Source organism: Zunongwangia endophytica (assembly GCF_030409505.1).
Taxonomy (GTDB): Bacteria; Bacteroidota; Bacteroidia; order Flavobacteriales; family Flavobacteriaceae; genus Zunongwangia; species Zunongwangia endophytica.
Genome location: NZ_JAUFPZ010000002.1, coordinates 1,615,172 through 1,845,857, shown reverse-complemented (window position 1 = coordinate 1,845,857; position 230,686 = coordinate 1,615,172). Strand labels below are relative to the sequence as shown.

The window sequence follows — 230,686 nt, the reverse complement described above, 5'->3', positions numbered from 1 at the left end:
GCGTGGTCTGGACCTTTCCGCATCGTATAAATATTTCTAAGTTACTTAAAAAAGGGAATAACACACTTGAAATTAAAATTACCAATACCTGGCGAAACCGACTTATCGGTGATCACAACCTGCCTGAAAAAGAACGGCTTATTTGGACGACAGCTCCTTACCGTTTGGATGGGGAAGACCTTCTGCCCGCCGGTCTATTAGGTCCTGTAATTCTTGAAAACATAAACTGACGCATGTAAGGACAGGATGCAAATTCTTAAGATTTCAATGAAATTTAGACCTTAGGCTAAATTTCTCAATAAATGGACCGGATCATAGCGCATTATTTAATTGAAACTCCTTATAATTTATCAGAGGCCGCAGCTGTCTTGGCAGGAGAACAATCTAGTGGAACTTTCGTTGCTGTTCCAGGAGAAACCAAAGAGCTTAAAGAACGTTTTGCAGCAAGAGTAGAAAATATTGAAGAACTCGAGAAAGTTGATAGACCAAGTATTCCAGGTGATACTCATAAATCGGAATTCAAAAGAGCTAAAGTAAGTGTTTCTTGGTCTGTGGAAAATTTCCAGGATAATATACCCACATTAATATCTACATTGCAGGGAAATCTCTATGAATTAAGGCAGTTTACGGGTTTAAAACTAGACGACTTTGAATTGCCGAGCTGGTACACTGAGAAATTTCGAGGTCCCGCTTTCGGGGCAAAAGGAACTAAAAATCTAGCGGGCGTTAAACAGGAACTCCCGATGATTGGGACCATAATCAAGCCCAGTATCGGAATGGCTCCAGAAGAGACTTCTAAATTGGTGAGGGAACTCATCGAAGCTGGGATAGATTTTATTAAGGATGATGAACTCATGGCATCTTCTGCAAATTCCCCATTTAAAAATCGGGTAGAACTGGTCATGAAAGAAATCAATTCTTTTCAGCAGAAAAGTGGAAAGAAGGTAATGTACGCATTTAATATTTCTGGGGATTTAGAAACTTTAAAAAGAAATTACGATACGGTTCTTGAGAATAAAGGAACATCCGCTATGCTAAGTATAAATAGCCTAGGCTGGGCGGGAGTAAAAGCAATCGCTGATAAAGGTGAGTTATCTATACATGGCCACCGTAACGGTTGGGGAATGATGAACCGCCATCCATTACTCGGAATAAATTTTCCCGCTTATGCCAAATTATGGCGACTAGCGGGAGTAGATCAATTGCACGTTAACGGTATCCGAAATAAATTCTGGGAATCTGACGAATCGGTGATCAGATCTATAAAATCGTGTAGTTCAAAATTTTTAGACCATGAGGACTTACTTCCGGTGGTTTCCTCTGGCCAGTGGGGTGGGCAGGCGTTTGATACTTATAAATTTACAAATACTACAGACCTTCTTTATATGGCAGGTGGCGGCATTATGGCTCACCCATCTGGCCCATCTGGAGGTGTTAAAGCATTAAAACAAGCCTGGGAAGGTGCAGTTAATGGAAGTACTTTAGTAGAAACTGCTAAGGAGCATAAAGAATTTAGACAGTCAGTTGAAAAATTTGGAGGTAAGTAATGTCAAAATCTAAAAAGCTATTATTGGTTTTTTATGGTGATGATTTCACCGGTTCTACTGATGCGCTGGAATTTATGACCAGAGCTGGAGCTAAAACCATACTTTTTATGGAGCCGCCAACCATAGAAGAATTAGCAAGGTTTGATGATCTTGATGCCATAGGTATTGCTGGAATGACCCGTTCACTGGATAAAGCTGAAATGAGTAAAACATTACATAGAGATTTTCTGAAGATTGCTGATTTAAATCCTCGCCATGTTCATTATAAGGTCTGTTCCACCTTTGACAGTTCTCCTGAAATTGGGAATATTGGAGTTGCTATAAAAGAAGGTTTTAAGCGATTCGGCAACAAATACACACCTATTTTAATTGCGGCTCCACATCTTGGAAGATACATGGCCTTTGGAAATTTGTTTGCTCAAATGGGTATTGGAAGTTCAGGAGAGATTTTTAGAATAGATCAGCATCCATCAATGTCTAAACATCCTGTGACACCTGCAAATAAAAGCGACCTTCGTGATCACCTCGCTTTACAATGTGATTACAATTCTGGATTAATCAACCTTTTAGATCTGGTATTACCTATTAAAGATCTTCAGCAAAAGTTAAATCAAATTTCTAAAGAAAAAAACGTGGTTTTTTTTGATGGAATTTATGAGGAGCAAATGAAAATACTGGGAGAGCTTTTGGAAAATTCAGTTGAAAATGAGAAATCATTGTTTACCGTAGGTTCTTCAGGAGTAGGAAAGGCATTAGGTGATTTTTGGCAGCAAAGCGGTAAATTTTCAGAAAGAACAGAATGGCAAGAGTTAAAAGAAAGCAATCCAATTCTCGTGCTTTCAGGAAGTGTAAGCCCAGTAACTGAAGCTCAAATTAATTACGCTATAAAAAACGGTTTTGCTGAAGTTGCTATAGAACCCGAATTTTTAGAAGGTGAGATTAATGATTTTATAAAAAAGTATTCCGAAAAGATCATTCAACAACTAAAAGGTGGGACCAGTGTTATTTTGCATACCTCTATAGGTAGCGAAGACGCAAGACTCGAAAAAACCAAAAAAATAACTGAAAATTTGGGTTGGGATAATTTACAATCGAGAAGGAAACTGCCTCAGCGATTTGGAGAACTTCTGGGACGAACTGCAAGAAAAGTTTTGTTTAAAAAGAAAGTCCAAAGGTTGGTTATCGCAGGTGGGGATACTTCAAGTTATACCGCTAAAGAATTAGGAATTAACGCGGTAGAGATGATCGCGCCGCTTTATAAAGGAGCACCGTTATGTGTGGCTCTTGCGAAGGATTCTCCTGTTGATAAAATGGAAATCAACCTCAAAGGAGGTCAGGTAGGTAGCAACGCTTATTTCGTGAATTTACAGAAAGGGAAGCTAGAATTATAAAATATAGATATATGAGTAAGAAATTAGCATTGATCCATACATCGGCTACACTGGTACCGATATTTCAGGATCTTGTAGATACCTATTTGAAAGATAAGGATATTAAAGTTTATAATATTGTAGATGATAGTCTTATTAAAAATACAATTGAACGCAACGAATTAACGCCGGACACCTCACGTCGTGTCGTAAACTACATTGGATCTGCTGAAGCAGCCGGTGCCGATTATATCATGGTGACTTGTTCCTCGATTGGTTCTGCAGTAGAATCTTCAGAAGCCCTAACTTCCGTACCTGTACTTAGAGTAGATAGACCAATGGCGGATAAAGCGGTTGCAGAAGGTAAGAAAATTGGTGTTGTAGCAACACTTCCCACAACCCTAGAGCCAACAAGTGATTTGGTTCGGCGCCGAGCTCAGGCTGCCGGTAAAGAAATTGAATTGACTTCTAAATTATGTGAAGGCGCCTTCGAAGCGCTTATGGATGGAAGGCCGGAAGAGCATGATAGAAAAGTTGCTGCAGCCTTAAAAGAACTGGCTGAAAAAGTAGATGTAATTCTCCTGGCCCAGGCATCCATGGCTCGGGTGGTCGAACAACTTGATGAATCCGATAAAAAAGTACCTATTCTGGCGAGTCCGCCAGTGGCTATGGAATTTCTAGCCAGAACTCTCTAGTATGAAAAAAAATTACTGGTACGCCTTGTGGATAGGAATAACAGCTATTGTCCTGACTCTAGTAGTATGGGTATTAGGATTAGTTGAATTTATTCATCCTTTAGCCGTTCTGGGAGCAATTGCTACTGCTATAGGATTGGGCTCATTACAAACATTAAAAACCTATCAATATACGGCTTGGATACTGGCGGCTATTGTATGTGGAATGTTGTACCCTACCGCATTTTTAAGCTGGGGAGACTTTGATTTACGAAATCCTTGGCTCATTTTGGTCGTTGTGCAATTGGTTATGTTTGGAATGGGAACGCAGATGAGCATTAAAGACTTCTCAGGTTTACGAACGATGGGAAAGGGCGTTCTGATAGGACTTATTTGTCAATTTACCATTATGCCCATAATTGGTTATTTATTGACTAAAGTTTTTGTTTTTGAACCTGAAATTGCTGCAGGAGTAATTCTCATAGGTTCGTGCTCTAGCGGTTTGGCTTCGAATGTAATGGTATATCTTGCAAAAGCCAATCTTACCTTATCAATTACACTTACTGCTATGGCTACATTGGTCGCACCCTTTATGACACCTTTTTTGATGAAAATGCTTGCTGGTACCTATGTTGAGATAAACTTCCTGGACATGTGTTTTCAAATAATAAAAATCGTAATTGTACCTATAGGTGCAGCACTTATCTTTGATGGATTACGAAAAGATTATGGTTATTTTAGAAATGTTGTCAATAGTATTTCCATTATGTCAATCATATGGTTAATTGCAATGATTTTTGGTTTTTGGCAATACCTATCGCAGTATTTTTCAACTCAAACAATGGAATCAATTGAGTTATCTAACTTTATTCTAGGCGCTATATTATTCGGGAATATTTACTACCGTCTTTTTAAAATTATCCCTAATATTCAGAGCTTTATGCCTCTAATTTCAATGTCTGGTATTATTTATTTTACAACAGTAACTACGGCTGCCAGCAGGGACAACTTACTTGCAATAGGCTTATTTTTATTATTTGCCTCTATATTACACAATTCTTTAGGTTACATTTTAGGCTATGGTCTAAGCAGGTTATTAGGAATGGATAAGGATTCCTGCCGAACAGTAGCACTTGAAGTAGGGATGCAAAACGGAGGTATGGCTTCCGGACTTGCGGGTGTTATGGGAAAATTAGCTACTCTTGGTCTCGCTGCCGCAGTATTTAGTCCCTGGATGAATATTTCAGGTTCACTACTCGCAAATCACTGGAGGAAAAGAAAACATTCAGCAGATTGAAAAAGCTATCGTGACAAGTAGGTGCAGGATGGTTTAGATCCTCTATTTCTTAAATTTAGGAAATATTAGTCATCAACATAATGAATTTATTTCGATATATACTTTTAAGTACATTTATTCTTCTTTCGATCCAAGCAAATGCCCAACTTAAACTACCGGCGCTATTTTCTGATAATATGATTCTTCAACAGGAAACTGAGGTGCCGATATGGGGTTGGGGCAAAAATAGCTCGGAATATGAAGTTCAAACTTCTTGGAGTGATAAATCCTATTCTGTAAAAAGTGATAAACAAGGGAAATGGAAGTTAAAGATAACTACGCCAAAAGCAGGAGGACCATATACCATAAATGTCAGCAACGGAAATGATAGCAAAACTCTTCAAAATGTTATGATTGGTGAAGTATGGTTATGTTCTGGACAATCTAATATGGAAATGCCGTTAAAAGGCTTTCCCGGGCAGCCGGTGGAAGGTGGTAATGAAGAAATTATTAGTTCAAAGAATAGTAAGATAAGACTGATTACCATCCCTAGAGATTCTAAAATTCAGCCAAAACATGATTTTGAGGGTAACTGGCAGGAAGCATCACCCAAATATGTAGGAAACTTTAGTGCTACCGCCTGGTATTTTGGTTCTCTGCTTAATGATGTTCTTGATATTCCTGTAGGACTAATTCATGTCTCTTACGGAGGATCGAATGTAGAAGCATGGATGAGTAAGAAAATGCTTGAAGATTTTGATAGTATATCGATTCCGAAAGAGGTGGAAGATATTGGCGAACCCAATAGAACTGCTACCGCGTTATACAATGGCATGCTTGCGCCCGTTATAAATTATGGAATAAAAGGAACAATTTGGTATCAGGGAGAATCGAATTACGATCGTCCATTTCAATACAAGCACCTATTTAAAAAAATGGTGAATGCTTGGAGAGAAGAATGGGGTCAGGACGAATTTCCATTCTATTTCGCACAAATTGCACCATTTGATTATAGTGTATTTACTCCTGATACAATTGTAGAAAAATATAATTCAGCGTATCTAAGGGAAGCTCAATTAAAGGCTTCTAAAGAGATCACAAATTCAGGTATTGCAATTTTGACAGATGTGGGTGAGAAAGACAATATCCATCCTGCTCAGAAGAGAAAAGGCGGTCAAAGATTGGCATATCTAGCTTTAGCTAAAACCTATGGTTTAGAAGGCTTTGAATTTGAAAGCCCCGAACTAAATGCGATAGAAGTCAAGGAGAATAGCATAATTGTTTCTTTTAATAAGGTTCCTAACGGAATTACTTCCCATGGTCAAAAAGTTACTGGTTTTGAGCTTGCTGGTGAGGATAGAGAATTTCATAAAGCTAAGGCAGAAGTAAGAAGAAAATCGGTTGTACTTACTTCTTCAGAAGTTAAAAATCCAATAGCAGTACGATATTTATTTGATGACTTTGTAGAAGCTCAACTATGGAGTAACGGTGGGTTACCAATTTCTTCGTTTAGAACTGATGACTGGTAAAATTTAAATTTGAAAAATATATTATTTGTAATACTATTTTTTGTCTGTTCAATACTACAGGCGCAAATTCCTTCTTTAGGGGATTATAATCCTGTATGGACTAACCAGAGTACCAATAGTTCTGAATCTATGCCAGTAGGAGGTGGGGATATCGGTATGAATGTATGGGTTGAAAATGGCAGTATATTCGCATATTTTTCAAGAAGTGGAACTTTTGATGAGCACAATACATTTTTAAAACTCGGGCGATTAAAATTAGAATTGGAACCCAATCCTTTTAAAGAAAGTGAACGTTTTAGACAAGAGTTAAAACTTAGAGATGGTTATATTGAGATTAGTGATAGCGACACCAATATTAGAATTTGGATAGATGTTTATAATCCTGTAATTCATCTAGAAGTAGAAAGTGCTGAAAGAACTAAGGTAACAGCATCTTACGAAAATTGGCGTCACGAAGATAAAGAAGTAAAAGGAAAGGCAAATAATGCCAATTCTTATAAGTGGGCACCTCAAGATACCATTTTGACTTATGCCGATTCTATAAACTTTAATAACGATGGTATTCAATTTTATCATCGTAACCGTGATTCTACGGTGTTTGATGTTGCGGTGAAGCAACAAGGAATGGAAGCTGTTAAAAATAAGATGATGAACCCTTTAAAAAATCTCACATTCGGAGGTTTTCTGCATGGAGAAAATTTTAAACCATCAGGGGTTTATTATGGAAAATACCAAAATACTAATTTTAAAGGCTATAGTTTAGAGAGTAGAAAAGCTTTAAAAAATCAGAAGCTTCAAGTTCAACTTTATACAGATCAAATACAAAATATAGATCATTGGAAAGAAGATTTATCTGAAGCAATAAAAGAGTATAAAGGTAATGTAGAAACTGCACATTCTAAGTCTATAAAATGGTGGAACGCGTTTTGGGATCGTAGTTTTATATATGTTCAGAAGAAAAATTCTGCAGTAAAAGATTCAGTTTATCAAATTGGACAAAATTATCAACTTTTTCGGTATATGCTAGGTTGTAATGCCTATGGTGAATATCCAACTAAATTTAATGGCGGGCTTTTTACTTACGATCCAGTTTATATAGATTCAACTTATACTTTTACACCAGATTTTAGAAATTGGGGAGGAGGTACCATGACAGCACAAAATCAGCGTTTAGTTTACTTTCCTATGCTAAAAAGTGGTGATTTTGATATGATGCCTTCTCAACTTAAATTTTATCAGCGAATGATGAAAAACGCCGAACTGCGATCTGAAGTTTATTGGGGTCATGGAGGAGCATCATTTACCGAACAAATAGAGAATTATGGTTTACCTAATCCCTCTGAATATGGATGGGATAGGCCTAAAGATTATGATCAAGGATTGCAATATAATGCTTGGTTAGAGCACCAATGGGATACGATTTTAGAATTCTGTCTGATGATGTTGGATCAGCATTACTACATTAAAAAGGATATATCTGAATATCTGCCTTTGGTAATGAGCAGTTTAAAATTTTTCGACAATCATTATCAGTATCTTGCCGGACAGCGAGGAAGTAAAAAACTCGATGCTCAAGGTAAACTTGTGTTGTATCCGGGATCGGCTGCCGAGACTTACAAAATGGCTTATAATGCAAATTCTACTATTGCTGCTTTACAGGTTATAACAAAAAAGTTATTAAGTCTACCAGAAGAATATCTATTAGAAAATCAAAAGAAATATTTGTCGGAATTTAAAGAAAGAATACCGCCTATTAGTTTTCGACAAATAAATAATCAAAAAGTAATTGCACCAGCTGAGAATTGGGAGCGAATAAATAATACCGAAGTTCCTCAATTATACCCAGTATTTCCTTGGGGAATTTACGGATTAGGTAAGCCTGATCTAGGAATTGCAAAGAACACCTTTAAACTTGATCCTGATGTACAAAATTTTAGAAGTCATATTGGGTGGAAACAGGACAATATTTTTGCAGCCAGATTGGGATTTACTGCTGAAGCTGCTAAATATACGAAGCTAAAATTGGCCAATTCCGGTAGGAAATTTCCAGCATTTTGGGGTCCTGGATTTGACTGGGTTCCAGATCATAATTGGGGAGGATCAGGTATGATTGGACTTCAGGAAATGCTACTACAAACCGCCGGTAATAAGATTCTACTGTTTCCTTCCTGGCCGCAAGAATGGAATGTTCATTTTAAATTGCATGCTGTTGGTAATGTAATTATAGAAGCTAAAGTAGAAAATGGAGTTTCAGAAATAATAGCAGTAAGCCCTGTAGACAAGAGAAAAGATATTATTAATTTATATAGTTTTTCAGCAGAAGAAAAACAGAATCTAAATGTACAGCAATGAATGTAAAAAAATATATAAGGTTAACTTTTAAGCTTACTTTCATAGTATTGGTTACTTTAAATCTCGCCTGCAAGGCACAGCAAAATACAGAACGAGATGAAGCTTTTAAAACGTTAAAGGTTGATCTTGATTTTGATGGTAGACGACTAAAGGAAGTTAATGATCCTCTATACGAGTCCTGGATTGTTGGAGAAGGGAAACGTTTGAGTAGATCTTTTGGGAAAACCACTATTATACTTGAGGGTAATTTTCGATCCAGTTGGTATAAAGCCGGTATTCAAGCTCCTAATTATGCGCAGTTAGTTAGTGATGGCTTAATTTCTTCAGGTTCATTGACTATGACAATTTCTGGTTTGGAAAATGGTACTCACTCTCTGCTTACGTTTCATAACACATTTGACAGCCCCGAATCAAGAAGTTTTGCACCTGTCAACATTGTGGTAAATGATAAAAAAGTAAGAACAGTAGAGCCATCAAATCGAACTGATGCCACTGTTAATTCAGCCATGGCTTATTTAAAATTTGAGGTTGAAAAGAATAAACCAACCATTATTCGTTTTGAAGCTGATGATTTTGAAGCTATTGATAAAACTATTGTTTTAAATGGGTTTGAACTGGATGGTCAGAATATGATGAATCAGTCCCGTAGTCCACAACCAGAAAATGCTGATGAACATGTTGTAGTTGAAAATAACCTTATTTTAGAATGGGACTCTCCGGAAGGTATAGAAAATCATAAAATATTTTTTGGAATAGATAAAAATCTAGTATTAAATGCCACTGAAGAGTCAGAAGAATTTAAAGGTAGCTTTAAGGAAAAAAGCTATGAGGTATCAAATCTTTATTCAATGCAAACGTATTATTGGAGAGTTGATGAAGTTGATGAGAATGGGGATGTTACGCGGGGCGAAGTCTGGTCTTTTAAACCTGCACAGCTGGCTTTCCCCGGAGCAGAAGGATATGGAAGATTTGCAATTGGAGGGCGAGGAGGAAAAGTCGTGGAGGTTTCAAATTTAAAGGATAAAGGAGAAGGAAGTTTACGTTATGCAGTAGAAGAAATGAAAGGACCGAGAACCATTGTGTTTAATGTTTCGGGTAATATCGAATTGAAATCCAGATTAGTGGTGAGTGATCCCTACGTAACAATTGCAGGACAAACAGCTCCAGGCAATGGTATTACATTATCTCGAGCACCTATAGGACTTACTGGTAATGATGGAATCACAAGATTTTTGAGGGTAAGAATTGGGGCAGGAAGAACTTATGATGGTATGGGACTAACCGGAGCAAATCATAGTATAATCGATCATAGCTCTATAAGCTGGACTATTGATGAATCTTTCAGTTCAAGAGGTGCACATAATATCACTCTACAACGAACTTTGATTGCAGAAGCCTTAAATGTAGCAGGTCATGGTAAATATGAAGAAGGCAAAATGCATGGTTATGCAGCAACTATAGGTGGTGATATTGGTAGTTTTCATCATAATCTTTTAGCCCATAATTATGGTCGAAATTGGAGTTTAGGTGGTGGATTGGATGGTGATGGCTATTATGCCGGAAGATTGGATATAAGGAATAACGTCGTCTACAACTGGGGACACAGAACCACAGATGGCGGGGCGCACGAAGTAAACTTTGTAAATAATTACTACAAACCAGGTGAAGCCACAGACTTGTTTTACGCCTTAACTATGGATCATGAGGGTGTAGGTTTAGGCTCGCAAAAAGCATTTTTTAAGGGAAATATTATGCCTGGACATTTTGATTTAAAAAACCAGGAAGAAGGTAGGAGATCAATAATTTCGAATAACGAAATAGTGAATTACGAAACCTTTGTAGAGGAACCGTTCTTTCCGTCGTTCGTAGAAACCCAACCTGCAAAATTAGCTTATAAGTTAGTAGTTTCTGACGTAGGATCCAATTTACCATTAGATAACCATGACAAAAGAATCATAAAGGAAACTATAGAAGGAACTTATAAGTACAAAGGTAGTAAAAGTGGTATAGCCGGTATGATAGATACGGAAAAAGACGCTGAAGGTTGGGAAGATTATCCTGAGGAGCATCGAGGAGACGATTGGGATACAGATCATGATGGACTTCCCAATTGGTGGGAAAAAGCAAAAGGTTTAAATATTAATTCAAATCAAGGTGATTTTTCTGATGCTAATAATGATGAAAATGGTGATGGTTATACTGAGCTAGAAAACTATCTAAACTGGCTTGCAGAACCGCATTATATACTTCAAGCAAATGAAAAACTAGAGATTCCAATTAAGAATTTGTTCCAAGGTTTTATTAATTCTCCAGAGTATTCAATTTCTGGTAATTGTGCTACTTTGGAAAACAATGATACGCTTTCCTTTGAAAGTGGAGAAAATGGATTTAAGGAAATTGTAGTAAGTGTTAAGGATGATCATGGAGACACTATGAATAGAACGATCAATATTTATATTCAATAATTAAGATGATAAAGAAGAATATATTAGCATTGGGAATAGTGATTTTAGAATTTTGTTTTGCGCAAGGACAAGGTTTGGTAGGGAATAAAAATAGTCCATATTCTAAATTGAAAAGCGTTGGACTTTCAGACGTAAAATGGACTGATGGTTTCTGGAAAGAACAGTTTGATGTGGAAACTCAATTTACGCTGCCCTATATGTGGGAATTATATCATAATGAAGAGGTTACTCATGCCTATCGTAACTTTGAAATAGCAGCGGGCTTAATGAAAGGAAAACATGATGGACCATCGTTTCATGATGGTGACTTTTATAAAGTTTTTGAAGGAATGGCCGCAGTGTATGCAACCACACTAGATGAAGATTTGGATAAGGAGATGGATGAAGCAATTACTATGATTGCTAAAGCCCAGCGTGAAGACGGCTATATACATACCCCTGTGATTATTGAAGAAAAATGGGGGACGCTTGGAGACGAATATCTTCAGCAGCAATTAGGTTTTGAAAAATATAATATGGGGCATCTTATGACTGCTGCTTGTGTACATTATCGGGCTACTGGAAAAGCAAATTTTCTGAATATTGCTAAAGACGTAGCAGACTATCTTTACGACTTCTATCAAAAAGCTTCTCCGGAATTGGCTCGTAATGCTATTTGTCCTTCACATTATATGGGGGTAGTAGAGATGTACCGCGCGACAAAAGATTCTCGATACCTTGAGCTTGCAAATAATCTACTTAATATAAGAGGTACTACAAATGATGGAACAGACGATAATCAAGACCGTATACCCTTTCGTGAGCAAAAGATAGCGATGGGGCATGCAGTTAGAGCAAATTATTTATACGCAGGTGTAGCCGATCTTTACGCTGAAACAGGGGAAGAGAAACTTTTAGAAAATCTGAAATCTATTTGGGAGGATGTTGTTTATCGGAAAATGTATATTACAGGGGCCTGCGGTGCTTTATATGATGGTGTTTCTCCTGATGGAACGGTTTACGACCCAGGAGAAGTTCAAAAAATACATCAGGCTTACGGCAGGCCCTACCAATTGCCAAACGCTACGGCTCACAATGAGACATGTGCAAACATTGGAAATGTACTGTGGAACTGGAGAATGCTCCAGATAACCGCAGATGCTAAATATGCTGATATTATGGAACTAGCATTATATAACAGTGTGCTCTCTGGAATTAGCCTAGAAGGACAAAAATTTTGCTACAATAATCCCTTAAATGTGTCTAATGATCTCCCTTTTGAACAAAGATGGGGTAGCGAGAGACAAGGCTATATTGCTCTTTCCAATTGTTGTCCTCCCAACGTAACTCGAACACTTGCAGAAGTTAATAATTACGCCTACAATTTAGCGGAAGATGGAGTTTATGTGAATTTATATGGGAGTAACTATCTGAATACTAGGAATAGCAGCGGACAAGAAATAAGGATTAAACAGGAAGCTGATTATCCGTGGGATGGAAGTATTGAACTAATAATTGAAAAATTACCCAAAGGAGAGGAAATTTATTTAAGAATTCCGGGTTGGAGTAGAAATGCAGAAATAGCAATTAACGGAAAAAAAATAAATAGTAATGTTATTTCAGGTAGTTACTTCAAGATAAATAAGACTCTCAAAAATGGAGATCAAATAGATATACATCTACCCATGCCGATTGAAAAGATGGAAGCAAATCCATTAGTCGAATCTACAAAAGGTCAAGTAGCTATTAAAAGAGGTCCTATTGTTTACTGCCTTGAAACGTCAAATAAAAATTTATGCCATAGCGTTAATAACGTTTCTTTAAATTTAAATGATCCATTTTCAGAAAAAGAATTACTTATTAATGGACGAAAAATAATAGCTATTGAAGGAAAGGCAAACTGCAAGAAACACGAATGGAATAATAGCTTATACTCGCCTATGTCAAATGATATTCAGGAAATCATTGATGTTCAGTTTGTTCCCTATTACTCCTGGGGGAATAGAAATTACGAAGGAATGAGCGTTTGGAACACTTATTAAATGCTAAAATTCGTCTAAATAACGATGGCATCATTTGATCTTGTCTAAAGTCGAAAATTTTAATAAATAGAATTAATATTTTCTTTTAATCTAAGCTTTAATTTGATGTTTTCGTAATAAATTACTGGATTTAAATACTTTGAGCAGTATAGTGCAGGATAGGTTATGCAAGTCTCATATATATATTTGAAATAATTATTAAAGTTTTCTAAAAAAATAAAATCGTTAACGTTTTAGTAGCTTTTTATAATTACGAAATCGTTTGAATTCGTTTAACTAACAAATCTTTAATTTTTATTAACAAAAAATAACTAATACCTATGAAACAAATAACTACAAAGGTATTTACGGTTTTTCTTTGCTTATGTGGATTCCTGATATATGCTCAGGATCTTAATGATCAAAGATCAATATCCGGTAATGTAACAGATTCAGGAGGAGATATTTTACCAGGTGTAAATGTTTTCGTAAAAGGAACACAGAATGGTGTTGTGACAGATATGGATGGTCGTTACACTATTAGAGCTTATGGAAGGGATACACTGGTATTTTCTTTTATTGGAATGAAAACAACAGAGCGTTATATAGGAGGAGAGCGGAATATAGATGTTGTTTTAAGCGACGACAATGAGCAACTAGATGATGTAGTTGTGGTAGGTTACGGTGAGCAGAAAAGGGAGCATCTAACTGGCGCTGTAGAGACTGTAGATATGGAAGAAATTGAAGATTTACCCGTAGGAAACCTCGCTACAGCCCTGAGAGGGAAATTGCCAGGGGTGAATATCTCTGGGGGATCAGTTAGACCTGGCCTAAAACCTACTTTGACTATAAGAAACCCTATAACACTGTCTAAAGATGGAGGAAACAACCAGCCTTTGTATATTATTGATGGGGTTTTACAAATTGATGCTCAAGGAAGAAACGATAACACTTTGTTCAATCAGCTTGATCCATCAGAAGTGCAGAGTATTAGTATCTTAAAAGATGCCGCTGCCGCTGTTTATGGATCTAGAGGAGCTAATGGAGCGGTTGTAATTAAAACCAAACGTGGACAGGCTGGACCTCCTCAGTTTAGTTACAATGGTTCGTATGGTATAACAGATGAGCAGGAACGAACAAAAATGCTAAGTGCTGCAGAATATGCTCGATTCATAAACGAACTAAACGGTCCCTACGGTAATCCAAATGTAAGTAGGGATGATAGTAATAGTGCAAACTATTTTTTCTCTGATGATGAAATCGCTTATTTTGAAAATAATGAATACGATTGGCTTGATCGAGCTTGGTCTTCTGCTACTACTCAAAGACATTCTGTTAATGTTAGTGGGGGAGCCGAAGGCGCTACTTATTTTGGAGGTGCTTCTTATTATCAGCAAACAGGCAATTTATCTGAAGTAGATTATGACAAATGGACATTTCGAGCAGGAACGAGTGTAGATATAGCATCAGGATTGAATGCAAATTTACAGGTTTCCGGGAATTTTTCTAATCGTTCATCGACCTTCAATAAAGTAACTGGTGAAAATGCAGAAGATGATTATAATAGCCTTTTAAGAGCTCCGAGATACATTCCGCCGTATATTAATGGATTGCCTGTAAATATTCCGGATGGAGGTGTTGGTGGTGATGGATATCATTATTTCGCTATTCAAAACCTAAATAATTACGCCGAAAATCAAGACCAAACACTCACATTTAATATGAATCTTGAATATGAGGTGCCCTTTGTAGATGGCCTCTCATTTAGAGCAACTTATGGTAGAAATATGGGGACGGGAAAGCTCAGCCAATTAGGAACTATTTATGAGCTTTACAATTTTGAAACCAGCGGCGATAATGGTCATATATATCTTCCGGATGCTCAAATAATTGGTGAACCTATAGAAGTTGAAAATGGTGATCGCATTTTTTATAGAAATTCTGATAATTTTTCGGAACAATACAATTTCGTCGGAACGTATAATCAAACATTTGGTAAACATGCTATTGGGGCTTTAGCAACCATAGAGAGAGGAGAAACTGAAGGTACACAGCAACAAGTTTTAAGAGAAGAGGTCGCTCCAGATTCTAATGGTCAATTTAATTCCGCTTTTGGAAATGTAGATGGGTATACCTGGAAGTATGAATCAGGTTCATTGTCTTATGTTGGTAGGTTAAATTACAGATATAATGATAAATATTTATTTGAATTTCTATACCGATCAGATGCATCAACAAAATTTGCTCCAGAGAATTATTGGGGACATTTTTATTCAATTTCTGGAGGATGGATTATTTCAAAAGAAAATTTCTTTAACTCGGATGTGTTAGATTTTCTTAAAATTAGATTCTCTCACGGTAAATTAGGGAAGGATGATACAAAAATGTGGGCATGGAGACAGCGTTACACGTTCCAATTAGCGAAAGGAGGAGTTTTTGGAGGCGATTCGCCGCGAACCGATGGTTTTAAAATGGAACTTTCGCCTAATAGAGATGCTGTATGGAGTGACGATTATAAAAATAATTTGGGAATTGATATGCAGTTTTTTGATAGAAGGTTAAATGTCACTGTAGATGCCTTTTATAATCAGGGAAGAAATATGCTAATTGAAAGAACAGGGGCTGTACCATTTTCTATAGGAGGCACTGTTGCAGCTGAAAATTATGGTGAAGTAAATTTCTGGGGTGGAGAAATCTCTTTAGGTTGGCAAGATAATATTGGACAAGACTTTAGTTACGGAATAGATGTTAATAGTGGATGGAGTACTAATAAAGTATTGGTAGGTAACTTTGATGAAACATCTGTTTTGCCGTGGAATGCAAGCCAAGGAGAGATGGCCGAAGTAGGAACATGGGGTTACGATTATTTAGGAATGTTCAAAGATCAAGCAGACATAGATGCTTATGTAGATCAATACAATATTCAGCAGGTTTTTGGAATCCCTACAGAAGATTTGAGACCAGGAATGCTTTATTATCGAGATGTAAGAGGAGAGCATCTTGGAGATGGTGAATTTGCAGAGCCTGATGGGATTATTAATGAAAATGATCGTGTAGAATTAGAAAAACCTAATAATAGATACGGAATAGGTTCAACAATTAGATTAAAATATAAGAATTTTAGTATTCAAGCAACGCTCGGAATGTCTTGGGGAGGCTTCGATGCTATAGATGCGAGAGATATTGATATTAATTCAGAAATCAACCAAAATTTCGCTAGCGTTCCAAGTATATGGAATGACATTTATAATCCAGATACTAATCCAAATGGAAAAATGCCTAATCCATATTTTTCCGACATAAATGCGGTACCTTCAGAGTTTTGGAGAGTTAGTAGCTTTCGTTTCACTATGCCGAACTTAAATGTGGGGTATTCTTTACCTAGGGAAACAGCAGAAAATTTAAATCTTTCGTCTTTAAGTGTCCGATTAACTGCTCTTAATCCTTTCAATTTTTATAATCCATACTCTTATAAAAGTGCTAATAGTGCATGGGGAGGATATCCAATACTGCAAACATTTTCTTTAGGGTTAAATATCAGACCATAAATTTAAAAATGAATACAATGAAAACATTTAATATAAAAAATCTAAACAGCTTATATTTACTTGCATTTGTTTTGATGGTGAGCTCTTGTAGTGATGAGTTTCTCCAAGAAAAACAGGATTGGACAGGAGTAAATGAACAAGTATTTCAAGATGAATTGAGAGCTAGGGCTTATGTAGACTATGTCTATTCTCTTTTTTTACCTAACGACGGTAATGTGCCACAATGGTGGTATCACTCGCATAACGATGATTTATTACAAACTAGTGATGAGTATTATGGTCAAACCAGATGGAATCAAGAATGGGCAACCATTTCGCCAAATGAATACCATGCTTGGGATTACATAGGTCGAAAAATGACATCAAAAATTGAAAATACCACATATACTAGAATACGACAGATTAATTTATTTATAAATAACGTAGACGATTATGATACCATGGATGAGGATGCTAAAAATTACCTCAAAGGTCAAATGTATTTTTGGCGTGGTTATCAATATTTGGATTTAGCAAGTTGGTATGGTGGTGTTCCAATTGAATTAGAGGCTCAGAACCCAATTGTAGATCCAGCCGGTCAAACATCAAGGTCATCTGCTGAGGAAACTTTGGGACAAGCAATGTCGGATTTAGATATGGCAAAACAGTTGCTGCCAGGAAGATGGAGTGATGCTGCCGATTGGGGACGTGTAACGAGCGGAACAGCAGCAGCATTAAAGGGAAGAGCCGCATTATTGTGGGCGAGTCCTCAGTTTAATAGAGATGATGAACAAGAGCGTTGGCAGTCTGCTTATGAAGTAAATTTAGAAGCTCGTAATATTCTTGAAGCAAATGGATTTGATTTATTTCAAGGAGAATGGGCGGACATTTGGGATCAGGAAGTTGGTAATCCAGAAGCAGTTTGGGTTTGGAGTTTTAATACTATAACAAACGATAGACAAATGAATAGTGGTTGGGAGACTGTTAACAGACCGAGTGATCAGCCGTCTTTTTATCAAGCTAAACCAACAAAACAAACAGTTGATGCGTTCCCTATGAAGGATGGTAAGCCTATTGGAGAATCTGACATTTATGACTATGATATACAAAATTTTTATAAAAATAGGGATCCTAGATTTTATGCTACTTTCGTTTTTCCTGGCGATAATTATCCTTATGCAGAAGATCCGGATTATAGATCTTGGAATTATACTTGGTTTAGCGAACAAGGCATAGATCAGCCAAATGAAGATACGGATGATGCTGCCAATGCTAGTGGTTTTTATGTTAAAAAGATGACAAATTCTGATGCATCAAATTCAGATCGTTTTACACAGTCTGGAAACGATTATATAGAATTACGATTTGCCGAAGTAGTTTTGAATCTTGCCGAATCAGCTATTGGAATAAATAATTTGGAAGAAGGAAAACAGGGTATCATGGAAATTCGAGAACGTGCAGGCTTAGAAAATCTAGATGGAAGTTTCGGTTTAGCTGATGTGAATTCTAGAGATGAATTATTTGGAGCTGTGGTAAAAGAAAGACAGGTAGAATTAGCCTACGAAAGACAGAAAAGGTACTATACTTTAAAACGGTGGATGCTATTTAATGATGACTTTGGAACTTGTACTAGATTGGGATTAGATCCTATCGATGGAACAAGAAGAACAGGTTTCTATTTTATAGCTCAAGACGAAAATGGTGATGATTATATTGGTACAGATGATCCTTTTGAACCAAACGGGGAAGGAATAGCTCCGGTTGTGAATAGAGAACCGAATGAATTTCCAGAAGGTATATCCAATCAAGATGAATATGCGGATTGGTTGAGAGATAATTATTTTAGGATTCAGGTTAGAGATAATTTAGATCCAACAGATAATAACTGGACATTTTCTTGGTATAACGAGTATTACTTCTTGGGAATATATCAAGATTTGATAGATACAAATCCATATTTGGAACAAACCGTAGGTTGGGGAGGAACATTTGATCCGCTTAATTAATTTTTATTTAACCTAATATAGAAAGAACTTATCTCTTTTTTGAGATAAGTTTCTTTTCTATTTCCGAAAATTTAGAATTTAAAATTATCTTTTAATGATTAGAAAATATTTGTTCAAAGCCCTATTTTTCTTTGGAATATTTAGCACAGTACATGCACAATACCCTAGCCTTACGGAAGAAGATAGAGCGAAGGAAAAAGAAATAAAAGAAGAAGCTTACAAACATTCCGATGAAGTCTGGAAGGAAGCTTTTAAAGTAGTTCAAAAAGAAGTAAAAGAAGGAAAGCCTTACGTTCCTTGGGCGTATAGATCTACAGATATACCGCAAGCGAAAATACCTTCTTTTCCAGGAGCCGAAGGTGGAGGCATGTTTACCTATGGAGGCCGAGGAGGAGAAATTTATACAGTAACCAATTTAAACGATGGTGGGCCTGGTTCTTTCAGGTGGGCTTGTGAAAAAGGTGGAGCACGTACAATTGTCTTTAATGTAGCAGGTATAATCAAATTAAAAACACCTCTAATCGTTCGCGCTCCCTATATTACAATTGCAGGCCAGACGGCCCCAGGTGATGGAGTAGTGATAGCTGGTGAAACGGTTTGGATCGATACTCACGATGTAATCATACGTCATATGCGTTTTCGTAGAGGGGAAACTTTTGTGGGAAGAAGGGATGATGCTATAGGTGGTAATCCCGTAGGAAATATTATGATAGATCATGTATCGGCCAGTTGGGGATTAGACGAAAATATGTCTATTTATAGACATATGTATAGTCCTGGTGGCGAATATGATCAGGAAAAATTAGGGACCGTAAACGTTACTATCCAGAATAGTATATTTTCGGAAGGATTAGATACTTATAATCACTCTTTAGGAAGTACTTTAGGTGGAGAGAATTGTTCGTTTATGCGAAATCTATGGGCAAGTAATGCCGGAAGAAATCCATCGATTGGATGGAATGGTATATTCAATTTTGTGAATAATGTAGTTTTTAACTGGAGTCATAGAACTACAGATGGAGGAGATTATAAGGCAAAATATAATATTATCAATAATTATTATCAACCTGGGCCTGTAACTCCAAAAGATCAACCTGTAGCCCATCGTATTCTTAAGCCTGAAGGTGGCTTAAGTGATCTAGATACACTTCTTTTTGGAAGAGCTTATGTAAATGGCAATATTGTAAAAGGCTTTCCAGAAGTAACAAAAAATAACTGGGATGGAGGAGTACAAATGGAAGGTAAGGATGGTAATCTTTTAACTTATGAAGAGTCCAAACATTTGTTTTCATCCATCAAAGTAGAGCAACCTTTACCAATGCCTCATATTACTATAATGCAAACGTTAGAAGCATATGACCACGTTCTAGAAAATGTAGGAGCAAAATTACCAAAAAGAGATGAGGTTGATCAACGAGTAATTAAAACAGTAGAAACTGGCAAAGCCATTTATAAAGAAGGATTAGATCCAGATTCTTTCTATCAATTCGAGCATAGAAGATTGCCTGCAGATTCTTATAAAAATGGAATTATAACAGATATTTCTCAGGTTGGAGGCTATCCTGATTATAATGGTGAAAAATATATAGATTCAGATAAAGATGGGATGCCAGATGCATATGAAAATGCTGTAGGGCTTGATCCAAATGATTATTCCGATGCCAAAAAGGATTTTAATGGAGATGGTTATACAAATATTGAAATGTATATTAATGGAATAGATTCTAAAAATACTATCGACTGGAGCAATCTTAGTAATAATAGAGATACACTGGCAGAATTAGAAGATGGATTAAATAATTATAAAAAATAATGAAGATGAAGAAAATGTTCTTTTTGCTTATAGGAATGCTTTCATTTTTCATGATGGAGGCCCAGGTTGGTTTTGATCCTGACTATGTAAAAGTTACAAACAAGCGAGCAGAGAAAATTGTAGATAATATTAAAATTAGTAATCAAGAAAAAAGCTTGAATGTTCGGAATTTAATAGCAGAGCAATATAGAAGCCTAAGTCAAGTTCATGAAAAGAGAGATGAAGATGTTGAAAAAATTCAGAAGAGATTTCCAAAAGAAGATTATCCCCAAAAATACGAGGAAAAAGTAGATGAAATTAGAGAGAAATCAGAAGGTGAAATCGCTAGATTACACAATTCTTTTTTGAAAGATTTAGCGAAGCAATTAGATAAAAATCAAATAGAAAAAGTAAAGGATGGGATGACTTATAGTGTTGTTCCAAAAACATACTTAGCTTTTCAAGAAATGCTTCCGCAATTAATAGAAGAAGAAAAAGCTTTTATTCTTAAAAATTTAAAAGAAGCTAGAGAGAAAGCTATGGATGCTGGGTCTTCTCATAAAAAGCATTGGTGGTTTGGAAAATATAAAGGAAAAATAAATAATTACCTTTCCTCTAGAGGATACGATCTTGCTAAAGAAGGTGAAGATTGGAAAAAGAGAAGAGAAGAGAAAGAAAAAAAACTTGCTGAAAGTGAACCACCGCATCCACCTCGTTTACCCGAAGAAGTAATACCAGCTTTTCCAGGAGCTTGGGGAGCAGGAATGTTTACAAGTGGAGGACGTGGAGGAAAAGTAATTGCAGTTACAAACTTAAATGATAAAGGTTCTGGTAGTTTACGTGAAGCACTAGAAACAAAAGGGGCTCGAATTATAATTTTTCGTGTAGCTGGTACCATCGAAATCGATGGGGATCTAAATTTAGATAATCCGGATGTAACTATTGCAGGTCAATCTGCTCCCGGAGACGGTATATGCATAGCCGGAACTCTTAATATAAATACTCACAATGTAATATTAAGACATTTGAGAGTTAGAAGAGGTATAGCATCTGGAGGCCAGGGCGATGACAATATTGGAGGTAACCCAAGTCATCACATAATTATAGATCATTGTTCCACAAGTTGGGGAATGGACGAAAATATATCTTTGTACAGACATATGAGACCATCCATGGATGAAACTACGCAAATAAAGGATCCATCTAAACATATCACTGTACAATGGACAATTTCGAGTGAGGCCTTAAACGCTAAAGGACATGCTTTTGGAGGTACTTGGGGAGGTAATCCATCTACATTTCATCATAATCTTTTCGCCAGCAATACGGCGAGAAATCCTTCAATTGGAATGTCGGGTGAATTTGACTTTCGATATAATGTTGTTTTTAATTGGGGACACCGATCTATCGACGGGGGAGATGAAACATCTATGATCAACCTAATAAATAACTATTTTAAACCAGGGCCAGCTACTGAAGACAATATTCGATCAATTTTTGCACGTATTGAAGAGCGTCATATGTACTCCCCTGGAAGTGCCTGGGCTGAAGGTGATTGGTATAAAGAATCTCCAGATCGTCCTGGAAAGTGGTATGTTGCAGGTAATATAATGCATAATAATACAGAAGTTACTAATAATAATTGGGCAGGTATGCGAGGTCAAAGTCCAGAAATGGCGAATGTAGATGAACTTAAAACATTGGCTAGAGTTAATACACCTTTCGTAGGTTGGCCAGTTGCTCCGCACCAAGCAGCAGATGATGCATTCGATGCTGTTTTAGAAAAGGTAGGAGCCACACTACCTCGACGTGACGCTGTCGATGCTCGCGTAATAGAAACAGTTCGCACAGGACAAACAACAACTAAAACAGGTATAGTAAATAATGTGTCTGAAGTTGGAGGATATCCGAAACTTACTTATAATAAAAAAGATATTCCTGTTGACAGCGACGGTGACGGTATGCCAGATCAATGGGAGATAAAATATGGTCTTGATCCTAATAATTCTGGAGATGCAAGCCAGGATCTTGATGGTGATGGATATACTAATATTGAAGAGTACTTAAATGGCACAGATCCAACTGAAAACATAGATTATCGAAATTTAGGTAATAATGTAGACAAGAAAAGTTGATTAGTGCTATTAAATAAAACTGTTTAATATTTTGATAGTTTTCTAAATGATAAATTAATTTAAAATCAATAGATAAAAAGCCTAACCTTAAAAAGATTAGGCTTTTTTTATTCTAGGAGGATAAATACCCCGAGGCTTGCCTCGTTAGTAAATTTTTAAAGTTTGAAAACGCGTTCAGCTAAAATGCTCCGTGGGCTTGCCCGGAGAAATTTACTAAATCCAAGAAGGCACAGGATGCTTAATTATTATTTAATAGGTAAAATGCATAACATTAAATATAATTAAGATGACTTTTAAAATATCCAATTTTATCATATTTTTCATAACAGTTATTTTCAATTCTTTTATTTGTGTAGCGCAGTATCCAGAAATTCCAAAGGCATTGCAAAATGCAACTGATAAAATAATGAATGAGGAAGAAGAACGTTTACAAGAATTATGGGATACTAAAGTTTGTAATATTGTAAGAGAACAGGCGAAAGAAGATAGACCTTATATACCATGGGGATCACATCCAGACGATTTTGTAAAAGCTGATATTCCTGCTTTTCCTGGAGCAGAAGGAGGCGGTGCCTTTACACCTGGCGGCCGAGGAGGAAAAGTTTTTGTTATTACTAGTTTAAAAGATAGTGGTCCAGGAACATTAAGAGAGGCCTGTGAAGCTGGAGGAGCTCGAGTTTTAGTATTTAATGTTTCAGGAATAATTCGTCTTGAAAAACCTATTAGTATTCGAGCCCCTTATGTTACTATAGCTGGACAAACAGCACCCGGCGATGGAATTTGTGTAGCGGGAGAAACTTTTGCAATAGATACCCACGATGTTATTGTAAGACATATGCGTTTTAGAAGAGGAGCTACCGATGTCACCAGAAGAGATGATGCTTTGGGAGGAGATCCTATGGGGAATATTATTATAGATCATTGTTCTGTAAGTTGGGGGTTAGATGAAAACATGTCAATGTACCGAAACATGTTTAAGCCTAACGAAAATTCTGATCGACAAAAGCTACCTGCTTCAAATATCACTATTCAAAATACAATATCTTCAGAAGGATTGGATACCTACAATCATGCTTTCGGTAGTACTATCGGAGGATTAAATAGTAGTTTTATTAGAAATCTTTGGGCTAATAATATATCTAGAAATCCTTCTGTAGGAATGTATGGTAGTTTCAATTTTATAAATAATGTTATTTTTAATTGGTGGAATAGGTCAGTTGATGGAGGAGATTATAGATCACGATTTAATATTATCAACAATTATTTTAAACCGGGACCAATAACACCAAAAGATAAACCAATAAGTTATAGAATTTTAAAACCAGAGTCTGGTTATCTAGATCCAAAAACATATGGTAGAGCGTATGTATCAGGAAATTTTGTGGTTGGTCATCCAGAAGTGTCTAAGGATAATTGGAACGGTGGCGTTCAATTAGAAGATCAAAGCGAATATGAAAAACAAGATCATTTAGACTATATTAAACAAGACAAAATGTTTTCAATGCAGCAAATTAAAATTATGTCTGCGGAAGATGCCTATCAATTCGTACTCGATAATGTTGGCGCAACTTTACCAAAAAGAGATCCAGTAGATAATAGGGTTATCGAACAAGTAAGAACTGGTAAGATAGAATATAAAGAAGGTTTGGAGAATAATATAGGCTCAGAATATATAAATAGAAGATTACCTGCAGATTCTTATAAAAAAGGTATTATAACTAGTCCTAAACAAGTTGGTGGGTATCCTGAATATAAAGGGAAACCTTACAAAGATTCTGATAATGATGGCATACCGGATGCTTGGGAAATTAAGTATGGTTTAAATCCTAACGATCCTTCTGATGCAAATCAAGATATAAATGGTGATGGATATTCAAATATTGAAAAATATTTTAATGGTATGGATCCTACAGAAATTATAGATTGGAAAAACTTAGAAAATAATCGCAACACACTTACCAAACCGTTAGTCCAGAATTAATACTAAAAAATGAAAGCAATTCAGAGTTTATTAATTTTCTCGTTGTTCTTAGCTGGATTATCTCTATATAGTCAAGATAATTATCCGGATATAGATAAAGATGAGAATGGTGGAATAACTTATGTAAAAGATAAATTGGGAAATCAAATCCCAGATTTTTCTTTTGCTGGTTACAAAATGTCATCAGAAGTTATTCCTAATATTTCCGGAAAGGTAACTATTCCATCAATGAAAGGTGACGCGACTCAATTGATTCAGCAGGCTATCGATTATGTTTCCAATTTAAAACCCGATAAAAATGGATTTAGAGGAGCTGTTGTTCTGGAAAAAGGAACTTTTCAATTAGATGGGACTATTTATATAAAAAAATCGGGGATAGTTCTTCGTGGTTCTGGTAATTCTAAAAATGGAACAGTCCTTTTGGGAACAGGAGTTAAAAGAGAAGCAATGCTTCGTATCTTGGGAGAAAAAGATTACAAGATAACCGATAGTTTAAAACTTTTATCAGATTTTATTCCATTAGGTTCAAATAAAACTCAATTAAGCGCTAATCTTAAAAAAGGAGATAATATTTTTATTAGGTTGAAGTTGAATCAGCCATTTATAGATACTCTTGGAATGAACAATTTTGGTGCGGAAACGGGGTGGATAGGATGGAAACCTGAAGATTGGAATATCAGCTGGGACCGTAGTATAACTAAAGTCGAAGGCAACAATGTTCAATTAAGCGCTCCCTTGACTATGAGTATGAATTCTGAAAAGGATGAAATTGATATTTTAAAATATAAATGGCCCGGTAGAATTGAGCAAGTAGGGATTGAAAACCTCAAAATTGAATCTAAATTTGATCAGAGCAATCTAAAAGACGAACAACATCGTTGGCTAGGTATTTCTATTGAAAACGCTAGAAATAGTTGGGTACGAAGAGTGAATTTTGAAAATCTAGCTGGAGGAGCTGTTCATATCTTAAAAACTGGTAGCAAGATTACCGTAGAAGATTGTATTTCAGAAAATCCAGTTTCTGAAATTGCAGCTTTTAGAAGGCATACTTTTTATACGGAAGGTCAACAAACGCTATTTCAAAGATGTTATTCGGAATATGGATATCATGACTTTTCAGTTGGAGGTTATGGTACTACAGGGCCTAATGCATTTGTACAATGTGAAGCATATTTACCTTTTAGCTTTAGCGGAGCTATAGGAAGTTGGGCTACGGGTATTTTATTTGATGTAGTGAATATAGATGGTGATGCGCTCAGCTTTGCAAATCAGGGACAATTAGCTAGAGGTTCGGGTTGGACCGCAGCAAATTCTGTAATCTGGGAAAGTTCTGCATCTATGATGGAAGTACCAAGTCCTCCTACAGCTCAAAACTGGGCATTTGGAGTATGGGGACAATATTCAGGAAATGGGCACTGGAAAGAAGCAAATAGTCATATTTCACCCAGAAGTTTGTTTTATGCACAGCTCAATAAGAGAGCAACGACTTCGGAAATTGATCCGGATATTTTACAAATAGGAACTGAGCCTTCTTCGAGTCCAACGCTAGAATCTGCAGAACTATTAACCCGAGAAGCAGATAGCGAAAGGGTGGCATTAAAAGAATGGATCTCTAGTGTGGATCATCGAAAAACACTTAAGTTTGATAATTCTCGGGCAATTAGTTTTCAGAGTTTGAAGCTACCTAAACTGAAAAATTCAGAAAAAAACAAAACTAAAATCGTTATAGCTAATGGAATGCTTACTTATAACGGTAAGCTCCTTACAGGTAAACATATGCCGGTTATGTGGTGGCGTGGTAGTTTACGTGATGACGATGTTAGGAAATCCACACCGCATGTCACCCGTTTTGCTCCCGGTAAACAAGGTCTTGGTTTAACCGATGATCTTAAAGAAACAATCGAGTGGCTAAAGCAAAAAAATATAGTAGCTCTGGATCATAATTATGGACTATGGTATGATCGCCGCATGGACGATCATCAGCGTATTCGTCGCTATGATACAGACACTTGGCCACCATTTTACGAACAGCCATTTGCACGTAGTGGTAAAGGAATAGCCTGGGATCATTTGAGTAAATATGATTTGACAAAGTATAACAATTGGTATTGGTCACGATTACATCGGTTTGCTGAATTAGCAGAGCAGGAAGGACAAATGCTATTCCATCAACAATATTTTCAGCATAATATTTTGGAAGCTGGTGCACACTGGTCTAGTTCTCCGTGGAGATCTGCCAATAATATCAATGAAACCGGTTTTCCGGAGCCACCACCTTACGCAGGTGACAAACGGATTTTTATGGCTCGACAGTTTTATGATGTAACTAACGAACCACGAAGGAAATTACATAAATCTTATATAGAGAAATCTCTAGAGAATTTTAAAAATGAAAGCAGCACTATTCAGTTTACCAGCGCTGAATATACGGGACCGTTACATTTTACCCAATTTTGGGTAGATGTTATTAGAGAATGGGAAAAAAGTAATCAGAATTTGGCCTTTATTGGTTTGAGTGCCACAAAAGACGTGCAGGATGCTATTCTTCAAAACAGCGAGCGAGCAGCAATAATCGATGTTATTGATATAAAATATTGGTACTACAGGGAAGATGGTAAAGTTTACGCTCCAGAAGGTGGTAAGAATCTAGCACCAAGACAACATGCACGCAAAATGAATACCGGTAAAGAAACAAATAGGTCTGTATATCGTTCTGTTAGAGAATATAGAGATAAATTTCCTGAAAAAGCAGTACTATATAATACAAATGCAGCAGCTCGTTTCGGTTGGGCTCAATTAATGGCGACTGCTTCTTTACCCAGTATTCCAAGAGTAGATTTGGAATCGTTTTATAAAGAAGTTCCAAAAATGAAGTTTGCCGAAAATCAAGATTATGAAAGTGATATTTGGACGCTACAAAATATAGGCAAGGCATATTTATTCTACTTGAATGAAAATCGATCACTTTCCGTAGATCTGTCCGATTTCTTTGGTGAATTCCAAATGTATACTATAGACCCAGAAACGGGAGAAACTACAAAAAAAGAAACCTTAAAAGCCGGTTCAGAAGTGACAATCAAACCAGCGAATAATGAACATTTATTTTACGTCGTTAAAATTTAAATTATGTTGAAACTAACCCATTATAAGCTTTATACATTTTTTTCGATATTTATTTTGCTGTCTTCTTGCAAAAATTCGGAAAACAAAAAAACAGAGATTGTAGAAAATGAGAAAGATTCTTTCGGAGCTCTGTCTATTTCAGAGAATCAGCGTTACTTTCAAAAAGAGAATGGAGATCCTTTTTTTTGGCTCGGGGATACCGGTTGGCTTATGTTTAATAAGCTTGACCGTGACGAGATAAAGCTTTATATTGAAGATAGAAAAGCGAAAGATTTCAATGTAATACAAGCTATGGTATTACATACATTAGAAGCTTCTAATGTATATCAAGATAGTGCCTTGGTTAATAAGAATGTTGCCGAGCCTTTACTTACTGAAGGAGCTGAAGTCTCAGACTCTTTGGAATATGATTTTTGGGATCATGTAGATTATGCGGTGAAAACAGCAGAAGAGAATAATATTTATATGGCTTTGGTCCCTGTTTGGGGAGGAAACATTAAGAATGTAAACGAAGATCAGGCAAGGAAATATGGTAAATTTTTAGCGGAACGTTATAAAGATTATAAAAATGTTATTTGGTTGAATGGAGGAGACACTTTCGGTAATGAATATACCAACGTATGGAATGCGCTAGGGGAAAGCCTCGATGAATATAATCCAGATAAATTGATAACCTTTCATCCAAGAGGAAGACATGATTCTTCTGATTGGTTTCATGATGCGACCTGGTTAGATTTCAATATGTTTCAGTCGGGACATCGTACTTATGATCAGGATGATTCAGAAAGAAAGTACGGAGAGGATAATTGGAAATATGTAAAAACAGACTATAATTTAAAACCAATTAAACCTACTTTGGATGGAGAACCATCATATGAAGGAATTCCTTATGGACTTCATGATACCTTACAACCTTTTTGGAAAGATCACGAGATAAGACGTTATGCGTACTGGTCGGTTTTTGCAGGAGCAGCAGGCTTTACCTACGGTCATAGCGCAGTAATGCAAATGCACCGTCCTGAGGATAAAACTGGAGCCTATGGAAATAAAAAATATTGGGAGGTTGCTTTAAATGATCCAGGAGCAAAACAAATGCAGTATCTAAAAAAATTAATGCTTAATTATTCGTATTTTGATAGAAAACCGGATTCCTTAATAGTGTTGAATAGTGGAGAGCGTTATAATTATTTAACGGCAACTAGTGGTAAGGATTATGCTATGGTTTATACATACAATGGGAAAAATATCGAAATCGATGCTGAAAAATTAAGTTTTGATGAGTTTGAAGCTTACTGGTTTGATCCTCGTAATGGAGAAAAATCAATAATTCAGCATAAATCAAGCGCAAAAGAAGATATATTTATTTTTGATCCTGAAGGAGAGCAGAAAGAAGGAAATGATTGGGTATTGATACTTGAAAAAAAAGTCTAAAACATGTTTAAAAAAATCCAATTATTTATATTCTTATTATTACCCTTCTTTGTTTTTGCGCAGAATGAATGGATTAATATCGCTGAAGAAAGATCGCAGACTAAAGATTCATTGATTACAAATATCATCCAGAATGCTATAGATAAAGCATCTTCTAAAGGAGGAGGCACAATTTATTTTCCTGCAGGAGATTATCTTACCGGAGCTATTCGCTTAAAAAGCAATATTACGCTTCACCTAGATGCTGGTGCGTTATTAAGATTTTCAAACGATTTCGATGATTATTTACCTTTTGTTGAAATGCGATGGGAGGGAACGGTAATGAAAAACTTTTCTCCACTTATTTATGCCTATGAAGTAGAAAATATAGCAATTACCGGGCGTGGAACTATAGATGGGCAAGGAAAAAAATGGTGGCTAGAAATGTATCGTTTCGAAACGGCAAAAGAAAAACCTCCAAGAACCAAGTTTCAGAAAATGTGGGTAGAGCAAAATCAAGAATTAGAAACTTCAGATTATTATCAGCGAACCATGAACCTAGAATTTTTTCGACCGCCGCTTATTCAGGCTTATCGGTCTGAGAATATTTTGATTGAAGGTGTCACTATTCAGAATAGTCCATTTTGGACTGTTAATCCAGCATTTTGTAACAATATTCGTATTACTGGGGTAACTATTAAGAATCCACCTTCACCAAATACGGATGGTATAAATCCAACTTCCTGTAAAAATGTGCATATCTCAGATTGTCATATTAGCGTAGGTGATGATTGTATTACTATAAAATCTGGACGTGATGCCGACGGAAGAAAATGGGCAACTCCAACTGAAAATGTTACAATCACAAATTGTACAATGCTAAGTGGCCACGGTGCAGTGGTAATTGGCAGTGAAATGTCTGGTGGAATAAAAAAAATAACCATCTCTAACTGTATTTTCGATGGAACCGATCGCGGGATTAGATTTAAAACTGCTCGTGGACGGGGAGGCATTGTTGAAGATATACGTGTATCCAATATCGTAATGAATAATATTCAAAAAGAGGCAATTATGATGAACATGTTTTATGATCATAACAAAAATATTGAACCGGTTACAGAACAAACGCCTATATTTAGAAATATCCATTTTTCAGCAATCACCGGGAATAATATTAAAACCGCAGGTAAACTTGCCGGTATCGAAGAAATGCCAATTCAGAATATTTCATTTTCTGATATCAATCTAGAAGCAGAAGAAGGCTTTTATGTTTCTGTAGCGAAAAATGTAGAATTTCATGATATTTCTGTCACTACTGAAATTGGATCTTCTTTTGAAATTTTAAATTCAGAAGATATCATATTAGACAATGTTCAATCTCAAAAACCACTTGAAATTACTGCGGTGATAAAGGCTGAAAATGTGAAGAATATGCTATTAACTAATACAACTATGTTTCAAGAATTTGATTTTTTACTTTCTGTTTTAGGAGAAAATAATAAAAATATTTTTCTTCAAAATAACACAATACCTAATGTAGAAAAGACCCTTCAAAAAGCTAGAGAAGTTCGTACAAGTTCAATTATTCAAAAATAAAGTTGATGAAAAAAGGAATTTTACTCGTACTCTTATTTTTAGTTTTTTCTTGTAAAATTCGAAGAGGGGAAGACGGAAATACGAGTCAGAATATCAAAAATCAGACAGCAAATTTTAAAGCAAGCCATACAGATTCGGTATATCTATTCACGAGCTTTCGTGAACCAGCTGATGAAGGACTTTATCTTGCTTACAGTAATGATGGATATAATTGGGAAAACCTTGCAGGACCTTACCTGAAGCCTACTGTAGGTAAGAGTAAAATAATGAGAGATCCTTCGGTAACCAAAGGTAAAGACAGTACGTATCATATGGTATGGACAACCGATTGGCGTGGTGGTAAGGGGTTTGGATATGCCAGTACTACAGATTTTATAAGCTGGAGTGAACCTAGAATGATTCCAGTTATGGATCATGAACCGGATGTAGTTAATGTATGGGCACCAGAACTTTTTTATGATAAAGATTTGGGTCGTTTCATAATACTTTGGGCCTCTACCATTCCATTTCAATTTGAAAAAGGAGAGGAAGAGGAAAAGAATAATCATAGGATGTATTTTACAACCACAAAAGATTTTAAAGATTTTACTAAAACAGAACTTTTTATAGATGCTGGTTTTAGTATGATAGATTGTGTGATTGTAAAGCGTGATACAGAAGATTATGTCCTTGTTCTTAAAGATAATACACGTCCTAATCGAAATTTAAAAGTAGCATTTGCTTCTAATCCATTAGGTACCTATAAAAATATTTCTGAACCCTTTACAGGGTTTCTTACAGAAGGTCCTACCGTGATACAACAGGATGGGAAATATATTATTTATTACGATAATTATGGTGATAAAAGCTTTGGTGCTGTTGAAACTGAAAATTTCAAGGAATTCAAAAATATAAGTGATAAAATTGAATTACCAGAAGGACATAAACACGGAACAATTACCCGTATTTCTAATAAGGTTTTAAATGGGCTTATCGCCAAAAGCAAAGAATTAAAATAACAATTTAAACAAGTTTATTAATCTCTTTTTGCATGCGATTAAACTTAAGAAGTTTTAAAAAGTTAGTAATAACGCTTATTTTTAGTACATCTACGTTAATATTCTATTCTCAGAAAGTAGATACTGCGAAATATGTTGGTACTACTTTATCAAATATAGATTATCATCATGGCCAATTAAGACCAGCAGTTGGTACGCATGCTACTCAGATTATGAGAGCATCGAGAGAGCATCCTGAAACTGCAGATGGTTTGGGTTGGACCTATAATCACGCGCCAAATATTGCATATTGGAATAATACATTTTTTGTTCAATATCTTAACGATTCTATCGGTGAACATATTCCACCAAGTACTACTTTACTTATTACTTCAAAAAATGGCAAAGATTGGACTAAACCTGAAGTGATTTTTCCAGAATATAACATTCCTAATGGATGGACTAAAGAAGGAGTGAAAGGAGAAGCTAATAATATTACTGCAGTAATGCATCAGCGTATGGGGTTTTACAAAGCCTCCAATGGTAAATTTCTGACCTTAGCATATTATGGAATAGCATTAAACGAAAAAGACGATCCTAATGATGGAAAAGGAATTGGTCGTGTAGTTAGAGAAATCAAAAAAGATGGAAGTCTGGGGCCAATATATTTTATAAGATATAATAAGACCTGGGATAAATCACTTTCAGAATATGCTTTTTATAATAAAAGCAAAGACAAGGAATTCGTTAAGGCTTGTGAAGAACTTCTTTCCAAACCTTTAATGATGCAACAATGGGTAGAAGAACAAGATCGAGATGATGCATTAATTCCGCTAAAGGATCAATTTAAAGCTTTTAGTTATTACCATTTAGCCGATGGGCGTACGGTAGGTTGGTGGAAACATGCACTTACTTCATTGAGTCTTGATGGTGGTGAAAATTGGGAATATCATCCCATGCGTGCACCAGGTTTCGTAAACAGTAATGCTAAAATATGGGGACAAAAAACATCAGACGGTAAATACGCGACAGTTTATAATCCTTCCGAATTTAGATGGCCACTTGCTTTATCCACAAGTTCAGATGGATTAGTATATGATAATTTATTCCTGGTCCATGGTGAGATAAGTCCAATGCGGTACAGAGGGAATTATAAGTCTTACGGCCCTCAGTATGTTCGCGGAATTTTAGAAAGTAATGGTAATCCTCCTGATAGGGATATGTGGTTAACGTATAGTGTGAATAAAGAAGATATTTGGGTAGCCAAAGTTCCGGTTCCTATCACTGCCACTGTCAATGAACATATAGATGAGACGTTTAATGAATTGCCGGATGGAGCGGAATTAAATATGTGGAATTATTATGATTTGCAATGGGCAACTGTAGGAATAGAGAAAAAAGATGATGTGAAATGGCTTGCCCTAAAGGATAAGGATGCATTTGATTATGCAAGAGTGGATCGTATCATACCGCATACCGAGAATCTTCACGCTACGTTTACGGTTATGCCAGGTCAAAATAATCATGGCATGTTGCAAGTAGAATTTCAAAATCAAAAAGGTCTACCAGCAGTACGCTTAATTTTTAATGAAGAGGGGGAATTGATAACTAAATCTGGAGCTCGGTTTAAACATATATTAGATTATGAATTAGGTAAAGAATATGAAATTGATATAACATTAGAGCCGTCTAGAAGGTGGTATTCGCTAACTGTAAATGGAAAACACAAAACAGAACGTATATTTTATTCGCCTGTTCATGCTTTTGAAAGAATTATGTTTAGAACTGGTGAGCAGCGTTATTTTCCTACGCCAGATACTCCAGCTGATAATTATAAGGATTTGGAAAATACAGGTAAACAGATACCAGAAGCCGCTTTTTATATTAAAGGTTTAAAAACGGAAGCACTAAAGAAATAAATGAAAGTAGCTACTAGATCTATATTTGGTTTAATAACATTGCTTTTTCTTTCCTGTGGATCTCATAGAGAAGGGAAAACTCTATTTATTGCATCAAATTTAGAAATTGTAGAACTGGAAGTTGGTATGCAATCTGATCCTCTAGGAATTGATCCTAATGAGGTGAAATTTGGCTGGCAATTAAAATCTTCAGGATTCGATATAAAGCAAACGGCCTATAGAATTCAGGTTTCTCGGGATAAAAAATTCCAGAAGCTTTTTTGGGATAGCGGAAAAATCAATTCCGATGTGAGTCAGCATCTAAAATATGATGGTCCTCCATTTAATTACGAGAATGATTATTATTGGAATGTTGAGGTTTGGACGAATAATTCGGGTTCTGCAAAAAGTAAAATAGCACAATTCTATACTTCGCCTAAATCTGAAAAATTAAAGGCTAAATGGATAGGAGCAATTTCTCGAGCAAATAGTCATTTGCCGGAAGGGCGAAAGATGCATACTCCAACATTCAAAAAATCAAAAAGAGATTCCATAATAGGATCATTAGATTCACTAGCTTATCGAAGTATCATCTTACGAAAGGAATTTAAAGCGGATAAAAAAATTGAATCTGCAAAAATTTATGTGTCGGGTTTAGGTCATTATAAACTCAGCTTAAACGGAAATAAAGTGGGTAATAGCGAATTTGCACCTCTATGGACAGATTATGATAAAACAGTATATTATAATATTTATGATGTTACTAATCAACTGGATATAGGGAATAATGCTATAGGGGTTTTGCTTGGTAACGGGATGTATAATGTTATCGGAGAAAGGTATTCTAAATTTTATATAAGCTTTGGTCCTCCTACGCTCTTTTTTCAGTTGAAGCTAGCTTATACTGATGGTTCAGAAGAAATTATATATTCTGATAGCAGTTGGAAATATGATAAAAGTCCGATTACTTTCAATACGATTTTTGGTGGAGAAGATTATGATGCAAGAATGGAGCAAATCGGGTGGGATATGCCGGGTTTTGATGATTCACAGTGGAATGATGTGATTCTCCAGAAAGCTCCGAAAGGAAAATTACTTCCTCAACAGGCAACACCTGTAGCTATATCAAACGCTTATTCTGTTAAGCAGTCTCAGAAATTAGCAGATACTACCTTTGTTCTCGATTTTGGTCAAAATCTTTCAGGATTTCCAGAATTCAAAGCAAAGGGTAAGAGAGGTCAAAAGCTAAAAATTTGGGTAGGTGAGAAACTAAAAGAAGATGGAAGTATTTCCCAAGGAGGTTCAGGAAAACCTTATTATTATGAATATACTTTTAAAGGAGATGAAGTTGAAACATGGCGTCCTAACTTCAGTTATTATGGTTATCAGTACGCACAAATTGAAGGTGCAAATTACCAGCAGGAGGAAATTCAGGGTCCTCCCACAGTTCTAGATATCCAATCACTTTTCGTAAATAATTCGGCAAAAGCTGGCGGAACGTTTGAAAGTTCTAACGAAATTTTCAATCATACCCATCAATTAATAGATGCGGCGATTAAAAGTAATTTTCATAGTGTTTTTACCGATTGCCCGCATCGTGAAAAGTTGGGTTGGTTAGAAGAAACCCATTTAAACGGACCTGGATTATTCTTCAACTATCATCTTGAAAATTTTATTCCGAAGGTAATGCAAGATATTGCAGACGCCCAGAGGGAGAATGGACTTATCCCAAATATTGCTCCGGAGTATGTTGTTTTTGGAGGAGATTTTACCGATTCTCCCGAATGGGGACTTGCGGGAATTATGCTCCCCTGGATGTATTATCAATATTATGGAGATACATCTCTTATCGAGAAATACTATACGGTAATGAAGAACTATGTAGATTACCTTTCTTCGACAGCAAGAAAACATATTGTATACCACGGACTAGGAGATTGGTATGATTACGGTGATCATGCTGCTGGTTATTCAAAAAATAGCCCAATAGCACTTTCTGCAACTAGCCATTATTATTATGGATCAAAATTATTATCCAAAGCAGCGACTATGTTAGGTAAATCTGCAGATGCCAAAAAATATGAACAGCTGACTAAAAAAATTCAAGAAGCTTTTAATACTGAATTTTACAATATTGAAAAAGGAAATTATGCAACTGGTAGCCAGTTCAGTAATGCGGTGCCGATCTATATGGGAATAGTTCAGCCAGAGAATAGAAAACGTGTACTGAAAAGCCTGACGGATACAATCAAGGCTAATAATTACAGATTGACAACTGGAGATGTAGGCAATAGATACTTATATCAAGTATTAGCTGAAAACGATGAAAATGAAATCTTATTTAAAATGCAAAACCATTATGATGCACCAGGTTATGGATTTCAGATTAAATTCGGTTTAACAACTCTTACAGAACAATGGGATCCGACAAAGGGTAATTCTCTTAATCATTTTATGATGGGACAAATTGAAGAGTGGTTCTATGAAAGTTTAGCTGGAATAAAAGCTGATAAAAAAGCTCCGGGATTTAAGCATTTTTACTTAGAACCGGAACTTGTAGGTAATTTGCAATTTGTACAATCATCTTATGAGTCTTTATATGGAACAATTATAGCAGAATGGAATAAAAACGTGGAGTATACAACATTTACATATAAGATACCTGTAAATACTAGCGCTACTTTAAAATTACCTGCTTCAAAATCGTCTAAAGTTTTAGTAAACGGCGAGAAATTACTGGACTATACTATTAGAAATGAAAAAGTTGAATTCAATTTGGGTTCAGGGAGTTATACTATAAAAATTAGTAAATAATAATGAACAACCAGAAAGATACATATACCATTGTTTGTAAGAATTATGTATTCTTGGTGGCTCTTCTTGCATTTATTTCTGGACAATCACAGAATTCTGACAGTAATTTTAATCAATCTATTACGAAAACGATTGAAGATATTGAAGAAATCTACAATATTACTGTAAAAGATGAGAAATCTCTACTGAACGAAAAATATTTAGATTATGCAGATTGGCGAATAAATCAATACAATTTAGAAGCTTCTTTAAATGCGATTCTTTCACCTTTTGATTTGATGTTCTGGAAAGAATCAGATTCGGTTTATAGTATTCGGGAATTCGATTATCCTAGAAACACACCAGATATTGGGAAACGAAGACTGGAGTATCTTAATAATCTCTACACCAATAAATCGGAATGGGAAGAGCGAAAAGCTTCTTTAAAAGCTTGTATTATCGAGGCGTTAAAAATAAACGATGCTCCTGTTTTAGAAAAGCCACAAGTGGTCATTACTAAAAAAAGAAAATATAAAGGATATAGCGTAGAGAATATTGGGCTTGAAGTACTTCCAGGGGTTTATGCTACAGGGTCTATTTACAGACCTTTAAAAACTAAAAATAAAAGTGCAGTAATTCTATCCCCTAATGGTCATTTTGGAGACGGGCGGTATCGCGAAAGCGAACAAATTAGATGTGCGAATCTTGCGAAAATGGGAGCAATTGTGGTTAGTTATGATCTATTTGGTTGGGGAGAATCTACTTTACAGTTTGCTTCAGAATATCATAAAACGAGTATTGCGCAAACCATTCAGGTTTTAAATGGTATAAAATTACTAAACTATTTATTGAAACTTGCTGAAGCAGATGCTAATCGCGTTGCAATTACCGGCGGCTCTGGTGGTGGGTCACATTCGTTATTTTTAACGGCTATTGATGATCGAATTAAGGTATCGGTTCCTGTGGTAATGGTTTCATCTTATTTTTCGGGAGGTTGTCCTTGTGAAAGTGGTCAGCCAATTCATTTATGTGGTAACGGAACCAATAATGCTGAAATATCGGCAATGGCAGCTCCAAGGCCTCAATTAATAGTTTCAGATGGGCAAGATTGGACAAAACATGTACCTGAAATAGAGTATCCTTTTATAAAAAAGGTGTACTCCTTTTACAATGCTGAAGGAAAATTGGAAAATCAACATTTTGCTGATGAAGGCCATAATTATAAAGAATCAAAGCGTAAAGCGATGTATCCATTTATGGCAAAATATCTTGATTTAGACTTATCAAAAATCGTTAAAAATGGAGAGATTTTGGAAAATATTTCTTTAGAAACAGAAAATGAAATGAAAGTGTTTGGAGATAATGGAGAACAACTGCCAAAGAATGCTATGCACGATATTAATCAATTATATGCCCTTTTCGGTTTAACCTATGAAAAATAAAAGTATGAGTAAACTCTTAGGCCATATCGGTATTATTTTGATGCTATTTTTTACTAGTTCGCTGTTCGGACAGTCAAAAAATAATTTGAAATTATGGTATGACAAGCCTGCAGAAAACTGGAACGAAGCTTTACCTATAGGAAATGGACGCTTAGGAGCAATGGTTTTTGGAAGTCCTTCTGTAGAACGTTTGCAGCTAAATGAGGAAACGATATGGGCAGGCCAGCCAAACAGTATTGCTCATGAAAAAGCTTTAGAGGCTTTGCCAGAAGTCAGAAAACTAATTTTTGAAGGTAAATACAAAGAAGCCCAGGATTTGGCAACAAGCGATATTCGATCGCAAACCAATAATGGAATGCCTTACCAGACTTTTGGTAATGTTTATATATCCTTTGCAGGTCATAGTAACTATACTGATTATTATCGCGATTTGGATATTCAAAATGCAATTGCTTCAGTCTCTTATAAAGTTGATGGAGTAACTTTTAATAGAGAAATACTCTCAGCGTTTAAAGATGATGTAATTGCCGTAAAACTTTCAGCAGATAGACCAGGAATGATAACTACGAATATCCTGATGCAAAGTCCGTATGATAAAACAGATCCTGTAAGTCGTGGAGATGTAATTATGTTAGACGGAACCTCCAGTAATCATGAAGGTTTGCGCGGAGGCGTAGATTTTGAAGGCAGGCTGGCTGTCGAAACAGTGGGTGGATCTGTGAAGTCGGAAAATGGGACTATCGCAATAAAAGATGCAGATTCTGCTACTATTTATATTTCTATTGCTACGAATTTCAAAAACTACAAAGATCTTTCAGAAGATGTTCGTAAGAAGACTATAAGCTTGCTGAATAATGCTAGAAAAAAAGACTTTGAATCAATAAAAAAAAATCATTCGGATTATTATCAAAAGTTCTTTAATCGAGTCTCTTTAATACTCGGTAAAACAGAAGCGCTAGATCAGCCTACGAATCTGCGAATAAAAAATTTTTCAGAACAGTACGACCCTCAACTGGTAGAGCTTTATTTCCAATTTGGGAGATATCTTCTCATTTCCAGTTCTCAACCTGGCGGCCAACCGGCTAACCTACAAGGTATTTGGAACGATATGCTATTTCCGCCTTGGGAAAGTAAGTATACGATGAACATTAATGCAGAGATGAATTACTGGCCTGCTGAGCTTACTAATTTGTCAGAAATGCATGAACCTTTCATTCAACTTGCAAAAGAAGTAAGCGAAACAGGAAGAGAAACTGCAAAGATAATGTATGATGCAGATGGCTGGGTATTACACCATAATACCGATATCTGGAGAATAACCGGTCCCATCGACAATTCCCATTCCGGAATGTGGCCAAGTGGCGGAGCTTGGTTAATGCAGGATTTATGGGAACGTTACAACTATTCAGGTAATAAAAAATATCTGGATGAGATTTATCCAATATTGAAAGGTTCAGCTGAATTCTTTTTGGATTTTATGGTGCCACATCCAGAGTTTGGATATCTGGTTGTAGTACCTTCCAATTCCCCTGAAAATTCTCATGGTGGTGGTGAAGGAAATGCTTCAATTACGGCAGGAGCCACAATGGACCAGCAATTAATGTTTGATCTGTTCACTCATACTGCTGAAGCGGCCAAAATTTTAAATAAAGACAAGGATTTTGTTCAGCAATTAAACTCAGCGAAACAAAAACTTGCGCCAATGCAAATTGGTCGATACGGGCAGCTGCAAGAATGGCTAAAAGACTGGGATGATCCTGAAGACGATCACCGTCATATTTCTCATTTATACGGTTTATTTCCTAGTAACCAGATTTCACCTTTTAGAAATCCAGAATTATTTGAATCAACTAAGGTTGTTTTAGAACATCGCGGCGATAAATCTACAGGATGGTCTATGGGGTGGAAAGTAAATTTATGGGCTCGACTTTTAGATGGAAATCATGCTTACAAACTTTTGAATGACCAATTGAGCTTGGTTGGAGATGATGGAGGAGGAAGTTATCCGAATATGTTAGATGCGCATCCACCATTTCAAATCGATGGCAATTTTGGTGTTACTGCAGGAATTGCTGAAATGTTGATGCAAAGTCATGAAGGGGCCGTTCATTTATTACCAGCCTTACCAGATGCCTGGAATACTGGTTCGATAAAAGGGATTAGGGCCAGAGGTGGTTTTACTATTGAAGAACTGAAATGGTCAAATAACAAAATTCAGCAGGTAACTATCAAATCGAATCTTGGAGGGAATCTTCGGTTACGCACGGAATCAAAAATGGATCTAAAAAAATTAAAATTAGCAAAAGGAGAAAATTCAAATTCATTTTTCAAAATCAATCCAATTCAGCAACCAATAATTAAAGATAAATCACAAACGAGTCAACCTGAACTTCCTAAATACTACGAATACGATATTGAAACTGAAAAAGGTAAAACCTATACTTTTTCATCAAAATAAAATTTATGAATCTAAATGATCTGAAAATATATCTTCTATTAAGCATTTGCACTTTGATTTATTCATGTGATGCTCAGGACGAACGGAACAAACAAACTTCTGTATCATCGAAATCCTTTATTCTTAGAACTGAGAATTTTAAAAAATATGCTGATAAATTCAATACTATGGAAGGTGAAAATATAGCCCAAGCTATACCCAATGATAGTTCATGGAATTGGATGCAACAGAATATACCATTGTTTGAAACCTCACAGAAAAGCTTTGAAGAAATGTTTTATTACCGTTGGTGGACGGCAAGAAAACATATTAAGAAAACCCCAGAGGGCTATGCGATAACAGAGTTTTTAGTAGATCGATCTTATGCTGATAAATACAATTTAATAAGCTGTGCTTTAAGTCATCATATTCACGAATTTCGCTGGTTGCATAATCGAGATTATATAAATCAGGATGTTCACGTATGGTTTCGAGGAAATGACGGCGAAAATATGGAGAAACTTAGGACTTTTAGTAGTTGGACAGCTTCTAGTCTTTACGATAAGTTCTTGGTAGATCAGAATAAAAATTACTTGCTAGATATGTTTCCTGACTTGGTTGAAGAATATGAGGCATGGGAAGGCGATAGAAAGAGAGATGATGGTCTTTTTTGGCAACATGATGTGAAAGACGGTATGGAAGAATCTCTAAGTGGCGGCCGTCATATAAAGAATGCACGACCAACCATTAATAGTTATATGTACGGAAACGCAAAGGCTATTGCCAAAATGGCTCGAATGACAGGGGATAAACAACTTGCCAGTAGATTCGATAAAAAAGCAGATACATTAAAACAGCTTGTAGAACAGCACTTATGGAATCCGAAAGATCAATTTTTTGAAACCTTTACAGAAAATGATACCTGCGCAAATGTTCGGGAGGCTATTGGTTTTATACCTTGGTATTTCAATTTACCTGATGAAAATTCAGAATACAATGAAGCCTGGAAACAGGTGAAAAATGAAGCAGGTTTTTTAGCTCCTTTCGGTTTAACGACAGCAGAGCGGAGAAGCCCTCGTTTTCGAACTCACGGTACAGGGACATGCGAATGGGATGGAGCGGTATGGCCCTTTGCAACTTCGCAAACCATGACTGCTTTGGCAAATTTTATGAATGATTATAACCAGAATATTGTTCAAAAAGAGGATTATTACCAGCTGTTGGATTTGTATGTGGAATCTCAATACTATAGAGGTAGACCTTATATCGGTGAGTATCTTGACGAATCTACCGGGTATTGGCTCATGGGAGATCGCGAAAGAAGCCGGTATTACAACCATTCTACCTTTAATGATCTTTTAATTACAGGTCTTGTTGGTTTAAGGCCTAGAGCTGATGAAAAAATTGAAGTAAATCCATTAATCCCCGAAAATCAGTGGGAGTATTTCTGTCTGGATAATGTACTGTATCATGGAGATATATTGACAATTCTTTGGGATAAAACTGGGAAAAAATATAATAAAGGTAAAGGTTTTAGAATTTTTAGAAATGGAAATGAAGTTGCTTCTGCTGAAAATTTAGAACGTTTAATTACGCAGTAAACGAAAGATAATGAGAAAGATCCTAATAATAATTACAATTTTCTATTCAGGAATTGTTTCTGCTCAAAGTGGAATACAACTTCAAGAATTAGAATGTGAAATGCTCAAGAATCCATTAGGCATCGATGTGATTACGCCGAGACTTAGCTGGAAAATAAAAACCGAAGAATCCCAAGTCATGCAGAAAGCATATCATATTCTGGTTTCTTCCAGTCCTGAAAAATTAGCTAAGGATAATGCTGATTTATGGGACAGCGGAAAAATAAACAGTGATGAGTCCATTAATATAACTTATCAGGGAAAAGAACTAGATAGCAAAGATCAGGCTTACTGGAAAGTAAAAGTATGGACAAATAAAGGAGAAACTGAATGGAGTAAGACCAATCACTGGTCTATGGGAGTCCTAACGTATGCCGAATGGAAATCTACCCGTTGGATTGGCTATAATCAATTATTTCCTGGGGATAGCGTAGGGCAGTTCTCAAAATTGTCTGCTCGTTATGTAAGGAAAAAACTGAAACTGAAAAAACCAATAAAGGAAGCCAAAATTTACCTTATGGGAATGGGGCTTTACGAGCTTTACATTAATGGAGATCAGATTGGAGATCAGGTGTTAGCACCTGTTCCGACTGATTATACAAAAAACGTAAAATACAATGTTTTTGATGTGACTAAAGAACTTTCTGAGGGGGATAATGTAATTGGTGTTATTCTTGGTAACGGGCGCTATTTTGCTATGAGACAGGAGTATAAACCTTATAAAATAAAAAATTTCGGATTCCCAAAGATGGCCATGCAGTTAATTGTAAAATACGAAGATGGTAGCTCTGAAACCATAAAAACTGATGAAAGCTGGAAGTTTACAGTAAATGGTCCTATTCGCGCCAATAACGAATATGACGGAGAAACTTACGACGCTCGTATGGAAATTCCAGATTGGAATACTGTTGGATTTGATGATTCAGATTGGAAGAATTTAATGTGGGTGCAGGAACCCGGCGGATTCTACGAAGGCCAGATGACACCTAATATGAAGATTAATGATACAGTAATGCCAATTGGTATTGAACCTAGAGAGGACGGTTATATTCTCGATATGGGACAGAATATGGTAGGCTGGCTACAGATTAAAGTTAAAGGTAAACGAGGTGACACAATTACCATGAAATTCGCTGAATCACTTAAAGAAGATGGTTCACTCTATACAGCAAATCTGCGTGATGCCCGAGTAACCGACAGGTACATTCTCAAAGGGGATAATACTGAAACATGGGAACCTAAGTTTGTGTATCACGGCTTCAGGTTTGTAAAAATTTCAGGTTTAATTTCAAAGCCTAAAATTGAAGATTTCATAGGTAAAGTGGTTTATGATGACATGGAAACAGTAGGTTGCTTTGAATCTTCTAATGTTACAATGAATCAAATTTTTAAAAACGCTTTTTGGGGAATTCGAGGCAATTACAAAGGTATGCCTATAGATTGTCCACAACGGAATGAGCGCCAACCGTGGTTGGGAGATCGCACCACCGGGGCCTATGGGGAAAGTTTTCTGTTTGATAATCAAACGTTATATTCCAAATGGCTGGATGACATCAAATATTCTCAAACTTTAGACGGTGGTATCCCAGATGTTGCCCCTGCTTTTTGGAGATATTACGGTGATGGAGTAACCTGGCAGGGGACTTATATTACTGTAGCTGATATGCTTTATAGACAATATGGAGATCTTTCAGGTATTAGAAACCATTATCCTTATATGAAAAAATGGGTGAAATATATGGAGGATAATTATTTGAAAAACGACCTGATGACAAAAGATAAGTATGGAGACTGGTGTGTCCCACCGGAATCCCTGGAGATTATACGTGCGCAGGATCCTGAACTCTTAACTGATGGTGATGTTTTGTCGAGTGCATTTTACTATTATTTACTCAATCTTATGGAAAAGTTTGCTGGACTCATTGATGCTGACGAAAACGACATTACCTACTATCAGAATCTTTCAGAAAAAGTAAAAACGGCTTTCAATGAAAAATACCTTGATCAATCGAAGCTGGTTTATGCAAATAATACAGTTACGGCTAATGTACTTCCGCTAGCCTTTGGAATGGTGCCTAAAGAGCATGAGCAAGCAGTTTTTGAAAATATGACTCATGAAATAGAAGTCAATAAAGATAGTCACATAAGCACTGGTGTAGTAGGAACTCAATTTTTAATGCGAACACTTACAAAGTTTGGAAGAGCTGATCTTGCCTACACTTTGGCAAGTAATAAGACCTATCCAAGCTGGGGTTATATGGCAGAAAACGGTGCTACTACAATTTGGGAACTATGGAATGGAAATACTGCGGATCCTGAAATGAATTCTCAGAATCACGTTATGCTACTGGGTGATCTGATGATTTGGTATTACGAAGATATGGCAGGTATAAAGTCAGATCCTGAGCATCCTGGATTCAAGAAAATCCTAATGCAACCCAATTTTAATGCAGGATTGGATTATGTAAATGCTTCTTATAATTCCAGTTATGGAGAAATAAAGAGTCATTGGAAGAAAAACGGTAAGAAATTGAATTGGGAAGTTACAATTCCACCTAATACTTCAGCGAAAATTTGCGTTCCTGCATCAAAATCTTCAAAGGTCAAGATTAATAAACAAAATCTTGAAAATTTAGCAGATAATATTTCAGTAGAAAATGATCAATTGGTATTCGAGTTAATGCCCGGTGATTACTCTATAAAAACGAATTGAGAATGTTAATAATGAATATGAGAACATATCGAATATTAGTAAGCTTATTAGTTCTAGCTCTTTTAATTTCCTGTAGAGACAAGGAAAACAATAGAGACATTGCCAATAAAGAGAAGATTAAAGTAGAAGAGAAAACCTGGAAGGAAGGTATAGTTTCAGAAGAATTTATTTATAAAACAGCATCTTATCCATCCGCCCATGCTGCCACAATTGAAGAAACCACTTCTGGAGATCTCATCGCAGCCTGGTTTGGGGGGACGCATGAACGTAATCCTGATGTTGGAATTTGGGTTAGTAAGCGTACAAACAATGGTTGGACAGAAGGGATGGAAGTTGCTAATGGAGTGATTAATGATACGTTGCGTTACCCAAGCTGGAATCCGGTGCTCTACCAGATTCCTGATGGTGATTTATTGCTTTTTTATAAGGTGGGGCCGCATCCATCCTCTTGGTGGGGAATGTTGAAACGATCATCAAATGGCGGAGAAACTTGGTCTGAAGCAGAAGAACTTCCCGAAGGTTACTTAGGCCCCATTAAAAATAAACCGGTTTTGCTGAAGAATGGAAAACTTATACTTCCATCTAGCGTAGAAGGGAATGGTTGGAATTTACGAATGGAATCTACTTCAGATTTTGGGAAAACCTGGAATAGGACGGATACCATTCCCAATGGGAAAAAAGATATCCAGGCAATACAACCCAGTATTTTAGTTCATGAAAACGGAAAATTACAAGCAATAGGCAGAACTAAAAACCGAGCTCTTTTTACCACCTGGTCTGAGGATAATGGCCAAACCTGGTCTGAGGTGGATTTACTATCGGTTCCTAATAATAACTCAGGCACAGATGCAGTAACTCTAGAAAATGGAAAACATGCACTCATTTATAATCATGTGCTCCCTTCAGGAGATAACTATAAAGGAAAGCGTTCACCACTTAATTTAGCAATTTCAGAAGATGGAATTAATTGGGAGGCTGCATTGGTGTTAGAAGATTCTAAAATTAGTCAGTATTCCTATCCTGCTATCATTCAGGGATCAGACGGAATGCTACATGCAGTTTATACCTGGAGAAGACAGCGTATAAAATATGTAAAAATTGATCCTGAAAAACTGGTGACTTTTCCTATCGAAAATGGGGAATGGCCTGGACCCGTTCAGGAACGTTACAAAATTGGAGTTTGCGACTGGATGATTTTAAAAAGACAGAAACTTAGTGCTTTTGAACTCGCTGAGGAAATTGGAGCAGACGGTATTGAACTCGATATGGGTAGTTTGGGCAATCGCGATACCTTTGAGAGTAAACTGAATGATCCTAAGGAGCGCGAAAAGTTCTTGAATAAATCAGATTCTACAGGAGTCGAAATTTCTTCGATTGCAATGTCTGGTTTTTATGCACAATCGTTTGCAGAACGTCCTACTGTAAAACAAATGGTAGGAGATTGCATTAAGACTATGAAAAACATGCACGTTCAGGTGGCCTATTTACCACTGGGTGTTACAGGTGATTTAAAGAAATATCCCGAGTTGAGACCTGCAATTGTAGAACGTCTTCGTTGGGCTGGTGAGCAGGTAAATGATATTGATGGGGTTATCGCTGTTGAAACTTCCCTTAGCGCTTCTGAAGAAAAAGAATTACTTGAAGAAATTGGTAATAAGAACATTAAAATTTCCTTTAATTTCTCTAAAGCGGTTGAAAATGGATGGGATATTTCGAAAGAACTGAAAACCTTAGGTAGAGATAATATTGCACAAATACATGCTTCAACTACAGATGGTGTATGGCTTGAAAATAACGAATCTGTTGATCTTCCTAAAATTAAAGAAACCCTTGATAATATGTACTGGAAAGGCTGGTTGATTGTTGAACGTTCCCGTGACACAACTATGGTTCGTGATGTTAAAGGAAATTATGGGGCTAACGTTAAGTATTTGCAGAAAGTTTTTCAGGAAAAACAGAAATAAAAAATTTCAAGCATTTTTAATGCTAACGAGATATGATTAAACAACTTTCTATATTATTTTTTATAGCACTTTTAATTTTTGCCTGTAAGACAGGAGAAAATATAAACGATAGTAGTATTGAAGAAAATCAAAATAAATCAGCTGAAAATCCAAGACAATTTATTTCATTAAATCAAAATTGGAAAACGATTCGAGAAGAGTCTGATTTGCTTGCGGATACCGCTAATATAAAAAAGTCAAATTTTGATGATAGTTTATGGGAAACAGTAGATGTTCCTCATAATTGGGATCAGTATTTTGGGTATCGTAGAATGAAGCATGGAAACCTTCATGGGAATGCCTGGTATAGGAAAGAATTCAAGCTGAATGCCAATATTACGGATAAAAGATATTTTCTATTTTTTGAAGGTGTAGGTTCTTATGCAACTGTATGGGTTAATGGAAAAAGAGTAGGAAATCACAAAGGCGGGCGTACAACTTTTACATTAGATATTACCGATGCCATAAACTTTGAAGGTGAGAATACTATTACCGTAAAGGCCGAACATCCATCTTTTATAGCCGATTTGCCATGGGTTTGTGGTGGTTGTTCCGGAGAGTGGGGGTTTTCAGAAGGTTCACAACCCTTAGGTGTTTTTCGTCCAGTTTCTCTAATTGTTACTAACGATATTAAAATAGAACCTTTTGGAGTACATATTTGGAACAATAAGACTATTTCTGAAAAAAGTGCACAGCTTTACGTAGAAACAGAACTGAAAAATTATGGCAATACCGAAGTAAGTATCCAAATTGAAAATCATCTTCAGGATAAAAAAGGAAATGCAGTTGCTTCGGTTTCTACATCTGTAAATCTAAATACAAGTAATACTGAAAATATTCAGCAACAATTATCGATAATCTCAAATCCAAACCTATGGTCTCCGGAAAATCCTTACCTCTATAAGCTTATTACAAAAATTAAGAAGGAAGGAAAAGTAATAGATCAGATAGAGACACCTTACGGAATTAGGTGGATTAGTTATCCGAAAAATCGAAATGATGGAGATATGCGCTTTCATCTTAATGGTAAGCCTTATTTTATTAATGGTACTTGTGAATACGAACATAATATGGGGCGCAGTCATTCCTTTACTGAAGAGATGATAAGCGCACGGGTTAGCCAGATGATTTCCGGAGGATTCAATGCCTTTCGGGAGGCGCACCAACCGCATAATCTTAGATATCAAAAACATTGGGATCAGGAAGGCATTTTATTTTGGAGTCAATTTTCAGCACACATCTGGTATGACACTCCGGAGTTCAAAGAAAACTTTAAGCAATTACTCCGGGAATGGATTAAAGAAAGGAGAAATAGTCCGTCAATTATTATGTGGGGACTTCAGAATGAGAGCACTATTCCTAAGAAGTTTGCAGAAGAATGTACCGCGATAATAAGAGAAATGGATCCAACATCCTCACAACAAAGACTAGTTACTACTTGTAATGGAGGTGAGGGAACTGATTGGAATGTGATCCAAAACTGGTCGGGCACTTATGGTGGTGATCCATACAATTATGCTACTGAATTAAAAAAAGACCTTTTAAATGGCGAATATGGAGCTTGGAGAACTACCGATATGCATACAGAAGGGCCATTTGATCAGGATGGCAAATACAGTGAGAATCGTTTTTCCCAGCTTATGGAAATTAAAATGAAGGAAGCAGAAGAGGTACGGGATAGTGTGGTTGGCCAATATAGCTGGTTATTTAGTTCTCACGAAAATCCAGGAAGAATTCAAAACGGAGAAGCATATCGAGATATTGATAGAGTAGGACCAATAAATTATAAAGGATTTTTTACTGCCTGGAGTGAGCCTACTGATACTTATTATATGTATCGAGGTAATTATGTATCCAAGGAAACGGAACCCATGGTATATATTGTTTCTCATTCATGGCCAAACCGATGGAATAAACCAGGTAAAAAAGATAGTATCGTAGTTTATTCGAATTGTGATGAAGTAGAATTACTAAATGATGTTACGGGGGAGTCATTAGGCAAAAAATCAAATCCTGGAATCGGTGAGCATTTTCAATGGGATAACGTGAATATTCAGTATAATGTGTTAAAGGCGAAAGGCTTTGTAAACGGAAAAGAAGTAGCAACCGATGTGGTACTTCTGAATAGTTTACCGGAATCTCCCAATTTTACAGATTTATATTCTGAAGAGGACATTCTAAAGCCAAATCAAGAAAACTATATTTATCGGGTTAACGCTGGAGGACCAGAATTTACCGATAGTTTTGGCAATACGTGGATGGCCGATGTACATAAAACAGAAAATGATACCTGGGGGTCACGTTCGTGGACAGATGAATTTGAAGAATTACCTGCATTTTATGCAAGCCAGCGAAGAACCTGGGACCCAATCCAAAATACTAAAAACTGGAGTCTTTTCCAGACGTTTAGATTTGGAATGGATAAGCTGAAATTTGAATTCCCAATTGAAAATGGAACTTATGACGTTGATCTCTATTTTATCGAGCCCTGGTACGGAACAGGAGGTGGACTCGATTGTACCAACTGGCGCAATTTTGATGTTGCGATAAATGACAAGATTGTTCTTAAGAATTTTGATATTTGGAACGAAACCGGTCACGATTCGGCGATCAAGAAAACAGTTTCAGCAACTGTTAATAATGGCGAATTAATTATTTCTTTTCCAAATGTTACTTCAGGGCAAGCAGTAATTTCAGCAATTGCTATTAAAGGAAAAAATCAAAACCCTGCAAAACCTTCAGTAGGAATAATTCAGAATAATTCTTCTAAAGATATTAAAAAGAAAACCTGGCTAGATATAGGTCAAAATCAATATACCGATTCCGAAGTTGAATGGATAGAACTGCCTTACCAGGTTTTTGGTGCAGAATGGTTGAGTTTGCCCTCTAAAAAATCAGATCAGCGCGGTTCTTTTAAACTGAGTGAAACTTCAAGTGTTTATGTTTTAAGTGATACTGATACCTTGAGTAAACCACAATGGCTGAATGATTTTACGAAAATCGCGGGAACAGCAAAGAATTCAGTTGGAAAGCAATTCAATGTATATCTGGACACAATCACTAAAAATCAAGACTTTAATTTTGGAAAAGATGATACTTCAGATTTCGCCATTGTGGCAGTTCCCATTTACACTATGGGAGATGGTGAAGATTCACGCCCTTCGGTAAACTTTGAAGCTGAGGATGCTTTGTTTTCTGGAGATGGAATAAAGAATTTTAAGGATAGTGATTATATCGATTTCGGAAATAAGAGCCCGGCAAGTATCGAATGGGAAGTAAGTACAGGTCTTGCAGGAATACACTTAATGCGCTTTAGATACATGAATGTGAGTGATCAGCCCATCAATGTGAAGTTAGAGATAATTGCGGCTAACGGTAATATCGTACGAAATGATCAAATCACTTTTCCTGTACGTGATATTAAATGGAAAATACTAAATACTACAACCGGGGATTATATAAATGCAGGGACTTACAAAATCAGAATTTCGGGAGAAAGTTTAAAAGGATTGCGATTGGATTCTTTTGAATTTCAATAGTTAAAGCACGTAAGAATAGAATGAAAAGATTAATTAAAAATAGTAGAATAGGAAAAGTCTTTTTTGCACTTATGTTGATATGCTCTTTTGCAGCTTGTAAAAAGCAAGAAAAAAGAGAAATCGCTGAAGGAAGAATAGTTCAGAATTTCAATAAAGACTGGAATTTTCAGCTTGGTAAGCATTCTGAAGCTAAAGATGATTCTATAGATTTAACAGGTTGGAGAACGTTGGATGTGCCTCATGATTGGAGTATTGAGGGGGAATTTAGCGAAGAACATCCAACCAAACCTGAAGGTGGAGCGTTACCAGCAGGGATAGGTTGGTACCGCAAATCTTTCGAGGTACCAGCCGATTGGAAAGAACGTGATATTTTTATTTCTTTCGATGGAGTTTACCGAAACAGTGAGGTATGGATTAATGGTGAATACCTTGGTAAAAGACCTTTTGGCTATATTTCGTTTCAGTATGAGCTAACGCCATATCTTAAATTTGAAGCGTCCAATGTTATTGCAGTTAAGGTTGATAATTCAGCCCAACCTAATTCTCGTTGGTACACGGGATCTGGGATCTATCGAAATGTACATCTTATTGCCAAATCCAAAATTCATATCGATCATTGGGGAACTTTTACTACTACACCTTTTGTATCCGAAGATTCTGCAAAAATCAATTTAAAGGTAAAATTGAAAAATAGACGGGATACCCTTAAAAATATTCAGATTAAAAGTGTAATTCTAGATCATGCAGGTCAAAAAATAGCTGATAAAGAAAGAAATGTAGAAATTTCAGCAGAAGATTCTTTAGAAGTTACTCAAGAATTTAATATTTCTAATCCGAAGCTATGGGATACCGAAAATCCATATTTATATAGCATCAATACTTCAATTCTTCAAAATGGAAAATTGCTGGACAATTACAAAACTCCACTGGGTATTCGAGAATTCTATTTTGATGCTGAAAAAGGTTTTTTTCTAAATGGAGAACTTACTAAAATTCATGGGGTATGTCTACATCATGATAATGGAGCACTGGGTGCTGCAATAAATATTCATGCACTGGAAAGGAAATTAAAACTACTGAAAGACATGGGAGCTAATGCTATTCGAATGGCACATAATCCCCCTTCTCCAGAAATGTTAGAACTGACTGATAAAATGGGCTTTATTGTTCAGGATGAAGCTTTTGATGTTTGGAAAAAAGGAAAAGTAAAAGAAGATTATCAGACCACTTGGGATGATTGGTATGAGAAGGATTTAAAAGCAATGTTGTATCGGGATCGTAATCATCCTTCTATAATGATGTGGAGTATTGGTAACGAAATCCGAGAACAATTTGATAGCACTGGTTTAAGTATAACAAAGGAATTGATTGATATTGTTAAATCTATTGATACTACACGACCTGTTACTTCTGCATTAACAGAGAATATTCCAGAGAAAAACTTTATTTGGCAATCTGGAGCGCTTGATTTACTAGGTTTTAATTACAAACATGAAGCTTATGAAGATTTACCAAATCGTTTTCCGAACCAGAAATTTATTTCTTCAGAAAGTATTTCCGGTTTAATGAGTCGTGGTAGTTACGATATGCCTTCAAATGAACGTAGAAACTGGCCACCAGCACATAATGAAGAATTTGATGGAAATGAGGATTATACCGTTTCAGCTTACGATCAGGTTTCAGCTTATTGGGGATCTACTCATGAAGAAACCTGGAAAACAGTGAAGAAATTGGATCATATGGCCGGAATGTTTGTTTGGACAGGTTTTGATTATCTGGGAGAACCCATTCCTTATCCATATCCGGCAAGGAGTTCTTATTTCGGGATTATTGATCTGGCAGGATTCCCAAAGGATGTTTATTATATGTATAAGAGTGAATGGAATAAAGAGGATGTTTTGCATATTTTCCCGCACTGGAATTGGGAAAAAGAAAAGACCATAGATGTTTGGGCATACTATAATAATGCAGATCAAGTAGAATTATTTTTAAATGGAAAATCTCTTGGAACTAAATCGAAAAAAGCAGACGATTTACATATTTCCTGGAGGGTAGAGTACGAACCAGGAACTTTAAAAGCAATCTCTAGAAAGAATGGTAAAACAGTATTAGAAAAAATTATAAAAAGTGCGGGAGACCCTTTTAAAATAAAATTAGAACCAAATAAAAGTGAATTTATTGCTGATGGTGATGATCTTATTTTTGTCACTGTAGATATTGTTGATAAGGATGGAGTACTAGCTCCACGGGCTGAAAATCTTGTGAATTTTGAAGTTATCGGAGGAGGTAAAATTGTAGGGGTTGATAATGGCTATCAGGCGAGTCTTGAGTCATTTAAAGCTAATAAAAGAAAAGCATTCAATGGGAAATGTTTAGTGATCATTCAGTCTAATGGGAAAAATGAACCCATTAAACTGCAGGCTAACTCAGAAGGATTAGAATCGGAAAGTGTGAGTATTCAGATAAATAAAAAAGCTAAATCATGAAATATATAGTTTGTGAAGAACCCAATAACTTTCAAATGAAGAATAAGGAAATTCCACAGAAAAGAAAAGGAGAAGCTTTGTTGAAAGTGCATAGAGTGGGTATTTGTGGAACAGATTTGCACGCTTATGCCGGAAATCAGGCATTTTTTAAATATCCTAGAATTCTTGGACATGAATTGGCAGCTGAAATTATTGAGATTGAACAAAATGAGCAGAATTTAAAAAAAGGTGATCATGTAATTATTATGCCCTACATAAGCTGCGGGAAATGCATAGCCTGTAAAAAGGGACAGACCAATTGCTGCGAGAATATTCAGGTTTTGGGAGTACATACTGATGGTGGAATGCAGGAAATCATTTCTGTCAGGAACGATCTTTTGATACCTGCAAATGGTCTGGATTATAATGAAATGGCGATTGTAGAACCACTTGCCATTGGAGCACATGCAATAAGAAGGGCTGCATTGCAGCCTAATGAAAAAATAGTCGTTATAGGTTGCGGTCCTATAGGCATCGGACTGATGAAGCTCGCCCAAATTGGAGGAGCTGAGGTTATCGCTCTTGATGTAAATAATGAACGCTTAGAATATGCTAAAAAGAATATAGGGGTCAAGTATGCTTTTAACGTTTTGGAAGATCCGATATCTAAAATTAGTGAAGTAACTAATGGAGATATGGCAAGTGTCGTATTTGATGCAACGGGAAATAAATTAGCACTAGAGACAGGAACGAATTACATGGCTCATGGTGGACGATTTGTTTTGGTAGGTCTTTCAAAAGGTACACTAACCTATGAACATCCAAAAATTCACGCAAAGGAAACAACCCTAATGTGCAGTCGCAATGCAACACTAGAGGATTTTAAGTTTGTCATTGATCACTTAAAAGAATTCCCAACTAAATCCTTTGTAACGCATCAGGTTAATTATGATGAGATGATTCAAAACTTTGATTCATGGCTCATTCCTGAAACTGGTGTTATTAAGGCTATAATTAGGTTTGATTAAAATTTCAAAAAATGAAGAGATATTGTTTTACCTGTGATCTGGAAAATGATCCAGAGCTTATCGCAAAATATAAGGAATACCATAAAAAAGGAAATGTATGGAATGAAATATTGGAAAGCATCCGTACATCTGGAATTTCTGGTATGCAAATATATCTTATTGAGACTCGGCTCTTCATGATAATGGATACTTCAGATGAATTCAATCTAGAAAATAAAGAAGTCAAAGATGCTAATAATGAAATAGTGCAGAGTTGGGAGCGGTTGATGGGTAAATTTCAAAAAATACCAGAATTTTCTAAATATGGTAAGAAATGGGTTTTAATGGATAAGATATTCGATTTGACTGAGAATAAATAAAACATACTTTATATGGTAATAGATACGCATCAGCATTTTTGGAAATATGAGCTCGATAAGCATGCTTGGATCGATGAGAATATGAAACAGATTCGGCGTGATTTTTTACCAGCTGATTTAGAACCTGAACTGAAAGCAAATGGGATAGACGGATGCATTGCCGTGCAGGCAGATCAAACTGAGGCCGAAAACAATTTTTTAATTAAACTTTCTAAAGAAAATAAATATATCAAAGGAATTACAGGCTGGGTAGATTTTAAATCGGATAAAATTGAAGAACGATTAGATTATTATTCAGATTTTGAAATTATGAAAGGTTTTCGCCATATAGTTCAGGGAGAATCCGACCCAAACTTTTTGCTAAGAAAAGATTTTTCTAAAGGTATTTCAAACTTAGAAAAGCACAGATTTATCTACGAAATTCTTGTATTTCCATATCAACTTGGAAGCGTTTTAGAATTTGTTCGCAAGTTTCCTAATCAACTCTTTATTATAGATCATATAGCTAAACCCTATATTAAAGATGGATTCATGGAAGGCTGGAAATTATTGATTACTGAAATCGCTAAATCTGAAAATGTTTATTGTAAAATCTCTGGAATGATAACAGAAGCCGACTATGAAAGTTGGACTTTCACTCAACTTCAACCTTATATTGATATTGTACTAGATAGCTTTGGAACGAAAAGGTTAATGTTTGGTTCAGACTGGCCAGTATGTTTAGTTGCCGGAGATTATTTTACAGTAAAAGAGCTTGCTGATAAAACCGTAATTAAATTTAGTGAGAAGGAAAAAGAAAATTTCTGGAGTACTAATGCTATACAATTTTATAACCTATAATTATGGATTTAAGATTAGAAAATAAAATAGTGCTTGTTACAGGCGGTGCTGGAATAGAAGGAAGTATAGGACAAACTATTGTCTTTGCCTTAGCTAAAGAGGGAGCTATTCCTATTATTCTGGATAGGAATGAAAGAGGTTTCGATTATGAAAAACAGCTTCAGGAAATCAACGCTAAAGCGAGATTTTTCAAAACTGATCTTTCTAAACCAGAACAAATCAAGTCTTCAATTGAAAAAATAGGAAATGAATTTTCCGGAATAGACATAATAATCAATAATGTAGGTGTAAACGACGGGGTTTCGTTGAACTCTACCACTGAGGATTTTATAAACTCACTTCATCTCAACCTAATTAGTTATTTCGCAACCTTAAAGTACGCTTTGCCCCTACTTAAAACTAAGAAAGGAAATATTTTAAATATTGGATCGAAAGTAGCAATTACTGGTCAAGGTGGAACCTCTGGATATGCAGCTTCTAAAGGTGGAGTTCTGGGGCTAACTCGCGAGTGGGCTGTCGATTTGATTCAATATAATATAAGATGCAATGCACTTATCATAGCTGAGAGTATGACACCGGCCTATCAGGACTGGCTTGATACACTTAAGGATGGAGAAGCCAAACGAAAAGCTATAGAAGAAAAAATACCATTTGAGAATAGAATGACTTCGCCAGATGAGATAGCAAATATGGCTCTTTTCATAATTTCTGAAAGATCAACACATACTACTGGTCAGTTTATATTCGTAGATGGAGGTTATGTCCATTTAGATCGCGCATTATTAAACAATTCATGATATGAAAACAGAAGCTCCGGTAATATCTAAAAGAATAATTTTACCCTTTATTCTAGTTACATCGTTATTTGCACTTTGGGGATTTGCTAATGATATTACAAATCCTATGGTTTCAGCTTTTAAAAAAGTTTTAGAACTTAATAATTTTAGAGCTTCTTTAGTTCAATTCGCATTTTATGGTGGATACTTTACAATGGCGTTGCCTGCAGCAATTTTCGTGAATAAATACTCCTATAAAAAAGGAGTATTAATGGGTTTAGCTTTGTATGCTTTAGGAGCGCTTCTCTTTTATCCAGCTGCTGCATTTGAACAATTTTATTATTTTTTAGCGGCTTTATATATCTTAACTTTTGGTCTCGCTTTTTTGGAGACCACGGCAAACCCTTATATTCTGGCAATGGGAGATCCATCCACGGCTACAAGAAGACTTAACCTCGCTCAGGCATTCAATCCTATTGGTGCATTGGGTGGATTAATAGTAGCACAAAACTATATTTTAGCTGCCTTACAATCTGATGATTTAACTTCTGCCGGTATGCTGGTATATGAAACTTTAGATGAAGGAGGCAGAAATTCAATTAGAACTTCAGATCTTGCAGTTATAAGAGATCCTTATATGATATTGGGTTTAGTGGTTATCGGATTTTTTATTGTGATACTTTGTACTAACATGCCACAAAATAAAGAACAAGAAAAAAAATCAGATATAAAAGAATCAATCAAAAGACTGTTTTCCAATTCCAGATTTAGAGGAGGCGTAATAGCTCAAATGTTTTATGTGGGAGCGCAAATCATGGTTTGGACTTATCTTTATCAATATGCTGAATCTATCAATATTGATAATACTACAGCGGTAAATTATGGTATCGCAGCTTTGATCGTTTTCTTAATTGGAAGATGGCTGGGAACTGCTTTAATGAAATTTGTAGATTCTGGAACACTCTTGATGTATTTTGCAATTGGAGCATCAGTTTGTACATTGATAACGATTTTCGTACCAGGGATGATTGGTTTATATAGCCTTGTAACAATTTCATTATTTATGTCTATTATGTTCCCAACCATTTATGGGATAGCTCTAGAGAATTTAGGTGAAGATGCTAAATTTGGTGCTGCTTTTCTAGTTATGGCAATTGTAGGTGGAGCAATTATGCCTTCACTTCAAGGTCTTATTCTAGACTTTGGGGGTACAGGCTATGAAGATGTCTATATACTTGGAGTACCAGAGATAAATTTATCTTTTATATTGCCTCTAATTTGTTTTGTAGTGGTAATTTTCTTCGGCTACAAAACAAGAAGGAATTAAACAGAATTACGCTCTATATACTTAAATACATTTTTCACCTTTTCTTTTTTATTTTTTAGTACCATGTAAGCAGCTGACTCACCCATAGCCTTAAAATCTGTACTAATAACTGTTATCCCTAATAATTCTTTAAGAGGTGTTTCATTATATGAAATAACTCCGATATCTTCTCCGAGATTTAGATTTCTTTCTCTAATCTGTTTAACAAGATTTACAAGATCACTTTCTTCAATAGTTACATAAACATCCAATTTTTGAAGTTCCATGTCCTCATATATTTCATCTAAAATTTCAAAGTCAAAATTATGCTCAATACAAAATTGCCTAAATCCATGCATAATTCTTTTGGGATATGGGAAGACTGATTTTTGAGGATATATAAGAATTATTTTGTCATATTTTTTAAGCTTCTCGAGACCTTCTTTTAGAGCTTCGTAGATATCGTTTCGAAAGTCTTGGTATACACTACCGTATATGCCGTTAATGTTTGGTTTTCCATTATCCAATAGTATCAGCTTTTCCTTTGGTATACTTTCCAAGGTCTTAATAATTTTATCTGTGTAGCTTGCGTGATTAAGATTGTTATCTTTAAAATGCGGCATTATTACATAATAATCAAAAGCATTCAAATTTTTTTCAATAGCTTTTACAAATAGAGATTCTTCACAATGATAGATGTAAAGATTTACGTGACCTTTTACTCCTAATGCATTTACAAACGAGTTGTATATTCTCATTTTATAAGAGCTCGGTTTATTGATTAGAAAGAAAACATTAACTTTTGAGATTAAATCATTTTTAGCGATATAATACCCTTTTCCTTTAACCGATATGATTACCTGTTGTTTCTTTAATTGTCTATACGCTTTCTCAACGGTATCTCTTGATAGATAGCAACTTTCACTTAACTCATTAATTGAAGGTATTTTCTGATCAACTTTCAAATTTCCTCTAGCAACATCGTTTATTATTGAATCTACTATCTGTTTATACTTTGGTATTCGAGAATTTTCTCTAATTTTAACATCAATCGTTTTCGTTAGCATAGGGTTTTGGTTAAAATGTTATAATGTAAATATAATTATTTTTCCTCCATTCTGTAAGTTATTGAGTTTAAAGATAGCAGGCAAGAACAGGATAGGCATGGATGTTTATTAGGATAAATTTGAGATAAACACATAATGGAATTAAATCATGAATAAAACTTTTCAGTACGTAGACTATCTCTGGGATGAAGCCAAAGCTGCCGAATTGGGTGACGATCAGGTGGCTTTATTTTTATACCGATCAAACATATTAGGAGCCGATTTAAGAATAACCAATTATGGTGGCGGAAACACCAGTTGTAAAACCATCGAAAAAGATCCACTCACCAACGAAGATGTAGAAGTGATGTGGGTAAAAGGTTCCGGTGGGGATATTGGTACGCTTACTCGAAAAGGAATTGCCGGCTTATATACCGAACGCCTTAGAAATCTAAAAAATGTTTACGGTGGTCTAGAAGATGAAGACCGAATGGTCGCGCTTTTTAATCATTGTATTTATGATTTAGACAGCAAAGCACCTTCCATTGATACGCCTTTACACGGTTTATTACCTTTTAAACATATTGATCACCTGCATCCCGATGCGCTTATCGCGGTTGCGGCTGCAAAAGATAGCGAGCAAGTTACCAAAGAAATTTGGGGCGATACAATGGGTTGGGTGCCTTGGCAACGACCAGGTTTCGATTTAGGACTTCAACTAGAAAAGTGTTTGAACGAAAATCCGGGCATTCGTGGGATTGTTTTAGGAAGTCACGGATTGTTTACCTGGGGCGATACGTCTTACGATTGCTACGTGAATAGTTTGGAAGTCATTGAAAAGGCTTCAGAATATATCGAGAATAAAATTAAAGAAAACGGAGAAGTTTTCGGCGGACAAAAAATAGAATCTTTACCAGCAGAAGAGCGTAAAGAAAAAGCTGCCGAGTTAATGCCGTTATTACGTGGATTAACTTCTTCAGAAAATCAAATGATCGGTCATTTTACCGATAGCGATACCGTTTTACAATTCATTAATAGTAATGATTTAGACCGATTAGCACCCATGGGAACTTCGTGTCCCGATCATTTTTTACGGACCAAAATTCAGCCGTTAATCCTGACTTTAGATCCATCAGATGATGTGAGTGATACGGAAGCGACGCTGAAAAAATTAGAACCTTCTTTTGAAAAATATCGAGAAGAATATCACCAATATTACGAAAATCATAAACACGCCAATAGTCCGGCGATGCGTGATCCTAATCCGGTTATTATTATTTATCCGGGCGTAGGAATGTTCAGTTTTGCCAAGAATAAGCAAACCACTCGTGTGGCCAGCGAATTTTACGTAAATGCCATTAATGTGATGCGTGGTGCAGAAGCGATTACTGAATATACATCGTTACCAAGACAAGAAGCTTTTGATATCGAATATTGGTTATTAGAAGAAGCAAAATTACAACGAATGCCTGCGGAAAAACCACTTTCTCGTAAAGTAGCCATCGTAACTGGTGCTGCCGGCGGAATTGGAAAAGCGATTGCCGATAAATTAGTTGCTGAAGGTGCCAACGTAGTCCTAACCGATATTAGTCAGCAGAATTTAGAGGAAGCTCTTGCCACCTATAAACGTGATGAAGCAGCCATTGCTCTTTGTGATGTCACTAAAGAAGATTCGATAGAAAAAGCGTATAAAGAAGCGAATTTGGCTTTTGGCGGAGTCGATATTATAGTGCATTCGGCAGGTTTGGCGATTTCTAAGTCATTGCCAGATACGTCCTTACAAGATTGGGAGCTCTTACAAAACGTACTAGTAAAAGGGCAATTTTTGATGGCACAAAAAGGCGTTGAAATTATGCGCAAGCAAGGTCTGGGTGGTGATATTGTGAATATTGCTAGTAAAAACGGACTTGTTTCTGGACCCAACAATGTAGGCTACGGAACGGCAAAAGCAGCACAACAACATATGACGCGTTTATTAGCTGCGGAATTAGGTGGCGATCATATTCGCGTGAATACCGTAAATCCTGATGGAGTGATTGTAGGAAGTAAAATTTGGGAAGGCGATTGGGCAGAAGGTCGTGCCAAAGCACACGGAATTAAAGTGGAAGATCTTCCTGCACATTACGCTAAAAGAAATTTATTAAATGAAATTATTCTACCGGAAGATATTGCTAATGGCGTATTTGCCTGCGTAGGAGTTCTCGAAAAAAGTACCGGAAATACAATTAATGTAGATGGTGGTATGGCCAATGCTTTTGTGAGATAAGGTCTAGAAATGAGATGTTAGAAGCTAGAATATAGAGTCTAGAAATTAGATAAGTTGAAAATATGCTAATTTGAAAATGAAGAGAACTGTCTCTTCGAGTGATTTTATGGCAGCGATAGCGAAAATAAAATGGTATCGAGAAGCAGATATAAATTAGATAATGAACCTCACAGTTTTCAAAATCTGTGAGGTTTATAAAATCTAAATACTAACATCTAAAAGCTAACCGGTCTAAAATCTTAAAAAAATAAAGATGAAAATAAATACCGACCAATTATTAGAATTCAATAAAAAGCAAAACGATTCGTTTGAAAACGAAATCGATTTCTTAAAAAATAAGTTTGCTAAAAAAGGAATTTCTATAGATAAAATTATACAAAAATTAGCCGATTTTCAGGTGGCGATTCCAAGCTGGGCTCTAGGTGCCGGTGGTACGCGATTTGGTCGTTTTTCTTACGGAGGCGAACCATCTTCGTTAGAACAGAAATTAAATGATATCGGGATTTTACACGCATTAACCCAAACCGCTGGTGCGGTTTCTCTGCATATTCCTTGGGATATTCCTGAAGATGTAAATGCCATCAAAGACATCGCGAAAAGCCACAATATTGTTTTTGATGCAATGAACTCGAATACCTTTCAGGATCAACCTGATGCAAAAGAAACCTATAAGTTTGGATCATTAAATAGCATTAATAAAGCTTCTCGTGAATATGCGGTAGCTCATAATAAAGAAGTGATCAAAATTGGTAAGCAATTAGGCTCTAAAAGTTTAACCGTTTGGTTGGCTGATGGCGCTAGTTTTCCTGGTCAGCTGAATTTTCAGAACGCATTACAAAACACCGAAAAAAGCTTACAACAAATTTATGCTTCGATGCCGGAAGATTGGAAGCTTTTTATTGAATACAAACCTTACGAGCCCAATTTTTACAGCACCACCATTCAGGATTGGGGAACTTCATTTATGCTCGCCAACGCTTGTGGTGATCGCGCCTTTACGTTGGTCGATTTAGGACATCATTTACCAAATACCAATATTGAGCAAATTGTAGCTACCCTAATGTACCTCGGAAAATTAGGTGGTTTTCATTTTAATGATAGTAAATATGGCGATGACGATTTAACCGTAGGTTCCATAAAACCATACGCGCTATTCTTGATTTTTAATGAATTGGTGTGCGGAATGGAAAACAATCCGCAAAACCCATATCCGGCTTGGATGATTGATGCGAGTCATAATATTAAAGATCCGTTGGAAGATTTATTGCAATCGCTGGAAGCTATTTTAATTGCCTACGCGCAAGCTTTATTAGTCGATCAAAAAGCATTGAAAGAAGCGCAGCAAAATAACGATGTCACTAAATGTCAAGAAATTTTGCAAGATGCCTATAGAACTGATGTTCGGTCGATTGTAAAAGCAGCCAGAGCTAAAAGTGGCGCAGCCGTCAATCCGATTGAAGCCTATCGCGCTTTTGATGTTCGCAATACGCTTATTGAAGCAAGAGGAGTGAAAACGGTAGCGACGGGATTGTAGATTGTAGTTAGATTTTAGAAAATAGGATATAGACTAGAGACTCTAAAATTAGGAAACAAGATAAGTTCGTCATCCCGGACTTGATCCGGGATCTCATCCTTATTTTAAAAGTTTGATGAGATTCTGAAACAAGTTCAGAATGACGTGAAAATAAATCTAATTTCTCAAATCTAACAGCGAAGCGATCTAAAATCTAATACGCGCGAGGGATTGAAGCGAAAATCCCGGATTGCGACGGTAGGAAGCAAACGGAATTGTAGCGTAAAGCCCGACCTGAAAGGTCGCGCCTGAATAAAAAATCAACTAACCTGCGGAAAATCCGTGAGGTATTACATATAAATTATTTGTTCTGAAATCATTTAAAATTGATGGTTACAGAACATTAAATTCTCGAGGATCGAGATGGATAAAAAGAAAGTAACAGCTGTTTTTGATATTGGTAAAACCAACAAGAAATTTTTTCTGTTTGATAAAGATTATCAGGAAGTTTTTCGGGAATATACGCGTTTGCCACTTACGGTAGATGAGGATGGTTATCCTACCGAAGATTTTACGCTGTTAAAAGATTGGATTAAAGATACATTTCATTCGGTATTAGAAAGTGATCAATACGAGGTGAAATCGATCAATTTTTCTACCTATGGAGCTAGTTTGGTGCATTTAGATCATAAAGGAAATGTGCTGACTCCTTTATACAATTACACGAAACCGATTGAGGCAGCAATTACAGACGAATTTTATGCGGAATATGGCGGTGAACTAAAAATTGCTACTGAAACGGCTTCGCCACAATCAGGAATGTTGAATTCTGGACTTCAATTATTTTGGTTGAAGAAAAAATATCCTGAGATTTTCAGCAAAATCAATTATTCATTGCATTTGCCGCAATACTTGTCATTTTTATTTACGGGAATTCCGGTAAGTGAATATACATCGATTGGTTGCCATACTAATTTATGGGATTTTGATAAGGAAGATTATCACGATTGGGTTTACGCTGAAGGTTTCGATCAGTTATTCGGTCCTATAGTTCCAACCGCAAGCAGCATTAATACCTCTTATAAAGGGAAAAAGATAAAAATTGGGGTTGGGATTCACGATAGTTCATCGGCTTTGCTTCCTTATATTTTGAGTAAGAAAAAACCTTTTTTATTGCTTTCTACCGGAACTTGGAGTATTTCGTTGAATCCGTTTAACGAAGAATATTTGGTCGAAGAAGACATTAAAAATAATTGCCTGAATTATCTGCGTGTGGATGGAAAACGCGTAAAAGCTTCTCGCTTTTTTATGGGGAATGAATACCGAATTCAGGTAGAGAAATTAGGCGAATACTACGGAAAAGAATATGGCTATCATCGGGAAGTTCAGTTTGATCAGGATTTGTACTTGCGATTGATTGAAAAGCCTTCTATTTATTTCAAATTTGAAGGAATTTCATTAAAACGAAAAGAATTACACCAAACCGACCTGAAACCCTTTGCTACTTTTGAAGAAGCTTACCATCAGCTAATGATCGAATTAATGGAATTACAAATTCATACGATTCGCAATGCGATAGGCAATTCAGCAATCCGTAAAATCTATATTGATGGCGGATTTACCGATAACGATGTGTTTATGAAATTAATGGCGCATCATTTTAGTGAATTTAAAGTGCTATCTACGCAATCGCCTTTAGGCTCGGCCTTGGGTGCAGCAATGGTAATTTCCAACAAAAAAGTAGATTCTAAATTCTTAAAAGAGAATTACCGAATGAGAAAGTTGGTTCCTCTGTTATTGGTGAAGTAAGGGTTGAGTAATGAGAAATGAGAATATAGAGGATAGACAAGAGATTTGAAAATAAGGCAATTTGAAAATGTGTTGATGTGAAAATAAAGATGAAACAAAAGCAAGTTTGAATTCTAATGTCTCTTCGAGTGATTTTATTGAAGAGATATCGAAGATAAAATTGTATCGAGAAGTTAGAGTTGAGATGTGAGATTAGGAAACATCTAAATTAAAAATACAAGCTCGTCACCCCAGACTTGATCTGGGATCTCATCAGGCTAACAACAAGATGCGATTCTGAAACAAGTTCAGAATGACGAAATTAAAATGCTGAAAGCAGACGGCTAAAAAACTAAAAATATAAAAATAAAACTGTTAACTAGTAACTGTAAACAGTAAACCCAAATAAACCTATGGCCTTTCCATTTAACACCGAATATCCGTCAATCGAAGCTTTACGTGAGCGCGCTCAACAGCGTATGCCGCGTTTTGCCTTTGAGTACCTGGACGGAGGCTGTAATGAGAATATCAATATTAAAAGAAATACAGACGAAATTCGGGAAATTCAGCTAAAGCCGCGTTACCTCAAAAACTACAGTAAATCGAAGTTAGAAACCGAATTGTTCGGCATAAAATACGATGCTCCTTTTGGGATTTCACCCATTGGTTTGCAAGGATTAATGTGGCCCAATGCGCCTGAAATTTTAGCCAAAGCTTCTTTAAAACATAATATTCCGTTTTGCTTAAGTACGGTGACGAGCACAAGTATTGAACGTGCAAGCGAACTTACCGAAGGTCGTGCTTGGTTTCAATTATATCACCCAACCGAAGATTGGCTGCGTGATGATATTTTAAAACGTGCTGAAGCTGCGGAAGTTCCGGTTTTGGTAATTTTATGTGATGTTCCCACTTTCGGCTATCGTCCAAAAGAAATTAGAAACGGACTTGCAATGCCGCCACAGATGAATTTTAGAAATGTATTGCAAGTGATGGGAAAACCAACGTGGGCTATGCAAACGCTAAAACACGGTGCTCCCAATTTCGCAACAATGAAAAAGTATATGGAAAAAGGAATGAGTATCAAACAGCTCGGCGCCTGGATGAATGCTACTTTTTCCGGACGATTGAATGAAGAGAAAATTAAACCACTCCGCGATCTGTGGAAAGGCAAATTGGTGTTAAAAGGAGTCGTTTCTGATGAAGATGCCGAAGAAGCCATTCGCTTAGGTTTCGACGGAATTATTGTTTCCAACCACGGCGGTCGCCAATTAGATGCCGGCGAATCGACCATTAAACCTTTATCACATATTGCTGAAAAATATAAAGATCGAATCACGGTAATGATGGATAGCGGAATACGCTCAGGCCCTGATATTGCCCGCGTGATGAGTAGCGGAGCCGATTTTAGCTTTTTGGGACGATCTTTTATGTATGGCGTTGGTGCTTTAGGTGAAGAAGGTGGTGATCATACTATCGCGATGCTGAAAATGCAACTACAACAAGTGTTGGAACAAGTCTGCTGTGAAAAAGTAAGTGATTTACCAAACTATTTAGTGAGAGAGTAGTTAGATATTAGAATATAGAGAATAGACTAATGATTCAGGAACCAAGATCAACAAGAATCGTCATCCCGGACCTGATCCGGGATCTCATCAAACTAAGCTCGGATGAAATTCTGAAACAAGTTTAGAAAGACGAAATAAACTAAAGGTTTGAAACTTCAACTAAATCGATTGAATTACCGTGTTTAAAATAAAAAATAGTATTAAAAAAAGCTAACAGCTATAAGCTGAGCGCTAAAAGCTTAAAGTAAATGAGTCAAGCACAAATAGAAAACGAAGTCATTACCGAATCTGTATCTGGAGAATATGAACGTCAACGAGTTCCTGAAAGTAGTCTAAAAGATTGGAAAAGCTTTTTGGGAATGTACGCTGGCGAGCACGCAGCAGGAACAGAATTCGTTATTGGTCCGCTTTTTTTGACCACCGGAGTAAGTGCTTTCGACTTGATCATTGGGTTGCTATTAGGGAATTTAATGGCCGTGTTAAGTTGGCGCTTCTTAACGGCTGAAATTGGTACAAAGTTTCGATATACATTATACTATCACTTAGAAAAAATATGCGGAAAACGTTTAGTCACCGTTTATAATCTCGCTAACGGAATATTATTTTGTTTCCTTGCCGGTGCAATGATCACCGTTTCTGCAACTGCAGTAGGTGTGCCTTTTGATATGGAAATGCCAAAACTCACCGATACAATGCCCAATAGTTCAACTTGGGTAATTATTGTTTTAGTCATCGGTGCAGTAATTTCGGTCATTGCGGCAAAAGGTTACAGTACGGTGGCTAAAGCTGCCAATTGGATGAGTCCGATTATTGTATTGGCATTTATTATCTGTGGCATTGTTTCTTTAGTAAATCTAGATGTCCATAGTTTTTCTGATTTCTGGAATATTTGGGGCGAAGGAAGTGAACCATTTCCCGGTCAGATTAAATATACATTTTGGCACGTGTTTTTATGGTCTTGGTTTGCTAATGCGGCAATGCATATAGGAATGTCCGATCTATCGGTATTTCGTTTTGCAAAAAAAGCCAGAGCAGGTTGGACCACCGCTGCTGGAATTTACATCGGTCATTATATTGCCTGGATAGCAGCAGCACTATTGTACGCTGTTTATCTAAAATCTCCCGAAGCCCAAGCTATCTTAGCAAGTGGAGAAGCACCATCGGTAGCTCCCGGGCCATTAGCTTATAATGCTATCGGAGTTTTCGGAATTATAGCAGTCGTTTTAGCCGGTTGGACTACCGCAAACCCAACAATCTATCGTGCAGGTTTAGCTTTTCAGGCCATCATCCCAAAAGTATCTACGGCTTGGGTAACTATTATTGCCGGAACGGTAGCTACCATTGCCGGATTATTCCCTGCGTTTGCAATGAAACTATTAGGTTTTGTAGCGCTTTACGGATTCATATTAGCACCTATAGGCGCTATTATCGTCTTTGAATATTTCTTCGGAAAAAAGTTCGGTATACAATCGTTCTATGCTGAAAAGTCTGGAACTAAATTTAGCCAAGCGGTATTTTGGGCCTGGGTCATTAGCTTTGGTGTTTTCTACTTTATCTCCGTTCAATTTGATGTTTTCTTATCCTTCGTAACCCTCCCGGCCTGGATTTGCTGCGGAGTTTTGTATCTGGTTTTTAGTAAAATGATGCAGAAATCTGATACTGATACTAGGTTGCGCTAGCATATTTAACTATTTATCAATAAAAATAACTGAACTTATATGAAAAAAATATTCGGTTTTCAAGTTAGTATAAATAACAAAACTATATGTCGAGCAGGATTTGAGAATGAAAATTCTATTGTTACATGTATTTTAGATTCTATTAGAAGAAAAAATCATGACTCAGAAAAACTAAATATTTCAATTAGTGGATTAAACTCTGATACGCATCAATACGCTGATTGGTACAAGAATAATTTACATGAAGGAGATAAGATTTCCATTGAAATAATATCTAATAACTTTGATACTCCAAATTCAATAGGAGATGCTTACTCGGAAAAAGATATATTAAAACAGAAATTAAAGTCTTATAAGAAGTTAAAAGAAGAGTTGAAAGATTATTTGGAAGAATAAAGTTTCGAAAGAAAATTTTAAAACGTTGGAGCGTAAATCAGGTAATTAACTCTATTAGTGAAGAGAAAAGAATTGCCAAGATGGTGTTTATTTAATTGATTTGATTGCTGCTTATTGTGTGAGTCACGATTTAATTTTAATATGTTAATTATGTTTAGCCTGTTGTTTAATCGCCGAAAATTAATAATTATTTTCAAGTAATAACTATGGAGATTTCATTGTTTCAAAAATAAATACAAATAGTGAGAACCATTAATTAAATAGACAACAAAATTAGTAGAGAAAACAAATCAAATATGTCTTAGCTCTTAACAATCTCAATCATACTCAATTCTCAGTGTTTCGAAGAGTTTTGCAGTGGCAAGATTCAACTCATTAATGATCTTATTCCTTTTTAATATCGCGTCGATTAATTTGTTTTCTCGGGTATTAATGTAGAAAATTGAACTTTCTCCCATTTCGAATAAACGCTTTTCAGCCTCGACCATAATTTGACTTTCGTTCACAATATTCGAAACAATAATTGATTGTTCTTCCAAACTTATAATCTCACGTTCGGTCGCTTTTATCTTGTTACTTAATTTCCACTGACTTTCAGCTATTTTAAATTCTGCCTGTTCTCTTTTGACTTTTGCCAATCTTAGATCACCGCGTTCCTTCCGTAGAAATAAAGGAAAGCTAACTTTTACGCCGGCCTTGTAATTATTTACATTGATATAATCTGGATCATCTATCTCTTCTGAAAGGAAGTTATATTCCACATCTATTTTTGGTAAAAGCTTATTACGACGCAGCCGAATATCAAGATCATAGGCTTCTATATCGAATTCTAAAGATTGTATTTTAGGATGGTCATCAACTTCAGTAGCATTTCCTAATAAATTATTGATTCCGAGAACAGCTGAAAAATCGGTAATTTCTGGAGTTGGTCGCATGCGATCTTCCAGTTCAATAGGAATTTCTTCAATCCACAAATAGTTGCTTAGCGCTAATTTCGCTTTTTGTAATTTCAGCTCAGCTTGCTTTAAGTCTAATCTTCTACTGCGAACAGTAATCATGGTTTCTACTGTGTCGATGGCAGGTGTTTCTCCTAATCGACTTGATGTTGCCACCCCTTCGAATCTTATTATAGCATTATCCAGGAATTCTCCGTAAACCGAAGTATTTTGATAGTAATACACCCAATCTGCATAAGCTTTTGCAGCATCAGCAAGTACTTGATTGATCTGAATATCACGTTCAACTTCAGATTGTCTTCTGAAAATTTTAGCCTGTTTTAGGCTATTCATTCTTTCATTATAAAGTAGTCCCTGAGCTAATCTTACATTCACACCAGCGCTCCATAATCCATCATCTGGAGTGGTATGCTCAGGATTTAAGTAATAACCTTCATTTTGCTCGTATCCTGCTTTTAAATCAATTCCATACCAGGTAGGAATCTTAAAAGTTCCATTCCACAAGGAATAATATTCCGTTCCTTTAAAGTTTTTTTCTTTAACTCCGCCTTCTAATTTAGGATCAAAAGCACCTCGAGATTTAAGCAATTTTGCTTCAGCAGCAGATAGATCTAAATTGGCCTGAGCAACAATTGGATGATAGCGTTTTACCATCGCTAAAAACTCCTGCAGCGTAAATATTTCAGACCCTTTCTCTTGAGCATTTCCGAAGAAAACACCAAAAATTGAAAAATAAAAAAGACAAATAAACTTTCGCATATTACTTCTTAGCATCTTTGGAGTCACTTTTCTTTCCGTCTTTTTGCTTATCCTCACTAGTATAATAGTTTGGAGGAAAACCGTTTAGATTTCGCCATAATTCGTACCAAATAGGTACATCGTCAAGTAGCGCGAGTGTTCTTGCTCCAGATCCTGCTCTTAATGCTTTTGGCCAGGCATGCTTATCTTTTTCATTATTATCTGGGGAAAGTAAAATTCGATATTTGCCATTATCGCTAATAAAATTCTCGATAGCAACTACCTTTGCACCGTAAGTTCCATAAGAGGCATTTGGCCATCCGCTAAATACAATGGCCGGCCATCCATCAAACTGTACTCTTACATGATCTCCAATATTCAATAATGGCAGATCTATTGGCTGAACATAAGTTTCTACTGCAATATCGATATTAGATGGCATTATGGTCACCAATTGCTCTCCTTCTTTAAAGGTTTCTCCAATACCTTGTTTTAATGCACGGTTTATATATCCGTCCTGCGGCGCACGGATGTATAACATGTTTTTCCTAATCTGATAATTGGAAAGTGAATTTTCCAACTTTGAAACCTGGGCAGCAGCATCAAATCGCGAAGAATTAGCCGTAGAAATTTCACCTTCAATCTTATTGATCTTATCTATATAATTAGCTTCAATACGATTTACCTCCATTATTGCATTTAGTAACTCATTTTTGCTACTTAGGAGTTTATTTTCCAAATCGATTACTTTGGCTTGCGCTTCTTGGAATTTCGATTGTTTGGTTTCCAGATCTAGCCTGGACTTTAGTCCTTCTTCGTAAAGCTCGGCAATACGTTTATATTGTCGATCGGCAATACTTAAATTTACTATAGCGGCTTCTAAAGATATACTGTCGCTATTAATTTTTAGTTGAGCTTGCTTTCTTTTATTTCGGGTTTGCTCTAATTTTAATTCTCGCTCACGTTTTACCGCTTGCATTTGGCGTTCTAAGGCTTCAATTTTTTGTCCGTAGGATTGCAGGGAACCACTTTTAGAATTTAACTGGTCACCGGTTCTTTCGACTAAAAGCGGATCGAAATATTCATTTTTAACTTCAGAAATATGTAAAATTGTATCGCCTTTATTTACAAAATCACCTTCCTGAACATACCATTTTTGTATTTGTCCGGGAATAGGGGATTGGAGCGTCTGCGGTCTTTGATCGGGTTTTAGGGTGGTTACAAAACCTCTACTGCTTATCGTTTGTGTCCAGGGGAAAAACAATAGAATGAGTAAAAACACAAAAGTTCCTAACAAAATCCTGGAAAGAAGTTTGTGATGACTTCTTTTCACGATCAGTGAAAAAGCACTAAAGTCTTCAAACTTTACTTTTCCGCCTAATTTTGTATTAGAAAGATTGATCATTTATATATAATTTTATTTTCTTTTTAAAAATAGTGGCTCAAAACCTTCAATATCTTCTTTATCGTCTGCCAGGAATATACAGGTGTTTTCTTTTTCTGCACATTTCATTAAGGCATTCAAATCTTCTTTAGAAAGAATAAATCCTTTCTCGATCATCAATATTTCAGGTTTTTTTAATAATTCTCGTATTAGACAGATCTTCTTGGCTGTTTTAGCACCAATTTTATTACTTCCGGAGAAAACATACGTATTTAAAGATTCTGGTAATGTGTTCACGTGATCGATAATTTTGAAATCTTCCAGCAATTCGTATACCCGATCTGAACTCATATTAGGGTTACTCAGCGTAAGATTTTCCCAAATGGTACCTTCAAAAATACTGTCGGTATTAAATAGTAATCCTATATTATCCCTGTATTTATCAATATTTATATTTGCAATTTCTTGTTTATCTAGGTATATGCGCCCTTTATGCGTTTTTTTCATCCCAGATAAATAATGGAAAAAATCATTGATTACAACTTCAGAGCCCACAAGATTAATTCTGTCACTTCGGTTAATAACCAAATCTGGAACTACAGTTTTTTCAATATGTAATCCTTCGATTTTGATAGGGAATAGATGAATATCATTTTCATTGATCCCCGTTTTTCTATCTAATTTTTTAGAAATTACTTCATCAAGCTTTTCTACCGCGGTTACCATATCGTAAATAGTTTCCAGGCTAAACCCAATTTTTTCAACTGAATTGATAACCATCACAATGATAATTTCCGCAGCAACAAATTGCCCAATATTCATTTGTTGATTCAACACCAATAAACCACCAATCAATAATAGGCCCAAGGTTACGATTACCTTAAAAGCAACCATTAATTTGAATTGATTTTTTACGGTATTAAAGTGATTCTGTCTTTCGTCGAGATATTTAGTAACTAGTTTGTTATTTTTATTCTGCTCATATTCGTCGGGGAATGTTTTAAAAATTCTAAAATTCCCGGCAACTTGCTGAATCCAAAAAGCCACGTGGTATTTCTTTTTAGATTCCATAATGCTACTTTTTAGCGCTTTAGTTAATGTGAATTTAAAAATCACAAAAATTAAAATGAGTAGCAAAAGGCTAAACCCGATAAAAAACGCATGATAAAAAGAGAGTAGTAAAAGCCCGAATATGATCTGGATAACTGCAGCAGGAAATTCTAATAGTAATTTCTGAAGTCCTTTTTGCAAGGTTAAAACATCAAAAAAGCGATTTGCAAGTTCTGGCGGATAATAGTTTTCTAATTCTCTAACCCGCATTTTGGGGAATCTATAGATGAATTCAAAAGAAATTCTAGCAAAGACTTTCTCCTGTATAATTTCAACAAGGTCTAATTGAAGCACCTGTAAAACACCCACAAAAGCAACACCAGTAGTCACCAATCCTGTAAGTAAAATCCAGGAAGTAGAAACCTGGGCTCCTTGGATTAAGTTAATAATTGCTTGGATTCCCAAAGGAACCGTAAGTCCTATAAGTCCGGCAAATATCGCGTAGTATAAAACATTTAGAATATCACGCCTTTCCAATTGAAGAAGATGAAATAATTTCTTCCAGGGGGAAATTGAACTTTTGGCCATATATTTAGGTATGTTTTTTTATCTAAAGATTTATATTGAAATCAAGTTTTAAAATTAATCAAAAGTTGCGTTCATTCAAATTCTTTTGATTTTAACTGATTTTTGAAATAAAACGCGAATATAGAATGCAGTTATTAAAAATACTTTGGATCGAGATTAAAATGACATTAGAATTTTTAAGTATTTGGAATTCAATTCGTAATAAGCTCCTTTCTTAAGCTTACAATGATAGTAAATAATTTAATCTTAAAAATTATTGTTTTCTTAAACTACGGTATTCCATTGAGTAATTTGTGGTTGTATTTTAGCGCTCTTAACTAATATTATGAAAACAAGTTTAAAATTAATAGCCGCCACTTTCATTCTGTACACACAATTTTGCCAAGCACAGCAAGACGATAAAGTGATTGTAATCACGCTGGATGGTTTGCGCTGGCAAGAGTTATTTGGTGGTGCCGATTCTACTTTTATAAATAATGAAGACTTTGTAGATAATATTAGAGGCTTAAACAACCAATTTTGGGCTGACACTCCAGAGAAACGAAGAGAATTATTATTCCCGTTTTTTTGGAACCACATTGCACAAAATGGAGTTATGCTTGGTAATCGAAGAGAAAATAATAAGGTAAACTTAACAAATACAAGAGTGGTATCATTTCCTGGTTACAACGAGATATTAACCGGTAAAGCAGATGATACCAATATAAAAGGTAATGATAAAATCTACAATCCTAATAAAACGTTTTTAGAGATTGCGAATAATACAGATCAATTTAGCGGAAAAGTGTTGGCCTTTGGAAGTTGGGATGTTTTTCCATTTATACTGAATGAGAAACGAAGCGGTTTGCCGGTAAATGCTGGGTACAGATCATCTTTGGCTGAAGACCCATCTGCTAAAGAATTGTTTTTAGATAAAATTCAGAAGGAAACTCCAAAGCGGTGGGGCGGAGTTCGGTTTGATGTGTTTACTAATAATTATGCTATGGAGGCTTTAAAACATCAAAAACCTGATATTTTGTACATAGCTTATGGAGAAACAGATGATTATGCACATGATGGCCGCTACGATCATTATTTAACATCCGCCAGGCGAACAGATGATATGATCAAAGAAATTTGGACATATATAAGCAATGATAATTATTATAAAGGTAAAACTTCGATATTAATAACTACCGATCACGGGCGCGGTACTGGTACTACAGCAGATAATAATTGGAAACATCACGGCCAATCTATACCTAATTCTAATCAAACCTGGATTGCGGCATTTGGTGCTAACATTAAAAATATGGGAGAATTGAAAGAAGAAAATCAATACTATACCGCTCAATTCGCTCCAACAGTAGCTAAGATCTTAAAGCTGGAAATCGAAAGCGATGCAGCTATTCTTCCTATCTTAAAATAGGTTCGTAAATTTTTTCAATATAATTATAAAAAAATGGGTTTATTAAAACTGCCTTTTGCTATCTTTGCGCCAATATTTAAGTGTCTTTCTTCCCGTTTTTAGATTGTTTATACCGGTTTAGTTTTCAATGTTTTATTTTTAAAAGTTTATATTTTTTGTAAACAATTTGGTCTTATCAAAAAATTAACTTTTTAATTTTCAATTAATTACGAAATAAAATGTAAAACTTTATAAATCAGTAGTTTCGAAATTGTTTACAAAATTGTGAATAACTATAATAGATTTTTTCTAAAATATGTCTTCTTAGATCGTAGTTTTGACATGAGATTATTGAACGAAATTTTATTAAGTTTTTTGAAGGAATCATGTGCAAATCATGAGCTTTTATATACTGTAAATTAGCCCTGCTAATAAGCCAGAATACCTTTTCTTCGTTTCAATGACTTTTGCTTTCGCATAAAAAGTAATGGTCATGGATACCTACTTTTACAGATTTTCGATGAGAATTTGTGATAAATCCTACCATAAGTGTTTATGCTTTTGATCTTTGTTCCATTATTAACACAACAGCAGTATGAGTATTTTTAATAAGCGGCTAAATTATAAGCCTTTCGAGTATCCCGGAGTTCTAGATTTTACAGATGCTATTAATCAATCATTTTGGGTACATTCTGAAGTAGATTTTACAGCTGATGTGCAGGATTTTCACACTTATCTAAATGAAGGTGAAAAGGATGTTGTTAAGAAAAGTTTGTTGGCTATTGCACAAATTGAAGTTGCCGTAAAATCATTTTGGGGTGATCTTTATAAACACTTACCAAAACCAGAATTTAATGGTTTAGGAAGTACTTTTGCTGAATGTGAATTTAGACATTCACAGGCCTACTCAAGACTTTTAGAAGTTTTAGGATATAGTAATGAATTCGCTAATGTTGTAGAAGTACCTGCGATCAAAAAACGTATTGAGTATTTATCTGAAGCGCTAGAGCATACCAATGCAGACGATCCTAAAGATTATGTATCGTCTTTAATATTATTCTCCATCTTAATTGAAAATGTATCGCTTTTTAGTCAATTCGCGATCGTATTATCCTTTAATCGTTTTAAAGGAGTGATGAAGAATGTGAGTAATATTATCGCATGGACTTCAGTAGACGAGCAAATTCATGCCAATGCAGGGATCTACATTATTAACAAGATACGTGAAGAATATCCAGATTATTTCAATGAAGAAATGATTCAGAAGTTAAATGACATCATCAAAACTTCTATAGAAGTAGAGGGAGAGATTTTAGATTGGATTTTTGAAAACGGAGAACTAGAGAATATCAATAAAAAGAATCTAATGGATTTTATGAAATTCCGTTTAGATGATAGTTTAAAAAGCATCGGACTTCCAAAATTATACAACATTAGTGCAGCTGAATATCAGCCAATGTTGTGGTTCGAAGAAGAAGTTTTTGCAAATAGTTTAGATGATTTCTTTGCAAGACGTCCCGTAGATTATACCAAGCACGATAAAAGTATTACAGCATCAGATCTTTTTTAAATAAGCGCCAAACATTAAAACTGAAATTCCCATGACGACAAACGTACAAACTCAGCCTCTAATTGCAGACGAGCCTAAAAACAAAAGACTTTGGTGGCTTAATGACGAAAGTCAGCAGATCTTAAATCGTGGCTATTTATTAAAAGGAGAAACGGTAAAATCTGCTATCGAGCGTATCGCAAACGCTTCTGCAAAAAGATTGTACAAACCAGAACTTGCTGAAGCTTTTATTGAAATGATAGAGCGTGGTTGGATGAGTTTAAGTTCTCCAATCTGGGCAAATATGGGAACCGAACGTGGATTACCAATTTCATGTTTTAACGTGTATGTACCAGATAATATTGAAGGAATTACGCATAAACTTGGCGAGGTGATCATGCAAACCAAAATTGGTGGAGGAACATCTGGATATTTTGGTGAATTACGTGGTCGTGGAAGTGCTGTTACTGATAATGGGAAGAGTAGTGGAGCAACAAGTTTTATGAAGCTTTTTGACACTGCTATGGATACTATTTCTCAGGGTGGTGTGCGTCGTGGAGCTTTTGCTGCTTATTTAGATATCGATCACCCAGATATTAAAGAGTTTTTGGAAATCAAGAATATCGGGAATCCTATTCAGAATTTATTTAACGGTGTGTGTGTTCCAGATTACTGGATGCAAGAGATGATTGAAGGTGATAGTGAAAAACGTGAAATTTGGGCTAAAGTTTTAGAAAGTCGCCAACAAAAAGGTTTACCGTACATTTTATTTAAAGATAATATTAACCGATTTAAGCCACAGGTTTATAAGGATAAAAACAGAACTATACATTCTAGTAATCTTTGTTCTGAAATTGCTTTGCCTTCTACGGAAGACGAATCCTTTATCTGTTGTTTATCCTCTATGAATCTTGAATTATATGATGAGTGGAAAGATACTGAAGCGGTTAAACTAGCTGTTTATTTCTTAGACGGAGTATTACAGGAATTTATTGCTAAAACTGAAGGAAATCATTATTTAGCTTCTGCAAATCGTTTCGCCAAAAATCACCGTGCACTTGGATTAGGAGCTATGGGATGGCATTCTTACTTGCAGAAAAACAGAATTCCTTTTGAAGGAATGCGAGCTAAAGGATTAACGCATCAGATTTTTGAAGATATCAGTGCTAAAGCTACAAAAGCGAGTAAAGAACTGGCAACTATTTATGGAGAGCCCGAAATACTTAAAGGCTATGGTTTAAGAAACACCACCTTAATGGCAATTGCGCCAACAACTTCATCTTCAGCAATTCTAGGACAAACATCACCAGGAATCGAACCTTTCAGTAGTAATTACTATAAAGCAGGACTTGCTAAAGGTAACTTTATGCGTAAAAACAAATACCTGAAGCAATTACTTGAAGAAAAAGGCTTGGACAACGAAGATACCTGGAGAAGTATTATGTTGAATCATGGTAGTGTTCAGCATTTGGAAACGCTCACTCAGGAGGAAAAAGATATCTTTAAAACTTTTAAAGAGATTAGTCAATTAGAGATTATTCAGCAAGCATCGGTAAGACAGAAGTTTATCGATCAGGCACAAAGTTTAAATCTTAATATTCCTGCGGGAGTAGCGGTAAGAGATGTAAACCAGTTAATGATCGAAGCCTGGAAATTAGGAGTAAAAACCTTATATTATCAAAGAAGCCAGAGTGTTTCTAAAGAATTCGTTTCGAACATTGTAAACTGTTCGAGTTGTGAAGCTTAATTGAAAGCGCAAAATATTTAAACTAAAAAAACCACCTCAGAAGGTGGTTTTTTTGGTTTATAATTTACCCTAATTAATCTTATTAAGATTTTCGCTTATTCAAGAGGTATTTTAATGCTCCTGTAGACCACAATGCCCAAAGAATAAGGACAGGCTGAAAAAATAAACGAATCAATCGCTTTTGATCGGTATCTAATCCAAATGCATCGATCCCGTTGGTATATTGAGATATGTTTCCGGGGAAAATTAATACATAAAATATCGCTAGAAAAATACCGATTTTCACCTTTTTACTTACCCAGAATATAAGGCATAATCCCAATGAGATTTCCATTATTCCAGAGGCCAGTACAATAATATCCATAAATTCTGGTGAGTTTGGCAACCATCTTGGTACTTGAGCCTGAAATTCTCCTCGCTGAAAAGTAAGGTGACCAATCCCCGCAAAGGTCATCATGCTACCCAAAAGTACACGCATTATATTTTGAAATAATGAAGTTTTCATATTTTAAATCTTTTAAGATTAAATCGTTTACGATATAAATATACAAAGATTATTTCTTTCTGAAATTTAATAGGATTAAAATTCTTAAGTAATTTCGATTTATTTTTTGAATAAAGTACTTTAAAAAGGGATAGATATCTTCCTAGAATCTAGAAACCAAAGATCACATATTTAAATTACGCCTAATCTCAAGCGCTAACATTTCTCTAATAAAGCTTTAGAATAATGAGTTAATATTCTCTATCTACCTCAGTTTTAATAGAATTTTAAGTCAAAAATCCTTCAAGAAAAATTACATTGAAAATAAACAAAAAAGAAAAATTGATATGAAAGTTTTAATTATTGGAGCACACGGAAATGTGGGAAAAAGAATTTCTAAAAAGATGAGTGCTTCTAAAGAATTTGAGCCAACGGCATTTATTAGAAAACCAGAACAACGCTCTTATTTTGAGGATATGGGTGTCGCTACGGTTGTCGAAAGTTTAGAAAATACTCCAGAGGCTATAGGAGAAGTTATTAAAGATTATGATGCGGTAGTTTTTTCTGCAGGATCTGGCGGAAAAACAGGTGATGATAAAACAATCGAAATAGACTTAGACGGTGCTATAAAGTCCATCAATCAGGCAGACAAACATAACGTAAAGCGTTTTGTAATGGTGGGCGCATCGCATACCGACGATCGTTCCTACTGGGGGAAAGTGGACGGCATGAAACCGTACTACACGGCAAAACATTATGCAGATATGGAATTAAAGCGTAGTAATTTAGATTACACCATTTTACGTCCTGTGGCATTAACCGACGATGAGGAAGCGGGAAAAGTTACAATGGCTAAAAGTCCTGATGGTGTAGCTACTGAAATTCCTAGAGAAGCGGTTGCTGAAACAGTTTTGGCAGTACTGAACAATCCAAAATCAGTTGGAAAAATTATTGAAATGAGTAAAGGAGATCACGAAATCACTGAAGCTTTAGATCAATTTCTAGCTTAGAATAAAGAATTGCATCTTATAAAAAACCGCTAAGATATCTTCTTAGCGGTTTTTTTGTTTCAACCTAAATCTAAGAGGTTTTAATCTTTTCAGGTGATGAAAATACTTATTCCCACAATTAAAAATTAATAAAGAGGCTGACTTTCTTTTATTTATAAACCGTATTTTTTACATTTAATAAGTTTAAGCCAAAGGCTAAGCTAAATTGTTGTCTACTTTAATCTTAATTTAAATGATGTTTAGAAAACTTTTCACGGTTGGATTACTACTAATAGCATTCTCTGGGTTTGCACAGGAAGATCTAATTATAAATACTCAAAATAGAGAACAGATTTCCCTAAATGGTACCTGGCATTATATCATCGATCCATACGAAACGGGTTTCTATAACTATCGTTATAAAGAGAAAGGAGAAAAGGATGCCGAGGCTTACTGGAATAATCCAAATCCGCATCAAAAAACCGACAGAAAAGAGCATGGGTATAGCGATAAATACTCGATAGAGGTTCCGGGAGATTGGAATTCGCAAGACGATGTTTTTAAATATTACGAGGGAACGGTTTGGTATCAGCGAGAGTTTGATAAACCGGAATTGGCAAAAAATGAGCATGTTTTTCTATATTTTGGCGCGGTAAATTATGAAGCACATATTTATTTAAACGGAAAAAAATTAGGCATGCATAAAGGTGGTTTTACGCCTTTTAATTTTGAAATGCCTAGTGATTTACTTCAGGAAAAAGGGAATTTTCTAGTCGTAAAAGTTGATAATAAACGCCACAAAGACGAAATTCCTACTTTAAATACCGATTGGTGGAATTACGGCGGAATAACTCGAGACGTCAAATTAGTGATTACGCAACAAAATTTTATTCAGCAATATGCATTACAACTCGATCAGGATCAGGATATCGAAAAATCTATAAAGCGTAAAAAATTCAAGCTTTCAGGACACATTAAATTAAATGTTTCTTCCGAGGAAAAAGTTACTATTGAAATTCCTGAAATTGGCTTAAAAGAGAAAATTGATATTAGTGATTCTAAAGCTTCATTTAGTTTTGATGCTAAAAAAATTGAATTATGGTCGCCTGAAAATCCAAAGCTCTACGAAGTTGAATTTACTTTGGGAGAAACAACTTTGACCGACCAGATCGGCTTTAGAAAAGTTGAAGTTTCTGGAAAAGAAGTTTTACTGAATGGTAAGGAGATTTTTATGCGCGGTATAAGTCTGCATGAGGAAGTAGCTCCTGAAATTCGCCGTGCGAATAGTATGGACGATGCTAATAAATTATTTGGTTGGGTTAAAGATCTAAATGCAAATATGGTCAGGTTGGCTCATTATCCACATAATGAATATATGACGAGAGCAGCAGATGAACTCGGAATTTTAGTGTGGAGTGAAATACCAGTGTATTGGACGATTGATTTTGAAAATAAAAAGGTACTGGGAAAAGCCCAAAAACAGCTTGAAGAAATGATTGTTAGAGATCAAAATAAAGCCTCGATAATCATTTGGTCTGTGGGTAATGAAACTCCGCTTAGTGATGCCAGAAACGACTTTATGAAACAGTTGGTTATGGATGCTAAAAAAATGGACAGTACACGACTAATTTCGGCTGCGCTCGAGGTTCGTTACAATCGAGGTACTAATTTTATTGATGATCCATTGGGGGAATATACAGATATCGTGTCGGTTAATGAATATTTGGGATGGTATGGAGACTTGCCTGGCGCAAAAGAGAACTCTAAGTGGGAAACAAAATATAACAAGCCACTATTTTTTAGTGAAACCGGTGCGGGAGCCAAATCTGGTTTTCATGCCGATAAAGAAACAAGGTGGAGCGAGGAATTTCAGGAATGGTATTACGAAGAAACGTTGAAGATGATGGAGCAAATGCCAGATAATTTTATGGGATTGTCTCCTTGGATTCTGGTCGATTTTAGGTCTCCAAAACGTAACAATCCAAAATATCAGGAAGGTTGGAATCGTAAAGGTTTAATCGATAATGAAGGAAATAAGAAAAAAGCCTTTTTTACACTAAAAAAATATTACGAAGAAAAGGAAAAAGAATATCAGGATTAAATAACGATTCTGAATTTTATAAAGCGCTAATCTGATAAGGTTAGCGCTTTTTGTTTTTACTATATTTTCAAATTTGAATTATTTGAGCGTGTTTCTAATTGCTGAAACGAGTTTTACTGAAACCTTAATTTTTAGCTATTTCTTAATATTGGAGATCAATGCTTAATAAAGACATAAAGAGAAATTCGCTATGTGAGATTACTTTCGCGCGCTATGATGAAGCATATAATCCCTACTAAAATTGCTTTACTGTTCGTGCTTTTTTCACACACCTTGCTGGCACAACAAATGAAGTTTAAAACCTTAACTACAGATGAAGGTTTATCAAATAACTCTGTAAACGATATTATTAGCGATGAAGATGGCCGACTTTGGATTGCCACCTGGGACGGCTTAAATGTTTATGATGGCAATCAAATTCAGGTTTTTAAGCATCAATTTCAGGATTCGACAAGTATTGCCGGCAACGTAATTCTGGCGTTCAAGAAAGATAAAAACGGTCGTATCTGGATGTTGAATGATAATAATTCCATCTCATATTATCAGGGGGACGGAGTTTTTAAAAATTTCAAATTAGATCAAAATGCAGAAAATCTTCGCTTAACAAAATCTGGAGAAATAGCCGTAAAAACATCGAATAGCTATTTCGCTTGGCAGAATAATCATTTTCAAGCAATTTCTGGAGCAGCACTGCAAACGGAAAATAGTTACAAGCCTTTACAAAAACTTTTAGAAGATCAATTTCCTAATGTTTTAGTTAATGATGTTTTAAAAGATAGAGAAGGAAATATTTGGTATGCTTCTCGAAAAAATGGATTGTTTTTTATTGCGAACACACCACAAAATCTCAATAATCAACAAATAACACAATACACTTACGATCCATATTCGCCCTACAGTTTTGCCAGTAACGAGATCGAAAAGCTTTATGAGGATGATTTTGGGAATATTTGGCTGGCGCATAAGGATGGTGGTATTAGTATGACCTATCGCGGAGCCGAGCAAATTACCACGGTTACTCCGCATCCCAAAAGATATCCGCATTTACCAAACGAAACTATTCGAGGAATCACCAAAGATCAATCAGGATCGGTTTGGCTTGGCTATTACAATCATGGATTATTTTATTTCAGCAAGAAAACAAATTGCTACGTTCCGTTTTCGATTCAAGAAGCATTGCTGAATTCAGACTGGAACAGGATTCGGAGTTTATATACCGATTCAGAAGGAATTATTTGGGTAGGAACTTATGCCGGAATTATTAAGATTGAAAATCACCAATATTCGCTAATTAGCGCTGAAGATTTTGAAAACTTTCCCGCGAATAGAAATTACTCCTTTTTTGAAGATTCAGTTGATTTATGGATTGCCTGTTGGGGTGGCGTTGCAAAATATAATAGAAAATCAAAACGGTTTGAAGAATTTAAACATCAAGAGGAATTAGCATCGTTTCATGTTCGACAACTCATCAAAAAAGATGATACTTTAGTATTAGCTACCGAACATAGCGGCGTCATATTTTTTTCAACAGAAAAAGGAATTTTAAAAACTCTTGATACCGAAAACGGACTACTGGGAAACAGTGTGTATAGTTTGTATCAGGATTCAACGAATGACGGATTGTGGATTGCAACTTTAGGTGGTATTAGCATTTATAAAAATTCTGAAGGAATAACTAAAAACCTAACCGAAACTGATGGATTACCAAGCCATATGGTGTATAGTTTATTGGCGAACGGAAATGAAGTTTGGATAAGCACCACCAAAGGGATCGCATTTATTAATAAAAAAAGCTATGCTATAAAGCAGTTGCCAAAAGAGCAAGGCTGGCAGGCACAAGAATTTTCTGAAGGAGCTTCGTTTCAAGATGCAAAAGGAACTTTGTTTTTTGGAGGAATAAACGGACTCAGTTTTTTTCAGCCAGATGCGTATCATTATACCAAAAAACCAACTAAGTTTTTTCTAAAAGTAGATGGTAAGGAAAATTATTCCGCAGAATTTACAAAAGAATATCATCAAAACTCAGTTGCGGTGACAATTACTCCCATAAGCTATACAGGCTTGCCCCAAACTATTTGGTATAAGTTAGAAGGCGCAGATTCCGATTGGAAAGCTTTTAAAAATTCAGAAATTGTTTATCGTCATTTACAGCCGGGAGATTATAGTTTTAAAATTACCAGCAATAAAAAGGAAGATCAGGCAACTCAGTATTTTCAGCTTCATATCGAAAAACCATTTTATCAGACGTTTTGGTTTTATGCAGCTTGCATAGTACTCCTAATTCTAATAGGAATATGCTTTTCGGTTAGAAGAAATAGAGTTGCAAAAAAAATCAGAAATCAGTTAGAGAAAAATATAGAAGAACGAACTGCGGTTATTGCTTCTCAGAAAAAAGAATTAGTAGATGCCAATAAGAATCTAGAGCAGAAGAATGCTGAGATTGCTAAACAAAAAGAGAAACTTTTAGCATTGCATCGCGATGTTAAAAATAAAGATTTTGAAGTTGAAAAATTTCAGACCTTCTTTTTATCAGACTTTAAATCGAAATTGAATAAAATAGTAGCACTTTTAAAATCAGAAGAAAATGATACCAAAAGTGTTGAAAATGAATTAACGAAGCTTATCGAAGATATTTCAGAATGGGATTATCTCGATCAGATATCAGAACTTGGAGAAAGTGTTCCCGTACAAATTGATTTTGAAGGTTTTATTACCAAAATTTATCAGCAAATAAGCGATAATCAATATAATACCGAGACGAGTTATAAATTTTCTAAGATTTCTGTGGATATTTTAGTGGCTTTAGATGTATTGCGATTCCGATTATTACTACGATATCTTATTATTGAAGTTTTTAAATATTCTGGGAGTAATGAAAAATGCCATTTACAAACTAGTTTACATGCGAATAAAGCGATTGTTGAGTTGAAGGCTTCGAGTGAACTTCTTAAAAAAGAGTGGCAAAATATCACGAATTTTAGTCCGTATTACAAAGCATTTCAATTATTACTGAAAGAAATAAGTGGCGAGATTGAAGTGAAATTTACTGAAGATCTTGAAATTACGCTACAAATTCCTGTAACTTCAGTTAAAAATCAATCGGAGGCTTCGGGAGTTCTTCAATATAAACATTTACAGCAACCTAATAACGACGATAAAAGCTATATGCTTGTTTATTGTGAGGAAGACGATATTAGTTTTTTAAGTCAGCTATTAAATTCGAAAGATCGAGCCTTACTTTTTGAGCATGATTTACACGGAATAACATCTGCTATACATCAATGTTATGTGGAGACTATTATTATTTATAATATTCCTTTTTCAAATGATTTCGAGCAAGTGTTGCATCAGCCAGCATTACAGCGTATACCGAGTTTATATATTTCAGAAACGATTAGCCTTTCTATAGAAGAACGCGCAATCGAGAATGGCATTAATGCTATAGCTAATTTACCAACTAGTTCCGATTTATTGAATAAGAAGATTGCAATGATCACCAATTCGCAAAAGCAAGCATATTCAACCAAAATAGATCGTATAACAGAAAAACTAGATCGAGAAAATGTCGTTTTGAATCCGCACGAGAAAACGGTAAAAAAAGCTCTGAAAATTATAGAAGAAGAACTCGATAATCCCCAATTCAATGTAGATAGTCTTTTTAAACGTTTAGAAATTTCCAGAACTAAAGTGTATCGAGTTTTTAAAGAAATTCTACAGCAATCACCATCAGATGTGATTATAAATCTTCGATTACAGAAAGCAGAGAATTTATTGCTAACCGGAAACTTAAATATTAGCGAAATAAGTTTTGAATGTGGCTTTAACGATCCTAAATACTTCAGCAGATTGTTTAAAAAACATTATGGTGAAAGCCCTAAGCGCTATAAAAAGCATATCCAGAATACACTTCAAGATTACTAAGAGATTAGCCCAATGTTATGCCAGTATTACTGTAACTAAACTGCTAATTTTTAAACCTAAATAGCACCTATTTTGCATCAATACTGAACTTTTTTGGAACAATAGTCCAGTATTGAAACCTTCTCTGAACCTACTTTCGCTCAAAATCTTAAACTATTTAAAGAACATGAAAAATTACTATTTGTTTTTGCTTTTTAGCATTTTATGTGTGTCGGGCGCCATGGCTCAATACACGCTAAAAGGAACAGTAGTCTCAAAATCGGATGGGATGCCACTTCGGGGGTTACAATTGTTGCTAATAATAATGGTAACGGAACGGTTACTGATTTTGATGGTAACTTTCTCTTAGAAGTTAACGAGGAAGAAGGAAATATCACTTCAAGTTATATAGGCTTTAAATCTCAAACTATAAATTATAGCGGTAATGAGACTTTTGAAATTGCTTTAGAAGAATCTGTTGATGCCTTAGATGAAATTGTACTTATTGGTTACGGTTCTTCAGAGAAAAGAGACCTTACTTCAGCAGTAGCTTCAGTAGGAAATATGGAGAATTTAGAGAGCCGCCCGGTTTCAAATTTCTCTGATTTTTTACAAGGAAACTTACCTGGGGTAACAGTTACCCAAGATGGTGGAGATCCTTCTTCGTCTTCTAATATTACCATTCGCGGTTTAGGAACGTTGAATGGACAAGAACCGTTAACTGTTGTTGATGGTGTTCCTTATTACGGACCTCCTATAAATCCAAATGATATAGAATCTGTAAGTGTTTTAAAAGATGCAGCTTCTGCAGCTATTTATGGTGCACAAGCTTCCTCTGGAGTAATTGTAATTCAAACTAAAAAAGGAAAAACCGGGAAGATGCGTGTAAATCTGGATACTTATGCAGGTTTCCAATCAGCAAATAATCTACCAACTCCTCTTAATGCAGAAGAAAACAATTTTGTATACAATACCGCAGCCGATAATGCAGGAGCTTCTAGAGTATCTGCGCACAATCCAGAGAAAAATCCTTGGGGAGCGGTAACTCGTACCGATTGGATGGACGAAATTTTTAGAGATGCAGCTATTTATAATGTGAATGCAAATATTAGTGGCGCTTCTGAAAAAGCAAGTTATTTAACCTCTTTTGGGTATAATAAAGTAGAAGGCGTACTAAAAGGTACAAGTAAAGATCGATACTCTTTTCGAGTGAAATCTGACTATGATTTTAATGACAAAATTACCATTGGTGAGAATGTATATTTCTCAAAATCTGAAGCAGTTGGTACGAATACTTCGAATGGATATTCAGGAGCAATTATCAATGCTATTTATATGCCGGCAGCAGCAGATGTTTATAATGAAGACGGAACTTACCAGGGTGTAGTGCCACAACGTTTATCAGATTTTGGTGGTGCGTATGGTGATGTTTACAATCCTGTAGCATTATTGGAACGTCCTACGATTAGCAATCCTGTAAATTACCTGAATGCTAACGTGTATTTAAACTATGATATTCTTGACGGCTTAAGCTTTAAGACCAATTATTCTTATGCTTTAACCGATACTAAAAGTAAGCGTTTTCAGCCTAGAGTTCCAGAAATTGGAAGATCTGATGCTCAAAATTATTTATACCAAAGTTATTCTAATGAGAACCGTTGGATCTGGGATAATCAGTTAAACTATAAGAAGTCTTTTGGGAAACATAATTTAGATCTTACCGCAATTTATTCTTCTCAGCATACCGATTATGAGTATTATTACCAGGAAGGTAGAGGTTTTGCAAACGAAGGAGAGTTTAACCATTATATGGGAAATGCAACTTCTCTACAGCCTGCACAAACCGATGTGTATGAAGATGTTTTAACATCAGCCATAGGTAGAGTAATGTATAACTTCGATCGTACGTATTATCTATCTGCGAGTATTCGTAGAGATGAAACTTCCAGATTGGCTCCAGATAATAAATCAGATTATTTCCCATCGGTTTCAGGAGCGGTACGTTTGTCTAATTTACCGGCAATCGAAGACATCAACAATCTTAGCGATTTAAAACTAAGAGCTTCTTGGGGGCAGATAGGAAATATCAATACAGTAGGTTACTACTCTTTTGATGTGCCAATGCAAACAAGTTTAGCCGTAATGGGCGAGCAAGGTACTTATGATTCTAACGGATTGTATTTAGGTCGCCAATCAAATTCAAATTTGAAATGGGAAACTTCAGAATCTTTTGATTTAGGTTTAGATGCTAGTCTATTTAAAAATAAGCTTAGCATTACTGCAGATTACTTTTCTAAGAAAACCAAAGGGATGATTATACCAGGTTTAGCTGATGCTCATCAAGGTTTCGAAGCACCAGATGTAAACGGTGGCGAAGTGAAAAACACAGGATGGGAGCTATCTGTTTCTTATACAGAAAAGATAAATGATTTTAGCTACAACATCTTTGGTAATATAAGTCAAATCGATAATGAGTTAGTGAACTTAAACGGTTACAATGATGCAGGAATCGATTTTATTCAACATAGTAATGATGTGAGAGGTGTTTTAAGACCTTTTAGATCTGCAGTAGGAGAGAATTTATATTCTTACTATTTGGTGCCACAAACCGGAATATTTCAGTCTCAAGAAGAAATTAATGCATATACCAATAATAACGGTGATTTAATTCAACCTAATGCAAAACCTGGAGATTTCAAATTTGAAGATACAAATGGAGATGGTAAAATCGATAGTGGTGACCGTAAATTCTCAGGAAGTTACTTACCAGATTTTACGTATAGTTTCGGTTTGAATTTCGATTACAAAAATTTCGATTTAAGTGCATTATTCCAGGGAGTTTCAGGAGCAAAAGCATTTAATGCTTACAAATATTCTACTTACAATGCTTCTTTACAAGGTTATAATTTAGATAATCGTGTTTTAAATGCGTGGAGTCCTGAAAATACAGGGTCTGATATTCCAAGATTAGCTACTAGCGATGATAATTCAAACTTCGGAACTAATTCTACATGGTACTTAGAAAATGCTTCTTACCTGCGTTTGAAAAATATTACGCTAGGATACACATTGCCGACAACTACGATGAATAGCATTTTTGAAGGTTCTTCCTTAAGAATTTATGCTTCAGCTGATAATGTGTTTACCATTACCGATTACGAAGGGATGGATCCTGAAGTAGGTAACAACGGGCTAGATGTAGGTAGATATCCATTGTCTTCTAAATATGTAGTTGGTTTATCCTTATCATTTTAATGTCAACAATAAATCAAAGAGAAATCATGATAAAATATATAAAACTTAAAACTATTGCACTTTCAGCCATAACGGCTTTAGTGTTCACTTCCTGCTCAGATGATTTTACCGAGGTAGAGTCTAAGGGAAGTGTTTCTTACGGGAATTTCTGGAAAACAGCAGATGATGCAGAATTAGCCATCAACGGCATGTATGACGAAATGAAAACTTCAGAAATGTTTGGACGAGGTTTCTTTTGGTACATCAATGCTTCTGATGATATGATTACCGGTCGTATTAAAGCCGATGCCGACAATGTGAAAAACTTTGTATGTACCGGGGACGAAGGATATACCGCTAATATGTATCCAAGAGCTTTTAAAGTGATTCGCAGAGCCAATGATATTTTAAAGAATGTCCCAGAAATGAATATCAGTGAGGATATGAAAAATCAGGCCATGGGAGAAGCATATTTTATGCGTGGTTTTTTCTACTTCTGGTTAGCACATAGTTATGGTGATGACGGTGAAAATGGAGGAATCCCGATTATTACCGTAGATAATATGGAAGATCCTGCAGGAAGCTACGAGCGTCCAACAAGCGTTCAGGCAAATTACGAGCAGATTGTAAAAGATCTTGAGTCGGCTGCAGAATTGTTACCACTTTTTACAGAGATGTCTAGCGCAGATTATGGTCACGCACATAAAGATGCGGCTAATGCTTATATCGCTAAAACATACTTATACTGGTCTCAATATGATGAGAGTAAATATGCAGATGTTGTTACTTATGCCGATAAAGTAATTAATTCAGGATCGGGTAGAGCTTTGATCGATACCGATAATCCAGATCAAGATTATCGATTATTACACAGTCATTTAAATAACTGGACCAGTGAATATATCTGGTCGGTAAACTCTGGAGTAAACGGAGGAAGCATTCTTACTGGTGTAATGCTAGAAAATAAAGGATGGAGTAAATACAATGGTTGGGGATACTATCAACCAACCGAAGAGTTGTATGAGTCATTTGAAGAAGATGACGCTCGTAGAGAAGTGACTATATTAAAATATGGTGATGAATTTCCATATTTCGGAGAAAACAGAAGTTATTATTCAGAAAACTCATTATCTGGATTTCAGTTTAATAAATATATGTATGAGTTCGGAGGAGAGTCTCCTATAGGAACAAATGTAAACAGCAATGGTGATGATCCATCAACCACTTATAATGTGCCCCTCTTGCGTTTTGCTGAAGTTTTATTGATGAAGTCTGAAGCTTTAATTATGCAAGGCCAAAACGGAGATGAACCACTTAATAAAGTAAGAGATCGTGCTGGTTTAAATGCAATTTCGGGAGCTACTATAGAAGACCTAAAACACGAACGTCGAGTAGAATTAGCAGGAGAATTTGCAAACCGTCATTTCGATTTAGTACGTTGGGGCGATGCCGAAGATGTTTATAGCAAGCCACTACACGGGCGAATTCACAGTGATAGAACTAATCCAGATTCCGATTATACAATTCAGGAAGTTTGGTCATCGAGAAACTACGATCCTACATATATGCATGTTTGGCCATTGCCAACAACTGTAATCGAAGGTTCAGGAATATCCCAAAACATCGGTTGGTAAAGTGTTAGTTTGATTTTAGTTTGTTTAATGGAGAGGTGCTATCCCTACTTAGCATCTTTCCTTTTTTTAGTATTATGAAAAAAATATTCAATTCAATATTTATATTTCTTTTTGGTTTTTCTGTTCTTCAGGCACAGGAAGCGCTTCATATTCATTCCCATAATGATTATGAACAAAAAGTACCTTTTTGGACGGCCTATGCAGCAGGAGCCAGCTCTATAGAAGCAGATGTTTTTCTGAAAAATAGGAAACTTCTTGTAGCCCATCATGAAAATGAAACTCAGGAAGAACGCACGCTAGAAAGTCTTTATCTAAAACCAATCGCTAAAGGTTTAAAGCTTGCGGTGATTAAAAACGAACCTATACAATTAATGATAGATGTAAAAACAGAAGCAACATCTACGTTAAAGCAAATTGTAAAAGCAATAAAAAGATATCCTGAAATCATCGAAAATCAGAATATTGAGTTTATTATTTCTGGGAACGAACCACTTCCTTCAGAATATAAAAACTATCCAGAATTTATTTCTTTCGATTATCAAAAATTAGAGCCACTTACATCAGAACAATGGGATCGAGTGGCTATGATTAGTGTAGATTATAAAAACTACGCCGGCTGGAATGGTAAAGGAAGATTTACTCACGAAGATTTACAAAAGGTAACCGCTGTTATTGAAGAAGCACAAAGTTTTAATAAACCTTTCCGATTTTGGGGAACACCAGATTCTAAATCGGCTTGGAAAGCTTTTGAAAAATTAGGTGTTAATTATATTAATACCGATGAGCCATTTAAATGTGCTTCGTACTTATTTTCTTTAAAAGATCGCGTTTATAAAAATGAATTATTTGCTGAAGTTTACAAGCCTACTTTCGAACATGACGGATTGCATGAGCCAGTAAAAAATGTCATTTTATTGATAGGAGACGGGAATGGTCTTTCTGAAATTTCATCTTCAGTTTTAGCGAATAACGGAAATCTGACCTTAACGCAATTAAAAAATATAGGTTTTATAAAAACATCTTCTGCAGACGATTTTACAACCGATTCTGCTGCTGCTGGAACTGCTTTAGCTACCGGAGAAAAAACCAATAATCGCGCTATCGGGGTAAATATAGAAGAGAAATCGATACCAAATTTAACAGAGATCTTAGACGCTAAAGGTTTTAATACCGCTGTAATTACTACAGATGAAATAACCGGAGCAACACCATCTGCATTTTATGCACATCAAAAAGACCGCGGAATGAATGCTGAAATTGCTCAGGATTTATTGAAAAGTAAATTAACATTTTTTGCCGGTGGAGGCGCAAAGTATTTTACCGATCAAAAAATATTTGATATTGTTCCAGGTGTGAATGATATCGCTAATAGCAAGGCCGATAGATTAGGATTTTTTATGGCTGAAGGGGAAGCACCTTCAACATTAAAAGGTCGTGGTAATCTTTTGCCAGAAACAGTAGAAAATGCATTAACTTTTATGAATTCTGAAATGCCATTCTTTATGATGGTTGAAGGAGCTCAAATCGATAAATTCGGTCACTTTAATGACGTTTCAGGAATCGTAAGTGAAGGGATAGATTTTGATAAGGCAATTTCAGAAGCGATTCAATTTGCAGATAAAAATCCGGGAACCTTGGTTATTGTTACTGCCGATCACGAAACTTCTGGTTTTAGTATTCCGCAAGGAAATGTCGAAAATCATCTAATTGAAGGAGATTTTACCACTCATGATCATACAGCTACTATGGTTCCGGTATTTTCTTATGGTGTGTATTCCGATCTTTTTAGAGGAGTTTACGAAAATAACGAAATTTTCAATAAGATTCTAGAAATCGTAGACGAGCGATAATTCAAAATTCTCTTGAAAAACAAAAGCTCTAAATATCGATTTAGAGCTTTTGTTTTTATCATAGTAAATGTGATCCCTAAAAATTATGTTTCTAATCTTCGCGATATTAAATGAAATTCAATAATTCATTTGAAAAAATAGCGATATAATTATTCTGTCATTTTTTATAACTACGAGCTTCAAGAATTGCCTGAATATCCTATTTTTGCGGGAAAATCTACTTCTTATGTTAAAACTCTACACGCTCCTAGTGGCGTTTTTTTTATGTTCTTTTGTGTCTTTCAGTCAAAATACCATTTCAGGAACAATTAAAGACGACAAGAATAATGTTATTACCGAAGCTTATATTTTAAATCTTAAAAGCGGCCACCACACGCATAGTGATGCTCAGGGAAATTTTAGTATTTCAGCTAAAAAAAATGATAGTATTAAAATTCATCATATTGGTTTTGCCACTCAATATTTAAAGGCAAATGGAGCGGAGTTTTATACGATAAAGCTTCAAACAAAGATGAATCTTATAGACGAAATAGTTATTGCTCCAAAAATCAATGCTCTAAGTATCTTTTCTGAAATAAATACCCGTGTAAATCCTGTAAATTCATCTCAGGATCTATTGCGTTATGTGCCGGGATTATTTATCGGTCAACATGCAGGTGGCGGAAAAGCAGAACAGATTTTTCTTCGTGGATTTGATATCGATCATGGTACCGATATTAATGTAAGTGTAGACGGTATGCCGGTAAACCTGGTTTCTCATGCGCACGGACAAGGATATGCAGATCTTCACTTTTTGATTCCAGAAACGGTAAACGGAGTCAATTTTGGCAAAGGACCTTATGCTACAAACAAGGGAAATTTTTCTACCGCAGGTTTTGTTTCTTTTGAAACTAAGGATCGATTAGATGACAATTTAATAAAAGCTGAAATTGGGCAATTTAATACCCAACGTTTAGTAGGAATGTTTAAGGTATTAGATTCTGAAAAAGAATCGGCCTATATCGCTTCAGAATACCTGGGGACAGATGGCCCGTTTGATAGTCCGCAGTTATTTAGCCGAATTAATTTAATGGGGAAATATGTTGGTCAACTTTCAGCTAAAAATAGATTTAAAGCGATCGTTTCATATTTCACGAGTGAATGGGATGCTTCCGGGCAAATTCCGCAGCGAGCAGTGGAATCTGGTTTAATTTCAAGGTTTGGTGCTATTGATGATACTGAAGGTGGAGAAACCAGCCGAACAAATATCATTTTAAATAACGAATATCAGATTGACGATCAGTCTGGTTTATCTACTACTTTATTTTATTCAAAATATGATTTTCTGTTATTCTCTAATTTCACTTTTTTCCTGAATGATCCTGAAAACGGAGATCAAATTAAACAAAAAGAAACTCGGGAGCTTTTTGGAGTAACGAATACCTATCATCATAAATTTTATACCGATAATTTTAATGGAGATTTTGAAGCCGGAATTTCCCTTAGAAATGATCAAAGTCGAAATAACGAATTATCACACACGGTAAATAGGGCAGAAGTTCTGGATTCTTTGAGTTTCGGCGATATTAACGAGACAAATTATTCGGTTTTTGCCAATGCAAATTTTCACTTCGGAAATTGGACACTAAATCCAGGTTTGCGATTAGATTATTTCAAGTTTGTCTATGAAGACGGACTTATTCAGCAATACACGAATAATGCTGAAAACAAAACCGCTTTAAGTCCAAAACTGAATATTCTATATAACCTTAAAGACAATGTTCAGCTTTACTTAAAGTCAGGTAAAAGTTTCCATTCGAACGATACTCGAGTTGTAGTTCAGCGTGAAGGAAATGAAATACTACCCGCAGCTTACGGTAGTGATATTGGATTTATATGGAAACCTGTGCCAAAATTAATTCTGAATACTGCGCTTTGGTATTTATATCTAGAGCAGGAATTTGTTTACGTTGGTGATGAGGCAGTTGTAGAACCAAGCGGAAAAACAGTGCGTAAAGGATTCGATTTTAGTTTACGCTATCAGCCATTTGATTGGTTGAATTATGATCTTGATGTTAATGGTACCTTAGCCAGATCTAAGGATGAGCCAGACGGTGAGGATTATATTCCGCTAGCGCCAGATTTTACATTAACTTCCGGAATAAACATTATTCACCCTTCAGGAGTTTACGGTGGTTTACACGCAAGACATATGAATTCCCGTCCAGCAAATGAAGATAATTCTATCACTGCTGAAGGCTATACAGTTTTCGATTTTAATGCAGGCTATCGTTGGAACCATTTTGATTTTGGACTTTCGATACAGAATATTTTTGATACCGATTGGAACGAAACTCAATTTGCAACAACTACGCGTTTAGCTTCTGAAACGCAACCGGTAGAAGAAATTCATTTCACACCGGGGACACCGTTCTTTTTAAAAGGAATTATTTCGTATCGATTTTAGATAAATAAAGCCCGAATTTGAATAATTCGGGCTTTATTTTTTCTATTCTATTGATTTTATTTCTTCTCAGCATTGATAAGGATCGGTTCACCGAAACCTAAGTTTGTTAATTTTTCAAGTTGAGTTTCAGCATCACCAACAATTAAATAATACATCCGTTTTGGATTAATGTATTTCTTAGCCAAATCTTGCACTTCAAGAATCCCTAAGTTATTTACTATTTCCTCGCGTTGTTTAATATAATCGTATTCTCGGTTATAATTACTTATTTCACTAAGCATATTCAGTTTTGCATCTAAAGTTTCAAATTTCCGCATGTTACTTTTAATCATATAACTTTTAGTAACATCGAGGTCATGTTGATTAAAATCTTCTGAATAATCCTTTAATATCTGCTGAACAAGCTTTGCTGCATCATCTGTAATGTTGGTTCTAACTCCGGTTGAAATCATGAACGGACCAACATATTCATCACCAAAAAATCCAGAGCGAATTCCATAAGTATAGCCTTTACCTTCTCGCAATTGCTGAGTAAGTTGTGAAGCAAAACTACCACCACCTAATCGGTAGTTCATAACTTCAGCAGGATAAAAATCTTCGTTTTTGGCAGACATTGCCGGAGCTCCAAATCTAAAAACAGATTGTTTTGCACCCGGAACATCGTAAAAATAAACTTTTGATTGCTGCGGAAGTTGAGGTTCTGGCAATTTTGGAAGCTGAACATTTTTCGCTGGCCAATTCGCAGAAAGTGATTTTAGAGCATCGGTAGCCAGATTTTTATGGAGCGCTCCAACCACTAAAAATTTGGTTCTCTGTGGCGTTAAATTCTCTTTATAGTATTTCTTCAAATTCTGAAGACTTATCGCTTCTACTGAAGCTTTTGTGCCTAGAGGATTCTTAGAAAGTATATTTCTTTTACCGTAGATCAATTTCTGAAATTCCAGATCTGCAATAGCGTTTGGATTTGCTTTTTCTTCTTCCAGTTGGCTAATCACCTGTTGTTTTGCCAGTTTAAATTCCTCTTCGTCCCATCTGGGTTCTAATAGAATTTCTTCAACAAGAGCAATCGTTTCTTCGAAGTTTTTCGCTAACGTTGTTCCAGAAATACTAATTTGAGTTTTACCTGAATTTATTCGAATATCAGCACCTAGCAGCGCAATAGCTTCTTCTAATTCTTGCGGCGTTTTTGTTGCAGTTCCTTTGCCTAAAACTTCTGCGAGTAAATTAGAAACCCCGGTTTTGTTTATATTTTCCAATAGAAGTCCGCCATCCATTTGAAATTCAAACTTCACTAATGGAACTTCGTCATTGGTAATTCCATAAACCTGCATACCAGAGGGCATAAAATCTTTCCAAACTTCAGGAGTAGAAAGTTCCGGTGTAGCAGCGTAAGGTGGTTCTACCGTTCTATCGAAGCTCGAAGGAATTCTTTTGTAAGACGCTTGTTGCGAGGCATCAAAATCTTCTTCAGCATTTTCAACAATTTTTTCTTCTTCAATTTCAGCAAGTTCAGAATTTTCTAAAGCTAATTGTGTCTCACCTTTCGGAACAAAACTGGTAGCGATGTAATTTTGATCTTTAATGTATTTATTAAATACACGCATCACATCCTCTTTGCTAACCGCTAAAAGTTTATCCATTTCTTTATTAATAAAGTTAGGATCGTTAGCGAAAATCTGATATTGGGCTAATTGAAAGCCTTTTCCTAAAACGCTACTTACGCTATTATAAAAGCTGGTTTCCTGTCCCGCTTTGATTCGTTTAAGATCTTTGTCTGAAATTCCATTTTTGGCAAATTCAGCAAAAGTTTCATTTATAGCTTTAGCAACGCTATCCAAATCTTTTCCGTTATAAGCTCTTATCTGAAGTAAAAGTTCGCCAGCAAGTTCTGAAGTGTAATTATACATTCTTACCGAACCGGTGAGCTCTTTTTCTTCAACTAATTTTTTATACAAGGGCGCATTTTTTCCGCTACTTAAATATTCTGAAAGAATTGAAAGCGCATAGGAATCTTCGTGATACGAATAAACGCTAGGCCAAGCCATAGTGAGTTCAGGTAGACGTGCAAAATTATCCTCGTAATATAGTTTTTTGGTCTCCTTAAGATTTACTAACTGCTTTTCTTGTCTTTTGATTTCCTCTCCTGAAGGAATTTCATCAAAATATTTATGAACCCATTGTTTCGCCTGCTCTTTATCAAAATCTCCAGCAATCGTTAATATGACGTTGTTAGGTACATACCACTGATTATAAAAATCTTTTACGTCTTGCAGTGTCGCATTTTGCAAATCTTCCAGACTCCCGATAACCTGCCAATTGTAAGGGTGATTTTTAGGATAAAGATTTTTATCAATTACATACATCGTAGGTCCGTATGGCCGATTATCATAATTTTGGCGTTTCTCATTTTTAACGACCTGCTTTTCTTTTGCTAAAACGGGTTCGGTTACGGTATTAATAAAATAGCCTAATTTGTCTGCTTCTGCCCAGATCATTTTCTCTAAAGCATCTTTAGGAACAGTTTGAAAGAAGTTGGTGCGATCGCGGCTGGTAGAGCCATTCGCTCCAGAACCACCAATTCTTGCACTCATTTTATCTAGTCCGCCTTTGCCCAGATTCTCCGATTCTAAGAATAATAAATGCTCGAATAAATGCGCAAAACCGGTTCGATCTTCTTTCTCTCTAGCCGAACCCACATGCGCGGTAAGCGCAACCGCCACCACAGGATCAGAATGATCGGTATGCAGTATCACTTTAAGTCCGTTTGATAAGGTAAAACTCTCAAAGTTTACTTTTAGAGAACTCTTTTCTTGTGCATTGGCTGTATAAACAGCCAAAAAGCACAAAAAAGCAACTATTTTTTTGAAGGTCATTTTTTACAATATTAAATTTCAGCATTCAGCATTCAGCATTCAGCATTCAGCATTCAGCATTCCTGTCTAGACTCTAAGATCTATTTTCTAGCGTCTCTAATTCTATTTCACCATAAACAAAGCATTCGCGAAAAATAACTTTCCGTTTTGCCAGAATGATCTGAATAATGGATTATCTGCCATATAAATTATGCTACCACGCCCCATATTTTCTTCAGCAAAAACAACAGAATTTTCTAGTGTTTTATAGGCTTCACTTCCTACAAATCCAGAAACTACCTGAGGTTCCTGCATATAAGCAACGTTATAACCATTGCTAAGAAGCCCATAATTACTACTGCTCAACTTTAAACTGAAATATGTTTTATCATATCCAAAAGCTAGTGGATGTGTATTGTCAACTGTGGTTTTTACAATACTTCCCGGGCTATTGCTCTTAATGCTTTCACGCTGTCTCATTCTGTAAGGTGTAAGATTTGGAGTATTGGCATTTTCTTTATTTTCTTCAACTTTATTCTGGGTAATACTGAAACCATCTTTACCTGCAAAATTGCCTATAGCTCTACCGATTGTGATCATTTTACCACCAGCATTTACAAATTTTTTAATTTTCTTAAGCGCTGCATCTCCTAGAGCGCTTCCGTAGTAACCTTCAGGAAAAATTAGAATATCATAAGAGCTAAGATCGATTCGGTTTAAATAATCGGTACCTAAGGCTGTTATCGGGAAATTTAGTTCCTGTTCAAAGAAATACCATATTTCGCCATAGTTTAGCGAAGAAGTTCCTTCGCCACGAAGCACCGCAATATTAGGATTTCTGATAAGCTTTATGTCGGGCGATCCAAAATCGGGTCCGCTACTTACAAAACTTGTGTTGGCAACGGTCAATTCTCTTTCAAATTCATTAGCAGTTTCAACTACAATCTCGTTGAAATTTTCTAAGTTTTTATTATCACTTTTGGTAATTACTAAAGTCCCGGCATTAAAATTTTTTCCTTCTGAAGAAAACGGAAGTTCACTAAATCTAACTTTTACTTCTTGTTTTAATAAAGCCGCTAGAAATTCAGCATCTTTAATACTTTTCCAGTTTGCGATATAGCCAGCACCTTCAGCATTTATTATATTGCTGATTTTCGATGTTTCAGCATTTCTTTTTCCAGAATAACTTTTAGAACTCGCAACTGCATCAAGTCCATAAGCATAAGGTAAACTCCATGCCGTAATATCGTAAGTAACCGAGTCGTTAAGTTTCGTTTTAGGTTCAAAAAGCACTTCTACCATATGTCCTTTTGGTTGCTGAGTGCTTACCAAAAGTGTTTGATCGGTAGTAGTTAAACTTCCATTTTCGTTTTGTGTAAAACTATACCCAGAAATTTTTTCTCCTGAATTCGCTGTGGAATATTTGATTTCGTGACGATCTAACAATTTTTTTAGCGCATCGATTTTATCTTTATTTCCGTTAAGCGCAAAAGTTTCATATTTTCTGTCGGTATTTTTAAAGTAGTTGCTGAATTCACTCGCCAGTTCTTCTGCATTTTTAGAAGCCATTTCTACGGTTGAAATTCCCGTCGTAAAATGATGATCGATACGATCTTTTAAAGTAAGCGTATGTTCCTGATCGGTTTTAATACCTAATCCTCCACGGCCGTGACCTGCTTGCTCGTAAGTCATTCCAATTGCACCCATGTAAGTAGGATAGGTGTCACCATAGCTAGGATAAAGTAAATCGAAACTTTCTTTAGTGAAAAATAACCAACCTTCTTCATCAAAATATTTAGCATTGTTTTTACCGATTCTAGTCTGGAAATCTCGTTGAAACGGTGTTATGATATCATGAAAAGGTTCGGCTGCGGGAGCAAAATAATAAGGGTTATTTATTCCCTGTTCATGGAAATCGACATGAATATGCGGCATCCACTGATTGTAGATTTTTAATCGACTTCTGGTTTCTACTTGTGTAGCCCAAACCCAATCACGGTTAAGATCATATAAATAATGATTTGGTCTTCCGCCCGGCCATGGTTCGTAATGTTCGGCAGCATCTTGGGAAGTATTAAAAGGTGTTTGCCGTACCTGATTGTACCAATTCGCATAACGATCACGTCCATCTGGATTTACACAAGGATCGATAATAACGACCGTGTTTTTTAACCAATCTTGTTTTTTGGTAATCAGATTATAGAGTGTTTTCATGGCAGCTTCGGTACTAGAAGCTTCGTTACCATGTACGTTATAACTTAACCAAACGATCGCCTTATCGGTAGTGGGGTTACCTTCTAAGATTCCGGTTTGTTTTAAGTGGTTTTTCCTGATGTCTTCGATGTTTGATAAGTTTTCTTCCGAAGAAATTACCGCGTAAGTGAGTGGTCGTCTTTCGTTGGTTTTACCATAAGTGTGGTAAGTTACCAAAGCTGAATTTTCTGCGATATGCTCAAAGTAATTAACTACATCTGCATGTCTGGAAAATTGGCTACCGAGTTCGTATTCTAAAAATTCTGAGGGCGATTTTACCTGTGCTGTAAGGCTTATAAAACTAAACATTACGAAGGCGTAAAAAAGTAATTTATTCTTCATAAAATAATGGTGGGGTTATCGTTAGGGTAGTAAAGATAGCCTAGATGGGCGAATTAACTAAAAATTAGTGCAAAAAAGTTAAACATTCGGTATCTTAGCAAACTCAAAAAAAGTCTATGCCTACCGATTGTATTTCGTATTCCGAAACCAATTATTTTTCCAAACTTATTTTGGATTATCTGGATCAAAAGGAAGAGTTAGCTTCTTTTTATAATCGCTTCCCAGTGATTGGAAATTTTGAAGCTCAGATTAAAGAAAAACAACAACATTTTTCTTCGGAAAATCGAGAAGTTTTAGTTGAAAGTCTAAAGAAACAGTATGAGTGTTTTGAAATTTCAGAATCCACTTTGGCCAATATCGAAGCGCTTTCTAAGGATACTACGTTTACAATTACTACCGGGCATCAATTAAATCTTTTTACAGGTCCGCTTTACTTTTTATATAAGATCATTTCTGTAATTAATCTTACTAAGATTCTTAAAAAAGAGCATCCTGAATATGATTTTGTACCCGTTTACTGGATGGCTACCGAAGATCATGATTTTGCTGAAATTAATTATTTCAATTTAAACGGAAAGAAATTTCAGTGGAATTCAGAAGAAAAAGGAGCAGAGATTGATGCGGTAGGTTATTTGTCTACTGAAGGTTTAGAGGAAGTTTTCGAACTTTTTTCCGCAGAAATAGGAGGCGGGCAAGATGCAGATTATCTAAAATCATTGTTTAAAAAAGCCTATTTAGAGCATAACAATTTAACCGATGCCACACGTTATTTGGCTAACGAGCTTTTTAAAGCGTATGGATTGGTAATTATGGGCGCGCAGCAGCCAGAACTTAAAAAGCTTTTTACTCCTTATGTTGAAAATGAATTGCTACAACAGCAATCTTATGAAAGTACTAAAGAAAAAAGTGCAGAATTAGCCAATTTGGGTTATACCGTTCAGGTAAATCCACGTGAAATCAATCTTTTTTATCTGAATAAAGGTTATCGAGAACGCATTATAAAGAAAGATGATAAATTCTACGTTCATGAAAAGCAAATTGAATGGACACAAGATGAAATCTTAGCTGAGCTAAAGGAATCTCCGCAACATTTTAGCCCAAATGTGATGATGCGCCCGCTTTTTCAAGAAGTGATATTGCCCAATCTATGTTACATTGGCGGCGGCGGCGAATTGGCTTACTGGTTGGAGTTAAAAGATTATTTTGAAGCTGAAAATGTGCCTTTTCCGATGTTATTATTGCGGAATTCAGCATTAATTCAGACCGAAAAGCAAAGAGAAAAGCGAGAGAAATTAGCCATTTCTAATAAAGAGCTTTTTCTTCAGCAACATGAACTTATTAATAGAAAGGTTCGTAAAATATCGAATATTGATATTGACTTCAGCAAACAAAAAGAACATTTAGTGAATCAGTTTCAGGAAATGTATGATTTAGCTGGAAAAACAGATCATTCTTTTTTAGGAGCAGTAAAAGCCCAGGAAGTAAAACAATTAAAAGGACTAGATCATCTTGAAAAGCGCTTATTAAAAGCACAAAAGCGAAAATTGAAAGATGAGGTAAGCAGAATTGCAGATTTGCAAAATCAATTATTTCCTAATCGTAGCTTACAGGAACGGCAAACCAATTTTTCTGAAGTTTATGCCATTTACGGGCAGGAACTTCTAGAGAAACTTTTTGCTGAATTAAACCCATTAGAACAACATTTTAAAATTATCACCTTTGGATCAAAATAAAATGCATACCATAGATATGGATCTGGTTGAAATGACTTTAGATGTCATGAAATATACCATAGATCGTATCTCGAATATTACACCGGAGCTTGGATCTCCAAAAAAAGAATCAGAATTATTAGAGATGGTTGGAGAAACCATCACTCCAGAAGGTATAGGTGGCGAAAATGCTTTTAAAATGTTTAAAGACGTTTTAGTAAAAGCTTGCGTGCCTATAGATCATCCAAGACATTTAGCTTTTGTACCAGCGGCACCTACGCGAGCAGCGATAATGTTCGATTTGGTAACCTCTGCCTCTAGTATTCATGGAGCTTACTGGATGGAAGGAGCAGGAGGTATTTTCTGTGAAAATCAAGCTATGAAGTGGATGGTCTCTTTAACCGGATTACCAGAAACCGCTTTTGGTGTGTTTACCAGTGGGGGAACGGCCGCAAATCTTTCTGCAATGGTCGCTGCAAGAGAAGAATGGAGAAGAAGATCTTCTGATAATGTTAGCGTTCGTGGTTTGTTACTTACTTCAGATGGTGCACATAGCTCAGTACAAGCCATGGCGAAAGTGATTGACGCAGATGTGGTGATGATCGACAATAATGATGATAAACTTACCGGAGCAGCACTTAAGAATGCGATAGACGAGCTTGAAGAAAAAGATAGAAAACGACTTTTTGCAGTCGTAGCAACTGGAGGAACAACAAATGCCGGAATTATAGATGAATTAGATTCTATTGCTGAAGTTTGTGAGCAGGCGAATGTTTGGTATCATGTAGATTGCGCGTATGGTGGTGGAGCACTTGCAGCAAACTCGGTTAGACATTTATTCAACGGAATTGAAAAAGCAGATAGTATAACTATCGATCCTCATAAATGGTTATTCTCACCTTATGATTGTGGCGCTGTGATTTATAAGAATTTGGATCACGCGAAAAATGCTCATTCTCAAAAAGGGGCTTATTTAGAGATTTTTAAGGACGAAGGTGCGCAAGGTTTTAATCCAGCAGATTACCAAATACAATTAACAAGAAGAGTGAGAGGAATGCCACTTTGGTTTTCTTTAGCGATGCACGGTACCGATAAATATAGACAAGCCGTAGAAAGAGGTATCGAGCTTGCTCAAATTGCCGCTAAAAAGATAGAAGAAATTGATCATTTAGAGTTGGTAAGACCATCGAGCTTATCAGTAGTTCTATTTAGAAGAAAAGGATGGACAGCAGATCAATATCGCGATTGGACATATAAAAATCACAATTCTGGTTTTGCCTTGGTGACTCCAACGAAATGGGAAAAAGAAACTATCGCGCGTTTTTGTTTTATCAATCCAGATACTACAGAAGATGATATCGATAAAATATTAGAATCTATGAAGTAATTTATAGTTCAAAAATATATAAAGTAAAAAGCTGAAAGCTCATGATTGAGCTTTCAGCTTTTTTGGTTTAATATTTAAAATTGAACAATTAAGGTTAGAACTTTGAACAAACTTAATATTAGTTTGTACCTACTACTAATTAGTCAATCTCGTATTCCAATCTCATCGTAATGCTAGCGGTCTTCTTTTTGTCAGCCGTATTATAAGCACCACTCCAACTGTAATCTTCGCCACTATTTTGGCCGGTAATCTGGAAAACGCCCATATCTGCGCTTTTCAAATCGCCTAGAGTTCCTCCTGAATTTTCTGCGATGCGCTCGGCTCTTAATCGAGCATCTTCAGTAGCTTTCGAAATCATTTCAATCTTCAGGTCGGCAATCTTAGTATAATAATAGCGCGGAGGCGTAGAGTTAAATTGCACTCCTTTATTTAATAATTCAGTAATCTCTCTGGCAACACCCTCGATTAATTCGACATTGTTAGATTCAATCTTCACACTTTGTGTAAGCTCATAGCCTCTAAAAATGCTGCCGATATAATTACCGTCTTGGTACTGCTGTTCTCGTTGCTCATTCGTTTGTACTGAATTAAAAACGATATTGCTTTCTTTAATACCTTTTTGAATTAGATAATTTCGAACGGTACTTTTATCACGATTAAGCTCGTTGTAAGCGCCTTCAAGATTTGGACTCATTTGGCTAAATTGCCCTTCCCAAACTATAAGATCTGAAGTGAAATTCTCACTACCAGCACCAGTTACAGATATTGTTCCATCTGGATTAGCTCTACTTACATAGGCATCACCCAAAAACCAGGCAGCAATTACAATGGCAATTGAAAAAATTATAGCACTAATATATTTCATAGACTGTAGTTAATTAGGCTATAAAATTAAGCTTTTAATAGGTAGTATTATTGCATAAGTTGAAAAACTATTATGGCAATTCCCACGACGCAAATTACCGTCATGATGTAATACACCAATTCTAATATCGATCGGGATGGATGTAGAGAGTTCATCAACTCTTCTTCTGTTCGGTTAGTCATTCTTTGGGGATTTAGGTTAAGTTAAAAATAGGTTAAAACAAATAAAGTGCAAATAGTTTGAATAACCAAAAGATGTGTAGAAACCACTTACTAAATAGCATTTTCTTAATATTATTAACATTTATTGTACTTAGGTATCATTTTGTTAAATACTAGTATTAAATAGAGTCTAAAATATTTGTCGAAAAGTAAGTGTAAAATAATTGTAGATTGTATTTCATTTTTAGTACAAATTCTTAATTTTGCGCATGCAAAATAACGTACTCATCTTAGACTTCGGTTCGCAGTATACGCAATTGATTGCAAGACGCGTAAGAGAATTGAATATTTACTGCGAAATCCATCCATTTCACAAAGTTCCACAAGACCTTTCAGGCTTTAAAGCGGTTGTCCTTTCAGGAAGTCCGTTTTCAGTAAGAGCAGAAGATGCTCCGCATCCTGATTTATCTCAAATTAGAGGGAAATTACCTTTACTAGCTGTTTGCTATGGCGCTCAGTATTTAGCCCATTTTAATGGCGGTAAAGTAGAACCTTCTGAAACTAGAGAATATGGTCGAGCAAACTTATCTGTTATTAAGGATGCAGAACCTTTATTTGAAAATATTAAGGAAGGCTCTCAGGTTTGGATGAGCCATAGTGATACGATAAAAGAATTACCTGAAAATAGTGTACGCCTTGCAAGTACAACCGATGTGCTAAATGCAGCGTATCGAATTGAGGGTGAAGAAACATTTGCAATTCAATTTCATCCTGAAGTTTATCACTCTACCGATGGAAAGCAATTACTAGAGAATTTTCTAGTAAATATTGCTGGAGTAACGCAAAGTTGGACTCCGGGTGCTTTTGTAGATTTGACGGTAGCCGAGTTAAAAGAGAAGATTGGTGGCGATAAGGTAGTTTTAGGACTTAGTGGGGGAGTAGATTCTACGGTAGCAGCAATGCTTTTACATAAAGCTATTGGTAAAAACCTTTACTGTATTTTTGTAAATAATGGTCTGCTGCGTAAGAATGAATTTGAAGATGTTTTGCACCAGTATAAGGATATGGGACTAAACGTAAAAGGAGTAGATTCTTCTGCACGTTTTCTTGATGCTTTAGCCGGAATTAGTGATCCTGAATTGAAAAGAAAAGCGATAGGTAACACTTTTATCGAAGTTTTTGATGATGAGGCGCACGAAATAAAAGATGTAACTTATTTAGCACAAGGAACTATCTATCCGGATGTTATCGAGTCTATTTCGGTAAACGGACCTTCAGTAACAATTAAATCGCATCATAATGTAGGTGGTCTACCAGATTTTATGAAATTGAAAGTGGTAGAGCCATTAAGAATGCTTTTTAAAGATGAGGTACGAAGAGTAGGAGCCGAGTTAGGTATAGATAAAGTTCTATTAGGACGCCATCCATTCCCTGGCCCAGGTTTGGCAATTCGAATTTTAGGCGATATTACTGCAGAGAAAGTAAGAATATTGCAGGAAGTAGATCATGTTTTTATTCAGGGACTTAGAGATTGGGGACTTTACGATAAAGTTTGGCAGGCCGGAGCAATTTTGTTGCCGGTACAATCTGTAGGTGTAATGGGAGATGAGCGTACTTACGAGCAGGTTGTGGCTTTAAGAGCAGTAGAATCTACCGACGGTATGACGGCAGATTGGGTAAATTTACCTTACGAATTTTTGCAAAAAACTTCGAACACAATAATAAATAGAGTAAAAGGCGTTAATAGGGTAGTGTATGATATAAGTTCTAAGCCGCCAGCTACGATAGAATGGGAATAGAATTTGTATTGCACCTATAAAGCCAAAATTCAACAAAATGAGATACCTTTTTTTAATTTGTTTTTTCTGTATGATGAGCGTTTCTGGATTTGCCCAGAAGTTTAAATATCACACAGTTAAAAAAGGAGAAACTGTTTACAGTATTTCCAAGGATTATGATATTTCTGAAGAAGATATTTATAAATATAATTCAGATGCTAAAAATGGTATTGAACAATCATCTAAGCTGGTTATTCCTATTGCAGAAAGAGACAAAGGAATGCCAGCTAAAGTTGGTACTTCTAGCTTAGAGCCTGTTGAGTTTAAGCAGCACAAAGTTGAGAAAAAAGAGACGCTTTTCAGCTTATCCCAGCAATACAATGTTGAAGTTGAAGCTATAAAGCGATATAATAAGCAATTATATTCGAAAGAACTACAGAAGGGCGAAACTATCCGAATTCCAGTTTTTAGAAAAATTGATCGCGTTGTAGCCAAACCTGAAAAATCTTCAAAAGAAGAAATTAGACAGGAATTTGACGAAAATGAGATAAGAGAGCATGTTGTTTTACCGAAGGAAACCAAATACGGGATTGCCAGAAAATATGGTCTTACAGTTAAAGAATTAGAAGCTCTTAATCCTACGGTAAATGTTTTACAACCCGGAATTATGCTGAAGGTAGGAACTAATGTTTCTCCAGAGCCGGTTGTGTTACTAGATAAGAAATTTGAGTTTTATGAAGTGAAGCCGCAAGAAACATTATTTGGACTTGCACAGCGCTTTCATGTAACTCAGGATTCTATTTTAGCCTTAAATCCTATCATAGAAAAAGAAGGTTTAGAATGGGGAATGGTTCTAAAAGTACCTAACCCAGAAGAACAGAATCCAGATAATTGGGTAGAACCGACATTAACTAGTGAAGCAGAAGAATTACAGGGAAAGAAATTAAATTTGAAGGATTCTCTGTCTAATTTCAGGCCTAAGAATTTGGTGTTTATGCTTCCGTATAGTTTAGATAAATTAGGACTTGATTCAACTAAAACTTATAAAGATGCGATTTTAGATGATCGCGTTTTAAGAATAAGCCTGGATTTTTATAGTGGTGCAAAAATGGCGATCGAAGATGCCAAAGAATTAGGCATAAGCACTAATGTAAAAGTGTACGATACCAAAAGAAGTGCTTCGGAAATTGCTAATACTATAAATACAAACAGTTTTCGAGATGTCGATGCGGTGATTGGGCCGTTTTTACAATCCACTACTGAAGCTGCTGCACAAAGACTGAAATCTGAGAATATTCCGGTTTTTACTCCGCTTTCAGATAAAGAAATGCAAGGCGCTAATAATTTATTTATAGCACGACCTACTAAAGTATCTATGGCGAATACGATGATTGATTATCTTCGTAAATTCGGCCAAGATAAGAATATCGTCATCGTTGCAGATGCTAACGCTTATCAAACCAAAAATAAGATTAATCAAATATTTCCTTCAGCAAGAGTAATCAATGCCAGTAACGGTTTTGTTTCCGAAGCTAGCCTGAAAAATGTTTTGGTACCCACAGCTCAAAACTGGGTGATCTTAGAGTCGAGTAGCGTAGGTATTATTAGTAGTACAGTTTCAGCTTTAAATCGTCTTTTAAGAGATGAATTGAATATCACGCTTTTTACGACAAGTAAAAGTGATAGTTATGACAATGAAAGTATTTCTAACGCAGATTTAGGAAAGTTGTATTTCCATTATCCATCAGTAGAAAAAGAATACGATCCAGAGATTTCTTCAACGTTTTTAGAGAAGTACGAGAACGAATTTGGAGTTACACCTAATCAATATGCTGTTAGAGGTTACGATTTGACTATGGATGTTTTATTGAGATTGGCGGCTTCTAAAGATATTTACGCCTCTTTTAATGACTTTAAAGGTTTTACAGAATATCACGAAAATAAATTTTTATATGAGCCGCAGACTGGTGGCGGATTTAGAAATAAGGCCGTTTATATTCTTCAGATAAATCCAGACTTAACTTTACAAATAGCCGATGACAGCAAAAGTAACATACTTAGGGAATTTAAGGACTGAGGCAGAACATCTGCAAAGCAGTACTAAAATAATAACAGATGCTCCAGTTGATAATCATGGTTTAGGAGAGTCTTTTTCGCCAACCGATGCTGTAGCGACCGCTTTAGCTACCTGTATGCTAACAATTATGGGTATTAAGGCTGAAGCAATGGATATTTCCATTAAAGGAGCAACTGCTGAAGTTATCAAAACAATGGCGAGTGAGCCTAGACGTATTTCTAAAATCGAAGTAAAGCTAACTTTAGAATCAGATTTGGAGGATAAGGATAGAAAGATTTTACAGAATGCCGCCAAAACCTGTCCTGTGTTTTACAGTTTACATCCTGATATTGAAAAAGATATTCAGTTTATTTATGCATAGGTTTTAGATATTGACTTTCGTAGTTTGTGGTAAAGTTTCAGTATTTTAGGAACTATGCTAACACCAAATAGTTTTCGTCTTTCAATAGATAACCAAAATCAAAATAATGGAAGTTTACAATCAGCCAGAACAACCTAATTACATTTCACCAAAAAAATGGGCGCTTTACGTTTTTGTAGCGGGTCTTCCGTTTATTGGTATTATTATGCTTTTAGTATGGGCATTTGGTGGAGATTTAAATCATACACGTAGAAATTGGGCTAAAGGAATGCTTTTACTTTATGTGATCCTTATTATATTGAGTATTATTTTCTTTGTTTTTCTTGGAGGTGTAGCACTTTTATCTGGTATAGGTAGTCAGAACTACTAACCTTATAGAACCCCAATTAAAATTTATATTTTTAGGATTTCGATGGTAACTATTCTTTACTTAAAGATTAGTTACCATACGAGCTTTAATTTTTTATTGAAAATTATGTTTCTTTTAGAAGTGAGTATGTAGAATTAATAAAATCTAATGTCGAGAATGATACAGAGTTATAGGAGAGAAGAATGGAAAGAGATAGAATTTGATGACAAGATTTCTGAAAAAGAAAAGTTTAAAATATCAAATTTCGGTAGAGTAATAAATTGTAAAACCGACAAAGAATTTTTGGTTAAAAAATACTATATAAACGGTTATCAGAACTTGCCGGTAAAACAGAAAAAGAACGGAAAGCAGACGAGTAGATACGTTCACAAACTTGTTGCAGAGCATTTTTTGGAAAGAAATAACGGAGTTTTTGTTATTCACCTCAATTACGACAAAACTGATAATCGTGTTGAAAATTTAAAATGGGCTACGAAAAGAGAAAAGGAGCTGCATCAGTTCAGCCATCCAGATTGGGATGAAGTTGTTAGAAAAAGGAGTAAAAATATTGGTAAACTAAGCGCAGGTAAAGTGAAAATTATCAAGCGTCAATTAAAAAATAAAAACAATAGGCTGAGCATGATTGCAAAACGTTTTGGCGTGTCTGATATGCAAATCCAAAGGATAAAAACAGGCGAAAATTGGAGCACGGTAACTGAATAATTATCGTTTATAAAAAAAATATATACCTTATAGCGAATTATTTGAGTTTCGCGATAAGGTATATTTGTTTCTGAATCTGCAAAGAAACTAGAGCTTCGTAAAGCATATACAAATACGTTGAAACTAGATCACCAACTACTTTAAATTGATTTCAGTAACATTCTTTTCAGTCATTTCGAAGTGATCCATAATTTCAATAATAATTTCAGTAAGAGGTTTTATTAATTTAATTTATACTGAAATTTGACCAATTTTAAGTATTCTTCTGCGAAGTTATCTTCAAATATACCTTGCTTCAGCTTTATCGAAACCCAAGAGTTGCTTAAATCTACATTTGAAAGATTATTATAATATTGCGTTTAAATATCCTCAAAGAATCTGTTTTTCAGAAGTTTTACAGTTACAGGTTCTTTTAAAGTCAAATTTGTATATTTAGACTTTACCATTATCATGCAATTAAAACAGTACTTCTTATTGGGTATCTGTCTAGCTTTGTTCAACATCCCCTTAATTGCTCAAGAAGACAGACTAGTTTCTGATGCAGCTTATGCTGAAAAGATCTATTTACAAACAGATCGTAATTACTATTTTACAGAAAGTACCATTTGGTTTAAAGCTTTAGTGCTTAATAATCTTGATCACAAACCCTCAGAACGTTCTGGGGTCTTACACGTTGATCTAATAGGTCCAGATAAACAGCTTGTTAGTCAGAAATTGGTGAAAATTATTAATGGCTCCGGGCACAATTCTTTTGAGCTCCCCGCTACACTTTCAGAAGGAACTTATAAGATTCGAGCATTTACACGTTGGAATCGTAATTTTGGTCAGGATTTCATTTTTTCAAAATATATAACTATTTATCCAAAATCTTCTATAGATGAGAAGGTTATCAGTGATGTGAAAATTGTTGAGCAAAACGAAGGCAATTTTCTGAAAGCGATCATTCAGCCCAAAAAGTTAGATAGTCTACATGGAAATAAAATTCTTGTCGGTTTAAATTTCAATGGAACTAAAACCGATTCCGTAGCACTGAAAAAGGTTGATGATAGCTTTGTTTTGGATTATAAACTTTCAGGTAAACCGGATTTTGTGAGTATCGAGTTGAAAACTGACAATGGATTTAGAGCTGCTAGAACAATTGGTTTAGAAACCGAAAAAATAGATCTACAATTTTTACCTGAAAGCGGAAAAATGTTGTCTGGCTACAATAATGTTTTAGGAATTAAAGTTTTAGATTTTAAAGGTGATGGGCGCTATACTGAAGGAATTGTTATAGATGAAAACCAAGATACTATCTCCTCTTTTAAAGCGAACGATTTGGGAATGGGGATGATTATTTTTCGTCCTGAAAAAGGTGAAATTTACACCGCCAAAATAACTAATACCGAAGTAAAAACAGAAGCGCATAAAATTCCCGAAGCAATTGAAAATGGAGCTATACTTTCAGTAAGGAAATCTGGAAGTCGTATTGGTTTTATAGCAACTAATACACACGACACAGATTCGCTAACAATTCGATGTAGTTTCAGAGGTGTGAATATGTTTGATATTAAAGGGAAGGTGACCAATAATCAATTTAATACGTCTATAGCTTCCAGTAAATTTCCCTCAGGCATCAATTGTTTTACACTTTTAAATCAAAATCAAATTCCGGTTGCGGAACGTTTATTTTTTAATGACCAATCTGAAGACGATCTTAAAATAGAGGTGGAAAGCGATCAGAAAGAATATCTTTCGCGAGAAGAAACCAATCTTAGCATAGTTATTAAAGATAAAAACGGAAATCCTGTTGAAGCGAACTTCTCTGTATTGTCTGTAGCTAATGATCACTTAGAAACGAATTATAAAAAACACAATTCAATTTTGTCTCATTTCTATCTAACTTCTGAACTTCGAGGAGAAATTGAAGATCCTGGATCTTATTTTAATAGAGATGATGCTTACAGGTTTCGAGATATCGATGTTTTATTGCTTACTCAGGGATGGCGTAATTATAAATATGATACCAGTAGCGTAGCTTTTAATTTTTATGCTGAACCTATTTTAACTTTGGAGGGAACAGTAAAAAGTGCATTATTTCAGAAGGTTAAAGAAAATGTAGAAATGTCGCTAATGTCCTTTGGTGATCAGCCAATCCTTCAGACTAGTGAAACGGATAGTCTAGGCAAATTTTATTTCAATATAGATGATCTTGAAAATGATTCGAACGAAATTGTAATTCAAAGTAAAAAGAAAGGCAATAAGCGAAATTTTGATATAGAAATTAATAGAAATGAACCACCTTTAATTTCCTTTGAAGAACGCTTGAAAATTGAAAAGCCCGACAGTGTTTATTCAGAAATAATAAAACAGGAACGACAAAAATTCCAAAAAATCAAAAGTTATGAAATGGCTGAAGGCATAACTGAATTAGATGAAGTTGTCGTGGAAGCTTACAATATGACTGAGGAACGGCAGAAAACTGCTGATCTTGCCGGAAAACCCGATGTTGTCATAAAAGGAAGTGATATCCAGGAAAAAGAGAAAGATTGGTCTTATGGGCTTTATAGTGTTTTGTTATTCAACTTTCCTAATGATATTAGAATACAAAGGGATATTCAGGAACCTGGAGCGAGTTTAAGCGCCACAGTTATGGGTGGCGCCGGTGTTACCATTATGATGATCGACGGAATAGTAGTAAATAATCTTAATTATCCACTGATTCCTAATATACCGCCAAGCGAAGTTAAAAGTGTTGAAATTATTCGATTTGCTAAAAACTTTTCGCGATTATTTACAGAAGCTTATCCATACGCCAATCCTAGAGAAATTCCACCTCAAGGTGATGTCATTGCGATATATACACATGGTAAAAAAGGAATTTTTGGGGCACAAAAGCCTAAAGGTATTTTAAGAACCTCGGTTAGTGGTTTCGCAAAATCAAAGTCTTTTTATCAACCTAATTACCAAAATAAAGATCGGCTTGAAAGCGAAGAACCAGATCTTAGAACCATAATTTATTGGGAACCTGAAGTAGCGCATACGCCAGAAGCACCTACAGAAATTTCATTTTACAATCCCGATGATGTTGAAGAAGTTTTAGTAATTATAGAAGTTATTACTAAAAATGGTCAAATTGGATATAAAGAATTTTTATACCCTGTAAAAAGTAGCGATCAGGTTATTTCAAATTGAAACTCGAAATGTCATTTTTAACTGCTTCAAATTCTTCAATAATTTCAGTTACAATCTCTGCAGCGGGCTTAATTTTATTAATTAATCCTGAAATTTGACCAATCTCAAGTTCACCTTCTACCAGATCTCCTTCAAACATGCCTTTTTTAGCTCTAGCGCGACCTAGGAGTTGCTTTAAATCTTCTTTTGAAGGATTGGTATCGTAAAGCGTTTCAATATCTTCAAAGAATTTATTTTTCAGAAGTCGTACAGGTGCAAGTTCTTTTAAAGTCAATTTGGTATCACCTTCCTGCGCTTCAACAACCATTTCCTTAAACTTAATATGTGAAGAAGCTTCTTCTGAAGCTACAAACCTACTTCCAATCTGTACGGCATCGGCGCCTAACACCATCGCTGCCAACATCCCGCGACCAGTTGCGATTCCACCTGCTGCGATAATCGGAATCTCAATTTTTTCTTTTACCATCGGGATAAGCGTGAAAGTGGTAGTTTCGTCTCTTCCGTTATGTCCACCGGCTTCAAAACCTTCAGCAACAATTGCATCTACTCCAGCTTCCTGAGATTTCAGAGCAAATTTTACGTTACTTACTACATGAACAACGATAATTCCATTTTCCTGTAAGTATTTGGTCCAGGTTTTAGGATTCCCGGCAGACGTGAAAACTATAGGAACTTTTTCTTCGACAATTATGCGCATAATTTCTTCCGCATTAGGGTAGAGAAGAGGCACATTAACAGCAAAAGGTTTGTCGGTAGCTTTCTTGTACTTTAAGACATGCTCTTTAAGCACTTCAGGATACATAGAACCCGCACCAATAATTCCGAGTCCGCCAGCGTTGCTCACAGCACTCGCCAGTTTCCAGCCACTTGCCCAGACCATACCAGCCTGGATAAGTGGATATTTTATATTGAAAAGTTGAGTGATTCTATTAGTAGACATTGCAGTTGTTTCCTGCAATTTAAGAAATTACTCCAGATCCTAATAATTCTTCATCCTCGTACCAGGCAACAAATTGGCCTTCGGTAATCGAATCTTGTGGATTCTCAAATACCACATACATTCCATGCTCGGTTTGATGGAGCGTCGCATCCTGCAAAGACTGTCGGTATCGAATTCTAGCTTTTACTTGTTTCGTTTCATCTGTTTGTAATCGTAAATCTTCACGAACCCAATGCACTTCATCGGCATTTATAAATAGCGCTTTTCGATAAATTCCGGGATGATTTTTTCCCTGCCCTGTATAGATTACATTGTCCTTTACATCAGTATCAATTACAAAAAGTGGTTCCGGTGTGCCTCCTACGGCTAAACCTTTACGCTGACCTTTAGTAAAATAATGCGCACCCTGATGTTTACCCACAACTTTTCCATCAGTAGGTTGATATTGGTGTTTTTGAGCAAGAAATTTTAATTCTTCAATTTTAGATTCAAATTCAGGAATATCATTTTTATAGGTGTCGATATCCGATTTAATTTCTACAATATTACCTTCTTTAGCTTTTAATTTTTGCTGAAGAAAATCTGGAAGACGTACTTTTCCTATAAAACAAAGTCCTTGTGAGTCTTTCTTATCTGCTGTAACTAATTCTTGTTCTGTAGCGATTCTTCGAACCTCAGATTTCTGAAGTTCGCCAATAGGGAATAAGGTTTTAGAAATTTGATCCTGAGTTAATTGACAAAGAAAATAAGACTGATCTTTATTATTATCTTTTCCTGCTAAAAGTTGATAGGTAGTTTCCCCATTCGCCTCAAATTCTGCTTTTCGGCAATAATGACCAGTAGCCACATAATCTGCGCCTAGAGACAAAGCGATCTTCATAAAAACATCAAACTTAATCTCACGATTGCACAGAACATCTGGGTTAGGTGTTCTACCACGTTCGTATTCATTGAACATGTAATCTACAATACGCTCTTTGTATTGCTCGCTTAGATCTACCGTCTGGAATGGAATACCTAATTTTTCTGCAACAATCATTGCATCATTGCTATCTTCTAACCAAGGACATTCGTCTGAAATGGTAACCGAATCGTCATGCCAGTTCTTCATGAACAATCCAATAACCTCGTATCCCTGTTCTTTTAAAAGATATGCTGAAACACTACTGTCTACACCTCCCGAGAGTCCTACTACAACTTTTTTCATAGAAATTAAACTTGATAGATCAAGCCTTATTGGATTGATCGATTATAAAGTCGAAATAAAGTCTACAAAATTACGAAATAAAAAAAGGTGACGAAAGCCACCTTTATATTTGTCGCATTTTAAAATCTAAAAATCATAAAAAAATAGCTGATTTTAATCAATTTTGATCTTCGATACGTCTTCCGTTATCGTAATCGCCTTCTGCAACCCATTCGCCTGCCGGATTGTAATAGGTTTGGTGACCATCTAATTCTCCGTTTTTATAGTTCAAATCCTGTAAAAGCTGTCCATTATCAGCATAAATCTGGCTGCTTCCGTCTTTTATATCATTGGAGTAATTGGTTTTTTCACCAATCTTGCCATTTTTAAAATAAGTGGTTTGTAGACCATCTAATTTTCCATCTTTGTAAAATTCAGTCATCATTATTTGATCACTTTTGTGATGATAAATAGTCCATTTGCCCGTTCTTTTTTTATTCAGCATCATGCCCTCGCTAATAACTTCCCCCTTCTGAGTATAATATTTTACGGCAACCGAATCACTTCCGGTTTCAAAATCCATAATCGCACTTGGATGTTGGTCATAACCTTCCTTATAGAATTTAAATTTTCCGGTTTCTTTGCCATGATCAAAAGTTCCCTCAAATTTTGTTTGGTTTGTTCCTGGGAAATCGACTTTCCATAGGCCATCTCTTTTACCTTGGGCATCCTTTTGATTGGGGCCTTCCTGAGCACTTAGATTTTGAAATAATAATAAAAGTATTGTTGCTACAGCGGCTTTAGAAATAATAGTGTTTTTTAAATTAAGCGATGCGATCATAAATTAGGGTTTTCATATTAACAGATATTACGCAAATATTAATTAATCTCTGCTTATTTTAGTCTTTATCAAAAATTAATATTGATGAAATCTATGCTGAAATTATCAAAGATCGTACTATTTTTTGTTTTGTGTGAATCAATTTTGTCCTGTGGCACTTCAGATGATCCTGGTGATGTTATTATTCCTGAAAATACTATCAATAATTTCGTTTTGAATAATCCAAATTATTCAGTTTTGGCAACGGGTCTAAATCGTACAGGATTAGATTCCGTCTTAAATAGTACGCAGCAGTTTACCATTTTTGCGCCTAGTAATTCAGCATTTAATAGCTTTTTATCTGATAATGATTTTACCAATATTAATGATGTACCTTTAGATGAATTAGAAAATTATCTACGTTATCATCTTCAGCCGGGTGCTATAACATTGGATGAGTTTCCTGACGCCTATATAAGAAGTTTAGCGATAGGAAATGCTTCAGATCGGTTGCTAAGTATGTATACTTCTACAGCAGATGATAGTTTTTATATAAATAATGTAGCAGAAGTGGTAATCGCCCAAGCCAATATTGAACTTGATAATGGATATTTAAATCCTATTAATACATTTTTATCGTTACCTAGTATTACCGATTTTCTGTTGGTAAGTCAGGAAGATTCAGCGCTTAGTTTTTCTAGTTTGCTTTCAGCGAGTACTTCAGAAAATTATATAGAAGAGTTAAGATCTGAAAACGAAGTTTATACGGTCTTGCAAGCTTCAGAAGAAGCTATTCAAAACTTTTTATTAGCTAATGATTATCCGAGTATTAGTGATATTCCGCAGAATACATTAAATAATATAAGCGAAAATCACATTATTTCAGCAAAAAATATACGCACTGAAGCAATTGCTGATACATTGAATGTGACCGCCATCAGTGGTATAGTATTGAAATTTTACGAAGATAACGGACCGAAAATATTATTAGAAAACGAAGATATCGTTAATATAACTACGCCAAATATTCAGGCTGTAAATGGCGTAATTCAGGTAGTTGATCAAATAATAATTGAATAAGAAAATTCAATTTTAGGGAATAAAAAAGCCATTCGTAAAGAATGGCTTTTTTAATTTACTCAATATAAAGATTATTTCTTGTTTTTCTTTTGTTGTTCTTCAGCCTGCTCCATCATTTCCTGCATTTTTTTGGTAAACCTATTTTGCTTTTTAGGCTTCGCTTTATTAGCCTGAATTTTAGCATGTATTTTATCTTCGTCTACAATCACATTTTTGATTACTAACATAATACCAATAGTAATTAGGTTAGAGGTGAAGTAGTATAACGATAAACCACTGGCATAGTTATTAAAGAAAAATAACATCATTAGTGGCGATAGGTACATTAAGAACTTCATATTTGGCATTCCCGGTTGTTGATTCGCCTGCATGCTTTGCCCTGTAGTCATTTGCATATAGATAAAAATGGCTACAGAAGCTAATATTGGGAATAAACTAACGTGTTCTCCATAAAAAGGAATACGGAAAGGTAGTTCTGCTATGACATCATAGCTAGATAAATCGTCTGCCCAAAGAAAACTCTTCTGTCTTAATTGAAATGCACTGGGGAAAAACTGGAATAAAGCATAGAATACCGGAATCTGCATAAGCGCTGGTAAACAACCACTCATAGGGCTGGCACCTGCTTTGCTATACAGCTTCATTGTTTCCTGCTGCTTTTTCATCGCATTGTCCTTATACTTCTCATTAAGCTCATTGATCTCTGGGCGTAAAATTTTCATTTTAGCCTGAGATAGGTAAGACTTGTAAGTTACCGGAGAAAGTACAATTCTAACCACAATCGTCATTACGATAATAGCGATACCATAACTTGGTAAGAAGCTACTTAAGAAACCGAAGAATGGAATAAAAATATACTTATTAATCCATCCAAAAATTCCCCATCCTAAAGGAACAATTTCATCTAGGTTACGATCGTATTCTTTTAGAATTTTGTAATCTGTTGGGCCATAATACCAGTTCATATTATAGTTCAACTCACCACCTTGAAGTTCTAAAGGTGCACTGGCTGCAAAGGCCTTTGTGTATAAAGTATCTACTTCTTCATCTTCTACTAAATTCTTAGAATTGAATTTAGCGTTTTTAAAAGGAGTATCAGTTAATAAAATAGAACTGAAAAAGTGCTGCTTATAAGCGATGTAAGAAATATCCTCATCAATTTCTTCATCATCGCCATGACCTAGATCATCGTATTTGTCTTCCTCGTATTCGTAAGCTAATACGGTATATTTATTTTCGTAAGATATACTTTTAGAGTGACGATAAGCTTTTAAATCCCAATCAAGATTTATTGGTTGAGAGCTATTAAGAACGCTCGCTAAACCTTGAGAACGGATACTAAAATCCATCATATAATCCCCAGGTTTTAACGCATATCTATATTCTAGAAATTTACTCTCTGAAACTTTTAATTTCATCGAAAGAATCTCACTATCACCATTCTTAGATATACTTGGCTCGAAATACAAATTTTCTGTATCTAAAGTACGACCATCGGTAGTATTGAAATTAAGATTGAAATTAGCATTTCCATCCTTTACAAGATAAACAGGTATAGAGTCGTAAGTTTTATAATTTTTTAAAACAGCCTCTTTAATATAACCACCTTTATTAGAAACTTCCAGTCTTAAAACATCGTTTTCTATAACCGTAGTATTTTCTTTTGCTGAAGCTAAAGTAGCAGAATAACCAAAAGCACCAAGTCTATTTTGCGCCTGGGCCATTGCGGCAGAATCACTAACAACTGCATTGTTGTTTTCGTTTGCTAATTGCTGATTGCTGTTTGGAGTGTTTGTAACCTGCTCTGTAGCAGCTGGAGTATTTGTTTCTTCTTGTGGTTGCTCCATACTATTAGTATATAGCATCCAGATTAAAATTCCTCCAATTAAAATAAATCCAATAATGGATTGGATATCAATCTTCTTTTCTTCCATTCTAAATTCTTCCTAAAATCTTTAAATCCTGTTGAAGCTTTCCTTCTTTCGGATTTTTCTGAAATAACTTAATTAATGTTTTCTGCCTTTTTATTTTGATCTAGCAAAATGATTGTAGGTCAAAAAGATGACCATTAATCAAATAGATGTCAAAGTGGCATTATGATTTCTTTTTTGAATATTCGTAAGCAGCTTTTACAAAAGCCACGAATAGTGGATGCGGGCTTGCTACAGTACTTTTGTACTCTGGGTGATACTGCACGCCAACAAACCACGGGTGATCCTGAAGTTCAACTACTTCAACAAGTCCAGTTTCGGGATTAACACCCGTACTACGTAAACCTGCTTTATCTAATTGTTCTTTGTATTTATTATTGTACTCGTAACGATGTCTATGTCTTTCTTTTATGTCTGCAGTACCGTAAACATCGTGAATAATAGATTTATCACTCAAATGGCAATCCCATGCACCAAGTCGCATAGTCCCGCCCATGTGGGTAATATTTTTTTGTTCTTCCATGATGTCTATAACTGGATGTTTGGTCGTATCGTCCATCTCGGTAGAATTTGCTCCTTTAAGCTTTAAAACATTACGTGCAAACTCAATTACAGCCATTTGCATTCCTAAACAGATCCCTAGAAAAGGTAATCCATTCTCACGTGCAAATTGTACAGCATCAATTTTTCCCTCGATACCTCGTTCACCAAAACCAGGAGCAACTAATACAGCATCTAAATGAGAAATTTTATTTTTGATCGTATTCTCATTTATAAATTCTGAATGAATGCTTTCTACATTCACTTTCACCTCATTCTCTGCGCCTGCGTGAATAAATGACTCTAAAATTGACTTATATGAATCCTGAAGTTCCACATATTTCCCAATAAGACCAATTCTAACTTCGGCTTTTGGGTTTTTATGGCGGTCTAGAAATTTATTCCACTGTTCAAGATTTGGTGTAGTTTCGTCAGGTAATTCTAATTTTTTCAGCGTAACGGTATCCAGCCCTTCTTTCAGCATTAAATTAGGAACATCGTAAATGGTAGGCGCATCGATAGATTGTATCACCGCTTCTTGCCTAACATTACAAAAAATAGCTAATTTTCTACGAATATCGTCTGAAAGTTCGTGTTCTGTTCTACAAACCAGGATATCAGCTTTAAGTCCGCTTTCCATTAAGGTTTTTACGCTGTGCTGAGTTGGCTTTGTTTTAAGCTCACCAGCAGCAGATAAAAACGGAACTAATGTTAGATGAATTATTAAAGCATTATCATCTCCCAATTCCCATTTTAACTGGCGAACCGCTTCAATGTATGGTAAAGATTCGATATCCCCTACAGTTCCACCAATTTCAGTAATAACAATATCATATTCTTTTCTCTTCCCTAGAATTTGAATTCGTTCTTTGATTTCGTTGGTAATGTGAGGGACTACCTGTACAGTTTTACCTAAAAATTCTCCGCGGCGTTCTTTTTCAATAACACTTTGATAGATTCTTCCGGTAGTTACATTATTTGCCTGAGAGGTATTTACATTTAAAAAACGCTCGTAGTGACCAAGATCAAGATCGGTTTCTGCACCGTCTTCGGTTACATAACATTCGCCATGTTCGTAGGGATTAAGCGTACCAGGATCCACATTTATGTAAGGATCTAGTTTCTGAATAGTGGTTCTGAAGCCACGGGCTTGTAATAATTTTGCTAAAGATGCTGCGATTATCCCTTTTCCTAAAGAAGAGGAAACGCCACCGGTAACAAATATATACTTGGTTTCGGCCATTTTTTTTCGAGTGTTTGAAGCGTTCCAATTATTCAGGGCGCTAAATTACAAAGAAGAATAGAAAAACAGCTAAATTTAAAGCCTAATATTTAAGGATTCTTTAAGGCTTTTTAAATTCAGTGTTTTATGAGATTGAGTGAATTTCGAAACCATTTATCTCGGTTTTGGATATCTTTTTCGTATTTCTTTTAGTAAAATTTCCATACCATTCACTTTAAGTTCGTGAACTTGTCTTAATTGATTTCCGAATTTGCCTTCCGGGAAGCCCTTTTTATTGAACCATACATAATAGGGTTCTGGAATATCAGATAAGTACCAATCCTTGTATTTCCCGAATGGCATTTTTGTATATGCCAGCTTAAGTAATTCTTCCTGATTATCGTTCATATAAAAAAACCGCAAAGCTAATATTTAAACTTTGCGGTGTATAGGGATATATCAAAATTTTTAATCCATCTCTAAAAGTGGAGCCATTTTAATAAATTTAGTTTTATTGAGTGGTTTTACTACATAATCCATCACATAAGGATATTCTTTAGCTCTAGCGATATCAATTTCACTTGTACTTGAAGATAGAATTATAACTCTATTTTCTAAGCCTAAGTTTTGCATAGCATCCATAAATTCCCATCCAGACATGCCCGGCATATTTAGATCTAAAAGAATAATGGAATTTTGTACTTGTTTAACTTCCTCTAAAGCAATAAAAGCATCGGTGAAATCTTTTATATTCTCGATGTAACCTGCGTTTTGAAGTAGTTTTTTTGTGATGAAATTCGCAATAGGTTGATCATCAACTAAAATGATTGGGGTCATTTTTTATCTGCATTTAAGTGTATTAATTCTTTTGAGGCCATATCTATTACTTTTTTTACCACCTCGTCCATTTCCTCTGCCGATACTTTTAACATTGGCAGTAGTTCATTTCTACAGCTTTCATCATCCATGATATCAAATAATTCAATGATGCCTTGGATTCTTGATAAAGGCTCTTTTACATTATGGGCGTTAAGAACAGAAATTTTTAATAATTTTTTATTTTTTAGGGTAATTTCGTTCGTTCTTTTTCTAATAATTTCCTTCTGATTTCTATTTATTTCGTTTATTTCATTGTTTTGGACTTTAATAGTATTCAAAGCATCCTCAAGAATATTATTTTTTTTCGCCAGTTCTTTTTTTAGACTAATCTCTTTAAACTTAGCATCAAAACAATCTGCAGCTAATTTTAAAATTTCAATATCTCTAGTCGCGAAAGACCGGTTGTCATCGGCAATTAAGGAAATAAGCATTCTATGATCTCCTTTGTCGAATAACCAGGCCCAAAGCAATGGATTTTCAAGTGTTCCAGTATTTAACCTGTGATCGACAAGGTCATCTGGAATATTTGATGTTCTTACCGGTATGCCGGTATCTAATAATTTTTTATCCAAAGAATTAAGATCATCTAACTCTTTGTTTTTTACCACTATTTCATTTTTAGATAAAGAATATTCTATGAACTTATTTTGCTGCTCTATGGTTATCTTTAAAAGATGAAAATTGAGGATATATTTTAAATGCTTTTCAGCGACTGTTCCTACTTCATTTAAATTACTGCATCTATTAATCGCATTTGCAAATTTAGAATAGGCCTCATAGGTTATTCTATATAATTGCGAGGGGTTATTTTGAATAGATGCCATTATGAACTAGAAAGAAGACGTTATTCTGGAGTTTCTAATAATTCATTATCTATTTTAATTCCAGATACATCTGCAATGGTATTTAGCATATTTACGAGATCTGCTTGTGCCATTAGTTCTTGTATTTCAGCATTAGAAAAACCTACAGCTTCTAATTCAGCAAAATCTTCGTCTGAAATTTCACTGTGTTGAAGCGCTGCCTTGGTAACTATCGTTACGGCTTTTCTATAACTAGCCGGCATAGATGGAGAATTAATATTCTCTGTAGCTTTGAAGTTTTCCTCTTCAGAAATCATAGAACTCATACTATCTGCAAAAATACCGTGAGCATGAGAACAGTAATGACAACCTCTGGATTTTGAAACGTTATATATGATAAGCTGTTTAAGAACGTTAGGAACATCACCTTTCATCAAGGTGTTTTTCAATTTATTCCAGTTTCCTTCAAGAAGGGTAGCATTAGCTCCCTGGCATTTAAACCAGTTTAGAACAAAAGGCAATTGTAGGGTTTTCTTTGTGTCGTCGTAAATTGCTTGAACTTCTGTCGAAGCTTCATCATAAGATACGATAGGATATCTCGAGGTGTTTTGTTGAATAGAACTCATAAAAAAATTATAATTGCATGTACTAATACTTAAACCTCAGGGCTGTAAGTAAATATTATTGGCAAAATAAGTAAAAAAGCATTTAACAAAACATAAAATTAAAAATATTATAATTTTTTTAGCTATTACTGCTTATTACTCAAAGCGACATTTGTCATTCCCATTTTATTTGGCGTTAAAAATTTGATAAATGGAAGCCAATAAACGTAAGAGCTGCGTGGTTTTAATTATCTTCAAAATAAAATTAAATCGACCATAAAAATGGCTATAAGAGGATCAATAATTAAGAGTTTAATCGACTTAAGAGACACTATAGTTTCTGAACCAGATGCTTTTAAAGCGCAAAAAGACGTATTAGAAAATCTGCTTGAAAAAGCAAAAGAGACTTCTTTCGGGAAATTTTACGGATTTGCTGACATATTAGAAGCTGAAGATATAGAAAAATCTTTTACTGAAAAAGTACCTTATTTTGACTATAAAAAACTGAACGATCGCTGGTGGTCGCAAATTCATGAAGGTGCAGAAGATATTACCTGGCCGGGAAAACCAAATTATTTTGCATTAAGTTCTGGAACTACCGGAAAGTCCAGTAAAAGAATTCCGGTTACAGATGAGATGATAGAAAGCATAAGAAATGCCGGAATCAAACAAGTAGGAGCTCTAAGTAATTTTGATTTAGAACCTGAATTTTTTGAGAAGGGAATTATGATGTTGGGAAGTTCTACCGATTTGCAACATGAAGGAGATCACGAAGAAGGTGAAATTAGTGGAATAAGTGCCAGCAACATTCCTTTTTGGTTCCGTAGTTATTACAAACCGGGAGAAGAGATTTCTAAGATCGAAGATTGGGATGAGCGTGTAGAGCGTATTGCTGAAAATGCTAAAGATTGGGATATTGGAGCTTTAAGCGGTATACCTTCATGGATGGAGTTAATGCTGAAAAAAGTGATCGAGTATCACAATGTTGAAAATATTCATGAAATTTGGCCAAACTTGCAGGTTTACGCGAGTGGAGGAGTAGCATTTGAGCCGTACCAAAAAAGTTTTATGGCTTTAATGGGGAAGCCTATAAAAGTTATTGATACTTATTTGGCTTCTGAAGGATTTTTGGCACTACAAAGTAATCCAGATTCTCAAAGTATGAGACTTATTTTGGATAACGGAATATATTTTGAATTCGTTCCGTTTCAGCCAGAATACATTAATCAGGATGGTTCACTAACGGAAGATGCTCCAACCGTTCCTTTAGCAGATGTTGAAGAAGAAAAAGATTACGTGCTTTTAATTAGTACGGTTTCGGGAACATGGCGTTACATTATAGGTGATACTATTAAATTTACTGATAAAGAAAACTTCGAAATAAGAATAACCGGTAGGACTAAATTTTTTCTAAACGTTGTAGGTTCTCAGTTATCGGTAAACAAAATGAATGATGCCGTACAGGAATTAGAAGAAAAATTTGATATTAAAATCCCTGAATTTACTATTGCTGCTAAGCGATTTGAAGATGGTGAGTTCTATCACTCCTGGTATTTAGGAACCACGGCAGACAATTCTGACGAAGAATTGGCAGAAGCTTTAGATGATAGTCTTAAAAATGCCAATAAAAATTATGGAGTTGCCAGAGGCAAAGCTCTTAAGGGAGTTAAAGTAACTAAAGTACCGCCAGAGATTTTCCCAGAGTGGAGTGGAGCCAATAAAAAGAAAGGTGGCCAGGTAAAAATGGAAAAAGTAATGGACGAAGAGAAATTTGCAGAATTTGAAAAATTCGTGCAGAAGCAGTTAAATGAAAAAGATTAGATTCAATCTTTTTCATTTAGCTTTTCTTCTTTGATTTCATCAAGTTCTTCTACAAGCTCTACTATTTCTTCTTGAGAAAGGTAGAGCTTTTTTATTCTGTTTTTATATTTTTCTGAAAGGTTAGATTGATTCAATATAAAATCTTTTGTCGCGATAATATTTTCACCTAATCCATGATTTACTGCATATGTATCTGCAGTTCTTTCCGCTTCACGAATGTAATTTTTAGAAGTAAGATATCTAATACCAAACCATAATAGGTCTATACCACTACGATTTCTGTAATCCATTACATGACCAAGTTCATGCCCAATCCATCCAATTATAACTTCTGATGGTGCAGAGGTTACTGTAAAAACTTCGTCTTCGATTTCTATCTTTTCGTTGATAAAAATGTAATAAGATCTTTTTTTACGATTTTTAAAAATGCCCCAAAAACTGGGTTGTGCTTGCATAAAAGACTTTTTGATGTTCTTCTTAAATTTAAGCGTTATCGGGGTGTCTTTTAACTCTGGATAATGAGATAGCGCTACGTAGGCTTCTCTCCAAATTGTATCTGGTACAATTTTGTTGGTAAATTTTAAACTATCTTTTTGTTTCATGTGTTGGGCTTCACAAACGTTAGGCAAGATACAGCATAGCAATAAAAGAAGAGTTGCAATCCTAATTCGTGACTTCAATTTTTTTTGGTTCAATTTACGCAATGTCAGGATTTGTTAAAAGTAGCAGCTGTTAAATTGCGTTTAAAAATACTTCTATTCGGCCGATTAGCGCATAAAAAAAGCAGCAATTAAAAATTGCTGCTTTTTTATTTTCAAATCTATAGGTTTATTAACCCTGTTGCATCATTTTTTGCAAACGAGATTGTAGTTCTTGATCAGATTGTAACGCCATCGCTAATTTTTGGTAACGTTCTACGGTTAATCCCTGATCTTTAATTGTAGTTTCCATTTTCTTTTGAAAATCACCTTGCATGCTTTCTATTTCAGTTAAGATAGTTGCATGTTGATCTAGTTCTTCATCGGTTGCTTCAACTTCCTTATTTGGATCCTGGCTTGCTTGATGAATTTCATTGAATCGTTGTACATCCATACCACCATCCTGAACAGTTTTCATCATTTTTTGATTTACCTGTTGATTCATCATTCTTAAACCTTGATATGCTTTGGCAAATTTAGAAAGTTCAGCATCACTTACATCCACATCTACAGTTTGTTGTTGTTGCTGCGTTGTAGGTGTTTGAGCTACAGCAGCAGTCCCAGCCGTTAAGGCAAATGCGAAAAGTAAACCTGCAATCTTTTTTGACTTCAACATAAAATTTTGTCTTTTTCTTAAATTAATATCTCGTAAACCTATTATTAAATGTTTGGCATTCAAAATAATTTAGATTAAGAATCCATTCTTTTAGAAGATCTTAACATCCATTTTCAGCTAATGTTAATGCATAATTTTTAAATAAATTTACATTTTGCTAATTGCGATTATTGGATCGCAATCTCATTCTTTTTATTCAATTTTGATGCCAATCCGGCAAATATCAATTTTAGATAGCTTCAGTTAAGAAAAAATGCTGTGTAATTTACTTATTTTCAGTTTTATGAATGTTTTCTTTGAGTTCTTTTTGTAATTTCAGAATAGAAAAAACTTCGATCACGAAAAAGAGTACAATAGCAATCTTTGCGTAGTTCCAAATTAGGACGCTGTACTGCATGTCTTTGAAAATGGTAATTAATACTGCGGAAATTAGTATAATGATACATAAAATAGCCAAAGGTAGTTCTGGATAGAATCTAAGATTCGCCTTTTTTACTAGTTTTTCGAATTCCTTATTGTGGGCTGAATTAATATTGGAAGAATTTTGAAGGAATTTTTCGTGTTTTAATAATTTGATCTGGCTCAATATTTTTGAACAAAATATTAATGCTACGATAGCCATCATTACTACAACACCAGCTTCATTCCATTTTAAAAATGAATTGTTGCCTGTAAGATCTAATATTATCGTAGATAGGATTAAGGACCAAGCAAGAGCACAATAAAAAATGATAAAATAAGACCACATTTTTAGTCTTTTTATTTTTTTATCGTAATCGCTAATTTCTTTTTTATTAAATCTGAAAATATCGATAATAGCTAAGCGTTCCTGCATATTCTGAGTTTGAGAGAGCTTCAAATATAACGAATTCTGATTTTATTTAAATTGATCTATTTTTTAGAACTTCGTAATGCGGAATACATTCTTCTAGTAAAGGCTGTAAATGCTCTGGAAAATCTTTCTTTTTTGGTACATATTTATTGAAGCCGGTCGACTTATGGACATTAGTGTACCAATAAGGTGCCCAAACCCCATCTTCTGGAATAGCGCCAGCCTTCCAACTCAGCATATTGCTATCGAAAGTAATTCCTATAAAATCACATAGTATTTTTAGCTTCGCTTCCGGATTTTTTAAAGTTTCGGTAGAATCTAATACGATGGTTTTAGCATTTAAGGTATCGAGTTCTTTTAAGATTTTAGTATGTGCTGAATAGCCAACGTCTTGCATTGTAGGATTTTCAATAACCTGGTTGAAAGAAGGAATCATATCTTTAGGATCACGAGTAAGTAACACATTAGTGACTTCTTTTAAAAATGAGGTATCGAGATCTAATAAATGATGCGTCATATTCTTAAAAAATAGCACAGGTTTTTCATTATTATTAAGCATCATATCTACCACCTTGTTGCCATCAGATTCCATACTATTTATGATTTCCTGAGTACCCGGGTGATAGTTTGAATTTGTTTGCTTTAAATAATAGGCGTAAAGTGGTTCATCAAAAACTTTGGTGTCTTTGCGCTGAGCAAAAGAATACATCGTCGCAGTAGAAATATTACGAGGGCAGGACCACAGGCATATTCTTTTAATTTTTTGATCACTCATTTTACTTTAGTTAAGAACATTCTTCTTCGATTAATTGCTCGTAGAAATTGCTTAGTTTTTTAGTGAAATCACCAAAGTTGCCTTCTCCGATAATTCTACCATCAATTTTAGTAACAGGAGTTAAGCCACCAAACGTGCCGGTAACAAAAGCTTCATCTGCACTATAAACATCGAATAAAGAGAAATACTTTTGTTTACAGCTAATATTATGTTTTTCGCAAACTCGTATAACGTTTTGTCGGGTAATACCATTCATACAATATTCTCCTGTAGATGTCCAAACTTCGTTATTGCGTACTATAAAAAAGTTAGTAGCATTACAGGTGCTTACAAAACCATTAATGTCTAACATCAGCGCTTCATCGGCGCCAGCTTCTATTGCTTGCACTAAAGCCTGTACTTCATGTAATTTAGAATGGCAATTTAATCGAGGATCCAGATAATCGGGACTTCCTCGTCTAATAGTACTTGTAAAAAGTGTGATTCCTTTTTCTTTACTTTCTTTATTGGCCTTTTTATGTTCAGCAATGATAACCACATTTGGTCCACTAATAGTTAATCTTGGATCCTGTGAAGGTGTTTTTTTTATTCCTCTAGTAATCATCACCCGCACATGAACATCATTATTCATTTTATTAGCTTCTACGACTTTCCAAACTTTATCAAGTAATTCTTCTTTAGAAAAAGGGAAGATCATACCTACACTAGCAGCCGCACTCCATAGCCTTTCTAAGTGCATGTCTGAAAAAGCTAGATGGCCTTTATACAACCTGAAGGCTTCCCAAATACCATCACCAACCAAATAACCACTATCAAACACAGAGATTTTTGCGTCATTACGATCAAACAACTCATCATTGATCATAATTTTTATGTCTGCATTTCGTGGATCTTCGATCGCGTTATGTGTGCCGTGAATCATATTATTCGATTTTAATATTGAAACTGTTTAATAACCCTACTAAGTTATCTGAAGCAAATACTGCTTTTGCAATTTGATTTTGAGTGGGATGAATATTGAAGTTTTTAGCCGATCTAAAATCGCATTTCTCCAAATTGCTATTTTCAAAAATGGCACCCTGTAGATTGCAGTCGGTAAAATATGAAGATGAAAAATCGCCATTCGTGAAATCTACTTCTTTTAGGGAGCAACTTTCAAAATTAGTATTCTTAAGTTTTAGATTGTAAAAAGACGAAAAGTCTATAGTTGAATGGGAAAAAGAAAATGATAGCAGAAAAGGATTGCAAGCATCAAAATTGAGTCCCATCATTTTGCAGGCATCAAATTGCACCTGATTAAACTGAGTGTTCGTAATGTTAGCATTACTAAAATCACAGTCTAAAAATTCACATTCTAAGAAACTAACTGTTGCTAAATTTACACCGTTGAAATTACAATTCTTAAAAATGCAATATTCATATTCGCCTTTTTTAAAGGTTGTGTTTTGAAAGTTTTCGTTGACAAATTCTTCTTCATCACAATAAACTCTGTTGGTCATCGTACTTAATTCGTTTTGAAATGAGATTTTAAATCTACTATGAAAAATAAGAAATCATACTTCTAAATAAGAATTTAATCTGATTTTTTAAGAAGAGGTATAAAGAATAGACTTACGCCAAGACCTAGCAGAATTCCAGATAATAACACGAGATCATCTGTTTTATCAATTTCGAAAATAAGCAAAGCAAATATTAGGCAAAATGTTCCTAATATACGCTGTTTCTTCATTGGTGGCATAGAACCTCTTTAATTGGTTAAGCCATGACAAACGAGTGTCAATAGCATAACTTGATAATGGCGATTCTCGGATTATGCTGCAAAATAAATGTTTTATTAGGTTGTATTCTAATAGATTATGTTAATATATACTACAAGCTTTATTCTAAATTTTTCTTTAGGCTTTTAGAATTATATGATGTTTTATAGAATCTTATTTATCTTCATGTGCTGTAAAAGGATGATAGTTTTTGCATCGACTATTTCGCCGGTAGCAATCATATCGTATGCTTCGTTGAAATCCACCTCTAAAATTTCTATTTCTTCACCCTCCGATTCTAGTCCGCCTCCTTTTCCTACTTTCATAGACTCATTATATGGAGCAACGAAAAAATAAATTATTTCAGTTACAGCACCGGCGACCATGTAGGAGTGAAATAGTCTTTTAGGAGTTTCTATTCTATATCCGGTTTCTTCTTCAGTTTCTTTTACTACACATTCCTCTGGAGTGAGGCCATCCAAAAGTCCGGCGCAAGCTTCAATTAAATAACCGTCTTTATTTCCGTTTACGTAACTGGGTATTCTAAATTGGCGAGTAAGTATTATTTTATTGGTTTCTTCATTATAAAGAATAATGGCAGAGCCGTCTCCTTTATCATAAACTTCACGATTGTGAATTTGCCTTGAGCCATCTTTACGTTCAAAGCTATAAACATATTCGTTTAATATAGCCCATTCATTCGACAGCACTTTCTTTTCTATTATTTCAATTTTCTTCAAGAGTCATCAGTTTTATGGTATAAATTTAAGCTTTTAGATTTCAGAATAAAAAAATAGGATGTTTCGTTTTGATTCTTGATAGGTTAATGTGCAAGCGGCATAGTCAAAAACACATGTAACTATTTAAATAAGATGAATTTAGTACGCGGGTGTATTTTGATAAATATTTGGAAAATTCGATCTATGATGCCTTGCTATAACCGTTCGCTAATCATCTGTAGGAAAGTTGCTTTGATCTTATTGCTGAAATTAAATTAATCATACTGAACTTTATATCAAACTAACTTTTATTTTTGAGGGTAACTAAATTGAAAGTTGAATGAGAATTGAGCAGGATTTAAAACTGGGATTTAAAGATGTCATGATACGCCCAAAACGTTCTACCTTAAAAAGTAGATCACAGGTAAGCTTAGAGAGAACCTATACTTTTCTACATGCAAAAATGACCTGGACGGGGATACCAATCATGGCTGCGAATATGGATACCGTGGGAACTTTTGATATGGCAAAAAAGTTAGCTGAGAAAAAATTGTTTACGGCAATCCATAAGCATTATACAATTGAAGAATGGAAAACTTTTCTTGAAGAAACATCACCAGAACTTAAAAATTATATAGCAGTAAGTACAGGAACGGGGGAAGAAGATTCTAAGAAACTAAAAGAAATTTTATCGCTTTCTAAAGATTTAAAATTTATCTGCATTGATGTTGCAAATGGTTATTCTGAACATTTTGTAGAATTTTTGGAAAAAACCAGAGAGAATTTTCCTGAAAAAGTAATAATTGCCGGAAATGTGGTTACTGGTGAAATGGTCGAAGAGCTTCTTATAGCTGGTGCTGATATTGTAAAAGTTGGAATTGGGCCGGGTTCGGTTTGTACCACAAGAGTAAAGACGGGTGTGGGTTACCCACAATTATCTGCGATTATCGAATGTGCCGATGCAGCCCATGGATTGGGAGGGCAAATAATTAGCGACGGTGGTTGCGCAATTCCCGGTGATATCGCGAAAGCGTTTGGAGCAGGTGCAGATTTTGTGATGTTGGGCGGAATGTTAGCCGGGCACGATGAAAGTGGCGGAGATATTATCGAATTAGATGGTAATAAATTTAAGCGTTTTTATGGGATGAGTTCTAACACTGCTATGGATAAACATGCTGGCGGTGTCGCTGAATATAGAGCAAGTGAAGGGAAAACTGTAGAAGTACCTTATCGGGGAGCAGTTGAAAATACCCTACAGGATATTCTGGGCGGGCTTAGAAGTACTTGTACCTATGTTGGTGCAAGCCGATTAAAAGAGCTTACCAAAAGGACTACATTTATTAGAGTGGCAGAACAAGAAAATACAGTATATAAGTAAATTTATAAATAAGAAAAGCTCTCATATATTATGGGAGCTTTTCCTATTTCAAACGTTATAGTATGTTATCGAATGTCAGATCGAACCTCAGTATTTAAAACCTGATCTCTTCCTATAGATAAATAAAGAAATGATCCAATAATAGGAAGCAGAATTACAACTAAAGTCCACATTAATTTTCCTTTCTTCTTAAATGCACGAGAATTTCTTACAATGCTAAGAATGCAAAATGCAGGAAACATTATAGCTAACAATCCTAAGGATTGCAGTATAAAGAATTGAAGTTCTTGATCTATAAAATTCATAATAGGGTGTTAAAATGTTTGGTCTTACGAATATAATAAAAAAAAACTTTAAAATTAAGTTTATGTTAATTTAATTCAATGTCATTGTTAATTACTCAATCGTCTTAATTATAGTTAGTTAGTCTAATTTCCGACCGAAATTCAGTGTTTATAGTAATTTATGAGCTGTTAAGTCGATGTGAATTTTTTAAATATTGATTTTGAAAATTTCTTTATTTAATGAAAAAAGGAGTGGAAATTATCCTCAGTTGAACCTGATATTGGATAAATTTCACTCCTTTTACTATGAAAATAATCTACGGAAATTTATTAGGCTTCGACTTTTTTGGAAAAGTCAAGTTCAATTTGATGTTTTAAAAGATCTTCAAAAGTTTCTCTTTCTCGTATAAGATGCGCTTCTCCGTTATACCATAGAACTTCAGCAGGACGGAATCTCGAATTAAAATTACTAGACATCGAGTAACAATAGGCTCCAGAATTGCTAAAAGCCAATAAATCACCTTCGGTAATTTCAGAAATTCTTCGGTTAGAAGCGAAAGTGTCGGTTTCGCAAATATATCCTACCACCGAATAAAATCTTTGTTTGCCATCAGGATTAGAGATATTGGAAATTTCGTGATGCGAGCCGTAAAACATTGGCCTTATCAAATGATTAAAACCAGTATCGATGCCCGCAAAAACTGTAGAGGTGGTTTGTTTTATCACATTTACTTTTGCTAAAAACTTTCCAGATTCGCTTACAAGGTATTTTCCTGGCTCAAAAGCTAGTGTTAGATCTTTGCCGTATTCCTTACAAAAAGACTTAAATCTTTTCGATAATTCTGCTCCTAATTCTTCAATATCAGTTTCTATATCGCCAGGCTTATAAGGTACTTTAAAACCACTGCCAAAATCAATAAATTCAAGATTATCGAAATTTCTGGCGGCATCAAATAAAATTTCTGAAGCCTGAATAAATACCTGAATATCTAGAATATCACTACCCGTATGCATGTGAATTCCGTTTATAGTCATTCCAGTATTTTCAACAATTCTCTTTAATAAAGGCATTTGATGAATTGAAATACCAAATTTAGAATCGATATGTCCTACTGAAATTTTGGAATTTCCTCCTGCCATTACATGAGGGTTGATCCTAATACAAACCGGAGTTTTAGGATGGCGGGTACCAAATTGTTCTAAAATCGATAGATTATCAATATTGATCTGCACGCCAAGTTTTGCAACTTCTTCAATTTCTTCTAGCGAAACCCCATTTGGCGTATAGATAATTTTTGAAGGATCTACGCCAGCCTTCAGTCCAAGACGAACTTCCTGAATGCTCACCGTATCTAACCCGCTTCCTAATTTACTTAAAAACTTCAGAATTGAAATATTAGAAAGCGCTTTTACAGCATAATGAATTCGAAGGTTTTTAACACTGCTAAATGCGCTGGTTAGGCGTTTATATTGTGCTTCAATCTTTTCAGCATCGTAAACATAAACCGGGCTTCCATATTCATTTGCAATTGCAAGAAGATCTTGATTTGTCATTATTGTTATCTAAATTTTATTGGACCAAAATACTAGCCTATTAGATATCCTCCCAAAAGAATATCAAAAAAATAACGAATTTGAACAATCTGTTATTTCTGTAAAATTAAGCTTCAGCTGGACTCGGTGTTTGCGTTTTATTTTTCTTCCGAAGATAAATTACGACAAAAGTTAACACAATCCCTGCACTAGCCATACCTGCTCCCACAAAATCTGCCGAGGTATATGCGTATCCTGCAGCTATTGGCAATCCTGCAAGATAAGCGCCAGAAGCATTACCCATATTAAAGGCACTTTGATTTAGGGAAGAACCCAACATCTCAGATCCTTTAGCCGAATTGATCACTGCCATCTGTACAGGTGTGGAAAGGCAAAACGCAATAGTTCCTATTAAAAAAGTCATCACCAATACTCCAACTTTATCATAAGCGAAGTAGGTATTAGATACCAGCGCGATTACCATTAATATCAGCGCAATTAATACGGCATAAATAGGGGAGAAGCTTTCGGCTAATTTAGCACCAATAAAGTTTCCAGTGACCATTCCCAAACCTGCTAATATCATGGCATAGCTCACTATACTTTCTGGGTGGCCGGCAACATCTGTGATTAAAGGTGCGATATAACTATACCAGGCAAAAAATCCTCCCGTACCAATGGTCGTTAGTAAAATAACCATCCAAAGTTCCAGTTTCTTAAGCACTTTAAAGTCTTTTACTATCCCGTCGGGAGAACTTTTAGGCAATTCTGGCATCCAGAATTTTATACTCAAAATAGCACAAATCCCAACGATTCCAACTAGAAAGAAAGCAATATTCCAGTTAAAGTTATGTCCAAAATAAGTTCCTAATGGTACACCTATAACGTTGGCTAAAGTAAGGCCGGTAAACATCGTAGCTATTGCTCTGGCTTCTTTACCGGGCTTGGCAAGCTTGCTTGCAACCACCGCGCCAATCCCAAAGAAAGCGCCATGTGGTAAACCAGATAGGAATCTTGAAATTAACAAAAGCGTATAAGTATTAGCGAAAGCAGATAACGTGTTAAAAACGGTAAACCATAGCATCAAAAAGAGCAATGTTTTATGAGCAGGCCATTTACCGCCAATACCGGTTAATAGCGGAGCGCCTACCACAACGCCCAGGGCATAAGCCGAAATAAAATGTCCAGCCTGTGGTATGGTAATATCCAATGCCGTAGCTACATCGGGTAGAATTCCCATAATAACAAATTCGGTCATACCAATACCAAATCCTCCAATTGCTAATGCGATTAGCGCTTTATTCATAAGCCATTTTATATGATTTGAGTTCGATTTAAACTCAAATGATTAGTTTTAGCTTCCCTTATGTTTTTCCATCTTTTTTAGGGATGATTTCGGGATTTCATTAAAAGGGCAAAAATAGTTGAGATTACTCAGAATATTGAAAAACACTGGTATTATTTACGATAACCTTATAGTCTGAGCTGTAATATGTTGAAAACGCTTTGTATTTAAGGATAATTAGCAGATATATGCGAAATGTTTAAGGGAAATTTATTGGTCTAATACTTTTACATTTGTTACTTTTGTTTAGCATAATTAAAACTGAAGAAATACCTGATTATGAACATACACGAATATCAAGGAAAAGAAATATTAAGCAGCTTCGGCGTACGTACCCAAAGAGGTATTGTAGCTCACAACCCAGAAGAAGCTGTAAAAGCCGCAAAAGAACTAACTGAACAAACCGGAACTGGATGGCATGTGATTAAAGCACAGGTTCATGCAGGTGGCCGTGGTAAAGGTGGCGGTGTTAAATTGGCTAAGAATCTTAAAGAAGTAGAGCAAATTGCGGGAGAAATCATTGGGATGAATCTTGTAACGCCTCAAACTTCTGCTGAAGGTAAAAAAGTTCACCAGGTATATATCGCAGAGGATGTTTACTATCCAGGAGATAACGAACCAGAAGAATATTACATGTCTGTACTACTTAACCGTGCTACAGGTCGTAATATGATTATGTATTCTACTGAAGGTGGTGTAGATATCGAAACTGTTGCTGAAGAAACTCCGCATTTAATTTTTACTGAAGAAATCGATCCTGCTACAGGATTAATGCCATTTCAGGCTAGAAGAATTGCTTTTAACCTGGGTCTTAGCGGAACTGGTTTTAAAGAAATGACAAAATTTGTGATGTCTCTTTATACTGCTTTCGACAAATCTGATTCTTCTTTATTCGAAATCAATCCTGTTTTAAAAACAAGTGATGATAAAATTTTAGCTGTAGATGCTAAAGTTACTTTAGATGATAACGCACTTTTCCGTCACAAAGACTATATGGAAATGCGTGATAAGCGTGAAGAAAACCCAACAGAGGTTGAAGCAAAAGAAGTTGGTCTTAATTACGTAGATCTAGACGGTAACGTAGGATGTATGGTAAACGGTGCTGGTCTTGCAATGGCAACGATGGATCTTATTAAGCAAGCTGGTGGTGAACCTGCAAACTTTCTAGATGTTGGAGGTACTGCAGATGCTAAGCGTGTAGAAGAAGCATTTAGACTTATCCTTAAGGATGATAAAGTTGAAGCTATTTTAGTTAATATTTTTGGAGGTATCGTACGTTGTGACCGTGTGGCACAAGGTATTGTAGATGCTTACAAAAATATGGGAGATGCCATCAATGTTCCTATTATCGTTAGATTACAAGGAACTAATGCAGATATCGCTAAAAAGCTTATCGACGAAAGTGGATTGGCAGTATCTAGTGCTGTACAATTCCAAGAAGCAGCTGATAAAGTACAACAAGTACTTTCATAAATATTAGCTATCTTATATATAAATAAAAAGGCTCGCATTTGCGAGCCTTTTTATTTATATAAATTTCTCGGTTTTCTAAAAAGTTAAAAAGAACTTAAAAATCAGCGAATTGTGTAACAATGGATTGCTAACTGTCGTCTTTATAGTGTATTAACCTTTTAAATATTTTAATCATGAAAAGATTACAATCCATTTTGCTAGTATTAGCAATCGCAATTTGTAGCAAGTTTACTACAAGTGCAAACAATTTAGACACGGCTTTTGAGCCAGATCCCAGAATGATGAGCTTTGAAATTTCTTCTTTACTGAAGAATCATGAGTTGGATCTAAAGAAAGATGTTAGAGCAAATGTACTTTTGGCTATCAACAAAGACAATGAAATTGTAGTACTATCTGTTGAAGCAGATAACAAGGAAGTAGAGCGCTTTATTAAACAAAAATTGAATTACAAAAAGATTAATTGTGCTGTAGATCCAGATGTAGAAGAATTTAAATTACCAGTTACCCTTAAAGCTAAATCTTAATTCCCGTAGTTACTAAATATCAATCAATAAACGTAGAAAATTAAAAAGGCTGTGAGCACATCAACTCACAGCCTTTAATTTTTGAATTATAATCGGTTTACATTTCAGGATACCAATCCAATAAAATAACCTCAATATCTTTATTTTCTTCCTCAACTAGAGACTTAAATTTTTCTACATCTGCCAATCCATCTTTTCCACGATAGTGGTAAGGATATACCTTTTTTGGTGCGAAGGCTAAAACACCTTCCGCAGCTTGATCTACCGGCATGGTATAAGGAAGATTCATGCAAACTAATGCAGCATCTATATTTTTAAGTTCTCTCATTTCCGGGATATCTTCAGTATCTCCAGATATGTATAGACGTTTGCCATCTTTTTCTAAAACATAACCGTTACCACGACCTTTCACATGCATAGCATCATCAGCTTCTGGCAAGTTGTACATAGGAATCGCTTCGATTTTAAAACCATCGATTTCCATTGAATCTCCGTTATTCATTACCATCAGATTTTTTTGTAAAGAAGTTGGTAATTCATCTTTTACCGCTTGCGGAACGATGATCTTTTTATCGCCTAATTCTAATCCTTCTAAAGTAGCCGCATTCATGTGATCGCCATGGATATCGGTCACCAAAATGAAATCTGGTTTATCGACATTTTTAAAAACTTCAGCTCCTCCTACAGGATCGGTATAAAATACAGCCTTATCCCAATTGATTACGGCTGTAGCGTGAGAAATTGGTTCTATGTGTATAGATTCTTTATCCTTCGCATCTGCTTCATCTTCGTTCATATTTACTACTCCATCTTCAGCCGGAATCATTGTGCCAGGTTCAGCATCAGTTTTTTTATCATTTTTGCAGGCAAATAATGCCAGAACAGTTGCAGTGGTAAAAAGTAATTTTTTCATTCTGAAAGTTTTTATTTAGCATAAAATTACGCAAGACAAGACCAAATACAGGCTGTTTTACAAAGATTTATGATAACTGAAGTTTCATCTTTATGTCTCCGCGAGCGTATGGATTATTTTCTTCTATAGGAATTTCAGAAAAACCAAACTTTCTATAAATATGAACAGCGTTTTCTAATTTCCTACTGCTGTAAATAATTAGTGTTTCCCAGTTTTGATCTTTCGCATATTCAATAGTAAATTTCATAAGCTTTTGGCCAAGCTGTTTTCCGTGATGTTTTGGAGCAATAGCCATTTTCGTTAATTCGAATATGTTTTCTTCAATCTTCATTAAAGCTACACATCCTATAATTTCCTCGTTTTGCTTGACGAAGAAAATCTCTCCACCAGGCTCAATAATATATTTTTCAGGTTTACCTAGAACTTCTTCATCATGTTGTTCCACATAAAAATATTTCTCTAACCATTCTATATTAAGCCTTTTAAAATCTCTGCTATACTTGGGGTTAAAGCTGATAATTTCCATACTTTTTTTCGACAAAAATATCATTTTAATATAGCAGATCATAACTATATCCTACAATCCTCATAAAACATTAAAGCTGTAATATATGACTGCAAAATACCTACAATTGGGTAGTCTTGAATGTAATTGTTAATCAGTATATTAGATGTGATGAAAAAGGCGATTAGCCTTTTTAAGTAATTTGTTTTAGTCAATAAATTTCTGCTTCGCTCTTCAGAATTTTAATGGTGTTACTTTAAAAAAGTTTCCAAATTTAAATGTGCGTATGAAAATGCTTTTGAAGAGCACGCAGCAGAATATTTCCCTAGATCGTTATCTGTATTAAAAATTGAATTAGTCTGATTCAGTTTTTCCTAAAAATTCTCTTACAAAATCTTACTCTGAAATTCACTTTTTGAATATCCCCTAGTATGGGTATTTCTTCATGCGTTGCTACATAGTAATATTGTATAAGTTGTTTATTTATTAAATCATTCAATGAAAATCTCTAAAATTTTAGCTGTTCTTACGTTTGTTTTTCTAATTTCCTGTAGCGGGACATCTGGAGAAACACGAAAATTAGATACAGAGAATATTGATGAGGTTCAAATTCAAGAAGGCGATAGCATCCAGCATTTCTACAACGGAACGCATCGTATAAAGCGCAGGCGGCACTCAGATAAACGCCAGTAAATTCTCGAAATTTAGAGATCTTAGCTATATTTATAAAAGTTCTAACCGAATTTATGAATATGAGCCAACTTCAAAAATATAGTGTTTTATTTTTTATAATAGCTTTTTTATCCATTTCCTGTGAAGATGAAAATAGGCGCAAGAATCCTTCAAAAGAAGAAATTAGCATTCTTCCACCCGAGCAGCTTTACGGTGATCTCTTTTATGATATTCAGCAAAATGAGGACTTATTTTCAGATAGTAAAACCTTCGTAGATGCAGTACCCAGGCGCTCTTTGGATTCTATTAAATCTGATTACAGCAATATCAAAGATTCTTCGAAGACTTATATTCTTCAATTTTTAAAACAAAATTTTGACATTCCTGGATACGAAGAGCGTCAAGAATATAAAACAGATTCTTCAGCTATCGATGCGCATATAACAAAGTTATGGTCGGTTTTAAAACGGCCTGCAGATCGCAAAGTTACGGGTACGCTAATTCCTTTACCACATCCATACATTGTGCCTGGTGGTCGTTTTAGAGAAATATATTATTGGGATAGTTATTTTACGATGCTTGGTTTGCAGGTAGATGGAAAAACCGAAATTATCCAAAATATGATCGATAATTTTTCTTATCTAATTAACGAATATGGCTTTATCCCTAACGGAAATCGCACCTACTATCTTAGTCGATCTCAAACTCCTTTTTTTTCATTGATGATCGATTTGCTTGCTGAAGAAAAAGGAGATTCTATTTACACGACTTATTTGTCTGAATTAGAAACAGAATACCAATTTTGGATGAAAGGAAAACAACATCTTTCTGAAGTTGATTCGGCTTATAAAAGAGTTGTTAGAATGGATGATGGAAGCATTCTTAATCGCTATTATGATAATAAAAACACACCAAGACCAGAAAGTTATAGAGAAGATGTAAAAACGGCTAAAGCTGCTGTAAACGCAAATGATAATTTAACTGAAGAAGAAGTTTATAGAGATTTGAGAGCTGCAGCAGAATCGGGTTGGGATTTTTCTAGCCGATGGATAAAACCTGATGAAAATGGCAAATTTCATCTGAAAGAAATTCATACAACCGATATTTTACCAGTAGACTTAAATAGCCTTTTGTATCACTTAGAGAAAACCTTAGCCAAAGCTTATCTTATTAGCGGCCAGCCAGATCAATCTAAGGAATTTAAAGAATTAGCTGAAAATAGAGCAAAAGCTATCGATAAGTATTTTTGGGATGATTCAGGCGGCTTTTACAAAGATTATGATTTTGTAATTCAACAACAAACACCGGTAACATCTGTAGCTGGAATATATCCTTTATTTTTTGAAATCGCTACGGAACAAAAAGCGCAGAAAGCAGCCAAAACTTTACAATCTGAATTATTAAAAGCCGGTGGTGTGGTAAGTACACCAAACCACAGTGGTCAACAATGGGATGCACCAAACGGATGGGCACCGTTGCAATGGATTTCTTATAAAGCGCTTCAGAATTATCAAATATTAGATATGGCAGATACCATTAAAGATCGATGGTTGAAATTGAATGAGAAAGTTTACGAGAATACGTATAAGATGACCGAGAAATATAACGTGGAAGATCTATCTAAAGAAAGTGGAGGCGGAGAGTATCCTACACAAGACGGATTTGGTTGGAGCAATGGCGTCTATAAGAAATTAACGTCAGAATAACATATTTTGGTTTTTAATTCGGCTAACTTTAGATAAAAAAGTTATGCATACACCCAATAAAAGATTAGAAGGTCAAACCGCTTTAATCACAGGATCAAGTTCTGGAATAGGTAAAGCCGTTGCTTTAGCTATGGGAAAAGAAGGCGCGAATGTGGTTATAAATTATCACTCCAGTAAAGAAGAAGCTGAAGATGTCGCTAATGAGATTAGTAAAGAAAAGGCTGGCGGGGAAACAATAGTTGTAAAGGCAGATGTAAGTAAAGAAAAAGAAGTTAAGCAACTTTTTAAAAATGGAATAGAGAAATTCGGAACCATAGATATTTGCGTGCCTAACGCGGGGATGCAGCAAGATGCCGAATTACATAAAATGACGCTAGACCAATGGAACCAGGTAATCGCTTTAAATCTTACAGGACAGTTTCTTTGCTGTAGGGAAGCAATTATCGAATTTCTGGAACGTGGCATGCGCCCAAAAGTTTCTAAATCTTTAGGGAAAATAATTAATATGAGTTCTGTACACGAAATTATTCCGTGGGCGGGACATGCTAATTATGCAGCATCTAAAGGAGGAATAGAAATGTTGATGAAAAGTATTTGTCAGGGTTACGCTTCCAAAAAAATACGATGTAACAGTATTGCACCGGGAGCTATTAAAACTGAAATTAATAAAGACGTTTGGAGTACGGAAGAAGGTCGTAAGCAAATGAAAAAGGTAATCCCATACGATGAGATTGGAGAACCGGAAGATATTGGTAGTGTAGCATCGTGGCTTGCTTCAGATGAATCTGAATACATTAACGGAACAACAATTTTTGTTGATGGCGGGATGACGTGTTATCCAGGATTCACGAATAACGGTTAATAGTTTATACTGAAATCAAAGTAGTTAAAAACAAAAAGTCTTTGGAAGCACACTTCAAAGACTTTTTGCTGTTATTGAAATATTCTCAAACAAATTTTCAAACAAATTCATTTTAGATAAATTACTTCGGAATAAAATTACAATACAAAAGAGGCCAATATCTTTTGTACTTCATAAATATCTACACTGGTATTAAACCGTTTACTGATCGATGGATTTTGCTCTCCTGAAATCCAAATTTTTAGCTCAGCATCCAAATCAAAACTTCCGGCAGTTTCTACGCTAAACCGACTAATACTTTTATAAATCACCGAGAAATATTCTGTTTTCTTACCAGTTAAACCTTGGATATCTACAAGAATTAATCGCTTGTTCGTGAAAATAAAAGTATCTCTTATTAATTTAAATCCAGCTTCTATGTTTTCTGAAGGAATTAATAGCTTATGATATTTTTCTTCCAGGTTTTCTTTACTAATAGCTCCCGCGTTGCCTAATAGCGATGAAAATATGCTCATGATTATGATAATTGCTTAAAATTAAAACTGCCTTTAAATTACAAATCCGTAGATTATAACTTAAAGGCAGCTTTGATAAAAATTTGTTATATTTTCTCGTGAATCGAGAATAGCTATTTAAATTCTAATTAATTTTTAAGAGACTGCATGTCGATCACAAAACGATATTTTACGTCGTTGCTAGTTACGCGCTCATAAGCTTTATTGATATTCTGCATATCGATCATTTCTATATCAGAAACAATGTCGTGTTCTCCACAGAAATCTAACATTTCCTGAGTTTCTTTAATTCCTCCGATCAATGATCCTGCAATACTTTTTCTTCCAGCGATTACACCACCACCGTGAAATTCTAATGGTTCGATTGCACCAACTAGAACCATGGTAGCATCTCTTTTAAGCAAACCAATATATGGATTGATATCATGCTTTACAGGAACTGTATTTAAAAGAAAATCGAAACTAGCTTTGTGCTCAGCCATTTGTTCCGCGTCTTTAGAAATAAGAACTTCATCTGCTCCTAATCTTTTGGCATCATCACTTTTGCCAGGAGAGGTTGTAATCATCACTACTTTAGCACCAAGAGCGTGAGCGAATTTGATCCCCATGTGACCTAATCCTCCTAAACCTATTACACCTACTTTATCGCCTTTTTTTACATTCCAGTTTCTTAAAGGTGACCATGTAGTTATCCCTGCGCAAAGTAATGGCGCCACTGCTTTAGCATCTAAACTTTCTGGAACATCCAAAACAAATTTTTGATCTACAATAATTTTTTCTGAATATCCACCGTAAGTGTGACCGCCAAGATGTTTATCTTTTCCGTTATAAGTTCCTATCATACCATTCTCACAGTATTGCTCTAGGCCATCTTTACAAGAATCACAATGCTGGCAAGAATCAACCATACAGCCAACACCAACAAGCTGACCTTCTTTGAATTTAGAAACCTTATCCCCAACACTAATTACTCTACCAACAATTTCGTGGCCTGGCACTACGGGATATTTAGAACCTCCCCAATCATTTCGTACGGTATGTATATCGCTATGACAAACTCCGCAATATAGAATATCAATTTCTACATCATCGGCTAAGGTTTCTCTTCTTTCGATATTTAATTCTTCTAAAGATGCTGTTTCAGATTTAGCACCAAATGCTTTTATTTCTGTAGTATTCATTTAACTATTTTTTGCAAAACTAATTGAATTTAAACTGTTGTAATTTAGTGGCTTTGTCTTTAACTCATATTTAACCAGAACTATTAACCTAGATCAATTTTTCACGTTATAACAGTTCTTTTAAATACTTAGCATCAGATTTAGCCGTATCAATTACATCTGCAGATTTTCCGTTTAGCATCATTTTCCCCATAGTTTTAGCGAAGCCTTTCATTTGTTCAAACTTAATTTCAGGAGGCATTGCCAAGGCATCGGGATCGGTAAAAATATTTACTACCGCAGGGCCGTCGTAAGCAAAAGCTTCAGCAAGAGCTTGTCTTACATCAGAAGGATTTTTAACTACCCAACTTTCAATATTCATAGCTTTCGCAATCATGGCAAAATCTGGATTTGCCATATCGGTTTGCCATTCTGGATAACCTTCTACTTGCATTTCTAATTTTACCATTCCCAGCGAAGAATTATTAAAAATGATAATTTTAGCCGGAATTTTATATTGGCTTATCGTCATTAAATCACCCAATAGCATAGAAATACCACCATCACCGCAAAAAGCGATAACCTGACGATCTGGATGTCCTAATCCAGCACCAATAGCCATAGGCATAGCATTGGCCATAGAGCCATGATTAAAAGAACCGGTTAAATATCTATTTTTTCTTCCTTTTAAATATCTCGCAGCCCAAACGGCACTCATTCCCGTATCAACTGTGAAAATAGCATCGTCTGTAGCAATTTCATCTATAACTGAAGCTACATATTCAGGATGGATTTTTTCATCTTCTCCTTTTTCTTTTACATAGCTATGATATTTATTTTCGATATCTAAGTGTACTTTTCTCATCTCATCAAGAAAAGAAGTATCTTTTTTAGCCTTTAACAGCGGAAGCAATGCTTCTAAAGTATCTTTAATTTTACCGTGATAACCAAAGTTTACTTTCGCTCTTCTTCCTATACGCTCTGGTTTTTCATCAATTTGTATGATGGTATTTTTTTCGGGAAGAAAGTCTGTGTAAGGAAAATCTGTTCCTAATAACAATAATGCATCGGCTTCGTGCATAGACTTAAATCCAGATTTTGTACCTAGAAGTCCGTTTAATCCTACTACATATGGATTGTTCTCTTTATCGAAGAAGATTTTTCCTCTAAAGCTCAACCCCATTGGAGCATTAAGTTTTTTTGCCAGCTGCATCACTTCATCTTGGGCGTCTTTGCAGCCATACCCGCAATAAACCATCACTTTTTTATTCTCGTTGATCACCTTTGCGAGTGTTTTTAACTCTTCGCTACCAGGTAATAATTTTGAATTTGTAAAGTAGTTTTGCTCAGAAGTTGTGATATGTGCAGCATCTGCAGATGCGATATCTCCTGGTAATCCTACGACACCAACTCCTTTTTGATGAATCGCAGATTGTATAGCGCTTTGAAAACCATGTGCAGCTTGTTCTGGCGTGTTTGCCATAAAACAATATTTGCTACAATCGTCAAACAATTTTGTCACATTAGTTTCCTGAAAATTTTCGGTTCCCAACTTATTAGTAGGAACTGTAGAAGCGATTGCGATTACCGGGTTACCAGCTCGGTTAGCATCGTAAAGACCATTAACTAAGTGTACATGGCCGGGGCCACTACTTCCCATGCAACATCCAATTCCGTCTAATTCCGCATCCATAGATGCCGCATAAGCTCCTGCTTCTTCATGGCGTACATGAATCCATTGCAATCTACCGTCTCTACGAACGGCATCGTTTACAGGGTTTAAGCTATCTCCTGTAACTGCATAAACACGTTTAACTCCTGCTTCAACAAGCATATTGACCAATAGGTCTGAAACATTTTTTCCCATAACTACTATTTTCTAGCTCTAAGGTATTGCAATTATCATCACTGTGCTGTTAAACCAGTGGTAAAGCGCTAAATCAATTTCACAACAAAACGGTAAATTTATCAGCCTAAATTTTTTTATTACGTTTTCGTTTTAAAGAGATGTTAAAGTGTAGCGTAAGAAACCGAACTAAACTGTAGTATTTGCAAGCCTATCTTCTTAAATTAGATCCCAAAATTTAAAACTCATGGATCAAAAATATAAAGGCATAAATACTATCTGTACGCATGCCGGAGAACTCGAGGATACAGAATTTAAAGGCGCGGTAAGTCCGCTTTATATGTCTACATCTTACGCTTTCGAAGATGTTCCCGTCAAAAGATACCCAAGATATTTTAATACGCCTAATCAGGTAGCTTTGGCAAAGAAAATGGCAGCCTTAGAACACGGGGAAGCATCACTTATATTTGGTAGCGGAATGGCAGCAGTGAGCACCGCACTTTTAGCATTTTTACATCAGGGTGATCATGTCGTTTTTCAGAACACCTTGTATGGCGGCACTAGTAATTTAATTACGGAGGAATTCGATAAATTCGGTATAGAATATAGTTTTACCAAGGATGTAAAATTGTCCTCTTTTGAAGCTGAAATTAAAGAGAATACAAAAGTTATTTATATAGAAACACCTTCGAATCCATTACTAACTATTACTGATGTTGAAGCTATAGCAAAATTAGCGGAAAGTAAAGGATTAGTGAGCATGATCGATAATACATTTGCCTCACCTGTAAATCAAAATCCTCTTGATATGGGGATCGATGTGGTAATTCACTCGGCCACAAAATATATGGGAGGTCATAGTGATATTCTTGCCGGTACGGTAATTTCTTCGGAAGTTCATATTGATACAATCTTTCAAATGGCTAAAAATCTAGGAGGAAACTTAAGCGATTATACGGTATGGCTTTTAGAGCGAAGTCTTAAAACTATGGGACTTCGAGTAAAGGCGCAGAACAACAACGCAATGATTTTAGCCGAATATCTATACAATCATAAAAAGGTAACGAAAGTATATTATCCTGGTTTGGTTTCTCATCCCGATCACGAAGTAGCAAAAAAACAAATGAGCGGTTTTGGCGGAATGTTGTCTTTTGAGTTAGTTGAAGGAATTAATCCCGACCAATTCCAGAAAAACCTGAAGCTTATTAAATCATCCATGAGTTTAGCCGGGTTGAAAGTACCATTCTTTCACCTGCTAAAACTTCGCATGGTTTACTTAGTCCAGAAGAAAGGGCAGAGCAGGGGATTAAGGATGGTTTGCTTCGTTTTTCAGTAGGTATTGAAGAAGCTGAAGAATTAATTGAAGATATTGAACAGGCATTAGCCTAGATTAAACACAAATAGAAATTTATGAAATTAGATATTCTTGCCATAGGAGCTCACCCAGATGATGTAGAATTAAGTTGTGCTGCTACTTTGGCTAAAGAAATAGATCGTGGCAAAAAAGTTGGTATTTTAGATTTAACGAGAGGAGAACTTGGTACTCGCGGTACTGCAGAAACTAGAGATCAAGAGGCTGCCAAAGCTGCTGAAATCTTAGGCGTTCATGTACGCGAAAATCTAAGTTTTGCTGATGGATTTTTTATCAATGATAAAGCGCATCAATTAGCGATTATAGAAATCCTAAGAAAGTACAAACCAGAGATAGTATTTTGTAATGCCATAGATGATAGACATATTGATCACGGTAGAGGATCAAAATTAGTAAGTGATGCCTGTTTCTTAAGTGGTTTGATGAAGATCGAAACTACCAGCGATGGCAATAAACAGGAAGCCTGGCGACCAAAACAGGTTTTCCATTATATACAGTGGAAACCAATCGATCCAGATGTGTTTGTAGATGTTACAGGTTATATGGATAAGAAAATGGATGCGGTAAAAGCTTATGCTACCCAATTCTATGATCCAAATAGTGAAGAGCCTAATACCCCAATCTCTAGTAACAACTTTCTAGATAGTGTAAACTATAGGGCACGCGATTTAGGGAGAATAATTAATACTGAATATGCTGAAGGTTTTACTGTAGAACGCTATGTAGCAGTCGATTCAATATTTGATCTTATTTAATCAATTTTTTTCTTTGCAGTACTGATAAAATAACCTATATTTGCAACCGCAATTTGAAATGGTGGTTGTAGCTCAGCTGGTTAGAGCGCTGGATTGTGGTTCCAGAGGTCGCCGGTTCGAAACCGGTCTTCCACCCTTATTTGTGAAAACCCTACTCAATTGAGTAGGGTTTTTTTATTATATACTCAAATTAGTATATCGTTCGGTTAAAATTTTTATTTTTGCACCGCATTTTAGTTTACTTAACTCCGCTATGGTAACTACGAATAAAATAAAAAGAATCGAACAATTTCTTGAAACTCACGATAGAGTAGAGGCCAAACTCGAATTCTCTTTTCCGTTACCAAAATATGAGAGCCTAGTAATTATTTTGAATTCTTATGCTGAGCTTGAGCTTTTCTCCAGTTATTTTCAGGATTTTGATCTGATAGCCGAAGAAGAATATGAAGAAATTTGCAATTCTAGTAATTATTCAGTTTCTGCTTATCCCAAATTTAATCTTTACGCTAAATAAATCTACATTAAATTACCGACTGAAATCATCTTTCCATAGCAAAACGGATAGCTAGCTTTCTCTTCAATTGAATAATTTTATCATAGCAAATATTTGTCTATATAGCGCAACTATTTGGTTGCTATAGTATCTATTGCGCGACGATTTATCAAAGTAGTGTGCTTAATCATACATAACCTCAATATTTGCACTATATTTTACGCAACCTTTTAGCTTATTTAGGATCTACATAGAAACTCTTTTTTTATGAAAACTTATTTACTTGGACTATTAATTATTTTTTTAAGTCTTTCTTCTTGCAGTAGTGATGAGGAAGAAAAATTGGAAGGACTACCAGTTTCAGCAATCGATCAAAGCCATATTGTTGGGAAATGGAAGCTTATAGAAGAAAAAGTTAGTTCAGGAGGTGAAGCATCTTGGACGTCAGTTAGTGATGGATACACTATAGAATTTTTAGAGGATGGCACTTTTGAAGGTGGTTTTGCCGACTGCAATACTGGTAATTACAGTCTCGTTTATCATCCTGATGATAGCGATATAAAGATGCTAGTTTTGAGCTTTGATTGTGCAATAAATGAAGATATATCTCAAGAGAATGTGGCATATCGGGCTATGGATAACATAAATACAGATTACATCATTTACTATCCAACTTATAAATCACCAAGGTGTACAGAAGGCTGTATCTATAAATTAAAAAGACAGTAATTAGTTCGTATCTATTTAAATCTTCTTAAAATTGTACTTTAGATTTAAAAAGTTACAATGAATTCCAGAGAAGAACAACTAAAAGCATTTGATAGATTATTAACCATCATGGACGATCTAAGGGAAAAATGTCCTTGGGATCGTAAGCAAACCATGGAAAGTTTACGGCATCTTACGATAGAAGAAACTTACGAATTGGGAGATGCAATACTGGATAACGATCTGGAAGAAGTTCGAAAAGAATTAGGTGATGTTCTTTTACATCTTGTGTTCTACGCCAAAATTGGAAGCGAAACTAAGGATTTTGATATTGCCGATGTTGCGAATGGAATTTGTGAGAAACTCATTTCAAGACATCCTCATATTTATGGAGATGTAAAAGTGGAGAATGAGGATGATGTAAAGAAAAACTGGGAAAATTTAAAGCTAAAGGAAGGAAAGAAAAGTGTTTTGGAAGGAGTTCCCAGATCTTTGCCGGCTTTGGTAAAAGCCACTAGAATTCAGGATAAAGTTTCAGGTGTCGGATTCGATTGGGAAAATCCAGCGCAGGTATTTGCGAAAGTACAGGAAGAGTTGGAAGAGTTTCAGGATGAGGTAAACAATGTCGATAAAGATAAAATGGAAGCCGAATTTGGAGATGTATTGTTCTCGATGATCAATTATGCCAGATTCCTCAATATAAATCCTGAAAATGCCTTAGAACGTACCAATAAGAAATTCATTAAGCGTTTTCAGTATCTAGAAAGTAAAGCTGAAGAAAATAAAAAGCAATTGAAAGATATGACTTTAGCTGAAATGGATGTGTTCTGGAATGAAGCAAAAAAATTATAGTATCTAGTTTACAATCTGAATCAATTTTATATTGAAGTCAAATTAACCTGATTAATACAAACAAAAAGCCGGCAACTGCCGGCTTTTTGTTTGAAAATTATCTTTATTCTTTAATAGAGCGATTTTACTTTTTTAAGTTTTTCTCTCCAAACTTTAAGTTGCGCTTTATGATCATTAATATTTTTATGAACATCTTGTACCAAAGGATTGTCATCATCTACATTAGAGAAGAATTGTAAATTATTCTCTAATTGGCGAATTTCAGCCTGAGTTTCTTCAATTTTCTTAGTTAAAAAGAAATGCTCATTTCTAATTTTCTTCTCATCATCAGCATCATTAAGCGATTGGATTTTGTTTTCATATTTCAGCATTTCGGCTTTAGTACGATTAATATCCAATTTCTTAAATAGTTGATCTAGCGACTTATTAAATTTCCCTTCAATAAAGCGTTTATTATAAGGTACGCGGCCGTAAGTTTTCCATTCAGCAATAAAAGATTTTATCTTTTCTAGATCTTCTTCTTTATTTCCGGCGAACTCGTAAGTTTTTATTTTTTCTAAAAGCTCCTTTTTGTTACCAAAAGCTTCCATCTCTTCTTTGTTCTCCTCACTACGGTTTTCGTTTAGTCGATCAAAGTAATAGTTACAAGCTGCTTTAAATTGCTTCCAGACTTTATCGCTATCTTTCCTAGGAACGTGACCAATCTTCTTCCAATCGGTCTGTATCTTCTTCATTAATGGTGTAACGGTTTTAAAATCGTCACTATCCTTATTCTCTTCAGCAATTTGAATTAACTCTTTTTTCTTTTCAAGATTTTCGTATTGCTCATTCTTAAGATTTTTATAGAACGCATTCTTTTTGCGATTAAAACGTCTAACGGTTTCTTTAAAATCTTTCCAGGTTTCTTCGTTTTTGTTTCTCGGAACTTTACCGGCTTTAAAGAATTCTTCGCGTAGCGCTTCAATTTCTTTAATCTTTTGCTGCCATTTATTATGACTGCTTATATCCTGCTCTGCAATCTCTCGGATTTTTTCGATTATGATTTGCTTCTTTTCCCAGTTTTTGTCAAATTCTTTATCAAGATTTTCAAAATATTCTTGGCGGCGGTCATGTATTATTTTAGTAGCATTGCTAAATCGCTCCCAAATTTCATCACGATATTCTTTTGCAACGGGACCCAACTCTTCTTTCCACATTTTGTGGAGCATTTGCAATTCTCTAAATGCACGGCTAATGTCCTGCTCTTGCGCTAATTCTTCAGCACGATCGATAACCTTAAGTTTTTGATCGAGATTGTGCTTAAAGTCCATATCCCTAAATTCTCGATTTAGGTGAAGAAAATCATAGAAATTCTCTACATGATGGTGGTACGTATTCCAAACATTGTTGTACTTATCACGCGGAATCGGTCCTGCAGTACGCCATTGATCCTGGATTGCTTTGAAGTGATTGTAGGTCGTATTGATATTTTCTTCAACATTAATAATTCCCTTTAATTCTTCAATAATTTCTAAACGCTTATTTAGGTTGGCGTTTAGATCTTGTTTTAGTTGTTGATAGTATTTATTTCTCTTCTCGCGATAATCAAAATAAAGCGAATTGAATCTATTTTTAAGCGGAGTAGAGTAGTGGAAGTCTATGATATTACCGCCATCGGCAAGAAAATCTTCTTTTTTCTCTTCAAATTCTTCATCAAATTTAGCATTAAATTCTGCTCTAATTTCGATTACATGATCTTTGATGGCTTGTACCTTCTCGTTTTTGAGTAATCGCTCAAGCTCGTCGGCTAGTTGCTCATTACTCATCGAGTGATAATCTTTCTTTGGGATGGTGTGACGTTCTGTAGCGCTCTCGTCTTCGCTATCTTCTGCAAGAGAATCGTCTACTCCTTTTTTATGTTCTTCGATGATGGCATCTTCATGTTCATCATCATCGTCATTTTTATCCTCAGCGTTTGTAACTTTATTATTTTCAGTATCCTGAACAAAAGTAGATTCGGCTACCATAGCTTCTTCCAGCTCTTCATTTGCAGCCTCTGGATTCTCAACCTCTTCCGAAAAAGATTCTTCTACCTTCTTCTCTTCTTTTTTACTTTCCGAAGAAATATCTTGAGACTGAGTTACTTCAGTGTTTTCAGGATTTTCTTTTTTGGAAAGTTCTTCTTTCTTATTTTCGTTTTCTGATTGAGACATATCTTTCAATGTTAAAGTTCGGTACTAGTTATTAAAGCTGAAAGATAACAACTACACTAAACTTGGGCAAGGAAACGAAATTTTTTATGAGAAAATAAGCCGGTTTTTGATAGAATTATTAAGAATTCCAAATAGACCAGGCAGCTTCAGCCTGAAGTTCCAGCATTTTCTTTCCATTAATAGCTTCAGCTCCATTTTCTTTACTCTGCTTCATAAAACTGGTTTCTGCCGGATTATAAATTAAATCGAATACCAGATGATTCTTCCCGATGTACTTGTAAGGTATATTCGGAGATTTATCGGTATCAGGAAATGTACCTAACGGCGTAGTATTAATAATTAGAGAATACTTCTGAATAACGGCTTCAGTTAAATCGCTGTAAGAAAATTGATCTTCATCGGGAATTCTAGAGACGAAATTGTATGAAATTCCTAGTGTTTTTAATGCATAAGCTACTGCTTTGGAAGCACCACCGGTTCCAAGAATTAAAGCATGCGTATGTTGAGGTCTTAAATGAGGAGATAAAGCATCTCTAAAACCTATAAAATCGGTATTATGCCCAACCAATTTACTAGCTTCTTCAAATTTAATGACATTTACCGCTTTAATTTCTTTAGCATCTTCGGAAAGTTCATCTAAATATTTTACTACTTCCATTTTATAAGGAATAGTAACATTCATACCCGATAAGCGAGGATTTTTGGTGATGATTAATGCGAAGTCTTCAATTTTTGGAATATCAAAATTGACGTATTCAGCATCAATTTTTTCATTTTCAAATTTATCATTGAAGTATTTTTTTGAGAATGAATAATCTATATTTCTACCTAAAAGTCCGAATTTTCTCATTTTTCACTATTTTTTTGCTTGCGCTCTTTTCTCATAAAGTGCCAATCCCAATACTATAAAAATACCTACTAGAATAAAGAACATAGCGATATAAGTATCTAAATGCTCAAAATCTGGTAAGTAACGGTTATAGTTATCTACAATTTTGTCGCCGTGACTATCTTTTAAAAAGTTACCGTTTTTATTTACTTTGTATATTTTATCTTTCCACGGCCATACTACACCTAAAGACCCGGTAATAAAGCCGATGATGGTGGCAAAAGTATCTTTCTTGTATTTTTTTAGAACATATCCTAAAAGATGGGAAAGTGATACCAATCCCGCCAAAGAGCCGGCGGCGAAGGTGATCATAACTTGTAGAAGATGCATGCGAGCTTCATCAGAAACAAAGCTGAAATCTAAACTAATGATATCTGCAAGTGTATCATAAAGCGCGTTGACTGAATCTACTAGCAACAATACATAATTACCTAATAAGATAAGTATAAACGAGCCAGATAATCCCGGAAGCGTCATTCCCGAAACGCCAATCATTCCGCAGAAAAATACAAACCATAAATTATCGTTTTGCTTAGCAGGTTCTAACATGCTAATTGCAACACCCAGAAAGATCCCTAGCATTACAAATAGAATACTACGGCGGCTCCACTCATCAAAATCTTTACTGATGTAGTAAATAGAACCGATAATCATTCCGAAGAAAGCTGACCATACATAAAGTTCGTAGTGAACAATAAGGTAATCTAATAGCTTGGATACACTAAAATAGCTAATGAGCATACCCAAGATAAGCAAGCCCAAAAATTTACCATTGATATAATGATAAAAGCTACGGAATCTACCGGCAATTAATAATTTACCAGCTTTGAGATTAATTTTTTGAAGGGAATAAATGAACTCTTCATAGAATCCTGCTACAAAAGCTACAACACCACCAGATACCCCGGGAACCTTGTTTGCGGCACCCATGGCTAATCCTTTTAAAATAAGGAAAAATTTATCTGTTAAGGTTCTAGTTTGTTGCATTAGCCTCTTCAGGTTTGTTGCTATTGCCTGCTAAACTTTCCAGAAGAAAAATGAGTCCAAATCCTGCCAACATCAGTACGATTGAAAAAAGCAGTTGAGGATCTCCTTCGAAGTTCCAAGGTAAAACTGAAGTTTCGCTAACCGGAATTTCTTTATCATTAAAACGTGCAACTTCTAGTACTTTTTTCCAAGGCCATATCTTATTGAGAGATCCTGCTATAAAACCAGTTAATACAGCTAAGGTTAAACTAGTATAATTAGTAAATAACCATTTTAATATTTTAGAAAAACTAAGCAAACCAAAGATGGCACCAACGCCAACTATTGCTAAGGTTTTAATATCGAAGTTATGTGCAGCATCGGTTACCGGGCGATAAGCACCAAGTAATACTAATATAAAGGCACCCGATATTCCTGGTAAAATCATGGCGCAGACAGCAATTGCTCCCGCAATAAACATGAAAAAAGTACTTTCTGAACTTCCCATAGGAGGTAGCGAAGTAACATATAAGGCTACCCCAGCACCAATGACAACGGCTAGCACTATTTTATAATTCCAATTGGGAATTTGTTTACCAACATACCAAATACTCGCCAGAACAAGACCAAAGAAGAAGGACCAAATTAGTACTGGATGATTGTCTAATAAATAATTAGCCAATCGCATTACAGTAAAAACACTAATTAAGATTCCCAGGAACAAAGAAACGATAAATCCACCATTCAGCTGATTCCACATTGCTTTAAAACCTTCATTTTTCCAGGTCTTTAAAAGAGAAAGATCAACTCCGCTTATGGTATTGATCAGTTCTTCATATATTCCTGAAATAAAAGCAATAGTTCCACCAGAAACTCCTGGTACAACATCAGCGGCACCCATGGCCATACCTTTTAATGTGACGCTTAAATATTCCTTAAAGCTTCTTTGCATATCCTAAAAATTAGATTTGGCCAAAGTTAGGAAATTACTATGAAGGCTTTTGGTAAGAATCTATTAATTGTTTAACACTTTTGCGTTTAAAGATATCAGGAAAAAGTTCTTCTATAATGATATAATATTCCGAGTCGGCTTTAAGTCCACTTTCAAGGTGTTTGTAAGCAAGTTCGGCGTTATTCAGCATAAAATATAGACCGCTTAAACGGTATTCTATCTCCGCTATTCCGGGATAAAATTCGTTTGCCTGTAAAAGATTTTGAACTGCCGATTCCCATTCTGCAAGTTTGATAAGAATATCGCATCTTCGTATCCATGTTTCAAGTTCATAATTTCCTAAATCTAAACTTTTCCGATAGCCTCTTTCAGCTTCTCTATTAAAATTTAGGCGATTATTGATTCTTGCATAACGTTTCCAGTACAACACATTTTCTTCATCAATATTTATCGCTTTATTGATGTAGTATAATGCTTTTTTGAAATTCTTCTTTTTGATATAAAAATCGGTAATCGCAATCCATCCTTTGTCTAAAAGAGGATCTTCATGTACCGTTTTTTCGTAATTAGCGATGGCAAGTTTGTCATTACCTAATTTTTCAAAACATTTTCCTATTCTAAGGTATGCGAAAGAAGTTGGGTCGTCTAGTTCTAAAGTTACATTATAGCTTTCGATCGCCTCAAGATAGCGCTCTAGTTTTTCTAAAACCTTCCCTTTTTCCAGATATGCACCAATAAAAAACTCATCACTAATGATCGCAAAATCAAAAGCAGCTAACGCTTTTTTATAATCTTTTAAATCGAAATATTGCTTACCTACCTGATGCCATGCTACTTCACAATATGGATTTTTATCCAAATACATATTAAGGTATTCTATAGCTTCTTCATTTTCTCCAAGAAAATCGAAACAATACATCACATTGTAAAGTGCCGAATAGTCTTCTTCATCGGCTTCTAAACAATTCATGAAATTGATCTTTGCGTTCTGAAAATCTTCAAGAAATAAATACTCCATACCAATCATGGAATAGATTTCAGCTAGATCTTCAGTAACTTCAAGTGCAAGCTCCAAAACATTGATTGCTTTTTGGTGCTCATCTCTTTTTGAAAAGATTTGTGCTTTTTGTATATAAACCTCTTCGTTGTTTGCTTCTAAATCCTGAACTTCAGCTAAAAGTCCATCTGCTAAATCTAATTTATCTTCAAAAACCAGAATTTCTACTTTAAGAAGTTTTAGGTTTATCGAAGACGGATGTTGCGAAAGTCCCAACTTAACTGCTTTCTTCGCCAGGTTAATCTTTCCTATTTCTAAATAATGATGAATAATATTTTCAAATTCGTTTGAATCGAAGAACAGCACATCATTTGTCTTCAGCATCGATTCGAAACGCGAAAGTGAGAAATTGTTATCTTCGTTATGACTTAACTGCATAAGCAAGTTGTTACGGGATTCCTACATTACTAAAGTTAAAAAAGGATTCAACTTAGAGGTGTAGACGCTTCAATTGTTGTTAACAAAGTAATCAACAACTTAAGCTTTAGTTTCTATTTGATTTAGAGCTTCAATTATAATGCCACATCCTTCTTCAATTTCTTCCATAGAAATCGTTAGTGGCGGGGTAATTCTAAGTGCCTTTTTCTCGAATAATAGCCAGAATAAAATAAGTCCTTTTTCTTTACAATTTAAGATGATTTGATTGACAATTTCTTCAGATTTAACGATAGCCGCGAGCATTAATCCTTTTCCTCTTACTTCTGAAATTAAAGGATGAACCAGCAATTTTCTGAAGCGTTTTTCTTTCTCTAGCGTTGCTGCCATTAATTCAGTTTCCAAAATTGTTTTTAGCGTGGCATGACAGGCCGCTGCAATAAGTGGATTACCGCCGAATGTTGTGATATGTCCCATTTTTGGATTGTCTGAAAGTAAATCCATCAATTTTTCTGAAGCTACAAAAGCGCCTACAGGTAAACCACCGCCCATTCCTTTACCAATCGCCATGATATCTGGAACAACGTCGTAATTTTCGAATCCGAATAATTTTCCCGTTCTGCCAAAACCGGGCTGAATTTCATCCAAAATCAATAACGCACCAACCTCTTCACATCGTGCTTTTACCTTTTTTAGATATTGATCTTTTGGTTGAATAAATCCGCCGCCTCCTTGAATGGTTTCTAAAACAACAGCGGCTGTTTTTTCTGTAATTTCGTTTAAATCTTCCTCATTGTTAAATTCAATAAAGTCGATATCTCCCACTAAAGGTCTAAATGGTTTCTGGCGCTCTTCAAAATTCATCAAGCTAAGCGATCCCATGGTGTTACCGTGGTAAGCACTCTTGGCTGCAATTAATTGAGTTCTCCCTGTTGCTCTCCTTGCAAGTTTTAGGGAGCCTTCGATAGCTTCGGTCCCAGAGTTTACCAGATAAACTTTTTTCAAAGGCTGCGGTAGATTATCGGCAAGTAACTTTGAGAATGCTACCGCAGGACCTTGTGAATATTCACCGTAAACCATCACGTGCAAATATTTGTCGGCTTGTTCTTTTATCGCTTTAATGACTTCAGGATGGCAGTGACCCAAACTTGTCGCGGAAACACCTGCGACAAAATCCAAATGTTTTTGTCCGTCTGAAGTGAAAATGTAAGAACCTTCAGCTTTTACAACTTCTAATCCTAAAGGGTGGGGCGTAGTTTGCGCCTGATATTTTAAAAAATCTTTATTCAATGGTAGTAGGCAATTTTTGTTTTTTTAAGCTATCTGCTTTTTTATCTTTTGATTCTTCGGTTTTTATTTGAACACCTTGAGGTATCAAGGTGTTAAGAGATGGAACAGAATCTTGGACTTTATCTTTTAAATCCTCTGGTTTTAGTCTGGAGTTTTCGTTTAGTAACATGTCACCATCTTCACGTTCATCAAAAAAGTCTTCTTCTTGAGAAGGCAATGGTATCCCCTGAATTCTAAATAATTCTGGCAATTCTTTTCCCTTAAAAAGATCCTGCTTTTTCAGCAATCTTTCTTCGCCTCGCCAATTAAAACCTTGCAATTCTCTGGCATTTTGCGGTACTTTTTCCTCAGGCTTTAGAGTGCCTTCTATATTTTTATAATAATAAACATCTTGAATTTGCTGTTCTTTAAAAAAGACTTCAATACGGCTAGAAAGCGTTTTGTTGATACCAATAAGATCCTTGTTTTCTGACCGACTATAGTAAAGTGTTTCCGTATTTTTATCGATATCTACACGGTATAGTTCGTTATTCTCGAACAAACCAATTAATTCTTGTCCCTTAATTTGATTATATCCTTCAATACTATCTTTATTGATCAGAAAAGCGTTTTTAAATACTTTAAGGCTATCTAATTGTTCTGTTTCTTTATTGCTTAGAATTTCGATAGTATCTCCTGTCATCTGACTTAAGCCCGACCATAAAACAGGATTCCTTTTTACGCTTATGGCGCTATTTTCTCCGGGATTGATATTAATCAGTCTGGTAAGCCCTTGTTTTTGGTTTACATAAATTGAATCACTTTTACCGCTCATATCTGTTTTATATAAACGAACATCGTAAAATCCTCGGATAATTCTATCCTCAGGTTTCCCGGTAACTAATAAGGTATCACTATGGATAAATACCGAATCTTGATCCTGAAGTGAGGCAGCAACTGGCCATTTAGTTATAATAACTGAATCTTTTTCTCTGTAAACTTCGGCATAATGACCGGTGACTTTACTATTATTAGTGGTATCAATTACTTCAATATTATTCGTTGCTGAAGCAAAACTTGTGTTCCTGTCAAAATATAAACTATCACCTAATACCGTTCGATTATCATAATCTATTTTTGAGTTCTTTACAAAGTATCCAGTGTCACCGCGTGTGTCGTAGAAACCACGTTCGCAGTATACTGTGCTTTCTTCTCCCTCAATTGTAGAAGGCCCGTAGAGATAAGCGTGACCACTATCTGAATAAAAATCAATATGATCTGAATTTACGATGTAATCTGGATTCGTGATTTTTACATCTGACAAGAAAGTATATTTATCTTCTTCAAAATAGTATCTTCCGATGGCGCTGGTTAGCACACTTGCGGTATCGGTTACTTTCCCTCCGCTACGATAATAAGATTCTTGCTTAAGTCGGTCGAAGAAAAGGGTATCTGTTTCTAAGGTAGTCTGTGGTCTTTTCATTTTTACCTGTCCGCTGGCAAATGCAAACTGCGTGTTCCCGTTGTATTCAGCATAGTCGCTGTTCATGTTTACGGTGTCGCCCTGTTTCATCCGTACTTCACCGTACGCTTTAAAAAAGTTATCGCTTTCGTAGAATACAGCATTATTACACCATACTTCGATACCTTGATGAGTGAAATGTACCTGATTGGTTACTTTGCTCATTACTAATGCACCAGGATATTTTTCTTCATCTCGATATTGCCTATCATTTTCATAATCAATTTTACGCCCAGTCTCCTGACCGTAGAATGGAATAAGGCTTAAAAGAAAAAATATAGTAAGAAGGAAGTTTTTCAACATTAAAAATTTATGCAAAAATAGCGAAATTCACGAGATAGTTTTAAAAGACTTGGATTGATAATTACAACGTTTGGAATTGAGAATATGGTGATTTTGAACGCTAAACATTGCTAAATTATTTCTTAATGAGTAGTGAAATTCTCTAAAAATTGGGAAATTTTAAGTTTTACTTTTTTGTTTTAATAAAATATTAACTCTTTTGGAAAAACCCTGAGCCTTTCTCCTCCGTAAGTTTAGCATAACTAATAAAATTAAATTATGAAAAAACCAGTTGTAAAAGTGGATTTCCAGGACAATAAGGGACCTGGGAATTCTAGAAGAAGATTTATTAAGATGAGTGGTTTAGCCTTTGCAGGATCAACATTATTGTACGCATGTAGCGAAGATGATGATTTTAATCCCGGCGGAGAAATGGAGCCAGACCCAGATCCAGATCCAGATCCAGAAGTTTTTGATTTAGGTAGTGGCGATGTTGGAATTTTAAATTATGCTTATGCTTTAGAGCAATTGGAAGCAGCATTTTATAATGAAGTTTTGAACGGTTCTTATTTTAGTGGAGCAGAGGACAACGAAAAAGAAATTTTAACCGATTTGAGAAATCATGAAGTTATCCATAGAGAATTTTTCAAAACAGCAATTACTGCTGCTGCGGGTGAGGAAATGACATTGCCTGAATTAGAATTTGATTTTTCTGAAGCAGTTGATTTTTCTGATAGAAATTCTGTACTTACCACAGCCCAATTATTAGAAGATACCGGTGTAAGCGCTTACAATGGAGCAGGTAATTTAATAGAAAATCCTACTTATTTATTGTTGGCTGGTAAAATCGTATCGGTAGAAGCAAGACATGCATCTGCAATCGCAGATTTATTAGATCCAGGTTCTACTGCTTTTGCTAGAGATGGTGTATTAGTTAGTATTGGTGATTCTGAAGCAGCATACGATAAAGCGACACCTCCAAGTGATGTACTTTCTGCTGTAGTAGGATTAGGTGTAGTTCAAACATCATTTACTGCTGATAATTTGCCAACTGAGTAATCACCAAACTAAAAAAACAAAATTATGAGTTTATTAAAATTATTAGATAAATTGTCCAATGAGGACGTTCTTAATGCAAAAGGTTCGAGGAAAGATACCTTCAACCGAATGAAAAATTTAGGAAAAGGTGCAGCTTTAGCATCAATCCCATTTGGATTAGCAGCAACAAGTAATAAAACAAAAGCTGCTACAATGAATATGGCTTCCGCTGCATTTCAAGCATCCCCGACAGATGTACTTAATTTTGCCCTAACTTTAGAGTATTTAGAAAGAAATTTCTATCAAATGGCTCTAGGTACAGATGGATTAATACCAGAAGCAGATAGAGATGTTTTTGGTCAAATCTCTAAACATGAGGATGATCATGTAGACTTTCTTGTTGGTGCTTTAGGAGAAGATGCTATTCCGGAACCCACTTTCGATTTTACCGGAGGTCCAGGTGGTTTAGAACTTGATACTTTTAGCAATTATGCTACATTTATGGCATTAGCACAAGGATTTGAAGACACTGGTGTAAGAGCCTACAAAGGACAAGCGGGAGCACTTATTGATAGTAATGATCTATTGAAGTATGCTCTACAGATTCACTCTATTGAAGCTCGTCATGCTTCACAGGTAAGAAGAATGAGAGGAGAAAAGGGTTGGATCGTGAATGCTGAAAATACATTGCCAGCTCCATTTGCAGGAATCTATCAAGGTGTAGATACTGATGAAGATGGTACTCCAACTTCAGAAGCTAATTTAGTGCAAGGAGGAGTTGATCTTTCTGGAATGTTTAATGACTTTGGTGGTGACGCAGCAGTAAGTGCAGCTTTTGATGAACCACTAACAATGGGAGAGGTAAATGCAATTGCTTCAACATTTATAGTAGTACCTCAAGAAGAAGATTAAATAATCTTTAGATGTTATAAAAAAAAGGCTGTTGAAAAACAGCCTTTTTTTTATATCCAAAAATCGATAATTCCGAATTGTTATTTTCTTTGTATCGTTTGGGTTCTATCAGGTCCCACAGAAACTACAGAAATTGGTACATTCAATTCTTTCTCTAAGAAATCAACGTATTCGTTAAATTCTTTTGGAAGTTGAGATGCTTCAGTCATTCCTGTTAAATCTGCTGCCCAACCTTTTAGTTCAGTATATATAGGAGAAATATTTTGTTCTTCAATATTGTAAGGAAGATGCTTAATTTCTTCTCCGCGATACTTATAAGCTGTGCAAACTTTTAAAGTATCAAACCCGCTTAAAACGTCACCTTTCATCATTATAAGTTGAGTGATGCCATTAACTTGTACCGCATACTTTAATGCAACAAGGTCTAACCATCCACAACGTCTACGTCTTCCAGTAGTCGCTCCAAATTCGTTACCTACACGTCCCATTGTTTCACCGTCCTCATCAAACAATTCAGTAGGAAAAGGTCCACTTCCTACACGAGTAGTGTACGCTTTAAAAATTCCGAATGCTTCGCCTATTTGTCTTGGAGATACTCCGAGTCCTGTACAGGCACCTGCAGCAGTAGTATTAGATGAAGTTACGTAAGGATAAGTTCCAAAATCGATATCTAAAAGAGAACCTTGAGCACCTTCAGCAAGAATAGTTTTACCTTCAGCTTGTGCTTGTTGTAAAAATTCCTCACTATCGATAAACTTTAATGATTTTAAAGTTTTTATAGCTTCAAAGAATTCTTTTTCTAATTCAGCAAGATCAAATTGAACATCGGCATCATAAAAATCAATCATTTTTACATGCTTATCTACAAGCGCCTGATAGCGATCTTTGAAATCATCTAATTCTAAATCACCAACACGTATACCATTTCTTCCGGTTTTGTCCATGTAAGTTGGGCCAATACCTTTTAAAGTAGAACCAATCTTTGCTTTACCTTTAGAAGCTTCTGAAGCTGCATCCAGTAAACGATGGGTTGGTAAAATAAGGTGTGCTTTTCTGGAAATTACTAATTTAGATTTGTAATCTACATTGTGTTTAGCCAGATTATCTAATTCCTTTTTAAAAATTACAGGATCTATAACCACACCATTACCAACTAGATTGATGGTATTGTCGTGAAAAATTCCTGATGGGATAGTATGTAAAACATGTTTCTGCCCGTCAAATTCTAAAGTGTGACCCGCGTTTGGACCACCTTGAAAACGTGCAATGATATCATATTTAGAGGTGAAAACGTCAACAATTTTTCCTTTGCCTTCGTCGCCCCACTGAAGCCCGAGTAGTAAATCTACCGCCATGAAAATTATACTTAATTGGTTGTTTTTTTATTGCCGTAAAAATATAAAGAATGTTTGTTAATTTCAATATCAAACACTTCTTCTATTGTTTGCTTAATTGACTGTATGCGGGGATCGCAAAATTCGATCACTTCACCGGTATCGGTAAGAATAATATGATCGTGCTGTCTATCAAAATAAGATTTTTCGTATTGTGCCTGGTTTTGCCCAAACTGGTGTTTACGAACCAAGCCACATCCTAGTAAAAGTTCTATTGTATTATACAGTGTAGCTCTACTAACACGGTACTTTTTGTTTTTCATTTTGATATATAAAGATTCAATATCAAAATGCTCATCACTATCATAGATCTCCTGCAAAATAGCAAAACGCTCTGGGGTTTTTCTATGCCCTTTTTCCTCCAAATACTTGGTGAATACGTTTTTAACTACTGCTTGATCGTTTTTATTTACAACTTTTTTACTCATAATTTTTTGCTGCCGCACAAAGGTATGCGATTATTCACGGGTAACCTTATCTATCCCGTTAATTTTTTTCAGTCGATTTATAATTTTGATTAATGTAGCATTGTTCTTAACTACTACCGTAATACGACCGTTGAAGATTCCATCATCACTCTCAAAATTAATATTCTTCATATTAACGTGCATGTTACTTGAGATTTCCCTGGTAACATCGCTAACTAATCCAATATTATCTATACCGTTTAGTTTGATCACCGCTTTGAAGTCTTGCTGTGACGAATCTACCCATTTAGCCTGAATTATACGATACGCATAATTACTTTGTAACTGAATGGCATTCGGGCAATCCATTTTGTGTACTTTAATTCCCTCATTTACCGTTACAAATCCAAAAACATCATCACCGGGTATGGGATTACAGCAATTCGCCAATTTATATTCTAACTCATCTTCTTCTTTTCCAAAAACAAGTTGATCGTAATTAGCAGTGATCTCATCTTTATTAAGATCATGATTAACTTCTGGTTTTTTACTTATTTTTCTTTTAATATAACTTACCAACGCATTGCTACGTGAAGAAGCAAATTCTTTAAGAGACTGATTGTCGATTTTTCCAATGCCTACACGATAAAATAGATCCAAGCTTGTTTTAAGATGAAAATGAGCAACAAGTTCGTTTACCGTATTTTCATTAAAAGGTATTTTTTGTGCTTTTAATTTTCTCGTTAAAATAGCCTTTCCATCTTCTGCAATGAGTTTCTTTTCATCTTTTAAAGAAGATTTTATTTTTGCTCTGGCTCTTGCCGTAGTAGCATAATCCAGCCAGTTTACATTTGGTTTTGCATTATCTGAAGTAATAATTTCAACCTGATCACCACTTTTTAAAACATGACTTAGCGGTACAAGCTTATTATTTACTCGGGATCCGCGCGTATGTGTGCCAATTTCGGTATGAATACTAAAAGCAAAATCCAACGGGGTAGAACCTTTAGGTAAAGACTTTAAATCTCCTTGAGGCGTAAATACAAATATCTCTTTTGAATAAAGATTTAATTTGAATTGTTCTACAAAGTCTACCGCATTAACGGTTTGATTTTCTAAAACTTCCTGAAGTCGGTTTAACCACTCTTCAATTCCCTGTTCTTCTTTTTCGTCTGCATTTTTATATTTATAGTGCGCAGCATATCCTTTTTCAGCAATTTCATGCATACGTTCACTACGAATCTGTACTTCTACCCAACGTCCTTTTGGTCCCATTACCGTAATATGCAAAGCTTCGTAACCGGTAGATTTAGGTGACGAAATCCAGTCTCTTAAGCGGGTAGGGTTTGGGCGAAAATGATCTGTTACTACCGAGTATATTTTCCAGGCTAAGAATTTCTCATTTTCCTTATCACTTCTATAAATAATTCGAATCGCAAATTTATCGTAAACTTCATCAAAACTGATGTTTTGTTTGCTCATTTTACGACGAATAGAAAAAATGGATTTAGGTCTACCCTTAATATCGTAATCCATATTTTCCTTATCTAAGGAATCTTGTATTACCCTGGTAAATTCATTAATATACGCATCCTGCTCCTCTTTACTTTCCTTGATTTTTGTAAAGATGTCTTGATAAACTTCAGGTTCGGTATATTTTAAACCTAGATCTTCAAGTTCAGTTTTTACATTATAAAGTCCTATTCTATGCGCTAGCGGAGCATAGATATATAAGGTTTCAGATGCTATTTTTATTTGCTTATCCCTGCGCATTGCATCCATAGTTTGCATATTGTGCAAGCGATCTGCAATTTTGATGATAATCACACGAATATCATCATTAAGAGTAAGCAGCATTTTTCTGAAATTCTCTGCCTGCAGCGAAACATCTTTGTCTTTTTTAAGACTGGAAATTTTAGTTAGGCCATCGACAATTTTAGCTACAGTTTCACCAAACATCCGTTCCAGATCGTCTAATGTATACGAGGTATCTTCCACAACATCGTGGAGTAGGGCAGCAGCGATAGAGGTGGCATCCAATCCTATCTCTGCAGCGACAATTTTTGCCACGCTTATAGGATGGAAGATGTAAGCTTCACCAGATTTTCTACGCTGATCTTTATGTGCATCTACAGCCGTATCAAAAGCAGCCCGAATAAGTTTTTTGTCCTCATCGGTAAGCGTTTGGTAACTAATTCTCAGCAATTCTTTATATTGGTGAGCAATTTCTTTATTTTCTTTTTCTATAAATGCCTCTGTCATATATTAAAAATACGTAAACAATTATCAATAAGCAATGCTCAATGAGCAAATATCAGTAAACAGTGATCAACAAAATTTTTCTACTTTATTATTTCTGAAAAAATAAAAATACTGAATAATAAAATTCAGCATTTAGTATTCAAATCAGTATTTTTAGTCTCTTTTCTATTGCATTAAATTCCGGTAACGCTGCAAAAGACTAGGATGCGAATAATGCCAAAAGACATAAGTTTTATGCGGAGTTAAATTGCTTAGACTATTTTTACTGAGTTTCTTTAAACTGCTAATAAGATTTTCTGAATTATAAGTATGCCTTGCGTAATTATCGGCTTGATATTCAAATTTTCTGGAAATCAGATTCATTAAGAGTCCGGTGATTTCTGAAATAGGACTGTATAAAATTCCGAAGGCAATTAGACCAATATGAAAACTCGGGATATCTACGCCCAGCGCATTTGATAATAATGGATTTCCAACAAATAAACTCAGTAACCAAAGTGTAAAACCGGTGGTTAAAACAGAAGCTACTAAATTGAAAATGATATGTTTCTTCTTATAGTGACCAACCTCATGAGCAAGTACCGCTACAATTTCCTCTTCTTCCAAATCATTCACTAAAGTGTCAAAAAGAGTAATTCTTTTTTCGCTTCCAAAACCAGAAAAATAGGCATTGGCTTTAGTACTTCGTTTGGAGCCATCAATAATAAAAATATTATCTAATTTGAATCCCACACTTTGAGCGTAGTTTTCAATTTTGGTTCTAAGTGAACCATTTTCAAGCGGACTTTGCTTATTAAATAAAGGCACAACAAGTTTGGCATAAAACATATTCAGAAATATGGAAAATACAGCAACCAAAATCCAGGCATACCACCAAAAATCTGCACCAGCAAATTGATAAAACCAAATTATTAGTGCTAGTATTCCACCACCAAGAATTGCCATTAAAAGCCAACCCTTAATTTTATCTACTAAAAATGTCGATTTTGAAGTTTTATTGAAACCATATTTTTCTTCAATCACAAAAGTAGAATAATAGGAGAACGGCGTAGTAAGTATATCGCTCCCAATCATAATAATACCGAAGAAAATAAGCGCAATCAGGATCTCATTATTAGAAAATCCTCTTGCAATCGTATCTACCCACTCAAAACCATCAAAAAATAGAAAGCCTAAAGTTAAGACTAACGAAAATCCTGAAGTCAATATTCCGAATTTATAGCGCTCTTTTTTATAGCGCTGTGACTTTTCGTATGCTGCTTTATCGTAAACATCAGATAATTCTGGCGGAATCGGATCATCAAAATGTCTTGCATTCAAAGTGTCGAGAATTTTATCGAAAATGAAATCGGCTAAAATTATGCCGACAATTATATAAAATAAGGTTTCAGAATTCAAATTGAGAATTTAAAAATTTAGTAGCAAATCAAGTGCCGAATCTACAAAAATGATCGTTGTCTTTTGGCTTCGAAAATAAGAATTCCGGCTGCGACAGATACATTCATGCTGTCGATTGCGCCACTCATAGGAATAATGATATTCTGCTTTGCCGCATCGCGCCACTCCTGATTTAACCCGGTAGCCTCAGTGCCTACAACAATTGCAGAAGCTTCGGTGAAATCTATTTTTGTGTAAATTTCTGAAGCTTGTAATGCTGCAGCGTAAATAGCTATATTTTTTTGCTGAAGAAATTCGATAATTTCAGTAGTGGTTCCTGTAGCGATTTGATTGGTAAAGACGCAACCAACACTAGATCGAATAATATTAGGATTGTAAAGATCGGTTTTGGGATTGGCAATGAACACCGCATCGACATTCGCAGCATCGGCCGTCCTTAAAATAGCACCGATATTTCCTGGTTTTTCGGGTGCTTCTGCAATTAAAATTAAAGGTTTTTCTTTGCTGAAAATAAGCGTTTTTAGATCATTTTCTTTTGAAGCGAAAACAGCAATAATTCCTTCAGTACTCGAACGATAAGCTAGTTTTTGATAAACTTCCGAAGAAATTTCAATAATCTCGGCATCAGAATTTTCAAAATCAGGAATGGTTTTAAACTCATTTTCCGATAAAAACTCTGGGCAAAAATAAACCTCTAAAAGTTTAAAATCTCCCTGAATGGCGAGACCGGTTTCTCTTAAACCTTCCACCACAAATTTTCCTTCCTTTCTACGATTTCTGGATTTTTCCTGAAGTTGTATAAGGTTTTTAATTCTTCTATTTTGAGTGCTCGAAATTTCTGTATTCATAATGCGAAAATACTAAAAAAAGCTGCCCTTTTTGAGGCAGCTTTTTAGCTTAATTATCGAAGTTAGAAAGTTTATTTACTAGCTTCCTGTCTTTCGTATTTTTGCATATATCTTTTCCACAGCTTTGTTTGGCGTGTTTCAAGGCTAATTTTTCTCCCCTGAATAAAAGCATCGGTAAGTTTATTTGTTCTCATATCTAAAGCGTCACCTTCACTTATAAAAAGTGTCGCGTCTTTACCTTCTTCTAAAGTTCCTGCGAAATCGTCTATTCCTAATATTTTTGCAGTATTACTGGTAATTAGCTTTAGCGCTTCTTCTTTATCCAAACCAAAAGCTACTGCAGTGCCGGCGTAGAAAGGTAGATTTCTGGAATTCATGCGTTCCATATCACCGCTACCTTCAATTCCGACAAGCACTCCTTTTTTAGTGAGTTCGGCTGCCAGTTTATAAGGCAAATCATAATCATCACCATCCTGATTTGGTAAGCTGTGTGGCCTTCCGGTTAATACAGGGATATTGTTTTCTTTTAATTGATCAGTAATATTTAGAGCATCGTAAGCACCTACCAAAACGAGATTATCAAGATTTTCGTCTTTTTTAAAAGCAATCACATCTAACATTTCTTTCTCGCCATCTACGTGAATATATACCGTCTTATTTTTATTAAAAACATCTTTCATAGCAAGATAAGGTAGGTTATTGTCTTTTTGGTCTCCCGCCAAATATGCTTTAGCTTCAGCAAAAAAGCTTTTTAATTTATTGATTTCGTCTTGATATTCTTTGCTTGGTTTAACTCCGGGATCTTCACCCATCCACCAGCGACCACGACGAACGCTGTTTGGCCAGTTAATATGCAAACCATCATCTGTCTTTATTGCAGCATCTTCCCAATTCCAGGCATCAAATTGTACAATTGATGAAGTTCCCGAAATAAATCCTCCTCTTGGCGCAATTTGTCCCATAAGAACGCCATTAGGGCGCATGGTTTCGGTTACCTGACTTTCGGCATTATAAGCTATTAAACTACGAATGTGTGGTAGCATTTCTCCAATTTCATCTTCATCGTCGGTAGCTTTAACCGCATCGATTTCGACTAAACCCAAACTTGCATTGGGCGCAATAAAACCCGGGTAAACATGTTTACCTTCAGCATTAATGATCATTCCTTTTGCTTGAGAGGCTGCAGCGCTGGCATCACTTACTTTGGTGATTTTGCCATCTTCAAAAATAATTAAACTCTTTTCGATCACTTCGCCGTTCCCAATATGAGCAGTAGCACCAACGATGCTAACTGCTTCAGACTGTTTTTCAGCCGGCATTTGTTGTGCATTTAATCCTAAGACAGAAATAAATGCTAGTATAAATGTTATATTGAATAATTTCATCTTCTGAATTTTTTATCGGATTGCTCCCAATGTGTTACAATGCGCTTCGACTTTTTCCTTTTTTACAACAGGCTGCGTTTTCATTCCGTTATTTTTGGCCTGAAGCATTTGGGTGATCAATTCACTTTTTTGTTTCTGAATGTCTTTACGCAGTTCTTGATCGCGTTCGATATCAAAATAAACGACACCCTGAATCATGGTTTTTTCAGGTTTAGCGTAAACAGAAAGTGGATGATTATTCCAAAGCACTAAATCGGCATCTTTTCCTTCTTTGATGCTCCCAATACGATCATCCAGATGAAGTAATTTTGCAGGATTTAAGGTTACAAATTTCCAGGCTTCTTCTTCAGAAACTCCGCCATACTTCATGGTTTTTGCGGCTTCCTGATTTAAGCGACGGCTCATTTCTGCATCATCACTATTTATCGCAACGGTTACTCCCTGGCTGTGCATAATGGCAGCGTTGTAAGGAATAGCGTCTTCAACTTCGTATTTATAAGCCCACCAATCTGAGAATGTAGAGCCACCGATATTACGCTCAGCCATTTTATCAGCTAATTTGTAGCCTTCAAGAATATGCGTAAAGGTGTTAATTCTAAAATCCATGCTGTCGGCTACGCTAATCAGCATATTGATTTCGCTTTGAACATAAGAGTGACAAGAAATAAAACGCTCATCTCTAAGGATTTCAGCAAGAGTTTCCATTTCTAAATCCTTACGGTAAGAATCTGGATTTTTTTCTTTGTTTGATATGTATTCTTTAGCGCGGCTAAAATAATCTTTGTACACCTGCTCAACTCCCATTCTGGTTACCGGAAATCTATTTCCGCTTCCCCAATTTGATTGTTTTACATTTTCTCCTAAAGCGAATTTTATAAATTTTGGAGAATTCTCAAAGATCATATCTTCCGCAGAAACTCCCCATTTTAAACGTAGAATTGCTGAACGTCCTCCAATAGGATTTGCAGAACCATGTAGCAATTGTGCTGTAGTAACACCACCCGCTAAATCGCGATAAATAGCAATATCTGAAGGATCTATAACATCTTCCATATTTACCTCTGCAGAAGAATTATGTCCTCCTTCGTTAATAGAAGACGCCGCAATATGTGAATGTTCATCTACAATTCCTGAAGTTAAATGCTTACCAGTAGCATCAACGACGGTAGCGCCACCGGCTTTTAAACCTTGTCCAACTTTAGCGATTTTACCTTTTTTTACAAGAACATCGGCGTTTTCCATGATGCCTTGCTCTTCGTTGGTCCAAACTGTTGCGTTTTTAAAAAGAATATTTTCCGCTTCTGGCATCTCCGTAAAACCATAGGCCTGATTAGGAAAACTTACAGGTAACACTTCTGGGTTTTCAGTAGCTTTTTCTTTTTTCTTTTTTTCGCTTTCGTCTTCGTTAGCTGCTTCCTTAGTAGCTGTAAACGACGTCGTATCGCCATTTGCTAAAATTGCCTTACCGTGAATATTTTCTGCATTAGAATCTACTTTTGCAGTTAGTCTTATAAATTCCGTTTTTGTGGTATCTGGTGAAGAAATTAGCATATTCATCCAGTCGTCTTCAAAACTAAGTTTAGAGCTAAGCTTTAAATCTTCAGTTTCTATCGTTGCGCTTGGTTTTTCAGATGAGCCGCTAACTGTTAATTTGTATTCTTTTCCGTCTAAATCCAATTCATATTTTCCGGTAATATCTGTAGTATTCATGGTGTTTACTACGGTCTTTTCTCCCTGAATCCAATTTTCGAAGATTTTGGAATCCTTTTCAAAAAAGTCACCAGAAGTAATAATGAAGTTGGCTAATGCGCCTTCTTTGATCTCTCCTAATTTCCCGGATTGGCCTATAACTTTAGCCGGAGTCGTAGTAAGTGCAGCTAATGCATCCTCTTTAGAAAGTCCATATTCGATGGCTTTAAGAAGGTTTTCTTTAAATTCTTTTGAAGGATCCAAGCCTTTAGTAGTGATGGTGAAAGGTACTTTAGCATCGGCTAGCATTTTTAAATTTGCCGGAGCTTGATTCCATCGTTTCATATCGGCAAGGCTTACATACTCTGCCATGTTTGGATCTTCGACATCGTATGCCGCTGGAAAGTTTAAGGGTACTAAGTAAGTTGCACCTGTTTTTTTAATTTCATCTAACTTCTCGTACTCATAACCGCTACCTAGTATCGCAAACTGAATGCCGAATTCATCACCAACTTTATCGGCTCTCAATTCGTTTAAAAGATTATCTGTTGCGAAAATTTGGGTTAGTTTTTTATTTCTGTTTAAAGCTTCAAGAGCAAGATCTTTATTATCAGCTTGGCCGTCTGCATACCATTCGGCATCATAATAAGCCTGTCTAATTAAAGCCATTACACCCATTACTGAAGATGGATAAGATTGATTAGATTTTACGCTTTTATCGAAGGAGAAATATTGCGCTGAACGATCCTCGAGAATACGATCACCTTCAGTTCCATTTGGGTTTAAAGCGACAAGAATTCCATTCCCGCGAATTATTCCATCAGGTATATGAGTATTTACCACTCCAAAGCCACCATTTTGATATTTAGTAGCTTCTTTGGCATCGTAGCTAAAACTTTCAGCAGCATTTTGTTCCGGCCGAATATGATCGTTCCAATAATAGCCTTCTCTTGTGGCTTCATATTGTCCTGATCGACCGTTAGATTCACGTTTTGGTTTATCAATGCCAAATTCGCTGTATAAATCTACGAAAGATGCATAAACATCTTTTCCTTTTAGATCGAATACCACACTATTTTTAGGAGTAGTGATAGATTTGCCTACAGCGGTGATTTTTCCGTTTTGGATAGCGAACATTCCATTTTTAATAGTAGAGGTGGGGTCTACATGGATATTTGCATTTTTAAAAACGGTGTAATTGGTATTAGTGGTTTTTACTCCCGAATTTGTGGGAAAATATTCTTGGGCAAATAGACTTGTGAAGCCCAAAAATAGGAAACATAGTAGAAATTTGTATTTCATAAATGTTAGGGGTTTGGTTAAAAATTAGGTTGATTTTTTAAAAAGCAGAAAATTAAGAAAAAATAAACAAACCCTTAACTTATTAGAAGGCATTTTCTACATTGTCATAATAATTTACAAGTAAAGCAACTACATAACTATAGCTTCTTAAACCTTCTTCCTGATTGTTCACAATAAGAAAGTGATTATAAAATGTTTGAAAGAATGGTTCTAGCGGGTTTTGATGCTCAAGCCAAAAATCTTCTACTTCCTGGTAATTTTTAAGAATACCTGGGTGAAGCAATTTGATCATCTCTTCGCATTTTTTTTGATCTCTTCTGAAGAGTTCTCCAAGACAATATCGTAAGGCGAAAGTAAAACCACTATACCTGAAATATTTGTCTGGATGATTGATGGTAACCAGACAGGCAATAAAATTGGCCTCATTTTCTTTTGCGAATCCTAGTTGGTGACCAATTTCGTGGCTGGCGGTGGTCGGTATTTTGAAGGGGACAATGGTGGTGTTTACCTGAGATTCACCGGTAAACGGATTTAAGTATCCATTAAATCCCATGTAAGTTAAGGGTAGACTAAAAATAGAACGTTTTAAGCTTCTTCCGGTGTATGAAAGTTCAGGAAAATCTCTTTCAATATGATCGTAACCTTCAACGGTTATGTCAAAAATTTCAGCTTTAGAGTAAGGAATATCAACTTTAGCTGAGTCATCTTCGGTAATTTCAAGATGAATTTTATTGGATTGTTCAATTAATTTTTCAGTAAGAAGAACTAATTCTTCCGTAGAATATTCATTATCGATATCTAAAGATTCGTGTAGCGGAAGTCGATAGTAATTGAATCCCCAAAACAAATGAAAACAAAAATAAATAATGGATAGTGTAGCTAAAGCCTCTGTAATCCAGGTTTTAGGTTTTCTAAAGCGCGTTCGTATTCGTTTTATTAACCATCTGATAATTAATATGACAAAAATGGCATAAACTAGATCACCAAAAGAAAATGGAAGTATTCCCAACGACCATCTCATAATCTTAGAGAGTAATGGGTAAACTCCGCGACTATACCAACTTTCTACAAAAAGTTCATTTCCTCTTAAAAGATTGATGACTATAATCTGAAAAGGCAATAGAACGGCGAGCAATATTTGAGGCTTATTTTTCACAATCTCAAAAATAGGATTTTAATTGGAGATTCTTAATTTGTCAAATCTTATGTTGCCAGTTTTCTTTAAACTCAGTTTAAAAAAGTTTTAAGTCCGTGTTCGAAATTGGATAAGTTTTTCGGTAATTACTTCAGAAGCAAAACAATGAAAAAAGTTTTTTTAGGAAAGCTAATTATTATTTCGCCCGAAATTAAGATAGAATTATAGTTCTTCCCTTTAATTCTCAATTAAATAGCGTTAATTTTGAAAATACATCAAAAAATAGAACAATGAATGATGAGATAAGGGATTTACAACCCAAAGCGCTATGGAATAATTTTGCAGATCTAAATGCAGTCCCAAGAGCGTCGAAAAAAGAAGAACAGGTTATACAATTTATTAAAGATTTCGGTGAAAACTTAGGATTGGAAACACTAGTTGATGAAACCGGAAATGTGGTGATTCGTAAAGCTGCTACTCAGGGCTTAGAAGATCGCAAAATGGTGGTGCTACAGTCTCATCTAGATATGGTTCACCAGAAAAATAATGATACAAATTTTGATTTTGATACTCAGGGAATTAAAATGCATGTTGATGGTGATTGGGTAAAAGCCGACGGTACAACGCTTGGCGCTGATAATGGTTTGGGAGTAGCAACGATAATGGCTATTTTAGAAAGTAATGATATCGAACATCCCGCTATTGAAGCACTTTTTACTATCGACGAAGAAACAGGAATGACTGGTGCTAAAGGTTTATCACCAGATCTATTAAATGGCGATATTTTACTGAATCTTGATACTGAAGAAGATGATGAAATTGGTATTGGATGTGCTGGTGGTGTAGATATTACCGCTTTGCGTGAGTATGAGGAAGAAAATAATCCTGAAAATTCTGTAGGTTATAAAATAGTAGTTAAAGGGTTACAGGGTGGACACTCTGGAATGGATATTATAAAAGGCTTAGCCAACGCCAATAAATTGATGGCAAGACTGCTTTATACAGCTTATCGTGATTTTGGGTTACGAATTTCAGAATTACAAGGTGGTGGTTTACGAAATGCAATTCCGCGTGAAAGTGAAGCTCTTGTAGTGGTCGATAAAGAAGACACCAATGTTTTTGTGCAGCAAATGCTAGTGTGGATTGGTGAAATTAAAAAAGAGTACGCTGGGCTAGAACCTAATATGGATATTAGTATTTCTGAAGCTGAGGTTAGCGGAAATGTGATGAAGGTGGAAGATCAAATGGAGATTATTAAAGCTATTGCTTCTGCTCATAATGGAGTTTATAGAATGAGTCCGGATATTGAAGGACTTGTGGAGGCTTCTAATAATATCGCCAATGTGATTGTAGCAAAGGGAAAAGCAAAAGTGAAATGTCTTACCAGGTCTTCTGTAGAGTCTGTGAAGAGCGACCTTGCACATAGTCTTCAGGCAAGTTTTGAATTAGCGAAATTTAAAGTGAAGCAATCTGGTGAATATCCAGGATGGGCACCAAATTCTGATTCTGCCATTCTTAAAGTTTTGGATGAAATTTATCAAAAGCAAAACGGTGAGAAAGCCGATATTGCTGCTTGTCACGCAGGATTAGAATGCGGAATTATTGGTAATCATTATCCAGAAATGGATATGATCTCCTTTGGACCAACAATTAGAGGAGCACATTCTCCAGATGAAAGAGCAAGTATTTCTTCAACTCAAAAATTCTGGGATTTCACCTTAGAAGTTTTAAAGAACATTCCGAAGAAGTAAAATAAATATTAAAACAAAAAAATCCAGCCGATCGGCTGGATTTTTTTGTTTTATCAATCAAAGTTAAATTATTTTATCTCAACTAGTTCTACGACAAAAATTAGATCGGTGTTAGGTTCGATTGGTCGTTTACCACGCTCACCGTAAGCAAGATGGCTAGGGATATACAATATTGCTTTATCGCCAACTTTCATTTCCATGATGCCTTCTTTAAATCCGGCTATCATTGGAGAATCTGGACCATAGGTAAGGGTTAAAGGAGCATAACCATTTTGCATACTTCTCATTTCGTTGAAAATATTGAACTTTTTAGCAATATCTTCTTTACTGGTATCAAAAATTCCACCGTCTAAAAAGTAACCTTCGTAATCTACACCTACTTTTTGTCCAATCTGAGGTTTTGGACCGTCGCCTTCTTCCAATTTATAAATACCCAATCCACTATCTAATTTTTTAGCTTCCTCGCGATACTTATCAAACATCGCTTTGTTTTCTTGTTTAGCCTCTTCAAGTTTTCTTGCAGCTTCTTCTTCAGCTTGTTTTATTTTCTCAAGTTCATCCTTAAAAACTTCAGGAGCATCAAATTTTCTAGCTGGCTTTCCTTTTCTTATGATTTCAACAGTATTAATAGTTACGTCTTTTTTAGGACGATCGCTAGGATCTGTTTCTACTTTTCCTATGGCGTCTACCACATCCTGCCCTTTTACTACTTTCCCAAAAACAGTGTGTCTTCCATCTAAATTCGGGGTAGGGGCAAGCGTTATGAAAAACTGGCTACCATTAGTTCCTGGACCTGCGTTGGCCATAGAAAGAATTCCTTTAGAATCATGGCTTAAACTATCTGTAGTTTCATCTGGAAATTTGTATCCCGGGCCACCACGTCCTGTTCCTGTAGGATCACCACCCTGGATCATAAAACCATCAATAATTCTATGGAAAATAAGTCCGTCATAAAAGTTTTTATCTTTGTAAGTACTATCTACCATGGTGCTGTTTCCTTCAGCTAAAGAAACAAAACTGGCAACCGTAATTGGAGTTTTATCGTAATAAAGCTCAGCAACAATCGGCCCTAGAGAGGTGTCGAATTTGGCATACATGCCGTCTTCTAAATCTGGGTAATCTTCCTTACAAGCCGTAAAAGCAAGTACTATAGCACTTAAAAGTAAAAGGCTAAATTTTTTCATTTTCGTAAATTTAATTTTAAAGGTAAAAGTAATTAAGATTTTTAATTTAAAGAATCCTGTTCTATAATAGAATGTAAAGTCACGGTAGTTTTAATAGGAATATTTGTGCCTATTTTGTTTTTATCACCATAATATCCAAAAGCTTTGTAAGACGGAAATAAGAAAGTGATCGTTTCACCCGCTTTCATTAATTTGATGCCATCCCTAAGGCCGCTAAATAATTTTTCCTGATCTACAGCGTATTCTTTGGTAGGTTTTTCACCTTCTTCGTAAATCGACTGGTTATCCAGCGTACTTATGTGATAATCAAACTTTACTAAATCGCCAAACTCAGGGCGTATTTTGGAAACCGAATCGGCTCCTTTTTCATTATAAAAATACCAGAATCCGTTGGTGCTTGCAATATAGTTTTCGGTACTATCTGAAGCAATTATTTGTTTAATTTTAGATTCTTCTTCAGCCAACAATTTTTGGTTGTACGCAACAGATTCGTTTATATAACTTCCTGAATTTTGACTCACAGGATAACGTGCTTCTGGAGATTTACAGGAAATTACTGCGGAAATAATTAAAAAAACAAAGATTAATTTTTTCATGCCTGAAGTTGTTCTTTATAATCCGGAAGCAAGCTGTTGAATTTTACGATAGTATCATTCATATTCTCATCGCTTCTTCCACCAGCTGCATTGTTGTGGCCTCCGCCGTGAAAGTGATTTCTGGCAAACGTATTTACCGAAAAATCTCCTTTGGATCTAAATGAGATTTTAATAATTCCTTCCTGCTTATTTTCGATAAAAATGGCAGCAAAAATAATTCCGTCTAAGGATAAGCCGTAGTTTACAAAACCTTCGGTATCGCCTTTTCTGAAATTATTTGCATCCAATTCTTCCTGGCTCATGGTAATGTAAGCCGTTCTGTACTGTCGATTAACATTTAGGTTGTTAAGCGCAACTCCTAATAATTGCAAGCGACTTTCAGAATTCGTATCAAAAACATCTTGATGAATATCACTATTCTTAGCTCCTTTGTCAATTAAATCGGCTATTACGCGATGCGTTGTTGCGCTAGTACTGCTAAATCTAAATGATCCTGTATCTGTCATGATCCCGGTGTATAAACAACTGGCAATCTCTGGAGTGATCTTATTTTTAGCACGTAGTTTATCAATAAAATGGTAAACCATCTCGCAGGTAGAACTCATTTGAGTATCACTGTATGTATAATCGGCATATTCTGCTGGTTCCTGGTGATGGTCGATCATTATAAAGATCGCTTTGCTTGTTTCTAAGCTGTGCTGCATATCACCGCAACGAGAAAGATCGTTAAAATCTAATGTGAAAATAATTTCAGCATCATCGATAACTGCATTCGCTGCTGGTTTATTTTCCTCGTAGATCATCACTTCATCATTGCCCGGTAACCACTTTAAAAAAGTTGGATATTCGTTAGGAGCAATAACTTTTGCATTATGTCCTTTATCTTTCAAAAAATGCATTAGCGCCAGGGTGCTTCCCATGGCATCACCATCGGGCCCTTTATGCGGAACAATAACTATATTGCTAGCTTTGGACAATTCCGCAGTAATCTCTAAAATATTTTGTTCTATCATAAGAATTGTAAATATACAATTTAATCGTGTTTAAGAATTTATCATTCTTAAGATTCGGTTTGAAAACTGAAAATGGTCTTCGGGAATATCAAATTTCAGTTTTATTATTTCAATTTATGTATTACTCTTTTTCAGCTAAATAACTATTTTGAATAAAATGAATAATGAACATTCATCAATCATATTTTCGTTGAAGCATTTTATTCAACTAAAAACAAAAATGCTTAAAATTTTACGATTTTCAATCCTTATATTTATTTGAAGCAGGATTAAACAGAATAGGTAATAGGTTTAGGCCTGAAAAAAACCTTCATAATCCTGTTTAATTGATATTATAAAGAAATAAGTGGAATTTTGACGAATTTTTAATTATTGAGCAGGCGCAAAAGGCTTGATTCGCCTTAACACCTTTCTTTTAGTTTGAAATAATTTGAAAAAATTGATTTTCACTTTGAAAATCAGTTACTTAATAAGTAAAAAAGCGTCTAGATAATTGTACTTTTTAAATAAATACACCTTAGTTTTTAGAATATTGATATAATGTTTTAATAACCTTGTATTTGGAAGAGAATTGGTTATTTTTGCTGAAAATTTAAAAAACACAAAATGGCAGGAAACAGAACTTTCACCATGCTTAAGCCTGATGCTGTAGAAAAAGGGCATATTGGTGCAATTTTAGATCAGATCAATGCTTCAGGTTTTAGAATCGTAGCCATGAAGTTAACGCAAATGACTAAAGCAGATGCTGAAACTTTTTACGCGGTTCACAAAGAGCGTCCGTTCTTTGGAGAATTGGTAGAATTTATGACTAGAGGACCAATCGTTGCAGCAATCTTAGAAAAAGATAATGCAGTAGAAGATTTTAGAACTTTAATTGGTGCTACAAATCCTGAGGATGCTGCTGAAGGAACTATTAGAAAAAAATACGCTTCTTCTGTAGGAGAAAATGCAGTTCACGGTAGTGATAGCGATGAGAACGCTGCTATCGAAGGTGCTTTTCATTTTGCAGGAAGAGAAATGTTCTAAGAACACTTTCTATAAAATAAAAAAGCTATCCATCTGGATAGCTTTTTTTGTTTATTGGCAACGTTAAAGAGTTTAATACTCCAAAGGCTGGCCTCGAAATTGAAAATTTATTTCTAACGAATGTCTCGTGGGCTTGCCTCGAGATATTTTACTTCTGAAGTGATTTTTACCGAAGCACTAACTTTTCGATTAATTTTTTTCCCAGCTCTTCGTTTAGCATTTTTACTATTTTTTCTTTTCCGTAGCTTAATTCTTCGCGCAATACTGAAGAGCTTAGCTGTACAAATAATGTGGTACCCTGAAGTTTAATCGCTGTGGTGTATTTCTGGATTGCCGGTCCCATTTGTTTGTTCCACGCATCGCGAACATGAACTTTGTCCAGTCCTTTTTCCAGATTATTTTTTTCTACAAAATCTTTTAGAACGTCGCCTATACTTAGATTTTCGTTATTTCTCTTCATTGGTTTCGATACTTATTGGGGTGTATTTTTTATAATGATAGATCTTATCCTGGTCGTTTTTTATTACTAATTGATCGTTAGAGGCATTTAGTACTGTTTCCTTCCAGCTATCGTAAGGAGTTTTATAATAAATTCTAAGACTATCTTCTTCAATTTTTAACTCTAATTTTTCTGCGGAATTACTGGTCTTAAACGAACCATCCATTTGAGGTCGAACCTTCGTGCGTTGTCCTGTTTTACCTTCAATTTCTAAATAATCTACGTTTTGATTAACCTTATAGGTAATCGTAGAATCTTCACTAACTTTCACTTTGTCAATTTCCCAGTAGCCTTCTAAATATTGTATTTGCTCTTTAGGATCTTGCTTATTACAACTTAAAAGAAATAAACTGAATACAAAAAAGATAAGTCCTGTATTTTTCACAATTTGAATATTTTATAGGTTTGATTACTTTCTTTAACGACTTTCTCTGTTCTATCGGCGTGGGTGTCACTTATAAAGATTTGTCCCAATTCATTAGTAGCAACCAAAGCCACAATATGAGCTACACGTTGTTCGTCTAATTTGTCGAAGATATCATCTAATAATAGAATAGGATACACCTGACTAATTTTTTTTATAAAATCGAATTGCGCCAACTTCAAAGCGACTAAGAACGATTTTTGTTGTCCTTGCGAACCAAATTTTTTTATAGGATGGCCTTCAATTTCAAAGCTTAGATCGTCTTTATGCGTTCCCACGCTGGTATATTGCAACACCATATCTTTTTGAAGTTGATCTTCCAGAAGTTGAGAAAGGCTCTTTTCAGAAAGCTGACTTTTATACTGAATACTTACGGGCTCCTGATTATTAGTAATATCAGAATATCTTTTATTGAAAATCGGTACAAACTCTTCTAAAAATTCTAAACGCTTTTTATATAATTTGGTACCCAGATCATCTAACTGATGATTATAAACTTCTAAGGTGTCTCGATCGAAAGTGCGATTGGCTGCAAAATATTTTAAAAGCGAATTTCGTTGAGAAACGATTTTACTATAATTAATAAGTGTATTTAGGTATACACTATCACTTTGTGAAATCACGCCGTCCATAAATTTCCTGCGCGTTTCACTGCCTTCTATAATAAGGTCGCGATCTGCGGGAGAGATAATTACTGCCGGTATAAAACCAATGTGCTCACTTACTTTTTCATAAGGCTTTTGGTTTCTTTTGATTACTTTTTTTTGTCCGCGTTTCGCACTAACTAGTATTTGTTCGTGCTTTTGATCCTTCTCAAAAGTTCCGTCTACCACAAAAAAATCTGCTTCGTGATTTATATTTTGGCTGGTAATAGGGTTAAAATAACTTTTACCAAAAGCCAGATGATAAATACTGTCTAAAACGTTCGTTTTACCCACACCGTTATGCCCAACCATACAGTTTATTTTAGGGTCAAATTCAAAAGAAGTTGATTCCAGATTCTTGTAATTTAAAAGAGAGAGGTGTTTTAAATGCATAAGGTGTTGGAATTCAGTATTTTTAAGCTTTTGGGTTTTGGCTTGCGTATCCCAAGCGAAAGAGCTGAAAATATTGAAAAAATACAAATAAATTCCCTTTTAATTTTCACAAAATATTATATTTTTGCCACGCATTAAAAATATCTTATGGCAACTTATAAGAAAAGAGGATATAAACCACCAAAGGAGAAAATCCAGGATGTTGAAGAAGGAAATGAAAACGAGTATGTAGATGGAGAATCTACTACCGAAGAAGTTTTTAACAGTTTAGATGAAGGCGCTAGCCGTACCGAAACATGGGTAGCTGAAAACCAAAAGTATATTTATATAGTTTTAGGTGTTGTTATCGTAGCTGTTCTTGGTTACCTTTGTTACGAGCAATGGATACAGGAGCCTAAGAGAGCTGAAGCTGCCAACGAGATGGCGCAGGCACAAAATTATATGCAGTCGGCTATGAGTGCAGGAGCTTCAGAAAGTGACTCACTTTACAATCTGGCTTTAAACGGTGGTGAAGGTAAATACGGTTTTCTTGATATTATCGATAACTATGGCGGAACTCCAAGTGCAAATATCGCTTCTTATAATGCTGGTTTTGCTTATCTTTATACTGGGAAGTATCAGGAAGCTATTGAACATTTAGAAGATTTTAGTAGTGATGATGAAGTTCTTGCTCCACTAGCAACTGGTGGTATTGGTGATGCGTTTATGCAATTAGATCAGCCAGAAGAAGCTTTAGATTATTACGTAAAAGCTGCTAATATGAGATCTAATAGCTTTACAACTCCTAAATTTTTATTGAAAGCTGCTGTTACTGCATTAGAATTAGGTAATGCTGAAGATGCTTTAGAGTATCTTAATAAATTGGAAAATGAATACCCAGAGTCTACAGAGGCAGAGCAAGCTCCAGTCTTTAAAGGTCAGGCTCAGGGAACGAACTAAATACATATATGGCAACCGAAGGAAATAATCTATCGGAATACGATAAATCTACAATCCCAAACGCGAAAGAATTTCGGTTTGGGATTGTTGTTTCTGAATGGAATGATGAAGTAACAGAAGGTCTTTATAAGGGTGCTTATGAAGCGTTAAAGGAGCATGGCGTTCTAGAAAAGAAAATAGTACGTTGGAATGTTCCCGGAAGTTTCGAGCTCACTTATGGCTGCAAAAAGATGCAGGAAACTTACGATATGCTAGATGCAATAATAGCAATAGGCAGTGTGATTCAGGGAGAGACAAAACACTTTGATTTTGTTTGTCAGGGAGTTTCAAATGGTATTACGCAGCTAAATGTAAATAGTGATACGCCTGTGATTTTCTGTGTACTTACAGATAACAATAAGCAGCAATCTTTAGATCGCTCTGGTGGTAAGCACGGTAACAAAGGAACCGAAGCTGCTATCGCTGCTATAAAAATGGCACAATTAAGAAAAGAAGCCAGATTTTAATAATCTTAGGTAGTACAAAATTATAATCTAAATGCCGCTTTTAAAGCGGCATTATTATTGCTTTTATATATTTCACAAAGGAGCTCTTCTATTTTAGAAAGCTTTTGATTAAATTTGATGTACCACAGTTTAAAGCAATAATTTTGAGAGTCAATTTTTTAAAAACAAAGAAAAATACCCGCTACAATTATACTCCTCGATATTATCAGGGTAAAAAAGTGGGTAATATTTACGATTTTGATTCGAAATTTAATAAATATAGAGAAATCACAAATGATATCGATTTTGGTGCCCAATGGTCGAGAGATCGAGATTCTAGCCGACATCGAGGTAATCGTGAAATTAACCGACGTGTAATTTACGTTGCCTTAGTACTCATATTTATTTTTTTATGGATTATAGATTTCGATTTGTCTATCTTCTCGAATCCTCGTTAAATGAGTGATATAATACAACTTTTACCAGATCACGTTGCGAATCAAATAGCAGCGGGAGAGGTAGTACAGCGCCCAGCATCTGTTATTAAAGAATTGTTGGAGAACGCTATAGATGCTTATGCTCAAAATATTCAGGTTGTAATAAAAGATGCCGGTAAAACTTTAATTCAGGTAGTGGATGATGGTGGCGGGATGAGTCTTACAGATGCACGTATGAGTTTTGAGCGCCACGCAACTTCAAAAATTAAATCTGCGGAAGATCTTTTCAGTTTAAACACCAAAGGTTTTAGAGGAGAAGCTTTAGCCTCGATAGCGGCTATTGCGCATGTAGAGCTTAAAACTAAGCCCGAAGATGAAGAGGTTGGGACATGTATTAAGATTGAAGGAAGTAAAGTAACCTCGCAGGAACCCTGCGTTGCACCCAAAGGAACTTCGTTATGTGTGAAGAACCTTTTTTATAACATCCCTGCCAGAAGAAACTTTTTAAAGTCTGATGCGGTAGAATTACGCCACATTATTGATGAATTTCAACGCGTCGCAATGGCACATCCTTCTATTGCATTTTCGCTTTTTCACAATGGGGGCGAACTTTTTCAGTTGCCATCTACCAATCACAGGCAACGGATAACCAATATTTTCGGCGCAAAAACCAATGAAAAACTGGTTCCCGTAGATGAGGATACGGAGATTGTAAAAATCTCAGGTTTTGTTGGAAAACCAGAATTTGCTAAGCGGAGTAGAGGGGAGCAGTTCTTTTTTGTGAATAATCGATTTATTAAAAGCCCTTATCTTAATCACGCCGTTTCTGCTGCATTCGAAGGTTTACTGAAAGAAAAAACTTATCCTAGTTATTTTCTTTATCTGGATGTTAATCCTAAAAGTATAGATATAAATATTCATCCTACGAAAACTGAAATTAAGTTTGATGATGAGCATGCACTTTATGCAATGTTACGAAGTGCAATAAAACATAGTCTAGGTCAATTTAGTGTTGCGCCAGTACTAGATTTTGAGCGCGATGCAAATTTAGATACGCCCTACGATTACAAAAATAAGCAAGCAGAAGTTCCTAAGATTGAAGTAGATCGTAACTTCAATCCTTTTGAAAATGAATTTAATACTTCATCGATTCGATCTGGAAAAAATAATAGTTTTAGAAGAGAGTCTACACAATCCTGGGAAAGTTTATATTCAGGATTAGACTCAGGTTCAGAAACAGATCAAAATCATTTTAATCAGGTTGAATTTGAAAGTGAAGAAGTGACAGGAAAACTGTTTGACGATAACCATTCAGAGTCTGAAGCAGGTACGTTTCAGCTTCAAAAAAAATATATAGTTTCTACTTTGAAAAGCGGAATTTTGGTAATCGATCAAAATCGAGCGCATACCAGAATACTTTACGAAGAGCTTTTAAAGAATATTACGATTGCAGCAGCTGTAAGTCAGCAACTGCTTTTTCCGTTAGAATTGCAGTTTAATACGCATGAAATCGAAATGCTTAAAGAAATTAAGGAATCTTTAGAACAAACTGGTTTTATTTTTTCTAATATTGAAAGCGAAATCGTAGAAATCACTGGCATACCAACGTTAATATGCGAAAGTGAAGTGGGCATGCTAATAGAACAGTTGTTATCTGACTTTGAAAATGAAGTGCCCGATAATGGATTTTCACAAACCGATTTGCTGGCAAAATCATTAGCAAAGGGCATGGCCGTTAAATCAGGAACTCTATTAAACAGTACAGAACAGCAACATATTGTAAATCGATTGTTTGCGTGTAAGGAACCAGACGTTAGTCCGTTTAACAGATCTGTGTTTGTTACGTTAACCGTAGACGAATTGGATAAAAAGTTTACCTAAATGGGAAGAATTTCAGAATCTGTAAAAGTAATCTTAATCGCTAATATTTTATTTTTTATAGGTAGCCAGATTATTGGCGAAAAAGCTTATGAATTATTTGCGCTATGGTTTCCTGAAAATCAAAACTTTCATTTTTGGCAGATCATAACCCACATGTTTATGCATGGGGGGATTTCGCACATATTTTTTAATATGTTCGGGCTTTATATCTTCGGAAGTTTTTTAGAACAGAGTATTGGTCAAAATCGCTTTTTATTCCTGTATTTTTCAGCAGGATTGGGCGCCGCCGGACTTCAAATTCTTTTTGCTTACCTCGATTTTAATTCGGCTTATAATGCGCTTATTGAGAATGGAGCTAGCGTAGCTCAAATTAACGATCTACTCAATCAATTCGATGGGCAAGCTTATGGCATGATGTATAATGGAGGGAATGCCCTGGTAAATGATCTGGCGAGTTCTTTTATGGTTCCTATGGTTGGAGCATCGGGAGCAATTTTTGGTGTCATGGCAGCTTTTGCTGTCATCTTCCCTAATTTGCCACTATACATTATGTTTATTCCAGTTCCTATAAAGGCAAAATACTTAATTGGAGGATACTTTCTTTTAAATGTTTACTCAGCAGTTACTGGTCAGACATTGTTTGGTCCTTCCAACACGGCCTATTGGGCTCACATTGGTGGTGCAATCATTGGATTTATTACGATGTGGTATTGGAAGAAGAATCAATTTAATCAAAACAGGTGGAACTAAATGAAAACATCTGATAAGATAAGGTATAAAATAAACACGGCGACGGTCACTGAAAAGCTTATTGCTGCAAATGTGATTGCATTTCTGTTATTTGGATTATTAAATACGATCTTCACATTATTTAATATTCCTGGCTTCAAATCATTTTATAATTGGTTTGTATTACCTTCAGATCCGGCAGAGTTTATTCTTAAGCCATGGACTATTATTACTTATTCCTTTCTGCATGGTGGTATTTGGCATTTGTTATCTAATATGCTGATATTGTATTTTTCAGGAATGTATTTTTTAAACTTTTTTAGCCCTAAAAGATTACTGAATTATTATTTCTTAGGAGTACTTGTTGGCGCTTTAGTTTTTATGCTGAGCTATAATCTGTTTCCCGCTTTTGCAGGCGGTAAATCTTACCTCGTTGGTGCCTCTGCCGGAGTTATGGCAGTTTTGATAGGAGTGGCAACTCAGGCGCCCAATATGTACATTAGATTGATGATCATTGGGAATATTAAATTCTGGTGGTTAGCAGCCTTTCTTGTTGCACTGGATGTAATTCAAATTCCTATGGGAAATGCAGGTGGTCATTTAGCACACCTGGGAGGCGCAGGATTGGGCTATTTATATACAACCCAATTGCATAAAGGAAATGATATTGGCGCATGGTGGGAAAGTACTATGGATGGAATAGCGAGCATATTTAAAAAGAATGAGAAGAAAGCTCGAATGAAGACTGTTCATAAAAGCTCCAATAAAAAAGGATCGACAACATCAAACTCTTCTAAGCGAAAATCAAATGGTATGTCCAAGTCTGAAAAGCAACAAGAAATTGATGCTATTTTGGACAAGATAAGTAAAAGTGGATACGAAAGTTTAACAAAAGCCGAAAAAGACTTTCTCTTTCAGGCCGGCAAAGATGATTAAATGAAGAAATTATCACGGTTTGATAAGCTTATTTTTTTTCTGAATTCTTTATTAGCTATAGGTCTTATTGTAGCTTATTTTTTACCCTATATTCCACCTAAAAGTTATCCCTTAATTTCAGTTTTAACACTTGGTGTTCCTATTCTCATTTTAGCCAATTTAGCTTTCTTTTTATATTGGCTAATTAGGATGAAAAGGCAAATGCTTCTTTCTCTAATTATTATGATAGTGGGCTTTGGTTTTGCTTCCAAGTTTTACCAATGGCCTTTTAAGGACCACAATCCCACGGGTGATTATTCTATAATGAATTACAATGTGCGCATGTTCAACAGATCAAAATGGACAGATGAAGAAGAAATTCCTGAAAAAATAAACGCTCTTATAGATGAAAAGGATCCCGATATTTTAACTGTTGAAGAGTACTATAAAAATGAATATTTAGAAGCAAAATATCCTTATAAATTTATAAGGTACCGTTCTGATAATTCTTCATTCGGTCAGGCTATATTTTCTAAATTTCCTTTACTTTCCAAAGAATCAATAGATTTTAATGTTGATAATTTCACGGGCGAAAATAATAATGCTATATTTTCTGATGTTGTAATTGGTAAAGATACTGTAAGACTTTACAATATTCATTTTCAGAGTTTAAAGGTAACTGAAGATATTCAGGATGTTAATAATTTAAAGCATAAACAAGAGTCTAAGAAGGTAGTCAAAAACATTTCTAGCGGTTTTGTTCGTCAGCAGCGGCAGGCAGAGAGAGTAGAAGAATCCTTTAAAGATGTGAAGTATCCTATAATAATTAGCGGTGATTTTAATAATACTGCCTTTTCACATACTTATAGCCATGTAAGGAATGGCCAATTTCAGGATGCTTATGTTAAAAAGGGAGGTGGTTTTAGTAGTACTTATAACTTAAACTATTTTCCTTTAAGAATTGATTTTCACCTTCTGGATACCATTTTTGAAATTGATTCTTATGAGAGATTCAAGGTTCCTTATTCAGATCATTATCCAATATTAACCACTTTTTCAATCAAAAAGTAAAATCCGGTAACTTTTGATTTTCTAGAAATTCTAAGCTTTGCGGACCAAGATTGAAAATTAAGTCTAGTATACTAAGATTGTTTATAAAACCATGCTTAGGTTCAAATACCTGGGCGTAGCGCTCTGAGTCAAAATTAAAATTATTCTTTGCTGCGATTAGATGTCGGCCATTATGCATTTCTTTTGGGTGCCTAAAGTATTCTTCGGTTTTGGTGATGTCGGGTTCAATCCCTAAAGCGTCAAAAACAAAATTCTGACATTCATAATTGAACTCCATTAAATACTCATACTGATTCTCGTATAAAGGAATTAATTCATCTTCATAGAATTCAAAGAAAGGGGAGGTTTGGTAAGAGGCTTTAAGAGCTCGCCAATGTTGCTTTTGCCATTCAAATGAATTGTCAATTAAGACATCTTTATATCGTTGATGGCCATCAGAATTTCTTTCGGTTAACGTCGATTTATGTTTTATAGGAATATTTAGCAATAATTTCCCGTTGGCATCGTAGATGTACATTCGATTACGATGAGTTTGTTTTTGATAATTATCTTCGTTTTCAAAAACAATTTTATCGTATTGTGAAATGACAGCATATTGAGAAACCGGCCCAAAATAGGCCGGATGTATTAGTACAGTACTCATTTTTTAAGAATCTGAGTTTCTACGTTTTTTAAAGTAATTAAAAGCAACTAGTATTACTACTAAAATCAAGAAATAAGGTAAGTAAGAAACTGGAGTACCATTGCCTTTAACCGTGGTAAACATGCGATCCCATCGTATTCCATCTAGAAATCCAGAAGCATATTTATCTTTACTAAACCAAATAAACACTGGTTTACCTACTACGTGATTATAAGGAACATAACCCCAACTACGGCTATCTTCACTGTTGTGACGGTTGTCACCCATCATCCAATAATAATCTTGTTTGAAGGTATAGGAATTAAAAGGCTGCCCGTTTAGTAGAATTTGAGTTCCGTTTTGGGTAATAGTATTTATATTACCCATTTCAGTTCCTTCGTAAACTTCAATGATTCTTCGGTAAAACGGTAAAGATTCTGGAGTGATTTCTACAGTTTTGCCTTCTTCAGGAATATAAATTGGACCAAAATAGTCTAGATTATACCTTCTTTTCTCATCGTTTGGAAAAAGACTAGCCGATTTCTGATCTTCGGGATAAACACGTCTTTCCAGCGTTTTTACGAAAGGGTTGTTTCTCAATCGCTCTGCTGATTCTTCAGACAAAGCAGATATTCCAAACTCGTTTGTATTTGGATTGAATCCAAAACCGTCAGTTACATCGTACATTTTATACATGTACTGTGGAGTCAACTGCTGTCCATCCGTTGTTCCAGTATAAGAATATTGAGGTTTCGCTCTTTCTGAAAGCTGAAGTTGTTCTCCGTTTATAAAGACTTTACCTTCAATTATTTCTAACGAATCACCAGCCACTGCAACGCAACGCTTTACATAATTTGATTTCTTATCTATTGGCTTATAGTAATATTTGCCATCACCATATTGCTGAAAAGCATTTACTGTATCTACAGGCCAGTTGAAAACTACAATATCATTTTTCTTAACGTCTTCGAATCCTGGTAATCTTAAGTAAGGAACCTGTGGTTCTGTTGCATAAGATTTTACGCCTAAGACTGGTATGGTATCATGAACCATAGGAAACGCGATAGGCGTTTGTGGTATTCTCGCCCCATAATGAAACTTACTTACAAATAGATAATCACCAACTAACAATGTTTTTTCTAAAGAAGAGGTAGGAATTGTAAAAGGTTGCATAAAATAACCATGCACAATAGTGGCGGCTACTACAGCAAACAAGATTGAACTTACCCATTCTCCCACTGTTGTACGCGGCTTTAAATCTCTATCCTGAATATAAGTTACATCTTGAGTATAATTTACATAATAAATATAGAATCCAAGTGTAAGAATTGCTAACCAAGTATCTGCAAAGCTTTTTTTCCCGAAGCTTCTTAATGTTTCGACCCAAATAACCGGGAACATGATAAGATTTACAATAGGAATAAAAAGCAAAATCACCCACCACCAAGGTCGGTTGATTATTTTCATGAGAATTACGGCATTATAAACTGGTATTAATGCTTCCCAGGCTTGCCTTCCTGCCTTTTGGTACAACTTCCAGATTCCGGCAAAATGTATTACCTGTACAACCAGAAAGAAAATAAACCACTCTGTAAATGTCATATCTTAATATTTCCCTGTTAGTCTAGCTTAAGCGTAATTTGTTACGATAAAAGCCAGTTTTTAGTATTGTAAATGAACAGTTTTAATTAAATCAGTCAACTTTTTATTCTAATAGCGATGAAAGGACATCTTTCATACTATGTTCACCTTCTTTATCCTTAATCCACTCAGCAGCAATAACTGCACCTTTAGCAAAGCCTTCGCGAGAATGCGCTGTATGGATAATTTCAATATCATCAATTTTAGAAGAATAGCTAACGATATGAGTTCCCGGGATGTCGTCTATGCGTTTAGCAAGAATAGGAATTTCGTTTTCTTTAGCAGATTCCAAATCCCAGCCTTTTTTTCTGTCATTGGTTTCAATAATCTGATCGGCTAAACTTATAGCGGTTCCGCTTGGCGCATCTAATTTTTTGGTATGATGAATTTCTTCGATTTTCACATCGTATTCATCCAAATTCTTCATTAGAGCAGCCAATTTTTTATTCAATTCGAAGAAAATATTTACTCCTAAAGAAAAATTACTCGCGTAAATAAAACCCGTCTTATTCTCATTACAAATTTCAACAGCCTTGTCGTAGTTATCTAACCAACCCGTTGTTCCCGATATCACAGGAATTCCTGCTTTAAAACAACTGGTAATATTTTTATAAGCTGCATCTGGAATGCTAAAATCGATAGCCACATCGATCTCCATTTTATTTAGACTATAACTTTCTATATCCTCATCGATTTTCACTACGATTTCATGTCCGCGATCTAAAGCAATACTTTCAATTGCTTTTCCCATTCTTCCGTATCCTAATAGTGCTATTTTCATGCTTAAAATTTATAATTCAAAGAAAAACCATAATTAGACTTTCCGGTGAATTCGTCGAGTTTATAATTCGGTTTAAAACTTAAGTCCTCATTTACATTAAATTGCTGTAAGTGGGCATCTACATTGGCGTCAATGATATTAAGTGCATATAAGCCTACAGCAAATAATAAGGAGAGTTCTTTATTTCTTTGATAAAGTTCCTGTGCATTACGTAAACCCTCATCGGAAATATTTCCAGCAAATTCATCTTCCTTTCCCGCTAAACGTTGTTTGTAAGCCGTACGATAACGATCGTACTGTTTGTTGTTATCTATATATAAATAGACTGGTATTCCTATTGCAGCATAGACTATAGGCACTTTCCAAATTCTACCGTTATAAATTTGGCCCAATCCAGGCAATATTGCTGAATAAAATGCTGCTTTTGCAGGAGCTAAGGCATTGTATGGTTTATAATCCTTTTCTTTTTCAAAATCTTTAGATTCTGAAATAGGTTGTATAGGTCTTGAATTATCTACGGAAAGTGAATCCTGCTGAGCAATTAGTTGAACTGTGAACAGAAGCAGGAAAATTATTGGAAATAGCTGCTTACTCTTCACCTTGGATTAATTTTTTAATTCGGTTAAATTCTTCTTCCGAAGAAAAAGGAATGGTAAGTTTACCTTTTCCGTTTTTCTGAACCTTTACATCTACTTTAGTACCCAAATAATCCGTAAATTCTTTGATGCTCCTTTTATAAACTACGGGAACCGCAGTCTTGGCAGTAGGTTTTGCCTGAGGACCATTTTTGGCTTCTTTCACTAATTTTTCTGTATCTCTTACCGATAGAGATTTCTGAATAATTTTTTCGTAAATATCCAGTTGTTTTTGCTGATCGTCCAAATTGATCAAAGCACGACCGTGCCCCATCCCTAAGAAACCATCACGCATACCCGTCTGGATAATAGGATCTAATTTTAATAATCTTAAGTAATTGGCTACAGTAGATCGGTTTTTGCCTACGCGATCACTTAATTGTTCTTGCGTAAGGCTAATCTCATCTATTAAGCGTTGGTAAGAAAGCGCAATTTCAATAGGGTCTAAATCCTGGCGTTGGATATTTTCGACCAAAGCCATTTCCAGACTTTCCTGATCGTTTGCAATTCTAATATAAGCCGGGATAGTTTCCAGGCCTATTAATTTTGAGGCACGATAACGGCGCTCACCAGAAACAAGCTGATATTTATCGAATTCTAGCTTTCTTACGGTAATTGGTTGGATTACGCCAAGTTCTTTTATAGAACTTCCTAATTCACGTAAGGCATCTTCGTTAAAACTGGTTCTTGGCTGAAATGGATTTACTTCAATAGAAGATAATTCCAACTCAACGATATGCCCCACTAATTTATCGGCATTTTTATCTTCAGCTGATTTTATATCATTTTGCGGATCTTTCAACAATGCAGAAAGACCTCTACCAAGTGCCTGCTTTTTTGTAGCCTTCGCCATCCTCTAACTATTTTTCTTGATAATTTCGTGCGCCAAACTTAAGTAATTTGTAGCCCCTTTACTAGATGCATCGTAATTTATTATGCTTTCGCCGTAACTAGGTGCTTCACTTAAACGCACGTTTCGCTGAATGATTGTTTCAAAAACCATTTCATTAAAATGTTTTTGAACTTCCTCTACCACCTGGTTAGATAATCGAAGTCGGCTATCGTACATGGTTAGTAAAAGTCCTTCTATATCCAGTTTGTTATTGTGAATTTTCTGAACGCTTTTTATCGTATTCAGTAATTTCCCTAAACCTTCCAAGGCAAAATATTCGCATTGTATAGGAATGATAACCGAATCTGATGCCGTTAAAGCATTTAAAGTTAAAAGCCCAAGTGAAGGAGCACAGTCTATTAAAATATAGTCGTACATCTCTTTAAGCGGAGTAAGAACCTTTTTAAGCATAGATTCTCTATTTTCTTGATCTACCAACTCAATCTCAATAGCTACTAAATCTATATGCGCAGGAATTAAATCCAGATTTGGAGAACTGGTTTGCATAATCGCTTTTTCAGCAGCTATAGAATGCTCCAGTAGCTGATAGGTGCCCAGTTCAACCTCTTCAACGTCTATGCCAAGTCCAGAGGTGGCATTAGCCTGAGGGTCGGCATCTATTAGTAACACCTTTTTTTCTAAAACACCAAGGGAAGCAGCAAGATTAACCGAAGTTGTTGTTTTACCTACTCCGCCTTTTTGATTGGCAATAGCGATGATTTTACCCATTAATATGTATCGATTTTTGAAGGTAAAAATACAATTTATTATAGGTTTATAAAATCATTTTGTTAACAGGTTTTTCAGTAGTTTTAACAATCACTATAATTTTAACCCCTTTTCTTATTTTTAATCATCATTTCGAGCTGATCCCACATTTCTTCTGGTATGGCTTCTAGCAGATTAAACTGTCCAGCTCCTTTCAACCATTCGCCACCATCAATGGTGATAACTTCTCCGTTTACATAAGCTGCAAAATCTGAAACTAAATAGGCAGCTAGATTTGCTAATTCCTGGTGATCACCTACACGTTTTAAAGGCACTTTTTTAGCAAGATCAAATTTGTCTTTTAAGTCACCCGGTAAAAGTCTGTCCCATGCCCCTTTTGTGGGAAACGGTCCCGGTGCAATGGCGTTATTTCGAATACCGTATTTAGCCCATTCTACAGCCAAGGATCGCGTCATTGCTAAAACTCCGGCTTTAGCAGTGGCACTAGGCACTACATAAGCTGAACCCGTCCATGCGTATGTGGTCACAATATTCAAGATCGATTTATTTTCAACTTTTTTATCAATCCAATGTTTACCAAAAGCTAGTGTACAGTTTTTACTTCCTTTTAAAACAATATCGATAATCGTATCAAATGCATTGGCACTTAAGCGCTCTGTAGGAGAAATAAAATTGCCTGCAGCATTATTCAGTAAAATATCTACTTCGCCAAACTCATCGAGCACTTGCTTTAGCATTTGTTCTACTTCTTCGTAATTTCTAACATCACATTGTACAGGTAAGCATTTTCCTCCTGTTTCTTTTTCTAGTTCTTCAGCTGTAGACTGTAGTTTTTCTAAGTTTCTGGAAGAAATAGCCACATTAGCTCCTAATTCTAAGAAATAATTAGTCATAGATTTGCCAAGACCACTACCACCACCGGTAATTACTATAGTTTTGCCTTTCAGGGCGTTATCACGCAACATCTTATTAGTGTAGTTCATAAATTTCTATTTGTACTAAATATAGGGATAAATTTTGTGTTTAGTATCTGGATAAAAGAATGCTCGCTCTATTTAAAATGATAATTTTGTAGTTATTTTTAATTTAACCAATGCGTCTAAAATCACATAGTTCAATTTCGATTCTTTCTTTCTTTTCGGGTTTCATCATTTTTCTTTGCTCTTTAAATATCCAGGCGCAATCCAAAGCAACAAATAAGGTAGATAGTTTACTTAGAACAGGCCAGTTTGAAAAAGCCAGCGAACTCTATAAATTAGAAATTGAATCTACTGATGATAGCACGGCTTTAGCAGCCGCCTATATTGGTTTGGCGAAATCGCAATTAGTGCGATCTAAGTTTGATAGTGCTCTGGAAAATTATATACATGCAGAAGCCTTTACAAATAGCCAAAACAAAGAAAATTTACAGGATATTTATACGGGAATAGGCGTAGTTCATTCTAAACTTCAGAACTTTAAGAAAGCTGAATTTTACCTACAAAAAGCGCTTCAACAAGCTACAAAACCAACTATTCAAACTTTAAAAGTTTACATAAACTTAGCCGGAGTTTATGTAGAAACCAACAATCCTGAAGCTTTAGCTACGTATCAAAAAAGTTTAGCATTAGCCCAAAAATTAAAAAGGAAAGATATCCAGGCGGTGGTTTATAATAATTTGAGTAATTATTATATCGAACACAAAAATTGGGATCTAGCTCGGTTTAACGCGAGTAAGAGTTTACAAATTAGGGAGCAATTACAAATGCCAAATTCTGTAATTACTTATAATAATTATGGATATGCATTAGTGCAGTTGGGCCAAATAAATAAAGGAATAGCTGCGTACAAGAAAGTCTTACCAAAAGCTTCTCTGCAGGAAAAAGAACGTTTGCTTCTTAATTTAATGAATGCCTACAAAGAAGCTGGAGATTATAAAGAATCTTTAGTGTTTTCTCAGCAGCACGATGTAGTTAAAGATAGTATTGCTGCCAATAGATACCGCGAAAAAATAGCAAGCATACAAACGGCTTACGAAACCGAAAAAAATCAAAAGAAAATAGCGCTATTAGAAACTGAAAATAAACACAAAAAACGTGAATTTCAGCAATTAATGATCGGCGGAATTATTCTGTTAGCCTTAGTGCTTATCATTGTTTTTTTATACTTAAAAAATCAGAAGGTTAAGCAAAAATTAGCCAAATCGAAATTAAAGCAGCAGTTGCTACAGGTGCAGTTAAATCCGCATTTTTTGTTTAATGCACTGCAGCAAATTCAATTTTATATTTTCAATAACGAGAAAGAATATTCGATGGAATATTTAGCTAATTTTAGTCGATTAATTCGATTAGTCTTAGAAACTTCCAATAAAGAATTTATTGCACTATCCGATGAAGTAGAAATGCTGAAAAATTACCTGTATTTACAGCAAAGCGCAGCTTCTAATAAATTCAAGTATTCTTTTACAATAAATACAGAAGCCGATAGTTCTGAATTACAAATACCGGTGATGCTTTTACAACCATTTTTAGAAAATGCGGTGTTACATGGCGTAAAAGATCATAATAACGGAGAGATTAAAGTGCTATTTAAAGAAGATGTGGCAAACCAAAAAATTATTACTGAAATTATCGATAATGGAAAAGGAATTCAGCAAACCAAAAAAATAAATTCGCAACGATTACATACTTCTATGGGAAGTGCCATTTTAGATGAAAGAGTGTTAGAATATAATAAAACACATTCTCGAAAAATAACAGTACAATTAGAAGAAGTTGAAAAAAGTAATGAATATCCAGGAACCCGCATTATTATTGAAATGCCCTATCGACTTGCTTAAAACATAACAAATGAAAACGCTTATAGTTGAAGATGAAGTTGCCTCTGCATTAATGATGGAAAAAATCTTAAGTGATAATTTTCCTGAATTAGAGCTTTCAAAAGCTGAAAATTTAAAATTAGCTGCTGAAAAGTTTAAGGAAATTCAACCTGAAATTTTGCTACTCGATGTAAATCTTCCAGATGGGAATTCTATAGACTTTCTAAAAGAAATCTATACTCGAAACACTCATTCTTTTAAAGTAGTTTTTATTACTGCTTTCTCTAAATATGCTGTAGAAGCTTTTCAGTTTAGTGCGTTAGATTTTATTTTAAAGCCTTTTACACCAAACCAATTAATCTCGAGTATTCAGAAGGTTTTGCAGCGTTGTAAAGAAGATACCTATAAACTAAAACTAGAAACCTTGTTGTATAATCAGCAAGAACCACAAAAACGTAAAATAGTTCTAAAAACACAAGAAGATATTTTTGTGGTCGATATTACCGATATTATTCGTGCTGAAGCACATAATAATTACACCACTATTTATCGTGCGTCGGCAGAGTCTATTTTAGTTTCGCAATCTTTAAAGAAAATCGAAGATCAATTATTGGTTTCGGATTTTATACGTGTGCACCAATCCCATTTAGTAAATACTAATTTCATCAGTAAATTTCAGAAGAAAACAAATAATCTGATTCTTACTTCCGAAGAAAAAATACCGGTATCTGTCGCAAAAAGAGCAGACTTACTTGAATATTTCAGCAAATTCTAAATCAGCTTATCCAAATACTAAACCAGCTGTGGCTATTACTAAAAAGAGCTGTTAAATCTACCTATACGATCAAGGACCAATTAATTTTGTAGTTCTAAAAGAACCAATAAAATTGATATGAAATCTATCTATAGCTTTTTAATAGTTACTATTTTAATGTTGTTGAGTGCACCTTCTTCTGAAGCACAAATTTTCGATAAAATCAAAAGCAAAATTGAGGATGAAGCTGAAAAAGCGGTTGACAAACAGCTGAATAAGAATTCTAAAACCGAAAAAGCAGATAAGTCTTCGGGTTCTAATCGAATACAAATAGAAGATAATGGTGAGTTTACTGCCGGAGATTCCTTGGTTTATGCTACTAATTTTGATCGTATGGCTAACGGCTCGATGCCAAACCAATGGAAATCCACAGGATCGGGTTCTATTGTGAAAATAAGTAGATTTTCTGGTAAATGGTTAAATATGAGCGAGCGTACCAGTTACAAATTAAAACAAAACATAGCTTATCCAGATCGCTTTACAGTAGAGTTCGATTTAATAATCGCAGCCGACAAAGTAAACGATCTTTCATCATTATTTTTCGGATTTACTAAAGATAATAGTTTATCTAGATGGATTTCTAGTAGCAACATTTGGCATGCCGGATTGGAATATATGAATAGCAAAGATTTTGTAGTTTCTAGTAGAGTACGCGATTTATATAGAACCGGAGGCTTTGATTTAGGAATTTACGCCAACCAAAAAATGCATGTTGCTATTGCTGTAGATGGCGATCGCGTAAAGATATATTTAGATGAGACCAAAATTGCCGACACAGACCTTTTTAGAGGACAAAAATTTAAGCATTTCTTTATAAGTAGTCCATTGCGAAGTGATAGTGGTGCAAGCGTATTATTTGGTAACTTCAGAATAGATACTTTTAAGGAAGATTTTTAATTCCTGAAAAAAGTTAAAATTCTAAATTTTATCTATGCCTTAAAATTTCTGATGAGGTTATGGATAAACTTTAATTTTTTAATCACAATTTTGCTCAAAATAAAAGGATATATATCTGAAAGTCCCATTCCGCGATTTAGAGAATTTAAAGCGAGCGTAAGAGAGATGTAATAATCTATAATTTTATCAAAATCCTTTTGTGAGTATGGATCAAGTCGAATACTCATCTCTGGAGTACTGGAAACTACCGGATGCTGAATTTCTAACCCGTAATAATAGGCGGTTTCTAAGGTATCCATAATATGAAAATAATGAGCCCAGGTTTCAGCCCAATCTTCCCACGCATGTGCCGAAGCATATTTGGTGATATGAAATTGCTTCCAATTGGTTTTAGGACCATTTTCATAATACTTATTTAGTGCTTCGCCGTAATCTTTTTGATCATCACCAAAAATTTCACGGAATTCATTAAGGATTTTAGCATCGTTTAAGACAATAGCTTCCCAATAAAAGTGGCCAATCTCATGTCTAAAATGACCTAAAAGAGTTCGCATTTTTTCGCCCATTTGCATACGCATAGCTTCGCGCTTAGCGTCATCGGCTTCATCTACATTTAATGTGATAAGTCCGCTTAAGTGACCGGTAAGCAGTTTTCTTCCGTTCTTAGCTTCTATATCTGGCGCTAAAAATTTAAACTGAAGTTGTAATTTTTCACCATTTTCAAGATTGAAAGAGAAGGGTAGACCTAATCTTTTTAAGCTGTAGATTAGGCGATGTTTCGCAAATTCTACTTTTTGCCATTCCAGTAATCTTTTTGGATTATCGAGATTAGGTATAACATCGTTAAGCTGGCAAGATTCACATAAAGAATCTTCTGCGGAATCGTCGATTAGCCAGTTACAGGCTTCAAATTTGTGATTTCTACAATATTGAAGTTTTTTAGAATTAAATCTAAATTCCTCTTCAACTGAAAGCATAACTTCCTCGGCAGACCAATAGCCAAGTTTATTACCACAAAATTCGCAGGTTTCATTTTCGAAAAAAACGAGGTTATCGCAAGCAGAACAAGAAAATGTTTTCATAGTAAATCAGCCTAATTATCAGCTTAAAATTTTGAGCGAATATCAGATAATAATTTACTGAAATGTAAATCTTTAACTAAAAATTAATTGGCTTCCTCATCATCGGTTAAAATTTCCAATAATTGTATGGCAGCCTCACTAATTTTAGTTCCCGGGCCAAAAACAGCAACTGCACCCGCATCAAATAAATATTGATAATCCTGAGAAGGGATTACACCACCAACGATAACCATAATGTCTTCACGATCCAGTTTTTTGAGTTCTTCTAAAACCTGCGGAACTAAAGTTTTATGTCCTGCGGCTAAAGATGAAACGCCTAAAATATGCACATCGTTTTCTACAGCCTGCTTTGCAGCTTCTTTAGGTGTTTGGAAAAGCGGACCAATATCAACATCAAATCCTACATCAGCATAAGCCGTAGCCACTACTTTTGCGCCACGATCGTGACCATCTTGTCCCATTTTTGCAATCATAATTCTGGGGCGCCGCCCATCTTGTTCAGCGAATTTATCAGCGAGTTCTCTGGCTTTTTTAAAAGTTTCGTTGTTTTTCATTTCTTTAGAATAAACACCACTAAACGACTGTATTTTGGCTTTATATCTTCCAAAAGCTTCTTCTAAAGCATCGCTTATTTCGCCTAATGTGGCTCGTTTTCTGGCCGCTTCAACTGCTAATGTTAATAAATTTCCTTGTCCAGATTTAGCTGATCTTGTAAGATCTTCAAGGGTTTTTGTAACTTCAGCTTGGTCTCTTTCAGCTTTAAGTTTTTCTAAGCGCGCTATTTGTTGATTTCGTACCGTTTGATTATCAACTTCAAGCGTTACTAACGGATCTTCCTTCTTTAAACGATATTTGTTGGTACCAACAATTATATCGGTTTCATTATCAATTCGGGCTTGTTTTCTGGCGGCAGCTTCTTCAATACGCATTTTCGGAATTCCGGCTTCAATAGCTTTTGTCATTCCACCTAAATCCTCAACTTCTTCAATAAGTTTCCAGGCTTTTTCAGCAATATCATTTGTTAAGCTTTCTACGTAATAACTACCGGCCCAGGGATCGACTGTTTTGGTGATATAGGTTTCCTGCTGAAGATGTAATTGTGTGTTTCTAGCGATTCTTGCTGAAAAATCTGTAGGCAATGCAATGGCTTCATCTAAAGCATTGGTGTGTAAACTTTGCGTTCCGCCGAAGGCCGCAGCCGAGGCTTCGATAGAAGTTCGAGCTACATTATTGAAAGGATCTTGCTCGGTTAAACTCCATCCACTGGTTTGGCAATGCGTCCTTAATGATAAGCTTTTAGGATTTTTAGGATTAAATTGTTTTACCAACTTAGCCCAAAGCATTCTGGCAGCACGCATTTTGGCAATTTCCATAAAATGATTCATGCCAATAGCCCAAAAGAAGGATAGGCGAGGAGCAAAGCTATCGATATCCATCCCGGCTTCAAGTCCTTTTCTAATATATTCTAGTCCGTCAGCAAGGGTGTAAGCAAGTTCAATATCGCTAGTCGCACCCGCTTCTTGCATGTGGTATCCAGAAATACTAATGCTGTTGAATTTGGGCATATTCTTGGACGAATATTCAAATATATCTGCAATGATCTTCATCGAAGGAGTAGGAGGGTAGATATATGTATTTCTAACCATAAACTCTTTTAGAATATCATTTTGAATGGTTCCTGAAAGCTGGTTTGGAGCAACTCCTTGTTCTTCTGCCGCAACGATATAGAATGCGAGAATTGGCAGTACGGCGCCATTCATCGTCATAGAAACTGACATTTTATCGAGTGGAATTTGATCGAAAAGCGTTTTCATATCTTCAACCGAATCAATAGCGACTCCGGCTTTTCCCACATCCCCAACGACACGTTCATGATCACTATCGTAACCACGATGCGTGGCTAGATCGAAAGCTACCGAAAGTCCTTTTTGCCCTGCTTCTAAATTTCTGCGATAAAAAGCGTTACTCTCTTCAGCAGTAGAAAAGCCAGCATATTGCCTAATTGTCCAAGGTCGTTGCACGTACATTGTACTGTAAGGACCACGTAAATAAGGCGATGTTCCGGCAACAAAATTTAGATGTTCGAAGTTTTCTATATCCTTTTCAGAATATATCGATTTTAGATTTATTTCTTCCGGAGTTTCATAACTAGAAACTGCAGATTTGGAATCTAATTTTTTATCGATTAACTGTAAATTGGCTAGATCTTTTCTTCCCATAATTATGCATTTACAGTAGTTTCTTTTTCCAATCGTTCTTGTTCTAACTTCTCACTTAAGCGACGTTCTAAAATAGGTTCGATTAAGGTTTTACGCGGATTCTTTTTCAGAAAAGGATAAAGCTGGATCTCATATTGCATTTTATCTTCGGTATTTTGATATTTATTGGTGCCGATTAAAATGAGCTCTTTTGTATCGAATTTCGCCTGCTCTTTTTCCGCAGATTCCTTTATTTTTTTCTGAATAATACTTTCCTTCAGTTGTTTTAAAAATCCGCCTCCGTTTTCAATATCTTTAAAAATGGCTAAAGCTTTTTCAGCAAACTTTTCAGTAAGATTTTCGATGTAATATGCACCTTCAGCAGCATTTTTTACTTTGTTTAGATGTGCTTCGTGTTTCATAATTAAGAGCTGATTTCGTGCAATTCGATTACCAAACTCATTATTTTTATGATACACAGCGTCGTAAGGCATATTAAAAATTGCATCTGCACCACCTAAAACTGCACTCATACTTTCAGTTGTGGTACGCAATAGATTTACATTGTAATCGTAAAGTGTTTTGTTTCGTTTTGAAGGCTGCGCCAGAATAAAAATGTCTTTGTTGAAACCATAAGAATTCGCCAAACTAGCAAACAACCATCTTAAGGCTCGTATTTTAGCAATTTCGAAAAAGTAATTCGAACCACTGGCGACTAAAAACTGAAGCTTTATTTTTTTCTTTGCTTCTGCGGAAAGAAAATTAGCTTCGTTAATATGATGTAGATATTCATTTGCATGGGCTAGGGCATAAGCCAATTGTTGCGGAATTGTAGCGCCAGCATTTTGATAAAGTGAAGTATCTACTGAAATAACAGAATTAAAATTTGAAGAATTCTGAAGTATTTTATCTAAAATCGCATGATCAGTTCTTAGGTTATGAAACCAGTTTCCCGATCTCGCCAAATTTCCAATAATATCGATTTGTAGATAAATTTTCGCTTTCTTATTCTTAAAAAATGTACTTAAACGTTGTAGATTTTCTGCTGAAAAAAAGTTGAATTTCAGGTAAATAGGAGTAACTTCAAAATTGAAGTTTTTGAATAGTTTTTCAAAATTGGTTTCTTCCGAAGCGATTATAAACCATAAACTTTCTGCACCTTTTTGTATTAATTTGAGGGCGCGATGATTGCTTTTTTCTTCAGAAACTACATAAATCTGGTCACAAATAGACCAATCTTGCTTTGAATTTATTTCTAAGCTTTTAATTTTATCATCTTGATGGTAAAAAGGCTTTACATCGATGCCATCTAAAGAATGATATATCAAACTTTGATAATCTGAACCTTCTAGCTCAAACTGAATTTTTTGTTTCCATTGCTTTGCAGAAACTTCATCAAAATCCTGAAATAATGACTGCTTCATAAGAGATGTGGTTTTTAGAAAACAAGTGGAAAATGCCCAATTTTAATCTATAGTATCGTATTCGATAATATAAATGTCTTCGTTTGGACGTTTCATGTAATATTTTTGGCGGGCAAATTTCTCTAGTTCGATCGAGTCTCCCAAAGTGCCAATAATAGCTTTGTCCCGTGAAATTTCCTTTTGATAATATTCCTTATTTTCTTTAAGCTCGTTAACTTCCTGATCTAATTCGTGATGAACAAACCAGGAATTACTATCTAAAAAGAACATCCAAATGGCAAAAATGAGTCCTAGTAGGATATACTTATTGCTAAGTATTTTAAACCACCTTTTTTTGCGAAGTTCTTTTAATTTCATTGGTTTAAATATACAAAATTAGGACAAGCGATCTTTGATAATTGTTTGAACGATATCAACAGCTACTGTGTTGTAGCGATTTGTAGGAATAATGATATCTGCAAATTCTTTTGTTGGTTCTATAAACTGGTTGTGCATAGGCTTAAGCGTGGTTTGGTAACGCCATAACACTTCGTCTAGATCGCGACCACGATCTGCAATATCACGTTTTAAACGTCTAATTAGGCGTTCGTCACTATCGGCATGAACATAAATTTTGATGTCGAACATGTCTCGAATATCAGGATGGGCAAGAATTAGAATTCCTTCTACAATAACAACTTTACGGGGATGAACTTCAACAAATTCGCCAGTCCTATTATGGTCTCTAAAGGAATAAACAGGTTGCTGAATATTTTTTCCTGCTTTTAAATCTTTAAGATGAGAGACCAATAAATCGAAGTCTATAGATTTTGGATGGTCAAAATTGATCTTTTTTCGTTCTTCGAAGCTAAGATGTGTAGTATCCATGTAATAGGAATCCTGAGATATCACATCTACTTCTTCATTTTTTAATTCTTCAATGATTTGATTTACAACGGTAGTTTTACCACTACCTGTACCTCCGGTAATCCCAATTATAAGCATCTATCAAAATTTGGGGCAAATTTAATTATTTGCCCCAAAAAATAAATGTTATTCTGCTTTTTCTACTGCGGCAACTTCTTCTTCGGTTACCATATCGTCAATATTGTTACTCCAAGAGTTCATTGCGTAGTTTAGTGCATCTGCAACTTCTTGATTGTTTAGACCCATTGGTGTCATTACATTATCGTAATCTTTACCATTAACAGTGATTGGTCCCTGCATACCATATTTTACGCCTCTAATACTTTCAGTACGTTTTTCAGTTAACCAATTAGAACCATCAAGTGGAGGATAAGTACCTGGAATTCCTTTACCGGTAGGCAGATGACACGTTACACAGAGTTGGGAATATACTTTCTTGCCTCTGGCAATACTTTCGTCTAGCGGAGTTTTTGCTGCGGAAGCATTATCTGCGGGAATAGTGTAAGGTTCTTCCTCTTCTTCTTTAGCATCTTGCTTTTTATCTGATTTGCATGCCATCGCTCCCAAAATAATAGCAATACTTAATAACTTTTTCATGGTCTTTGGTTTGTAATATTCTATTCTGATTTTTTTACTAATTTCAAAATTCCTTTTCCTTCAACGCCAAGATAGATATTTCCGTCGGGTCCTTCAACAACATCTCTTAATCTTCCTACATTTTCGACCAATTTTTCTCGTTTAGTAATTTTTTTTCCGTCTAAAACCAATAATTCTAAATACTGAAATTTAAGTGAACCAGCTAGTAGATTGCCTTTCAACTCTGGGTATTTATCAGAAGTTACATATTCAAATCCGCTTGGAGCGATAGACGGCAACCAATAGAAAATAGGATCTTCGAATTCTGGTTTGCTGCGTTCTTCGGTGATTGGAGTTCCATCGTAATTCTCGCCATAAGTGACAATTGGCCATCCATAATTTGCTGCTGCTTTTACAATATTAATCTCATCCCCACCTTGAGGTCCATGCTCATGCACCCAGATTTCGCCAGTTTCAGGATTTAAGAGCATTCCTTGCGGATTCCTATGACCATAAGAATAAATAGCCTCTTTCGCATTTTCCTGGCCTACAAAAGGATTATCACTAGGAATGCTTCCGTCATCATTAAGTCGGTATACTTTACCGTTGTCTCTGGTAATATCCTGCGGATTAACATCACGAGCACCACGTTCTCCTGCTGAAAAATAGAGATAACCGTTTTTGTCGAAAGTGATTCTAGATCCAAAATGTTGTCCTTTGGTAGTGTTGGGAGCCGCTTTATATAAAACTTCTACCTCTGAAAGTTTGGAGCCATCAATTTTTGCGCGTCCCAGTGCTGTATTTCCTCCTTCACCTTCTCCTTCAGGAGAAGCATAGGTAAAGTAAATCCATCCGTTATTTTCATAATCTGGATGAACTGCTATATCTAGAAGTCCGCCTTGTCCTCTTATATAAACTTCAGGAACATTAGAAAGTTTTTGTTTTTTTCCATCTTTAAAATGAATTATTTCGCCAGATTTATCGGAGATGAGCATACTGCCGTCTGGTAGAAAATCCATTCCCCATGGAATTTGAATACCATCTACAACCATCTGAGTAGTGTAGTTTTCGTTAGTTTCAGCCGGTATTGGATCTGGAACTTTTGATTGTTCTTGCTGAGGGGCATCGGTTGAATTTTCGTTTTCTGCCTTATCTTTATTTTTTGCGTCCTCGGCGCACGCAAACAACATTGCAACTATTCCTATGGTTAATAGTGATTTTTTCATATATTAAATGTTCTATAGATTAGATGTAATTTAAGGTATTAAAATCTATAAAATAAACTTATTTGGAAAAAATCTAATATTCCCATTGCAGAGCAAAAAGAATTAGTATATTTGCAGCCGCAATCGAGTAATCATTGCAACTCGGGGTGTAGCGTAGCCCGGTTATCGCGCCTGCTTTGGGAGCAGGAGGCCGCAGGTTCGAATCCTGCCACCCCGACTTTTTAAACTACCAAATTTTGGTTAATAAAGGGTAATTATATGGTTTTCATGTAGTTGCCCTTTTTTAATGCGTTAAATTCTACCAAACTTCACCAGTTATAATGTGAGTTATTCGTGAGTTTTGGTTTTTTGCGTGAGTTAATCGTGAGCTTATTTTTTGTAACTTGATTAGCCCCATGACCCTTAGTACATATTGATCGTTTTGGCTTTCAACCCTTAATTATTGTTCCATTAAAAAAACAAAACGATGCGTACCACTCAAACATTCATGATTTCTTTTTTCATCCGCAAGAAAAAAAACAGAAGAAGCCCTCCTTTATGCCCGAATATCAGTTAACGGCATTTATATTGAAATGAGCCTAAAACGTAGCTTAGATGTAAGCCGTTGGAACCAATCAGCCTGCAAGTTAAATGGCAGCAGTATGGAAAGTCAGCAACTCAATAAGAAAATAGACGATACCAAGGCTCTTTTATATAAAGCTTATGACAGTCTGCAAAAAGAAGATCAGGTCATTACAGCCAGTGCGGTGAAGTCACGATACCTGGGCATTGATAAAAAACACTACACCTTAACCCAATTACTGGACTACCACTCCACTAAAATGAAAGGTGTTTTGAAATACGGAACGTTAAAAAACTATACGACTACAGAAGCCTATCTAAAAAATTACCTAAGAGAAAAACGGAACATCTCGGACATTTATCTAAAACAAGATCGATTACCAATTCACGCTTGGTTTTGAGCGATTTCTGCGTGATTTACCATCCTTAAGTAACAATGGCGTCATGAAACATATGGAACGCTTTAAAAAGCTTATGCGCCTTGCTGAATATGTGGATTGGATTGAAAAGAACCCTGCTAAACGATTTAAGCTTCGATTTCAGCATGTTGATATGGTGTATTTATCGAAAGCAGAATTACAAAAGATCAAGGAAAAGAAGTTTAAACGCTCTACGCTTAGCATAAACCGTGATATTTTTGTTTTTTGCTGCTATACCGGATTGCCTTATGGTGATGTATTGGAACTAAAGAAAAAGCATATTCAAATCGGGATCGATGGTAAAAAATGGATTTATACAAGGCGAATGAAAACAAACACGTTGCTTAGAATCCCACTTCTGGAAGAAGCAGAATGAATCCTAGAAAAATATAAAGAACATCCACGGGTAAGTAATAGTGATATATTACTTCCGGTGTATTCCAACCAAAAAACAAATCAATACTTAAGAGAGATTACCAAAGCGGTCAAGATCAATAAAGCACTTAGTTTTCATGCAGCAAGGCATACCTTTGCAACGACAGTAACGCTAGCCAATGGTGTACCTATAGAAACAGTCTCCAAGCTTTTAGGACACACAAAATTATCTACGACCCAAATTTATGCACGGGTGATTGATTCTAAAGTTTCTAATGATATGGATAAGTTGAGGGAGAAATTATAAGCTGTTTTACAGCTTATAAGCAATTTTCAAGAGAACGGTTCTTGGTTGTAGATAAACACGGCTATCGGTAACGATGAATTCTGAAAAAGAATTTTCCCTTCGGAATTTGGCATCCAGCATATTATTGACTTCCACCTCAAAACTCCAGGCACTATCTAATTTATTATAAAACAGCGAGGCATTTCCTATCTGAAAACGGTTCACCTGATCGTTTTCCTGATTTTGGTAATAATTATATTCGTAATCGGCTTTTAGAATAAATCCGTTTAAAAAATCATATTCTAAACGGGCAAAAGGTTGAAATTGTACAAATCTATTCTGAAAATTATCCGATCCAAAAGCACTAAATTCATGTTCGTAGCCCACATCTAAATTTGGCAGGTCATCAAAAGTAGTTCGTATTCGCAGGCCGTAACCATAATGTTCAGAATCATAAGCGATGATATTCTGGTTTACGATTCGCCTATAACTAGACAGCGCAGCATTCCCATCTACCGTCAATCGAAAATCATTGAGTCGCTTGGTAAAAGAACCACGAAAGCTATAGGTTTCATTGGGCAAATTGGTATAAACGGGACTCGAGATCTGATTTATTCCTTCTAAAATGGTTGTATTCAAAATGGAATTTACCCTATTCGAATAATTAAAAAAGAAATTATAATTAATGCCTTTAAAAAGGCTAAACTTATAATAGCTTAATAACAGCGTGTGGTATAATTGATTTTCAAGATTTTCATTGCCCCGATAAATGCGGTTAAAACTACTTAAGCGATAGCGATTGGCATAACTTGATGCATTGGCAAAACTGGAACGCATAATGTAATTTAATCGTAATTTTTCTGAACCCCCAAGTTTATATTCACTTTCAAATTCAGGCAATACTACTGGCTTTGTTTCATTGGTAATTTCATCAGCAAACTGGGTCACCTGCCACAGGTAGTAATGATAAAAAAGACCTGGTTTTAAAATAAGATCGCCAAACATGGTTTTATACTGAAAGCCTACATATTGATCGACCAACCGGTAATGAACATCATTATTAAAATCGGCTTCCGTAAAACTATTAATTTCTCCGGAATCCAATTGTTGCTCGTCGAGAGTACTAAAACCCTGATCTGAAAAACTGATCCCTAATGCCGGATAAATATGATTGGTATTATTTAAAACCCAATAATGCTTCAGATCTAAACTGGCTTGGTTGAGCGTAGTATTTACCTGCTGAAATAAATGCAGACTGTCTTCTTCTACAAACGGAATAATCGTATTAAAAATAGGCTCGTTAAATAACCAATCGTTGTCGTTTTCGTTCTTAGAATATTTATAATCGACATTTAGTGTAGTGGTATGCTCGAAAGAAAACTGTTTGCTGTAATTTAGATGTTGTGTAAAATCGATCCCATCGGGCTTTGCCATCGTATTGATAAATGTAGAATCTACCGGAGTAAATGAATTTAAAATTCCGTTTGCTGTAGCCGAAGATGTTTTTACATAGGCATCGTACGTAAGATCTTCATCGGCATTTGGGCGATAGCGCAATTGCAATTTATTTAGTGTAAAAAATAGATCGTTGTTTTGCCGGGTTTCGCGAAATTCATCCAACCCGCGCTCTTCATCGATGTAGGTAATGTTGTATTCTTCGAGCGTTTTTAGTTTATTATTGGAGATAATGCTGTAAGCATTTAGATCGAGTTCACTCGTAATTTCCTGGGCAATGTTAAAAGCGCCAAATTCATTTTTGTTATAGGTAAAATCTTCATTCCGTAGAAATTGTGCAAAATCATCATTATAAATATTGCTTGCATTAGGCCGATCCATTAGTGATAAATAACCACCTTCAAAATTGATATAATCCTGCATAGAAAAAGACTTTTGCCCGGTATTATTAAAATCCCCTATAACATTTACTGAGGTTTTCGGGCTGTAATAAAACAAGGTAGGATGCAGGGAATAGCGATCTTCTACACCACCGCCAACTTCGATATCACCAAAAGCAAATTTCTTTTTACCCTCAGAGAGTTTAATGTTCATCGCCATTTTATCACTGTCTTCCAGACCTTTTAAAAACGGGATTTCGCTGTAATTATCCAACACTTCGACTTCATCTATGGCATCGGCAGGAATATTTTCTACGGCAAGTTTAGAGTCCCCGGTGAAAAATGTTTTCCCGTCGACCATTAATTTATCCACCTTTTTACCATTTACGGTAATGATCCCTTCACGGTCTACTTCCACGCCCGGTAACTTGTTTAGAACTTCGCGGAGCTTACGCTCTTCACCGGTTTTAAAAACATCGGTACGGTAAATGGTGGTATCTTCTTTTACCACCACCGCCATTTTCTTTTTGATAAGGACTTCTTCCAGGCTTTCGTTACTGAAGTGCATGGTATAATCTTTTTGAATATCACGGCTGGCAATAATAGAATCGATGATTTTTTGATAGCCTAAATAACTAATCTCGATCACATAGCTACTGTCTTTTTTCAGGTTAAGCCGATATCGCCCTTTCTCATCTGAAATAGAAAAGGCCATATTAAGATCATCACTATCCGGGATCGCAATAAGGTTAGCACCATGAAGCGGCGCATTGGCGGAGTCTTTAACAGTGCCAGTGTAGGTTTGGGCTTTAATACAATTAAAGTAAAAGCTTAAGATAAAAAGTAAAAGTAGTTTTAGTTTCAAATACGATTAGTAGAGTTTCTTTTAATTATTCGATTTAGGAATTGGATTCATTTTTTCGAAATATATTTGCCATTCTTTATGCGGTAAAATATTATCTGAATTATATTTTGGTTCTTTTAAGCTTACATTTCTTTTCATTTTTAAATCCGTCGCCTTAAAAATAATTTTAGGAGTTTCCAACTCCAAAATTAAGCCAGGTAGATTTGCGTAAGCAGTAGGTCCTCCACGAAAGTTCATTTCTGGTGCAAACCAAGCAACTGAAGGGGGTGTAAGCTTATTTTCTTGATCGGGATCTTTTATACTTCCTATAGCTTTATAACATTTATACCCTATTATATTTTTATATTCTTTTGTTATAGTCCATTCAATGTTATCCATATTGACACTTCTAACTTTTTTTAAATTTCTGGACTCATAATAACTCATACCTTTTTCAAAATCCCCATTGATTAAAACGCCATCTAACGCCCTTATAATTGAAAGATTAAAAAAATTTTCATTTTGAAGATCATTTGGCATAATCCTTTTATAAGTCATATTATAAAAGTTATTGTTACTAGTTAGAACAAAATCAATATTAGGCATAATATCATTTATATTATTAGTGATTTTTCTAATGATATTGCTTGATCTTACATTTTCAATAGTATCAATATGCTTTGCTGATGCCTTATATATTACTTCGACATTTTGACTAAACATATTGATACTAAAAAATAAAAATAAAATAAATCTAAATTTAGCCATCAATTTCAGTTTCAAACTCACTATCTCCACCTGCTTGAGTACATTGAGCGTGTACGGCTTGGTAAGTCTCAGTCGCTTCCTGTTGACCAAAAACGGGTAAAATTTCATTATATGCTTCTAAAGCTTCTGCATCAAAATCTCTGTTCATTAAGATTTCTAAGTGATTTATTTGGTTTTCTGAAAAACTAAATAATGGTAGTACAGCAACTAACATGAAAAAATAAAATGATTTTTTCATAATTAAAGTTTTAAGTTAAATAATAATATTTCATTGATTTTAATAAATGTATGTCATAAAACGTTATGTTGTATTATTTTATTTGTTAAAAATAACGTTTACCACTATTAAAATTAATATCCTTACAAAGACGTTTAGGTATACAAATAACCAATAAGTTAAAATAAAATTTAAAATGATTAAGGAAGAGCCTAATAAGGAATTTTCCATATTCATCTAAATAATTTTATAATTTATCTATGGTTTTAGTTTTAGTAAATTCTCTTTGACCTTCTGTATTCATTTGAGAGATAACATCGAAAAAATGAATAGCAAGAGGATAACACGCAGAGCGGTGTTATTATTTTTTATTTTACTGATTTTCAATACCTTATAATTTTAACATAAAATATTTTTTACAAAATTTCCAGGAAAACCTTTGGAAAGCCCTATAAATAGGTGTTTTTTTTCGTGAAAAATTAATAAAAATGAAATTTGGGTATTATCCCACCAGTCCTTACCATATTTCCTTTCACTATGTTGCAGTCAAAACGGTTCGTCGAAATGGTCTTGAACATAAGCCAAAAGCAAACAAAAATATTAATGGATTGAAGCGGAATATTTGCTTTTGGCTCACGTTCGCTTTAGCAATATTCTGGAAACGTTGACCGATCTACATTTCATAGGTATAAGTTCACTTTGAATTTTACTGCCTTACCTTTTTGATCTCAAAAGAACAGGATTTAGAATTAGCGGGCGCATAAACCGGTCAGCTACGCTTTTAATGTGGTTACATCTGCACCAAGACCACAAATCGTTTCCGGGCTTAACGTATCCTATGATCTTGATGAAGACACCAAACTATCAACTAGCATCAATTTCAGGACGCAGAGTGAGGATTTTCCCATTGAAACAGAAACGTTTTTGAAAGACGGTTTTGAAAGTACAGATATACTTACCCTTACCCAAAATAATGGCGAAAGAAACTATATGACTTCCCAATTAAATTTCAGTAAATCATTTTCTGAAAATCAAGACCTCTTTTTGGGTGGTCAATATTCCTGGTACGGACAGGATTTACAAACGGAAATTTACAATAGTATTAACCAGCAAGAATACCAGTTTGCAGGTTTAAGAGATCAGGATTTTGGTATCAAACGGGGCAGTATGCGGATTGATTATGAAAATAAAACTAGTTCGATATTTACTGTTGCTTTAGGAGCCAGCCTGGCATTGGCTAAGGCAAATGCATATACATATATTAATTCAGAAGCAAAAAACTATGGTTATGAAGAATCCATTTATGCTTCTTATGCCGATCATTCCGGAAACTTTAAAAATTGGGACTATCGCATAGGATTAAGAATAGAGGAAAGCCAAGTGAAGGGAAATTATGAACAAGAACAAAATTTAGTTATAGATCGGAATAACCTCAATTGGTTGCCATCAGTACAATTTAATTATACTCTGGAAAATGAAAATACACTGTCTATAAATTACAAAAAAAGCCTTCAAAGACCCAATTATTCAAATGCCAGTTCAATTAGAGCCTATCTTAATCCATTCCTTGAATTCTCAGGGAACATAAATTTAAGACCAACGTATACTGATGAAGTTTCCCTGAATTACCAATGGAAAAAAATGTCATTTGAGGTGGGTTATTATACCGAAAAAGATCCGGTGTATTATAGCGTCGATTTTAATGAAGCGATGGAGCGTTTAATTATGTCTCCCAATAATTTGGAAAGGGAAAATGGAATATACCTGGAACTTGCGGCACCCGTATCCTATAAATTCTTAACTTCTACCAATTCCCTTTTATTTGCATATTCTGAAATAATGGATGCAGCCGGAATTCAGACATTGAAAGCCAAACCTTTTTTTTATTATTATTCCCATAATGAGATTGATATAATCCCCAAAACTCAATTCGCTATTAACTTTCGGGGACAGACTACCAGACATGAAGGAATTTATAAAAGAAATTCCATGTTTGTTTTAGGAGCATCCTTTTCCAGAACTTTTTTCGAAAAATTGCAAGTGAGTTTAAACTTTAATGACATTTTTCAACAAATGAATTATGGGGAAACCTATCAAATCAATAACATTTATACCAACAGCCTGTTTTTTGCAGACGGACAGGAAATAGCCATAGGTTTAAAATATTCCTTCGGAAAAAATATAAAAGACGCAACTCTACAGAAAAATATAGACGAAGAATTGGAGCGACTTAAATAAGTTCATAATTTATGCATAAACTATTTTCTGCAAAAATACTACCTTCTTGATGGTCTTTTGAAGTTTTAAATCAGTATTAATGCACCTAGATTGTTCCTAGATAAACAACTTGGAAACCTTTCTAGCTTCCCCCCATAAACATCTCTATTTTTCATTGCGATCGTTGGGAGCAATCAAGATTGTGTCCACAGACACCCATCTTGAATTAGCGCACAATTTGATCAATATTACCTATTTAAAATTCGTGTGAGTGTAAAGGAGAGGATGATTATATTAATATTTGTATAATCTTAAATAAAAATACAGCTAAACTGTTTAATCAAAACAATCTTATGAAATTAGCAAATAGAACAAAGAATAAGCTTTATGTTGCCCTTTCTAGAACTAGAGAAAGCTGTTATCTAATAGATTAAAAATTAGTAAAATAAGCAATGAATAAATCAACGGTTCATCGCAAATAGCGCTTTTTAGCTAAAAAAGTGTAATTTTAGATATGAGGAATCAAAAGATTGAGTTGAGAACAACTGATAAAAATAAATTAAATGATTAACGCCTCTGGTTATTTTTTAAGATTAGGAAATTCTAGGTATAACTTATTAAAAAGTTATGTTGGTAATGAATTTGCTGAGCCAGTTGTAAAATTTCGTTATCCTCGTAATGTAGAATTAATTTGCTATATAATTAATGAAAATGATGTAATTACCCATTATGGAATAGGAAAAAAAGGATTATCTGCTGGTACTGATTTGCAGAAATTGAATATTCGTGATATTAGGAAAGTTGACCAGCCAATAAAAAAACAAGATATATTAGAATTGTGTAATAGTAGACATAAAAAATATATTCGAAATCAATTTAAAAAAGGGGGGGTGCTTGCAATTAAGAGTTCAGATAATTTTTTAAGTGTCTTTATTGATCTAAATCCTGATTCAGCAGAATATTTGAAAAAATATTTGATTGAAAGACGGGAGAGAATAAGTAAATTATCAATCAATAAAAAGGAAGTTCTAGCTACTCAAAAAGAAGCTCTTCTTACAGCTATGAGTATAGCTGATATTGATCGGAATCAAATCTCTGGATGGGACTTCAACGAAGAAGAGGATATATCAAGTTACTTAGACGGTCTAAATAAAATGTCACTCAGAGAGGATAATATGATTATTAATGATTTAAACAATTTCCCTGGTTTTGATGCTAAAAAAAGCACTCAATATTCTTCAACAGTATTTAAAAATCAAAATACAAAACTTACTGTTTTGTTAGCAAATCGAATGCCATTAGAAGAAATTTTGGGTACGGATTTGATTTATTATAACGAGAATTATAAATGTTTCATTTTGGTTCAATATAAAGTTATGGAACGTGAGGGCGATAATTTCTTATTTCTGATAAATAATACGCAATTTGAGGATGAAGTTAAAAGAATGTATTCCATTCAAAGCAAAATTAAGAATTCAGAAGGGAAAAATAGTTCAGATGATTTTAGAATTAACGATGACCCATTTCTCTTAAAATTATGTCCTCGAATTGAATTTGATCCTGATGATATAGGATTGTGCAATGGAATGTATATCCCACTTTCGTATTATGACGTTTTAAAAGAAGATGAGAGAATCATTGGTATAAATGGTGGAAAATGCATTTCGTATTTAAATGTGAATAGATATTTTAATTATACATCATTTAAAGCTGTGGTTGAAGGTGGATGGATCGGAACAAAATTCAAACCAATCGGAAATAATTAAGAAATTAATTGATTTAATATTAAAAGGGGGCAAATCCGTTGTTTGTGCAATAAAAAGAACATTGAATGAAGAAGAAAAACAAAAGGGATGGCTCAATCAACAATATGAGAATCTAGATGAAAATCAATATTCAGGAGAATTTGATGACCTACCCTTTTGATTATTTTCATATATTTGATTTGAAGTACCATACGACTTCAAAATGTTCTGATTATAATGTGAGTTAATCGTGAGTTCCAGAATTGGAAGCCATGGGAAACCTTATAAATACTGAGGGTTTCAGAATGTTACAAGCGTTCTGCCACCCCGACCAAGACCATATTAAAATGGTATAAAAAACCTTGTTAATCTATTGATTTTCAAGGTTTTCTGTTTTAGACGGTTTTTCATATCATTTGCAATCATTAAAAATGAGTCCGATTCGGTGACCTTTTTTTTGGTATCTTATTGTTCATATTGATTTAACATTCGTTTTCACGCCTCTTGTCTAATTGGAGAACGAAACACTATGAAAAATGCCGTAAGCTTTGGAATTCTTTTTATTCCAAAATCATCAAAAGCCAAAAATGGTACTGCTCCCCTTTATGCTCGAATTACCATCAATGTTATTCAAGTCCTATTTACAGTAAAATTAAAGGCAATTAATATTATTTTCTGTGAACACTAATTTATATTTCAAAATATGGATTATTAGAAAGTAATATTATTTGAGCTATCAACAGCTTAATATTCTTTTATTGAACATAATTCGTAATCATTTTTGTATTGGAGATGTTAATTTTTGAAATATTTAACTATATTTATAAAGGATAACTAACTCTGTGACAATATGAAACAGTTGAAATTACTTTTAGCAACAATATTGCTAATATCAAATTTTTGCATCTGTAGCGCACTTGCTCAAGAAAAAACGGATGTGGTTTATATGATAAATGGGGAAACTAAAGATGGTAAAGTAACTGCTGTTCACGACAAGTCTATCGATTTTATATATAATGGTGAAGATCTCACTTACGAATTTAAAAAGGATGATATACAAAAAATTGTTTTTGCCAGTGGTAGAACTCAGATTATAGCACAGCCTAAAACTTCAATTTCGAATCTACCTACTACTACGGCTGAGGAACGTAAGAATAAAATTGCTATTCTTCCATTCACTATGGTTTCTAATGATCAAGGATTGATGAGTGAAGCAATGTCTGACCAAATACAACATGCGACTATCAATTCTTTTAAGAAAAATACAAATCAAATTATTGTTCAGGATCCAATGACTACGAATGCTCTTCTTTTACAAAACAATTTGGACCCTAGCCTGATAAAAAATTTAATGCCGAAGCAGCTAGCAGAGTTACTAGGGGTGGAATATGTGGTTTATGGAACCGCTAATATAAGTTTTGAAGGTACGCGCTCTTATGGAAGTTCTAGTACAACCTATAAGGACAAAAGGGATAAAGAAAAAAAGAAAGAAAAGAGTTCTGGATCTGAATATACATCAAACAGCTCATCAACAGTATCAAATTATGATACTTCAATTGAACTAAATATATTTTCGGATGCCGGAAGAAACGTCTATTCGGTGAGCCGTAATGGTTTCGGTAATTCTTTAGATTCATATAATGGAACCATAAACTACTTGGTAAAAAGAACACCTTGGGGAAGTAAGCATAAATAATAAAGCTTGAGCGTAATATGAAATGCTTATGACTACGTGTAAGAACTGCGATCTTTATTTTGAAGGAAGATACTGTAGTCTTTGTGGTCAAAAGTCTTCTATTGAAAGAATCCACAGTTTTTCAATATTCAACGACTTGCAATTGGGCTTGTTTAATATCGATTCAGGTTTTTTCTTCACTATAAAAGAGTTATTTATACGACCAGGTTATGCAATAAGGGATTATGTTGCAGGTAAGCGAGTCAGGTATTTTATGCCAGTTTCTATGCTTGTAGTACTTTCTACTATTTATAGTTTTCTTTACCATTATCTCGATATTAATCTATTTTATCAAGCTTCTTCTAAGTTAGCCCAGGATGAAAAATATTTAAAGCTTGCTAGTATTTTAGACGGAAACTATGTGTATTATACGCTAGCTACGCTTCCAATATTTTCATTCAGTTCATGGTTGATATTTAATAAACAATCTTATAATTTTCCAGAGCACTTTGTATTGAATACTTATGCTGCATGTCAACGAATCATTTTCCATATTGCCTTTCTAAGTATTTTATACTCTGTCCCCGAAGAGCCTAGTGCAAGAAAACTTATCACTAGGTTCGAATTAATAATCAATACTATATTATTCCTATGGTGTTATTTTCAGTTTTTTCAATTAACAGCATTTGGCTTAATATTTAAAACTAGTCTAAGCTTACTTTTCTCTTACTTAATTATAATTTCTTTAATCATGGTCTGTTATTATGTCTTATAATCTTACTTACAATTTGATCTTTGTGATCTTTTGCAGCTGTCTTCAAGGCATCACTGCACAAAACGAACAGGAAACTGATAGCACTGCAATTATATCCTATGAAGATAAAATGCAAATCAAATTAAATATCGATTCACATTTAGAGAATTATTATATCTCCAGTGGAGCAGAAGGTACTAACCTGAACCTTGCTTTAAATAATGATCTTCGGCTTACTCTTCTTTTCGATTATAAAATTTTTAGTTTAAGCTATAGTTTTACTCCTGATTTTTTACCCGGAAATCATGGTGATGATGAAAAAGGCGAGAGCAGTTATTCTGACCTTAGTTTCAGAATATTTCCAGGGCAATTCGTACAGGAATTTACATATCAACGCATGAAAGGTTTTTATGTCGCCAATTCAAGCGACTTTTTAAAGGGATTACCCAGTAGTGAAACTTATTTATTATTTCCTGATTTAAAGCGAACATTTTATGGTGGATCAACCGCATATATTCTCAACCCCGATTTTTCTTTAGAAAACCTAATATATCAAAGAGAATGGCAACGATACAGTACAGGAAGCTTTGTACCTCGGCTCAATTACGGATACACAAAATTTTCAAATGATTTTGAAAATTTTAAAGGCAAAGAAAAAGATTATCATCTAAGCCTGGATTTAAATTATTACTATAATTGGGTAGTCGCTGAAAAATTCAATATTTCTCCATATGGTTTTGGAGGATTAGGAATGCGTATTGAAAATTATAGACAAAAAGGAGAAAATATTGATGAAAAGGAAGTGAATACCTACTTTACTCAAGAATACGGTGGTGGCATGCAATTAGGATTTAATACCGATACTCTTCTAATGGGAGCTCGTGTATCGTATAATTCTCTCAATTATAAAAATAGTTACGATAGAAAAATAAAGCATGACTCCTGGTATGGACTATTTTTTATTGGGTATAGATTAGATCCTCCCGAAAAGTTAAAAGAAATCGGAGATAAATTTTAAATGACTGCTTATGTATAAGAAATTACTTTTTTTATTTTTTATAAACTGCTTCGTTTATTGTAAAAACAATAATTCCAATCAAATAGACCATCAAGACTCAATATCAAATAATAACAGTTTCGATCCTGACGGTACTTATGTTAATAGTGACTATGAAGATAGAAATGAAGGAAAGGATTGGGTAGGTATTGAAGTCACTTCTTTAGAAGATAAATTGATTAGTTTATCAATCCGGTCGAGAGCAGATCTTAAGCGACCAACCTGTACTCTTCATTGTTTGGCAAAAAAAAAGAATGATAGTACTTATGTAGCGATTGAAACAGATTTACCAATTCAATTTATGTTTACCAGAGATAGATTATTTGTCTCTTCTAAAACATCGGAAGGATTGGCCTATTTTTGCTCTGGTGGCGCCAGTATTGGAGGGGACTATAGGTATATTAAAGGCAGTCTAGATACGGCTCAAGTCGATCCAAGAATATTCTCAAAATATCTACATCGGGAAGGGATCAATTTTGAGATTAGTGTTGAAATTATTGATGATAAAAAAATATTACAAGTAACTCCAATGGGACTAGCGAAAGATAATTCAACTTTTTATAAATCCCTTGATATGAATATTGTTAGCGCCCAAACTACAGATCTCAATAATGACAAAGATCCAGAGCTAGTCATAATTTTAAAGAATTTTAAAACGAAAAAATCCAAAGTTTTAGTTTTCACTACAAATCATAAGAAATCAATGTCACTGGTTAATTTTCCTTATAATTCTTTTAAACTGGATGAGGGCAATTATAGAGGAAACGATATATACGATATAAAAAATAATAAGCTAATACGTAGTTTTCCAATATTTAAAAATGGGAAAATTACAGGAAATGAATATAAAATTATTTATAAGTTAGTGCCCGGTGAAGCCATGGCGCAATTTAAAATTGAATCTCAACAAACAATTCAAGCAAATTAGGCTCTCAATTATTCCGGCTAAGTGATCTTTTGAAACTGCATAAATAAACATTTAGATTAATAAGGCATAAACAGATCGCCACATGTAAGGTATACTCATAAAAGTCACTGAAGACATTTTTTCAGCGACTTTTTTGTTTGGTGGTATCTAAGATCGATTCTTTCTAAAAGATTTGTTCTTTTGGAATGTGTATTTCACAATTTGTATAAGCAAAAGCTCTATTCATATTTAATGTATAGCATTGTGAATATATAAAGTGATCTTTACCTAGAAGATCATTCCAAATGCACAGATATGCTAAAAGACGTTTATTCTTGCTTCAACTTTCTTTCTATTCTGATTTATAATAGAAGATTTTATATGATTGACTTTTCTAAAAACTCAGTTGTTCTTTGAATAAGTAAGATTGTCTTCTGGAAATTTCAACTTCGTCTCCAGAATTCATTTCAATTTTTAGTTTTCCGTTAAACCAGGATACCACTTTATTAACGTGATTTATATTGATTAACTGCTGTCTATTTGCTCTAAAAAAAATGTCATTTGGTAATTTTTCTTCGATTCGGCCTAAAGATTTATAGATAAGTGGTTTGTTGTTTTTAAAAAATACACGAGTGTAGTTTCCCACAATTTCAAACATAAAGATATCCTGAATCTTTACTAACCAGCATTTTTCTCCATCCTTTATAAAGATTTGCTTATCAAGACTTAAAGCATTCTCATTTTTAGGATCTGGAGATTCACTATTAGATCCTTTCTCGAGAACTTTTTCTATAGACTGCGCAAAGCGTTTTTGATTAATGGGTTTTAATAAATAATCAAAGGCATTATATTCAAAAGATTTGATCGCATATTCATCAAAAGCGGTTGTGAAAATAGTTAAAGGTACTTCATCCAACATTTCTAACAATTCAAAACCATCTTTCTCGGGCATATTAATATCTAGAAAAAGTAGATCTGGATTGTTTGCTGTTATTAACTTGAAACCATCATCTACATTTGCTGCTTCACCAATAAGTTCTATTTCTTTATGTGAAGTTAGAAGTTCTTTTAACTCATTTCGAGCTAAACGGGAATCTTCAACAATAACTGCTTTTAAAGTTTTCATGCTGTTGGAATATTAATTGATGCAATCACTTTATTTTCTATTTCTTCTAATTTGAAGTCTGCTTTTTCACCATAAAGTAATGCTAATCGCTGCTTTATGTTTTTTAAGCCTAATTCTGTACTATCCTTACTGGTTCTTAGTGTTCCTGTATTGGTTACCTTAATTTGTAACTGGTGATCAATTAGGCATGTGGACAGCACTATTAATCCACCTTCTTTTAAACTAGATATTCCATGTTTTATAGCATTCTCGATAAGCATCTGTATAATCATGGGAGGGATTAGTATATTTAAAGATTTTTTATCTATTTTTTCTTCAAATTGAAGACGATCCTCTAACTGAATTTTAGAAATTTCAATAAAGTTTCTTACCATATCAAGTTCATCTTCTAGTGCAATAGAATTTAAAGTGCTTTTCGTCAAAGAATAGCGTAAGGTTTCAGAAAGGCGTGTGAGCATATTTCTAGCCCTTGGAACATCTTCCAGCATTAAGCCACGAATATTATTTAAACTATTAAACATAAAATGTGGATTAATCTGCCCTTTAAGTGTATTTAATTGCGATTCTTTAAGATTAGATTCAAGTTTTAGTCTGGTTTCTCTGCTTTTATTTAGTTCCATTAATCCTTTTACAGCTACGTAGAATACTGTCCACATCGCGAAATAAATAAAATAGTTCAGTGCAAAAATCAAATTGTTTTCTAAACTCTGGGAGGGATGTTCTAGAACGTCAATCCTATTATAGATATAAGTATATGTAAACTTATTATATATCGTATAAGCGGAATAGAATAAAACGGTAGCAGCTAACAGAAAACCTATAACTATAAATAATTGCTTCAGCTTGAGCGCGTCAAATGGAATAAATTTATTTATGATTCTTTTTAATTGATGGGTGAAAAAGATAGATAACAATATCACTACAAAAAAATCCATGATAATCTGCCAGGTCTTCAAACTTAACTCGTTACCGCTTGCCCAATAGCTTAAGGCCATTATACTTGATAACAAGGACCAGATGACTGTTTGGATTATCCAGTACGATATTGTTTTTGAATTGAGATTCATTAATTTCCAATAGGTGTTATTGCTGAATTCTTTAACTGATTTATCTCTGATTCTAGTTTTTTCACTTCAATTTTTGTTTTCTTAAACAGGAAATTGACAATTACGATAAAAATAAAGGTTAGAGCCATGAATATAAGTAAAACAAAGAGATTTATATCTTTTCCATATAATTGGGAAGGTACCACGGTAAGAATCCAAATAAACATAATGCTTACTTCATATTTTTCCCTTTTCGCAAGATATAGTTTGTATCTTTTAAGTTGAAATTGAATGTTTTTCTCATCAATTTTATAGTTTTTCAGCCATAAATTATTGATGGTGTAGCCAATGAGTAGTATAACTCCTATTGCCATCGGAATCAAATATTCGATATGTTCCCTCATTTGATATATTAATTTGGCAGAAATAGTAATTAAGATGAGAGCGCTAATTTTTGCTGATTCCGATCCCTTTAATAATTTGTTGAATTTCTCTTCCGGAGTTTTTGATGATTTTTTCATGATGATTTTGTTTTAATTTAATAGTGTTTGAATAATGAAATCTACGGATGCTACGATTAATGCGAACATAACTGTTTGTTTTTTGATTGTTTTATAAAGATAAACTAGTAATACTGAATAATAATCCAAAATATGGGGAGTGGTAAATTCTATATGGCGTACGGAACATAAGAATGGAGAGTAAAAGAGCCAAATAGTAATATAATACAATTAGGCTCTTTTTGATGAAGCTATTTAAGATGTTTCGCGAAAAATCCTATTATGGTTTTATATAGTTCTACTTTGTTTTCTTCGTGATAAAAGCCATGACCTTCATTGTATTTAACCATATAAGGAACATCAATACCTCGTATCCACCCCACCAACTGCATCTTGATTAGTTAACTTTCTACCGATAGCTTTGCTCTAAAATAATATTTATTATGAGCAAACAGGGAGAAATGTACACTTTAGTTAATGACTATCGTAATAGCGGTCTTTCGGCAAAAGCTTTTAGCAAAGAAAAAGGAATCAGTCCTTCCACCTTTTGTTACTGGATCCGCAAAAAGAAAGATGAAGATCGGCCCGGGGGATTTGTAGAAGTTACCAAGGGATTAAAGTCGTCATCGGGTGAGCTGGAACTTATTTATCCCAACGGGGTCAAACTCCAAATGAATGCTGCGGACCTGGGACTTATTGCCCGGTTAGTTAAGTTGTATTAATGTTCTCCTTAGGTTCCTCCCATAATTATCACTTTTATCGTAAGTCTTGTGATATGCGAAAATCATTTAATGGCTTGAGCGGGCTGGTGAGAAATGAGCTCAACCGGAAGCCTACCAGCGGTGATGTGTTCGTTTTTCTTAACCGTAACCGCACCCATCTCAAGCTGCTTCACTGGGAGCGGGGCGGCTTTGTTTTATACTACAAACGTCTGGAGCGCGGAAGCTTTACTCCGCCTGTAATTAAAGAAGATCAGACCAGTTTTACCTGGCCGCAATTGGTACTGATGATAGAGGGTATTACGGTTGAAAAAAGTGTTCAGAAACTGCGCTACTCCCACTAGAAAATAATCGTGTTTTATTAGTAAAAACAGGGGTTCACGGTAGGTTTAACAGGTCTGTTTTTGTATCTTTAACCCATGCAAGAACCCTTAGAAAACCTTACTAAAGATCAGCTTTTGGTCCTCCTGAAGAAGGAGACGAAAAAGAGGGGAAAAGCTGAAAAAAGTGTTTCCAAAAGGGAGCAAGAAGTTAAAAAAGCACAGCATGAGATTGCTGACCTGAAATTCCAGGTGGAGTACTACAAACGTCTGGCCTTTGGCCAAAAAAGGGAACGTTTCGAAGGGGATAAGAACCAGTTGGGCCTTCCCTTTGAAATGGAGCCCCAAAAGGCAGCGGCACAAGAATCCGGGTTAAAAGAAAAGCTCAGTGGCCAGCGTCGCAAAAAAACTTCCAACCACAAAGGAAGAATGGCCCTTCCGGAGCATCTTGAGGTCAAAGAGATCGAGATCTATCCTGAAGAAGATATTACCGATATGGTTTGTATTGGCAAGGAAGTGACCGACGAGCTGGAATACGAGCCTGCCAGATACTATATTAAACGCTACATCCGCTATAAGTATGCTCCAACCAATAAAGAAGGAGTAATCATCGGGGAACTTCCCGAGCGGGTGATCGAAAAGGGAATCCCGGGGGCCGGACTCCTAGCTTCGATCTTGGTCGATAAGTACCAGGACCATCTCCCGCTCTACCGACAGCTGCAACGCTTTAAAAGGGCGGATATCCCCATAGCCTCCTCCACACTGGAAGGCTGGACCAGGCAAAGCCTTAAAATCATCGATATCCTTTACCAACACCTACTGGAGGATATTCGCTCCAAAGGATATCTGCAAAGTGACGAAACCCCCATAAGGGTAATGGATCCCGCTAAAAAAGGAAAAACACATCAAGGGTATTATTGGGTACATCATTGTCCCATGGATGGCAGCGTACTCTTTGATTACAGGCCCGGGCGTAGCCGTGAGGCTGCCGATCATGTATTGGCCGGGTTTAAAGGCTACCTTCAAAGTGATGGCTATGCCGCTTATGATAAAATCGGCAAGCGTGAAGGGGTTACCCACCTGAACTGCTGGGCCCACGCCAGAAGGGAATTTGACAAGGCAAAAGATAATGATAGGGAGCGCGCTGAAAAAGCATTGGGCTTTATCCAGAAACTATACGCGGTAGAAGCCCAGGCACGAGAGCAAAACTTAAGCCCGGAGCAGCGTAAGTCCCTGCGATTGGAAAAAGCACTGCCTGTCATCAATGAATTTGGCAAATGGATGTTCGATCAGATGAAGCATCGGCTAATCCTTCCCAAAAGTCCTATCGGAAAGGCCTTCAAGTATTCTATGGATCGTTGGGACCAACTTAGCGCCTATCTTTTTGATGGTATTCTGGAGATCGATAATAATTTAGTGGAAAATGCCATCAGGCCATTGGCACTGGGCAGAAAAAATTACCTGTTTGCAGGTTCTCATTCAGCAGCAGAAAGAGCCGCAGGAATCTATTCCTTCTTTGCCATCTGCAAAAAGCACGAGGTGAATCCATTTGAGTGGCTTAAATATACCCTAGAGAATATTATGTCCATCAACCATAAGAACATCCGAAATCTCTACCCACAGAATTACAAGAAATTACAGCAAGTTTAGATCAAGTTTACAAGAAGGGAATCCGGTAAATAAAATTATGCTAAGTTAGTAGATGTGGTTGGTGGGCCGCATACAATACCTCTAGCTCTCATATTTTGTACTATTTGATCTGATTCATTGATATTTACTCTGGCATCATTCGCTCCTTGAATAACAAATAATGGTTTCGTTATTTTGTCTACATGAAGAGCAGGGGAGACTTCTTCCATGATTTTTTGTTCGCTTTCGTTTTCAGAATTATACCATTGTTCATTAAACTGACCCATAAAAGGTTTCCAGTATTCAGGAAAAGAATCCTTAAAAGTAAATAGGTTACTTACACCTACATAATCAACTCCGCAGGTATATAGATCTGGAGTTTTTACGAGACTTCCTAACGTAGCCAGACCGCCGTAGCTAGCTCCGAAAATTGCTATTTTTTCATCATCAATAAAATCAAGCGTTTTTGCGTATGCCACAGCATCTTCAAGATCGTTAAGCATTTTTCTTCCAATTTGTTTATTGCCTTTTAGAAAAAAATCTTTTCCATATCCACCAGAGCCTCTAAAATTAACTTGCAATGTGGCATAACCTCTGCTCGCAAAAAGTTGAGTCTTTGGATTAAAACCCCAATGATCTCGTAAACCATAAGGACCTCCATGAGGATTTAAAATAAGTGGAACTTTTTTTCCTTCAATATTATTTGGGATCGTTATGTAACCGTAGATTTTTAATCCATCTCTAGATATAAAGTTTATAGGACGCATTTCTGCCATATCTTCTTCATGTAATTGCGGCATCATGTCTAAGATCTTTGTAAAAGTATCTTCTTTAATATCGTAAGTGTAATAAGTACCGTAAATTCTATCGGTTTCCAATAGTATTAAATACTTTTCTTCGTTATCGGTATGATCAACAATTCTAAATACTTTATCCCCAAATTGTTCTTTAAATTTTCGATGTAATTTTTTATAAAAATCACTTACAGGTATAATGCGGGTTTTTTCTCCTATGTAGTAATAATAATCTATTTCGAAATTTCTTTTTCGAGAACGCGCAAATCCGCCTACATCAAATGTAGGATTACTGTAAACTTTTTCAATAATTTCATTTTTCGCTAAATCGTAAAGAACCAATTCATTAGTGTTACTCTCTAGATTAGACAGTACATAAGCATCGTGTTTGTATGCTGTATTGTAATTAAATGCAATCACTCTAAAGGTTTGCTTCCAATTAGTTGTTAATACATGAGTAAACGGTTGATCTTTTTCGGTTCTATAATATATGGCATTATCTACACCGTTTTGCTGTTTTGTATAACCTCTTAAGTTTCCATCTTTGTCAAATCTATAATCTAAAATAGGGGAGGTGGTGTCTTTATTTTCGAATAATTTTTCTAAATCACCAGATACAATATTCAATTTATAGGGTTCGAATATTTGTTTAGATTCTTTGTTTAATAATACAATTATTTGATCTGGTTGATCTTTTAAAAAATCTATAATCTGAACCGAAACTTCGTCAAATGGTGTTAAAGCTTTGTTGTTACTACCATCAAGGTTTGCGGCAAAAAGTTGAAAGTTTTCATTACCGCCATTGTCTTTAACATATAGCAATCTGCTATCGTTAGCCCAGCCATAATATCTTATTAACTCATTTTGTTCTTTGATAGCACGAGTAATCTCTCCCGATTTGGTGTGCTTCACGTAAATGTGGTTTTTGCCGTTTTCATCTTTCTCTCTATAGGAAACATAAGTACCTTTAGGAGAAAATTTAAATTTGCTAGTTGCCGGATCTTTAAAATAATCTTCAACTGAATATTTATAAAATTTATCGTCGAAAGCTGCTATTTTCTCAAAGGTTTCCTTCGATGATGGTAGGGATGTATTTCCAGGTTTCTTTTTTGTCGTTTTTGATAGATTAAGAGAAAGTTCCATTCCGCCTTGATAAAAGGTACCTGTTAGTTTTTCTTGATCTAGAATTCCTTCATATTTAATACCTCCTTGAGAGAAAACTATGCTAAGTTTCTTTTCTTCAAAAAGTGTAGAATCCATTGGAATATCAAATGCGCCTTGTTGGGGACTATCCATAGTAGAAGATAATATTCCGTCTTTTTTTCCAATATTAAATACTAATGGAATCTCCTTACCTTGTGTCTCTAAAGTGCCCTTCCAAGAACCGATGATATCCTGTGAAAAAGCAGTAATTGATAAGAAGAACGTAAAAATACTTAAGATTACTCTTGTGTTTGTGTTCGTTTTTTTCATGATTGTTATTGTTGATTAACTTCATGTAAAACTATTTAAACACTTAAGTTTATCTGTTTAAAATATGATGAGTGGTTATATGCTTTTCTTCAGCGGAATATAGGAAAGATAAGAACCGATTTTATTTGATCGAAAATAGAGTTTGGTGCTTTTTTCTGTTTACTTCTCAAAAAAGATTTACAAATCTAAATCTACTACCACATAATCAACTACGTAGAGTTTTGAAAGGATATCTTCAATTGAAAAAATTATTTTTTAAGCTTAAAAAGCGATTCTCGATCTATAGAAAAGTATCTATCCTCTTTAAATCGAGGATTAGAAGGCATCATTGGTAGCGATGGATACATACGCTCTGGTGCTGTTAATTTTAAAATAAATTTCCCATCGTAAAGCGAATGAATTTCATCTTCATCTGTGATGTAAATCGGCTTTTCAACCCAAGTTTCTATGTGACCATAATTGGGTTGCACTAAGAGTTGATTGTAATTTACATCTTGAAGTGAAAAGCTATAGATGTGCTTTTCTTTCTTACCTAGAGCTATCCATAAGCTATCTCCCTTTTCTAATTGCAAAGAGCGAACACTATCATTTTCTGTTTCAAATTTTTCAGAAGAATTAAAGGTAGATTCGTCAAAATTTTTACCTGTCTTAACTTGTATGATTTTAAAGTTGAGTTTTCTGAAATAAATCACAAGCTCGTCTTCAGCTAAATTATCAGATTGAGATCCGTAAAGCTTTATTTTATCTTGATCTGCAGCTGTGGTTGCATAAGCCGTATCGTTTTTCACCGTAAATGTTCCCTGAAGATGATCTACCTTGCCTTTTTCTGCAGCTGGCTTTTCAAAAACAAATTGCTTTCTTTTAGCATTCATTCCTAAGACTATAGGAGCATCTAAATCATCACTTTTAAAAAAACCGTGATATTTACCTAAATCCTTTCGCTCTTTATTAAATTTCTCAAAGCGCTTTTGTTCTTTTTCTTTTTGTCTTTCTAATTGGCTTTTTCGTGACGCAATTACCTTAGAATAATCTATAGGCTGGGCTAATTTTTTAGCCATCTCTTCAGATAAATCTTTATTATAAGGCTTGAGGTTTTTTTGCTGCTCTATAATTTTGCCGTTAAATTTTGTGAAATTGAGATTTCCAGATGAGGTAAAAATAGCTTCGAACTCTGCTGAGCGTTCATTACCTGGGACAGCATCCAACACTAAATGCAAAGTGTCTCCCTTTCTATTCCATTTTCCGCGAAGATCTTTATTGACTGCACCGTAAACCTGCTGCCAAGAAAATCGGTTCGATTCTAGAATATGTAATTGTTCAGCATATTCCATTTCAGTATAGAAATAAGTCCCAACAAAATCTTTATGCTGCGCAACAACTATTGTTGAGCAAAAAAACATAAAAAATACTATCACTTTATTAATATTCATATTAAATTTCTTTTTGTAGCTGCTGTTGTAATTCAGCACTTCGATTTATAATCTCTTTTTTATTGCTGAGAACTGATTATTTCTTTGCTACGTATGGGTAATATTTTTCCGTCTTCATTCATAAATTGCCATATTCCATCCTCTTTAAATGCAACCGGAAAACTGAAGTTTGAAGTATCTCTATAAGGACTCATGGGGCTATTTAAATAAACATCGATTTTTGAATCTAGAATCTCTTTTCCTTCCGCTGTAATAATTCCGAAACGATTATTGTTCATCGTTAAAAATCCGTTTCCGCTTTCTTCTTTCCAAACTTTCTGAAATTTTGCAGGTACTAAGATTTTACCATCCAAATCGGCAAAACCCTCAAGCAATTTTTCGCTGGATTCATCTTTTTTGAATAGAGGCAGGTAGTTTTCATCTTGAAAATTCAGTAAGTAATCTGCTTTTAGCATATCATACACCAGGGGAACAATCACTTCTCCTTCAGCATTAACGTAGCCAAATTTTAAAAATTCACCCTGTTTTTTTGTGACTAAATAAGTACCGTTTTTTAACTGCTGTATCGAAGAATAAACGTTTTTCAGTAAAAGCTTTTGAGTTTTATAATTGTAGAAATATACTTTATCTTCTTGTTGTGCAATTAGTAAAGAGCTATTGAAGCTGTGCGTAACTTTAGTAAACGGAAGGTTTTCTTTAGTATGATTTTTTGCATTAAATAGCTGGTATAAACTATCTTTTTGCAATAGAAAATAAGTGCTGTCAATTTGCTTAATATCAGTATAAGTTACCGGTAAAATTTCTTTTCCGTTATCAGCAAAAAGACCTGCTTGGGTTTTAGAATTTCCAATATCTTTTTCAACTTTAATAAGCTTATTTTGATCGTTAAATACCTTGATATACTTGTATTTTATCGGAATTATATAGCGTTCTTTTTTTAAATCGTAAAGTCCCTGATCGCCGTAATTTTCTTTCATTAAAATTACTTTATGATGCGGCTTAAATTCAAACGCTGCATAATCTCCCGGAATCAGTTTATCAGAATTAATATTGTAAAGTTTTTCCTTTCCGTCTTTTTCTAGACTCATTAATCCTATTGGTTTCGCACCAGAAGGATTACGCTGTCGATCGTTAAAAAATTCGATTCTGTCGTATTCTGGTTTAACAAGTTTATTGTTTATTGGAAAATAATAACCATATTTTCCATCACTTTTCATTTTAAAAATAGGCGTCAATTCTTCAGCATTGGTTCTAATTTCATTTAAATTAAGCCAATCAAATTTACTGGGTAGCAATTGCTTATTTTCCTTGTTAATCAGTCCCATTTTTTTCTGTTTTCTGCTGATAAAATAATCGTCGCGAACCAACAAGCGATTTTTATAAGTAGGCGGGATAATTACATTGCCAAGCGTATCGATAATGCCAAATTTCCCATCTTTTTCTACGGAAAAATAAGCACCCGTTTTGAAGCTGGAATAAGGATTTGAAATATGAGAATATTGAAACGGAACAATTTCTTTCCCGTTACGGTTAATTAATCCAAAATTGGATGTTTCACCACTATTTTTTGAAGCGATTAAATGCCCATTTTCAATAAGAAGGTTTTCGTATTGCGGAGCTGAAAATTCTTTTTTCTGCGGAATATTAATTACCACATTTTTTCCCGATTTTCGAAAAGCAGCGACCCACTCGTCACTTCGCATATTTACATGCTGATGCTGATATTTAAAAGGCACTAAAACTTCACTTTTAAAATCAATTACGCCCCATTTACCGTCTTTTTTTGCATATAAATAATCTGATTTTTGCCCACAACCGCTGCAATAATCAAATTTATCGTATTCAAAAGGAATAATTATGTTATCTGTTTCTGAATTATAAACGCCCCATTTACCGTCCTTTCTTACATCAAAAAGCTCATCATTTAGGAACTGAATATCTTCAAATTTGAGCGGAACCAAAAAATTTCCCCAAGAATCGGCATAAGTGGTTTTGCCATCGGCTTCAATCTTTAAATAGCGATTAAAAACAAAGGCTATTTTTTCATATTTTGGATTAATTATCCATTCTCCTTTCTCGTTCAGCATTCCAACCTTTCCGCTTTCAGTCTCAACAATGCGCATTATTTTTTCTTCATTTGAATAAGAACGCACCATCCCGTTATTAGCAGCAACAACACTGTCTAAAGGATGAAATTCCCGCAGCAAATTTTTAAAAGAGCGTTGACCATTTGTTTTTATAAAATAACTGTTGCTGTCTTTTTCAACCCGTGCGATACCGTAAGAAAATCGTGAACTCTTGTCGAACTCAACAGTATCGATCACAGTCTTAGAATCTTCTGTAGAATTGTTAGATAAGCTTTTCGCAGTATCACAGGCATTTATAAACCATAGGCTGTTTAGTAATAAAATACTGTAAATATAAGTGGAAGGTATTTTCATTGCTCTATTTCTTATCATTAGCTCAGGGATTTTTTTTGCCTCTTTTTACTTGCATATTTAGAAAATTTAAGTTCATTTAAAAAAAACTGATACTTACTAATTTTGAGACTTAAGCAAAGTGATTTTTTGTTGTTCAAAGAGTTTTTCATAATCTTTAAGTGTCCAACTTTTCATATCGTTGATTTGTTTTTCAGAAGAATTTAAAATTGATAGTATAGAATGATCACGATGAGTAAACGATAGAATACTATCTAATCGAATTTGTGTTTGGTGATGTTTGCTATCTTTTACTATTACCTTCAAATAAATACTACTGTTATTTCTTTCAGCATCTAAAAACGTAGTGTAAAGACTATCATTTTGTTTAGTTAGTTGTAATTTTCTAATAATTGTTTCTTTTGGGAAATTACTACGATAACTTTTACTGGACTGTAATTTTAGATTTATTGTGGTAGGAAGTGTAGAGGTAGCCAAAAAAGCAAAGCAGGATACTATTAAACTAGCATATTTGAAACCATTATTTATTTTTTTAATGTCCTGATTTTTTTGAGTTCGATACCAATAAGATAATGGTAAAATAAATAATGCCCATAAGTCTGTGTAATCTACCACACGCCCAAATTGTAATGAGCCTTGATTAATAAATTGAATAAATTCTTCGGAATAATTCGATTTCCAAAATGTAAAAAATAATGCAGTAGCCCAATAAATAATGCAAATGCTGAATTTTCGACTAACAAAAATACTGAGAAAATAAGAAAAGGCAAACAGGCCGACTATATCTGACAATTTTCCAGTAAAAGCGTTGTGATAGTGGCTTTTCAGCACAAAATCATTTAACAATAATAGAAATACTGCTGGTAAAAAAAATGGTCGTGTTAAGTGATTTTTAAATTCCATAATGCAGCATTTATTTTAAAAATTACTTAAAATCTATGACGATGATTGATTTTTATAAATTATTTGAGATCGGTTTTGTATAATTTATCGCGATCTAATAGAAACACATTGTCTTTTAATAGAAAAAGACCATAAGCATCGCCGGCGAAGGTTTGTTTTTTTGATGTCATAAAGGGCGTAATCTTTCCTTCTTTATCAATAGAGAAAATTGGAGCGCTGTCTTGTTGATTCGAAAAACTTGCAGCAGTAGTAAGCAATAATGTTTCATTTTTAGTGTATTCCAAATTCGAGATATTTGGGCGACTTTTTAATACTTCTGTATTTATTCGGTTCCAGGTTTTACCACCATCTTTTGTCTTCAGCAATAAGCCTTGCAAACCGGAAATATAACCTTCGTTTTTATTTTTAAAGGCGATGGAATTGAGAGACGCTCCTTCTTCGCCTTTATATAGCAGATTCCAGTCTTTAGCTTCGTTTGTACTTTGGTATACATTTCCTTCAGAAGTGACAATCATAATTGTATTATCCGAGAAAATAAATAGATCACTTAAATTCTTATCTGCTTCTAAACCGTTAATTGAAACTTGTTGCCAGTTTTCACCATTATTTATTGTTTTAAGTATAATTGGTTTTCCGTCATTTTCCCCGATTATAAAACCTAAGCCCGAAGTGGAAAATTTGATTTTATAAAATTTAGGATAACGCAAAGCGTATTTATTTTCAGCCAAACTTGATACATCAAAAGCTTTCCATTCTTCATCTAAATTATCGTTCTTTAAAATATAGCGAGAAGCCCCAACTACAAAATATTGATTGTTATGAATGGTGGTGCTATAAAAAGCATTTGCAAAACGTGAAAAGGAAAAAGAATTCCAGTGTTTCCCTCCATCCTCAGTACTTCTGAGACGTAATCGAGTTCCGCCAGCTATAATTCCTTCATTGTCGTTCTTAAAACTTAACGTATTATAAAATTGAAACCCTGTATTTTCAAGCGCATGTAAAACATTTACATTTCTTCCACTTACTTCATTCTCAAAATTGTATTGTTTAGCGAAACTCACCGTCATAGTGTCTATTTCCAAATCAGGAATTTCGCTTACCGGTTTATAAGATTCTTGAGCTAAACTCTGTAAACCAAGCAACAAGCACACTAATATTGCAACTATTTTCATTCTAATTTTTTATTCATTAAACAAAGATTGTTAGCAACGAAACCTTACGTAATATACAAACGTGATCCGATAAGAATCATTGTATTTGCTGTTATGTGGTGTAAATTAATATTCTGAAGGAATGCTTTTTCGACTTCTTAATATAGTTAAGGAATCGAGTTTTTAAATAATGTGTTTTTTTAACGAAAATGAATTTTACTACATGGTTATAGTCATTTTTAAAAGTGAATGAAAATTTCAGAAATATATACCTTAATATTTCTCTAATTAAATCTTTTAGATGTTAAATTATTATACCACAAAACATCATTTTTTGGTTAGTATTACTTAAATTTTTAGATGCGTACGTTAAGGTTTATTAATCTTGCTTCTATTTGATCATTCCTGTAGTATTTTTATGTTATGATAAAAGAGAAGATTTTTAACGATACAGAGACAGCATTTCGATTAAAGTCGGATATGGAGCTAAATAGAGCAATTTTACTTTTTAACGCGATGGGAACTCCGGCGCTTATGAAACCAGGAATTGCACTTACCAAATTTTCACTGAAAGCAAAACTACCAATCAAACCTTTGATTAAGAATACAATTTTCGATCAGTTTTGTGGTGGAGTAAGTATTGATGATTGTAAACCAATTATCCGTGAAATGGAAGAGGTGAATCTATCTAGTATTTTGGATTATTCTGTTGAAGGTAAGAAATCTGAGAAAGAATTTGATTCTGCTTATCACAAAAAGCTTGAACTTATTGAGTTTGCCAAAGAAGAGAGTGAAATTCCATTCGCGATATTTAAACCGACTGCTCTGGGACGTTTTAAAGTCTGGCACAAGGTAAGTTCTCACGTGAGTCTGAATGAGAAAGAAAAAGAGGAATGGGATAGAGTTAAAGAGCGAGTAGAAGGTTTATGTGAAAAGGCTAATGAACTTAATGTTAGACTTTATGCTGATGCTGAAGAGTCATGGATGCAGGATGCAGCTGATGTTTTGATGGAAGAGATGATGGCGAAATATAATCAGGAAGAAGCTCTAATCTTTAATACATTACAATGCTACCGTTGGGATCGCTTGGACTATTTAAAAGAACTTCATGAAAAAGCTAAAAAGGATGGCTTTAAAATTGGAGCTAAGATCGTTCGAGGAGCTTATATGGAAAAGGAAAATAAACGTGCTCGAAAAAGAGGAAAAGTATCTCCAATTTGTGAATCTAAGGAAGCTACAGATGTAAACTTTAATAGTGTAATGGGATACTGTCTTGATAACTTAGAAGATATCTCAGTTTTTATAGGAACTCATAATGAAATTAGTAACTATTTGGCACTTCAGATCATGGAAGACAAAGGTGTTGCTAAAGACGATCAAAGAGTTTGGTTTAGTCAGCTTTATGGAATGAGTGATCAAATTAGTTATAATTTGGCTAGCAGAAATTACAATACAGCTAAGCTTGTACCATTTGGACCGGTAAAAGATGTTGTTCCTTACCTACTAAGAAGAGCTGAAGAAAATAGTTCTGTAAAAGGACAAACGAGTAGAGAACTTAATCTTTTAAGTAGAG

At 35.2% G+C, this 230,686-nt stretch carries 175 protein-coding genes, 2 tRNA genes and 1 pseudogene (2 of these 178 cut by a window edge); 98 read left to right on the top strand and 80 right to left on the bottom strand.

The genetic code is table 11. From position 1 onward, the window contains the following. From QWY91_RS08120 to fucP, 32 genes are all read left to right on the top strand, one after another. Positions 1-230, top strand: partial view of a glycosyl hydrolase gene (locus tag QWY91_RS08120; protein ID WP_290233574.1) — the 3' end only. Its footprint begins 3,172 nt before the window's first position; only the last 230 of its 3,402 coding nucleotides appear in the window; its start codon lies beyond the left edge, outside the window; it ends in the stop codon at positions 228-230. A 72-nt stretch (positions 231-302) separates the two neighbouring features. Then, positions 303-1,547 carry a ribulose-bisphosphate carboxylase large subunit family protein gene (locus QWY91_RS08115; RefSeq protein ID WP_290233571.1) on the top strand — a complete coding sequence of 415 codons (1,245 nt, stop codon included), beginning with the start codon at positions 303-305 and terminating at the stop codon, positions 1,545-1,547. Beyond that, positions 1,547-2,938, top strand: coding sequence for a four-carbon acid sugar kinase family protein (locus QWY91_RS08110; RefSeq protein WP_290233570.1), 1,392 nt, complete (start codon positions 1,547-1,549; stop codon positions 2,936-2,938). The genes QWY91_RS08115 and QWY91_RS08110 overlap by 1 nt, the downstream gene beginning before the upstream one ends. Before the next feature lie 11 nt (positions 2,939-2,949). Then, positions 2,950-3,612, top strand: coding sequence for an aspartate/glutamate racemase family protein (locus QWY91_RS08105; protein ID WP_290233567.1), 663 nt, complete (start codon positions 2,950-2,952; stop codon positions 3,610-3,612). 1 nt (position 3,613) lies between these two features. Next, positions 3,614-4,888: a bile acid:sodium symporter family protein gene (locus tag QWY91_RS08100; protein WP_290233564.1), complete on the top strand. Its 1,275-nt coding sequence runs from the start codon at positions 3,614-3,616 to the stop codon at positions 4,886-4,888. Between the two features lie 80 nt (positions 4,889-4,968). Then, entirely contained in the window at positions 4,969-6,396 is a 1,428-nt protein-coding gene (locus QWY91_RS08095; RefSeq protein WP_290233561.1) for a sialate O-acetylesterase, read from the top strand. 9 nt (positions 6,397-6,405) lie between these two features. Next, positions 6,406-8,748: a DUF5703 domain-containing protein gene (locus tag QWY91_RS08090; protein ID WP_290233558.1), complete on the top strand. Its 2,343-nt coding sequence runs from the start codon at positions 6,406-6,408 to the stop codon at positions 8,746-8,748. Then, positions 8,745-11,213, top strand: coding sequence for a pectate lyase family protein (locus QWY91_RS08085; RefSeq protein WP_290233556.1), 2,469 nt, complete (start codon positions 8,745-8,747; stop codon positions 11,211-11,213). The genes QWY91_RS08090 and QWY91_RS08085 overlap by 4 nt, the downstream gene beginning before the upstream one ends. A gap of 5 nt (positions 11,214-11,218) precedes the next feature. Continuing rightward, positions 11,219-13,234 carry an aceric acid hydrolase gene (locus QWY91_RS08080; protein ID WP_290233553.1) on the top strand — a complete coding sequence of 672 codons (2,016 nt, stop codon included), beginning with the start codon at positions 11,219-11,221 and terminating at the stop codon, positions 13,232-13,234. Between the two features lie 320 nt (positions 13,235-13,554). Beyond that, entirely contained in the window at positions 13,555-16,761 is a 3,207-nt protein-coding gene (locus QWY91_RS08075) for a SusC/RagA family TonB-linked outer membrane protein (protein WP_290233551.1), read from the top strand. A gap of 17 nt (positions 16,762-16,778) precedes the next feature. Next, a complete protein-coding gene (locus QWY91_RS08070) occupies positions 16,779-18,746 on the top strand; it encodes a RagB/SusD family nutrient uptake outer membrane protein (RefSeq protein WP_290233549.1) in 1,968 nt (655 codons plus the stop codon). A 94-nt stretch (positions 18,747-18,840) separates the two neighbouring features. Then, positions 18,841-20,559 (top strand): pectate lyase family protein, encoded by a 1,719-nt coding sequence (locus QWY91_RS08065; protein WP_290233545.1) that lies wholly within the window; start codon positions 18,841-18,843, stop codon positions 20,557-20,559. Next, positions 20,559-22,673, top strand: coding sequence for a DUF3826 domain-containing protein (locus QWY91_RS08060; RefSeq protein WP_290233544.1), 2,115 nt, complete (start codon positions 20,559-20,561; stop codon positions 22,671-22,673). Before QWY91_RS08065 ends, QWY91_RS08060 begins: the two co-directional genes overlap by 1 nt. 286 nt (positions 22,674-22,959) lie before the next feature. Continuing rightward, the gene (locus tag QWY91_RS08055; RefSeq protein WP_290233542.1) at positions 22,960-24,654 is read left to right on the top strand and encodes a polysaccharide lyase; all 1,695 of its coding nucleotides are present in this window, start codon (positions 22,960-22,962) and stop codon (positions 24,652-24,654) included. A 9-nt stretch (positions 24,655-24,663) separates the two neighbouring features. Further along, positions 24,664-27,777 carry a DUF6298 domain-containing protein gene (locus tag QWY91_RS08050; protein ID WP_290233539.1) on the top strand — a complete coding sequence of 1,038 codons (3,114 nt, stop codon included), beginning with the start codon at positions 24,664-24,666 and terminating at the stop codon, positions 27,775-27,777. 3 nt (positions 27,778-27,780) lie between these two features. Next, a complete protein-coding gene (locus QWY91_RS08045) occupies positions 27,781-29,208 on the top strand; it encodes a glycoside hydrolase family 140 protein (RefSeq protein ID WP_290233536.1) in 1,428 nt (475 codons plus the stop codon). Positions 29,209-29,211: 3 nt separating this feature from the next. After that, positions 29,212-30,783, top strand: coding sequence for a glycoside hydrolase family 28 protein (locus tag QWY91_RS08040; protein ID WP_290233533.1), 1,572 nt, complete (start codon positions 29,212-29,214; stop codon positions 30,781-30,783). A 5-nt stretch (positions 30,784-30,788) separates the two neighbouring features. Beyond that, on the top strand, positions 30,789-31,781 hold the full coding sequence (locus tag QWY91_RS08035) for a glycoside hydrolase family 43 protein (protein ID WP_290233530.1): 993 nt from the start codon (positions 30,789-30,791) through the stop codon (positions 31,779-31,781). Between the two features lie 32 nt (positions 31,782-31,813). After that, positions 31,814-33,679: a sialidase/neuraminidase family protein gene (locus tag QWY91_RS08030; RefSeq protein WP_290233527.1), complete on the top strand. Its 1,866-nt coding sequence runs from the start codon at positions 31,814-31,816 to the stop codon at positions 33,677-33,679. After that, positions 33,680-36,472 (top strand): alpha-L-rhamnosidase, encoded by a 2,793-nt coding sequence (locus QWY91_RS08025; protein WP_290233523.1) that lies wholly within the window; start codon positions 33,680-33,682, stop codon positions 36,470-36,472. It abuts the gene before it with no gap. 2 nt (positions 36,473-36,474) lie between these two features. After that, entirely contained in the window at positions 36,475-37,893 is a 1,419-nt protein-coding gene (locus QWY91_RS08020; RefSeq protein ID WP_290233521.1) for an alpha/beta hydrolase family protein, read from the top strand. 4 nt (positions 37,894-37,897) lie between these two features. Further along, the gene (locus QWY91_RS08015) at positions 37,898-40,351 is read left to right on the top strand and encodes a glycoside hydrolase family 95 protein (protein ID WP_290233517.1); all 2,454 of its coding nucleotides are present in this window, start codon (positions 37,898-37,900) and stop codon (positions 40,349-40,351) included. Positions 40,352-40,356: 5 nt separating this feature from the next. Then, complete coding sequence (locus QWY91_RS08010; RefSeq protein WP_290233514.1) at positions 40,357-41,931, top strand: MGH1-like glycoside hydrolase domain-containing protein; 1,575 nt, start codon at positions 40,357-40,359, stop codon at positions 41,929-41,931. A gap of 10 nt (positions 41,932-41,941) precedes the next feature. Continuing rightward, entirely contained in the window at positions 41,942-44,683 is a 2,742-nt protein-coding gene (locus QWY91_RS08005) for a glycoside hydrolase family 78 protein (protein ID WP_290233512.1), read from the top strand. 11 nt (positions 44,684-44,694) lie between these two features. After that, a complete protein-coding gene (locus tag QWY91_RS08000) occupies positions 44,695-46,647 on the top strand; it encodes an exo-alpha-sialidase (RefSeq protein ID WP_290233510.1) in 1,953 nt (650 codons plus the stop codon). A gap of 32 nt (positions 46,648-46,679) precedes the next feature. Beyond that, entirely contained in the window at positions 46,680-50,225 is a 3,546-nt protein-coding gene (locus QWY91_RS07995; RefSeq protein WP_290233508.1) for a malectin domain-containing carbohydrate-binding protein, read from the top strand. A gap of 20 nt (positions 50,226-50,245) precedes the next feature. After that, positions 50,246-52,711, top strand: coding sequence for a beta-galactosidase GalB (galB, locus tag QWY91_RS07990; RefSeq protein ID WP_290233505.1), 2,466 nt, complete (start codon positions 50,246-50,248; stop codon positions 52,709-52,711). Beyond that, positions 52,708-53,718, top strand: coding sequence for a zinc-binding alcohol dehydrogenase family protein (locus QWY91_RS07985; protein ID WP_290233502.1), 1,011 nt, complete (start codon positions 52,708-52,710; stop codon positions 53,716-53,718). The genes galB and QWY91_RS07985 overlap by 4 nt, the downstream gene beginning before the upstream one ends. A gap of 11 nt (positions 53,719-53,729) precedes the next feature. Further along, positions 53,730-54,077 carry an L-rhamnose mutarotase gene (locus QWY91_RS07980; RefSeq protein WP_290233499.1) on the top strand — a complete coding sequence of 116 codons (348 nt, stop codon included), beginning with the start codon at positions 53,730-53,732 and terminating at the stop codon, positions 54,075-54,077. Positions 54,078-54,089: 12 nt separating this feature from the next. Then, positions 54,090-54,917 carry an amidohydrolase family protein gene (locus QWY91_RS07975; protein ID WP_290233496.1) on the top strand — a complete coding sequence of 276 codons (828 nt, stop codon included), beginning with the start codon at positions 54,090-54,092 and terminating at the stop codon, positions 54,915-54,917. Between the two features lie 2 nt (positions 54,918-54,919). Beyond that, entirely contained in the window at positions 54,920-55,714 is a 795-nt protein-coding gene (locus tag QWY91_RS07970) for an SDR family oxidoreductase (RefSeq protein ID WP_290233493.1), read from the top strand. A 1-nt stretch (position 55,715) separates the two neighbouring features. Continuing rightward, the gene (fucP, locus tag QWY91_RS07965) at positions 55,716-57,020 is read left to right on the top strand and encodes an L-fucose:H+ symporter permease (RefSeq protein ID WP_290233490.1); all 1,305 of its coding nucleotides are present in this window, start codon (positions 55,716-55,718) and stop codon (positions 57,018-57,020) included. Here fucP and QWY91_RS07960 read toward each other — a convergent pair. Further along, positions 57,017-58,066: a GntR family transcriptional regulator gene (locus QWY91_RS07960; protein WP_290233488.1), complete on the bottom strand. Its 1,050-nt coding sequence runs from the start codon at positions 58,064-58,066 to the stop codon at positions 57,017-57,019. The two genes, fucP and QWY91_RS07960, sit on opposite strands and share 4 nt — an antisense overlap. Before the next feature lie 148 nt (positions 58,067-58,214). Between QWY91_RS07960 and QWY91_RS07955 the strand changes: the two genes are divergently transcribed. The 6 genes from QWY91_RS07955 to QWY91_RS07930 all read left to right on the top strand — a co-directional run bounded on the left by QWY91_RS07955 (position 58,215) and on the right by QWY91_RS07930 (position 67,252). Continuing rightward, the gene (locus QWY91_RS07955; RefSeq protein WP_290233486.1) at positions 58,215-60,311 is read left to right on the top strand and encodes a bifunctional aldolase/short-chain dehydrogenase; all 2,097 of its coding nucleotides are present in this window, start codon (positions 58,215-58,217) and stop codon (positions 60,309-60,311) included. A 253-nt stretch (positions 60,312-60,564) separates the two neighbouring features. Then, positions 60,565-61,845, top strand: a complete 1,281-nt coding sequence (locus QWY91_RS07950; protein WP_290233484.1) for a sugar isomerase — start codon at positions 60,565-60,567, stop codon at positions 61,843-61,845. Positions 61,846-62,247: 402 nt separating this feature from the next. After that, positions 62,248-63,633, top strand: a complete 1,386-nt coding sequence (locus QWY91_RS07945; protein ID WP_290233481.1) for an FGGY-family carbohydrate kinase — start codon at positions 62,248-62,250, stop codon at positions 63,631-63,633. 392 nt (positions 63,634-64,025) lie between these two features. Continuing rightward, positions 64,026-65,177 (top strand): alpha-hydroxy acid oxidase, encoded by a 1,152-nt coding sequence (locus QWY91_RS07940; protein WP_290233479.1) that lies wholly within the window; start codon positions 64,026-64,028, stop codon positions 65,175-65,177. Between the two features lie 248 nt (positions 65,178-65,425). Beyond that, positions 65,426-66,856, top strand: coding sequence for a purine-cytosine permease family protein (locus tag QWY91_RS07935; RefSeq protein WP_290233477.1), 1,431 nt, complete (start codon positions 65,426-65,428; stop codon positions 66,854-66,856). A gap of 39 nt (positions 66,857-66,895) precedes the next feature. Then, positions 66,896-67,252, top strand: a complete 357-nt coding sequence (locus QWY91_RS07930; RefSeq protein WP_290233474.1) for a hypothetical protein — start codon at positions 66,896-66,898, stop codon at positions 67,250-67,252. A gap of 317 nt (positions 67,253-67,569) precedes the next feature. Here the strand turns inward: QWY91_RS07930 and QWY91_RS07925 are convergent, their stop codons facing one another. From QWY91_RS07925 to QWY91_RS07915, 3 genes are read right to left on the bottom strand one after another with little or no spacing between them, the layout of a single operon-like run. Beyond that, positions 67,570-68,967 carry a TolC family protein gene (locus tag QWY91_RS07925; RefSeq protein ID WP_290233471.1) on the bottom strand — a complete coding sequence of 466 codons (1,398 nt, stop codon included), beginning with the start codon at positions 68,965-68,967 and terminating at the stop codon, positions 67,570-67,572. Between the two features lies 1 nt (position 68,968). Beyond that, positions 68,969-70,351 carry an HlyD family secretion protein gene (locus tag QWY91_RS07920; protein ID WP_290233469.1) on the bottom strand — a complete coding sequence of 461 codons (1,383 nt, stop codon included), beginning with the start codon at positions 70,349-70,351 and terminating at the stop codon, positions 68,969-68,971. 12 nt (positions 70,352-70,363) lie between these two features. Further along, entirely contained in the window at positions 70,364-71,968 is a 1,605-nt protein-coding gene (locus QWY91_RS07915; protein ID WP_290233466.1) for an ATP-binding cassette domain-containing protein, read from the bottom strand. Between the two features lie 325 nt (positions 71,969-72,293). Between QWY91_RS07915 and QWY91_RS07910 the strand changes: the two genes are divergently transcribed. The 3 genes from QWY91_RS07910 (at position 72,294) to QWY91_RS07900 (ending at position 76,651) form a co-directional block, all read left to right on the top strand. Continuing rightward, entirely contained in the window at positions 72,294-73,376 is a 1,083-nt protein-coding gene (locus QWY91_RS07910; RefSeq protein ID WP_290233462.1) for an alkaline phosphatase family protein, read from the top strand. A 574-nt stretch (positions 73,377-73,950) separates the two neighbouring features. Further along, positions 73,951-74,925: a ribonucleotide-diphosphate reductase subunit beta gene (locus QWY91_RS07905; protein ID WP_290233460.1), complete on the top strand. Its 975-nt coding sequence runs from the start codon at positions 73,951-73,953 to the stop codon at positions 74,923-74,925. 31 nt (positions 74,926-74,956) lie between these two features. Further along, complete coding sequence (locus QWY91_RS07900) at positions 74,957-76,651, top strand: ribonucleoside-diphosphate reductase subunit alpha (protein WP_290233457.1); 1,695 nt, start codon at positions 74,957-74,959, stop codon at positions 76,649-76,651. An 82-nt stretch (positions 76,652-76,733) separates the two neighbouring features. Here QWY91_RS07900 and QWY91_RS07895 read toward each other — a convergent pair whose 3' ends face one another. After that, positions 76,734-77,156, bottom strand: a complete 423-nt coding sequence (locus tag QWY91_RS07895) for a DoxX family protein (RefSeq protein ID WP_290233454.1) — start codon at positions 77,154-77,156, stop codon at positions 76,734-76,736. 326 nt (positions 77,157-77,482) lie between these two features. On the opposite strand from QWY91_RS07895, the gene QWY91_RS07890 reads away from it, so the two are divergent. The 7 genes from QWY91_RS07890 to QWY91_RS07860 all read left to right on the top strand — a co-directional run bounded on the left by QWY91_RS07890 (position 77,483) and on the right by QWY91_RS07860 (position 93,289). After that, positions 77,483-78,145, top strand: a complete 663-nt coding sequence (locus tag QWY91_RS07890; RefSeq protein WP_290233451.1) for an SDR family oxidoreductase — start codon at positions 77,483-77,485, stop codon at positions 78,143-78,145. Between the two features lie 232 nt (positions 78,146-78,377). Continuing rightward, positions 78,378-80,225 carry a glycoside hydrolase family 2 protein gene (locus QWY91_RS07885; RefSeq protein ID WP_290233448.1) on the top strand — a complete coding sequence of 616 codons (1,848 nt, stop codon included), beginning with the start codon at positions 78,378-78,380 and terminating at the stop codon, positions 80,223-80,225. A gap of 213 nt (positions 80,226-80,438) precedes the next feature. Continuing rightward, entirely contained in the window at positions 80,439-84,146 is a 3,708-nt protein-coding gene (locus tag QWY91_RS07880) for a two-component regulator propeller domain-containing protein (RefSeq protein WP_290233447.1), read from the top strand. Positions 84,147-84,350: 204 nt separating this feature from the next. Continuing rightward, a complete protein-coding gene (locus QWY91_RS07875) occupies positions 84,351-87,380 on the top strand; it encodes a SusC/RagA family TonB-linked outer membrane protein (RefSeq protein WP_290233444.1) in 3,030 nt (1,009 codons plus the stop codon). A 26-nt stretch (positions 87,381-87,406) separates the two neighbouring features. Then, complete coding sequence (locus tag QWY91_RS07870) at positions 87,407-88,993, top strand: RagB/SusD family nutrient uptake outer membrane protein (RefSeq protein ID WP_290233441.1); 1,587 nt, start codon at positions 87,407-87,409, stop codon at positions 88,991-88,993. A gap of 74 nt (positions 88,994-89,067) precedes the next feature. After that, positions 89,068-90,843 (top strand): alkaline phosphatase, encoded by a 1,776-nt coding sequence (locus tag QWY91_RS07865; protein WP_290233438.1) that lies wholly within the window; start codon positions 89,068-89,070, stop codon positions 90,841-90,843. Between the two features lie 226 nt (positions 90,844-91,069). Beyond that, the gene (locus QWY91_RS07860; RefSeq protein WP_290233435.1) at positions 91,070-93,289 is read left to right on the top strand and encodes a TonB-dependent receptor; all 2,220 of its coding nucleotides are present in this window, start codon (positions 91,070-91,072) and stop codon (positions 93,287-93,289) included. Positions 93,290-93,345: 56 nt separating this feature from the next. Here the strand turns inward: QWY91_RS07860 and QWY91_RS07855 are convergent, their stop codons facing one another. Together QWY91_RS07855 and QWY91_RS07850 are read right to left on the bottom strand one after the other, a co-directional pair. Beyond that, a complete protein-coding gene (locus tag QWY91_RS07855; RefSeq protein ID WP_290233433.1) occupies positions 93,346-96,162 on the bottom strand; it encodes a M16 family metallopeptidase in 2,817 nt (938 codons plus the stop codon). A gap of 102 nt (positions 96,163-96,264) precedes the next feature. Continuing rightward, positions 96,265-98,736, bottom strand: a complete 2,472-nt coding sequence (locus QWY91_RS07850) for a M14 family metallopeptidase (RefSeq protein ID WP_290233430.1) — start codon at positions 98,734-98,736, stop codon at positions 96,265-96,267. A 116-nt stretch (positions 98,737-98,852) separates the two neighbouring features. On the opposite strand from QWY91_RS07850, the gene bshC reads away from it, so the two are divergent. Together bshC and QWY91_RS07840 are read left to right on the top strand one after the other, a co-directional pair. Next, positions 98,853-100,469, top strand: a complete 1,617-nt coding sequence (gene bshC, locus QWY91_RS07845; RefSeq protein WP_290233428.1) for a bacillithiol biosynthesis cysteine-adding enzyme BshC — start codon at positions 98,853-98,855, stop codon at positions 100,467-100,469. A gap of 1 nt (position 100,470) precedes the next feature. Further along, the gene (locus tag QWY91_RS07840) at positions 100,471-101,835 is read left to right on the top strand and encodes a pyridoxal phosphate-dependent decarboxylase family protein (protein ID WP_290237072.1); all 1,365 of its coding nucleotides are present in this window, start codon (positions 100,471-100,473) and stop codon (positions 101,833-101,835) included. A gap of 139 nt (positions 101,836-101,974) precedes the next feature. On the opposite strand, the gene QWY91_RS07835 is transcribed toward QWY91_RS07840, so the two are convergent. Continuing rightward, entirely contained in the window at positions 101,975-102,700 is a 726-nt protein-coding gene (locus tag QWY91_RS07835; RefSeq protein ID WP_290233425.1) for an SIMPL domain-containing protein, read from the bottom strand. Positions 102,701-102,747: 47 nt separating this feature from the next. Continuing rightward, entirely contained in the window at positions 102,748-102,882 is a 135-nt protein-coding gene (locus tag QWY91_RS07830; protein WP_290233422.1) for a hypothetical protein, read from the bottom strand. Positions 102,883-103,130: 248 nt separating this feature from the next. Between QWY91_RS07830 and guaA the strand changes: the two genes are divergently transcribed. From guaA to QWY91_RS07800, 6 genes are all read left to right on the top strand, one after another. After that, entirely contained in the window at positions 103,131-104,660 is a 1,530-nt protein-coding gene (guaA, locus tag QWY91_RS07825; RefSeq protein ID WP_290233419.1) for a glutamine-hydrolyzing GMP synthase, read from the top strand. A gap of 37 nt (positions 104,661-104,697) precedes the next feature. Continuing rightward, positions 104,698-106,716, top strand: coding sequence for an amino acid ABC transporter substrate-binding protein (locus QWY91_RS07820; RefSeq protein WP_290233417.1), 2,019 nt, complete (start codon positions 104,698-104,700; stop codon positions 106,714-106,716). Further along, positions 106,676-107,077 (top strand): OsmC family protein, encoded by a 402-nt coding sequence (locus tag QWY91_RS07815; RefSeq protein WP_290233414.1) that lies wholly within the window; start codon positions 106,676-106,678, stop codon positions 107,075-107,077. The genes QWY91_RS07820 and QWY91_RS07815 overlap by 41 nt, the downstream gene beginning before the upstream one ends. Positions 107,078-107,183: 106 nt before the next feature. After that, positions 107,184-107,447, top strand: a complete 264-nt coding sequence (locus QWY91_RS07810; RefSeq protein ID WP_290233412.1) for a hypothetical protein — start codon at positions 107,184-107,186, stop codon at positions 107,445-107,447. Positions 107,448-107,603: 156 nt separating this feature from the next. Continuing rightward, complete coding sequence (locus tag QWY91_RS07805; protein ID WP_290233409.1) at positions 107,604-108,149, top strand: HNH endonuclease; 546 nt, start codon at positions 107,604-107,606, stop codon at positions 108,147-108,149. 474 nt (positions 108,150-108,623) lie between these two features. Continuing rightward, positions 108,624-111,323: a hypothetical protein gene (locus tag QWY91_RS07800; RefSeq protein ID WP_290233406.1), complete on the top strand. Its 2,700-nt coding sequence runs from the start codon at positions 108,624-108,626 to the stop codon at positions 111,321-111,323. Here the strand turns inward: QWY91_RS07800 and QWY91_RS07795 are convergent. The 3 genes from QWY91_RS07795 to QWY91_RS07785 form a co-directional block, all read right to left on the bottom strand. Then, the gene (locus QWY91_RS07795) at positions 111,310-112,263 is read right to left on the bottom strand and encodes an NAD(P)H-dependent flavin oxidoreductase (protein ID WP_290233403.1); all 954 of its coding nucleotides are present in this window, start codon (positions 112,261-112,263) and stop codon (positions 111,310-111,312) included. The genes QWY91_RS07800 and QWY91_RS07795 overlap by 14 nt on opposite strands. Before the next feature lie 19 nt (positions 112,264-112,282). Then, a complete protein-coding gene (gene mnmA, locus QWY91_RS07790; RefSeq protein WP_290233400.1) occupies positions 112,283-113,470 on the bottom strand; it encodes a tRNA 2-thiouridine(34) synthase MnmA in 1,188 nt (395 codons plus the stop codon). A 157-nt stretch (positions 113,471-113,627) separates the two neighbouring features. After that, positions 113,628-114,290, bottom strand: a complete 663-nt coding sequence (locus tag QWY91_RS07785) for a toxin-antitoxin system YwqK family antitoxin (protein ID WP_290233397.1) — start codon at positions 114,288-114,290, stop codon at positions 113,628-113,630. A gap of 93 nt (positions 114,291-114,383) precedes the next feature. On the opposite strand from QWY91_RS07785, the gene QWY91_RS07780 reads away from it, so the two are divergent. After that, on the top strand, positions 114,384-115,349 hold the full coding sequence (locus tag QWY91_RS07780) for a fasciclin domain-containing protein (protein WP_290233395.1): 966 nt from the start codon (positions 114,384-114,386) through the stop codon (positions 115,347-115,349). Positions 115,350-115,420: 71 nt separating this feature from the next. On the opposite strand, the gene yidC is transcribed toward QWY91_RS07780, so the two are convergent. The 6 genes from yidC to QWY91_RS07750 form a co-directional block, all read right to left on the bottom strand. Continuing rightward, positions 115,421-117,283, bottom strand: a complete 1,863-nt coding sequence (gene yidC, locus QWY91_RS07775) for a membrane protein insertase YidC (RefSeq protein WP_290233391.1) — start codon at positions 117,281-117,283, stop codon at positions 115,421-115,423. A gap of 160 nt (positions 117,284-117,443) precedes the next feature. Then, positions 117,444-119,063, bottom strand: a complete 1,620-nt coding sequence (gene pyrG / locus QWY91_RS07770) for a CTP synthase (RefSeq protein WP_290233389.1) — start codon at positions 119,061-119,063, stop codon at positions 117,444-117,446. Positions 119,064-119,216: 153 nt separating this feature from the next. Further along, entirely contained in the window at positions 119,217-119,465 is a 249-nt protein-coding gene (locus tag QWY91_RS07765; protein ID WP_386270406.1) for a DUF3820 family protein, read from the bottom strand. Positions 119,466-119,510: 45 nt separating this feature from the next. Further along, the gene (locus tag QWY91_RS07760; RefSeq protein WP_290233387.1) at positions 119,511-119,879 is read right to left on the bottom strand and encodes a response regulator; all 369 of its coding nucleotides are present in this window, start codon (positions 119,877-119,879) and stop codon (positions 119,511-119,513) included. Beyond that, on the bottom strand, positions 119,876-120,745 hold the full coding sequence (locus tag QWY91_RS07755; protein ID WP_290233385.1) for a histidine kinase: 870 nt from the start codon (positions 120,743-120,745) through the stop codon (positions 119,876-119,878). The genes QWY91_RS07760 and QWY91_RS07755 overlap by 4 nt, the downstream gene beginning before the upstream one ends. A gap of 20 nt (positions 120,746-120,765) precedes the next feature. Next, complete coding sequence (locus QWY91_RS07750) at positions 120,766-121,350, bottom strand: carboxymuconolactone decarboxylase family protein (RefSeq protein WP_290233381.1); 585 nt, start codon at positions 121,348-121,350, stop codon at positions 120,766-120,768. Between the two features lie 261 nt (positions 121,351-121,611). On the opposite strand from QWY91_RS07750, the gene QWY91_RS07745 reads away from it, so the two are divergent. Then, positions 121,612-123,150 (top strand): GH3 family acyl-acid amido synthetase, encoded by a 1,539-nt coding sequence (locus QWY91_RS07745; RefSeq protein ID WP_290233379.1) that lies wholly within the window; start codon positions 121,612-121,614, stop codon positions 123,148-123,150. Positions 123,151-123,152: 2 nt separating this feature from the next. Here QWY91_RS07745 and QWY91_RS07740 read toward each other — a convergent pair whose 3' ends face one another. The 7 genes from QWY91_RS07740 to QWY91_RS07710 all read right to left on the bottom strand — a co-directional run bounded on the left by QWY91_RS07740 (position 123,153) and on the right by QWY91_RS07710 (position 128,568). Then, positions 123,153-123,752, bottom strand: coding sequence for a M48 family metalloprotease (locus tag QWY91_RS07740; RefSeq protein ID WP_290233377.1), 600 nt, complete (start codon positions 123,750-123,752; stop codon positions 123,153-123,155). Positions 123,753-123,981: 229 nt separating this feature from the next. After that, positions 123,982-124,464, bottom strand: coding sequence for a DUF4168 domain-containing protein (locus tag QWY91_RS07735; RefSeq protein WP_290233372.1), 483 nt, complete (start codon positions 124,462-124,464; stop codon positions 123,982-123,984). A 265-nt stretch (positions 124,465-124,729) separates the two neighbouring features. Beyond that, positions 124,730-125,299 (bottom strand): hypothetical protein, encoded by a 570-nt coding sequence (locus tag QWY91_RS07730; protein WP_290233369.1) that lies wholly within the window; start codon positions 125,297-125,299, stop codon positions 124,730-124,732. A 46-nt stretch (positions 125,300-125,345) separates the two neighbouring features. After that, complete coding sequence (locus QWY91_RS07725; protein WP_290233366.1) at positions 125,346-126,071, bottom strand: sulfotransferase-like domain-containing protein; 726 nt, start codon at positions 126,069-126,071, stop codon at positions 125,346-125,348. Between the two features lie 10 nt (positions 126,072-126,081). Continuing rightward, the gene (locus tag QWY91_RS07720) at positions 126,082-126,993 is read right to left on the bottom strand and encodes an aminotransferase class IV (protein ID WP_290233363.1); all 912 of its coding nucleotides are present in this window, start codon (positions 126,991-126,993) and stop codon (positions 126,082-126,084) included. Position 126,994: 1 nt separating this feature from the next. Beyond that, entirely contained in the window at positions 126,995-127,570 is a 576-nt protein-coding gene (locus QWY91_RS07715) for a pentapeptide repeat-containing protein (RefSeq protein ID WP_290233361.1), read from the bottom strand. Positions 127,571-127,992: 422 nt separating this feature from the next. Then, positions 127,993-128,568, bottom strand: a complete 576-nt coding sequence (locus tag QWY91_RS07710; protein WP_290233358.1) for an NUDIX domain-containing protein — start codon at positions 128,566-128,568, stop codon at positions 127,993-127,995. A gap of 319 nt (positions 128,569-128,887) precedes the next feature. Between QWY91_RS07710 and QWY91_RS07705 the strand changes: the two genes are divergently transcribed. Continuing rightward, on the top strand, positions 128,888-129,925 hold the full coding sequence (locus QWY91_RS07705; RefSeq protein WP_290233356.1) for a GMP reductase: 1,038 nt from the start codon (positions 128,888-128,890) through the stop codon (positions 129,923-129,925). A gap of 65 nt (positions 129,926-129,990) precedes the next feature. Here the strand turns inward: QWY91_RS07705 and QWY91_RS07700 are convergent, their stop codons facing one another. The 3 genes from QWY91_RS07700 to QWY91_RS07690 form a co-directional block, all read right to left on the bottom strand. Further along, entirely contained in the window at positions 129,991-130,230 is a 240-nt protein-coding gene (locus tag QWY91_RS07700; protein ID WP_290233354.1) for a PLD nuclease N-terminal domain-containing protein, read from the bottom strand. Positions 130,231-130,539: 309 nt separating this feature from the next. Continuing rightward, positions 130,540-131,763, bottom strand: coding sequence for a diaminopimelate decarboxylase (gene lysA, locus QWY91_RS07695; RefSeq protein WP_290233353.1), 1,224 nt, complete (start codon positions 131,761-131,763; stop codon positions 130,540-130,542). A gap of 106 nt (positions 131,764-131,869) precedes the next feature. Then, positions 131,870-133,048, bottom strand: coding sequence for an MFS transporter (locus QWY91_RS07690; RefSeq protein WP_290233351.1), 1,179 nt, complete (start codon positions 133,046-133,048; stop codon positions 131,870-131,872). A 318-nt stretch (positions 133,049-133,366) separates the two neighbouring features. Between QWY91_RS07690 and sucC the strand changes: the two genes are divergently transcribed. Both sucC and QWY91_RS07680 read left to right on the top strand, forming a co-directional pair. After that, positions 133,367-134,560, top strand: a complete 1,194-nt coding sequence (sucC, locus tag QWY91_RS07685) for an ADP-forming succinate--CoA ligase subunit beta (RefSeq protein WP_290233348.1) — start codon at positions 133,367-133,369, stop codon at positions 134,558-134,560. 173 nt (positions 134,561-134,733) lie between these two features. Beyond that, positions 134,734-135,084 (top strand): hypothetical protein, encoded by a 351-nt coding sequence (locus tag QWY91_RS07680; RefSeq protein ID WP_290233345.1) that lies wholly within the window; start codon positions 134,734-134,736, stop codon positions 135,082-135,084. Between the two features lie 97 nt (positions 135,085-135,181). Here the strand turns inward: QWY91_RS07680 and QWY91_RS07675 are convergent, their stop codons facing one another. Beyond that, positions 135,182-135,997, bottom strand: a complete 816-nt coding sequence (locus QWY91_RS07675) for an MBL fold metallo-hydrolase (protein WP_290233343.1) — start codon at positions 135,995-135,997, stop codon at positions 135,182-135,184. A 67-nt stretch (positions 135,998-136,064) separates the two neighbouring features. Next, positions 136,065-136,547, bottom strand: a complete 483-nt coding sequence (locus QWY91_RS07670; RefSeq protein ID WP_290233341.1) for a GNAT family N-acetyltransferase — start codon at positions 136,545-136,547, stop codon at positions 136,065-136,067. 453 nt (positions 136,548-137,000) lie between these two features. On the opposite strand from QWY91_RS07670, the gene QWY91_RS07665 reads away from it, so the two are divergent. From QWY91_RS07665 to QWY91_RS07655, 3 genes are read left to right on the top strand one after another with little or no spacing between them, the layout of a single operon-like run. After that, entirely contained in the window at positions 137,001-137,195 is a 195-nt protein-coding gene (locus tag QWY91_RS07665; RefSeq protein ID WP_290233338.1) for a hypothetical protein, read from the top strand. A gap of 59 nt (positions 137,196-137,254) precedes the next feature. Further along, on the top strand, positions 137,255-138,880 hold the full coding sequence (gene treF, locus QWY91_RS07660; protein ID WP_290233336.1) for an alpha,alpha-trehalase TreF: 1,626 nt from the start codon (positions 137,255-137,257) through the stop codon (positions 138,878-138,880). A gap of 43 nt (positions 138,881-138,923) precedes the next feature. Further along, complete coding sequence (locus tag QWY91_RS07655; RefSeq protein WP_290233333.1) at positions 138,924-139,742, top strand: SDR family oxidoreductase; 819 nt, start codon at positions 138,924-138,926, stop codon at positions 139,740-139,742. A gap of 137 nt (positions 139,743-139,879) precedes the next feature. Here QWY91_RS07655 and QWY91_RS07650 read toward each other — a convergent pair whose 3' ends face one another. The 3 genes from QWY91_RS07650 to QWY91_RS07640 all read right to left on the bottom strand — a co-directional run bounded on the left by QWY91_RS07650 (position 139,880) and on the right by QWY91_RS07640 (position 143,284). After that, complete coding sequence (locus QWY91_RS07650; RefSeq protein ID WP_290233330.1) at positions 139,880-140,257, bottom strand: PH domain-containing protein; 378 nt, start codon at positions 140,255-140,257, stop codon at positions 139,880-139,882. A 128-nt stretch (positions 140,258-140,385) separates the two neighbouring features. Continuing rightward, the gene (locus QWY91_RS07645) at positions 140,386-141,438 is read right to left on the bottom strand and encodes an NAD(P)-dependent alcohol dehydrogenase (protein WP_290233328.1); all 1,053 of its coding nucleotides are present in this window, start codon (positions 141,436-141,438) and stop codon (positions 140,386-140,388) included. A 106-nt stretch (positions 141,439-141,544) separates the two neighbouring features. Beyond that, the gene (locus QWY91_RS07640) at positions 141,545-143,284 is read right to left on the bottom strand and encodes a thiamine pyrophosphate-dependent enzyme (protein WP_290233326.1); all 1,740 of its coding nucleotides are present in this window, start codon (positions 143,282-143,284) and stop codon (positions 141,545-141,547) included. Between the two features lie 226 nt (positions 143,285-143,510). Here QWY91_RS07640 and QWY91_RS07635 point away from each other — a divergent pair. From QWY91_RS07635 to mazG, 6 genes and pseudogenes are all read left to right on the top strand, one after another. Further along, positions 143,511-144,652: pseudogene (locus QWY91_RS07635) on the top strand (trans-sulfuration enzyme family protein). 21 nt (positions 144,653-144,673) lie between these two features. After that, positions 144,674-145,390 (top strand): bacillithiol biosynthesis deacetylase BshB1, encoded by a 717-nt coding sequence (gene bshB1, locus QWY91_RS07630; RefSeq protein ID WP_290233323.1) that lies wholly within the window; start codon positions 144,674-144,676, stop codon positions 145,388-145,390. Between the two features lie 60 nt (positions 145,391-145,450). After that, positions 145,451-145,526 (top strand) — tRNA-His (locus QWY91_RS07625). Between the two features lie 117 nt (positions 145,527-145,643). Then, positions 145,644-145,904, top strand: coding sequence for a hypothetical protein (locus QWY91_RS07620; protein ID WP_290233320.1), 261 nt, complete (start codon positions 145,644-145,646; stop codon positions 145,902-145,904). Positions 145,905-146,150: 246 nt separating this feature from the next. After that, positions 146,151-146,612 carry an META domain-containing protein gene (locus tag QWY91_RS07615; protein ID WP_290233317.1) on the top strand — a complete coding sequence of 154 codons (462 nt, stop codon included), beginning with the start codon at positions 146,151-146,153 and terminating at the stop codon, positions 146,610-146,612. Between the two features lie 57 nt (positions 146,613-146,669). Continuing rightward, complete coding sequence (mazG, locus tag QWY91_RS07610; RefSeq protein ID WP_290233315.1) at positions 146,670-147,443, top strand: nucleoside triphosphate pyrophosphohydrolase; 774 nt, start codon at positions 146,670-146,672, stop codon at positions 147,441-147,443. Positions 147,444-147,553: 110 nt separating this feature from the next. On the opposite strand, the gene QWY91_RS07605 is transcribed toward mazG, so the two are convergent. The 7 genes from QWY91_RS07605 to QWY91_RS07575 all read right to left on the bottom strand — a co-directional run bounded on the left by QWY91_RS07605 (position 147,554) and on the right by QWY91_RS07575 (position 156,968). Beyond that, positions 147,554-149,635: a DUF349 domain-containing protein gene (locus QWY91_RS07605; RefSeq protein ID WP_290233313.1), complete on the bottom strand. Its 2,082-nt coding sequence runs from the start codon at positions 149,633-149,635 to the stop codon at positions 147,554-147,556. 118 nt (positions 149,636-149,753) lie between these two features. Next, positions 149,754-150,485, bottom strand: coding sequence for a shikimate dehydrogenase family protein (locus QWY91_RS07600; RefSeq protein WP_290233311.1), 732 nt, complete (start codon positions 150,483-150,485; stop codon positions 149,754-149,756). Positions 150,486-150,491: 6 nt separating this feature from the next. Next, positions 150,492-151,511, bottom strand: a complete 1,020-nt coding sequence (locus tag QWY91_RS07595) for a DUF368 domain-containing protein (RefSeq protein ID WP_290233308.1) — start codon at positions 151,509-151,511, stop codon at positions 150,492-150,494. Next, entirely contained in the window at positions 151,498-152,442 is a 945-nt protein-coding gene (locus QWY91_RS07590; protein ID WP_290233305.1) for a DUF368 domain-containing protein, read from the bottom strand. The genes QWY91_RS07595 and QWY91_RS07590 overlap by 14 nt, the downstream gene beginning before the upstream one ends. 37 nt (positions 152,443-152,479) lie before the next feature. Further along, positions 152,480-153,877, bottom strand: coding sequence for a tetratricopeptide repeat protein (locus QWY91_RS07585; RefSeq protein ID WP_290233303.1), 1,398 nt, complete (start codon positions 153,875-153,877; stop codon positions 152,480-152,482). A 99-nt stretch (positions 153,878-153,976) separates the two neighbouring features. Further along, positions 153,977-155,164 (bottom strand): aspartate aminotransferase family protein, encoded by a 1,188-nt coding sequence (locus QWY91_RS07580; protein ID WP_290233300.1) that lies wholly within the window; start codon positions 155,162-155,164, stop codon positions 153,977-153,979. Beyond that, the gene (locus QWY91_RS07575; RefSeq protein ID WP_290233298.1) at positions 155,157-156,968 is read right to left on the bottom strand and encodes an OstA-like protein; all 1,812 of its coding nucleotides are present in this window, start codon (positions 156,966-156,968) and stop codon (positions 155,157-155,159) included. Before QWY91_RS07575 ends, QWY91_RS07580 begins: the two co-directional genes overlap by 8 nt. 258 nt (positions 156,969-157,226) lie before the next feature. On the opposite strand from QWY91_RS07575, the gene QWY91_RS07570 reads away from it, so the two are divergent. After that, the gene (locus QWY91_RS07570) at positions 157,227-158,006 is read left to right on the top strand and encodes a ferritin-like domain-containing protein (protein WP_290233293.1); all 780 of its coding nucleotides are present in this window, start codon (positions 157,227-157,229) and stop codon (positions 158,004-158,006) included. A 24-nt stretch (positions 158,007-158,030) separates the two neighbouring features. Further along, entirely contained in the window at positions 158,031-158,897 is an 867-nt protein-coding gene (locus tag QWY91_RS07565) for a ferritin-like domain-containing protein (RefSeq protein ID WP_290233290.1), read from the top strand. 80 nt (positions 158,898-158,977) lie between these two features. Here QWY91_RS07565 and QWY91_RS07560 read toward each other — a convergent pair whose 3' ends face one another. From QWY91_RS07560 to QWY91_RS07525, 8 genes are all read right to left on the bottom strand, one after another. Then, the gene (locus tag QWY91_RS07560; protein WP_290233287.1) at positions 158,978-160,252 is read right to left on the bottom strand and encodes an adenylosuccinate synthase; all 1,275 of its coding nucleotides are present in this window, start codon (positions 160,250-160,252) and stop codon (positions 158,978-158,980) included. 11 nt (positions 160,253-160,263) lie between these two features. Then, positions 160,264-160,719, bottom strand: a complete 456-nt coding sequence (locus tag QWY91_RS07555) for a Fur family transcriptional regulator (protein ID WP_270058642.1) — start codon at positions 160,717-160,719, stop codon at positions 160,264-160,266. A gap of 30 nt (positions 160,720-160,749) precedes the next feature. Further along, positions 160,750-162,960 (bottom strand): RelA/SpoT family protein, encoded by a 2,211-nt coding sequence (locus tag QWY91_RS07550; RefSeq protein WP_290233275.1) that lies wholly within the window; start codon positions 162,958-162,960, stop codon positions 160,750-160,752. A gap of 165 nt (positions 162,961-163,125) precedes the next feature. Continuing rightward, positions 163,126-164,358 (bottom strand): M48 family metallopeptidase, encoded by a 1,233-nt coding sequence (locus QWY91_RS07545; protein WP_290233273.1) that lies wholly within the window; start codon positions 164,356-164,358, stop codon positions 163,126-163,128. Between the two features lie 41 nt (positions 164,359-164,399). Beyond that, a complete protein-coding gene (locus tag QWY91_RS07540; RefSeq protein WP_290233270.1) occupies positions 164,400-165,206 on the bottom strand; it encodes a TrmH family RNA methyltransferase in 807 nt (268 codons plus the stop codon). A 71-nt stretch (positions 165,207-165,277) separates the two neighbouring features. Next, positions 165,278-166,591, bottom strand: a complete 1,314-nt coding sequence (locus QWY91_RS07535) for an amidohydrolase family protein (protein WP_290233267.1) — start codon at positions 166,589-166,591, stop codon at positions 165,278-165,280. Between the two features lie 12 nt (positions 166,592-166,603). After that, positions 166,604-169,582, bottom strand: coding sequence for an amidohydrolase family protein (locus QWY91_RS07530; protein WP_290233264.1), 2,979 nt, complete (start codon positions 169,580-169,582; stop codon positions 166,604-166,606). A gap of 82 nt (positions 169,583-169,664) precedes the next feature. After that, positions 169,665-170,738 carry a DUF3810 domain-containing protein gene (locus QWY91_RS07525; RefSeq protein ID WP_290233261.1) on the bottom strand — a complete coding sequence of 358 codons (1,074 nt, stop codon included), beginning with the start codon at positions 170,736-170,738 and terminating at the stop codon, positions 169,665-169,667. 269 nt (positions 170,739-171,007) lie between these two features. On the opposite strand from QWY91_RS07525, the gene QWY91_RS07520 reads away from it, so the two are divergent. Beyond that, positions 171,008-172,468 (top strand): aminoacyl-histidine dipeptidase, encoded by a 1,461-nt coding sequence (locus QWY91_RS07520; protein WP_290233258.1) that lies wholly within the window; start codon positions 171,008-171,010, stop codon positions 172,466-172,468. 68 nt (positions 172,469-172,536) lie between these two features. On the opposite strand, the gene QWY91_RS07515 is transcribed toward QWY91_RS07520, so the two are convergent. From QWY91_RS07515 to QWY91_RS07505, 3 genes are read right to left on the bottom strand one after another with little or no spacing between them, the layout of a single operon-like run. Further along, complete coding sequence (locus QWY91_RS07515) at positions 172,537-173,652, bottom strand: peptidylprolyl isomerase (RefSeq protein WP_290233255.1); 1,116 nt, start codon at positions 173,650-173,652, stop codon at positions 172,537-172,539. 41 nt (positions 173,653-173,693) lie between these two features. Continuing rightward, on the bottom strand, positions 173,694-174,248 hold the full coding sequence (gldI, locus tag QWY91_RS07510) for a gliding motility-associated peptidyl-prolyl isomerase GldI (protein WP_290233251.1): 555 nt from the start codon (positions 174,246-174,248) through the stop codon (positions 173,694-173,696). After that, on the bottom strand, positions 174,245-175,261 hold the full coding sequence (locus QWY91_RS07505; protein WP_290233249.1) for a DHH family phosphoesterase: 1,017 nt from the start codon (positions 175,259-175,261) through the stop codon (positions 174,245-174,247). The genes gldI and QWY91_RS07505 overlap by 4 nt, the downstream gene beginning before the upstream one ends. Positions 175,262-175,867: 606 nt before the next feature. On the opposite strand from QWY91_RS07505, the gene QWY91_RS07500 reads away from it, so the two are divergent. Continuing rightward, a complete protein-coding gene (locus QWY91_RS07500) occupies positions 175,868-176,287 on the top strand; it encodes a nucleoside-diphosphate kinase (RefSeq protein WP_290233247.1) in 420 nt (139 codons plus the stop codon). Between the two features lie 166 nt (positions 176,288-176,453). Here the strand turns inward: QWY91_RS07500 and QWY91_RS07495 are convergent, their stop codons facing one another. Genes QWY91_RS07495 through recF form a run of 3 tightly spaced genes read right to left on the bottom strand, consistent with a single transcriptional unit; the run spans position 176,454 to position 178,247 of the window. Then, a complete protein-coding gene (locus QWY91_RS07495; protein WP_270063840.1) occupies positions 176,454-176,747 on the bottom strand; it encodes a DciA family protein in 294 nt (97 codons plus the stop codon). Further along, positions 176,734-177,171, bottom strand: coding sequence for a lipocalin family protein (locus tag QWY91_RS07490; protein WP_290233238.1), 438 nt, complete (start codon positions 177,169-177,171; stop codon positions 176,734-176,736). Before QWY91_RS07490 ends, QWY91_RS07495 begins: the two co-directional genes overlap by 14 nt. Then, the gene (recF, locus tag QWY91_RS07485; protein WP_290237070.1) at positions 177,168-178,247 is read right to left on the bottom strand and encodes a DNA replication/repair protein RecF; all 1,080 of its coding nucleotides are present in this window, start codon (positions 178,245-178,247) and stop codon (positions 177,168-177,170) included. The genes QWY91_RS07490 and recF overlap by 4 nt, the downstream gene beginning before the upstream one ends. Before the next feature lie 147 nt (positions 178,248-178,394). On the opposite strand from recF, the gene QWY91_RS07480 reads away from it, so the two are divergent. From QWY91_RS07480 to QWY91_RS07450, 7 genes are all read left to right on the top strand, one after another. Continuing rightward, complete coding sequence (locus QWY91_RS07480) at positions 178,395-179,186, top strand: tetratricopeptide repeat protein (RefSeq protein WP_290233237.1); 792 nt, start codon at positions 178,395-178,397, stop codon at positions 179,184-179,186. Between the two features lie 8 nt (positions 179,187-179,194). Beyond that, on the top strand, positions 179,195-179,692 hold the full coding sequence (ribH, locus tag QWY91_RS07475; RefSeq protein WP_290233235.1) for a 6,7-dimethyl-8-ribityllumazine synthase: 498 nt from the start codon (positions 179,195-179,197) through the stop codon (positions 179,690-179,692). A gap of 143 nt (positions 179,693-179,835) precedes the next feature. Continuing rightward, the gene (locus QWY91_RS07470; RefSeq protein WP_290233232.1) at positions 179,836-180,129 is read left to right on the top strand and encodes a hypothetical protein; all 294 of its coding nucleotides are present in this window, start codon (positions 179,836-179,838) and stop codon (positions 180,127-180,129) included. Next, a complete protein-coding gene (gene mutL, locus QWY91_RS07465; protein ID WP_290233229.1) occupies positions 180,130-181,989 on the top strand; it encodes a DNA mismatch repair endonuclease MutL in 1,860 nt (619 codons plus the stop codon). Then, complete coding sequence (locus QWY91_RS07460) at positions 181,990-182,739, top strand: rhomboid family intramembrane serine protease (protein WP_290233226.1); 750 nt, start codon at positions 181,990-181,992, stop codon at positions 182,737-182,739. It abuts the gene before it with no gap. Then, entirely contained in the window at positions 182,740-183,654 is a 915-nt protein-coding gene (locus tag QWY91_RS07455) for a rhomboid family intramembrane serine protease (protein ID WP_290233223.1), read from the top strand. After that, positions 183,655-184,704 carry an endonuclease/exonuclease/phosphatase family protein gene (locus tag QWY91_RS07450; RefSeq protein ID WP_290233221.1) on the top strand — a complete coding sequence of 350 codons (1,050 nt, stop codon included), beginning with the start codon at positions 183,655-183,657 and terminating at the stop codon, positions 184,702-184,704. On the opposite strand, the gene QWY91_RS07445 is transcribed toward QWY91_RS07450, so the two are convergent. From QWY91_RS07445 to QWY91_RS07415, 7 genes are all read right to left on the bottom strand, one after another. Then, positions 184,694-185,347 (bottom strand): WbqC family protein, encoded by a 654-nt coding sequence (locus QWY91_RS07445; protein ID WP_290233218.1) that lies wholly within the window; start codon positions 185,345-185,347, stop codon positions 184,694-184,696. The genes QWY91_RS07450 and QWY91_RS07445 overlap by 11 nt on opposite strands. 3 nt (positions 185,348-185,350) lie before the next feature. Next, a complete protein-coding gene (gene lepB, locus QWY91_RS07440) occupies positions 185,351-186,928 on the bottom strand; it encodes a signal peptidase I (RefSeq protein ID WP_290233215.1) in 1,578 nt (525 codons plus the stop codon). A gap of 103 nt (positions 186,929-187,031) precedes the next feature. Then, positions 187,032-187,748 carry a 4-hydroxy-tetrahydrodipicolinate reductase gene (gene dapB / locus QWY91_RS07435; RefSeq protein ID WP_290233213.1) on the bottom strand — a complete coding sequence of 239 codons (717 nt, stop codon included), beginning with the start codon at positions 187,746-187,748 and terminating at the stop codon, positions 187,032-187,034. A gap of 2 nt (positions 187,749-187,750) precedes the next feature. Continuing rightward, entirely contained in the window at positions 187,751-188,347 is a 597-nt protein-coding gene (locus QWY91_RS07430) for a DUF5683 domain-containing protein (RefSeq protein WP_290233211.1), read from the bottom strand. Then, a complete protein-coding gene (locus tag QWY91_RS07425) occupies positions 188,337-189,236 on the bottom strand; it encodes a ParB/RepB/Spo0J family partition protein (RefSeq protein ID WP_290233209.1) in 900 nt (299 codons plus the stop codon). Before QWY91_RS07425 ends, QWY91_RS07430 begins: the two co-directional genes overlap by 11 nt. 3 nt (positions 189,237-189,239) lie before the next feature. Next, positions 189,240-190,004, bottom strand: a complete 765-nt coding sequence (locus tag QWY91_RS07420; RefSeq protein WP_290233206.1) for a ParA family protein — start codon at positions 190,002-190,004, stop codon at positions 189,240-189,242. Between the two features lie 101 nt (positions 190,005-190,105). Then, the gene (locus tag QWY91_RS07415) at positions 190,106-190,987 is read right to left on the bottom strand and encodes an SDR family oxidoreductase (RefSeq protein WP_290233204.1); all 882 of its coding nucleotides are present in this window, start codon (positions 190,985-190,987) and stop codon (positions 190,106-190,108) included. A gap of 110 nt (positions 190,988-191,097) precedes the next feature. Between QWY91_RS07415 and QWY91_RS07410 the strand changes: the two genes are divergently transcribed. The 3 genes from QWY91_RS07410 to QWY91_RS07400 all read left to right on the top strand — a co-directional run bounded on the left by QWY91_RS07410 (position 191,098) and on the right by QWY91_RS07400 (position 194,512). Then, positions 191,098-192,822: a tetratricopeptide repeat-containing sensor histidine kinase gene (locus tag QWY91_RS07410; protein ID WP_290233201.1), complete on the top strand. Its 1,725-nt coding sequence runs from the start codon at positions 191,098-191,100 to the stop codon at positions 192,820-192,822. A gap of 10 nt (positions 192,823-192,832) precedes the next feature. Beyond that, the gene (locus tag QWY91_RS07405; protein WP_290233198.1) at positions 192,833-193,576 is read left to right on the top strand and encodes a LytR/AlgR family response regulator transcription factor; all 744 of its coding nucleotides are present in this window, start codon (positions 192,833-192,835) and stop codon (positions 193,574-193,576) included. A 117-nt stretch (positions 193,577-193,693) separates the two neighbouring features. Beyond that, complete coding sequence (locus QWY91_RS07400; RefSeq protein WP_290233195.1) at positions 193,694-194,512, top strand: hypothetical protein; 819 nt, start codon at positions 193,694-193,696, stop codon at positions 194,510-194,512. A 32-nt stretch (positions 194,513-194,544) separates the two neighbouring features. On the opposite strand, the gene QWY91_RS07395 is transcribed toward QWY91_RS07400, so the two are convergent. The 7 genes from QWY91_RS07395 to QWY91_RS07365 all read right to left on the bottom strand — a co-directional run bounded on the left by QWY91_RS07395 (position 194,545) and on the right by QWY91_RS07365 (position 201,924). After that, a complete protein-coding gene (locus QWY91_RS07395; protein WP_290233191.1) occupies positions 194,545-195,594 on the bottom strand; it encodes a zinc-binding metallopeptidase family protein in 1,050 nt (349 codons plus the stop codon). An 83-nt stretch (positions 195,595-195,677) separates the two neighbouring features. Further along, positions 195,678-197,813, bottom strand: a complete 2,136-nt coding sequence (gene scpA, locus QWY91_RS07390) for a methylmalonyl-CoA mutase (protein ID WP_290233189.1) — start codon at positions 197,811-197,813, stop codon at positions 195,678-195,680. A 2-nt stretch (positions 197,814-197,815) separates the two neighbouring features. Beyond that, a complete protein-coding gene (locus tag QWY91_RS07385; protein WP_290233187.1) occupies positions 197,816-199,216 on the bottom strand; it encodes a methylmalonyl-CoA mutase subunit beta in 1,401 nt (466 codons plus the stop codon). Positions 199,217-199,258: 42 nt separating this feature from the next. After that, entirely contained in the window at positions 199,259-199,573 is a 315-nt protein-coding gene (locus tag QWY91_RS07380) for an FtsB family cell division protein (protein ID WP_290233183.1), read from the bottom strand. Positions 199,574-199,591: 18 nt separating this feature from the next. Then, on the bottom strand, positions 199,592-200,200 hold the full coding sequence (gene udk, locus QWY91_RS07375) for a uridine kinase (RefSeq protein ID WP_290233180.1): 609 nt from the start codon (positions 200,198-200,200) through the stop codon (positions 199,592-199,594). 48 nt (positions 200,201-200,248) lie between these two features. Next, positions 200,249-200,719, bottom strand: coding sequence for a c-type cytochrome (locus QWY91_RS07370; RefSeq protein WP_290233177.1), 471 nt, complete (start codon positions 200,717-200,719; stop codon positions 200,249-200,251). A 20-nt stretch (positions 200,720-200,739) separates the two neighbouring features. Beyond that, complete coding sequence (locus QWY91_RS07365) at positions 200,740-201,924, bottom strand: PQQ-dependent sugar dehydrogenase (RefSeq protein WP_290233174.1); 1,185 nt, start codon at positions 201,922-201,924, stop codon at positions 200,740-200,742. Between the two features lie 142 nt (positions 201,925-202,066). On the opposite strand from QWY91_RS07365, the gene QWY91_RS07360 reads away from it, so the two are divergent. The 4 genes from QWY91_RS07360 to QWY91_RS07345 all read left to right on the top strand — a co-directional run bounded on the left by QWY91_RS07360 (position 202,067) and on the right by QWY91_RS07345 (position 203,586). Then, a tRNA-Pro gene (locus QWY91_RS07360) sits at positions 202,067-202,141 on the top strand. 355 nt (positions 202,142-202,496) lie between these two features. After that, entirely contained in the window at positions 202,497-202,886 is a 390-nt protein-coding gene (locus QWY91_RS07355; RefSeq protein WP_494338487.1) for a hypothetical protein, read from the top strand. Beyond that, on the top strand, positions 202,858-203,280 hold the full coding sequence (locus QWY91_RS07350) for a phage integrase SAM-like domain-containing protein (RefSeq protein ID WP_353958662.1): 423 nt from the start codon (positions 202,858-202,860) through the stop codon (positions 203,278-203,280). The genes QWY91_RS07355 and QWY91_RS07350 overlap by 29 nt, the downstream gene beginning before the upstream one ends. Positions 203,281-203,337: 57 nt before the next feature. Further along, complete coding sequence (locus QWY91_RS07345; protein ID WP_290233171.1) at positions 203,338-203,586, top strand: tyrosine-type recombinase/integrase; 249 nt, start codon at positions 203,338-203,340, stop codon at positions 203,584-203,586. 6 nt (positions 203,587-203,592) lie between these two features. Here QWY91_RS07345 and QWY91_RS07340 read toward each other — a convergent pair whose 3' ends face one another. The 3 genes from QWY91_RS07340 to QWY91_RS07330 are packed head-to-tail and all read right to left on the bottom strand — an operon-like array spanning position 203,593 to position 207,250. Next, the gene (locus QWY91_RS07340) at positions 203,593-206,265 is read right to left on the bottom strand and encodes a TonB-dependent receptor (RefSeq protein WP_290233168.1); all 2,673 of its coding nucleotides are present in this window, start codon (positions 206,263-206,265) and stop codon (positions 203,593-203,595) included. Positions 206,266-206,286: 21 nt separating this feature from the next. Next, positions 206,287-207,012 (bottom strand): GLPGLI family protein, encoded by a 726-nt coding sequence (locus tag QWY91_RS07335; RefSeq protein ID WP_290233166.1) that lies wholly within the window; start codon positions 207,010-207,012, stop codon positions 206,287-206,289. Continuing rightward, positions 207,005-207,250, bottom strand: a complete 246-nt coding sequence (locus QWY91_RS07330; protein ID WP_290233163.1) for a hypothetical protein — start codon at positions 207,248-207,250, stop codon at positions 207,005-207,007. Before QWY91_RS07330 ends, QWY91_RS07335 begins: the two co-directional genes overlap by 8 nt. Before the next feature lie 765 nt (positions 207,251-208,015). Here QWY91_RS07330 and QWY91_RS07325 point away from each other — a divergent pair. From QWY91_RS07325 to QWY91_RS07300, 6 genes are all read left to right on the top strand, one after another. Further along, on the top strand, positions 208,016-209,467 hold the full coding sequence (locus QWY91_RS07325) for an outer membrane beta-barrel family protein (RefSeq protein ID WP_290233161.1): 1,452 nt from the start codon (positions 208,016-208,018) through the stop codon (positions 209,465-209,467). 542 nt (positions 209,468-210,009) lie between these two features. Then, positions 210,010-211,212: a hypothetical protein gene (locus QWY91_RS07320; RefSeq protein ID WP_290233158.1), complete on the top strand. Its 1,203-nt coding sequence runs from the start codon at positions 210,010-210,012 to the stop codon at positions 211,210-211,212. Between the two features lie 829 nt (positions 211,213-212,041). Beyond that, on the top strand, positions 212,042-212,887 hold the full coding sequence (locus QWY91_RS07315) for a hypothetical protein (protein WP_290233155.1): 846 nt from the start codon (positions 212,042-212,044) through the stop codon (positions 212,885-212,887). A gap of 28 nt (positions 212,888-212,915) precedes the next feature. Further along, complete coding sequence (locus tag QWY91_RS07310) at positions 212,916-213,641, top strand: DUF3667 domain-containing protein (protein WP_290233153.1); 726 nt, start codon at positions 212,916-212,918, stop codon at positions 213,639-213,641. Continuing rightward, positions 213,631-214,638, top strand: coding sequence for a DUF4421 family protein (locus QWY91_RS07305; protein WP_290233151.1), 1,008 nt, complete (start codon positions 213,631-213,633; stop codon positions 214,636-214,638). Before QWY91_RS07310 ends, QWY91_RS07305 begins: the two co-directional genes overlap by 11 nt. A gap of 10 nt (positions 214,639-214,648) precedes the next feature. Then, complete coding sequence (locus QWY91_RS07300) at positions 214,649-215,605, top strand: hypothetical protein (RefSeq protein WP_290233149.1); 957 nt, start codon at positions 214,649-214,651, stop codon at positions 215,603-215,605. A 373-nt stretch (positions 215,606-215,978) separates the two neighbouring features. On the opposite strand, the gene QWY91_RS07295 is transcribed toward QWY91_RS07300, so the two are convergent. The 4 genes from QWY91_RS07295 to QWY91_RS07280 all read right to left on the bottom strand — a co-directional run bounded on the left by QWY91_RS07295 (position 215,979) and on the right by QWY91_RS07280 (position 218,648). Beyond that, complete coding sequence (locus QWY91_RS07295) at positions 215,979-216,710, bottom strand: LytR/AlgR family response regulator transcription factor (protein ID WP_290233148.1); 732 nt, start codon at positions 216,708-216,710, stop codon at positions 215,979-215,981. Then, positions 216,707-217,705: a sensor histidine kinase gene (locus QWY91_RS07290; RefSeq protein WP_290233145.1), complete on the bottom strand. Its 999-nt coding sequence runs from the start codon at positions 217,703-217,705 to the stop codon at positions 216,707-216,709. Before QWY91_RS07290 ends, QWY91_RS07295 begins: the two co-directional genes overlap by 4 nt. Positions 217,706-217,776: 71 nt before the next feature. Continuing rightward, positions 217,777-218,277 (bottom strand): hypothetical protein, encoded by a 501-nt coding sequence (locus QWY91_RS07285; RefSeq protein ID WP_290233142.1) that lies wholly within the window; start codon positions 218,275-218,277, stop codon positions 217,777-217,779. 230 nt (positions 218,278-218,507) lie between these two features. After that, positions 218,508-218,648, bottom strand: a complete 141-nt coding sequence (locus QWY91_RS07280; RefSeq protein WP_290233139.1) for a hypothetical protein — start codon at positions 218,646-218,648, stop codon at positions 218,508-218,510. 51 nt (positions 218,649-218,699) lie between these two features. Between QWY91_RS07280 and tnpA the strand changes: the two genes are divergently transcribed. From tnpA to tnpC, 3 genes are all read left to right on the top strand, one after another. Continuing rightward, the gene (gene tnpA / locus QWY91_RS07275; RefSeq protein ID WP_290233135.1) at positions 218,700-218,978 is read left to right on the top strand and encodes an IS66 family insertion sequence element accessory protein TnpA; all 279 of its coding nucleotides are present in this window, start codon (positions 218,700-218,702) and stop codon (positions 218,976-218,978) included. Next, positions 218,978-219,319 carry an IS66 family insertion sequence element accessory protein TnpB gene (gene tnpB / locus QWY91_RS07270; RefSeq protein ID WP_290232202.1) on the top strand — a complete coding sequence of 114 codons (342 nt, stop codon included), beginning with the start codon at positions 218,978-218,980 and terminating at the stop codon, positions 219,317-219,319. Before tnpA ends, tnpB begins: the two co-directional genes overlap by 1 nt. A gap of 75 nt (positions 219,320-219,394) precedes the next feature. Further along, entirely contained in the window at positions 219,395-220,945 is a 1,551-nt protein-coding gene (gene tnpC / locus QWY91_RS07265) for an IS66 family transposase (protein ID WP_290233132.1), read from the top strand. 35 nt (positions 220,946-220,980) lie between these two features. On the opposite strand, the gene QWY91_RS07260 is transcribed toward tnpC, so the two are convergent. The 5 genes from QWY91_RS07260 to QWY91_RS07240 all read right to left on the bottom strand — a co-directional run bounded on the left by QWY91_RS07260 (position 220,981) and on the right by QWY91_RS07240 (position 229,134). After that, a complete protein-coding gene (locus QWY91_RS07260) occupies positions 220,981-223,191 on the bottom strand; it encodes a S9 family peptidase (RefSeq protein ID WP_290233130.1) in 2,211 nt (736 codons plus the stop codon). A 248-nt stretch (positions 223,192-223,439) separates the two neighbouring features. Continuing rightward, positions 223,440-224,621, bottom strand: coding sequence for a hypothetical protein (locus QWY91_RS07255; protein ID WP_290233128.1), 1,182 nt, complete (start codon positions 224,619-224,621; stop codon positions 223,440-223,442). Positions 224,622-224,680: 59 nt separating this feature from the next. Next, positions 224,681-227,080 (bottom strand): WG repeat-containing protein, encoded by a 2,400-nt coding sequence (locus QWY91_RS07250; protein ID WP_290233125.1) that lies wholly within the window; start codon positions 227,078-227,080, stop codon positions 224,681-224,683. A 78-nt stretch (positions 227,081-227,158) separates the two neighbouring features. Next, positions 227,159-227,962, bottom strand: coding sequence for a hypothetical protein (locus tag QWY91_RS07245; protein WP_290233121.1), 804 nt, complete (start codon positions 227,960-227,962; stop codon positions 227,159-227,161). Between the two features lie 59 nt (positions 227,963-228,021). Next, the gene (locus tag QWY91_RS07240) at positions 228,022-229,134 is read right to left on the bottom strand and encodes a YCF48-related protein (RefSeq protein WP_290233119.1); all 1,113 of its coding nucleotides are present in this window, start codon (positions 229,132-229,134) and stop codon (positions 228,022-228,024) included. 402 nt (positions 229,135-229,536) lie between these two features. Between QWY91_RS07240 and QWY91_RS07235 the strand changes: the two genes are divergently transcribed. Next, positions 229,537-230,686: the 5' portion of a proline dehydrogenase family protein gene (locus QWY91_RS07235; protein ID WP_290233117.1), read on the top strand. Its footprint extends 50 nt past the window's final position; 1,150 of the gene's 1,200 nt are visible here — the first part of the coding sequence; the start codon lies at positions 229,537-229,539; its stop codon lies off the right edge, out of view.

Coding starts and splice junctions, on each gene's coding strand:
- QWY91_RS07890 (WP_290233451.1), top strand. CDS start 77,483: ATGAAAGTTTTAATTATTGGAGCACACGGAAATGTGGGAAAAAGAATT.
- QWY91_RS07865 (WP_290233438.1), top strand. CDS start 89,068: ATGAAAAAAATATTCAATTCAATATTTATATTTCTTTTTGGTTTTTCT.
- QWY91_RS07955 (WP_290233486.1), top strand. CDS start 58,215: ATGAATAAAACTTTTCAGTACGTAGACTATCTCTGGGATGAAGCCAAA.
- QWY91_RS07950 (WP_290233484.1), top strand. CDS start 60,565: ATGAAAATAAATACCGACCAATTATTAGAATTCAATAAAAAGCAAAAC.
- QWY91_RS07655 (WP_290233333.1), top strand. CDS start 138,924: ATGCATACACCCAATAAAAGATTAGAAGGTCAAACCGCTTTAATCACA.
- QWY91_RS07930 (WP_290233474.1), top strand. CDS start 66,896: ATGAAAAAAATATTCGGTTTTCAAGTTAGTATAAATAACAAAACTATA.
- QWY91_RS07815 (WP_290233414.1), top strand. CDS start 106,676: ATGACAGCAAAAGTAACATACTTAGGGAATTTAAGGACTGAGGCAGAA.
- QWY91_RS07835 (WP_290233425.1), bottom strand. CDS start 102,700: ATGAAATATATTAGTGCTATAATTTTTTCAATTGCCATTGTAATTGCT.
- QWY91_RS07495 (WP_270063840.1), bottom strand. CDS start 176,747: ATGAAGAGAAATAACGAAAATCTAAGTATAGGCGACGTTCTAAAAGAT.
- lepB (WP_290233215.1), bottom strand. CDS start 186,928: ATGACATTTACAGAGTGGTTTATTTTCTTTCTGGTTGTACAGGTAATA.
- QWY91_RS07565 (WP_290233290.1), top strand. CDS start 158,031: ATGAGTTTATTAAAATTATTAGATAAATTGTCCAATGAGGACGTTCTT.
- QWY91_RS07735 (WP_290233372.1), bottom strand. CDS start 124,464: ATGTTGAAGTCAAAAAAGATTGCAGGTTTACTTTTCGCATTTGCCTTA.
- QWY91_RS07880 (WP_290233447.1), top strand. CDS start 80,439: ATGATGAAGCATATAATCCCTACTAAAATTGCTTTACTGTTCGTGCTT.
- QWY91_RS07680 (WP_290233345.1), top strand. CDS start 134,734: ATGAAAAGATTACAATCCATTTTGCTAGTATTAGCAATCGCAATTTGT.
- QWY91_RS07905 (WP_290233460.1), top strand. CDS start 73,951: ATGAGTATTTTTAATAAGCGGCTAAATTATAAGCCTTTCGAGTATCCC.
- QWY91_RS08080 (WP_290233553.1), top strand. CDS start 11,219: ATGATAAAGAAGAATATATTAGCATTGGGAATAGTGATTTTAGAATTT.
- QWY91_RS07590 (WP_290233305.1), bottom strand. CDS start 152,442: ATGCAAAGAAGCTTTAAGGAATATTTAAGCGTCACATTAAAAGGTATG.
- QWY91_RS07415 (WP_290233204.1), bottom strand. CDS start 190,987: ATGAACTACACTAATAAGATGTTGCGTGATAACGCCCTGAAAGGCAAA.
- QWY91_RS07570 (WP_290233293.1), top strand. CDS start 157,227: ATGAAAAAACCAGTTGTAAAAGTGGATTTCCAGGACAATAAGGGACCT.
- QWY91_RS07605 (WP_290233313.1), bottom strand. CDS start 149,635: ATGTCTCAATCAGAAAACGAAAATAAGAAAGAAGAACTTTCCAAAAAA.
- QWY91_RS07805 (WP_290233409.1), top strand. CDS start 107,604: ATGATACAGAGTTATAGGAGAGAAGAATGGAAAGAGATAGAATTTGAT.
- QWY91_RS07725 (WP_290233366.1), bottom strand. CDS start 126,071: ATGAGTGATCAAAAAATTAAAAGAATATGCCTGTGGTCCTGCCCTCGT.
- QWY91_RS07940 (WP_290233479.1), top strand. CDS start 64,026: ATGGCCTTTCCATTTAACACCGAATATCCGTCAATCGAAGCTTTACGT.
- QWY91_RS07320 (WP_290233158.1), top strand. CDS start 210,010: ATGATTAACGCCTCTGGTTATTTTTTAAGATTAGGAAATTCTAGGTAT.
- QWY91_RS07385 (WP_290233187.1), bottom strand. CDS start 199,216: ATGAAGCAGTCATTATTTCAGGATTTTGATGAAGTTTCTGCAAAGCAA.
- QWY91_RS07395 (WP_290233191.1), bottom strand. CDS start 195,594: ATGAAAACATTTTCTTGTTCTGCTTGCGATAACCTCGTTTTTTTCGAA.
- QWY91_RS07550 (WP_290233275.1), bottom strand. CDS start 162,960: ATGACAGAGGCATTTATAGAAAAAGAAAATAAAGAAATTGCTCACCAA.
- QWY91_RS07520 (WP_290233258.1), top strand. CDS start 171,008: ATGAATGATGAGATAAGGGATTTACAACCCAAAGCGCTATGGAATAAT.
- QWY91_RS07910 (WP_290233462.1), top strand. CDS start 72,294: ATGAAAACAAGTTTAAAATTAATAGCCGCCACTTTCATTCTGTACACA.
- QWY91_RS08035 (WP_290233530.1), top strand. CDS start 30,789: ATGAAAAAAGGAATTTTACTCGTACTCTTATTTTTAGTTTTTTCTTGT.
- QWY91_RS07720 (WP_290233363.1), bottom strand. CDS start 126,993: ATGATTCACGGCACACATAACGCGATCGAAGATCCACGAAATGCAGAC.
- galB (WP_290233505.1), top strand. CDS start 50,246: ATGAAAAGATTAATTAAAAATAGTAGAATAGGAAAAGTCTTTTTTGCA.
- QWY91_RS07555 (WP_270058642.1), bottom strand. CDS start 160,719: ATGAGTAAAAAAGTTGTAAATAAAAACGATCAAGCAGTAGTTAAAAAC.
- QWY91_RS08050 (WP_290233539.1), top strand. CDS start 24,664: ATGAAAGCAATTCAGAGTTTATTAATTTTCTCGTTGTTCTTAGCTGGA.
- QWY91_RS07860 (WP_290233435.1), top strand. CDS start 91,070: ATGTTAAAACTCTACACGCTCCTAGTGGCGTTTTTTTTATGTTCTTTT.
- QWY91_RS07455 (WP_290233223.1), top strand. CDS start 182,740: ATGAAAACATCTGATAAGATAAGGTATAAAATAAACACGGCGACGGTC.
- QWY91_RS08015 (WP_290233517.1), top strand. CDS start 37,898: ATGAGTAAACTCTTAGGCCATATCGGTATTATTTTGATGCTATTTTTT.
- QWY91_RS07875 (WP_290233444.1), top strand. CDS start 84,351: ATGTGTGTCGGGCGCCATGGCTCAATACACGCTAAAAGGAACAGTAGT.
- QWY91_RS08085 (WP_290233556.1), top strand. CDS start 8,745: ATGAATGTAAAAAAATATATAAGGTTAACTTTTAAGCTTACTTTCATA.
- QWY91_RS07245 (WP_290233121.1), bottom strand. CDS start 227,962: ATGGAATTTAAAAATCACTTAACACGACCATTTTTTTTACCAGCAGTA.
- QWY91_RS07335 (WP_290233166.1), bottom strand. CDS start 207,012: ATGGCTAAATTTAGATTTATTTTATTTTTATTTTTTAGTATCAATATG.
- yidC (WP_290233391.1), bottom strand. CDS start 117,283: ATGGAAGAAAAGAAGATTGATATCCAATCCATTATTGGATTTATTTTA.
- QWY91_RS07405 (WP_290233198.1), top strand. CDS start 192,833: ATGAAAACGCTTATAGTTGAAGATGAAGTTGCCTCTGCATTAATGATG.
- tnpC (WP_290233132.1), top strand. CDS start 219,395: ATGCAAGAACCCTTAGAAAACCTTACTAAAGATCAGCTTTTGGTCCTC.
- QWY91_RS07280 (WP_290233139.1), bottom strand. CDS start 218,648: ATGCAGTTGGTGGGGTGGATACGAGGTATTGATGTTCCTTATATGGTT.
- tnpB (WP_290232202.1), top strand. CDS start 218,978: ATGTTCTCCTTAGGTTCCTCCCATAATTATCACTTTTATCGTAAGTCT.
- QWY91_RS07515 (WP_290233255.1), bottom strand. CDS start 173,652: ATGAAAAAATTTAGCCTTTTACTTTTAAGTGCTATAGTACTTGCTTTT.
- QWY91_RS07850 (WP_290233430.1), bottom strand. CDS start 98,736: ATGAAGAATAAATTACTTTTTTACGCCTTCGTAATGTTTAGTTTTATA.
- QWY91_RS07585 (WP_290233303.1), bottom strand. CDS start 153,877: ATGCAGTTAAGTCATAACGAAGATAACAATTTCTCACTTTCGCGTTTC.
- mutL (WP_290233229.1), top strand. CDS start 180,130: ATGAGTGATATAATACAACTTTTACCAGATCACGTTGCGAATCAAATA.
- QWY91_RS07945 (WP_290233481.1), top strand. CDS start 62,248: ATGGATAAAAAGAAAGTAACAGCTGTTTTTGATATTGGTAAAACCAAC.
- QWY91_RS08005 (WP_290233512.1), top strand. CDS start 41,942: ATGAGAAAGATCCTAATAATAATTACAATTTTCTATTCAGGAATTGTT.
- QWY91_RS07745 (WP_290233379.1), top strand. CDS start 121,612: ATGGCTATAAGAGGATCAATAATTAAGAGTTTAATCGACTTAAGAGAC.
- QWY91_RS07675 (WP_290233343.1), bottom strand. CDS start 135,997: ATGAAAAAATTACTTTTTACCACTGCAACTGTTCTGGCATTATTTGCC.
- QWY91_RS07540 (WP_290233270.1), bottom strand. CDS start 165,206: ATGAATACAGAAATTTCGAGCACTCAAAATAGAAGAATTAAAAACCTT.
- recF (WP_290237070.1), bottom strand. CDS start 178,247: ATGCATTTAAAACACCTCTCTCTTTTAAATTACAAGAATCTGGAATCA.
- QWY91_RS07665 (WP_290233338.1), top strand. CDS start 137,001: ATGAAAATCTCTAAAATTTTAGCTGTTCTTACGTTTGTTTTTCTAATT.
- QWY91_RS07980 (WP_290233499.1), top strand. CDS start 53,730: ATGAAGAGATATTGTTTTACCTGTGATCTGGAAAATGATCCAGAGCTT.
- QWY91_RS08055 (WP_290233542.1), top strand. CDS start 22,960: ATGACTTTTAAAATATCCAATTTTATCATATTTTTCATAACAGTTATT.
- QWY91_RS07310 (WP_290233153.1), top strand. CDS start 212,916: ATGACTACGTGTAAGAACTGCGATCTTTATTTTGAAGGAAGATACTGT.
- QWY91_RS07535 (WP_290233267.1), bottom strand. CDS start 166,591: ATGAAATTATTCAATATAACATTTATACTAGCATTTATTTCTGTCTTA.
- QWY91_RS07715 (WP_290233361.1), bottom strand. CDS start 127,570: ATGACCAACAGAGTTTATTGTGATGAAGAAGAATTTGTCAACGAAAAC.
- udk (WP_290233180.1), bottom strand. CDS start 200,200: ATGCTTATAATTGGGATTACCGGAGGTACAGGTAGTGGTAAAACTACC.
- QWY91_RS07505 (WP_290233249.1), bottom strand. CDS start 175,261: ATGATAGAACAAAATATTTTAGAGATTACTGCGGAATTGTCCAAAGCT.
- dapB (WP_290233213.1), bottom strand. CDS start 187,748: ATGAAAATAGCACTATTAGGATACGGAAGAATGGGAAAAGCAATTGAA.
- QWY91_RS07885 (WP_290233448.1), top strand. CDS start 78,378: ATGATGTTTAGAAAACTTTTCACGGTTGGATTACTACTAATAGCATTC.
- QWY91_RS07760 (WP_290233387.1), bottom strand. CDS start 119,879: ATGACCCCAATCATTTTAGTTGATGATCAACCTATTGCGAATTTCATC.
- gldI (WP_290233251.1), bottom strand. CDS start 174,248: ATGAAAAAATTAATCTTTGTTTTTTTAATTATTTCCGCAGTAATTTCC.
- QWY91_RS07575 (WP_290233298.1), bottom strand. CDS start 156,968: ATGTTGAAAAACTTCCTTCTTACTATATTTTTTCTTTTAAGCCTTATT.
- QWY91_RS08095 (WP_290233561.1), top strand. CDS start 4,969: ATGAATTTATTTCGATATATACTTTTAAGTACATTTATTCTTCTTTCG.
- QWY91_RS07915 (WP_290233466.1), bottom strand. CDS start 71,968: ATGGCCAAAAGTTCAATTTCCCCCTGGAAGAAATTATTTCATCTTCTT.
- QWY91_RS07855 (WP_290233433.1), bottom strand. CDS start 96,162: ATGACCTTCAAAAAAATAGTTGCTTTTTTGTGCTTTTTGGCTGTTTAT.
- pyrG (WP_290233389.1), bottom strand. CDS start 119,063: ATGGCCGAAACCAAGTATATATTTGTTACCGGTGGCGTTTCCTCTTCT.
- QWY91_RS07935 (WP_290233477.1), top strand. CDS start 65,426: ATGAGTCAAGCACAAATAGAAAACGAAGTCATTACCGAATCTGTATCT.
- QWY91_RS07830 (WP_290233422.1), bottom strand. CDS start 102,882: ATGACTAACCGAACAGAAGAAGAGTTGATGAACTCTCTACATCCATCC.
- QWY91_RS07615 (WP_290233317.1), top strand. CDS start 146,151: ATGAAAACTTATTTACTTGGACTATTAATTATTTTTTTAAGTCTTTCT.
- QWY91_RS07255 (WP_290233128.1), bottom strand. CDS start 224,621: ATGAATATTAATAAAGTGATAGTATTTTTTATGTTTTTTTGCTCAACA.
- QWY91_RS07900 (WP_290233457.1), top strand. CDS start 74,957: ATGACGACAAACGTACAAACTCAGCCTCTAATTGCAGACGAGCCTAAA.
- QWY91_RS08060 (WP_290233544.1), top strand. CDS start 20,559: ATGAAGATGAAGAAAATGTTCTTTTTGCTTATAGGAATGCTTTCATTT.
- QWY91_RS07400 (WP_290233195.1), top strand. CDS start 193,694: ATGAAATCTATCTATAGCTTTTTAATAGTTACTATTTTAATGTTGTTG.
- QWY91_RS07840 (WP_290237072.1), top strand. CDS start 100,471: ATGCATACCATAGATATGGATCTGGTTGAAATGACTTTAGATGTCATG.
- QWY91_RS07290 (WP_290233145.1), bottom strand. CDS start 217,705: ATGGCCTTAAGCTATTGGGCAAGCGGTAACGAGTTAAGTTTGAAGACC.
- QWY91_RS07600 (WP_290233311.1), bottom strand. CDS start 150,485: ATGAGAAAATTCGGACTTTTAGGTAGAAATATAGATTATTCATTCTCA.
- QWY91_RS07970 (WP_290233493.1), top strand. CDS start 54,920: ATGGATTTAAGATTAGAAAATAAAATAGTGCTTGTTACAGGCGGTGCT.
- QWY91_RS07620 (WP_290233320.1), top strand. CDS start 145,644: ATGGTAACTACGAATAAAATAAAAAGAATCGAACAATTTCTTGAAACT.
- fucP (WP_290233490.1), top strand. CDS start 55,716: ATGAAAACAGAAGCTCCGGTAATATCTAAAAGAATAATTTTACCCTTT.
- bshB1 (WP_290233323.1), top strand. CDS start 144,674: ATGAAATTAGATATTCTTGCCATAGGAGCTCACCCAGATGATGTAGAA.
- QWY91_RS07240 (WP_290233119.1), bottom strand. CDS start 229,134: ATGAAAATAGTTGCAATATTAGTGTGCTTGTTGCTTGGTTTACAGAGT.
- QWY91_RS08025 (WP_290233523.1), top strand. CDS start 33,680: ATGAAAGTAGCTACTAGATCTATATTTGGTTTAATAACATTGCTTTTT.
- QWY91_RS08110 (WP_290233570.1), top strand. CDS start 1,547: ATGTCAAAATCTAAAAAGCTATTATTGGTTTTTTATGGTGATGATTTC.
- QWY91_RS07530 (WP_290233264.1), bottom strand. CDS start 169,582: ATGAAATACAAATTTCTACTATGTTTCCTATTTTTGGGCTTCACAAGT.
- QWY91_RS07920 (WP_290233469.1), bottom strand. CDS start 70,351: ATGATCAATCTTTCTAATACAAAATTAGGCGGAAAAGTAAAGTTTGAA.
- QWY91_RS07380 (WP_290233183.1), bottom strand. CDS start 199,573: ATGAAATTAAAAGAACTTCGCAAAAAAAGGTGGTTTAAAATACTTAGC.
- tnpA (WP_290233135.1), top strand. CDS start 218,700: ATGAGCAAACAGGGAGAAATGTACACTTTAGTTAATGACTATCGTAAT.
- QWY91_RS07670 (WP_290233341.1), bottom strand. CDS start 136,547: ATGATATTTTTGTCGAAAAAAAGTATGGAAATTATCAGCTTTAACCCC.
- QWY91_RS08075 (WP_290233551.1), top strand. CDS start 13,555: ATGAAACAAATAACTACAAAGGTATTTACGGTTTTTCTTTGCTTATGT.
- QWY91_RS07305 (WP_290233151.1), top strand. CDS start 213,631: ATGTCTTATAATCTTACTTACAATTTGATCTTTGTGATCTTTTGCAGC.
- QWY91_RS07285 (WP_290233142.1), bottom strand. CDS start 218,277: ATGAAAAAATCATCAAAAACTCCGGAAGAGAAATTCAACAAATTATTA.
- mnmA (WP_290233400.1), bottom strand. CDS start 113,470: ATGAAAAAAGTTGTAGTAGGACTCTCGGGAGGTGTAGACAGTAGTGTT.
- QWY91_RS07740 (WP_290233377.1), bottom strand. CDS start 123,752: ATGAAACAAAAAGATAGTTTAAAATTTACCAACAAAATTGTACCAGAT.
- QWY91_RS07785 (WP_290233397.1), bottom strand. CDS start 114,290: ATGATCGCATCGCTTAATTTAAAAAACACTATTATTTCTAAAGCCGCT.
- QWY91_RS07870 (WP_290233441.1), top strand. CDS start 87,407: ATGATAAAATATATAAAACTTAAAACTATTGCACTTTCAGCCATAACG.
- treF (WP_290233336.1), top strand. CDS start 137,255: ATGAGCCAACTTCAAAAATATAGTGTTTTATTTTTTATAATAGCTTTT.
- QWY91_RS07975 (WP_290233496.1), top strand. CDS start 54,090: ATGGTAATAGATACGCATCAGCATTTTTGGAAATATGAGCTCGATAAG.
- scpA (WP_290233189.1), bottom strand. CDS start 197,813: ATGGGAAGAAAAGATCTAGCCAATTTACAGTTAATCGATAAAAAATTA.
- QWY91_RS08010 (WP_290233514.1), top strand. CDS start 40,357: ATGAATCTAAATGATCTGAAAATATATCTTCTATTAAGCATTTGCACT.
- QWY91_RS07730 (WP_290233369.1), bottom strand. CDS start 125,299: ATGCAGGAACGCTTAGCTATTATCGATATTTTCAGATTTAATAAAAAA.
- QWY91_RS08040 (WP_290233533.1), top strand. CDS start 29,212: ATGTTTAAAAAAATCCAATTATTTATATTCTTATTATTACCCTTCTTT.
- QWY91_RS07810 (WP_290233412.1), top strand. CDS start 107,184: ATGGAAGTTTACAATCAGCCAGAACAACCTAATTACATTTCACCAAAA.
- QWY91_RS08070 (WP_290233549.1), top strand. CDS start 16,779: ATGAAAACATTTAATATAAAAAATCTAAACAGCTTATATTTACTTGCA.
- QWY91_RS07330 (WP_290233163.1), bottom strand. CDS start 207,250: ATGAAAAAATCATTTTATTTTTTCATGTTAGTTGCTGTACTACCATTA.
- QWY91_RS08105 (WP_290233567.1), top strand. CDS start 2,950: ATGAGTAAGAAATTAGCATTGATCCATACATCGGCTACACTGGTACCG.
- QWY91_RS07560 (WP_290233287.1), bottom strand. CDS start 160,252: ATGGCGGTAGATTTACTACTCGGGCTTCAGTGGGGCGACGAAGGCAAA.
- QWY91_RS07500 (WP_290233247.1), top strand. CDS start 175,868: ATGGCAGGAAACAGAACTTTCACCATGCTTAAGCCTGATGCTGTAGAA.
- QWY91_RS07410 (WP_290233201.1), top strand. CDS start 191,098: ATGCGTCTAAAATCACATAGTTCAATTTCGATTCTTTCTTTCTTTTCG.
- QWY91_RS07260 (WP_290233130.1), bottom strand. CDS start 223,191: ATGAAAAAAACGAACACAAACACAAGAGTAATCTTAAGTATTTTTACG.
- QWY91_RS07355 (WP_494338487.1), top strand. CDS start 202,497: ATGAGCCTAAAACGTAGCTTAGATGTAAGCCGTTGGAACCAATCAGCC.
- QWY91_RS08100 (WP_290233564.1), top strand. CDS start 3,614: ATGAAAAAAAATTACTGGTACGCCTTGTGGATAGGAATAACAGCTATT.
- QWY91_RS07295 (WP_290233148.1), bottom strand. CDS start 216,710: ATGAAAACTTTAAAAGCAGTTATTGTTGAAGATTCCCGTTTAGCTCGA.
- QWY91_RS07985 (WP_290233502.1), top strand. CDS start 52,708: ATGAAATATATAGTTTGTGAAGAACCCAATAACTTTCAAATGAAGAAT.
- QWY91_RS07420 (WP_290233206.1), bottom strand. CDS start 190,004: ATGGGTAAAATCATCGCTATTGCCAATCAAAAAGGCGGAGTAGGTAAA.
- QWY91_RS07705 (WP_290233356.1), top strand. CDS start 128,888: ATGAGAATTGAGCAGGATTTAAAACTGGGATTTAAAGATGTCATGATA.
- QWY91_RS07690 (WP_290233351.1), bottom strand. CDS start 133,048: ATGAATAAAGCGCTAATCGCATTAGCAATTGGAGGATTTGGTATTGGT.
- QWY91_RS08065 (WP_290233545.1), top strand. CDS start 18,841: ATGATTAGAAAATATTTGTTCAAAGCCCTATTTTTCTTTGGAATATTT.
- QWY91_RS07795 (WP_290233403.1), bottom strand. CDS start 112,263: ATGTCTACTAATAGAATCACTCAACTTTTCAATATAAAATATCCACTT.
- QWY91_RS07640 (WP_290233326.1), bottom strand. CDS start 143,284: ATGGGAAAAAATGTTTCAGACCTATTGGTCAATATGCTTGTTGAAGCA.
- QWY91_RS07780 (WP_290233395.1), top strand. CDS start 114,384: ATGCTGAAATTATCAAAGATCGTACTATTTTTTGTTTTGTGTGAATCA.
- QWY91_RS08115 (WP_290233571.1), top strand. CDS start 303: ATGGACCGGATCATAGCGCATTATTTAATTGAAACTCCTTATAATTTA.
- QWY91_RS07750 (WP_290233381.1), bottom strand. CDS start 121,350: ATGAGTTCTATTCAACAAAACACCTCGAGATATCCTATCGTATCTTAT.
- QWY91_RS07480 (WP_290233237.1), top strand. CDS start 178,395: ATGGCAACTTATAAGAAAAGAGGATATAAACCACCAAAGGAGAAAATC.
- lysA (WP_290233353.1), bottom strand. CDS start 131,763: ATGACAAATCAAGATCTTCTTGCAATTGCAAATGAATATGGAAGCCCG.
- QWY91_RS07445 (WP_290233218.1), bottom strand. CDS start 185,347: ATGAGTACTGTACTAATACATCCGGCCTATTTTGGGCCGGTTTCTCAA.
- QWY91_RS07995 (WP_290233508.1), top strand. CDS start 46,680: ATGATTAAACAACTTTCTATATTATTTTTTATAGCACTTTTAATTTTT.
- QWY91_RS07365 (WP_290233174.1), bottom strand. CDS start 201,924: ATGAAAAAATCACTATTAACCATAGGAATAGTTGCAATGTTGTTTGCG.
- QWY91_RS08030 (WP_290233527.1), top strand. CDS start 31,814: ATGCGATTAAACTTAAGAAGTTTTAAAAAGTTAGTAATAACGCTTATT.
- guaA (WP_290233419.1), top strand. CDS start 103,131: ATGCAAAATAACGTACTCATCTTAGACTTCGGTTCGCAGTATACGCAA.
- mazG (WP_290233315.1), top strand. CDS start 146,670: ATGAATTCCAGAGAAGAACAACTAAAAGCATTTGATAGATTATTAACC.
- QWY91_RS07925 (WP_290233471.1), bottom strand. CDS start 68,967: ATGCGAAAGTTTATTTGTCTTTTTTATTTTTCAATTTTTGGTGTTTTC.
- QWY91_RS07650 (WP_290233330.1), bottom strand. CDS start 140,257: ATGAGCATATTTTCATCGCTATTAGGCAACGCGGGAGCTATTAGTAAA.
- QWY91_RS07460 (WP_290233226.1), top strand. CDS start 181,990: ATGGGAAGAATTTCAGAATCTGTAAAAGTAATCTTAATCGCTAATATT.
- QWY91_RS07315 (WP_290233155.1), top strand. CDS start 212,042: ATGAAACAGTTGAAATTACTTTTAGCAACAATATTGCTAATATCAAAT.
- QWY91_RS07595 (WP_290233308.1), bottom strand. CDS start 151,511: ATGCAACAAACTAGAACCTTAACAGATAAATTTTTCCTTATTTTAAAA.
- QWY91_RS07300 (WP_290233149.1), top strand. CDS start 214,649: ATGTATAAGAAATTACTTTTTTTATTTTTTATAAACTGCTTCGTTTAT.
- QWY91_RS07820 (WP_290233417.1), top strand. CDS start 104,698: ATGAGATACCTTTTTTTAATTTGTTTTTTCTGTATGATGAGCGTTTCT.
- sucC (WP_290233348.1), top strand. CDS start 133,367: ATGAACATACACGAATATCAAGGAAAAGAAATATTAAGCAGCTTCGGC.
- QWY91_RS07960 (WP_290233488.1), bottom strand. CDS start 58,066: ATGCTAACGAAAACGATTGATGTTAAAATTAGAGAAAATTCTCGAATA.
- QWY91_RS07450 (WP_290233221.1), top strand. CDS start 183,655: ATGAAGAAATTATCACGGTTTGATAAGCTTATTTTTTTTCTGAATTCT.
- QWY91_RS07645 (WP_290233328.1), bottom strand. CDS start 141,438: ATGAATACTACAGAAATAAAAGCATTTGGTGCTAAATCTGAAACAGCA.
- QWY91_RS08020 (WP_290233521.1), top strand. CDS start 36,475: ATGAACAACCAGAAAGATACATATACCATTGTTTGTAAGAATTATGTA.
- QWY91_RS07755 (WP_290233385.1), bottom strand. CDS start 120,745: ATGGCATCTATTCAAAATAACCCCTCGCAATTATATAGAATAACCTAT.
- QWY91_RS08045 (WP_290233536.1), top strand. CDS start 27,781: ATGTTGAAACTAACCCATTATAAGCTTTATACATTTTTTTCGATATTT.
- QWY91_RS08000 (WP_290233510.1), top strand. CDS start 44,695: ATGAATATGAGAACATATCGAATATTAGTAAGCTTATTAGTTCTAGCT.
- ribH (WP_290233235.1), top strand. CDS start 179,195: ATGGCAACCGAAGGAAATAATCTATCGGAATACGATAAATCTACAATC.
- QWY91_RS07425 (WP_290233209.1), bottom strand. CDS start 189,236: ATGGCGAAGGCTACAAAAAAGCAGGCACTTGGTAGAGGTCTTTCTGCA.
- QWY91_RS07895 (WP_290233454.1), bottom strand. CDS start 77,156: ATGAAAACTTCATTATTTCAAAATATAATGCGTGTACTTTTGGGTAGC.
- QWY91_RS07250 (WP_290233125.1), bottom strand. CDS start 227,080: ATGATAAGAAATAGAGCAATGAAAATACCTTCCACTTATATTTACAGT.
- bshC (WP_290233428.1), top strand. CDS start 98,853: ATGCCTACCGATTGTATTTCGTATTCCGAAACCAATTATTTTTCCAAA.
- QWY91_RS07370 (WP_290233177.1), bottom strand. CDS start 200,719: ATGAAAAAGTTATTAAGTATTGCTATTATTTTGGGAGCGATGGCATGC.
- QWY91_RS07700 (WP_290233354.1), bottom strand. CDS start 130,230: ATGAATTTTATAGATCAAGAACTTCAATTCTTTATACTGCAATCCTTA.